Here is a 206,267-nt window from a genome sequence, read left to right as displayed (position 1 = left end):
TTCTGCCAAGGGCATGGCTGGTTGGCTACGTTCGGGAGGGATAACCGCTGAAAGCATCTAAGCGGGAAGCCTGCTTCGAGATGAGTGTTCCCACCCCCTTTGAGGGGTTAAGGCTCCCAGTAGACGACTGGGTTGATAGGCCGGATCTGGAAGCCCAGTAATGGGTGGAGGTGACCGGTACTAATAGGCCGAGGGCTTGTCCTCAGTTGCTCGCGTCCACTGTGTTGGTTCTGAAACCACGAACAACCCTGCCCGGGTCACAGCGGGTGGTGCGGTTGATGTGTTTCATAGTGTTTCGGTGGTCATAGCGTGAGGGAAACGCCCGGTTACATTCCGAACCCGGAAGCTAAGCCTTACAGCGCCGATGGTACTGCAGGGGGGACCCTGTGGGAGAGTAGGACGCCGCCGAACAAATATTGAAAGGGTTGGATCCTGAACTTCGGTTCGGGGTCCAACCCTTTTTTGTTGGGCGTCACTTGAAGTTCACATTGCGCAATCACCATCCGAGCATGGGTACTGCTGCAATGCTCAGGGCCGCAGGCGTCGGACTCGGTGACGAGGTCGTCGTGCCGGCGTTCGGGAACGTGGAAGTCGCCGAGGCCGTCACCCTGGCGGGTGGCCTGCCGGTGTTCGCCGACATAGATCCGGTGACGTACTGCCTGGACGCCTCCGCTGTCGAGGCGGCCATAACTCCGCGTACGGCGGCGATAGTTGTCGTCCATCGATTCGGACGGTCCGCCGATGTGGCGCGGTTGCTCGGGGTCGGGCAGCGGCATGGGCTGCTGGTGTTGCAGCAGGGCGAGTCCGAGGCGCCGTACGACGAGATTGCTCAGCGGCGGGAGCGGGCTGCTTATCTTGACGCGAAGTTGCGGGGGGTGCGGACGCCCGATGGTGGGGACGGGCACACCTACCAGCAGTACGTCGTGCGGGTGCCGGGGAACGGGCGGCCGGATCGGGACGCCTTCGCTCGGGCCGTGCGCGGCAGGGGAGTTGAGTGCCGGGTGCCGGTGAAGACTCCTGTGCATCGGCTGCCGGAGTTCCGGCGGTGTGTGGCTCTGCCGGAGACCGAGCGGGCCGCGGACGAGACGCTCGCGCTGCCGGTGGACGCCTCGCTGACGAAGCGGGAGATGCAGAGGATCGTTTCAGCGTGCAACGCGCTCGGCGGTCTGCTGCAACCCGCTTTCTGATCGAGTCGGGGCCGGGAGACGGTGGTTGGGCGCACGGGCCTGTTCGGGGTATGATTCTTTTCGTCGCCGCGAGGGAAACCTCGGAAAAGCGACAAGGCCCTCTTAGCTCAGTCGGTAGAGCGTCTCCATGGTAAGGAGAAGGTCAACGGTTCGATTCCGTTAGAGGGCTCCAGACATCAGAAGGCCCCGCCCAATTGGGCGGGGCCTTCTGCGTGTTCGGGGTCCGTCAGTCCTTCTGGAGGCCCGGGACGCGCATGGCCAGGATCGCCATGTCGTCGGACGGGGCGTCGGAGGCAAAGCGTTCGACCGCGCGCATGACGCGGGCCGCGACCGCGCCGGCTGTGAGCCCCGTACAGGTGGTGAGGACGTCGGTGAGGCCGTCGTCGCCCAGCATGCGGGTGCCCTCGCGGCGCTCGGTGACGCCGTCCGTGACGCACAGGAGGACGTCTCCGGGGTCGAGGGTGACCGTCTGCTCGTAGAGCTCCAGGTCGTCCATGACGCCGAGGAGGGGCTGGGGTTCGGCGGCGGGCTCGACCGTGCCGTCCTGGCGGAGGCGGAGCGGGAGGGGGTGGCCGGCGCAGACCACCTTCAGTTCGGCGCTGCCGTCCTCCTGGGGCCACAACTCGCCGTAGAGGAGCGTCAGGAAGCGGCTGCGGGCTCCCTCGTCGAGGATTGCGGAGTTGAGGCGCTCCAGGACCGCGGGGCCGCCGAAGCCTTCCCTGGCGAGCAGGCGGAGGGCGTGGCGGGCCAGGCCGGTGACCGCGGCCGCCTCGGGGCCCGTGCCGCAGACGTCGCCGATGGCGAAGCCGTAGACGCCGTCCCGGATGGGGAAGAGATCGTAGAAGTCGCCGCCGACCTCGTTGCCCTCGCCGGCCGCCCGGTAGATGACCTCGACCTCTACGCCCTCGATGTGCGGGAGGTCGGGGGGCAGGAGGCTGCGCTGGAGGGACTGGCTGATGGCCGTGCGCTCCGAGTACAGGCGGGCGTTGTCGAGGGCCAGGGCGGCCCGGCGGCTCAAGTCCTCGGCCAGTTCCAGGATTTCCTGGCGGAAGTGTTCGTCGGTGGGTTTGCCGAGGGTCAGCATGCCGATGACGCGGTTGCGGGCGACCAGGGGGAGGACGACCGTCTCGCCGCCGACGGCGGACGCCGTGGCGAGAGTGGGGCCGATGCCAGAGCTGACGCGGCGGGTCGGTTCGCCGAGGCCGAGGCTGCGCATGGAGGTGCGCAGGGCGGCCTGGTGGGCGGCCTCGGCGGGGGCGGCCCAGACGCGGGCGCCGGGGGTGGGGACCGGGTCCGGAGGGGCGATCTTCGAGAGCAACGACTTGATGCCGTCGATGAGTTCCTCGTCCTCGTGGAGGACGTAGCTGAGGTACGGGTCCGAGGACTGGTCGGCGATCGTGTAGACCGCGCACCAGGTGGCGAGGGTCGGGACCGTCATCTGGGCCATCAGGGCGAGGGTCTGGTCGCGGTCCAGGGTGCCCGCGAGGAGGTCGGAGGCCTCGACCAGGAAGCTGAGCGAGCCGCGGCGCAGGCGTTCCAGTTCGCCCAGGCGGGCCGACTCGACCGCCAACGCGATGCGGTCGGCGGCGAACTGGAGCCGTAGGGCTTCTTCGTTCGAGTATCTGTTGGGGGCCTCGGCGGCGACTCCGAGGGAGCCGGTGAGGCGGCCCTCCACCTTCAGGGGGACGGTGACGACCGAGCGCATTCCGGTGCCGCTCAGCAGCGGTACGGCGCCGGGGACGGCCTGGAGGTCCTCGTGGACGGCCGGCATGCGGGCGGAGCCGTAGCGGCCTGGGCCCGCCTCGACGGGCACGCGCGCGAAGCGCTGGCGGGCGGAGGGCAGGCCGGTGGAGGCGCGGACCTCCAACTCCGTCTCGTCGTCGGTCGCGAGGAGCAGGAAGGCGGAGTCGCCGTCGAGCATGTCGCGGGCGCGCTCGACCGTGCGCTGGAGGAGGCCGTCGAGGTCGTCCGGCGCGGGGGAGCCGATGAACACCTCGAACGGGTCGGTGTTCTGGCCGTCCGGGGTGGACGCGGCGTCGGGGGCGGGGCCGCGCAACGGGGTCTGGAGGACCGCGCGTTCGTGGTCCCGGACCAGGAGGCACACGGTCGACGGCTCGCCGTCCGTGTCGCGGACGCGGAGGTGGGAGGCGTAGACCGGGGTCACGCGGCCGTCGGCGCCGCGGATGCCGTAGGTGCCCTCCCAGCGGGAGAGGCGGAGGGCCTCGGCGATACCGGTGCTGGTGCCCGGGGTGTGCGGCCAGGCGGCGAGATCGGTGAGGGGCTTGCCGGTGACCTGCTCGGCGGCGTAGCCGAAGAGGTCCTCCGCGTCCTCGTTCCAGGACGCGATGGAGCCCGTGCGGTCGATCTGGACGACCGCGACGCGGACCCTGCCGTCGGCGAGGGGGAGCAGGGCGGCCGGGAGGGACGGGCCAGCCGCGCGGGTGCCCACCGGGCGCGCGGGCAGGTCCAGCTGGAACCAGACCAGCTTCTGGGTGGGGGTGTAGTCGACGCCCCAGCGGCTGGCCAGCGCCGCGCACAGCTGGAGGCCGCGACCGCCCTCGCGGTCGGGGCTGCTCATGGAGATCGCGGCCCCCTGGAGGGGGATCTCGCGCTCGGGGTAGTGGTCGGCGACCTCGATCCTCGCGCCGTCGTCGCTTCGCAGGCACAGGACGTCCGCGGCCGTGCCCGCGTGCACCACGGCGTTGGTCACCAGCTCGCTGGTGAGGACCACGGCGTCGTCGACGATGTCGGCGAAGCCCCAGCCCTGGAGGGTGTCGCGGACGAAGGACCGCGCGGTGGCGACCGATCGTCCCACGGGGTCGAAGCTGGCGGCCGCGCGCGCGGTGATCACAGAACTCCTCGGCCTGTCGTCGGCGGGCAGGTCACCATGGCCGATCGGCGTCTGCCGGGGCACCGGCTGGTTTCCGGTCGGCGGGGGATCCTGGGGCGTTCCCCCAGGATGCAGTCCGGTGGTCATGGTGCGGTGCCCCTCCGATGCCTGCCCGCTCGTGTTCGTGCCACCGCCCAGGCCGGACGGAACCGGCGCGGCTGGACAGCCGCATGCAAGGTTACTTACCTTCACCGTCCATGCGGATGCCGGTCCGCAGTGTTTCCGTCCGGAGGGTGTGCGGACGATGTGCGAAGCTGCCGAACTGTTATGGCCTGGTTCAGGCAGGGTGAAACACTGGGCAGGATTCTGGTGAAGGTCCGGGCAGGCTGGGTGTCCTCTGTACATGGAGGGCTCCGGGCCCTCTTGAAGCCCGGTGAACCGGGCAGGTATACGCGGCGGTAACTCATACGCCGAGCAGTGGCACACCGGCACAGCGGTAACGGTCGACCCCTTCGGGAGGGACACAGTGGAGTCTGGCGCAGCGACGCGGGCCACCAAGACGCGCGCGAAAGGCGGACAGTCCCTGAAGAACCAGCGCAAACCGCGCAATGGGACCACGGAGGTGGACGCGGCCTCCTTGGACCGGCTGCTGACCGCTCTGGTCTCCATGCGGGACGGGAACTTCCGCAAGCGGCTCACGGTGTCCGGCGACGGCGTGATGTCGGAGATCGCCGCCGTGTTCAACGAGGTGGCCGACCGCAATCTGCACCTCACGGGCGAGCTGTCCCGGGTGCGGCGCATGGTGGGGCGCGAGGGGAAACTCACCGAGCGGCTGGAGACGGGCCCCTGCGAGGGTTCCTGGGCCGCGGCCATCGATGCGTCCAACGCGCTCGTGGACGACCTCGTACGGCCCGTCTCCGAGGTCGGACGGGTGCTGTCCGCAGTGGCCGAGGGTGATCTCTCGCCGCGCATGGAGCTGCGGACGCAGGCGCCGGACGGGACCGGGCATCCGCTGCGCGGGGAGTTCCTGAAGGTCGGGCGGACCGTCAACAACCTCGTCGACCAGCTGTCGACGTTCACCGACGAGGTCACGCGGGTGGCCAGCGAGGTGGGCACCGAGGGCAAGCTCGGCGGGCAGGCACGCGTGCGTGGCATGTCCGGCTCGTGGAAGGACCTCACGGAGTCGGTCAACACGATGGCGTACCGGCTGACGGCCCAGGTGCGGGACATCGCCCTGGTGACGACGGCGGTCGCCAAGGGTGACCTGTCGCGCAAGGTCACCGTCCATGTCGCCGGCGAGATGCTGGAGCTGAAGAACACCGTCAACACGATGGTGGACCAGCTGTCGTCGTTCTCCTCCGAGGTGACGCGCGTCGCCCGTGAGGTGGGCACCGAGGGCGAGCTGGGCGGCCAGGCGCAGGTGCCGGGTGTGGCCGGGGTGTGGAAGGACCTCACCGACTCGGTGAACATCATGGCCGGGAACCTGACGGCCCAGGTGCGCGGGATCGCGCAGGTCACCACGGCGGTCGCCAACGGTGACCTGTCGCAGAAGGTGACCGTGTCGGCGCGGGGCGAGGTCGCCCAGCTCGCCGAGACGATCAACCAGATGACCGAGACGCTGCGCACGTTCGCGGACGAGGTCACGCGCGTGGCCAACGAGGTCGGTGCCGAGGGGCAGCTCGGCGGGCAGGCGAACGTGCCGGGTGCGGCGGGGACGTGGAAGGACCTCACCGACTCGGTGAACACGGTCTTCCGGAACCTGACCATCCAGGTGCGGGACATCGCCGCCGTGACGACCGCCGTGGCGAGCGGTGACCTGTCCCAGAAGGTCACCGTGAACGTGGCCGGCGAGATGCTGGAGCTGAAGAACACCGTCAACGGGATGGTCGACCAGCTGTCCTCGTTCGGTGCCGAGGTCACGCGCGTCGCGCGCGAGATCGGTGTCGAGGGTGAACTGGGCGGCCAGGCGCAGGTGCCGGGCGCGGCCGGTACCTGGAAGGACCTGACGGACTCCGTCAACACGGCCTTCCGCAACCTCACCGGGCAGGTGCGGAACATCGCGCAGGTGACGACGGCCGTGGCCAACGGCGACCTGTCGCAGAAGGTCACCGTCGACGTGTCCGGCGAGATGCTTCAGTTGAAGAACACCGTCAACACGATGGTCGACCAGCTGTCGTCGTTCGCCGACCAGGTGACCCGGATGGCCCGTGACGTGGGCACCGAGGGCCGGCTCGGCGGCCAGGCGCGCGTGGACGGCGTCTCGGGCACCTGGAAGGAGCTCACCGACTCCGTCAACTCGATGGCCGGGAACCTGACGTCCCAGGTGCGCAACATCGCCCAGGTGACCACGGCCGTGGCCCAGGGCGACCTGTCCCAGAAGATCGACGTGGACGCGCGCGGCGAGATCCTGGAGCTGAAGAACACCATCAACACGATGGTCGACCAGCTCTCCGCCTTCGCGGACCAGGTGACCCGGGTGGCCCGCGAGGTGGGCACGGAGGGCCGCCTGGGCGGGCAGGCGCAGGTGCCGGGCGTGGCCGGGGTGTGGCGGGACCTGACCGACTCGGTGAACGGCATGGCCGGCAACCTCACCGCCCAGGTCCGCAACATCGCCCAGGTGGCCACCGCGGTGGCCCGGGGTGACCTGTCCCAGAAGATCACCGTGGACGCGCGCGGGGAGATCCTGGAGCTGAAGAACACCCTGAACACGATGGTCGACCAGCTGTCGTCGTTCGCCGAGGAGGTCACCCGGGTGGCCCGCGAGGTGGGCACCGAGGGGCAGCTGGGCGGGCAGGCCGAGGTGCAGGGTGTCTCCGGCACCTGGAAGGACCTCACGCAGTCGGTGAACTTCATGGCGAACAACCTGACCATCCAGGTGCGCCAGATCGCCGAGGTCACGACCGCCGTCGCCAAGGGCGACCTCTCCAAGAAGATCACCGTCGACGCCAAGGGCGAGATCCTCGAACTCGTCACGACCGTCAACACGATGGTCGACCAACTGTCGTCCTTCGCCGAGCAGGTGACCCGGGTGGCCCGCGAGGTGGGCACCGAGGGCATCCTCGGCGGCCAGGCGCACGTACCGGGTGTCACGGGCATCTGGAAGGACCTCAGCGGCAACGTCAACCTGATGGCCAACAACCTGACCGTCCAGGTGCGCAACATCTCCCAGGTCGCGGCGGCCGTCGCCAACGGCGACCTGACCCGGACGGTGACGATCGAGGCGCGCGGTGAGGTCGCGCAGCTCGCCGACACCTTCAACACCATGGTGAAGACGCTGAGTTCGTTCGCCGACCAGGTCACCAAGGTGGCCCGCGAGGTGGGTACGGACGGCATCCTCGGCGGTCAGGCGCGCGTGCCCGGGGTGGCCGGCACGTGGAAGGACCTCACCGAGTCGGTGAACGGGATGGCGTCCAACCTGACCGGCCAGGTGCGCAACATCGCGATGGTCACCACGGCCATCGCCAAGGGCGACCTGACCAAGAAGATCGACATCGACGCCCGGGGCGAGATCCTCGAACTGAAGACCACGATCAACACGATGGTCGACCAGCTGTCGAGCTTCGCCGAGGAAGTGACCCGGGTGGCCCGCGAGGTGGGTACCGAGGGGCAGCTCGGCGGGCAGGCACGCGTGCGTGACGTCGACGGGACCTGGCGCGACCTCACCGAGTCGGTGAACGAGATGGCCGGGAACCTGACCCGGCAGGTGCGTGCCATCGCGCGCGTGGCGACCGCGGTGACCCGCGGCGACCTCAACCTGAAGATCGACGTCGACGCGGCGGGCGAGATCCAGGAACTGCAGGACTACATCAACAAGATGATCGCCAACCTGCGCGACACCACGATCGCCAACAAGGAGCAGGACTGGCTCAAGGGCAACCTCGCCCGCATCTCGGCGCTGATGCAGGGCCGCCGGGACCTGGACGACGTCGCCTCGCTGATCATGAGCGAGCTGACCCCGGTGGTCTCCGCGCAGCACGGCGCCTTCTTCCTCGCGCTGCCCCTGGCGGACGCCGAGGGCGAGGACGCGTACGAACTGCGCATGCTCGGGTCGTACGGCTACTCCATGGGGTCCATGCCGACCTCGTTCAGGCCCGGTGAGGCGCTGATCGGGACGGCCGCCCAGGAGCGGCGCACGATCCTCGTGGAGAACGCGCCCAGCGGCTACCTGAAGATCTCCTCGGGGCTCGGGGAGGCGCCGCCCGCGCAGGTGATCGTGCTGCCGGTGCTGTTCGAGGGGAAGGTGCTCGGCATCATCGAGCTGGCGTCCTTCACGCCGTTCACGCACATCCAGAAGGACTTCCTCAACCAGATCGCCGAGATGATCGCGACCAGCGTCAACACCATCTCCGTCAACACCAAGACGGAGGTGCTGCTGAAGCAGTCGCAGGAGCTGACCGAGCAACTCCGCGAGCGGTCGGCCGAGTTGGAGAACCGGCAGAAGGCCCTTCAGTCGTCCAACGCCGAACTGGAGGAGAAGGCCGAGCTGTTGGCCCAGCAGAACCGCGACATCGAGGTGAAGAACACCGAGATCGAGGAGGCGCGGCAGGTCCTGGAGGAGCGTGCCGAGCAGCTCGCGGTGTCGATGCGCTACAAGAGCGAGTTCCTCGCCAACATGTCGCACGAGCTGCGCACACCGCTCAACTCGCTGCTGATCCTGGCCAAGCTGCTCGCCGACAACGCGGAGGGGAACCTCTCCCCGAAGCAGGTCGAGTTCGCCGAGACCATCCATGGCGCGGGCTCCGACCTGCTCCAGCTGATCAACGACATCCTGGACCTGTCGAAGGTCGAGGCGGGCAAGATGGACGTGTCCCCGACACGCATCGCGCTCGTCCAGCTCGTCGACTACGTAGAGGCCACTTTCCGCCCGCTGACCGCGGAGAAGGGCCTCGACCTCTCGGTCCGGGTGTCGCCGGAACTGCCCGCCACGCTCCACACCGACGAGCAGCGACTGCTCCAGGTGCTGCGCAACCTGCTCTCCAACGCGGTGAAGTTCACCGACTCCGGGGCGGTCGAGCTGGTCATCCGGCCGGCCGGCGCCGACGTGCCGGTGGCGATCCGGGAGCAGCTCCTGGAGGCCGGTTCGCTGCGGGACGCGGACGCCGACCTGATCGCGTTCTCCGTGACCGACACCGGGATCGGGATCGCCGGCAGCAAGATGCGGGTCATCTTCGAGGCGTTCAAGCAGGCGGACGGTACGACCAGCCGCAAGTACGGCGGTACGGGCCTGGGGCTGTCGATCTCCCGGGAGATCGCCCAGCTGCTCGGCGGTGAGATCCACGCGCAGAGCGAGCCCGGCCGCGGTTCGACCTTCACGCTGTATTTGCCGCTGCACCCCAGCGAACTGCCCCCGCAGGGCTACCAGCAGCTGCCCGCGCTGGAGGCGGGCGACCTGGTGGCGTCCGCGCCGGAGCTCGAAGGACCGGACCGGAGCGAGGTGGACTTCGGGACGCCGGCCGAGGTGAAGTCGTACCAGGAGACGCAGAACGGCGCCGCCGCACTCTTCAGGCGCCGCCGCAGGGCCGTCGAGCAGTCCACGCAGCTCGGGCAGCTCGGTCAGATGGGGCAGCTCGGGCAGACCGTGCGCGACCAGTGGGCGTCCGAGGAGTCCGCGCCGGCCTCGCGCCGGGGCATCCGGTTCGGCGGGGAGAAGGTGCTGATCGTCGACGACGACATCCGCAACGTCTTCGCGCTGACCAGCGTCCTGGAGCAGCACGGCCTGTCCGTGCTGTACGCGGAGAACGGCCGTGAGGGCATCGAGGTCCTGGAGCAGCACGACGACGTGACGGTCGTTCTGATGGACATCATGATGCCGGAGATGGACGGCTACGCAACGACCACGGCGATCCGCAGGATGCCGCAGTTCGCCGGGCTGCCGATCATCGCGCTGACCGCGAAGGCGATGAAGGGCGACCGGGAGAAGGCGATCGAGTCCGGGGCCTCGGACTACGTGACCAAGCCGGTCGATCCCGATCACCTGTTGTCGGTGATGGAGCAGTGGATGCGGCCGGAGTGACGAAATCGACCGGACCTGACGGGAAAGCGGCGGGAACGCCACGGGGAACGTTCGGTGCGCACGCGGAGTTGCTGACTGAGTGTGCCCGAAGCCGTGTAGAACCGCGGTATTCGGGGAACCTTCTGGTCTCCCGCTGCGTTTCTGCTACGTGCACAGTGACATCGCGGTGACAGGGTGTGGCGACAGGCGGGGTGCGGCTACCATGACCGGCACAAGGGCGGGCGGCGCAAGAGAGTCGTCCCCTGGGGCGGCGCCCGGTGCACATCCGGGGCGAGGAGGGCGGGCCATGGTGCAGAAGGCCAAGATCCTCCTGGTCGATGACCGGCCGGAGAATCTGCTGGCGCTGGAGGCCATCCTCTCTGCGCTCGATCAGACACTGGTTCGGGCATCGTCCGGGGAGGAAGCGCTCAAAGCACTGCTCACGGACGACTTCGCGGTCATTCTGCTGGACGTCCAGATGCCAGGCATGGACGGTTTCGAAACCGCCGCGCACATCAAGCGACGGGAGCGGACCCGGGACATCCCGATCATCTTCCTCACCGCGATCAACCACGGCCCGCACCACACCTTCCGGGGTTACGCGGCGGGCGCGGTCGACTACATCTCCAAGCCGTTCGACCCGTGGGTGCTGCGCGCGAAGGTCTCGGTCTTCGTCGAGCTGTACATGAAGAACTGCCAGCTGCGGGAGCAGGCGGCGCTGCTGCGGCTCCAGTTGGAGGGCGGCGGCAAGCCCGCGGCGGGTGAGGCCAAGGAACCGGCCGGACTGCTCGCCGAGCTGTCGGCGCGGCTCGCGGCCGTCGAGGAGCAGGCGGAGGCGCTGTCCAAGCAGCTCGACGACGAGTCGGCGGACGCGGCGGCCGTGGCCACCGCGGCCCATCTCGAACGCAAACTGACCGGCCTGCGCAGGGCACTCGACGCCCTGGAGCCGGGCACCGGCAGCGGAGCGCCATCGGTCCCGTCGCAGAACTGACGTCCGCCGCGGGCGCAGTTGTGCGTGAGCGAGCGTCAGTTCCCCGTCCCGTACGGGCGACACGAACGGGTGAAGCAGTGGGCACACGTGTCCGCTGCCGTCTCCACAGGTAACCTCACACCTATGGCCTCACGTCCCTCCGCAGCCAAGAAGCAGCCCGCCAAGAGGGCTGCTCCGGCGAAGGCTCCGGCGAAGAAGGCCGCTGCGAAACGGGCCCCGGCGAAGAAAGCGGTCGCCAAGAAGACCGCGCGCCCCGCGCCCAGGCCGGCGCCCAGCCCCACCGGAGGCATCGTCCGGCTCGTGCGCGCCGTCTGGCTCGGCACCGCGCACGCCGTCGGCGCCGTGTTCCGCGGCATAGGGCAGGGGGCGAAGAACCTGGACCCCGCCCACCGCAAGGACGGCGTCGCACTGCTGCTGTTCGGCCTCGCACTGATCGTCGCCGCCGGCACCTGGGCCGATCTGCGCGGCCCGGTCGGCGACCTCGTCGAGATCCTGGTGACCGGCGCCTTCGGCCGACTCGACCTGCTCGTGCCGATACTGCTCGCGGTGATCGGGGTGCGCTTCGTCCGCCACCCCGAGAAGCCCGAGGCCAACGGCCGTATCGTGATCGGCCTCTCGGCGCTCGTCATCGGCGTGCTCGGCCAGGTCCACATCGCGTGCGGCGCGCCCGCCCGCAGCGACGGCATGCAGGCCATAAGGGACGCCGGCGGCCTCATCGGCTGGGCGGCGGCCACCCCGCTGACGTACACCATGGGCGAGGTCCTCGCCGTACCCCTGCTGGTGCTGCTCACCGTCTTCGGGCTGCTGGTCGTCACGGCCACGCCCGTCAACGCGATCCCGCAGCGGCTGCGCCTGCTCGGCGTGAAGCTGGGCATCGTCCACGACTACGACCGCGACGACGAGTTCGTGGGCGAGGACGACGAGCGCTACGACGAGCAGTGGCGCGAGGCGCTGCCTCCGCGCGCCCGTAAGCGCGGGAGCGCCCCCGAGGCGTACGACCCCGACAGCGCGGAGCAGGACGCCCTCAGCAAGCGCCGGAGCCGCCCCCGGCGCTCCGCGGTGCCCCAGCCCGACATGAACCGCCCCATGGACGCCGTGGACGTCGCGGCGGCCGCGGCGGCGGCGCTCGACGGAGCCGTCCTGCACGGCATGCCGCCCTCGCCGATCGTCGCCGACCTCACCCAGGGTGTACGGGTGGGAGGCGACCGCGAGGACACCACCCCGACGCCCGTCCCGGCCCCCGCCGCGCGGCCCAAGCAGGAGAAGCTCAAGGCCGAGGTCATGGACCTCACCAAGGCGCCCCCGGAGGAGCCCCGCGACCTCCCGCCGCGCGCCGAGCAGCTCCAGCTCTCCGGCGACATCACGTACTCGCTGCCCTCGCTCGACCTCCTCACGCGCGGGGGCCCCGGCAAGGCGCGCAGCGCCGCGAACGACGCCGTGGTCGCCTCCCTGACGAACGTCTTCTCCGAGTTCAAGGTCGACGCGGCCGTCACCGGCTTCACGCGCGGGCCGACGGTCACGCGCTACGAGGTGGAGCTCGGCCCCGCCGTCAAGGTCGAGCGGATCACCGCGCTCACCAAGAACATCGCCTACGCCGTCGCCAGCCCCGACGTGCGGATCATCAGCCCGATCCCCGGCAAGTCCGCGGTCGGCATCGAGATCCCGAACACGGACCGCGAGATGGTCAACGTCGGCGACGTGCTGCGCCTCGCGGACGCGGCCGAGGACGACCACCCGATGCTCGTGGCGCTCGGCAAGGACGTCGAGGGCGGCTACGTCATGGCCAACATGGCGAAGATGCCGCACATCCTGGTGGCCGGTGCCACCGGCTCCGGCAAGTCGTCCTGCATCAACTGCCTGATCACGTCGATCATGTGCCGGGCGACCCCGGAGGACGTCCGGATGGTCCTCGTCGACCCCAAGCGCGTCGAACTCACCGCCTACGAAGGCATCCCGCACCTGATCACGCCCATCATCACCAACCCGAAGAGGGCCGCCGAGGCGCTCCAGTGGGTCGTGCGCGAGATGGACCTCAGGTATGACGACCTCGCCGCCTTCGGGTACCGGCACATCGACGACTTCAACCAGGCCATCCGCGACGGCAAGCTGAAGACTCCGGAAGGCAGCGAGCGGGAGCTCAAGACCTATCCGTACCTCCTGGTGATCGTCGACGAGCTGGCCGACCTGATGATGGTCGCGCCGCGCGACGTCGAGGACTCGATCGTGCGCATCACGCAGCTCGCGCGCGCGGCCGGCATCCACCTGGTGCTCGCGACGCAGCGCCCCTCCGTGGACGTCGTCACCGGTCTCATCAAGGCGAACGTGCCCTCCAGGCTCGCGTTCGCGACCTCGTCCCTGGCCGACTCCCGGGTCATCCTCGACCAGCCCGGTGCCGAGAAGCTCATCGGCAAGGGCGACGGCCTGTACCTGCCGATGGGGCAGAACAAGCCCACCCGTATGCAGGGCGCCTTCGTCACCGAGGACGAGATCCACGCCGTCGTGCAGCACTGCAAGGACCAGATGACCCCGGTCTTCCGGGACGACGTCACCGTGGGCACCAAGCAGAAGAAGGAGGTCGACGAGGAGATCGGCGACGACCTCGACCTGCTGTGCCAGGCGGCCGAACTGGTCGTGTCCACGCAGTTCGGGTCGACCTCGATGCTCCAGCGCAAACTGCGCGTCGGCTTCGCCAAGGCCGGGCGGCTCATGGACCTCATGGAGTCCCGGAACATCGTCGGGCCGAGCGAGGGCTCCAAGGCGCGTGACGTTCTTGTGAAGGCTGACGAGTTGGATGGCGTGCTCGCCGTGATCCGCGGGGAGTCTGAAGGGTAGGCGTCCGCCGAAGGGATGCGACCGTGACTCACCCGTTAGAGATCGTCGGGCAACCGTTTCCCTTTGTCGTACGTCAAGTTGAGCGAGAAGACAGGTCGGGCTCCCGCCATGGGATTCCCGGCCGCCTCGCCGTCGGGCGCTCCGGCCATACCGATGGCGTACAAAGTCCCACCGCCCGGTTGCCCCACCCTTCAGTACCCCCCCTAGACTGAATTTCCAGCACAGGCGGCTACACGCTCGAAAGGCGCCCCCGTGTCCATCGGCAACTCCCCTGAAGACGACCGTCCGTTCGAAGACGGCCGATCCGAAGACGGCCATGAGGAAGAAGCCCGCCCTTCCGTCGGCCGAGCCCTGCAGCAGGCACGTATCGCCGCCGGGCTGACCGTCGACGACGTCAGCACTGCCACCCGGGTCCGCATCGCCATCGTGCACGCCATCGAGGCCGACGACTTCTCGCCCTGCGGCGGTGACGTCTACGCGCGCGGGCACATCAGGACCCTCGCCAAGGCCGTCCACATCGATCCGGCCCCGCTCCTCGCCCGCTACGACGGCGACCACGGCGGGCGTCCCGCGCCCACGCCGGCGGCGCCCCTCTTCGAGGCGGAACGTATCCGCCCGGAGCGACGCGGCCCGAACTGGACCGCGGCCATGGTCGCCGCGATCGTCGCGGTGGTCGGCTTCGTCGGCTTCACCGCGTTCAAGGGCGGCGACAGCGACAGTGACGCCGCGTCACAGGTCACCCAGGGCGCCACGCCCGCCACCAGCAAGCCCGCCAAGCCGAAGCCCTCGAACAGCGACGCAGCCACGCCCAAGTCGGACCCCTCCGACAGCGCCATCGCCGCCGCGCCGCAGGACAAGGTGACGGTCCAGGTGAGCGCGGTCGACGGCCGCAGCTGGATCTCCGCCAAGGACCACAACGGCCGGATGCTCTTCGACGGACTCCTCAAGAAGGGCGAGTCGAAGACCTTCCAGGACAGCTCGAAGGTCAACCTGATCCTCGGCGACGCCGGGGTCATCCAGCTCTACGTCAACGGCAAGAAGATCGAGGACGACTTCCAGCCCGGAGCGGTGGAGCGCCTCACGTACACCAAGGGCGACCCCGAGGTCGGCTGAGACCTCCGGGCCGGTTCACCGGTCCGCCAGGGTGCTTGTTCAAGGGGTTGGCCAAGATCGGCCAGCCCCTTCGACGTGGGGTGTCAGTGGGACGAAGTAGTCTTGAGCCCATGCCTGAACGCCGTACCGTCGCACTCGTCACTCTTGGCTGCGCCCGTAACGAGGTGGACTCGGAGGAGCTCGCAGGCCGCTTGGAGGCGGACGGCTGGCAACTCGTGGAGGACGCCGAGGACGCGGACGTCGCCGTCGTCAACACCTGTGGCTTCGTCGAGGCCGCCAAGAAGGACTCCGTCGACGCCCTCCTCGAAGCCAATGACCTCAAGGGCCACGGCAGAACGCAGGCCGTCGTCGCGGTGGGCTGCATGGCCGAGCGGTACGGCAAGGAGCTCGCCGAGGCGCTGCCCGAGGCCGACGGAGTGCTCGGCTTCGACGACTACTCCGACATCTCCGACCGCCTGCAGACCATCCTGAACGGCGGCATCCACGCCTCGCACACCCCCCGCGACCGCCGCAAGCTGCTGCCGATCAGCCCCGCCGAGCGGCAGGACTCCGCCGCCGACGTCGCGCTGCCCGGCCACGGCCCGGCCGACCTCCCGGAGGGCCTCGCGCCCGCCTCGGGCCCGCGCGCGCCCCTGCGCCGCCGCCTGGACGGCTCCCCGGTCGCCTCGGTGAAGCTCGCCTCCGGCTGCGACCGCCGCTGCACCTTCTGCGCCATCCCGTCCTTCCGCGGCTCCTTCATCTCCCGCCGCCCCAGCGACGTCCTGAACGAGACCCGCTGGCTGGCCGAACAGGGCGTCAAGGAGATCATGCTGGTCTCCGAGAACAACACGTCCTACGGCAAGGACCTGGGCGACATCCGCCTCCTGGAGACGCTGCTGCCCGAGCTGGCCGACATCGACGGCCTGGAGCGGGTGCGGGTCAGCTACCTCCAGCCCGCCGAGATGCGCCCCGGGCTCATCGACGTGCTCACCTCCACACCGAAGGTCGCGCCCTACTTCGACCTGTCCTTCCAGCACTCCGCGCCCGACGTGCTGCGCTCCATGCGCCGCTTCGGCGACACCGACCGCTTCCTCGAACTGCTCGACACCATCCGCTCCAAGGCCCCGCAGGCCGGCGTCCGCTCGAACTTCATCGTCGGCTTCCCCGGGGAGTCCGAGTCCGACCTGGCCGAACTGGAGCGCTTCCTGAACGGCGCGCGCCTGGACGCCATCGGTGTCTTCGGCTACTCGGACGAGGAGGGCACGGAGGCGGCGACGTACGACAGGAAGCTCGACCAGGACGTCGTGGACGCCCGGCTCGCGCACATCTCGCGGCTCGCCGAGGAACTCGTCTCGCAGCGCGCCGAGGAGCGCGTCGGCGAGACCGTGCAGGTGCTGGTCGAGTCGGTGGACTCCGAGGACGGCGCCTACGGCCGCGGCGAGCACCAGGCACCCGAGACGGACGGCCAAGTGCTGCTCACGAGCGGCGAGGGCCTGAGCGTCGGCCGTATGGTCGAGGCGAAGGTGGTCGGCACGGAAGGTGTCGACCTGGTGGCCGAGCCGCTCCTGGGCTCGCTCGCGTGTAGTGAGGAGGCGGGCAGATGACCGGAGTCCCGGCATCGGCGGCGGGCGACACCTCCAGCGCGAACGGCGCGCCCGCGAGCGCGGGTTCGGGTACGGCCTCCGGTGGCGCCCCTTCCGGCGCGATGTCGGGCAACGTCTCCGGCACGGTCTCCTCCGGGGGAATGGCGGGCGGTAGCGGCTCCTCTGGTGGCGGCTCTCCCGCTGCTGGCTCTTCCGGTCCGGCCTTTTCCGACGCTGCCTCGGCCGCCGGTGGTGCCCCTTCTGGCGGAGTCCAGGTCGACGGCGCCTCGCAGGGTGAGGTCGAGACCGGCCTGTCCGATGGCCCGAGGCCGGCGCGCGGTGCGAAGGTCGTCGCCGCGGCCGTCAACCAGGCGAGCGTCTGGAACATCGCCAACTTCCTGACCATGCTCCGGCTCCTGCTCGTCCCGGGCTTCGTCGCACTGATGCTGGCCGACGGCGGGTACGACCCGGCGATGCGCTCGTTCGCCTGGGCGGCGTTCGCCATCGCCATGATCACCGACCTGTTCGACGGCCATCTGGCCCGCACGTACGATCTCGTCACCGACTTCGGCAAGATCGCCGACCCCATCGCCGACAAGGCGATCATGGGCGCGGCGCTGATCTGTCTCTCCTCGCTCGGCGATCTGCCGTGGTGGGTGACCGTCGTCATCCTCGGCCGGGAACTCGGGATCACGCTCCTGCGTTTCCTCGTCATCCGGTACGGCGTCATTCCCGCGTCGCGCGGGGGCAAGCTGAAGACGCTCACGCAGGGCGTGGCCGTGGGGATGTATGTGCTGGCGCTCACGGGCTGGCTGGCCACCCTGCGGTTCTGGGTGATGGCCGCAGCCGTGGTGCTGACCGTGCTGACCGGGCTCGACTATGTGAGACAGGCCATTGTGCTGCGCAGGCAGGGAATCGCCGAGCGCCTGGCGGCGGCGGAGGAGACGGAAGCGTGAGTTCCACGGCCACTGAAGTGGTGCGACTACTGACCGTGAGCGGTGCGACGCTCGCTGTCGCCGAGTCGCTCACCGGTGGTCTGGTTGCGGCGGAGATCACATCGGTGCCGGGAGCCTCCAAGGCCTTCCGTGGCTCGGTCACCGCCTACGCGACCGAGTTGAAGCACCAGCTGCTCGGTGTCGACGCCACCCTGCTGACCGAGCGGGGCGCGGTGGACGCGCAGGTCGCGGCCCAGATGGCGGCCGGCGTACGGAAGGCGCTCGGCGCCGACTGGGGCATCGCGACCACCGGCGTGGCGGGCCCGGAGCCGCAGGACGGACAGCCCGTCGGCACCGTTTTCGTGGCCGTGGACGGCCCGTTCGGTCCCGGTTCGGGTGCCGCCGGTGGCGGGAAAGTGGCCGCGCTGCGGTTGAACGGCGGCCGGGCGGAAATTCGTATGGAGAGTGTACGGAGCGTACTCGCGCTGCTTCTGGAGCGGCTCGTGAGCGAACAGACCGGGAATGAGCGGGCACAGGATACGGAACAGAACGGGGGGTTTTGATGTTTGCAGCCCTGAGTGAACACGACATCGCTCCCCGCACGGCCGCGGCGCAAGGCGGTACGGTGGGGCGAGAAGGATGCGGCTACGCGGTCCGAGGAGGGAGCCACCGATGATTCTGCTCCGTCGCCTGCTGGGTGACGTGCTGCGTCGGCAGCGCCAGCGCCAGGGCCGTACTCTGCGCGAAGTCTCCTCGTCCGCCCGAGTCTCACTCGGCTATCTCTCCGAGGTGGAGCGGGGGCAGAAAGAGGCTTCCTCTGAACTGCTGTCCGCCATCTGCGACGCGTTGGACGTACGGATGTCCGAGCTCATGCGGGAAGTGAGCGACGAGCTCGCTCTCGCCGAGCTGGCCCAGTCTGCTGCGGCCACCGATCCTGTACCCGCTTCGGTTCGTCCGATGCTGGGTTCCGTGTCGGTGACCGGTGTGCCACCGGAACGGGTGACCATCAAGGCCCCCGCCGAGGCGGTGGACGTGGTCGCCGCGTGACGTTCACGCTGGTGTAGGCCGATGTGACGCTGATCGGCGTCTGGCTGATCAGTACCGAGAAGTGTGCGAGCCCCGGCCGGGGCCTCTCCAGGGAGATCTGGAGGGGGCGTGGCCGGGGTTTTTCGCGTCCTGGGTGCGGTCGCCCATCTGGGTGCGGTGACCCTTGGCGGGGCTGTCCGCAGTGGTGGGCGTGGGCGCGGCGGTGCGTTTGCCGGGGTGGCTGGGTGCGGTCATGGTTGAGGCGGGTGGCGCGTCCGTGTGCCGTCGATGCGCCCTTCTTGCGGGTGACCAGGACGTTTGGCGTCGGGCTGGAGGTGGGGCCATGGCGGGGCGAATAGCACGCTGGGGGCTCGCGCCGGTGCTTGGCGCGGTGTGGTGGTGGGCTGTGCTCCGGCTTGCTCTGAGCCCGCACGCGGGCGCGCTGGAGGGCACCGTGGCGGCCGGGGGATGGGGGTTGAGCCTGCTCCCGGTGCACTGCATGCCCAAGGCGCGGGCGGCGGGGGCCGTGGCTGCGGGGCGGTGGCGGGAGGCTTGGAGCGGGGGTGGGGCGCGGTCCGGTGCGGGGGTGATGCCGGATCTCGGGACGAGGGGCGCGGATGTGGTGCAGGGCCCTGGGGTGGAAGGCGGAGGGGTGATGTCGGGTCCCCCCGGCGGGGTGGATGTGGGGGAGTCGCTTGGCCCTGGCCTGGCGGAGGGTGGAGTTCCGCTGGAGCCGGGGGTGACGGCGGCTGGAGCTTCGCTGGACTGGGGCCGGACGGATGCTGGAGCGCCGGTGGACTTCGGCGTCCGGGACGTGGGGGTGTTCCCGGGGAGTGGTGGGTTCGGTCCCGGGGAGCCGCCGGACCCTTGTGACATGGAGGGTCGACTGCCGTCGGATTTTGGGGCGAGGAACGCGGGCATGGGTCCGGACGCCGGTGGGTCGGATGTGGGGGTGCCGTTGGACTCGGGTGGGACGGATGCTCGACCGTCGCCGGATCTTGGTGCGGGGGACTCGGGGATGTTCCCGGACCTCGGCGTGACGGACGGTGGAGTGTGGTCGGACTCCGGCGTGTCGGAGCATGGGGGGTCGTGGGCGGCCGGGGTGGTGCCGGATGCCGGACTGTCGTCGGGCGCCGGGTCGCTGTCGGACCCCGGGCGAGCCCCGGACGCTGAGCCGTCGGCGTCGACCGGACCAGTGCCGTCGACCGGACCAACGGCGGCGACTGAGCCATCATCGGCCGCTGAACCATCACTCGACCCCGAACCACCACCGGGTACCGATTCGGAGGCCGTCACCAAGGCATGGCCACGCCGCCGTTCGGACGGAGGATCTGGCCCGTCGTGAAGGACGACGCGTCCGACGCGAGGTGCAGCACGGCGTGGGCGATGTCCTCCGGTTCACCTACTCGGCCCAATGGCGACAGTCGGGTCATCATCGCCTCGGTACGGGCTTGTGCCTCGCCCTCGTGGTGATCGGTCATGGGCGTCCGGATCCAGCCCGGCGCGACCGCGTTGACGCGGATGCCGTGCCGGCCCAGTTCCGTCGCCAGCGTCTTCGTCAGCTGGACGACGGCCGCCTTGGCAGCGCTGTAGCAGAGCAGCCCGGCTCCTCCGGTGTCGATCGCGCCGGACGCCATGGTGACGATGCTGCCCCTGGTGCCACGGTCGAGCATCAGCCGGGCCGCCTCCTGACAGGCGTAGAGAACGCCCTTGAAGTTGACGTTCAGCACCCGGTCGAGGTCCTCGTCCTGGGTCTCCAGCACCGTGCTGCTGTGCATGATCCCGGCGACCGCCGCCATCACGTGCAGGTCGCCGCAGGACTCGACGGCCTGCCTGACCTGCGTGCGATCGGTCACGTCCAGGTGGTGGACGTGGGCGGTGCCGCCCTTGTCCTTGATCAGGGTCGCCGTGTCGTGCAGGCCTGGCGCGTCGCGGTCCGCGCAGTGCACGGTGGCGCCCGCCTCGGCGAGCAGTACGGCTGAGGCGCGGCCGATACCGCTGGCCGCGCCGGTGACGAAAGCGGTGCGTCCGGTGAGGTCGTACGCCGTGACGGGCATGAAACGACCGTACGAGGGTTTCTGACGGGTCGTCAATTAGTCGTACGGTGCTGAGTTCTGTGGGGTGCGGTGGTGCCCGGAGCCGGTCCTACCTGGCAGATGGGGCACCAGTACGTGGGCCGCTCGCGGGAGCCGTCGCCCTGGTTGGCCGTGCGGATGGAGGTGCCGCAGCGGAGGCAGGGGCGGGGTGCGCGGCCGTAGACGAAAAGGTCGGGGGTGCCGGGGCCTGCGGTGCGGTGGTGTGTGGCGCTGGTCGGAGTGGTGCTGGTGAAGGCGCCGGTGGTGTTGCGGAGGGGGCGGTCGCGGTTGGCTTCCAGGAGCCGCTGGGCGATGGCGGGCAGCTTGGCCGCGCGGTCGGCGGGGAGCGCGCCGACGGGGAGCCAGGGCGTGGCGCCCAGGAGGAAGCAGAGTTCGCTTTTGTAGATGTTGCCGATGCCGGCCAGGTTGCGCTGGTCGAGCAGGGCCTCGCCGAGGGGGCGGGTGGGGTCCGCGAGGAGGTTGGCGAGGGCCAGCTCCGGATTCCAGCCGGGGCCCAGGAGGTCGGGGCCGAGGTGGCCCACGGCGCGGTCCTCGTCGGGGGTGCGGAGAAGTTCGAGGACGGGGAGGCGGTAACCGACGGCCGTGCGGTCGGCGGTGCCGAGGATCACCCGGATCTGGTGGGCCGCACCGCCGCCGCTCCAGCGCTGGCCGTTGGCGTACACCCGCCAGGTGCCGTCCATCCGCAGATGCGAATGGAGGGTGAGGCCACCCTCGATACGGGTCAGCAGGTGCTTGCCCCGAGGGGTGACGTCCAGAACGGTGCGTCCGGTGAGGTCCGCCGTGGCGTACTTGGGCACCCTGAGGTCGCTGCGGGTCAGCACCTTGCCCGCGAGGGCGGTGTCGAGACGCTTCGCGGTCTGCCAGACGGTGTCGCCTTCAGGCATGGGTCAAGGGTGACATGGGGGGAGGGGAAGGGAGAGGTGGTGCGGGGCGGGGGGAAGCGAGCGTATGGGGTACGAGGCTGGGGCGGCGCGGGGTGAGAGATCTCTCGCGCGCGCGGGGCGTGGGGCCGGGGGTGGCTTGGGTGCGGGGTGGTTCGGGGTGAAGTGGGCCGGGTGCCGGGTGCCGGGTGCTTGGGGGGCGGGCTCGGGGTGGAGTGGGCTGGATGTGAGGGGGCGGCTGGCCAGGAGTGAGTCCTGGGCGGATCTCGGGCTGCCGTTGCTGTGGCTCATGCGCGGAGGCGCAGGCCGCGTGGTGTCGCGATGAAGCCCGCTCCTTCCAGGAGGGTGCCGATGGGGGAGGTCAGGGCCGAGGTGCCGTTGACGCGCTCCACCGTGACCGTGCCGAGCGAACCGGCTCGGGCCGCCGCCGCGAGCGCTTCGGCCGCCGCCTGGAGGCGTGGGTCCTCGGTGGCCGTGGCATCCGGTGCGGAGGGCCAGGCGAGCAGGGTCTTGCCGCCGCGCTCCATGTAGAGCGTCAGCTCACCTTCGACCAGGACGACCAGCGAGCCGGCCTTGCGCCCCGGCTTGTGCCCGGCGCCGGTCGGTGGCTCGGGCCAGGGGAGGGCGGCGCCGTACGCGTTCGCCGGGTCGGCGGCGGCCAGCACGACGGCTCTGCTGACGAGGGAGGGGCGGTGGGTGCGGTGGTTGGCGTAGGGGGAACCGGTGGTGTTCCGGGGGGTGGGGGCGGGGAAGTCGCGGGGCGAGAGGTAGTCGCCGGGGGACGGGGGGTGGGAGGCCGGGGTGCGTTGGTGCCGGGAGGTGGGGGCGCCCGGGTTCGTGAGGTCGCCGTCCGGTGAGCCCACGCTGTCGAGGTCGTCGAAATCGGTGAACGGGCCGAAGGCGTCCGCGAAGTCGTGGACTCCGGGGGAGTCCGATGTGCCGTGTCGTCCGTGGTCGGCGGCGGAGCCGTGGCCGGGGCCGGTCATCCGCGAGGTGGAGTCGGCGAGGGTTCCGAAGCCGTAGGGGTCGTGGTCCGCCGGGTCCGGGGTGGGCAGTTCGTCGCCCCGGTCGCGGGCGTTGGCGACCGCGCGGAGGCGGTCCACCGCGCCGTCCATCGCGAACTGGGCGGCGCCGAGTCCCTCCACGACATAGCCGCGCCGCGCCTGCCCGCTCTCCTCGAAGACGGACAGGACGCGGTACGTCGCCGAGAAGCCGCCTTCTACGCCCTCCGCGGCGACCGCTCCCCGGGTGACGACCCCGTGTCGGTCGAGCAGGGTGCGGGCCAGCGCGTGGGCGCGGACGGTGGGGTCGGGCTCGTGGGCGGGGAGCAGGGACCAGCGGCCCGCGACGGTCGGCGGCCCGGTGCGGGAGGCGGGGCGGGCCGCGGCGGTGAGCGAGCCGTAACGCCCGCGCGGGACCGTGCGTTTCGCGCGGTGGGCCGTGGAACCCGCTGTCCGGCCGGAACCCAGCAGGGAGCGCAGGGGGGCGAGTGTGTCGTTCGTGAGCCGGCCGGACCAGGCCAGGTCCCATACGGCGTCGGCCAGTTGGGGGTCGGTCACGTCGGGGTGGGTGGTCGCCCGGATCTGGTCGGTGATCTGGCGGAAGAACAGTCCGTAGCCGCCGGAGAGGGTGTCCAGGATCGACTGGTGCAGCGCCGTGAGTTCGAGCGGGTGCGGTGGCGGGAGGAGCAGGGGGGCCGCGTCCGCCATGTACAGGGAGATCCAGCCGTCCTTGCCGGGGAGGGAGCCTGCGCCCGCCCAGACCAGCTCGCCGGCCGAGGTGAGTTCGTCGAGCATCGCGGGCGCGTAGTTCGCCACGCGGGACGGCAGGACGAGCTTCTCCAGGGCGGACGCGGGCACGGATGCGCCCTGCAACTGCTCGACCGCGCGCACCAGTCCGTCGATGCCGCGCAGCCCGTGGCCCTTGCCGATGTGCTGCCACTGGGGCAGGAACTGCGCGAGCGCGGCGGGCGGCACCGGCTCCAACTCGTGCCGCAACGCGGCCAGCGAGCGCCTGCGCAGGCGGCGCAGAACCGTCGCGTCGCACCACTCCTGGCCGATGCCCGCCGGGTGGAACTCCCCTTGTACGACACGGCCGTTCGCCGCGAGCCGCTGCAACGCGCCGTCGGTGACCGCCACGCCCAGACCGAAACGGGCCGCGGCCGTGGCCGACGTGAACGGCCCGTGGGTGCGCGCGTGCCGGGCGAGGAGGTCGCCGAGCGGGTCCTTGACCGGTTCGGTGAAGGCCTCCGGGACGCCGACCGGCAGTGCCGTACCGAGCGCGTCGCGCAGGCGGCCCGCGTCCTCGATGGCCGCCCAGTGGTCGGCACCGGCGATACGGACCCGGATCGCGCGGCGGGCCGAGGCCAGCTCCTGGGCCCACTGCGGTGCGGCGCCGCGCTCGGCCAACTCGGCGTCGGTGAGCGGGCCGAGCATCCGCAGCAGGTCGGCGACGCCCTCGGCGTCCTTGATGCGGCGGTCCTCGGTGAGCCACTGGAGCTCGCGCTCCAGCTCGGTCAGCACCTCGGCGTCGAGCAGTTCGCGCAGCTCGGCCTGGCCGAGCAGCTCGGCCAGCAGATGGGAGTCCAGGGACAGGGCGGCGGCGCGGCGCTCGGCGAGCGGTGAGTCTCCCTCGTAGAGGAACTGGGCGACGTACCCGAAGAGGAGGGAGCGGGCGAAGGGGGACGGCTCGGGAGTGGTGACCTCGACGAGGCGGACCTTGCGGGACTCCAGGTCGCCCATCAGCTCGGTGAGGCCCGGGACGTCGAAGACGTCCTGGAGGCACTCGCGGACGGCCTCCAGGACGATCGGGAACGAGCCGAACTCGCTGGCCACCTCCAGCAGTTGGGCGGCGCGCTGACGCTGCTGCCACAACGGCGTGCGCTTGCCGGGGTTGCGGCGGGGCAGCAGCAGCGCGCGGGCGGCGCACTCGCGGAAGCGGGCCGCGAACAGGGCCGAGCCGCCGACCTGGTCGGTGACGAGCTGATTGACCTCGCCCTTGTCGAAGGCGACGTCCGCCGCTCCCACCGGGGCCCGGTCGGCGTCGTACTCCGTGCCCGCCTTCATAGGCTCCTGGTCGAGCAGGTCCAGGCCCATCAGGTCGGCGTCGGGCAGCCGCAGGACGATGCCGTCGTCGGCGTGCATCACCTGGGTGTCCATGCCGTAGCGCTCGGAGAGGCGGGCGCCGAGGGCGAGGGCCCAGGGGGCGTGGACCTGGGCGCCGAAGGGGGAGTGGATGACCACGCGCCAGTCGCCCAGTTCGTCGCGGAAGCGCTCCACGACGATCGTGCGGTCGTCCGGGATGTGACCGCAGGCCTCGCGCTGTTCGGCCAGGTACGACAGCATGTTCTCCGCGGCCCAGGTGTCGAGGCCCGCGGCGAGGAGGCGCAGGCGGGCGTCGTCCTTGGTCTGTGACCCGACCTCACGCAGGAACGCGCCCAGCGCGCGGCCCAGTTCGAGCGGGCGGCCGAGCTGGTCGCCCTTCCAGAAGGGGAGCCGGCCCGGCACGCCCGGCGCGGGGGAGACCAGGACGCGGTCGCGGGTGATGTCCTCGATCCGCCAGGAGCTGGTGCCGAGGGTGAAGACGTCACCCACCCGGGACTCGTAGACCATTTCCTCGTCCAGCTCGCCGACCCGGCCGCCGCCCTTCTTGGGGTCGGCGCCCGCGAGGAAGACCCCGAAGAGACCGCGGTCGGGAATCGTGCCCCCGGAGGTGACGGCGAGGCGCTGCGCGCCGGGGCGGCCGGTGATCGTGCCGGCGACGCGGTCCCACACCACGCGCGGGCGCAGCTCGGCGAACGCGTCCGAGGGATAGCGGCCCGCGAGCATGTCGAGCACGGCCGTGAACGCCGACTCCGGGAGCGAGGCGAAGGGGGCGGCCCGGCGGACCGTGGCGAGCAGGTCGTCGACCTGCCAGGTGTCCAGCGCCGTCATCGCGACGAGCTGCTGGGCGAGGACGTCCAGGGGGTTGGCGGGGACCTTCAGGGACTCGATGGATCCGGTGCGCATCCGCTCGGTGACCACGGCGGCCTGGACGAGGTCGCCCCGGTACTTCGGGAACACCACACCTGTGGAGACCGCGCCGACCTGGTGTCCCGCGCGGCCCACGCGCTGGAGGCCGGAGGCCACGGAGGGCGGGGACTCCACCTGGATGACGAGATCGACGGCGCCCATGTCGATGCCCAGCTCCAGGCTGGACGTGGCCACGACGGCGGGCAGCCGGCCGGCCTTGAGGTCTTCCTCGACCTGGGCACGCTGTTCCTTGGAGACCGAGCCGTGGTGGGCGCGGGCGATGACCTGGGGCGCACCTTGGGCCGCGCCGGATCCGCCCATCAGCTCAGCCGGTGCGTGATGTTCGTCCAGGGACTCGCCGGTCGCGCGCTCGTAGGCGATCTCGTTGAGCCGGTTGCACAGCCGCTCCGCCAGGCGGCGGGAGTTGGCGAACACGATTGTTGAACGATGTGCCTGGACGAGGTCGGTGATGCGCTCCTCGACGTGCGGCCAGATCGACGGCTTCTCCTTGCCCTCGCTGCCGTCCGCCACCGGGGAGCCGCCCAGCTCGCCCAGGTCCTCGACCGGGACGACCACGGAGAGGTCGAACTCCTTGCCGGACGTCGGCTGGACGATCTCCACCTTGCCGCGCGGGGAAAGATAACGGGCGACCTCGTCGACCGGGCGCACGGTCGCCGAGAGGCCGATACGGCGGGCCGGCTTCGGCAGCAGCTCGTCCAGCCGCTCCAGGGACAGAGCGAGATGCGCGCCCCGCTTGGTGCCGGCGACGGCGTGCACCTCGTCCAGGATCACCGTCTCGATGCCCGTCAGCGCGTCGCGCGTGGCCGACGTCAGCATCAGGAACAGGGACTCCGGAGTGGTGATCAGGATGTCCGGCGGGCGCGTGGACAACGCGCGGCGCTCGGCGGGCGGGGTGTCTCCGGAGCGGATGCCGACCTTGACCTCGGGCTCGGGCAGGCCCAGGCGGACGGACTCCTGGCGGATGCCGGTGAGCGGGGAGCGGAGGTTGCGCTCCACGTCGACCGCGAGGGCCTTCAGAGGGGACACGTACAGGACGCGGCAGCGCTTCCTGGGGTCGGCGGGCGGGGGTGTCGCGGCGAGCTGGTCCAGGGCGGCGAGGAAGGCGGCCAGGGTCTTGCCGGAACCGGTCGGGGCGACCACCAGCACGTCCGAGCCCTCGCCGATGGCCTTCCACGCGCCCGCCTGGGCCGCGGTGGGCGCGGAGAAGGCCCCCGTGAACCAGCCGCGGGTCGCGGGGGAGAAGCCGTCGAGGGCTCGGTGTGCGGAACTGACCATGCGTCCATCCTGCACCCGACCACTGACAATCCGTCTGACCTGCGGTGACTCTCCGGCGGCTGCTGGCGGAATCGTTTCGGTCGTCTGCCGGCCGCCGCGGGCAGGACCGTTTCGGCGGCTTCCGGTCACCGTGGCCGGGACCGCGCCCTCCCGTCGCCGTGGCGGAGAATGGCCGTATGGCGGGTTCGGGCGAGTTGGCGAGGCACTGGCGGTACACGGAGCTGCCCGGCGTCGACCTGCTGAGGGCCCGGTACATCCACAAGACGTTCGTCCGGCACACGCACGAGAACTTCGTCATCGCCGCCATCTCGGACGGCGTCGAGGTGTTCCGGCACGGCGGGGGCGACGTGTCCGCCGGGGCGGGAGCGCTCGCGCTGGTCAACCCGGACACTCCGCACACCGGCCGGGCGGGTGTGCCCGAGGGCTGGCGGTACGGGGCGGTCTACCCGTCGCCCGAAGTGGTGGCCGCGATAGCCGCCGAGACCACCTCGATCCGCGGCACCCCCGGTTTCGTCAGTCCCGTGCTCGACGACCCCCACACCGTCGGCCTCGTCCACCAGATCCTGCGCGCGGCCGACGAGAGCAACGCGCTCGCCGCCGACACCCTGCTGCGGGTCGCCGTCACCAGGCTGCTCCGGCTCAACGGCGGCCCGCTTCCCCAGCGCGTCGTGCCCACGGCAGGCGATCGGGTCGCCGCACGCGCGCGTGCCGTCCTGGAAGCGCGCATGGCCGAACCACCCACCCTGGAACAGCTCGCCGCGGACCTGGGGACCAGCCCCTTCGCACTGCTGCGCGCCTTCCGCAACGCCTACGGGATGCCGCCCCACACCTGGCTGACCGACGCCCGCGTACGGCGGGCGCGTCGCCTCCTGGACGCGGGTACCGGACCGGCGGAGGCCGCCGTCGCCGTCGGCTTCACGGACCAGCCGCACCTCAACCGGCACTTCGCCCGGATCGTCGGCGTGCCCCCGGGCGCCTACCAGCGGGAGCGCAAGAACGTACAAGACGCGGGGAGGCGACCGCTCCTACCGTTCGACGCGTGGCAGAACAGATCGCTTCAGAAGACATACGCGCCGGAACGGAAGGGACTGGACCAGAAGGGGAACGAGACCCCGAGGCGGGCGAAAAGCCGGACTCCGCCGTCGTACGGGACGCCCTCGGAGTCGGGATCGCCGTAGGGCTGTCCGGTTTCGCCTTCGGAGTGACCTCGGCCGGTGGCGGGCTCAGCCTGCTGCAGACCTGTGCTCTCAGTCTCCTGGTGTTCACCGGGGCATCCCAGTTCGCGCTCGTGGGAGCGCTCGCGGCCGGCGGCAATCCGCTCACCGCGGCGGCGGGAGCCTTCTTCCTGGGGGTGCGGAACACCTTCTACGGGCTGCGTCTCTCGCAGTTGCTCGCCCTCCCGCGCGCGGTGCGCCCGTTCGCCGCCCAGTGGGTCATCGACGAGACGACGGCGGTCACGCTCGCGCAGCCCACGCGGCGGGCCGCGCGGATCGGCTTCACCGTCACCGGGCTCAGCCTGTACCTGCTGTGGAACCTCACCACACTGCTTGGCGCGCTGGGCGCCAAGGCCATCGGGGACACGGACGCGTGGGGCCTCGACGCGGCAGGCCCCGCCGTCTTCCTGGCACTGCTCGCACCCATGCTCACGACCACCACGGAGCGTGCCGTCGCCGCGCTCGCGGTCCTTCTGGGACTCGGCCTGCTGCCCGTGCTGCCGGCCGGCGTGCCGGTCCTGGCCGCCGCTCTCGCGGCGCCGATCACCCTCTACGTAGCGGGCCGTCGGCATGGAGGGACACGTAACGACACACAGGAGACACAGGAGGAGGACCGTTGACCGTCTGGATCGCGATCGCGGCAACCGCGATCGGCTGCTACGTCGTCAAGCTCGCCGGACTGCTGGTGCCCGCGGGCGCCCTGGAACGGCCGCTGGTGAGGCGGCTCGCCGCCCTGCTCCCGGTCGCCCTGCTCGCCGCGCTCACCGCCCAGCAGACCTTCGCCGACGGGCACGCGCTCGTGCTCGACGCCCGGGCCGCGGGGCTCGCCGCGGCCGCCGTGGCGCTGGTGCTGCGGGCGCCCTTCCTGCTCGTCGTCGCGGCGGCCGTCCTGGTGACGGCGGGTGTCCGGGCCATCGGCGGCTGACGCGCCCCCGGATCAGCCCACGGAACGGCCGTGCGCCTTCAGGGTGCGCAGGGCCTGGATCGTCACCATGGGGCGTGCCTCCAGGGCGATGCCCGGTGCCCACTGGCGCCAGCGGATCGGCCAGCCGCCGTCCTCGCGCTGGTCGCCCGCGAGGTGGTCCAGGGAGCGGGCCATCTCGTCGTCCGTGAACCACGCGCGCGCGAGCGAACTCGGCGTCCTCGCATAGTCGTAGGGAAAGTGGTGCTCGCCCGGCGCGTACCCGGGAGCGACCGGGTACGCCTCCAGGTGCTCCGGGTCCAAGGCGGCGAGCCGCTGCTCGCGCACCAGGCGGCCGAGGCGGTCGGCCGCCGCCTCCGCGCGCGGGCGGTCGGGCGCCGAGTCCAGGAAGGCCACGGCGGCCTCGATCTCGTACGGATGCGACTTCTCCAGGGCGTCGACGGCCTGCCAGCAGTAGTCGGTGGCCCGGAACAGCCAGGCGTGCCACACCTCGTTGCGGTGCAGCAGGCCCACCACGGGCCCGGTGGCGAGGAGTTCACTGGGCGGGTCGTCCACGATCGGCACGAAGGGCGCCGTCGGATAGCCGCGCTGACCGGGAAGGATCGCGGGCAGCGCGCCGTCGGCCGTGGAGACCGAGGTCAGATACCGGCACACGCGCTCCACCCGCTGCCCGCCGCAGCGCCCGACGGCGTCCAGGACGCGCAGCGCGTGCCCGGTGTGCAGCGGCTGGCTGACCGGGCCGCGCAGATCGGGCTCCAGGGCGTGCCCGTAGCCGCCGTCCTCGTTGCGGTAGGCGTCCAGCGCGGTCTCCACCGGATCGGGTTCGCCGTTGAGGAAGTGGTACGCGAAGAGGCGCTGCTCCAGCACGCGCGCGGTGAGCCAGACGAAGTGCTCGGCGCGGAAGAGCGGGGAGTGCGCCGGGGGCGGCGGGGGGAGTGGGGAAGCTCCTGTTTCGGCCATGGGTCAGACCGTAGGACGTAAAGAGGTCTCCGCAAGGGGTCCCGACCCGGTCCCACTCTCAGGGCGGGATACTGGTGTCATGCGGTTGACGGTCTTCTGGCAGCGGATGACGGAGCACTTCGGCGCGGGATACGCCGAGAGCTTCGCGCGCGATCATGTGATGACGGAACTCGGCGGGCGGACGGTGCACGAGGCGCTGGACGCGGGCTGGGAGGCCAAGGACGTGTGGCGCGTGGTCTGCGACGTCATGAACGTTCCGCGACAGAGCCGCTGATCCTCCGGCCGAAAGTCGCTGATCGGTCACGAAGATCGACGGTGGTGACCGGTTGTCGGTGGCGTAGGCGAGACTTGCACCGTGGCAGTCACTGACGAGACCGGGCGCGACGCCCCGCAGGCATCCCCTACCGGTGCGACGCCGCCGATCCCGCCCCCGGCCGACGGCGCCGCACCGCACACGGGCATGCCCCGCTGGCTGCCGCGCGCCATGGTGCTCGCGCTCACCCTCGTCGCCGTGTTCCAGCTGGGCAGTTGGGCCTTCCACCAGCTCATCGGGCTGCTGATCAACATCCTCATCGCGTTCTTCCTGGCCCTCGCCATCGAGCCCGCGGTGAGCCGGATGTCCGCCTTCGGGATGCGCCGTGGACTGGCCACGTTCCTGGTCTTCCTCGGTCTGCTGATCGTGTGCGCCGGCTTCGTCACGCTCCTCGGGTCGATGCTCGCCGGCCAGATCATCAAGATGATCGAGGACTTCCCGGACTACCTCGACTCCGTCATCAACTGGATCAACGGGCACTTCCACACCGACCTCAGACGGGTCGACATCCAGGAAGGGCTGCTCCACTCCGACTGGCTGCGCAAGTACGTGCAGAACAGCGCGACCGGCGTCCTGGACGTGTCCACCCAGGTGCTCGGCGGCCTCTTCCAGCTGCTGACGATCGGTCTGTTCTCGTTCTACTTCGCCGCCGACGGGCCGCGGCTGCGGCGCGCGCTGTGCTCCGTGCTGCCGCCCGCCCGGCAGGTCGAGGTGCTGCGCGCGTGGGAGATCGCCGTCGACAAGACAGGCGGCTACATATACTCACGCGGCCTGATGGCGCTGGTCTCCGGAGTGGCGCACTACATCCTGCTGCAGGCGCTGGGCATCCCGTACGCGCCCGTGCTCGCCGTCTGGGTGGGCCTGGTCTCCCAGTTCATCCCGACCATCGGCACCTATCTGGCGGGTGCCCTGCCCATGCTGATCGCCTTCACCGTGGACCCCTGGTACGCGTTGTGGGTGCTGATCTTCGTGGTGATCTACCAGCAGTTCGAGAACTACATGCTGCAGCCCAAGCTGACCGCGAAGACCGTCGACATCCACCCCGCCGTCGCCTTCGGCTCGGTCATCGCGGGCACCGCGCTCCTGGGCGCCGTGGGCGCGCTGATCTCCATCCCGGCCGTCGCCACGCTGCAGGCGTTCCTCGGGGCGTACGTGAAGCGGTACGCGGTCACGGACGACCCCCGGGTCCAGGGCCACCGGACGACCCGCGGCTCGGACGCCCCCGGCCTGCTGACACGCGCGCGTGGGCTGTGGGAACGGCGTACCGGGGAGAGGGCGGCGCAGCAGCTGACAGAGGCCGACGCTGTCGACACGACGGGTTCCGCCGGCACGACAGGCTCCGCCGACAGGACCGACGCCATCGACGTGACCGACTGCAGGAGAGCCGACTCGCGGTCGACCGATCCGGAAGCGGCCGGGTCCGCACCGGCCGACTCCGAGCCGAGGGACTCCGAGCCGAGGAACTCCGGCGAGAGCTCCTCCTGAGGGAGGACTCGGCGACACCTCCGGGGGCGATCCGGCAGGGGCACCGGCCCGTCGCGGTCAGTACGTGAGCACCGCCCACACCCCGGCCCCGACCACGGCGACGACGTAGCAGCCGACCGCCACCGTCACGGCCCGCAGCCGTACCGTCTCGCTCCAGGACGTGCGGGACAGCAGCCAGGCCAGTGCCGGCAGGACCAGGACGGCGTGCAGGCTCACCCCGTGCAGTGGCTTGAGCGGGGCCGTCGAGTGGTACGCCGCCTCCTGGTGGCCGGTCCGGGCGAGGACGACCCCGCGCGCGATCATCGCGGCGCCCGAGGCCAGCGCCACGAGCAGGATCGCGAAACCGGAACGCACCGCGAGCGCCATCCCCGTGGGACCCGTCGGCCGGTGCCGGAAGGACGTCACCGCGAACACGGTGAGCAGTACCACGAGGACGCCGCCGCCCACCGCGAGCATCATGGACACCCCCGTGTCGAAGGGCGTCTCCATGTCGAGGTGCGACGGCACCCGGCGCCATGCCTGAAGGGTGATGCCGCCGACCTCCAGGACACAGTCGGCGGCGAACACGACGAGCAGCACGGTGCGCAGCCGGGCCCCGACGCGCAGATACGACGTGACCCAGGTGACCGCGATCAGCGTCGCCCCGAAGGAGAGCCCGAACGTGACGGGCTTGCGCCAGGAGACGGGCCCGTACCAGGGGCCGCCGTCGACCGCGAACACCCCCAGGTGCACCAGCCCGGAGAGGATCAACAGGGCCCCGGTCACATGGCAGAGACGCTCGGCGGGACGTACGTGCGGCTTCATGGCCCGAGCCTCGCGGGAACCCGTCGCGCAGTCGTCGTACGACCGAAGGCACCCGCCGTACGACGGCGGAAGTAGGCCCCCGGAGGGGCGACGATGAGTTTCGGGGGCATGCGGGGTCCATGGAGGTGGAAGCCGCTCGGAATCCGCGGAACCGTGCCCCTTGAAGCGAGGAACGATCATGTCCACCGCAAAGACCCCGCAGCACCGCGCCACCGCACCCGCCCCACGGTCGGCGGACACCGAGCCGCAGACCGCGGCGGGCAAGGTGCTGTGGCACTTCACGATGTCGCTGGACGGGTTCGTGGCGGGGCCGGGTCATGCGATGGACTGGATGACGGGCTTCTCGTTCCGGCCCGGTCTGGTCGAGGAGTACGTCGCGACGACCGGCGCCGTACTGGGCGGCAGGGACGGCTTCGACGCCTTCCCCGATGCAGGCAGCGTCTACGGAGGCGCGTGGCAGGGCCCGGTGTTCGTCCTCACGCACCATCCCGACGACGCACCGCCCGCCCCCGGGGTGACCTTCCTCGACTGCGACGTGGCCGAGGCCGTCCGCATCGGGCTGGAGGCCGCCGGGGGCAAGAACCTCGAAGTGCTCTCGCCCACGATCGGCCGACAACTCCTGGAGCGCGGGCTGCTCGACGAGATCGACCTGCACATCGTCCCCGTACTGCTCGGCGACGGCATCCGGCTCTACGACAACCCTGGAGGCAGCCCCGTCCCGCTCGGGCTCCTGAACGGCGACGACCGCACGGCCGCGGTCAACGTGCGCTGTCGGCCGGTCCGGTAGCGTGCGGCGCCCGCCGAGGTTGCTACTGGTAGCAGTTGCCGCTGCACAGGATGGTGACGGCGCCGGTCTCGCCGGCCGGGGTGATCGTCGTGCTGTGCGTCGGCGCGGGCCGGTGCACGAGGCTGGTCTCCCACGGCATGGGAACGGCCGACGCCGCCGGGCTCATGATGCCGATCGCCGCCGCGGTCAGTACGGCCGCGATCCCCGCGCGCTTCCATGTCCTCATCGCGTTCTCCTTGTGGTCGGTCGCCCTTGGCTGCGGCTTTCAGTCAAGGGCGACCGGGCCCGGCGCGGAAGGATTTCCATGTCGATCGAAGCGTCGTCACGACGTTCGCCATCGGAGGAGATCGGTGACGCGAGTGCCGCGTGGTGCGCTTGACACGAAAATCGAACATCCATTCTTATGGAAGCTCCGGCGAGGCCATGACGGGCATTTCGGCAGGCTTTTGATGGTGAAGTGCCCGAGTTATCCACAGGCCGGACGGGCGTCGGGGCGCATTGTCAGTGGCAGGCGTTAGCGTCTTTGACGTGAAGCGATCGACTCAAGCAAACCGGGTGGAACCCATGGCAGGAACCGACCGCGAGAAGGCGCTGGACGCCGCACTCGCACAGATTGAACGGCAATTCGGCAAGGGCGCGGTGATGCGCCTCGGCGAGCGGCCGAACGAGCCCATCGAGGTCATCCCCACCGGGTCGACCGCACTGGACGTCGCCCTCGGCGTCGGCGGACTGCCGCGCGGCCGAGTGGTGGAGGTCTACGGCCCGGAGTCCTCCGGCAAGACGACCCTGACCCTGCACGCGGTGGCGAACGCCCAGCGGGCCGGCGGCCAGGTCGCGTTCGTGGACGCGGAGCACGCCCTCGACCCCGAGTACGCGAAGAAGCTCGGCGTCGACATCGACAACCTGATCCTGTCCCAGCCGGACAACGGCGAGCAGGCCCTGGAGATCGTGGACATGCTGGTCCGCTCCGGCGCCCTCGACCTCATCGTCATCGACTCCGTCGCGGCGCTCGTCCCGCGCGCGGAGATCGAGGGCGAGATGGGTGACAGCCACGTCGGTCTGCAGGCCCGTCTGATGAGCCAGGCGCTGCGGAAGATCACGAGCGCGCTCAACCAGTCAAAGACCACCGCGATCTTCATCAACCAGCTCCGCGAGAAGATCGGCGTGATGTTCGGCTCCCCGGAGACCACGACCGGTGGCCGCGCGCTGAAGTTCTACGCCTCGGTGCGACTCGACATCCGCCGTATCGAGACCCTGAAGGACGGCACGGACGCGGTCGGCAACCGCACCCGCGTCAAGGTCGTCAAGAACAAGGTCGCGCCGCCCTTCAAGCAGGCCGAGTTCGACATCCTCTACGGCCAGGGCATCAGCCGCGAGGGCGGCCTGATCGACATGGGCGTGGAGAACGGCTTCGTCCGCAAGGCCGGCGCCTGGTACACGTACGAGGGCGACCAGCTCGGCCAGGGCAAGGAGAACGCGCGCAACTTCCTGAAGGACAACCCCGACCTGGCCAACGAGATCGAGAAGAAGATCCTGGAGAAGCTGGGCGTGGGCGTCCGTCCGGAGAAGGACAAGCCCGCAGCCGAGGCGGTCGCGGACGGGGCGGCCCCCGCCGCCACGGACGACGCCGCGAAGGCGGTGCCCGCTCCGGCGGCCAAGACCACCAAGGCCAAGGCCACGGCAGCCAAGAGCTGACCCGTGACACGACGAACGGACTGGTCCGAGTACGCGTATCCCAGCGCCCCCCAGGGGCGCGGGGAAGGCGGCGACGGCCTGGCCCACGGTGCGGACGGCCTGCCCGAGGAGCCGTACGGCGGTGAGCCGGGCGGCGCGTGGTCGGCTGGCGGCTTCGCGGGGGAGCCAGGCCCGCCGTTCGGCGGCTCGGAGTCCGGCTACGGTTCGGCGGGCACCGGTCGGCCTTTCAGAAGCTCGGCGCCCGGCGGCAGTTCGCCCGGCGACGAGTCCGCCGACGACGACGCGTACGGCCGCGGCTCCCGCCGTAGCCGCGGAGCGCGTGACCAAAGCGGCTCGCGAGGGTCTACGGCGCGCGGTGACGGCGCGCGGGGTAGACGCGGGCGCCGTGGCCGTGGCTTCGGCGAGTCGTCCGGAGAGGACGGGGGTGACTTCTCCTCGTCGAGGGCCGAGAAGGAGGAGCCACCGGCGGACCCGGCTGAGCGGGCGCGGGGAATCTGCCTGCGCCTGCTCACCGGGAACCCGCGCACCCGCAAGCAGCTCGCGGACGCCCTGCGCAAGCGGGAGATCCCGGACGAGGTGGCGGACGAGGTGCTGTCGCGGTTCGAGGAGGTCGGGCTGATCAACGACGGTGCGTTCGCGGACGCCTGGGTGGAGTCCCGGCACCGCGGCCGGGGCCTGGCCCGGCGCGCGCTCTCGCAGGAGCTGCGCACCAAGGGCATCGACTCGACGCTGATCGACGAGGCCGTCTCCCAGCTCGACTCCGAGCAGGAGGAGACAACGGCCCGTGAACTGGTGGACCGCAAACTGCGGTCCACCCAAGGCCTCGACCGCGACAAGAGGGTGCGCCGCCTCGCGGGCATGCTGGCCCGCAAAGGCTACTCCCAGGGCATGGCCCTCAGAGTGGTCCGACAGGCGCTGGAAGAAGAGGGCGAGGACACGGAGTTCCTCGGGGACGAGGGGTACTGATCCGGACCAGTTCCGGTTCCGACCCTTCGGTGGTGCGAACGTCCTGAACACGGTGGACGCGCGGGGGCGCCGACCGCGTTCAGGCAAGCACCGGGGTGAGGGCCGAGGCAGGGCCCACCCCCTATGGAAGAGGCCGGATTGCCGCTGGCCCCCAGGGTCCGGGCGGTCACGGTGGCGACCGCCCGACAGTGAGCCAAGGGAAACCGCCAGGGGAGTCCAGCCCCGGAAGTTACCCACCCAGGGGTGCACACCGCGCAGGCTTAGCGTGCGTTCCGCGGAGGGCGCGGACGTTTGGCCCGGGGGTAGCTTCTGCTGCCGACCCGCGATCACCCAGCTCCAACTTCCCGGCCCTCCGCGCCCGCTGAGCCGCAGTCAGGCCTGCCCGAGCGCCTCCGGCCGCCCCGTCGACCGGTCCTCGTACGCCCTGAAAGGCGGCCACCGTTGTCCCTGCCTGCCCACCGACGAAGAACCCTGGCCGTCTTCGCGGCCGGTACCGGTCTCCTGCTGAGTGGCTGCGGACTCGAGTCCAGCGCCACGCCCGCCCACGACGGGCCGACCACCCTCGGGTTCGTCAACGGCGGCAGTACGGAGTTCCACACCTGTCTGCAGCGGTCGATCGAGAGCACAGCCAAGAGCAACTTCGCGAAGCTCGTCACGGCCGACTCGCATCAGGACGCCGCGCGGGAACTGTCCAACATCCAGGACATGATCGCCCGCCACGTCGACGCGATCATCGTGCAGACCGTCGACACCACGGCCCTCAAGAGCGACATCGCCAAGGCCAAGGCCGCGCACATCCCGATCTTCCTGACCTCGGTCAGCGCCGATCCGGACGACATCCTCGGGGCCGTCGTCGTCGACCTGAAGACGGTGGGCAAGCTGGATGCCGACTGGATCAAGGACGACGCCTCGGGACGTGACGTACAGGTGGGTGTCATCGCGGGCGCCCCCGGCGCGGCCTCCGATCTGCTCGTCGGCGGGTTCACCAAGGGGCTCCCGGCGAGCGCGAAGGTGGTCGCGAACCAGCCCGCCATGTTCGTCGCCGCGAAGGCCGGGACCGTCGCCGAGGGCATGATCAAGGCGCATCCCGATCTGGACTACGCCTTCGTCGCCAACGAGGAGATGGCGTTCGCCGCCCGCAAGGCTCTCGACGAGAACGGCGGCAAGAAAGTCAAGATCGTGACGGTCAACGGGACCGACGCTGCGCTGGCCGCCCTCAAGGACGGCCGTTTCGCCGCCACCGTCTCCAACTCGGCCAAGGACACCGGCGAACTGGCCGTCACCAATGCCATCAGCCTGCTCCGTAAGGAGAAGGTGCGGAAGATCGCCACCACACCGGCCCGCCTGATCACCAGGGGCAACGCGGACACCGCCCCGCTCTACTGCCCGTCCGACGGGCTGTGAACGGGCCGGACGGCCACGCAGTGGACAGTGAGGCAATGGACGGAGCGGCAGCGGACAGTGAGCCCGAAACATGACCGTCCGCTTCGCTCCGCCCTGCCCTGTCCTGCCGTAGGAAGGGTGTCCGTAGGAAGCGTGTCCAGAAGAACCAGGATCTCTGGAGGTCAGGGTGTCCGGTGACCAGGGTGGCTAGGAGAACGTGACCGGCAGTCCCGCCGCCTTCCAGGCCTGGAAGCCGCCGACGAGGTCCGTCGCGCGGTGCAGGCCCAGTTGGTGCAGGGACGCGGCTGCCAGGCTGGACGCGTAGCCCTCGTTGCAGATCACCACGACGCGCAGGTCGTGGCCGGTGGCCTCGGGCGCGCGATGGCTGCCGCGTGGGTCGAGGCGCCACTCCAGTTCGTTGCGCTCGACGACCAGGGCGCCGGGGATCAGGCCGTCCCGGTCGCGCAGGGCGGCGTAGCGGATGTCGACCAGGAGCGCGTCGCCGGCGCGGGCCGCTTCGTAGGCCGCCCGCGCCTCGGTCCGTTCGTAGCCCGCGCGGACCCGCTCCAGCAACTCGTCTATCCCGGGCGGCTGTTCGCTCACGGCGTCTGCTGCTGTCGCGCTCACTGCCAGTCCTCCGGGCGTTCGACCTGCTCCAGGCGCAGCACCGGACCCGTGCGGCTGTAGCGGCGGATCTGCGGCAGCGGCGGGTAGTAGGCGTGGACGGAGATCGCGTGCTCATCGAGGGACTCGTTGAGGACCTCGTGGACGTGGTGGTGGCCGAAGGCGCGGCCCTTGCCGGTCGGCAGCCGGCGCTCGCGGTCCACGCCCTCCTCCAGTTCGAGGGTCTTCCAGCCGTGGCTGGGGAGTCGAGCGGCGAGCGAGTTCTCCTTGAGTTCGCCGGCGGCGGTGAGGAAGGCGCCGACCGACTCGGCGTGGTCGTGCCAGCCGGTGCCGCTGCCGGGCGGCCAGCCGATCAGCCATGCCTCGCTGCCGCCGGGCCCCTCCAGCCGCACCCAGGTGCGGCCTTCGGGATCGAGGGGGAGGGAGGCGATCAGCTCGGCGTCGGCGGCCGTGCGCCGGACGAAGTCGAGGAGGTCCGCTTGCGTCGGGGCCTGGGAGGGCGCGGCGGGGGACACGGGGGCAGAGGGGGAGACAGACACGTGCACCGTCCTGATGAAGGTTCGCGAAAGTGCGCGCGCAGACGTCACGACAGTGGCGCGCGCGGGTGAGGGAGATGCGAATTCAGCAGGAGATGTGACACACGCAGCCCACGTAGCGGACTAGGTCCAGATGGACCTTCCGCCACAGGTGGACAGAGGTATCGGTCACGATCTGGAGTACAGCATGGCGGTGCGGACCGGTCAACTCACCGTCACTATGTGGACAACGGCCGGCCCGCCCACCTCGGTGCGAACCGGCCGTCGCCTCCGTCCGCGCTCAGTGCGAACCGGCCGTCGCCTCCGTCCGCGACGGACCGCCCAGTGTCGCCTCCGCCGCCGCGTACAGGTCGGCCGGACGTACCCCGCTCAGTGCTGTGACCAGGTGTCCGTCGGGCCGTACGAGGAGGACGGTGTGGGCGGCGGCGCCCGGGTAGCTCTCGGTGACCAGCAGCTCGGCCGGGTGCGGCAGGGCGGTCACGGCGGCGGCGAGCCGGGGCATGATCCCGGCGGTCACCCAGTGCTTGCGCTCCCACACGCCCGTGCCCGGCGCGACCAGCACGACCAGCAGGGATCCCCGTCCGAGGCGGTCCCGCAGCCGTACGAACGCGCCGTCCTCGGCGGTGACCCGGACATCGGCGACGGGCGCGCCGGGCGGGGTGTCGACGGGCACCTCCGCCTCGATGTGCAGGGGCGCGAGCGGCGAGTCGGCGTACGACCCCGGCGCACCGAGCGCGCCGCGCCCCAGGTGACCGTCCGTGAGCAGCGCGTCGTGGTTGCGCGTCGAGCCGGGCACGACGGCGCGCAGTCCGGCGCCGCCGCGCACCAGCGGCAGCGCCTGGTCGGCGGCGCGCAGCCGGGCGGCGACGACCGCCCGCCGCTCCTCCTGGTAGCTGTCCAGCAGCGCCTCGTGCGGCCCGTGGTGCCAGGCCAGCGCCAGCTTCCAGGCGAGGTTGTCGGCGTCCCGCAGCCCCTCGTCCAGCCCCTGCGTCCCGAGCGCCCCCAGCAGATGCGCCGCGTCCCCGGCGAGGAACACCCGCCCCGCCCGCCACCGCCGCGCGAGCCGGTGGTGCACGGTGTGCACACCGGTGTCGAGCAGTTCGTACGGCGGGGTCGGGCCCTCGGTCCAGCCCGCGAGCGTCTCCCGGATGCGGGCCAGCAGCAGCTCGGGGGTGACCAGGTCCTTGCCCGGGGGCAGCAGCCAGTCCAGGCGCCACACGCCGTCCGGGAGGGGGCGTCCGGTGACCTCCCCGGCCGAGGGTCCGGACGTCCGCCACGGCGGTACCCGATGCAACAACGCCTGGTCGGGCCACGGAAGTTCCGTGCGCAGCGCGGCCACGGCGTGTCGCTCCACCGCCGTACGGCCGGGGAAGCGGATGTCGAGGAGTTTGCGGACGGTCGAGCGCGGGCCGTCGCAGCCGACCAGGTGGCTGCCGCGCCACCAGGTCCCGTTGGGGCCGCGGGTGTGCGCGGTGACGCCCGAGGGCTCCTGTTCGAGCGAGTCGAGGCGGTTGTCCGGGGCGATCTTCACCAGTCGCTCGCCCGCCAGGGCCTGCCGGAGGGCGCCGGCCAGGACGTGCTGGGCGATGTGCAGGGGGGCGGGCTCGGTCTCGTCGAAGGCGATCTCGCGTGTCACCTGCTTGCGCCGCATCGACCGCCATCCGGCCCAGCGCGTTCCGGCCGCGCCGAGCGGTGTGCCGGTCAGCCGCTCCAGCAGCGCGGTGGTGTCCTCGCGCAGAACGACGGTGCGCGCGGGGCGCGGTTCGTCCTTGCCCGGACCCTCGTCCAGGAGGACGGAGGGCACTTCCTGCCGCGCCAGTGCCAGGGCGAGCGTGAGCCCCACGGGCCCCGCCCCGACGATGATCACCGGGTCCACGGTGCGGCGCCCCCTGCCCGTGACGGTGTCCTCAGGGACGCAGGTGAACAGGAAGTTGGAGCAGGGTGCACGATCACAGAACGTATGCAACCCATTGCCGGTGCTTGCGTCAAGTGACGGAGGCAGTGGCGATCATGCCACTGCCTCCGTGTCGTTCACGTCTTTTGACGGATCATCATACTTCGGTGCCGGTCCCGTACGATCCGCCGACCTGCGCGGGGTTGAGCCCCGTCGCGTCCTCCAGGTCGACGGTCGCGCCCGTGCTCTTCTTGCTGCGCCGGAGCCTGCGCTCCAGCCAGCTGGCGAAGGTGGTGAGGGCGAGGTTCAGGAGGATGTAGATGATTCCCACGACGATGAAACTCGCCACCACGTTGGCGTAGTTGGCCGCCAGGGTGCTGCGCGAGTTGAGCAGCTCCGTGAAGCCCAGCATCACGCCGCCCAGCGCGGTGTCCTTCACGATGACCACGAGCTGGCTGACGATGGCCGGCAGCATGGCGGTGACGGACTGCGGCAGCAGGATGCTCGTCATCGTCTGGCCCTTGCGCAGACCGATCGCGTACGCGGCCTCCGTCTGCCCCTTCGGGAGGGACAGGATGCCCGCCCTGACGATCTCGGCGAGCACCGAGGCGTTGTAGAGCACCAGGCCCGTGACGACGGCGTACAGGGGCCGTTCCTCGCTGCTGATGCCCGAGGAGCGGACGTAGAACTCGTTCGCGAAGAGCATCAGGAGGAGGACCGGGATCGACCGGAAGAACTCGACCACCACTCCGGCGGGGACCCGCACCCACCTGTGGTCGGACATCCGGGCGATACCGAAGAAGGCGCCCAGGGGGAGGGCTATCACCATGGCGAGGCCGGCGGCCTTCAGGGTGTCGCCGAGGCCCGGCAGCAGATACGTCGTCCAGGCGTCCGCCGTGGTGAACGGCTGCCACAGGGACCACTTCAGCTGCCCCTTGTCGTCCATCGTCTGCCAGACCCACCACAAGAAGAGGGCCAGCAGCACGAAGAACGCTATGGAGACGAGCAGGTTGCGCCGCTTGGCGCGGGGGCCGGGCGCGTCGTAGAGGACGGAGGTCATCGCTTCACCGCCAGTCGCTTGCCCAGCCAGCCGAGGAGGAGGCCGGTGGGCAGGGTCAGTACCACGAAGCCGAACGCGAAGACCGCGCCGATGGCGACCGTCTGGGCCTCGTTCTCGATCATGGTCTTCATGAGGGCGGCGGCCTCGGCGACACCGATCGCCGCCGCCACGGTGGTGTTCTTGGTGAGGGCGATCAGTACGTTCGCCAGCGGTGCGATGACCGCGCGGAACGCCTGCGGAAGGATGACGATCCGCAGCACCTGGGTGAAGCTCAGCCCGATGGCGCGGGCCGCCTCCGCCTGGCCGACGGGCACCGTGTTGATGCCGGAGCGCACCGCCTCGCAGACGAAGGCCGCGTGGTACGCCACGAGACCCAGCAGCGCCAGCCGGAAACCCTGCACCTTGAAGTCGTCGGACGCGCCCATCGTGACGCCGAAGATGTCGGCGAGGCCGAGCGAGGTGAAGACGATGATGACCGTCAGAGGGATGTTCCGGACGGTGTTCACGTAGAAGGTGGCGAAACCACGCATCAGGGGGACCGGACTGACCCGCATGCCGGCCAGCAGTGTGCCCCAGACCAGGGAGCCGAGGGCGGAGAGGGCGGTGAGTTTCACCGTCATCCAGAACGCCCCGAGGACGTCATAACCTTGAAGAAAGTCGAACACGATCTCCCGCGCTTCCGGGTATGGGGCCTGCCTTACCGGGGTTTTCTCGGGCTTACTTGACGATGTCGCCGATCTTCGGGGCGGGCTCGTTCTTGTACTCGGCCGGGCCGAAGTTCTTGGTCACCGCGGTCTGCCAGGCGCCACTGCTGACCATCTTCTCCAGCGCGGCGTTGATCTTGTCGACCGTCGCGGAGTCGCCCTTCTTGACGCCGATGCCGTAGTTCTCGTTGCTGAGCTTCAGGCCGGCGAGCTTGAACTGACCCTTGAACTTGTCCTGCGAGGCGAAGCCCGCGAGGATCGAGTCGTCGGTGGTCACCGCGTCGACGGCACCGCTCTGGAGGGCCGCGATGCACTCCGAGTAGCCCGCGTTCTCACGGAGGTTGGCCTTCGGGGCGATCGTGTCGTGGATGTTCTGCGCCGAGGTCGAGCCGGTCACGGAACAGAGGTTCTTGCCGTTGAGGTCCGTGGCCTTCGCGATCGTCGAGTCCTTCTTGACGAGCAGGTCCTGGTGCGCCAGCAGGTAGGGGCCGGCGAAGTCGACCTTCTTGGCGCGCTCGTCGTTGATCGAGTACGTGGCCGCGATGAACTTGACGTCGCCACGCGCCAGCGCGTTCTCACGGTCGGCGCTCTTGGTCTCGACCCACTCGATCTGCGCGGGCTTGTAGCCGAGCTGCCCGGCCACATAGGTCGCCACGTCCACGTCGAAGCCGGCGTAGGTGCCGTCCGGCTGCTTCAGGCCGAGGCCCGGCTGGTCGAATTTGATGCCGACCTTGATCTTGCTGCCGCCGCCGGAGCCCGAACCGGAGTCGTCCTTGTCGCCGCTTCCGCAGGCCGTCGCGGCGAGCGAGAGGACGAGAGCGGTGGTGGCGAAGAGGGTGACCTTGCGAAGCTTCATGGTGAACATCCTTTGACTGGTACGGACATGAGGGCCCGTCAGGGCGTGTGACGGCGGCCGTCAGGGCGTGCGGGGCCCTCAGCGGCAGTCGGCGGCCGCCCGCCGTCGGCGGGCCGCCAGTGGCTGGCTGTAGCGATTCGTCAGCGGTCGTGGCTGATCGTCAGGGGATGCCGGCGACGCCGGCGGTCGTCAGTGGTGCAGGATCTTCGACAGGAAGTCCTTGGCGCGGTCACTGCGCGGGTTGCTGAAGAACTGGTCCGGCACGGCCTCTTCGACGATGCGTCCGTCGGCCATGAACACCACGCGGTTGGCGGCCGAGCGGGCGAAGCCCATCTCATGGGTGACGACGATCATCGTCATCCCGTCCCGGGCGAGCTGCTGCATGACCTCCAGCACCTCGTTGATCATCTCCGGGTCGAGCGCCGAGGTCGGCTCGTCGAAGAGCATCACCTTGGGGTCCATGGCCAGCGCCCGCGCGATGGCGACGCGCTGCTGCTGACCGCCGGACAGCTGGGCCGGGTACTTGTCCGCCTGCGTGGCCACGCCCACCCGGTCGAGCAGGGCGCGGGCCTTGTCCTCGGCCTGCTTGCGGTCCGCCTTGCGGACCTTGATCTGCCCCAGCATCACGTTCTCGAGCACGGTCTTGTGCGCGAAGAGGTTGAAGGACTGGAAGACCATTCCGACGTCCGCACGCAGCCGGGCCAGCTCCCTGCCCTCCTGGGGCAGCGGCTTGCCGTCGATCGTGATCGAACCCGAATCGGTCGTCTCCAGGCGGTTGATGGTGCGGCACAGAGTGGACTTACCGGACCCGGAGGGCCCGATCACCACGACGACCTCGCCGCGGGCGATCGTCAGATCGATGTCCTGGAGTACGTGCAACGCGCCGAAGTGCTTGTTGACGCTCTTCAGGACGACGAGTTCGCCGGTCGCGGCCACATTTTCCTTGGCCACCGATACTTCGGTCATCGCTTGCTGGCTCCGTCCTCGTCGGTTGCGGAGGACAGTAGTGAGACCGTACGACCAGCGTCATCACATCTGAGCGAGATCTGAGCATCACGATCGGATAGCCGTCGGACACGCGTCGTAGCACCGGGCGGCACCGGGCGCCGGAACGCGTACCGGCTGCATAACGGAAGCGGCGCGCAACCGGAACCCACTTGACGGCGTCTTCGTCCATCAGCGTGACTGCCTGGGTGCACGCGTGCGTGCGTCATGCTTTTGTACAGGCCGACACCATACGAACGATGAACCGGAGGGGGCCGGGATGAGACTGCTCCTCGTCGAGGACGACAACCATGTCGCCGCCGCTCTGTCCGCGGTCCTGGCACGGCATGGATTCGACGTCACCCACGCGCGGAGCGGCGAGGAGGCCCTCCAGGCACTCGTCCCCGAGAGCGACGTCTTCGGTGTCGTGCTTCTCGACCTGGGCCTGCCCGACCAGGACGGCTACGAGGTCTGCGGCAAGATCCGCAAGCGCACCAGCACCCCGGTGATCATGGTGACCGCCCGCTCCGACGTGCGCTCCCGCATCCACGGCCTCAACCTCGGAGCCGACGACTACGTGGTGAAGCCGTACGACACCGGGGAACTGCTCGCCCGCATCCACGCGGTCAGCCGGCGCAGCGTCCACGAGGACGCGAGCGGCGACGGCGAAACCGCGCTGCGGCTCGGCCCGGTGCGCATCGAACTGCCCACCCGCCAGGTCAGCGTGGACGGTTCGGTCGTCCAGCTGACGCGCAAGGAGTTCGACCTGCTGGCACTTCTGGCCCAGCGCCCGGGAGTGGTCTTCCGGCGGGAGCAGATCATCAGCGAGGTGTGGCGCACCAGCTGGGAGGGCACGGGACGCACCCTGGAGGTACATGTCGCGTCCCTGCGCGCCAAGCTGCGGATGCCCGCGCTGATCGAGACCGTACGAGGCGTGGGCTACCGGCTCGTCGCTCCGGCCGCGTAGCGGGCACGGGTGCGCACACGTCTCCTCCCGCTGCTCATCGTCCTGATGGCGGCCGTTCTGCTCGCGCTCGGCGTGCCGCTCGCGATCAGCGTGGCCGCGGCCCAGCAGCAGAAGGTGATCGTCGACCGTATCGACGACACCGCGCGGTTCGCGGCCCTGGCCCAGTTCGTCACCGATGCCCCTACGGGATCACGTCCCGCCGCCACGGCAACGGACGAGCGCCAGCAGACCCTGGACCGCGAACTCACCAGCTACTACGAGGTCTACGGCATCCGCGCGGGCGTCTTCTACCGCAGCGACACGTCCATGGCGAACGCGCCGGACGACTTCCTCGTGCCCAAGACGGGCGAGGTGCGCGACGCGTTCGCCGAGGCGCTCCTCAGCCGCCGCAGCCACGACCCGGAACAGGTCTGGCCATGGCAGCGCGACCGCCTGGTCGTCGCCTCACCGGTCATCCGCGACGGTGACGTCATCGCGGTCGTGGTCACCGACTCGCCCACCGGGCCGATGCGTTCACGGATTCTGCGCGGCTGGCTGACCGTCGGCGCCGGCGAGATCGCCGCGATGCTGCTCGCCGTCGGCGCGGCCCTGCGGCTGACCGGCTGGGTCCTGCGACCCGTACGCGTCCTCGACGCCACCACCCACGACATCGCCACCGGACGCCTGAAGTCCCGGGTCGCTGCGGCGGGCGGTCCGCCGGAACTCCAGCGCCTGGCCCGTTCGTTCAACGAGATGGCGGACAACGTCCAGGACGTGCTGGAGCAGCAGCGCGCCTTCGTCGCCGACGCCTCGCACCAGTTGCGCAACCCGCTCTCGGCGCTCCTGCTGCGCATCGAACTGCTCGCACTCGAACTCCCGGAGGACAACGACGAGATCGCCTCGGTCCGCACCGAGGGCAAGCGCCTGACCCAGGTCCTGGACGACCTGCTCGACCTGGCCCTGGCCGAGCACGCGGACGCCGACCTCAGGATCACCGACATCGGCGCGCTGACCGCCGAGCGCGTCGCGGCCTGGGCACCGACGGCGGAGGCCAAGGGCGTGCGGCTGGTGGGCAACTGCCCGCCCACCACGGCCTGGGCGGACCCGATCACGCTGTCCAGCGCCCTGGACGCGGTGATCGACAACGCGGTGAAGTTCACGCCCGAGGACGAGTCCGTCGAGGTCACCGTCGCCTCGAACGGCGAGACCTCGACCATCGTCGTCGCGGACCACGGCCCGGGCCTCACCGAGGAGGAACTCGCCCGCATCGGCGACCGCTTCTGGCGCAGCGGCCACCACCAGAACATCAAGGGTTCCGGCCTGGGCCTGTCCATCTCCCAGGTCCTGCTGGCCGCGGGCGGCGGCTCCCTCGCGTACGCCCACCACGAGCCGCACGGCCTCACGGTGACGGTCTCGGTGCCCAGGAGCGGCCCCGCGGCCTGAACGGGCCCTCCAGGGGCCTGCGTTGGCCCATCACGGCCTACTGGCCGACGGTCTGCGGCCGTCGTTGCGGGTGCCCGGTCGTCACGGTCCGGGACGGGGCTACGGCTTCACGGAGCGGTAGTACCTCCGGGCGCCCTCGTGCAGGGCCAGGGGGTCGGTGTAGATCGCCGTCCTCAGGTCCACGAGCTGCGCGGAGTGCACGTGCGCGCCGATGCCGTCCCGGCTCTTGATCACGGTCTTGGTGATCCACTCGGTGAGCCGGGGGTTCAGGTCCTCGCGGGTCATCAGCAGGTTGGACACGGCGATCGTCGGCACGGTGGACCCGCGTTGAATGCCCGGGTAGGCCGACTCCGGCATGTTGGTGGCGCGGTAGTAGCGGGTGGCGTCGCCCTGCTCGTGCATCTTGGCGACCAGGGTGGCGTCTATGGGCACGAACCGGAACGAGTAGTGGGCGGCGAGGTCCTTAAGCCCGTCCGTCGGCAGCCCGCCGGACCAGAAGAACGCGTCGATCTTGCCCCGCCTGAGCAGATCCGGGCCGGTGTCGATACCGGCCGGCACCGGCTCGACGCCCTTCTTCGGGTCGATGCCGGCCGCGCTGAGCACCCGGTCGGCGATCAGCCGCACACCGGATCGGTCGGGCCCTATGGCCACGCGCTTGCCCCGCAGATCGGCGACCGAGCCGATGTCCGAGTTGTGCGGGACGATGAGCTGGACGTAGTCGTCGTAGAGCCGTGCCACCCCGCGCAGCTCGGACGCACCGGGCTTGCCGCCCATCTCGTACGTCTCCACCGCGTCGGCCGCGGCGATGGTGAAGTCGGCGTGACCGGTCGCCACGCGCGTGACGTTCTCCTGCGACCCGGCGCTGTTCACCAGCTTCACCTTGAGACCCGGCATGTCCTTGTCCAGCTCGGTGCGCAGGAGCTTGGCGTACTCCTGGTAGACCCCGAGCTGGGTCCCCGTGCTGAAGGTGATCGTCCCGGTCGGCGGCTCGTCGCCCAGGGGCAGCAGCCACCACAGCAACAGCCCGAACGCGACGAAACCGGCCGCCGCGCCCTGCAGGGCCCGGCGCCTGCTGATACGGGAGAACACCTTGAACATGCGCGCGATCCTGCCAGCCGGGACGCGGTGCTGACCAGGGCAGGGCGATGCAGGGGGCGAGGCAGGGGTGCGGGGTCCGGCGGACCGGGGTGTCACCGGGCTGTCAGTGGTGGTCGTTAAGGTCGTGGCATGAGTTCTTCGCCCGCCGACCTGGTCCGCGAATTCCACCTGGCCTTCGGGCTCGACGCCCGCACCACCCCCACCGAGGTCCCTCCCGGCCTCGCCGCCCACCGGGGCGACCTGCTCGCCGAGGAGGCCGCCGAGGTCGCCGAGGTCGCGGTGAGCGGCCCCCTGGACCAGCTGGCGCACGAGCTGGCCGACGTCGTCTACGTCGCGTACGGCACCGCCCTCGTCCACGGCGTCGACCTGGACGCGGTGATCGCCGAGATCCACCGCTCCAACATGACCAAGATCGGCCCGGACGGCGAGATCGCCCGCAGAGCCGACGGCAAGGTGCTCAAGGGCGAGTACTACGAGGCGCCGGACGTCTCCGGGGTGCTGCGCAAGCAGGGGTGGGACGCAGGCGGCGAGTGACGCGAGCCGGGACGGTCGTCGGCCGCCCGGAAGAGTCACTCCCGGCACCGCCTACCCTTGTCACATGAGCAGCGGTGACCGGAGCGAGGCAGTGGACGTCAAAACGTACGAAGTGCGCACCTACGGGTGCCAGATGAACGTCCACGATTCCGAGCGCCTTTCCGGCCTCCTGGAGGGCGCAGGTTACGTGCGCGCTCCCGAGGGCTCGGACGGGGACGCGGACGTCGTCGTCTTCAACACCTGCGCCGTCCGCGAGAACGCCGACAACCGGCTCTACGGCAACCTCGGCCGGCTCGCCCCGATGAAGACGAAGCGCCCCGGGATGCAGATCGCCGTCGGCGGCTGCCTCGCTCAGAAAGACCGCGACACCATCGTGAAGAAGGCGCCCTGGGTGGACGTCGTCTTCGGCACGCACAACATCGGCAAGCTGCCGGTCCTCCTGGAACGCGCGCGCGTGCAGGAAGAGGCCCAGGTCGAGATCGCGGAGTCCCTGGAGGCCTTCCCCTCGACGCTGCCGACCCGGCGCGAGAGCGCCTACGCGGCCTGGGTGTCGATCTCCGTCGGCTGCAACAACACGTGCACCTTCTGCATCGTACCGGCCCTGCGCGGCAAGGAGAAGGACCGCCGCACCGGCGACATCCTCGCCGAGATCGAGGCCCTGGTCGGCGAGGGCGTCTCCGAGATCACCTTGCTCGGCCAGAACGTCAACGCGTACGGCTCCGACATCGGCGACCGCGAGGCCTTCAGCAAGCTGCTCCGCGCGTGCGGCGCGATCGAGGGCCTGGAGCGGGTCAGGTTCACCTCCCCGCACCCGCGCGACTTCACCGACGACGTCATCGCCGCGATGGCCGAGACGCCGAACGTCATGCCGCAGCTGCACATGCCCATGCAGTCCGGCTCCGACCCGATCCTCAAGGCCATGCGCCGGTCGTACCGCCAGGAGCGCTACCTGGGGATCATCGACAAGGTCCGCGCGGCCATTCCGCACGCCGCCATCACCACCGACATCATCGTGGGCTTCCCCGGGGAGACCGAGGAGGACTTCGAGCAGACGATGCACGCGGTCCGCGAGGCCCGCTTCGCGCAAGCGTTTACGTTCCAGTACTCCAAGCGGCCCGGCACTCCGGCCGCGACCATGGAGAACCAGATCCCCAAGGAGGTCGTCCAGGCGCGCTACGAGCGTCTCGTCGCCCTCCAGGACGAGATCTCCTGGGACGAGAACAAGAAGCAGGTCGGCCGCACGCTGGAGCTGATGGTCGCCGAGGGCGAGGGCCGCAAGGACGGCGCCACCCACCGCCTCTCCGGGCGCGCCCCCGACAACCGCCTCGTCCACTTCACCAAGCCGGACCAGGAGGTCCGCCCCGGTGACGTGGTGACGGTCGAGATCACCTACGCCGCCCCGCACCACCTCCTCGCCGAAGGCCCCACCCTGGACGTCCGCCGCACGCGCGCGGGTGACGCCTGGGAGAAGCGCAACGCTGCCGAGGCCGCGAAGCCGGCGGGCGTGATGCTGGGCCTGCCGAAGATCGGCGCGCCCGCGCCGCTGGCGGCTGCCACGGGGAGCGGTTGCGGGTGTGACTGAGGTGGCGTCGCCCTGCTGCTGAGTGCCGCTCAGCGTCGCTGGGGGCTGTGGGGCAAACGGTGTGGCTTGTCCGCGTGCCCTGTCTGGGTGCCTTGTTAGGGTTCCGGCCATGCTTGTAGCCGCCGCTGTCTGCCCCTGCCCGCCGCTCCTTGTCCCCGATGTCGCCGCCGGCGCCGCGCCGGAACTCGCCGCCGCGCGGGCCGCGTGCGCCGACGCGCTGGGCGTGCTCGTCGCCGCCCGGCCCGATCGCCTGGTCGTCGTCGGGCCCGCCGAACAGAGCGCGCGCGGGCCGCATCCTGAAGGCACCCGGGGCTCGTTCCGCGGCTTCGGCGTGGACCTCGACGTACGGCTGGGCGGGGACGGGCGGGGAGAGACCGGCGCTGTGCCGGAGCGTCGGCTTCCGCCCTCGCTCGCCGTCGCCGCGTGGCTGCTGGAGCGGACCGGATGGTCCGACGCCCCGATCGAGGGACTCGGCGTAGGGGAACCGCTTGAACCCGAGCGGTGTATTCAGACCGGGAGGAACATCGTCGCCCCGACCGACCGGGTCGCGCTGCTGGTGATGGGTGACGCCAGCGCGTGCCGGACGCTGAAGGCGCCGGGTTACCTCGACGAGCGGGCGGCACCGTTCGACGCGGAGGTCGCGCGGGTGCTGGGCGCGGCGGATGTGGCGGGGGTGAAGGCGCTGGACGCGGAGTTGGCGTACGAACTGAAGGCGTCCGGGCGGGCACCCTGGCAGGTGCTCGCGGGGGCGGCGGAGGGTGCGGGACTGGGCGGTGCGTTGTTGTACGAGGACGCGCCGTACGGGGTCGGGTACGTGGTTGCTGCCTGGTCGTAGCGGGTGGATGGGAACGGGCTGGCGGGGGCCGGCTGGACGTCCGGTGGGCTGAGCGCGTAGGCGGGCCTGACGGGGGCTGGACGGCCCCACCAAAACGACGGACGGCCGAGGAACCCTGGGTTCCTCGGCCGTCCGCCGATCGCCGTGCGGGTGCCGCTCAGGAAGCCGGCGGAGTCGTGCCCGGTGGCGGCTGCGGAGGCGGTGTCGTGCCGCCCGCGTCCGGTCCCGCGCTCCCGGCGTTTCCGGTGTCCGCCGCGCTTCCCGTCTCGTCCTTGTGCGCGAGTCGGTCCATGGCGTCCTTGGCCTTGCCCGTACCCGTCTGGATCTTGTCGCTGTACTTGCCCTTGGTCTTCTCGTCGACCATCTTCGCGGCCTTGTCCAGGCCGCTCTCGATCTTGTCTCCGTGCTGCTGTGCAAGGTCCGAGACCTTGTCCTTCGCCGGGGCGAGCTTGGCCTTCCAGTTGTCCATCAGACCCATGGTTCACCTTCCCACGCGGGGCAGTTACGAGCGGGCGCCTTCACCGGCATCGTTGTCGGCGGCCACCTCGGCGGACTGCTGTTTGGGGATCTCGACGCTGTCGGCAGCGTCCGAGGTCCCGGCGGTCACGACGGCCTCCGTCGCCGTCGTCTCCGCCGCTTCCTCGTCCCCTGCCCCCGCCTCGGTCCCCGACACCTCGTCCGCCGCTTCCGTGGCCGGTGCCTCGGCCGTCTCCGTGCCGGTCACCGCCTCGGCGGTCGACGCCTCCTCCGTAGCCTTCGACCTCCGCAGAATCAGGTCCAAAACGCCCATATCAACTCCATACGTTACTCGTGCGGGCGAAATCCCGCGTGGCCCGGTGCGTCCGTTTGCGTCGCCCGGGTCACCGCCTCCAGAAGCCGGCGGCGGGATACCTCGCAACGGGCAACGACCCCACGCGCGTGCTGTCACGTAACTCGTTCGAGGCGAGGGTCCGACGTTTGCGAGACTGGAAACGTGAGCAGCGCGCACCCCGCCCCCCGAGTCATCGCCGTCGTCGGACCTACCGCGGCCGGAAAGTCCGATCTGGGCGTCTTCCTCGCCCGGCGCCTAGGTGGCGAGGTCGTCAACGCCGACTCCATGCAGCTCTACCGAGGGATGGACATCGGCACCGCCAAGCTGACGCCCGAGGAGCGCGACGGCGTCCCGCACCACCTCCTGGACATCTGGGACGTGACGGTGACCGCGTCCGTCGCCGAGTACCAGCGGCTCGCCCGCGAGCGCATCGACGCCCTGCTCGCCCAGGGCCGCTGGCCGATCCTGGTCGGCGGATCCGGCCTCTACGTGCGCGGCGCGGTCGACAACCTGGAGTTCCCCGGCACCGACCCCGAGGTCCGCGCCCGCCTGGAGGAGGAGCTCGCCCTGCGCGGCTCCGGCGCCCTGCACGCCCGCCTGGCCGCCGCCGACCCGGAGGCCGCGCACGCCATCCTGCCGAGCAACGGCCGCCGTATCGTCCGCGCCCTGGAGGTCATCGAGATCACCGGCAAGCCCTTCACCGCCAACCTCCCCGGCCACGACTCGATCTACGACACCGTCCAGATCGGCGTCGACGTGGCGCGCCCCGAACTCGACGAGCGCATCGCGCGCCGGGTCGACCGGATGTGGAGCGCGGGCCTCGTGGACGAGGTGCGGGAGCTGGAGGCGCACGGGCTGCGCGCGGGGGTCACGGCGTCCCGTGCGCTCGGCTACCAGCAGGTGCTCGCGGCGCTCGCGGGGGAGTGCACGGAGGAGGAGGCGCGCGCGGAGACCGTGCGTGCCACCAAGCGCTTCGCGCGCCGTCAGGATTCGTGGTTCAGGCGCGATCCGCGGGTGCACTGGTTGAGTGGGGCTGCGGCGGATCTCACAGAACTTCCGCACCTGGCACTGGCGTTGGTCGAACGACCGGTCACAGCCTGATCACGTCATGGCATCGGGACGCTCCGGCCGCCGTTCCGGCCTTCGGGGGCGTGCCATCATCGAGCTTCGATCGACCAAGTGGAGTCCGAGTTGGGAGGGCGCGTGGCGATGGAGGCCGGCCCTCGCGAGACCGCAGAAGGTGCTGAGCAGGTCACCGCGGACCGCGGTGAACCGGAAGAGGGCGACGGCAGGCTGAGCCCGGACGGCCCGGACGAGATCCAGGGCGGTGTGACCGCCGACGGTCCCGGGCCCGACGAGATGTTCGCCGGAGCCGAGGTCGAGGTCGAGCTGCGACCGCAGCGCCGTCTGCGCATCTGGCAGCTCGCGCCCATCGTGGCCCTGGCCGCGGTCGGCTCCCTGATGTTCGCCTTCCCGCTCGCCTTCGACTTCGGCGACAGCGGGGCCGTGATCGCCATGCTCGGCCTGCTCATCTGCTCCTGCGCGGCCGGCTGGGGCATGATGGCCGCCCGCCGCGTCGGCTCCACCTGGCCCGGCTTCCCGCAGCGCGGCTCGGGGCGCCGCCCCGACTGGCGGGTCGTCGTCGCGTACGCCCTGGTGGTGGGCGCGGTGGTGGTCCTCGCCGTGTGGCGCGTGGCCAGGCTTCGCTAGGGCCTCTCCGGCAGATCAGGCCGGCATCGGGCGCGTCCGGTTGTCGTAGGCACCCCGTACGATCGAGGAATGAGCACGCGGATCGCCTTTCTCAAGGGGCACGGCACCGAGAACGACTTCGTGATCGTTCCGGACCCCGAGAACGCCATCGACCTCTCCCCGGCCGCCGTGGCCGCCCTGTGCGACCGCCGCGCGGGCATCGGCGGCGACGGACTGCTGCATGTGGTGCGGTCCGCGGCGCACCCCGAGGCGCGCCACATGGCGGCCGAGGCGGAGTGGTTCATGGACTACCGCAACAGCGACGGTTCGATCGCCGAGATGTGCGGCAACGGCACCCGTGTGTTCGCCCGCTATCTCCAGCGCGCCGGTCATGTGGCCGAAGGCGACTTCGCGATCGCCACGCGCGGGGGCGTGAAGCCCATGCACATCGCCAAGAACGGTGACGTCACCACCGGCATGGGCAGGGCCCGCCTCCCCGAAGGGGATGTCAAGGTGAGCGTGGGCGACCGCAGTTGGCCCGCGCGGAACGTGAACATGGGCAACCCGCACGCGGTCGCCTTCGTCGACGACCTCGACCACGCCGGTGACCTGTACGCCCCGCCGCCCTTCAGCCCGGCCGCCGCCTACCCGGACGGGGTCAACGTCGAGTTCGTGGTCGACCGCGGCCCCCGGCACGTCGCCATGCGCGTGCACGAGCGCGGCGCCGGCGAGACCCGCTCGTGCGGCACGGGCGCGTGCGCGGTCGCCGTGGCCACCGCGCGGAGGGACGGAGCCGACCCCGCGGTCACCGGGACGCAGGCGACGTACACCGTCGATGTGCCCGGAGGGACGCTGGTGGTCACCGAGCGGCCCGACGGCGAGATCGAGTTGACCGGTCCCGCGGTGATCGTCGCCGAAGGCGAGATCGATGCCGAGTGGCTGGAAAACGCCATCCGCTGAACGGGTGAAAAGCAGTCCCGTTCGTCCCGGCCGCCTCGATTCCAAGTCTCAGGCGTCCGGTGTGGCTCGAAAGCACGGCTGACCTCGTACGCCGTGGCGCAAAACCGTAAACCTTCCGACCTTCGCTCGAATGGGTGATCCGTTTCACGCTCGGCGAGAGGCGGTCAGTCGCACGTGGTGGGCTCGGTAGCATCAAGCACCGGCCCGGACGGGGGATCGTCACCATCCCCTGAGCCGAGTACGCCATGGGGCACCCGTCCGCCGGTCAAGCAGCCGGAGGTGCCCATGAGTGCGGAGGCCACGAACCCTGCGACCCCAGGCCCTGTGACCAACACAGTGCCCCGCAGGAAGGCCCGCCCCCGGATCGACCTGCGCCGGCTCGGCCGGGCCGCCCTGCTCGGTCCCACCGCGCGCGACCGGCTGCCGGACGCCATCGGCCATGTCGCCGAGGCCCACCGCGCCCACTACCCCGACGCCGACCTCGAACCGCTGCGCCGCGCCTGGGTGCTCGCCGAGTCCTCGCACCGCGGCCAGATGCGCAAGAGCGGTGAGCCGTACATCACACACCCGCTCGCCGTGACCCTGATCCTCGCCGAACTGGGCGCGGAGACCACGACGTTGACGGCCTCCCTGCTCCACGACACCGTCGAGGACACGGAAGTGACGCTCGATCAGGTCGGGGAGGAGTTCGGCGCCGAGGTCCGCTATCTCGTCGACGGCGTCACGAAGCTGGAGAAGGTCGACTACGGCGCCGCCGCCGAGCCGGAGACGTTCCGCAAGATGCTCGTCGCCACCGGCAGCGACGTCCGCGTGATGTCGATCAAACTCGCCGACCGGCTGCACAACATGCGCACCCTGGGCGTGATGCGCCCCGAGAAGCAGGCCCGCATCGCCAAGGTCACCCGGGACGTCCTCATCCCGCTCGCCGAACGGCTCGGCGTCCAGGCGCTCAAGACCGAACTGGAGGACCTGGTCTTCGCGATCCTCCACCCCGAGGAGTACGACCACACCCGCGAGCTGATCGTCGACAACGCCTCCCGCGCGGACGACCCGCTCGCCGAGGTCACCGACGAGGTGCGCGGGGTCCTGCGCGACGCCGGCATCCAGGCCGAAGTCCTCATCCGGCCGCGGCACTTCGTCTCCGTGCACCGCGTCGCCCGCAAACGCGGCCGGCTGCGCGGCGCCGACTTCGGCCGTCTCCTGGTGCTCGTCAACGAGGACGCGGACTGTTACGGCGTCCTCGGCGAGCTGCACACCTGCCTGAAGCCGGTCGTCTCGGAGTTCAAGGACTTCATCGCCGTCCCCAAGTTCAACCTGTACCAGTCGCTGCACACCGCCGTCGCCCACACGGACGGCCAGGTCGTCGAAGTCCTCATCCGCACGCACCAGATGCACAAGGTCGCCGAGGCCGGCGTCATCGCGCTCGGCAATCCCTACGCTGCCCCTCCGGAGGAGCAGCAGGCCGCGAACGACGGCGAGCGCGCCGACCCCACCCGGCCCGGCTGGCTCTCCCGCCTCCTCGACTGGCAGGAGGGCGCGCCCGACCCCGACACCTTCTGGTCGACGCTCCGCGAGGACCTCGCCCAGGACCGCGAGATCACCGTGTTCCGGCCCGACGGCGGCACATTGGGCCTGCCCGATGGCGCGACGTGTGTGGACGCCGCGTACGCGCAGTACGGCGAGGACGCCCACGCCTGCATCGGCGCCCGCGTCAACGGCCGCCTGGCGACCCTCAGCACGGTCCTGAAGGACGGCGACACCGTCCAACTGCTCATGGGCCAGGACCCGGCCTCCGAGCCCTCCAGGGAGTGGCTGGAGCACGCGCACACGCCCGCTGCCCGGATCGCCATCCAGCGCTGGATCGCCGCACATCCGGGAAGCGGCGACGGAGCGGGCGCCGCGGCCGACGAGAGGGCACGGAGCGTCCGTACGGCGCCCCCCGCCTCCGAGGACACCCCGACCCCCTTGGACGCCCCCGCCACGCCCGTGGTCGACCGGCCCGGCGCGACCGTACGGCTGGCCGGCTGCTGTACGCCCGTACCGCCCGACGAGGTCACCGGATTCTCCGTACGCGGCGGGGTCGTGACCGTCCACCGCGTGGGATGCAGCGCGGTGGCGCACATGAAGGGCGTGGGGCGCGCGGAGGTCGGGGTGCGCTGGGGGGACACCACCGAATGCCGGGTCACGCTGGTAGCCGAATCGTTCGGCCGCCCGCATCTGCTCGCCGACCTCACCGAGGCGATCGCCCTGGAGGGCGCGGAGATCGTCTCGGCGACCGTCGAACCCCCCACCCAGCAGCGGGTCCGCCACACCTACACACTCCAACTCCCGGACGCGGCCCACCTCCTGACCCTCATGCGGGCGATGCGCAACGTCCCCGGGGTCTACGACGTGAGCCGCGCGCAGCACCACCAGACGTCGGCCTTCTGAGCGGGGCGCGCACCGCGAAACCGGCCCCCTGGGGTGCGCGCCCGGTTTTCGGCCCTCCTGGAGAGGGGCTTTTGTGATGCGCGCCCAGAGGGGTCATGGGGACACGCCTGCGCTGTGAGGTCTCCGGAACACCCCGTTCGGGTGGACCGGTCGCGAGTCGTCGCCGTACGGCACGCGCGCGCTGGTAGCGGTGGTGCATGCTGCTCACCCCTCGCACCGGCAGGACCGGCAACGGCGTCCCCCGCACCGGCTCCGGCGATCCGGCCCCCCGGCCGCGCACCAGGAACTCCCGACGGCTGAAGGCGGCGCTGCTCGCCTCCGCCGTCTCCGTCTGCCTCGTCGCCGCGAGCGCGCCGCCCACGCCCCTGGGAGTCGGCGACCGCCTCTTCCCGACTCTGGGTAACCCGGGCTACGACGTGGCGTCCTACGACCTCTCGTTCACGTATCCCGGCAGCAACAGCAAGCCGCTCCAGGCCGTCACCACCATCGACGCGTGGACCACCGAGCGGCTGGACCGGATCAATCTCGACTTCGCGCACGGGACGGTCGACTCGGTGGAGGTCGACGGCCGGCCCGCCACGTTCGCCAGCGCCGGTGAGGACCTGGTCGTGACCCCGAAGAGGGCGGTCTCCGAGGGCAGTTGGACGCGGATCACCGTGCGGCACACCAGCGACCCCGTGTCCGCCAAGGGGCAGGACGGCGGCTGGGTGCGTACCAAGGACGGGCTGGCGATGGCCAACCAGGCCGATGCCGCGCACTTGGTGTTCCCGTGCAACGACCACCCCTCCGACAAGGCGATGTTCACCATCCGGGTCACCGCCCCCAACGCCTACACGGCCGTCGCCAACGGACTCCCGGCCGGCGTCGACAAGGCCGGTGGCAACACCACCTGGACGTACCGCACGCAGCACCCCATGGCCACCGAACTCGCCCAGGTGTCCATCGGCCGCTCCGCCGTGCTGCACCGCACCGGACCGCACGACCTCCCGATGCGTGACGTGGTCCCCGCCCAGTACACCAAGCAGCTCGAACCGTGGCTCAAGAAGACCCCCGGCCAGATCGCCTGGATGGAGAGCAAGGTCGGCCGGTACCCCTTCGAGACGTACGGGCTGCTCATGGCCGACGCGTCCACCGGCTTCGAACTCGAGACGCAGACGATCTCCCTCTTCGAGAAGGACCTCTTCACCGAGCCCGCCTACCCGAAGTGGTACGTCGAGTCGATCATGGTCCACGAACTGTCCCACCAGTGGTTCGGCGACAGCGTCAGCCCCCGCACCTGGTCCGACCTGTGGCTCAACGAAGGACACGCCACCTGGTACGAGGAGCTGTACGCCGAGGAGAAGGCGCACCGGCCCATGGAGACCCGCATGAAGGCCGCCTACGAGGCCTCCGACGGCTGGCGCGCCGCCGGCGGACCGCCCGCACTACCCAAGGTGCCCGCGCCCGGCCAGAAGATCGGCATCTTCCGCCCGAACGTCTACGACGGCGCCGCCCTCGTCCTCTACGCCCTCCGCCAGGAGATCGGCCGCCCGGCCTTCGAGCGCCTGGAGCGCAGCTGGGTCCACATCCACCACGACGGCACGGCCACCACGGCAGACTTCGAGCAACTCGCCTCCGCGATCTCCGGCCGCGACCTGAGCGACTTCTTCAAGGCCTGGCTCTACGGCGCGAAGACCCCGCCGATGCCGGGTCACCCGGACTGGAAGTCGCAGGCACCGGTGAAACAGCGCGACGGGAGGCACTGACCGAGAGCGCGAGGCGCTGACCGAGGGTGAGAGGCCCTGCCCGTGGGGGAGTGGCCCTGGCCAAGGGCGAGGGGCGCCGAATAAGGCAGTGACGTGGCGATCCGCGCCGTGCGACCATCGTCAGGTCGGCGGCGCGGGTACCCGGACACACCGGGCAGCCGTCGGGATTCCGGATTCGCCGGGAATCTCCGGAGGCACTCGCACGTTATGACCCTTGCAGGACTCCCATCGACGTAAGGACCCAATGACCTCCTCTTCTTCCCCTTCCCAGGACACTGAGCGCTTCGCGCACGCCTACCCCGAAGGTCTTCGGGCCGATGCCCTGATGGAAGAGGACGTCGCCTGGAGCCACGAGATCGACGGAGAGCGGGACGGCGACCAGTTCGACCGCTCCGAGCGCGCGGCCCTGCGCCGCGTCGCAGGCCTCTCCACCGAGCTCGAGGACGTCACCGAGGTCGAGTACCGGCAGCTCCGCCTGGAGCGCGTCGTCCTCGTAGGCGTGTGGACCACAGGCACAGTCCAGGACGCGGACAACTCGCTCGCCGAGCTGGCCGCCCTCGCGGAGACCGCGGGCGCGCTCGTCCTCGACGGTGTCGTCCAGCGCCGCGACAAGCCCGACGCGGCCACCTACATCGGATCCGGCAAGGCGAACGAACTGCGGGACATTGTCCTGGAGACCGGCGCCGACACCGTCATCTGCGACGGTGAGCTGAGCCCGGGCCAGCTGATCCACCTCGAAGACGTCGTCAAGGTCAAGGTCATCGACCGTACGGCCCTGATCCTCGACATCTTCGCCCAGCACGCCAAGTCCCGAGAGGGCAAGGCGCAGGTCGCGCTCGCGCAGATGCAGTACATGCTGCCGAGGCTCCGAGGCTGGGGTCAGTCCCTGTCCCGTCAGATGGGCGGCGGCTCGGGCGGCGGCCTCGCCACCCGAGGTCCCGGTGAGACCAAGATCGAGACGGACCGGCGTCGTATCCGCGAGAAGATGGCGAAGATGCGCCGGGAGATCGCGGACATGAAGACGGGCCGCGACATCAAGCGCCAGGAGCGCCGTCGCCACAAGGTTCCCTCGGTCGCGATCGCCGGTTACACCAACGCCGGAAAGTCCTCCCTGCTCAACCGCCTCACGGGCGCGGGCGTGCTGGTGGAGAACGCGCTGTTCGCCACCCTCGACCCGACCGTGCGCCGGGCCGAGACCCCGGGCGGACGGCTGTACACGCTGGTCGACACCGTCGGCTTCGTCCGGCACCTGCCGCACCACCTGGTCGAGGCCTTCCGCTCCACCATGGAGGAGGTCGGCGACGCCGACCTGATCCTGCACGTGGTGGACGGTTCGCACCCGGTCCCGGAGGAGCAGCTGGCCGCCGTACGCGAGGTGATCCGGGATGTCGGCGCCACGAAGGTGCCCGAGATCGTCGTGATCAACAAGGCGGACGCGGCGGACCCGCTGACGCTCCAGCGACTGATGCGGAACGAGAAGCGCTCCATCGCGGTCTCGGCCCGCACCGGCCAGGGCATCGACGAGCTGCTCGCGCTCATCGACAACGAACTGCCGCGCCCCTCGGTCGAGATCGAGGCGCTCGTGCCGTACACCCACGGCAAGCTGGTCGCCCGCGCCCACTCCGAGGGCGAGGTGATCTCCGAGGAGCACACCGCGGAGGGCACCCAGCTCAAGGTCCGGGTGCACGAGGAACTCGCGGCGGAACTCGCGCCGTACGTCCCGGCGCCGCTGGCCTGACGGTTTGACGGGTCGCGTCGTGGCGAAAGCCGTCGAGGCGGAAGCGGTGCGGCTGCTGTCGTCGAGACGGCCGTAGCCAAGACCGTGCCTGTAGCTGTAGCTGTAGCTGTAGCTGTGGTCGTGGCTGTCGCGATGGTCGTGGAACAGTTCGAAGGCCCGCCCCCGATTTGCTGCCCGGGGGCGGGCCTTCGGCGTGCACGTGTGGGTCTACGGGTGTGGGCGCGTGGGTCTGTGGGTGGGGCGTGCGGGCGCGGGTGTCACTGACCGCCGTGCGTCCTGCTCATGTTCTCGTAGAGCGATTCGGCGGTGGCGCCGAGTTGGGGGCCCGCGAGCCAGGTGTTGTCGGTCGGGCCGATCGAGGTGTTGGAGACCAGCTCGGTCTTGCCGTTCACCACGCGGAACCAGCCGCCGCCGGACGAACCGCCGGTCATCGTGCAGCCGATGCGGTACATCGTCGGCAGAGCCGTGTCGAGCGACAACCGGCCGGGCCGGTCCAGGCACTTGAACATCTTCAGCCCGCTGTACGGCGGCGCTGCCGGGTAACCCCACGCGCCCATCGAACCGACCTCGGTCGCGGACGGCGCCGAGAAGTCGACGTCGAGCGCGGCGCCGACCGTCTCCTCAAGGGACTTGGAGCCGGACTGCGGCTTCACGTGCAGGATCGCGTAGTCGTACGCGGCACCCGCGCCGCCCGTCTCCGAACCGCCCTGGATCCACTGGTTCGACGTCGACGCCCAGTCCGCCCACCACTCGCCGTAGGGGGCGATCTCCGACGCCGAGGCGTTGCTCAACTGCGAGGCGGACTCGCCGAGATCGTTGTACGAGGGCACGAACGCGATGTTGCGGTACCAGCCGCCGCCCTTGCCCGCGTGGACACAATGACCGGCCGTCCAGACGAGGTTGGACTTGCCGGGGTGGTTGACGTCCTTGACGACCGTCCCGGAGCAGACCATCGAACCCTCGGGGGAGTCGAAGAAGACCTTCCCGACCGGGGCCGCGTTCCGGTGGTACGGCGTCTTCTCGGCCGTGGCCTCGACGGGGGCCGGCTCGGGATCGCTGACGCCCTGGTCGGCGGCGGCGTCCTTCGTCGTGACCGTCTTGTTGGCCTCCTCGGCTGACTTCATCCGCTCGGGCTTCCACAGCCCCTTGATCACCGGATTGACGAAGTCCTTGGCCGAACTGAGCCACTTGTCCTTGTCCCAGTCCTTCCAGCCTCCGTCGGCCCACTTGTCCACGTCGACGCCGTGCTGCTTGAGCTTGTCGGCGACGGACGACGGAATCCGGACCTTGTCCTGCCCGGAGGTCTGGCTGGCGGTGGCGGCGGGCTTGTCGCTCGCGGAGTCGTCGCCGTTGCAGGCGGTCGCGGTGAGCGACAGCACCGCGACGAGACAGGCGGCGGCCAGCCCGGCGCGCCGCCCACGCGAACCGGTCGCGGACGTGCGTATGGAATGCGTGGAATGCATGGTGCGATTACCCCCGTGGAACTGCTGGTCTTCTACCGTCGGTCGACTGCAACCGGTCTTCTGGTACTGGCCTTCTGCGACCGGTCTTCTGCTACCGGTCATCTACAAGTGGACCTCTGCTGGCGGTCTTTACGTCCGGTCGTGTCCCGGTGATCGGGTACCGCTGGGCAGGCCGCGACACCCCACTATGCACGGGGAGTCGGGGACGAACGCCGGTGAGGTGGTGAGGTTCCTGTGAGACACCGTGCCCGCGTCCGTCCCGCGGCCGTTCCCGCCCCGCGCCTACTGCCCGGCGAACTTCTTGCTGACCGAGTCGTACACACCCTTGGCCACATCGCCCAAGCGCGGACCGGCCAGCCAGCCCGAAGTCACCGGGCCGATCGAGGTGTTGGAGACCAGCGCCGGCTTGCCGTCGGAGCCCGTCTCGACCCAGCCGCCGCCGGACGAACCGCCCGTCATCGTGCAGCCGATGCGGTACATCGTCGGGTCCGAGGCGTTGATCGACAGCCGCCCCGGCTTGTCCGTGCACTGGTACAGCGTCGACCCGTCGTACGGCTTCGCCTCCGGGTAACCGGTCGCGGTGATGCTGGACACCTTCGGCACGGCGGGCGCGTCGAAGTTCACCGGCAGCGCCGAACCGACCGTCTCCTCAAGGGACTTGCCCCCGTTGCCCTTCTCCGGCGTCACATGGATCACGGCGTAGTCGTACGACGAACCCTGCCCGCCCGTCTCGCCGCCCTGGTCGATCCACTGCTGCGAGGTCCGCGCCCAGTCCGCCCACCAGACTCCGTACGGAGCGACCTGGTCGCGGGTCGCGGTCTCCAACTGTGCCGCGGAACGGCCCGAGTTGTTGTACGACGGCACGAACGCGATGTTGCGGTACCAGCCGCCCTTCTTGCCCGCGTGCACGCAATGGCCCGCCGTCCACACCAAGTTGGACTTGCCCGGGTGCGCCGGGTCCTCGACGACCGTCGCCGAGCAGACCATCGTGCCTTCGGGGGAGTCGAAGAACACCTTGCCCGCCGTTGCCGCGTTGGCGTGGTACGTGGGCGACACGGCCTTCGCGTTCACCACCGCGGGCGTCGGGTCGGTCACGCCCTGGTCGCCGGAGATGTCGTTGGTGTCGACGCCCTTGTCCGGGTCGTCGGCGTCCCGCATACGGCCTGAACTCCACAGCCCCTTGATGATCGGGTTGATGTAGTCGTCGGCCTCACGCAGCCAGTCGTCCTTGTTCCAGTTCTTCCAGGCGCCGTTCTTCCACTTGTCGATGTCGATCCCGCGCTCTTTGAGCTTGTCCCTGATGTCGTCCGGGATCTTGATCTTGCCGTCGCTGGTGTCACCGCTGTTCGCGGACGCCGTGGACTGCCCATCGGCCTTCGTGTCACTGGAACCGCACGCGGTCACGGTGAGTGCGAGCGTCGAGGCGAGGGCAACGGCGGCCAGCGCGGGGGAGGTTCCGCGCCGCGCGCCCCTCCCACGACGGGCGCTGAAGGACGGCCGTATGGATCGCATGGTGTGACTCCCCCTGGGTGAACGGGCGGTGCGCTTTCGGCGGTGATCTCAGCCGGACCTCATGGCGAGTCCACGCCGAACTCACGACCTTCGGAACGGCACCACACACTATGCGCTCGCTGTGGGCGACTTCCCACGGAACGGCAACGGTTTCGCTACGGCAAGGATCTTGAGGCAACCCGTAACCCGCCGCGCGGTGCGGTGTTGGTAGCGATGGGGGGTTTGCTGCCGATACGCGGGCCGCTGTGTCAGTGGCGACACCGCGCGCGCCGGCTGCGCCGACTGTGTGGGTGGCGATGTGGGGCCTCAACTCGCCGGTGCGCGGCGGCGGGACGGAGGGGGTGGCTTGGATGACTCGGCTCCTTTGTCTGCGGCTGTGTACGGGGCGTGAGGGTGGGCGGGGCCGGTGACGTCGGTGAACTGGCCTCCGTGGTGCGTGGTGCAGGGAGCGCTGAAGGGCGTTTCGGGGGGGATGGACGGCGAGTGGGAGGCATCCGGGCTGCCAGGGGCGGGAGTTGGGGTTCGGGCGGTGGCAGGAGTTGAGGGTCACACGGGGTCAGCACGCTCCGTGGGCTCGCTCGGCGGGTGAGGGGTGCGGGGATGTCCTGGGGTGCGAGGTGGCGCGTGACGGTGGCGGGGGCGCTTGGGGGGCTGGGCTGATGCGGGATGGGGACGGGGATGCGCCGGGCCGTGAGCTGATGCTGGGCGGCTTCGCGGGCGCCTCAGGTGGCGAGTTGGTGGATGAGGGGTCCGGGATTGCCTCGGGCGCTGAGGCCGCGCGTGACGGGTACGGCGCCGCCCCGAGCCGTGTGTCGGTGGGTGAGGAGTGCGGAGGCGCGCAGGGGCGTGAGGTGACGCGGGATGCGTACGGGAACGTTCCGCACCGTGAGCCGGTGCGTGACGGATACGAGGGGATTCTGCGGCGGCACGCGGTGCGTGACGCGGCGGCGCGGACTTACGCGCGGGCCCTTCCCATCGTGCCGGTACGGGCGCGGGGCCTGACCGTCGAGGGCGCGGACGGTCGCCGCTACCTGGACTGCGTTTCGGGCGGCGGCGCCTTGGTCCTCGGACACAACCACCCCGTGGTCCTGGAAGCGATCCGCGGCGTTCTCGACTCGGGCGCTCCGCTGCACGCCAACGACCTCGCCACCCCCGTCAGGGACGCCTTCGTCACCGAGCTGTTCCGTACCCTGCCGCCCGGACTCGCCGACCACGCACGCGTGCGGTTCTGCGGGCCTGCCGGTACCGACGCGGTCGAGGCCGCTCTCCACCTTGTCCGGGTCGCTACCGGCCGCACCGAAATCCTCGCTTTCGTCGGCGGTCGACAAGGGGTGACCACCGTCGCGCGTCCGGCGTCCGGAGAAGCCTTCGACTCCCGCGCGGGATGCCTGCCCGCGCCGCAGTGCCACTGCAGCTCGCCCGATACCGACGGTGAGCGCAGCGATGAACTGGGTCTCCGCTGGGCGGAGTTACCGCTCGACGCCCCCAAGTCCGGGGTACCGAAACCCGCAGGGGTCCTCCTTGAACCGGTCTTGGGCGACGGAGTGATCCCGGCCCCCGACGACTGGATGCGGCGCATCCGGCACACCACCGCCGCCCACTCCATCCCCCTGATCGTCGACGAGACCGAGACGGGAGTCGGCCGAACCGGTGCCTTCTGGGCCGTCCAGCACAGTGGCGTCACGCCAGACGTGATGGTCCTCTCCAAAGCCATCGGCGGGAGCTTGCCCCTGTCCGTGATCGTCCACCGCGACGACTTCGACATCCACCAACCGGACCTCCACGCAGGCGAGTTCCGCGGCAACCAACTCGCCATGGCCGCCGGCACCGCGACCCTCACGTACGTCCGCGAGAACGACCTCGCCGGTCGCGCGGCCGAGATCGGTACGCGCACGCTGAGCCAACTTCGTCGGCTGGCAGCGGAGTTCGCGTGCGTGGGGGACGTGCGTGGGCGGGGGCTGATGATCGAGGTCGAGTTCGTGGGCGAGGAGGGGGCGGGAACGGCGGTCGGCGGTGACGGTGCCTTTGCTGTCCAGGGGGCTGTGACGGAGCGCCAAGGCGGCTTTCCTGATCGGGCAGTTGAGTCGCAGCGCACTATCTCCTCGGCCCCGGCCCGCGCCGCCGAACTCGCCGCAACAGTCCAACAGGCGTGCTTGCGCCGTGGCCTCATCGTCGAACTCACCGGCCACCACGCAAACGTCGTACGACTCCTCCCACCTCTCACGATCAGCGACGAGCAGGCGGCCGCTGTCCTCGACCGGCTCTACGACGCGGTGGAGGCCGTCGCCGGCGGTCAGGCCGAGGGCAGCCGGAGCGGCATCGGCGGTATCGGAGACATCGGCGGTGGCAGTGGGCGCATTGGGCGCACTCACCGTCGTTCTGAGTGGGCTGGATAAGGCGAAGTGGGCGGTCCGGTCGGCGCGTTCGTGTGCGCAGACGCGCGTGTGAATCGACTGGTCGGTACCCGTGCGTCGACTCGCCACCGCCGGTACCTCGACCGATGCGTCAAAGCGACCGCCCTGGAGAGCGCAGCGCCCCCAGACATCGACTCGGCCGATTTTCAGGACGAGTTACTGAACGCAGGCTCAACACTCGCCAGAACACCGGGACTCGACCCCACACGCTTCCCACTCCGAAACACCCTCCCGAGGAACAGACTTGAACCCCACACCCACCCACGACGGCAACTCCCACGAGGCCAACCCTCACCACCCTCAGACCCTGACGGGGATGTCGGCGGCGTCGCCGGAGTCCGTTCCCCGGCAACAGCCCCGCAGCCCGGAAGTCGGGCAGCCACGTAACTCATCGGCAGAGCAACCGCACTGCACAACCGGTGACTTCCTGGAGCATCCCGACCCCCACACCGCCGCCCAGGCCGCAGCCGTCGAGAACCTCCTGCGCTGCTGGGTACGCGAAACGAACCACCCCGCCCCCACCAACGGCACCCTCCACATCCCCCTCCCCTCCAGCGGCACAGCCCTCCTCACTCGGGTCCACTACTGGTCCCCGACGGGCTGGCACCGCTTCGGCCTTCCCTACCTGTCCACTGCTCCCTACGGCGCTCCGCCGGTCGACGCGGTGACCGTCGCGGCGTTGCTCGCCAGGGAGACGGTTGCGCGCGGCGACGGCTTCGAGGCGGGGTCCGGTGTGGGGCACGGTGCCTTTGATGGAGACGCGTCGCAGCGGGTTGGCCACGTCGTTGAGAGTGCTCACGTATCGGCAAATCTCAGTGCCAGGGCGCTCGTTGACGAAGTGACACCAACACCAACACCAACGCCAACAGCAACAGCAACAGCAACAGCAACATCAACAGTGCCAACGCCTTCGACATCGGCAGGAGCACCGGTACCGAACACAGGGACCGACCTGGTGGCCCGCGTCGCCGACTCCGTCCACCGCACCGTCACCTTCATCACCGAACGCCGCGCCCACCCCGCCGACGACCCCGACCACTTCCTCTCCGCCGAACAGGCTCTCGTCCTCGGCCACCCTCTGCACCCGACCCCGAAGAGCCGAGAGGGCCTCTCCGACGCCGAAACCCGCCTGTACTCACCGGAGTTGCGCGGCTCGTTCCCGCTGCACTGGCTCGCTGTCGCCCCATCCGTACTCGCCACCGACTCGGCTTGGACCGAACGCGGCCGTCCTGTCCCCGCCGCCCATCTCACGGCCCGAATCGCCGGCCCCGAACTGCCTCTGCCGGAGGGCCACGCAGCCCTTCCCCTGCATCCCTGGCAGTGGCGCGAGATCCAACACCGAGCCGATGTCTCCGCCCTGCTCGACGCCGGTCTGCTCCAGGACCTCGGCACCCATGGCGCCCCGTGGCACCCCACCTCCTCCGTACGAACCGTCCATCGTTCCGGCGCCCCCGCCATGCTCAAACTGTCGCTGGGCCTCCGCATCACCAACTCCCGTCGTGAGAACCTCCGCAAAGAACTCCACCGCGGCGTCGAGGTCCACCGCCTGCTGCGCACGGGCCTCTCCCAGCAGTGGCGAGCAGCTCACCCAGGCTTCGACATCGTCCGCGACCCGGCGTGGCTGGCGGTCGACGCGTTGCCCGCGTCAGTTGCGTCAGTTGCGTCAGTTGCGTCAGTCACGTCAGTCACGTCAGCCGCGTTGGACGAGCGCGACGCCGACTCGGGGGAGCCCGGCGCGAGCGCAGGTACCCACGGGTTCGGCCTGGGCCATGGCGGCTCGAACCGCGCCGGCCATGCCGAGCACCATTCCCGTGTGCCCTTGGCGGGCCTCGACGTGGTGATCCGGCACAACCCGTTCAGCCCGTCCGACGACGTGTCCTGCGTCGCCGGGTTCGTGTCACCTCGGCCGTACGCCGGGGGAAGCGACGCCGACGCCGCCGAGGGACCGGTACCGACTCCGCACACCGGCCACCCCACGTCCGACGCACCGCTGTTGCGGTCCCGTCTGGCCGAGGTCATCACGGGCCTCGCCGCGCGGACCGGCCGACCGCGTGGTGCGGTCGCCGCCGAGTGGTTCCTGCGCTACCTGGAGCAGGTCGTACGTCCCGTGCTGTGGCTGGACAGTGAGGCGGGCATCGCGCTGGAGGCGCACCAGCAGAACACGCTGCTCCTGCTGGACGGCGAAGGTTGGCCCGTAGGCGGCCGCTACCGCGACAACCAGGGTTACTACTTCCGCGAATCCCGACGCGCCGAACTCGACGCCCGACTGCCCGGCATCGGCGAACACAGCGACACCTTCGTCTCCGACGAGGTCACTGACGAACGCTTCGCGTACTACCTCGCGATCAACAACGTCCTCGGCCTCATCGGGGCGTTCGGCTCACAACGCCTCGCCGACGAGCGGCTGTTGCTCTCCTGCTTCCGCCGCTTCCTCGTCGACGTGGCGACTGGTCCCGCCCGCCTCCGCACATCGTTGCCGGCCCACCTCCTCGACTCACCCGTCCTGCGCTGCAAGGCCAACCTCCTGACCCGGATGCACGGCCTAGACGAACTCATCGGCCCGGTCGACACCCAGTCCGTCTACGTCACCATCTCGAACCCGCTCTGTTCCTAGCCTCGGTCGTCACGAACCAATACGGACCGTCCAACTTCTCCCGCCCCTAAGGAACATGACCCACCCCAACTCCTGAGAGGAGCGTCACCATGCCTCCCACCGACGCGAGCGCCGGCTCCGCGACCGTCCCCTGCTCTTCCTCAGGCACTAGCCCGAGCGCGAGCGCAGTGGAGAACGCAGTGGCAAGTGCGAGAGACAGCGTGAGCGCCAACCAGAGTCCAAGCGCGGACTGTGAAGACACCCTCGACCTCCGCCTGCCCGAGGAGTTCTTCGCACTCCGCGCCGAGGCAGACGGGGTCGGCGCGACTGTCCGAGAGACGCCTGTGTACGAGGCCGCTGCCCACGCCGAGACAGACCATCACGCAGGGGCCCCGGGCAAGGCCACCGCCGCCCCGGCCAAGGCCGTCCCCACCCCCGATTACGATGCCCCGTCCACCCTCGATGCGGCGCCACCCACTTCCGACGCCTCACCCCACCCCGACAGCTCGCCCCACCCCTACCTCTCGCCCCGCACCCCCGCCTCGCACACCCCACCCGCCGCCGACCTCCTAGACCGCATCTACGACTGGGGCCCAACCCCCACCCCCGCAGGCTCCTTCCACCTCCTCCCCGTCCACGTCGAACGCGACCTCACCCTGATCAGCCGGTGGATGAACGACCCTGCAGTCGCGGAGTTCTGGGAGCTGTCCGGCCCGGAAGCCCTGACCGAGGAGCACCTGCGCGCCCAACTCGCCGGCGACGGACGCAGCGTCCCGTGCCTCGGGGTACTGGACGGCACCCCTATGAGCTACTGGGAGATCTACCGGGCGGACCTCGATCCACTGGCCCGTCACTACCCCTGCCGACTCCACGACACGGGCATCCACCTCCTCATCGGCAGCCTTACCGACCGAGGGCGAGGGCTGGGCGGCACCCTGGTCCGGGCCGTCGCCGACCTCGTACTCGACAAGCGCCCCGATTGCACCCGCGTCATTGCGGAACCCGACATTCGCAACATCCCCTCCGTAGCCGCATTTCTGGGTGCCGGTTTTCGCTTCTCCGCCGAGGTGGACCTACCCGACAAACGGGCCGCCCTCATGGTCCGAGACCGTTCCCTGCGCGATCTGCTGTAACGCCATGTGTCGACGCTGTCACTTTTGGTGCGCCGGTCGGCCCGATCCGGTTCCCACTTCCTCGCATCGGATTCCGACCGGCGCGGCCCGGCCGTGATGCCCGCATGGCCATCGGCCCGCCCCACCGAAGCCCTCCCGCAGCCCACCGAAGCTCTCCGCCGCCCTACGGAAGCTCTCCGCTCCACCGCACGCCGAGCGGGCCCCCACCCGAACCGAACCGACCACCAACCTGACCCCCACCCATCCCACTCCGCCCCCCATCCACCCCAACCCGATCCGCACCCGAACAAAACCCGCCCCACCCCGAAGGCCCCACCCCCCCGCTCCGCCCCGTCCCTCCAGCCGTGATCGCCCGGTTGTCAGTCCTGCCCCGTAGGGTGGTCGCGCTATGACGAAGCCCTCACTCCCCGAACTCCTGCATGCTGCCGTCACTGCCGTCGGCGGTTCGGAGCGCCCCGGCCAGGTGACCATGGCCGAAGCCGTCGCGGAGGCGATCGACGACGGTTCCCATCTGCTGGTCCAGGCAGGCACCGGCACCGGAAAGTCGCTCGGCTACCTCGTGCCCGCGCTCGCGCACGGGGAGCGTGTGGTCGTCGCGACCGCCACCCTCGCGCTCCAGCGCCAGCTGGTGGAGCGCGACCTGCCCCGCACGGTCGACGCACTGCACCCCTTGCTGCGCCGCCGCCCCCAGTACGCGATGCTCAAGGGCAGGTCGAACTACCTGTGCCTGCACCGCCTCCACGAGGGCATGCCCCAGGACGAGGAGGAGGGCCTCTTCGACCAGTTCGAGGCGGCCGCCCCCACCAGCAAGCTGGGCCAGGACCTCCTGCGGCTGCGCGACTGGACGGACGAGACCGAGACCGGCGACCGGGACGACCTGACGCCCGGAGTGTCCGACCGGGCGTGGGCGCAGGTGTCGGTGTCCTCCCGGGAGTGCCTCGGCGCCCAGAAGTGTGCCTACGGAGCGGAGTGTTTCGCCGAGATGGCCCGCGAGCGGGCCAAGCTCGCCGAGGTCGTCGTCACCAATCACGCGCTGCTCGCGATCGACGCCATCGAAGGAGCTCCCGTCCTCCCGCAGCACGAGGTGCTGATCGTCGACGAGGCGCACGAACTGGTCTCCCGGGTCACCGGGGTGGCCACCGGCGAGCTGACCCCCGGCCAGGTCAACCGCGCGGTGCGCCGCGCCGCGAAACTCGCGAACGAGAAGGCCGCCGACCAGCTCCAGACCGCCGCCGAGGGCTTCGAGCGGCTGATGGAGCTCGCCCTGCCGGGCCGCCTGGAGGAGATCCCGGAGGACCTCGGTTACGCCCTCATGGCGCTGCGCGACGCCTGCCGTACGGTCATCTCCGCGATCGGCGCCACCCGTGACAAGTCCGTGCAGGACGAGGACGCCGTCCGCAAGCAGGCGCTGGCCTCCGTGGAGAGCGTGCACGACGTGGCGGAGCGGATCACCAACGGCTCCGAGTGGGACGTCGTCTGGTACGAACGCCACGACCGCTTCGGCGCCTCCCTGCGCGTCGCCCCCATGTCCGTGTCGGGCCTCCTCAGGGAGAAGCTCTTCGCGGACCGCTCGGTGACCCTGACCTCCGCGACCCTCAAGCTCGGCGGCGACTTCAACGGAGTGGGCGCCTCCCTTGGGCTCGCCCCCGAGGGCACGGCAGGGGACGATCTGCCGCAGTGGAAGGGCGTCGACGTGGGCTCGCCCTTCGACTACCCGAGGCAGGGCATCCTGTACGTCGCCAAGCACCTCGCACGCCCCGCGCGGGACGGCGATCGGGCGGACATGCTGGACGAGTTGACCGAGCTGATCCAGGCGGCCGGCGGTCGCACCCTGGGCCTCTTCTCCTCGATGCGGGGCGCTCAACTCGCCGCCGAGGAACTGCGCTCCCGCATCCCGGAGTACCCGATCCTGCTCCAGGGCGAGGAAACGCTCGGCGAGCTGATCAAGAACTTCGCGGCCGACCCGAAGACCTGCCTCTTCGGCACGCTGTCGCTCTGGCAGGGCGTCGACGTGCCCGGAGCGAGCTGTCAGCTGGTGGTGATGGACAAGATCCCGTTCCCGCGCCCGGACGACCCGCTGATGAGCGCCCGCCAGAAGGCGGTCGAGGACGCCGGAGGCAACGGCTTCATGGCGGTGGCCGCCACACACGCGGCGCTTCTCATGGCGCAGGGAGCGGGCCGTCTCGTCCGCGCGTCGGGTGACCGGGGTGTGGTCGCCGTCCTCGACCAGCGGCTGGCGACGGCTCGCTACGGCAGCTATCTCAAGGCGTCGCTGCCCGACTTCTGGTACACCACGGACCGTAACCAGGCCCGGAGGTCGCTCGCCGCGATCGACGCCAAGGCGAAGCAGGAGGAGGCCGAATCGGCGCAGGAAACAGCCGAATCCGAGTGAGCGGGGAGGGGGTTGGCCCGGCGCCTGCCGGGCTGGCCCCACCGATGTCCGGGGACCGGACAGCGCAGGCCCCGGGGGCGTACGCAACACAGCACACCGGGGTGGACAGCGCAGGACACCGGGAGCGGACAGCACAGGACACCGGGGGCGGACAGCACAGGACACCGGGGGCGGACAGCACTGGACCCCGGAACCGGCGCAGGGGTCCCGGGGTCCGGTCAGGGGGCGAGGCCGATGGAGCCCGCCCGCCGCGGCCGTCACACGCGCCGCAGCACTGCCACCACCTTGCCGAGGATCGTCGCGTCGTCACCCGGGATCGGCTCGTACGCCGAGTTGTGCGGGAGGAGCCAGACGTGGCCGTCCTCGCGCTTGAAGCGCTTGACGGTGGCCTCGCCCTCCAGCATGGCGGCCACGATGTCGCCGTTCTCGGCGACCGGCTGGCGGCGCACCGTGACCCAGTCGCCGTCGCAGATCGCGGCCTCGATCATCGAGTCACCGACGACCTTCAGGACGAACAGCTCGCCGTCACCGACCAGTTGGCGGGGGAGGGGGAAGACGTCCTCGACCGACTCCTCGGCGAGGATCGGGCCACCGGCGGCGATCCGGCCCACCAGGGGGACGTACGACGCGGCGGGCTTGCCGGCGGTGTCCGTGGGCTGCACCGACGAGGACTGGTCGGAGCCGCGGACCTCGTACGCGCGCGGGCGGTGCGGGTCGCGGCGCAGGAAGCCCTTGCGCTCGAGTGCCATCAGCTGGTGTGCGACCGAGGACGTGCTGGACAGGCCCACGGCCTGGCCGATCTCGCGCATCGACGGCGGGTATCCGCGTCGCTGCACCGAGTCCCTGATGACCTCGATCACCCGGCGCTGCCGGTCCGTGAGCCCCGAGCTGTCCGCCCGGATACCGGGAGGTCGGCCCGGTAGAGAGCGCTTGTGTCCCTCGGGATTCGCGGCTTCGTTCATTGCATGCACCGGCTCGAGTCGGCCCTGGGAGCGATCCTGGGCAGTGATGGTGGCACTGTCTGCGGTGGTGGTCACGTCGGCCCCTCTCGATGGTCTCCCTGCTGGACAACGGTAGTTGCTTTCGAAAGGTTGCGCCAAACACACGTTCGAGTGAAAAAGTACAGTTAGCCTGTCGCGATCATGCGTCTGGGTGTATGGCTGGCGCGGCACCTGGCGGACAGAAGGGTTCATTGTCGTACTCTTCGCCGCCGGGGCGATGGCCTCGTGGGTTGTCGCCACAGTCTGCCACCCGGTGTCCCGGCAGTCGGGGGTCGGTCCCGTTCTGTGCGGGAGTCCCACGCCTCCTCCGTGCCGCGCTCACGGTATCTCCGTATGTGGCCTGGCGGTACGGCTGTGCGCCCCTGTGTTCGGGGTGACGGGACGGTCCTGTGGCACATGCCAATAAGGGGCGACACGCGCGTGTGGCGTGTTTGTGTGAGCCAATCACCACATCTAGTGGTTGGATTGCGGCAGCAGCCCAGAAGTTGTGGTCCCCCGGGTCTCCACAGTCTCGGCCATCGCCTATGCTGGGGGCTGCTTCGAGAGGCCCATGGGGTCTCACGAGGCTATTGAGTCTGCTGTGAGGGAGGGTTGGAGACCATGCACTGCCCCTTCTGCAGGCACCCCGACAGCCGTGTGGTCGACAGTCGGACGACCGACGACGGCACGTCGATCCGCCGGCGCCGCCAGTGCCCTGACTGCTCCCGTCGTTTCACGACCGTGGAGACGTGCTCGCTCATGGTGGTCAAGCGGTCCGGAGTCACCGAGCCTTTCAGTCGCACCAAGGTCATCAACGGGGTGCGCAAAGCATGCCAGGGACGGCCTGTCACCGAGGACGCACTCGCCCAGCTCGGCCAGCGGGTCGAAGAGGCGGTGCGGGCCACCGGAAGCGCCGAACTGACCACCCATGATGTCGGGCTGGCCATACTCGGCCCGTTGCAGGAGCTCGACCTCGTCGCCTATCTGCGATTCGCCTCCGTCTACAGGGCGTTCAACTCCCTTGAGGACTTCGAGGCCGCGATCGTGGAGCTGAGGGAAGCGACGCCAGGCCCCGCCGCGGACGACGAAGACGCGGTATCGGGGAGCCAGGAGGACGACGGCGGGAGCGGGGGGACCGTTCGGGTCCCCGTGCCCGTCCATACCGCCGACTGACCGGCGGGCCGGAACCGGGCGGAGACCCCGGGTCCGGCCGGGCCACGGCGTACCAGGACTTGTCGCGGAGCCATGAGCATGTGGGCTGCCGTGACACCAGACAAACACTCTGCCACGGGAACATCGTGGCATTTTCGGGCGTTTTCGCCTGTAGAGGGAGGCGGCATGACAGAGACGGCGAGTGGTCCGGCACGAGGTTCCCGCGCGAAGGGCACCAAGGCCACCAAGGGACTGCGCATCGAGCGTATTCACACCACCCCCGGCGTGCATCCGTACGACGAGGTGGAGTGGGAGCGCCGTGACGTCGTCATGACCAACTGGCGCGACGGCTCGGTCAATTTCGAGCAGCGTGGCGTCGAGTTCCCCGCCGAATGGGCGGTGAACGCGGTCAACATCGTCACCAGCAAGTACTTCCGCGGTGCCGTGGGCACCCCGCAGCGCGAGGTGAGCCTCAAGCAGCTCATCGACCGCATCGTGAAGACGTATCGGAAGGCCGGCGAGGACTACAAGTACTTCGCTTCGCCCGCTGACGCCGAGATCTTCGAGCACGAGCTGGCGTACGCCCTCCTGCACCAGGTCTTCAGCTTCAACAGCCCCGTCTGGTTCAACGTCGGGACCCCGCAGCCCCAGCAGGTCTCCGCCTGCTTCATCCTGTCCGTCGACGACTCCATGGAGTCGATCCTCGACTGGTACAAGGAAGAGGGCATGATCTTCAAGGGCGGTTCCGGCGCCGGCCTGAACCTCTCGCGCATCCGCTCCTCCAAGGAACTGCTCTCCTCCGGTGGCAACGCCTCGGGGCCGGTCTCCTTCATGCGCGGTGCCGACGCCTCCGCGGGCACCATCAAGTCCGGTGGCGCCACCCGCCGCGCGGCCAAGATGGTCATCCTGGACGTCGACCACCCCGACATCGAGGACTTCATCGAGACCAAGGTCAAGGAAGAGGAGAAGATCCGCGCCCTCCGCGACGCGGGCTTCGACATGGACCTGGGCGGCGACGACATCACGTCGGTGCAGTACCAGAACGCCAACAACTCGGTCCGTGTGAACGACACGTTCATGAAGGCCGTGGAGAACGGCGACAAGTTCGGCCTGACGTCCCGGATGACCGGCGAGGTCATCGAGGAGGTCGACGCCAAGCAGCTCTTCCGCAAGATGGCCGAGGCTGCCTGGGCGTGCGCCGACCCGGGCATCCAGTACGACGACACCATCAACCAGTGGCACACGTGCCCGGAGTCCGGCCGTATCAACGGCTCGAACCCGTGCAGCGAGTACATGCACCTGGACAACACGTCCTGCAACCTCGCCTCGCTGAACCTGATGAAGTTCCTCAAGGACGACGGCAAGGGCAACCAGTCCTTCCAGGTCGAGCGCTTCGCCAAGGTCGTCGAGCTCGTCATCACCGCGATGGACATCTCCATCTGCTTCGCGGACTTCCCGACGCAGAAGATCGGCGAGAACACGCGCGCGTTCCGCCAGCTCGGCATCGGCTACGCCAACCTTGGCGCCCTGCTGATGGCGACGGGCCACGCGTACGACTCCGACGGCGGCCGTGCCCTCGCCGGTGCCATCACCTCCCTGATGACCGGCACGTCGTACAAGCGCTCCGCCGAACTCGCCGCGGTCGTCGGCCCGTACGACGGCTACGCCCGCAACGAGCAGCCGCACCTGCGCGTCATGAAGCAGCACTCCGACGCCAACACCGCCGCCACGCGCATGGACGACCTGGACACCCCGATCTGGGCCGCGGCCACGGAGGCCTGGCAGGACACGCTGCGTCTCGGCGAGAAGAACGGTTTCCGTAACTCGCAGGCGTCCGTCATCGCCCCGACCGGCACCATCGGTCTCGCGATGTCCTGCGACACCACCGGACTTGAGCCCGACCTCGCCCTGGTCAAGTTCAAGAAGCTGGTCGGCGGCGGCTCGATGCAGATCGTCAACGGCACGGTCCCGCAGGCCCTGCGCCGCCTGGGCTACCAGGAGGAGCAGATCGAGGCGATCGTCGCCCACATCGCCGACAACGGCAATGTGGTCGACGCCCCGGGCCTCAAGCCGGAGCACTACGAGGTCTTCGACTGCGCCATGGGCGAGCGTTCCATCTCCGCGATGGGCCACGTCCGCATGATGGCCGCCATCCAGCCCTGGATCTCCGGCGCGCTCTCCAAGACGGTCAACCTGCCGGAGACGGCGACCGTCGAGGACGTCGAAGAGGTCTACTTCGAGGCGTGGAAGCTGGGCGTCAAGGCGCTCGCGATCTACCGCGACAACTGCAAGGTCGGCCAGCCCCTCTCCGCGAAGACCAAGGAGAAGGAGAAGTCCGCGACCGACGCCGTCACGGCCAAGGCCGAGGACACCATCCGCACCGCGGTCGAGAAGGTCGTCGAGTACCGCCCCGTCCGCAAGCGTCTCCCCAAGGGCCGCCCGGGCATCACGACCTCCTTCACGGTCGGCGGCGCCGAGGGCTACATGACCGCCAACTCCTACCCGGACGACGGTCTCGGCGAGGTCTTCCTGAAGATGTCGAAGCAGGGCTCCACCCTCGCGGGCATGATGGACGCCTTCTCGATCGCCGTCTCCGTGGGCCTGCAGTACGGCGTTCCCCTGGAGACGTACGTCTCGAAGTTCACGAACATGCGCTTCGAGCCGGCCGGCATGACGGACGACCCGGACGTGCGGATGGCGCAGTCGATCGTCGACTACATCTTCCGCCGCCTGGCGCTCGACTTCCTGCCCTTCGAGACGCGCTCCGCGCTCGGCATCCACTCCGCCGACGAGCGTCAGCGCCACCTGGAGACCGGTTCGTACGAGCCGACGGAGGACGAGGTCGACGTCGAGGGCCTCGCCCAGTCGGCGCCGCGCGCCCAGGAGTTGAAGGCCGTGGCCGCGCCGCAGGCCGTCGCCGAGGCGGTCAAGCCCGCCCCGCAGCAGGCGCACACCAGCGCCGAGCTGGTGGAGATGCAGCTGGGCATCCAGGCCGACGCCCCGCTCTGCTTCTCCTGCGGCACGAAGATGCAGCGGGCCGGTTCCTGCTACATCTGCGAGGGGTGTGGCTCGACCAGCGGCTGCAGCTGATCAGAGGCACCTGCTTGAAGTGAACTAGCTGGTCAGGGCGGTGAAGCCGGTATCCGGGCTTCACCGCCCTCAGCATGTCCTGACCCCGGGCGAATCAGGTTTCCCACCGGAACGATCAGCGGTTAATCTCCCTCGACGCGCATAGCGTGCGCACAGGGGAGGGTGGGGGCATGGTCGACAATTCAGTCGAGCCCGAAAAAGGTATGAGGGCGGGGGCCCAGGCAGTCGCGGCGGTGGTCGTGGTGGGGGGTGTCGTGGGCGGAATGTGGGGACTCGGGGGAGTCCTGCCGAACACGTCACAGACAGACAGCAAGCCGGCGACCTGCTCGGCGAGCACGGACAAGTCCCTGCCGGCGAAGTACGTCTCGCCGGCGCAACTCTGCACGGCACTGAACCGCTCGGACCTTCCGGTGCTCCTGGGGACCCCGGAAGAGCACGCGGAGACCGCCGGGGGCAGCGCGGGCTGGATGACACTGGCGGGCGGAACCAAGATCGCCAGTCCTGAGGCCGATGTCGACCTGAAGACGTACTCCGTGCGGCTGTCGGCGTCGTACGACGACATTCCCGTCGCCCAGGCGGCCCGGTACGTGGACTCGTCCTCGGAGGTGAAGATGGTCCTGGGGCACCCGGCCGTCCTCTACTCGGACCGGACCATCGCCATCAGCTTCAGTCTCGGCGGAGGCAAGGCCAGTACGGGCCCCGGGGGCATCGCCCGCAGCCTGCTGGTCGCCCGGAGCGCGAAGGACGGCGGCGACTCCTTCGAGATATCCATCTGGCGTCAGGACGACGTGCCGCCCGACGACGAGGCGCTGTTCCGCATCGCCGAGGAGGTGCTGCCGACGGTCCCGGGCTGGACCGCCGGCTGACGAGCCGTCCGCGGCGGGCTCAGGGCTGCTGCGCGTGGCCCATCGTCCTGGTGAAGGTCGCGGGGTCGTCCTCGAAGCCTCGGATGCCGGGATGGAAGTCCCAGCTTCCGGAGTCGTCGCGGACGAACTCCCCGACCGTCGCCGCCGTGGCACCCAGGACGTCACCGAAGTCGTCCTCGGTGAGGACGGTGTATCCCTCGCGGATGCGCACCTTCGGGTTGAGCACATTGACGAACGTGCGGTGCGCGACCCGTTGTTGGATGACGACACCGACCACCACGCGCGCGTACCGCTCGGAGAGCCGGTCGAGCTCCAGTGTCATGACCTCGTCCCAGCCGAAGCCCTTGCCGTCCTTGCTGTCCCGGTTGAGATAGATGGTTCCGTCGGGGGAGCGGCTGTCGAAGTGCACCGCGTACGCGGGAGCACCGTACAGATCGCCCGCCACATACGTGGTGGCAACGATGTCCAGATCGACGGGCGGCTGCCCGGTCGGACTCGGATCCCACTGAAGACCGACTTCGGCCTTGCGGATCCCCTTGCTGAGGCCGTTCACCACAGTTCCCCTTCCCCGTGCGCCTCGAACGCGCGCCCCAACTGCCGGGCGATCAGCGTGCGTTGTCCATCGTGCCACGCGCGCGGGGGCGTATGCGCCGACGATCTCAGCCGGAGCGTGACCGGCGCCACGCTCCGTGGCCTTACGATGGCGCGGTGCTGGTCAAGTGGATTCGCTGCACCGTGGTGGACCGCCGCGGCTTCGAGCGCGGGCAGCGGAAGTGGGCGGGGCTTCTGGGGGAGCCGGGATTTCGGGGACAGGGGGGAGGCTGGAGCAGAGCGCGGCCAGGAGTGGCACACATCTTCGCGTTCTGGGAAAGCCGTGCCTTCTACGACTCCTTCATGGCCCGATCCCACGACCGGCTGGCGTCGGCCCAGGTGGGCACCTTCAAGGACGCGCAGGCCAAGCTGTTCGACCACCGCTTCGACGTGAAGACGGGCTTCGAGCCGCGCTTCACCGACGCGGACCTGGTGCGGGTGGCCCTGTGCCGTGTCCACGAGGAGCGCGCCGAGCACTTCACGCTGATGCAGGAGAAGGTCTGGAACCCGGCGATGGCCGGTTCCCCCGGCATGCTCCGCGGGCTGTTCGGCGAGGCCCCGGGGCACGAGTTCATGGTGCTGTCCATGTGGCAGTCGGCCGCGGAGCACGGCAAGTACCGCACCGAGCGGGTCGAGCGGCTCGCCCTGCGCGCCCAGATCGAGGCGGACATCGATTCCCTCACCGGAGACATCGTGCAACTGGAACCGTCCTGGACGGTTTGAAATCCCAACGGACACCACATGCGTCCCGCTCTGTGAACCAACATCACTGACGTCACCGGCGTCCCCGTGTGTGAATCGTGCGCCCCTATGTGGTCCATCGGACCCAATTCGTGTGACCTACGCCGTATGGAGCCCGTACGAGTGCTCGATATGCCGTCACTCGATCTAGGGTTTTGGCATGGCACGACCACGGCGCATCGTCCTTGTCCGGCACGGCGAGTCAACGGGCAATGTTGATGACACCGTGTACGAGCGTGAACCCGACCACTCCCTGGCGCTGACCGACCAGGGCTGGCTCCAGGCGGAGGAGACCGGCAAGCGGCTGCGGGAGGTGTTCGGCCGCGAGCGCGTCAGCGTGTACGTCTCCCCGTACCGCCGTACGCACGAGACCTTCCGCGCCTTCCATCTCGATCCCGACCTCGTCCGCGTACGCGAGGAACCCCGGCTGCGTGAGCAGGACTGGGGGAACTGGCAGGACCGGGACGACGTACGCCTCCAGAAGGCCTACCGGGACGCCTATGGGCACTTCTTCTACCGCTTCGCCCAGGGCGAGTCCGGCGCCGACGTCTACGACCGGGTCGGCGGCTTCCTGGAGAGCCTGTACCGCAGCTTCGAGGCCCCCGACCACCCGCCGAACGTGCTCCTGGTGACACACGGCCTGGCGATGCGGCTGTTCTGCATGCGCTGGTTTCACTGGACGGTCGCGGAGTTCGAGTCGCTGTCGAACCCGGGGAACGCCGAGATGCGGATGCTCGTCCTCGGGGAGGACGGCCGGTACGCAATGGACCGGCCGTTCGACAGCTGGCGGGACCCGGAGCCGTACGGGATCACCGGATAGGGTGACCCACCGATGACTTCCGACTCCTCTCCCGACTCCTCTGCCGGGCGCCTGGATCGCGCCCTTGCCAGCCTGCGTGGACTCGCCGTGGGCGACGCGCTCGGCTCCCAGTTCTTCGTCCCCGCCAACTACCCGCTCCTCAAGCGCCGTGAACTGCCCCCAGATCCCTGGCAGTGGACCGACGACACGGAGATGGCCTGTTCCGTCGTCGCCGTCCTGGCCGCCCACCGCCGCATCGACCAGGACGCCCTGGCGCGTTCCTTCGCCGAGCGCCACGACTTCGACCGCGGCTACGGCCCGGCGGTCAACCGGCTGCTGCGCCTCGTCCGTGAAGGCGGCGACTGGCGTGAACTGTCCGCCGCTCTCTTCGACGGACGGGGATCGTGGGGCAACGGCGCGGCTATGCGCATCGCACCCCTGGGCGCCTGGTACGCCGACGACCCCGAGCAGGCCACCCACCAAGCGGAGATCTCGGCCTACCCCACGCACCAGCACCGCGAGGCCGTGGTCGGCGCCATGGCCGTCGCCGCGGCCGCCGCGCTGGCCGCGGCCCCGGGCGGCCCGCCCAGCGCCGAGGCACTCCTCGACGGCGTCATCGCACTCGTCCCGAAGAGCGCCGTCGGCGCGGGCCTGCGCCGCGCCCGGGACATGCTCGACTACGCCGATCCGGGCACCGTCGCGGCCGTCCTGGGCTGCGGACGCCGCACGTCCGCTCACGACACGGTGCCCTTCGCGCTCTGGTCGGCAGCCCGCTCTCTCGGCGACTATGAGCGGGCGTTCTGGGACACCGCCCGGGTCGGCGGAGACGTCGACACCACCTGCGCCATCGTGGGCGGCGTGATCGCCGGCGCGCAGGCGGGGGCACCGCCCGCCGGATGGCTGGAGCGGACGGAGGCGCTGCCGGACTGGGTCCGGGCGTCGGTCTGACGTCCTGAACTCCCGGCCCGGGCAGCGCCGCCCGCGTCGAGTCGAAACTCTCCGTGCTTTTCGGGAACTCTCCGTGACGGCCCGCCCGTTGTCGTGTCAGTGACCCTGCGAGACATGGGTCCGCGCAGGCGGGACGCGACAGGTGTGGGGGGCGGTCATGAGGTGGTTTTCGCCGGTGCCGGTCTGCCGGGCCCCTCTCGGGCCCGGCGGCCGGTCAGCCCGCCCCCATGCCCGCCTTGCCCGCGAGGGCTTCGAGGTCGCTCTTGCGCACCCGGATCACGAACCAGGCGGTGACCAGGGCGAGCGCCGCCATCGCGGCGGCCGGGACAAAGGCCGTCGAGATGCCGTGCGCGAGCACCTCGTTGCCCCAAGGTGCAGGCAGCCGGTGCGTCTTGGCGAACTCCGCCTTCTGCTGCGCCGTTCCATCGGTCAGGAACTTCGGAAGCTGCTTCTTCAGCTCGTCCCTGCTGGCCGAGCCGAACACGGTGGTCAGGATGGACAGGCCCAGCGAACCACCCACCTGCTGCGTCGTGTTGAGCAGTGCGGAGGCCGCGCCCGCCTCGTGTGGAGGGACGCCGGAGACGGCGGTCACCGTCAGGGTCACGAAGTTCAGGCCCATACCGAAGGCGAACACCAGCATCGGGCCCAGCACACCGCCCACGTACGAGCTGTCCGGCCTGATGAAGCTCTCCCAGATCAGCCCGATCACCGTGAGCGTCGAGCCGATCAGCATGAGCGGCCGCGGCCCGAGCACCGGCAGGAACCGCTGGGACAGACCGGCGCCGGCCCCGATCGCCACGGTCAGCGGCAGAAAGGCGAGACCCGCCTGGATCGGGCTGTACTCCAGCACGTTCTGCACGAAGAGCACGATGTAGAAGAACATGCCGAACATCGCGGCGGTCAGGGTGAGCATGATCACGTACGTGCCCGACCGATTGCGGTCGGCGAACATCTTGAGCGGGGTGATCGGCTCCTTGGCCCGGGACTCGATGAGCCCGAAGGCCAGCAGAAGGACGACGGCGGCGGCGAAGGACCCGATGGTCACACCGTTGCCCCACCCCTCGTCCGCCGCGTGGATGAAGCCGAAGACGAGGGTCGCCATGCCCGCCGTCGAGGTCAGCGCGCCCGCGATGTCGAACCGGCCGGTGATGCGTTCGGACTCGCTGATGTACACCGGTGCGAGTACGGCGATCAGCACGCCGATCGGGACGTTGACGAAGAGCACCCAGCGCCAGTCGAGCCACTCCGTGAGCATGCCGCCCGCGAGCAGACCGAGCGCGCCGCCGCCCGCCGAGACGGCGGCGAAGACCCCGAACGCCTTGTTCCGCTCCGGGCCTTCGGGAAACGTGGTGGTGATGAGGGCCAGCGATGTCGGCGACGCGATCGCGCCACCGGCGCCCTGGAGGACGCGTGCGGCCAGCAACTGCCAGGGTTCCTGGGCGAGTCCGCCGAGCAGCGAGGCGAGCGTGAAGAGCAGGATGCCGGTCATGAAGACCCGGCGGCGGCCGAGGATGTCGCCGGCCCGGCCGCCGAGCAGCAGCAGACCGCCGAAGGTGAGCGTGTAGGCGCTCACGACCCAGGTGAGGTCGGTGGTGCTGAAACCGAGGGCGACTTGAATGTGCGGGAGGGCGATGTTCACAATCGTGCCGTCGAGTACCACCATGAGTTGGCAGGCCGCGATGACTGTGAGCGCGATACCGGGATGCCCCTCCCGACGGGCCGCCCCCGGTTTCGGGGTTTCGATCGACTGAGAGGTTGTCACGGTGGGTCCCCCACAAGTCCGTTAGTGAACGCTGGCGTTCACTGTCGCGACAACGGTAGTGAGTCCCAAACAGTGAACGCAAGCGTTCACTTAAGCCGTCTTCGTGCGGCCCGGACCTCTGGCCGGTGCCGCCTGTCCTGTTCCCGTCCCCCGGACATCCCGTTCACCCCTGCTCGCTGGAGAAACTCAGATGGTTACCTCGGGCGGGACGGCTGCCGCCGTTCCGACGGCCTCCCTCCGCCGCCGCGGCGCCGTGCTCGAACGCGCGATCCTGGACGCCGCGTTGGACCAACTCGGCACGGTCGGATGGAACGCCCTCACGATGGAGGGCGTCGCCGCGGGTGCCCAGACCGGCAAGGCGGCCGTCTACCGGCGCTGGTCGTCCAAGGAGGACCTCGTCGCGGACGCGCTGCAGGCGGGGCTGCCGGGCCTGAGCGATGCGCCCGACCTCGGGACCGTGCGAGAGGACCTGCTGGCGTTGTGCGTGCAGGCGCGCGACGCGATGTATTCGCGACCCGGGTACGCCCTGCGCTCCGTGATTCACGAATGCGACACCGCGCAGGCGGAGCGCTTTCACGGTGTGATCTTCGGAGGGGTCGTCGAGCCCACGATCCGACTGCTCGGAGAGGTGATCAGCCGTGGAATCGAGCGGGGCGAGGTCCGCTCCGACGCCTCCAACAGCTATGTCCTGGACGCCATCCCGGCGATGATGATGTACCGCTCGAAGATGTGCGGCAGCGAATGGCCCGACGGTGACATCGAGGAAATGATCGACCGGTTGATGCTTCCGCTGCTCCGTCGCGACGGTGCGTGAAGCAGGACGGGGGTGGTCGGGGAGGGGCTCGTGGAAGGCTGGGTGTCGCGGGGGGTTCCGGGCGGCGTAGGCTGATCCCGCCATGCCGTACGAAGCACCCACTCACACCGTCGAGCGCTCACTCCGCGCCACGACCGGGGCCAAGGTCGTCGCCGGCGTCGACGAGGTGGGGCGCGGCGCGTGGGCCGGCCCCGTCACCGTCTGCGCGGCGGTCACCGGACTGCGCCGACCCCCCGAAGGCCTCACCGACTCCAAGCTCATCACGGTCAGACGACGTACCGAACTCGCCGAACGACTCCGCGAGTGGGTCACGGCGTACGCCCTCGGACACGCCTCCCCGGAGGAGATCGACGACCTCGGGATGACGGCCGCGCTGCGGCTCGCCGCGGTGCGTGCCCTGGAGGCCTTGCCGGTTCGCCCCGACGCGGTCATCCTCGACGGTAAGCACGATTACCTGGGGGCCCCTTGGCGGGTTCGTACGGTGATCAAGGGCGACCAGTCGTGTGTGGCGGTCGCGGCCGCGTCCGTCATCGCCAAGGTTCAGCGCGACAAAATGATGGCCGAACTGGGCATCGACCATGCAGACTTCGCTTTCGCGGCCAACGCCGGGTATCCCTCTCCCGTGCACAAGGCCGCACTGGAGGAGCGGGGCCCCACCCCGTACCACCGGTTGTCGTGGGCGTATCTTGATGCGCTGCCCCAGTGGCGGCACCTCAAGAAGGCCCGCAGTTGGGCGGAGGGAAACGTTCCGGAGATCGAGGGCCAGCTCGGCTTCGACTTCTGACCGTTCCGCTCGCACTCATGTGCCACCCGCTGCCGCAAGCCGCATCAGCGTTTGATAAAAATCAGCTCATGCCTCTCATTCCCGAGGAGCCTCAGATTCACGAGAGTGCCCAGGGTCCCAGCGCCACTCCGGCCAGCAGCCGTGTCGCGCCGACCCCCCGCCCTGTTCCCGGTCCCCGCCCCGCGGCTCCGTCGCGTCCCGGACGTCCCGGCCCCCTGCGGCCGACGGCGCCGGCGCAACGTACGCCGCGCGACGTGGCCGCGGCCAAGCCCGGACCCTCGGGTCCGGCTGTTCCCGCCTCCTCCGGCACCGCTGTGGCGACCCCGCAGATCCAGCTGATCCCGGCCTCGGCCGAGGGCGCGCTGGACGCTGTCGAGGAAGCCGTTGACCTGCTCCTGGAGTCGGGCCGTGCCCCCGGTGACGTGCTGGTGATCACCACCGGCGAACCGCACCCGTGGGCAGCCCACGAACTGTCCTTCGGTGAAGCCTCCTACTGGGCGCAGCACGACGCGCGCGACGACGTCTTCTACGCGGACGCCGCGGCCGTGGGCCGGGCAGCGTCCCGTCCCGTCGTCGTGGTCGCCGTCAACGGTGGCTCCGCCGCCGTTGCCACCACCGCCCTGCCCCTGGCCCTCGGCCGGGCCGGCACCCTGCTGATCGTCTGCGGTGACCCGCAGCGGATCAACTCGGTGCTGGGCGCGGGCGTCTGAGCCTTCCGGGACCTCCCGGGAGGCTTGAGGACGGCGACGGCGGCCGGGTGAGCGCCGTCGCGGCGGTCTGTGCACGGTGAGGCCTTCGGCGTGCGCGGAATTCGGCGAAGCGTGCCCTCCGTGGGGGCGCGTCGCGACGAAAACGTAGACGAGCCTCTCAGGGGCCGTCGGCTCGCCGTCCGGGCGTACCGCCGTACGGTCCGGGCGCGAGGCCCGGACCGGGGTTTCAGCGGGCCGCGGCGCGGCGCAGGACCTCCGAGGCGGCGCCGCCGGTGCGGGGCAGCAGGGGCGGTACCTCGGACATGGCGAAAGGTTCCGGCGCGGAGTCCGCGCTGGGCCGTCGGCCGCCGCGCCCCTCGCCCAGCACCTGCCAGCCGTCACGTGTCAGCGTGATGTAGGCCCCGCAGCGCAGCCCGTGCAGCGTGCACGCGTCCCGAAGTCCCCACATCCACGCACCGTCCTCCTCCGTCCAACGCGCGTCGCCCTCACGGCAGTAGAGCAGCACGGCCGTACGTACCGGGGTCCGGCGGCGCAGATCGTGCGGGATGACACGGCGCAGCTGCGCGAGCAGCGCGTTGCGGAACATCCAGCCGTCGGCCGGGGCGGACCGCCGGACGAACGAGGCGCTCGCGAGCAGCCGCTCGTCCGGGTCGAGGACAGCCACGACCGCGGTCGCCGGTCTCGGCCGGTGCCGGGAGTGCAGCCCGCTGACGACCTCCCGGGGATTGCGCAGCAACGGGATTCCGGCGGCAGCCCATTCGGAGGGCTCGAGCAGACGGGCCAGGGGGTTGGCGGAAGCGGCGGACAGGTCGGCAGACGTCGACATGGATGCCGCGGAGGACGGAGCGAATCCGAAGGTCACGGTCCTCCCTTCGGCTACGCGCCCACACTGCGGGCGGGGTCGGATTCGGGGGAGCGCACACCGCAACGGAGCCCTACCGGATCACGGACGAACCGTGCGGGGAGCGGACTCCAATTCTTCCTGTCGAACTTGGATGCGGCAACGAGCAAATGGGGCCACGGACCCTTATCTGATGGTGTGTGGCTTATATCCCTACCCCATGCGTCACCCGGCGACGCCTGGGACGTGCGGGCACGACACTTTCGTACGCCACAGAGGTGCGGGAGGTCCAGAGTGCGCCGGTGGAACGGGGCGGGGGAAGAGGCCCGCGGGGCCCCGTCACGGCGGGGGATTGGGCCGTTGTCAGTGGCGTGCGGTTGCATGGGGGTATGAGCAACCAGGAGCTGCGTGCCGAAGCCGACGCCATCCTCGCCGAGCTGGTCGGTGATCCGAGCGGCACGGCGCGGCTCCGCGAGGACCAGTGGCAGGCGGTCGCGGCCCTGGTCGAGGAGCGCCGGCGCGCGCTGGTGGTGCAGCGCACCGGCTGGGGCAAGTCGGCGGTGTACTTCGTCGCCACCGCCCTGCTGCGCCGACGTGGGGCCGGCCCTACGGTGATCATCTCGCCGCTGCTCGCACTGATGCGCAACCAGGTCGAGTCGGCGGCACGCGCCGGAATCCGGGCCCACACCATCAACTCGGCCAACCCCGAGGAGTGGGACACCATCTACGGAGAAGTCGAACGAGGCGAGACCGACGTGCTCCTGGTGAGCCCGGAACGGCTCAATTCCGTCGACTTCCGCGACCAGGTGCTCCCGAAGCTCGCGGCCACGACCGGCCTCCTGGTGGTCGACGAGGCACACTGCATCTCCGACTGGGGACACGACTTCCGCCCCGACTACCGCAGGCTGCGGGCGATGCTGGCCGAACTGCCCGCCGGCGTACCGGTCCTGGCCACCACCGCGACCGCCAACGCGCGAGTGACGGCCGATGTGGCCGAGCAACTGGGCACCGGCGCCGGAGAGGCCCTGGTGCTGCGCGGTCCGCTGGAACGGGAGAGCCTGCGGCTGGGAGTGGTCCAACTGCCGGACGCCGCCCACCGTCTGGCGTGGCTCGCCGAGCACCTGGACGAACTGACCGGCTCCGGAATCATCTACACCCTCACCGTGGCCGCCGCCGAGGAAGCCACCGCCTTCCTGCGCCAGCGCGGCTTCAAGGTCGCCTCGTACACCGGGAAGACGGAGAACGCCGACCGGCTGCAGGCCGAGATCGACCTCCAGGAGAACCGCGTCAAGGCCCTCGTCGCGACCTCCGCCCTCGGCATGGGTTACGACAAGCCGGACCTGGGCTTCGTGGTCCACCTCGGCTCGCCGTCCTCGCCGATCGCCTACTACCAGCAGGTGGGCCGCGCGGGTCGCGGTGTCGCCCACGCCGATGTGCTGCTCCTTCCCGGCCGCGAGGACGAGGCCATCTGGCGCTACTTCGCGGATACGGCCTTCCCGCCCGAGACGCAGGTCCGCCAGACCCTCTCGGCCCTGGCCGACGCGGGACGCCCGCTGTCCGTGCCCGCCCTGGAGACGGCGGTCGACCTACGGCGCAGCCGCCTGGAGACGATGCTGAAGGTCCTGGACGTCGACGGCGCGGTCAAGCGCGTGAAGGGCGGCTGGACGGCCACGGGCGCCGAGTGGATGTACGACGCCGAGCGGTACACCTGGGTGGCCAAGCAACGGGCGGCCGAGCAACAGGCCATGCGCGACTACGTGAGCACGTCCCAGTGCCGGATGGAGTTCCTGCGCCGGCAGCTGGACGACGAAGGGGCGGTGCCCTGCGGCCGGTGCGACAACTGTGCGGGGGCCTGGATCGACTCATCGGTCTCCTCTGAGACGTTGACAGGGGCGACGAAGGAACTGGACCGCCCGGGTGTGGAGGTCGAGCCGCGCCGCATGTGGCCGACCGGCATGGCCGCGCTGGGCGTCGACCTCAAGGGCCGGATCCCGGCCAAGGACCAGTGCTCCACAGGGCGTGCCCTGGGGCGGCTCTCTGACATCGGCTGGGGCAACCGCCTGCGCCCGCTGCTCGCGGAGAGCGCGCCGGACGGCCCGGTCCCCGACGACGTCCTGAATGCCGCGGTGGCCGTCCTCGCCGACTGGGCACGCTCGCCCGGCGGTTGGGCACCGAATGTCACGGAGGCCTCGCCCCGGCCCGTTGGCGTCGTGGCCGTGCCGTCGCTGGCCCGTCCGCAACTGGTCTGTTCCCTCGCCCAGGGCATCGCGACCATCGGCCGCCTCCCCCTTCTGGGCACCCTGACGTACACCGGACCGGACGGCACGCACGCGGCACGCCGGAGCAACTCCGCCCAGCGTCTCAGGGCACTGTCCGACGCCTTCGCCGTCTCAGGGGAACTGGCCGCCGCCCTGGCCGCCTCTCCCGGCCCCGTCCTGCTCGTGGACGACTACACCGACTCCGGCTGGACCCTCGCGGTCGCCGCGCGTCTGCTCCGTCAGGCGGGCGCCGCACAGGTTCTTCCGCTGGTACTCGCTGCGGCGAGCTGAGTTTTCTCCTCGGGCTCTTGGCACCGCTGGATTCGGTTTGGGGTGATGTCGACCTGCGGGCGCGGTCATGGAGAGAGGCCGACCCCTCGGCGGCGACGACCGTCACTGAAGCGCCCCGGTCGTCGCTTGCTCGTGGGGTGATCGCGCGCTCACCGAGGCGATCCGGATCTCCCGCTCACAGGGCCCGACTTGGCCGCGCCGACACCCATGTGGCCTGTCCCTGACCGGACTTATCCACAGGCCGAAGCGGAACTTTGCGATCCGCGAGATCGTCATCGCATGACGAACCACAGCGAAACGACCGGATCCTCCGAAAACGGCGACATCGGCCCCACCGCGTACGACCGGCACAGCAGCCCCGAACACCAGCTCACCCTGCGCAGCCCCGCCGAACTCGCCGACGCCCTGCCCTATCTGCTCGGATACCGCCCAGAGGACAGCATCGTCCTCGTCGCCCTGCACGACCGGGCGGGCCGGGGCCGGTTCGGGGGCAGGGCCCGACTCGGCATTCCCACCAGCGCGGACGACTGGGCCTCCGTGGCACGCCAGTTGGCCCACGGCCTGGTGACCGGCAGCGAGCGCCGAGGGACCCGGCCCGAGCAGATGATCGCCTACGTCTGTCAGGAACCGGCGCCGGGAGAGTCGGGGCGCCAGGTCATGGAGCGCCTGCGCCCACTCGTCCAGAAGCTGCGCACCGAGTGCGGTCGGCTCGACGTGACGGTGATCGAGGCACTCTGCATCTCGGACGGCCGCTTCTGGTCGTACTGCTGCTCGGGCAAGGGATGTTGCCCGGTCGACGGCTCCCCGATGGGCCTGCCCGGCACATCCGTACTGGCCGCCGCGGCGACCTACGCGGGACTCCAAGTGCGCGGCACACTGCGCGAGTTGCGGGCGAGGCTGTTGCCGTGGGAGACGGCCGCCGCACTGCAACAGGAAGTCGCACTGGACGCCGCCGGCATGACCCTGGTCCCGAAGCTCTTCGAGGACGCCAGCCGGGCGGAGGTCGCGGAGGACACCCTGGACCTCGCCCGGCGGATCATGAAGCGGTTCGCCCTGGCACCGCGTGTGACCGGTGTGCTCCACTCGGACTTCCGCGACGATGCCCTGCTCGCCCACGACGAAGCCGCCCACCTGATCCTCGGCCTCCAGGACCGTACGACCCGGGACCGCGCCGCCGCATGGATGGAGGGCGACGACGCGCTCCCTGCCCTGCGCCTCTGGCGCGCACTGGCCCGCCGCTGCGTCGGACCGTACGGCGAACACGCCGCGGCTCCTCTCACGCTCGCCGGCTGGGTCGCCTGGTCGACCGGCGACGACCTGGAGGCCAGGGAGGCCCTGGCCATGGCACTGGGCGCGGACCCCGAATACCTCTTCGCCCGCCTCCTCCACCAGGCCTGCAACGAGGGCCTCGACCCGGAGTCCATCCGGCGGTGCCTGCGGGCGGAACGGGTGGAGCGCGCGGAGGGGACGGAGGGCGCAGAGGTACCGGGCGCGGAAGGGGCGACGCGAACGGGAGAGGCGCCTGCCGACCCGGAGGCCGCTGACAGTCCCGTAGGACAGGGCACGAGCACCCCCGCCGAAGCTCCGACACCGGCGGCCCCACCCACGGCCCCATCAAAGGCTTCACCCACGGCGTCACCCACCCCCTCCCGCCGTCGGCACCGCGCGCGTACCCCCGACCTCGATGGAGTCTCCGGCCGCCTCCGCCCCTCGGGCACGGACAGCCGCCGATCCGGTTGGACGGACGGGTCCCGTCCGCGCACCCCGGCGCAGGGCACCGCACGCCCCGGCGGAACACGTGCGCGCACCTCTGGGAAGGGCGGCTCACGACGCTACGACACCTGCACCGAGGGGGCGCAGCCGGAGGTCAACGGCATGGAGGGGGAGAGGTGATCGCGGCTCGGGAGGGTGAAGGGCGGCACCGCAGGTCCAGGGGTCGGCTCGGCGTGATCGGAGCTTGGCTGTGCCGATCGACCGGGGGCCGGGTCGGCGGCCGACGGCACCGGCGCGCCGAGACCAACCGCTCGGCCCTTCCCCTGCGCCGCCATTCGGTCGGCTTCGCGGGCCGGGGGCGTGACCACGAGGAGCCCGGTTCCGTTCACCTGGGTGGCGGAACGCCTGAACGGGCGGTGTCGCCGGACGGTCCGTGTTCGCTCGGAACCGTCCCTCTCGGAACCGTCCGTCCGGCGCCGAACACCTCTGCGGCGCACAGAGCGCAGAAGAAGCCGCCCATGCACCAGCCGACGCCGCCCTCGGCCGACGACGACCGCCGTGACGTCGATCCCCCCGTGCCACGCCCGAGCCGGGGCGCCAGTTCATCGTCGGCGTACCCGGCCACGGCCGATCCCGGCCATCCACCGCACCCCTCCCACCGGCCGCCCGAAGGCTGGACGCCCGGCCGCAACCGGCGTCCATCCCCGTCACCGCGGCAGCTCGCACCACTCTCCTCATCTCAAGGCTCGCTCCCGAACCCCTCTCGCCCGATGCCCCGCCGTTCCCTCGAACTGCCGCCCACCCACGCCACCCTGATCTGCGTGGCGCTCCCCGGCCTCGCCGTTTCCACCGAGCAAGGCCAGCTGAACGGCCAGGGGCTTGAAGGGTTCTACCGCGCGGGTCGGCGCGTACTCTCCCGGTGTCAGCTGCGGGTGGCCGGACGGGAACCGCTGGCGGTGCAGGCGCGGATGACGGCGGCCGACCGCGCCCGTTTCGTGGGGACTGTGCGGGTGTCCCCGGACTGCGGCCCGGACCCGGACCTCCTCGTCGAGCGGACCCGGCACGCCGACGGCACGGAGCGCATCACGTTGCGCAGCCTGTCCCGGCGCCCGTTGCGCCTGCCGGTCGAGGTGGCACTCGGCACCGACATGGCCGACCTGGGCGCCATCGCCGCAGGCAACACGGGACCCGAACTGCCCGCCAGCGTCCACGACTCCGGCCTGCGCTGGTCCGGTGCCACCGGCAGTTCAGCCGTCACAGCCGACCCACCGCCCGCCGACGCACTGGCCTCCGCGGGACTCCTGCGCTGGGAGTTCGAACTGCCACCGGGCGGCACGGCGAGCGTGGAGCTCCGGGTACGGCCGGACCGCGCGGGACCGGTCCGGGCCGTGGGCCGCGGAGCGAACAGCCCCCTCTCCACCGCATGCGCGACCGGTGACGACCCCAGAGTCCACGCGCTCCTGCGGACCAGCGTCGAAGACCTCCAGGCACTGCTGCTGCGCGACCCCGCGCACCCCTCCGACAGCCATCTCGCGGCAGGGGCGCCTTGGCGCTGCGGACTGGCCCCCGCGGAGTCACTCACAGCGGCACGGATGACGCTGCCCCTCGGCACCCGCCTGGCCGCAGGCACGTTGCGGACCCTCGCCTGTACTCAACTCCACGGTGCGGGAGCACAGTTGGGGATGATCCCCGGACCGCGTCGCGATGCCGGCGCCCATCTGCCGCCGAGTTGCACCGGGACAGAGGCGACCCTGCTCTTCCCGGTGCTGCTCGCGGAGGCCCGCCGCTGGGGACTGCCGGAGCAGGAGACGCAGGAGCTGCTGCCGGCGGCCGAGCGCTGCCTGACCTGGCTGCGGACCACCGTGGGCGACGGCACCTACCTGCACGATCCGCACCCCGGCGGGCCGGTCCGCTGTGAGACGCAGGCCCACGCCCACCGGGCAGCACTGCTCGGCGCGGATCTGCTCGACGCGTACGGCAGACCCGGCGGCACGGAACTCCGGCAGTGGGCCCAGGAGTTGCGCACCGCCTTCCACGCGGAGTTCTGGATCGGGGATCCGGGCGGCGGTCGCCCGGCAGCGGCCCGGGCTCCCGACGGACGCCTCGTACCGCACCTCGGCGCGACGACCGCCCACCTCCTCGACACCGGACTCCTGGGCGGCGGCGAGTACGCACCGGGCCTGCTCGACAAGGCACGGGCCGAAAAACTCGCCCGGCTGCTCGGCGGACCGGCCATGGACTCGGGCTGGGGACTGCGTGGCCTGGGCACGAAGGAGCCGGGGTACAGCCCGTTCAGCCACCGGGGCGGAGCCGTGCGGGTGGCGGAGACGGCGATCGCCGTAGCGGGCCTGGCCGTGGCCGGGTACGAGAAGGAGGCGACCTCGCTGCTGCGGGGCGTCCTCGCCGCGGCCGAGACGTTCGGACACCGGCTCCCCGAGATGTACGCGGGGGAGCAGCGCACGGACGGGAGCGCTCCCCTTCCCCACCCGGCGGCCTGCCGCCCCGCAGCCACGGCCGCGGCCGCTGGAGTGCTGCTGCTGAGCACCCTCGTGGGCATCCGCCCCGACGCCCCCGCCCGCACGGTCACACTCCGCCCGATGCGCAGCGCGCCCCTCGGCGAGATCGGCCTGACCGGGCTGCGGATCGCGGGCGCCCCCTTCTCCGTACGGGTCGGCAGGCTCGGCGTCGCCATGGTCGAGGAGGCGGCCGACGGCCTGCAACTGGGAGCGTGACCTCGGGGAAGACGGCGGCGGCCGACGGCCGGAAGCGGAGGAGTAGACCACGCTTCGCACGGCGGTGGATCAGTCCGGGCGGTACCGGCGAAGGGAGTGTTTATCGTCAGGCAGACGACTATGATCGCCGCATGTCCTACGACCCGTCAGCGTATCCGCCCTTCGCCGTCACCGTGGACCTGGTCGTGCTGACCGTGCGCCGCCATGCTCTGTGCGGGCTGGCGGTACGCAGGGGCGAGCCGCCGTTCCAGGGGCGCTGGGCGCTACCAGGCGGTTTCGTGCGGGCCGACGAGGACCTGGCACAGGCCGCGGCCCGCGAACTCGCCGAGGAGACGGGACTGCGCGCCCATGACCCAGGCGCTCCCGCCCAGGACAACGGAGCGCACCTGGAGCAGCTCGCGACCTACGGCGACCCCAAGCGCGACCCGCGGATGCGTGTCGTCAGCGTCGCCCATCTCGCGCTCGCTCCCGACCTGCCCGCACCCCGGGCCGGCGGAGACGCCAGCAACGCGCGGTGGGCGCCCGTCGAAGAGCTGCTGCAGCAGGGAGGGTTCGGCCGCGACGGCGATCCCGTGGCGCCGCTCGCCTTCGACCACACGCAGATCCTGTCCGACGGCGTGGAGCGCGCCCGTTCGAAGATCGAGTACTCGTCCCTGGCCACGGCGTTCTGCCCCACCGAGTTCACCGTCGGCGAGCTGCGCCGCGTCTACGAGGCGGTGTGGGGCGTGGCGCTCGACCCGCGCAACTTCCACCGCAAGGTGACCGGCACGCCCGGGTTCCTCGTCCCGACGGGCGGTACGACGACCCGTCAGGGCGGGCGCCCGGCGCAGTTGTTCCGGGCCGGCGGGGCCACGCTGCTCAACCCGCCGATGCTGCGCCCCGAGGTGTGACGCCGTAGCGCGTCGCGTGCGGCGATCAACCGTTGCGCAGAGGGCCGTTCGGTGCCTGGAAAAACGGACATAGCGCGCTATCTTGCTGTGGGTGATCCAGGCCTTCGGACTGACCAGCAACGCCCGCAAGGAGCATCCGCCCGCCGTCGACGACGTCTCCTTCGAGGCACGTGCGGGCCGCGTCACCGCACTCCTCGGAGCACCGGGCGCGGGCAAGACGGCCGCGCTCAGGCTCATGCTCGAACTCCAACAGGGACGTGGAATCACCTACTTCAGGGGCCGTCCCCTGCACCGCATCGCCCACCCGTCGCGCGAGGTCGGCGTCCTCCTGGGCGATGTGCCGGGTCATCCGGCCCGATCGGTGCGCGGCCATCTCCGGATGCTGTGCGCAGCGGCGGGCGTTCCGGCCCGGCGCGCCGACGAAGTCCTCGAAGTGGTCGGCCTCGTCAGCCTGCGCGACGAACGCCTCGGCAGCCTCGCACGCGGCATGGACCGCCGCCTCGGCCTCGCCTGTGCCCTGCTGTCCGACCCGCACACACTCGTGCTGGACGAACCCACGGACGAACTCTCCGCCCGCGAAAGCCGTTGGCTGCACGGCATGCTGCGCGCGCACGCGGCCCAGGGCGGCACGGTCCTGTTCACCACCGCCGAGCCCAAGGAGGCCGCCCGCTGCGCCGACCGGGTCGTCACTCTGGAGCAGGGCAGACTGGTCGCCGACCAGGAAGCCGGAGAGTTCGCCCGCACCCGGCTGCGCCCCCGCGTCGCCGTCCGCAGCCCGCACGCCGCCCGCCTCGCCGCCCTCCTCACCAAGGAGGCCCGCACGGCACACCGTTCCGTCGAAGTCGTCCGCGAGGACGGCAACCGCCTTTCCGTGTACGGGAGTACATGCGCCGATGTCGGTGAGACCGCGTTCCGGCACGACATCCTCGTACACCAACTCGCCGACGAGATCGGGGACATGGGGCCGGAGGCGGGCGCGACCCACCGAGACGAGCCGCAGTCCGTCAGAGACGAGCCGGAATCCGTCGAGGAGCCGCGGGTGTCGGGCGCCCCGTCGACGACCGAGATCCCAACGGCCCGCGCCAATCCGCCGCTCGCCGAGCCGCCGACAGTACGCAGCGAAACGGCATGTGCCGAGCGGCCAACGCCTCGTACTGACAATCCGCCTGCCGAGCAGCCAATGTCCCGCGCCGACACACCGGTTGCCGAATCCTCGGCCCCCCGCACGGACGGGTCCCTTGCTCAGACGTCAACGCCTCGTGCCGTCAATCCGCTTGCCGAGCCGTCATCGGCCCGTACCGACTCACCGCTTGCCGACCAGTCGGCACCCCGCACGGACACGCCCCCTGCTCAACCGCCGACGCCGCGCGCGAACGTACCGCTTCCCGAACCGCTGACGCGCCCGACCGATGAGCCGCCGCCCGCCGAGATGCCAACCCCGCGCGCGGACACGCCCCTTGCTGAGGTGCCCATGGGGCCCGCGGATGCACCGGCCACCGACATGCGATCGGCCGAGGTCCCGCAGGTCCACGCCGATGCCCCGCAGCAGCCTCACGCCGCCGTGCCGCCGGCCACCACGAGGCCTACCGCGGAGCCGCCCATCGTCAACGAACCGCGAACCGCGGCCGAACCGCACCGGCCGCACGAGGCCTACGCAGCCGCCGTGAGCCCGCCGCCGACGAACTCCCGACTGGTCGCCCTCATCGACCCCGAGGAGTCGGCCGACACCCATCCCCGCGCGCGAGCCGCACGTCCCGCCCCAAGCCTCGCCCTTGACGCCCTTCCCCCGCTCCCGCCCCCCATCTCCGTCCGCTCCGCCCCCAGCCCGCTGCGCCCGCTCCGCTACGAGTTGCGCCGTGCCGCCGGTATCGGCACCGGGTTCCTGACCGGGGCCGCCGTACTCGTCGTGTCCGTGCTCACCGCGCTGTTCCTGGCGCGCGTCGGGCACACCCCGCAGCCGCGTCTGCTGGCCGCGTGGCCCCGGGAGTTGCCCCTGCCGCCCGCGGCGCTCGGCGCGGGGCTGCTCGGGGCGTTTGCCTTCGGAGACGAGTTCCGTCACCCCGCCCTGGCGGCGGACCGCGGCACCGTGCCCCGCCGGATGGGACTGCTCGTCGCGAAGCTCCTCGTCTCCGCGGCCACCGCGCTGGTGCTGGCATTCCTCACGGTGGGCTGCGACGCCGAAGCGCTCTATCTCGTATACGGACGGGAGCTCACGCAAGTTCCCGCGGACTGGCTTTCGATGAGCGCGAGTTGGATCGGCCTGGTCGTGGGATGCGCATGGGCCGGCGTACTGGCCGCCGGCATCTTCCGGTCCACCACGGCAGGGCTCGCCGCGGTGGTCGCCGTACCGATTCTCGTCGTGCCTCTCGTACACAAGGCGTTGGAGGGTCCGGCTGTTCGGACCGCGGAAGGTTTCCCGCTGCGGATGCGAAAGGTGTTCCTGCTGCAGTGGCCTTTCGGGGGCGAGCGCTACCTGTCCGCGGCGGCGCGTGTGATCGCCCAACCCGTAGGCGGGGCACTGGCGTTGTCGCTGACCGCACTGCTCTGCGCGTACCTGCTCACGACCCTGCGACGCGGGGTCCGATGACGACCGTCCGTGTCCGTGGGCTCCCGCTCTGCGCACAACTCCCCGGAGAAAGCCCATTTCTTTCCGATAAGGCGTCAATTGCGACGGGGTGAGCGATCACCCTTTCGTGTGCTTTTCACCAAAGACCTCAAGGGAGTTGGAACCAACGCCGACAAATGATGCGTGAGTACCCTTGCGCACACCATGATGACCGCCGCCCGCTCCGCAGACTCCGGTCTCGCCGGCCCGGGCGAACTCGACCGCTACCCCTATGCCGAGGCGCCCGTCACCGAGCGCCTCGGAGCCCCTTCCTGGGACGGTTCCGACCCCGAGCTGGGCCGCGTGGGCCGGCGTGCCGCGGGCAGCCGCGGACGCGGGCTGCACGGCCAACTCGTCCAGCAGCTCGGTCAGATGATCGTCTCCGGGGATCTGGGCGCCGACCGCCCGCTGGTGCCCGAGGAGATCGGCCAGCGTTTCGAGGTCTCCCGTACCGTCGTCCGTGAATCGCTCCGCGTTCTGGAGGCCAAGGGCCTGGTGAGCGCCCGCCCGAACGTCGGCACGCGCGTGCGTCCCGTCAGTGACTGGAACCTCCTCGACCCCGACATCATCGAGTGGCGCGCCTTCGGCCCGCAGCGCGACAACCAGCGCCGCGAGCTGAGCGAGCTGCGCTGGACGATCGAGCCGCTCGCCGCTCGCCTCGCCGCCGGACACGGGCGCGAGGACATCCAGCAGCGCCTCTCCGACATGGTCGAGATCATGAGCCACGCCCTGGGGCAGGGTGACGCGCTGACCTTCTCCCGCGCGGACGCCGAGTTCCACTCGCTGCTCATCCAGGTCGCGGGCAACCGGATGCTGGAGCACCTTTCCGGAATCGTCTCCTCGGCCCTCCAGGTCTCCGGCGGCCCGGTCACCGGTTGTGACCGCCCTACCGACGCCTCCCTGGGGCACCACGCCCGGATCGTCGACGCCCTTGCCGCCGGCGATGGCGCGGCGGCCGAGGCGGCCATGCGGCAGCTGCTCATCGTGCACCCCGAGGTGGAACGCGTGGTGCCCGCCCCGCGCGAACACTGACGCATGCCGGGTGGCCGGCGCGGCCGAGGTGTGCCGCGCTCCCGTGGCGTCGCCCGGCCGGGGCGCCCGTCTCCCGCCGGACCCCGCAGGATCCTCCAGGGGACCGGCGGGGTCCGGCGGTGCGACGGGGTGCAGGATCTCCTCGAGGAGTGCCGGTCACGGCCACGAGTGACCTCGTCTGCCCGTGTCTGACCGTTTTTGCGCGCTTACGGGGTGTGACTCGGGCCACGCAGATTGGGCGTAACGCTCGCGGGAACTGCGCGATGACCTAAGAGGTGACAGCCGCGGAAGGGAATACGGACGCCGTTCGAGGCGCTGTGATTCTTCCCGGCCCCAGCCCGCGCCGTCGGCCCATCCCCAGTCGGCGGTCGTCGGCTCCTGTCCGTACCGGACGGGGCCGGAAGCCGTTTTCCATCGTTCCGAGAGGTTGTTCGTGTCGGCCAGCACATCCCGTACGCTCCCGCCGGAGATCGCCGAGTCCGTTTCTGTCATGGCGCTCATCGAGCGGGGAAAGGCTGAGGGGCAGATCGCCGGCGATGACGTGCGTCGGGCCTTCGAAGCTGACCAGATTCCGGCCACTCAGTGGAAGAACGTACTGCGCAGCCTCAACCAGATCCTCGAGGAAGAGGGTGTGACGCTGATGGTCAGTGCCGCGGAGCCCAAGCGCACCCGAAAGAGCGTCGCAGCGAAGAGTCCGGCCAAGCGCACCGCCACCAAGACGGTCGCCGCGAAGACGGTGACCGCCAAGAAGGCCACCGCCACCGCCACTCCGGCCGCATCCGTCGCCGACGCTCCCGCCGAGGACGACGCCCAGAAGATCGCCGCCAAGAAGACGGCGCCCGCCAAGAAGACGGTCGCCAAGAAGGTCGCCGCCAAGAAGACGACGGCGGCCGCCAAGAAGACCAGCGCCAAGAAGGACGACGTCGAGCTGATCGACGAAGAGGCGACCGAGGAGACCCCGGGCAAGACCGGGGACGAGCCCGAGGGCGCCGAGAGCGCCGGGTTCGTGCTCTCCGACGAGGACGAGGACGACGCGCCCGCGCAGCAGGTCGCGGCCGCCGGTGCCACCGCCGACCCCGTCAAGGACTACCTGAAGCAGATCGGCAAGGTCCCCCTCCTCAACGCCGAGCAGGAGGTCGAGCTCGCCAAGCGCATCGAGGCCGGCCTGTTCGCCGAGGACAAGCTGGCCAACGCCGACAAGCTCGCTCCCAAGCTCAAGCGCGAGCTGGAGATCATCGCCGAGGACGGCCGCCGCGCCAAGAACCACCTCCTGGAGGCCAACCTCCGTCTGGTGGTCTCCCTGGCCAAGCGCTACACCGGCCGCGGCATGCTCTTCCTGGACCTCATCCAGGAGGGCAACCTCGGTCTGATCCGCGCGGTCGAGAAATTCGACTACACCAAGGGCTACAAATTCTCGACGTACGCCACCTGGTGGATCCGTCAGGCGATCACCCGCGCGATGGCCGACCAGGCCCGCACCATCCGTATCCCGGTGCACATGGTCGAGGTCATCAACAAGCTCGCGCGCGTGCAGCGCCAGATGCTCCAGGACCTGGGCCGCGAGCCCACCCCGGAGGAGCTGGCCAAGGAACTCGACATGACCCCGGAGAAGGTCATCGAGGTCCAGAAGTACGGCCGCGAGCCCATCTCCCTGCACACCCCCCTGGGCGAGGACGGCGACAGCGAGTTCGGTGACCTCATCGAGGACTCCGAGGCCGTCGTCCCGGCCGACGCGGTCAGCTTCACGCTCCTCCAGGAGCAGCTGCACTCCGTCCTGGACACCCTGTCCGAGCGCGAGGCCGGCGTGGTCTCGATGCGCTTCGGTCTCACCGACGGTCAGCCGAAGACCCTCGACGAGATCGGCAAGGTGTACGGGGTCACCCGTGAGCGCATCCGTCAGATCGAGTCCAAGACCATGTCGAAGCTGCGCCACCCGTCGCGTTCGCAGGTGCTGCGCGACTACCTCGACTAGGTCGTAGTCGTACGACCACGGAAGGCCCGGTCCCCCTCTGGGGAGCCGGGCCTTCGTGCTGGCGCGCGGGTGCGGGGTGCGACGCGCTGGATCACTGTGGGTCTCCCATGACCATCCCAGAGTGAGGAACGTGCATGCGTGGTCCCCTTCCCCGGGCGCTGATCGGGCCGCTGCTCCTGGCGGCTGCCGCGTCCGCCATACCGCTGGCCTCCGCCGTCCCCGCGGCCGCGGACAGCATCGTCGTCGGCGGATTCCCGGTCGATGTCTCCGTGAGCCCCTGGACAGTGGCGCTGTCCAGCCGTGACCGGTTCGGGGGTACCCGGGCAGGACAGTTCTGCGGCGCCGCGGCCGTGGACCGGACCACCGTGCTGACCGCGGCCCACTGCATGGCCGACGACGTCCTGGGGGCGCCGCCGCACCGGGCGACCGACCTCAAGGCCATCACGGGCCGCACGGACCTGCTTTCGGACCGGGGCCGTGAGATCGCCGTACGCACCGTGTGGGTCAATCCGGCCTACGACCCCGCCACCAACGCCGGTGACTTCGCCGTGCTCACCCTGGCGGAGCCGCTGCCCCAGAGCTCGGTGATCAAGATGGCTGGGACGGGCGATCCGGCCTACACGCCGGGTACGGCCGCAACGGTCTACGGCTGGGGCGATCTGACCGGCAGCGGTGACTACGCGGGCAGTCTGCACGCCGCAAGCGTGCACGTGCTGCCCGACGCGCGCTGTGAGGAGGCCTATCCGGCCGGTTCCGACGGCACCTACCTCCCCGAGTCCATGCTCTGCGCCGGAGAGGTCCAGGGCGGCCGTGACGCCTGCCAGGGGGACAGCGGGGGACCGCTGGTCGCCCAGGGACGGCTGATCGGGCTCGTGTCGTGGGGCAGCGGGTGCGGGCGGGCCGGGAGTCCCGGCGTCTACACGAGGGTGTCCGACGTCCTGCGGACCCTGGGCGCCAGCCGCGGCTCCCCAGGGCCGCACAGGGGCGCCTGAGGGCGTCTGAGAGGCATCCTCGGGTCGGGTGAGACCCGCGGGTACGAAAGCGGGCGGCCCCGCTCCTGTGGTTCAGGAGCGGGGCCGCCCGTCGCCGGCCTGGGCCGGTGCTGGCTCGTCGTGGACGCGATGTGTCAGCGGTCTTCTTCAGGAGCGCTCGCAGCAGGAGCGGAGGTCAGCCGCTCCGACTCGTCCTGTATCTCAGCGGCGATCTTCTTGAGTTCCGGCTCGAACTTGCGGCCGTGGTGGGCGCAGAAGAGCAGTTCTCCGCCGCTCAGCAGGACGACGCGCAGGTATGCCTGGGCGCCGCAGCGGTCGCAGCGATCGGCGGCCGTCAGTGGGCTCGCGGGGGTCAGAACAGTAGTCACGTCGCCTCTTCTCTAGCTCGACGAGCTGTCGTACCAGGGTCAACATCCAACCAGCCCGAAAACGTTCCCGCTCGTGGCTATTCCTCGAAAAAAATCTTCCGAGGCGGCTGTCGGCTGACGGTTGGCGGCGAATGTGCCGTATTGCGTGTCTATGTGTCTGTACGGGTTCGCGCTGTCTGTCAGGGTCGGGTCCTCCCGGCTGGGTTGCCGGATGTTGTTGAGGACGTGCCCGGAGCCTAAATGGTTCATGCCCCGAAGGGAACGTGATATGTACTTCACTCCATCGAGGGATCGAACAGGTATACGACCCTGGACTAGTGTGAGGAGGAGACGAGGGTGGCGTTACAACGGCTCTACCAGGCCTCGGTACCCTCTGAGCGGCAACCGAAGCCGGGCCCTTACCCAAAAGGGCCTCATCTGAAATTCAGCGAGGAGCGAACCGCGTGACCGCCGAAACGTCCGTGCCGTCGACAGCGCTGCTGGCAGGAGCAGACCGGGACGGTTCCAACTACACCGCGCGGCACCTGCTCGTCCTCGAGGGGCTCGAGGCCGTACGCAAGCGCCCTGGGATGTACATCGGGTCCACCGACAGCCGTGGCCTCATGCACTGTCTGTGGGAGATCATCGACAACTCCGTGGACGAGGCCCTCGGGGGCTACTGCGACCACATCGAGGTCATCCTGCACGACGACGCCTCGGTGGAGGTCCGGGACAACGGCCGGGGCATCCCGGTCGACGTCGAACCCAAGACCGGCCTCTCCGGTGTCGAGGTCGTCATGACCAAGCTGCACGCCGGCGGAAAGTTCGGCGGCGGCTCGTACGCCGCCTCCGGCGGTCTGCACGGCGTGGGCGCCTCCGTGGTGAACGCCCTGTCCGCGCGGCTGGACGTCGAGGTGGACCGCGGTGGCAACACCCACGCCATCAGCTTCCGCCGCGGTGTGCCGGGCTCCTTCGCCGCGGCCGGTCCCGATGCCGGGTTCGAGCCCAGCGGCCTGCGCAAGGCCAAGCGGATCCCCAAGACCCGCACCGGCACGCGCGTGCGCTACTGGGCCGACCGCCAGATCTTCCTCAAGGACGCCAAGCTCTCCCTGGACAACCTCCACCAGCGGGCCCGGCAGACCGCGTTCCTGGTGCCCGGGCTGACCATCGTCGTCCGCGACGAGTACGGCCTCGGCGAGGGCGGCAGCAAGGGGGAGGAGTCCTTCCGCTTCGACGGCGGCATCAGCGAGTTCTGCGAGTACCTGGCGAGCGACAAGCCGGTCTGCGACGTCCTGCGCCTGTCGGGCCAGGGCACCTTCAAGGAGACGGTGCCCGTCCTGGACGACCACGGTCAGATGACGCCCACCGAGGTCACCCGCGAGCTCGGCGTCGACATCGCCATGCGCTGGGGGACCGGCTACGACACGACGCTCAGGTCGTACGTCAACATCATCGCCACTCCCAAGGGCGGCACCCACGTCGCCGGCTTCGAGCAGGCCATCGTCAAGACGATCAACGAGGTGGCGCGCGCCAAGAAGCTGCTGCGCGTTGCCGAGGACGACGTCGTCAAGGACGACGCCCTGGAGGGCCTCACCGCCGTCGTCACCGTCCGGCTCGCCGAACCGCAGTTCGAGGGCCAGACCAAGGAGGTGCTCGGTACGTCGGCCGCCCGCCGTATCGTCGCCAACGTGGTAGCCAAGGAGCTCAAGGACTTCCTGACCTCGGCGAAGCGTGACGCGGCGGCCCAGGCCCGCGTGGTGCTGGAGAAGGCCGTCGCCGCCGCACGCACGCGTATCGCGGCCCGGCAGCACAAGGACGCGCAGCGCCGGAAGACGGCCCTGGAGTCCTCCTCGCTGCCCGCCAAGCTCGCCGACTGCCGCAGCGACGACGTGGAGCGCAGCGAGCTGTTCATCGTCGAGGGAGACTCCGCGCTCGGCACGGCCAAGCTCGCCCGGAACTCCGAGTTCCAGGCGCTGCTGCCGATCCGCGGCAAGATCCTCAACGTCCAGAAGTCGTCCGTCACCGACATGCTGAAGAACGTCGAGTGCGGGGCGATCATCCAGGTCATAGGAGCGGGCTCGGGCCGCACCTTCGACATCGACGCGGCGCGCTACGGCAAGATCATCATGATGACCGACGCCGATGTGGACGGCTCCCACATCCGCTGTCTGCTCCTGACCCTCTTCCAGCGCTACATGCGGCCCATGGTCGAGGCCGGCCGGGTGTTCGCCGCGGTGCCGCCGCTGCACCGGATCGAACTCGTCCAGCCGAAGAAGGGCCAGGACAAGTACGTCTACACGTACTCGGACCGTGAGCTGCGCGAGAAGATGCTGGAGCTCCAGAGCAAGGGCGTCCGGTACAAGGACTCCATCCAGCGCTACAAGGGTCTCGGCGAGATGGACGCCGATCAGTTGGCCGAGACGACGATGGACCCCCGTCACCGCACCCTGCGCCGGATCAACCTCTCCGACCTGGACGCGGCCGAGCAGGTCTTCGATCTGCTGATGGGCAACGACGTGGCACCGCGCAAGGAGTTCATCTCCAGCTCCGCCGCGACGCTGGACCGGTCGCGCATCGACGCCTGACCATCCCACCGGGTCCGGGTCCGGGTCCGGGTCCGGGTCCGACCCTGATCTGGGCTCGGGTTCGGGCCCGGACCCGCATGTCCGTCCGCGAACCCGAACCCGGGGCCGGAGGCTCGGCCCCGGGCCGATGGGATCGTTCCGTTGGCGCCGCCGCCCCTCTGTCTCGTGAGCCGGAGCCGGGGCCGTAACCCGGAGTCGAAGTCGGGGCCGAAGCCGGAGCCACGCCCGCCGCCGTCCACCGGCTCCACCCACGGGTGGAGGACGGCCCGGTTCGGGAATCCACCCGCGGTCCACCCTGGCGCCGATCTGCTGAGCTGCGGATTTCCGTAGCGTCGAAGACGTCGGCAGCGCTCGCCGCCGACATCCTCTTCCGCTCACGGAGGCTCTGATGTCCGGGCTCGTCAACGCGCTGGTGATCGTGGCCGTCGTCGTGGTGGTGATCGGGCGGCAGTTCCGCGCCCGCCAGATCAGCACCGACCGGCGCTGGTGGCTCCTGCCCGTGATCCTCGGGGTCGTCGCGCTGCGCGAGCCCGGTCTGCTCGACGCGCACCACCACACCGCCTCCGCCCTTCTGCTGGGCGTCGAGCTGGTCATCGGACTGGCCACCGGAGCCGGCTGGGCCTGGACCACGCGCCTGTGGGTGGAGTCCGACGGTTCCGTCTGGAGCAAGAGCACCAAGGCGAGCGGTGGCGTCTGGGTCGTGGGCATAGCCCTGCGCGTCGGCCTCATCGCACTGGGCGCGGCCGTGGGCGTGCACCAGGACAGCGCGGCCCTCATGCTCGGTCTCGCCGCGACACTGCTGGTCCGTTCCGGGGTCCTGGCCTGGCGGGCTCAGTCCTTCACCGGGACGGCCGTCTCCGCCCCGGCGTACGGTTTCGGCATGGCCCGGCCCGCCCGGAAGGAACGCGTGTGACGGAGAACGCCTGGACGCGCTGGCCCTCGCGGGAGGCGCTGGGCCGAGAGGGCATCTCACGGCCCCGGCGTCTGCTCGCCTGGGCCGTCCGGCTGCTGGTGATCGGCGTGCTTCTGGGGGGCGCGCTCACCGGCGGTCACGTCCATGGCTGGGCCCTGGCCGCGGGCGCGGCCGGGATCCTGCTGGCGGCGGTCGCCGCCTGGGCGTTCTGGCGCACGACTCTCGCCCACAGACTCTGGCCGTCGTTGGCACTCATGGCCGTGCTCCTCGGGGTGGCGGTCGGGGGACAGGCAGCCGGTTTCAGAGTTCCGGCCCTCGTGATCTGGTGCGGTTGTGCCGTCAGCTCGCTGGAGCGGCTGCCCATCGCGGTCGCCGTGCCGGTGACCGCGGTGTCCCTCGCGATCTTCGCCGCGGTCAACAACGACGTCTGGCTGACCACCGCGGTCACGACGGCGGGCCTGGCCCTCGCGGGGTACACGCTCCGCCTCGATGCCGAGGCCCGGGGCAGCGCACAGCGGCTGCTCACCCAGGAGCGCATGGCGAGAGCGGCCGAGGCGGAGTCCGCCGCACTGGCGGAGCGGGCCCGTATCGCCCGGGAGATCCACGACGTGCTCGCGCACAGCCTCTCCGCCCAGCTCGTGCACCTGGAGGCGGCCAGGCTGCTGATCGAGCGGGGCGCCGACCGGGAGACGATCCTGGAGCGGGTCGTCGCGGCCCGGGGGATGGCTCGCGACGGCCTCTCCGAGACCCGGCAGGCGTTGTCCGCGCTGCGGGGCGAGATGACCCCGCTGGAGGACTTCCTCTCCGAGATCGTCGGGACGACCGGCGGTGCCCAGGTCACCGTTACGGGTGATCGGAGACAGCTCTCCGCCGAGGCCTCGCAGGCCGTGCGCCGGGTCGCCCAGGAGGCTCTGACGAACGTCCGCAAACACGCCCAGGGCGCCAAGGTGCTGCTCACTTTGGACTACGGCGAACGCGAAGTGACCCTGGATGTACGGGACTCGGGCGGCTCGCGCGGCGAACTGACCGGGGCGGGGGGTGGATACGGTCTGCTGGGCATGCGGGAACGCGCCGAGTTGCTGGGCGGTTCGCTGCGTGCCGAGCCGGACGAGGAGGGGTTCGTGGTGACGCTGAAGGTGCCCGCATGACGGAGGAGCCCGTGAAGAGGCCCGCGCGGGTCGTGGTCGCGGACGACCAGACCGTCGTACGGGAAGGCATCGTGATGCTGTTGGGGCTGCTGCCGGGGCTCGAGGTCGTCGGCGCCGCCGGCGACGGGGACGAGGCGGTGCGGCTCGTCGCCGAACTCGCCCCGGACGTGGTCCTGATGGACCTGCGCATGCCGCGCTGCGACGGGGTCGAGGCGACTCGGCGGATCCGTGCCGAGTATCCCGGTACGCAGGTGGTGGTGCTCACGACGTTCGCGGATGACGCGTCGCTGTTCCCGGCGCTGCGTGCGGGGGCGCGCGGTTATCTCACCAAGGACGCGGGCGGCGACGAGATCGTACGGGCCGTGGAGAGCGTGCTGTCGGGGGACGCGGGGCTGTCGCCGAGCATCCAACGCCGGTTGCTGGAGCGGCTGTCGGAGCCCGAGCCGCCGCCGTCGCCCGAACCCGCCGAGCCGCCGGACGGGCTCACCGTGCGGGAGACGGAGGTGCTGTTGCTGATCGCCGACGGCCTGACCAACCAGGAGATCGCCCGACGGCTGCATGTCTCCACGGCGACGGTGAAGACCCACATCAACAACCTGTTCGCCAAGACGGGGCTCAAGGACCGTGCGCAGGCGGTGCGTTATGCCTACGGGAAGGGACTGGTGCGGCCACCAGCGAGTTGAGTCACCTGATGGGGTGAGAGACGGGAGAACAAGAGTCAGGGATCTTCCCGTTCTGTCCATCCTTGGGCATGCAGTCAAGCAACGGTCGTCCCCGCGGTGGCGGGAGCGGCCACGAGAGTCCGGCCGAGAACCACGAAGGTCATGACCTGACCCCCGCCGAGGGAACCGGAAAGGTGCGCTACCACGACCCTTGGTACGACGCGCTCGCGTCCGGCTGGGGCGAGTCGGACGGCGCGGGCGTGCCCGTCGCCGAGGTGCCGGCCGCCCGCCGGGAGGACGAGGTCAGGGCGATGCGCGCGGCGGACGTGTACCGGGAGGTGCAGCGCAGTGCGGCCTTCCAGGAGGTGCGCGGCCGGTATCTGCGGTTCGTGGTGCCGGCCACCGTCGTGTTCTTCACCTGGTACGTGGCCTATGTGGTGACGGCGACGACGGCACCCGGATTCATGGCCCGGCCGGTGGCCGGCGCGGTGAACGTGGGGATGGTCGCGGGACTCGGGCAGTTCCTCACCACCTTCCTGCTCACCTGGGCCTACGCCCGGCACGCGCGGCTGCGCAGGGACCGGGCCGCGCTCGAACTGCGCTGGGACACACAGGAACTGACACGAGGCATTCGAGGCGGTACGTCGTGACCGGGAACCACCAGACGCTGGCGCTGCTGCTGTTCAGCGTGTTCATCGCGGTCACTCTCGGGATCACCACCTGGGTGAGCCGCAACCGGCATGGCTCGGAGGAGGAGTTCTACGCGGGCGGCCGGCTCTTCTCCCCGATGGAGAATGGTTTTGCCATCTCGGGTGATTATCTGTCCGCAGCCTCGTTCCTCGGGGTCACGGGACTCATCGCGCTCTTCGGCTACGACGGCCTGCTGTACGTGGTGGGCTTCTTCGTCGCCTGGCTCATGGTGCTGTTCCTGGTCGCCGAACTGGTGCGCAACTGCGGGCGGTTCACGCTCGCCGACGTGGTCGCGGCCCGGATGAGCGAGCGGCCGGTGCGGATCGCGGCGGGAACTTCCTCGGTCACCGTGTCCGTTCTCTACCTGGTGGCGCAGATGGTGGGCGCGGGCAGCCTGGTCTCGCTGCTGCTGGGCGGGACGAGTCCGGCCGCGCGGGCCTGGACCGTCATCGGCGTCGGGGCGCTCATGGTGATCTATGTGTCGATGGGAGGGATGCGGGCCACCACCTGGATCCAGATCGTCAAGGCGGTCCTGATGATGAGCGGCACCGTCGCGCTCACGGTGCTGACCCTGGTCCGCTTCCACGGGAACCTGAACCACCTGCTGCTCACGGCCGCCGCGCGCAGCGGTCATGGCGCGGCCTTCCTGGCGCCGGGACTCAAGTACGGCGGGGACTGGACCGCGCGGTTCGACTTCATCAGCCTGGGCCTCGCGCTGGTGCTGGGCACGGCCGGGCTGCCGCACATCCTGTCGCGCTTCTACACCGTGCCGACCGCACGGGCCGCGCGCCGCTCGGTGGTGTGGTCGATCGGGCTCATCGGCGCGTTCTACCTGATGACGATCGTCCTCGGCTTCGCCGCCGCGGCGGTCGTGGGACCGGACACGCTCCGCAAGTCGAACGAGGCCGGGAACACGGCGGTCCCGCTGCTGGCCCTCGACCTCGGCGGCGGAGCCGATTCCACCGGAGGCACCGTCCTGTTCGCGATCGTCGCGGCCGTGGCCTTCGCAACGATCCTCGCGGTGGTGGCCGGGATCACCCTGGCCTCCTCGGCATCCGTGGCGCACGACCTGTACGCGTCGCTGCGCCGCCCGAGCGCCAAGCCGCGCAGTGAGGTGGCCGTGGCGCGGGTCGCCGCGGTCGGCATCGGTGTCGCGGCGATCGGGCTCGGCCTCATCGCCAGGAACCTCAACGTCGCCTTCCTGGTCGGCCTCGCCTTCGCCGTCGCGGCCTCCGCGAACCTCCCGGTGCTGCTCTACTCCCTGTTCTGGCGCGGCTTCACGACCCGCGGCGCGGTGTGGGCCGTATACGGCGGGCTCATTCCCGCGCTCGTGCTCGTGCTGCTGTCGCCGGTCGTGTCGGGCAGTCCTGAATCGCTGTTCCCGGGTGTCGACTTCCAGTTCTTCCCGCTGCAGAACCCCGGCATCGTCTCGATCCCGCTCGGCTTCCTGGCCGGCTGGCTCGGCACGGTCACCTCGACGGAGGTCCCGGACGAGGCCAAGCACGCGGAGACCGAGGTGCGTGCGCTGACGGGGGCGGGGGCCGTGTAGCGATCTCCGGGTGCCGTGGCCGCGCGCGCGTCGTGCGGCTGTCGCGTGGCTACGGCGCCACCCAGGCGTAGCGGTGTTCAGGGCGGCCCGTGTCGCCATACTTGAGGGAGAGGCGGAGGCGGCCGGCCTGCTCCAGGTGGCGGAGGTAGCGCTGGGCCGTGGAGCGGCTCAGGCCGGTCTCGGCGGCGACCTCGTGGGCCGAGAGGGGCTGCCCGGCGCGGTGCAGGACGCCGCAGATCAGGTCGGTGGTCGGTTCCGAGTGGCCGCTGGGCAGTCCGGGGGAGGCCGGCGCGGGCGTCGTACGCAGGGCGCCGAATATGCGGTCGACCTGCTCCTGGCCGGCCACGCCCCGGCCGCCGACGCGCTCGACGGTGCGTCGTAGGGCGGCGTAAGAGTCGAGGCGGGTGCGCAGTGCGGCGAAGGTGAAGGGCTTGACCAGGTAGTGCAGGGCGCCGAGGCGCATCGCACGCTGCACGGTCGCCACGTCACCGGCCGCCGTGATCATGATGACGTCGGTGCCGTGGCCCTGTTCCCGCATGTGGTGCACGAGTTCGAGACCCGTCCGGTCGGGCAGATAGTGGTCGAGCAGGACCAGGTCGATGGTCCCGCGTTCCACGGTGGCCAGCGCCTGGGCAGCGCTGTGTGCGCGGGCGGCGACCCGGAATCCGGGAACCTTCCCCACGTACTTGGCGTTGATCTCGGCGACGCGGAAATCGTCGTCCACGACCATGACGTCAATCATTGGGCCTCTTTCCTCAAGGCCAGGCGAGCGTTACGCCCGTGTTTCGGCTCCGCAGTTGTAGCGCGAGCAAAACGAGCACAACAGGCTCTTGCGAGCAAAAGAACGGCTTGCGCCCAGAAGACTGCTGCTGTGGTCCGGGCCACATCTACGGTCCCGGCCATGAGCGCAGACACCAGCCCCGCCATCGAGCTGCGGGGCGCGAGCAAGACCTTCAGGACCCCGTCGGGGGGTCTGCACACGGCCGTACGGGGGCTCGATCTCACCGTCGGGCGTGGCGAGTTCGTGGCGGTCGTCGGCCCCACGGGCTGCGGCAAGTCGACCACGCTGACCCTCGTCAGCGGGCTGGAAGAGCCCTCCGAGGGCGATGTGCTGGTGGCCGGTGAGCCGGTCTCCGGCGTCGGCGACAAGGTGGGCTTCGTCTTCCAGCAGGACGCCACCTTCCCCTGGCGCACGGTGCTGTCCAACGTCATGGCCGGCCCGCGCTTCCGCGGTGTACCGAAGGCCGAAGCCAAGGCGAAGGCGCGTGAGTGGCTGGCCCGGGTCGGTCTCTCCGCCTTCGAGGACCGCTATCCGCACCAGCTCTCCGGCGGTATGCGCAAGCGCGTCGCGCTCGCCGCGACCTTCGTCAACGACCCCGAGATCCTGCTCATGGACGAGCCGTTCTCGGCACTCGACGTGCAGACCAGGGCCCTGATGTCGGACGAACTCCTGGAGCTGTGGGAGGGCACCGGCGCGTCGGTCGTGTTCGTCACGCACGACCTGGAGGAGTCCATCGCGCTGGCCGACAAGGTCGTGGTCATGACCGCGGGGCCCGCCACAGTGAAGCAGGTCTTCGACATCGACCTGCCCCGGCCCCGCAAGGTCGAATCCGTGCGCCTGGAGCCGCGGTTCATCGAGATCTACCGCGAGATCTGGGAGTCCCTGGGCGAAGAGGTCCGCATCACACGCGAGAGAGGTGCGGCCAATGTCGCCTGACGTCATGCCCAAGGGCAAGATCGTTCCGGCCGCGGCCGAGTCCGGTGCCACCTCGGACCGCGCCCATTCACGTGCGCGTGCCGCACGTAAACGCAAGGTCGGTGTAGGAGCGGCCCGGGTGCTGCTCCTGGTCGCCGTACTCGGTCTGTGGGAGTGGCTCTCCCGGATCAAGGTCATCGATCCGTTCAACTTCTCGATGCCGTCGAAGATCTGGGACCAGATCTACACCTGGGTGATGCACGGGACCGCGCTCGGCTCCCTGGGGGAGCAGATCTGGTACACGCTCCAGGAGGCGCTGCTGGGCTGGATCATCGGTGTGGTCGCCGGTGTCGTGTTCGGTATTGCGCTGGGGCGGATCACCTTGCTGGCCGACGTACTTGGTCCATACATCAAGGTGCTCAACTCCATACCCAGGATCGTGCTCGCCCCGATCTTCGTGATCTGGTTCGGGCTCGGACCGGCCTCCAAGATCGCCTCCGCCGTCGTGCTCGTCTTCTTCCCGGTGTTCTTCAACGCCTTCCAGGGCGCCCGTGAGGTCGACCGCAACCTGGTCGCCAACGCCCGCATCCTCGGTGCCAGCGACCGCAGGGTGACCCTCCAGGTGGTCATCCCGTCGGCCACCTCCTGGATCTTCACCAGCCTCCATGTCAGCTTCGGCTTCGCCCTCATCGGCGCGATCGTCGGCGAGTACATCGGCGCCACCAAGGGCATCGGCCTGCTCGTCGCGCAGTCCCAGGGCACCTTCAACGCGGCCGGTGTGTACGCCGCGATGGTGATCCTCGCCGTCGTCGCCCTGGTCGCCGAAGGGCTCCTGACCTTCGCCGAGAACCGCATCTTCCGCTGGAAGCCGTCGGGCTCCGACAGCTGAACGGCCTCTCGCCGCAGCCCCGCCGAAGAGGCCCGGCCTCTCCTCCTCCCCGCACCGCACCCTCACAAGGACGTGAACCGCCATGCGCACAACCGTCAGATACGCCGCCCTGGCCGCCTCGGGCCTGCTCGCCCTCTCCTCGCTCACCGCCTGCGCCAACGACGCGGCCAGCACCGCCTCCACCGGCTCAGGCAGCAAGGGTGACGGCAAGGGTGAGAAGGTCAAGATCATGGTGGGTGGCCTGGACAAGGTCATCTACCTGCCCGCGATGCTCACCCAGCGGCTCGGCTACTTCGACGCCGAGGGCCTCGACGTGGAACTGCTGAGCGAACCCGCCGGCGTCCAGGCCGAGACCGCGCTCGTCTCCGGGCAGGTCCAGGGAGCGGTCGGCTTCTACGACCACACGCTCGACCTTCAGGTGAAGGGCAAGTCGGTCGAGTCCGTGGTGCAGTTCTCGCAGGCGCCCGGCGAGGTGGAGGTCGTCTCCACGAAGGCGGAGGGGAAGGTCAAGTCGGCCAAGGACTTCAAGGGCAAGAAGCTCGGCGTGACGGGCCTCGGCTCCTCCACCGACTTCCTCACCAAGTACCTCGCCGTCAAGAACGGCGTCAACGTCAGCGAGTTCACCCCGGTCGCCGTGGGCGCGGGACCGACCTTCGTCGCGGCGCTCCAGCAGGGTTCCATCGACGCGGGGATGACGACCGACCCGACCGTCGCGACGATCCTCGACAAGAAGGCCGGCAAGATCCTCGTCGACATGCGCACGCCCGAGGGCTCGCAGGCGGCGCTGGGTGGACCGTATCCCTCGTCAAGTCTGTACATGCAGACGGACTGGGTGAACAGCCACAAGTCAACGGTGCAGAAGATGGCCAATGCATTCGTCAAGACGCTCAAGTGGATGTCCACCCACAGCGCGTCGGCGATCGCCGACAAGATGCCCGCCGACTACTCCCAGGGCAACAAGTTCCTCTACGCGACCGCGATCAAGAGCACGCTGCCGATGTTCACCAAGGACGGCGTGATGCCGGAGAACGGCCCGGAGACCGTCGAGAAGGTGCTCAAGGCGTTCAACCCCACCATCAAGAACGCCGATGTGGACCTCGACAAGACCTACACGACCGAGTTCGTGAAGAACGCGGCGGGCTGACGGCCACGCGGTCGGCATCCGTACAGGAGGGCGGGCACGGCCCCTTCCCCCACCCCCACAGGCCGTGCCCTCAGGCGCGGGTCGCCCACACGTAACGGTGTTCCGGGCGGCCCGCGTCGCCGTATTTCAGCGTCAGCCGGGCCCGTCCGGTGCGCTCCAGGAGCTTCAGATAGCGCTGGGCGGTCTGCCGGCTCACTCCCGTGCGATCGGCGATCTCCTGGGCGGACAGGGGGCCTTCGGCGTGCATCAGGGCCTGGCGGACGAGTTCCGCCGTGGTGGGGGAGTGCCCTTTGGGCAGCCCGGGCTCCGAGGGCGCGGACAGGGCGCCGAAGATCCGGTCCACCTCCGCCTGTTCGGCCTCGCCGCCGCCGTCGAGGGTGCGGCGCAGAGCGGCGTACGCCTCCAGCTTGGCCCGCAGGCCCGAGAAGGCGAACGGCTTGACCAGGTACTGCAGGGCGCCATGGCGCATCGCCGCCTGCACCGTCGTCACGTCCCGGGCCGCCGTCACCATGATCACGTCGGTCTGGTGGCCGCGTCGGCGCATCTCCTGGACGACCGCCAGGCCCGTCTCGTCGGGCAGATAGTGGTCCAGGAGGACCAGGTCCACCCGGGGCAGCGCCTCCAGCCGGTCGAGCGCCTCGGACGCGGTGTGCGCCTCGGCCGCGACATGGAAGCCCGGCACCTTCTCCACGTAGGCCGCGTTGACCTGCGCCACCCGGGTGTCGTCGTCGACGACCAGGACCTCGATCATCGCGACTCCTCCTCGGCGACGGGCTCTCCTGGGGCGGTGAGAGCGGGGGCGAGGCCCGGTTCGGTCAGGGCCTCGGGGAGGACGACGACGAACTCCGCGCCGCCACCGAACGCCTCCGTCACCACCGCGCTGCCGCCCTGCCGTTCGGCGAGCCGACGCACCAAGGAGAGTCCGATTCCGCGCTTGCCGTGCGCCGGGGGCTTCTTGGTGGACCAGCCCTCGGTGAAGATCAACTCCCTTTGCTCCGCCGGGATTCCGGGCCCCGTGTCGCGCACCCGGAGCACGGCCGTACGCCCCTCCGTCCGCAACTCGGCCTCCACGCGTGCGTGCGGTGTGCCCGCGACGGCGTCGAGCGCGTTGTCCACCAGGTTGCCGACGACCGTGACCAGCCCGCGCGGGTCGATCAGCCGGTCCGGCAGCCACGTCCGGTCGGAGATCCACAGGGCGACGCCCCGCTCGGCCGCGACGGTTGCCTTACCCACCAACAGGGCGGCGAGCAAAGGGTCCTGGATCTTCTCGGTGACCTGCTCGGCCGTCGCCCGGTGATCGCCGACCACCTCGCCGACGAAATCCACGGCGTCGTCGTACATCTCCAGTTCGAGCAGCCCCAGGAGGGTGTGCATACGGTTGGCGTGCTCATGGTCCTGGGCGCGCAGGGCGTCGATCAGGCCGTGCGTCGAGTCCAACTCCCGGCCGAGCTGCTCCAGTTCGGTGCGGTCGCGCAGGGTGGCGACGGCGCCGCCGTCGTCGGTGGGCATCCGGTTGGTGACCAGGACCCGCTGGCCGCGGACGGCGAGGAGGTCGGTGCCGGTGACCCGGCCGGCCAGGACGTCGGTGGTCCGTCCTCCGCCGAGCGCCTCGTCCAGGGAGCGGCCGACCGCCTCGTCGCCGATGCCCAGGAGCCGCCGTGCCTCGTCGTTCAGGAGGCGTATGCGGCCAGTACGGTCCAGGGCGACGACACCCTCCCTGATGCCGTGCAGCATCGCCTCGCGCTCCGAGAGCAGCGCCGAGATGTCCGAGAAGGCCAGGTCCCGGGTCTGCCGCTGGACCCTCCGGGAGACCAGCCAGGCCGCCAGGGCGCCGACCGCGAGCGCGCCGCCGGCGTACGCCAGCAGCCCGGGGATCGCGCTGATCAGCTGCGCGCGGACGCTGTCGTACTTGATGCCCACCGAGACCGCCCCGACGACCGTGCCGTCGGTGTCCCGGAGCGGTACCTTGCCGCGCGCGGAGCGTCCCAGGGTGCCCTTGTCGATCTCCGTGACCTCCTGGCCCGCAAGGGGCTGGCCAGGAGAGGTCGAGACGAAGCGGCCGATCTCGCTCGGGGTCGTGTGCGACCAGCGCATGCCCCGCCAGTCCATCACCACCACGTACTCCGCCTTGGTGGCCTTCCGGATCCGCTCCGCCTCCCGCTGCACGGGTCCGTCCACGGTCGGAGGGGTGTCCTGGATCTCCTTGACGATCTGCGGCTGCTGCGCGGTCGTCTGGGCGATGCCCAGGGCGCGGTTCATCGCCTCCTGGTCCAGCTGCTTGCTCAGCGGCGCGAGGAACAGCCCGGTCGCCAGGACCGCGACTCCCGCGGCGATCGCCAGCTGCATCAGCAGCACCTGCGAGAACACCCGCCGCGGCAGCCCGAGGCGACGGCGGCGTGCGGGAGGAGTGGGGCTCATACCCCTGACCGTACGTGCCGGGACGGGGGCTGCCCCAGGGGTGTGGCACGGATCTCTTGACCAGTTCTTGGGAAAACCGGCCTCCAGAAGAGGACGGTTTTCCCTGCGGACCCTCCGGGAGTTTCTCTGCGGACCCTCAGGGAGACCGGCTGTCGTGCGGGTCAGCCCGCCAGCGCCGTCGTGAGCTCGCGCACCGCCACGACGTCCATCCGCGCCGGTGCGCCGAGGACCGCCGCCCCGCAGCTCTCCGGCCGGGGCGGAAGCGATGCGCCCTGGGCGACTATCACCCGCCAGTGGCGCCCGTCGGCGTGCGCGACGGTCACCTCCCAGCGCGGTGCCGCACCGTCCGTGCGTACGACGCTCAGGGCATCCATCGCGTACTCGCCCGCGGCCGTCCGCACGGCCAGTTCCGCCGCCTGTCCGGGCCTCTCCCAGGCCGAAGCGCCCCGGCAGCCCTCGACGACCACACGGCCCTCCTGGACGCCGTGGAGGATCTCCTTGATGCCGTGCGCCTGGACCCGCCCGTACGCGTAGCCGTACGGCAGGACGAGGACGGTGGGCGAGAAGCGGTGACCGCCCAGATGGGTGACCTCCCAGGCGCCTTCGACACCAGAGGCGGCCAGTTCTGCCGCGAGAGGGCGGCCCAGGAGTGCGCAGCAGCGGTCGCGCTTGCCGTTGGTGCACACGAGGGCGAGCGGATCGCCGGTGTGGGGCCGCCCGCCGAGCGCCGACCCGAACGAGGCGGGATCACCCGCGCCGAGGGCGGCGAAGTCCAGGGAGAGCAGCTCCTGCGGATCCTCGGTCGTCGCGCTGTGCAGCCATACGTTTCCGGGAACGGTGTGGGCCGCGTACACCTGGCGCACCGGCGAGGCCGCGGGGTCGGCGTGCCGCCCGGGGCGCCGGATGAGCGCGACCCGCACCCCCGTGTCCGCGGCGGCCGCTTCCAGGGCACGCCCCACCACGGGGTCCAGGTGGCTCGAAGTGAGCGCTTTGGCACCCCAAGGACCGGCCTGTTCCAGCAGCAGCCACGTCGTCGCCGTGGCCGCGGTTCCGGAAATGGGCTCGTCGAGGTCCCGAGAGACGGTCGCGCACGTACTCACAGAGGTGAGCCTAACCTGACTTGGCCCAGGGCGACTTCCGGCCGTGCTCGTGTCCTACTCCGGTAGGGGTTGAGGCGGTCTGGGGCCTACGTAGTGACCGCTGGGCCGCATGCGCAGCGGGCGCTCCCCGTACTCCTCCAGGGCGTGCGCGATCCAGCCCGCCGTACGGGCGACGGCGAAGACCGTCTCGCCCGCCGTGGACGGCATCCCCGAGGAGACGGTGAACACGGCGAGCGCCAGGTCGACGTTGGCGTGCAGCGGGGTGTGACGGGCGGTGGTGGCCACGATGTCGCGGGCCGCGGCGAGGGCGGGCGCCGCGCCCGGGATCTCCTTCAGGAGCGCGAACAGGGCACGCGCGCGTGGGTCTTCGCCGGGGTAGAGCCGGTGGCCCAGTCCGGGGATGCGGCGGCCGGACCGCAGTTCGTCCGCGACGACCGGGGCCGCGGTGCCCTGGTCGAGCACGTCGAGCAGCAACCGGTGCGCCAGGCCGCTGGCGGCGCCGTGCAGGGGGCCTTCGAGGACCCCCAGGCCGGAGGAGACAGCCGCGTAGGCGTGCGCCCGGGCCGAGGCGGCGACGCGCACCGCGAGCGTCGAGGCGGCCAGGTCGTGGTCGACGAGGAGGCCGAGTGCCGTGTCCAGGACGCGCAGTGACGCATCGTCAGCCGGCCGTCCGCTCAGCCGCGCCCACAGGCGGTGGGCCAGAGGACCCTCGTCGCGATGGGTGCGCCGTATCGGAGGCAGGGCCGCGACGAGGGTGGGGATGAGGGTGCGCGCGGTGCCGAGCACGGCGTCCTCGGACAGGTCGAAGCGCAGCGGGTCCGCGGTCGCCGCCGCGATGGCGGCGACGCGCAACCGGTCGGTGGGGCCGGCGTGTTCGGGCAGCGCGTCCACGGCACGCCGGGCGACGGAGACGGCCGCCTTGGGCGCGGTGAACGTGATCCCGGGACGCAGTTCCCCGGTCCACAGCCACTCCGCGATCTCCTCGTAGGAATGGCGGGCGGCCAGCTCGGTCGCGTCGACGCCTCGGAAGTAGTACCGGTCCTTCTCGATGAGCGTGATCCGGGTCCGTACGGACAGCTCGCCCCCCGACCCCGAACTCCCGCTGCTCTCGCGCCTGTTGCGCCGGGCGAGCGCCTCCACCTCCTTGGCGTCGAAGGTGCTGCCCCGGCCGCCGGGCTCGCGTCTGCTGCTCAGCTGCCCGCGACTCACGTACGCGTACACGGTGTCGGGCTTCACGCCGAGGAGTTCGGCGGTCTCCTTGGTGCTCAGCCGTCGGTCGGGGTGACCGGGAGAGGGTTCTTGATCGCGCATGGGGGCCACCGTATCCATCCGCATGCACACCTTGCGGATATTGATTCAATCAATATTGACAGAGATTGAGTCAACCATGGACATTGAAATCAAGTCCAGGGAGGAATCATGTCCAGCAACAGAGCCGTAGCCACACGTATCGATGTCCCGCGGGGGCTCGCGGGCGTCGTCGTCACCGACACCCGAATCGGTGACGTCCGAGGCGCTGAGGGCTTCTACCACTACTGCCAGTACTCCGCCGTCGACCTCGCGCGGACCCGCGGCTTCGAGGACGTCTGGCACCTCCTGGCCCACGGCGAACTGCCCGACGCCGACCGGAGCGCGGCCTTCGCCGCCGAGACCGCCGCGCTGCGCCGGCTGCCCGACGGAGTGCGGGCCGCGCTGCCCGCGGTCGCGGCGGCGAGCGGCACGTCCGGACCGCTGGCAGGGATGCGTACGGCACTGTCGCTGCTCGGCGCCGCGCAGGACTTCCGGCCGGTGTACGACATCGACGCGGACGCGCGCCGCCGGGACACGCTCGTGGCGTCCGCGGCCGTCCCGACGCTGCTGACCGCGCTGTACCGGCTGGGGCGGGGACTTGATCCCGTGGAGCCGCGCGAGGACCTGTCCTACGCGGCCAACTACCTGTACATGTTGACCGGTTCGGAGCCGGACAAGCAGCAGGCCAGGGCGATCGAGCAATACTTGATCTCAACCATTGACCACGGATTCAACGCGTCAACCTTCACCGCGCGGGTCATCGCGTCGACCGGGGCGGACGTGGCGGCCTGCCTGGTCGGGGCCGTAGGAGCGCTGTCGGGTCCGCTGCACGGGGGTGCGCCCAGCCGGGCCCTGGACACCCTGGACGCGATCGGCACGCCGGACCGCATCGACCCATGGATCCGTGAACGCGTCCTCGCGGGCGACCGCATCATGGGCTTCGGCCACGCCATCTACCGTACGGAGGACCCGCGTTCGCGGATGCTGCGCGAGGTCGCCCAGCAGTTCGGCGGACCGCGGGTCGAGTTCGCCGTGGAGGTCGAGCGGCAGGTGGAGGCGATCCTCGCGGAGCTCAAGCCGGGCCGCGAACTCCACACGAACGTCGAGTTCTACGCGGGGCTCGTGATGGAACTCTGCGGGCTGCCGCGGGAGATGTTCACCCCGACCTTCGCGGCCGCGCGGGTGGTGGGGTGGAGCGCGAACGTCGTCGAGCAGGCGGAGGACCCGAAGATCATCCGGCCGGTGGCCCGGTATGTGGGGGCGGAGGCACCGGTGGCGGTGCCGCCCGCGCCGTGACCGGCCGGTGGGGCAGGGAGTCGGCGGTGTTCCCCGGTGCCGTGCTGCGATGGAAGACCGGACTTGAGGCGAGCTGCTGCGCGGGGGTCGGCATCTCTGCCTCTGTCGTGCAGGGTCCGGGGCGATTCCCTGGGGTAGTCGTTCCAGGCCTCCGACGGGGCGGGATCAGCCATCTGCCCTTGCGCCGGCCGCGCATGGAGGCTGCGTAAAGTCCGCTTCCGCGCTGCGCCCCAACTCGTTGCGGGACGAGACGAGTGAGCAAGGTGAGGGCCAGCCCAGAGAAGACGGCGCTGCCCCCGCCGAAGCAGTCGCCCAGGGAGTTGCGTTCGAGGGAGTCCGGGTTCGAGCGCTGCCCGCCGTATGCCATCGCCGTCGATCGCCCTCGGCCATGTCGACGCCGCTCACGAGCCAGCCACTCGCCCACGACGGACGCCTCGCCCACCCGGGGCCGGCAAGCTGCTGCCGCCGCGCCCATGTAGGCCGGGCCAGTTGGTGCCGCCGAGGCCCAAGAGCTCACCCACAAGATTGATCGACGTATCTGATGTCGTGTGGCCGTCCGTCTCTCCCCCTTGAGCCCGCCTTTAGTCCTCCGTGAGTCCTCCGTGAGCCTCCGTGGACCCTCCGTGAGCCCGCGGCATCCCGCCCTGGCTGTGGACGGAGGCGGGGCGGAGCGTCAGCACCTGCCTGCTCCGGGGGAGCTGGCGCAGGCAGGTGGGCGTGGTCACTTGTCGGGGATGAAGTCCCCGGTGAAGGCCAGGGTCCGGCGGTCGACCACGGCGACGATGTCCTGTCGGCTCAGTTCCCGCGGGCCGAGCCGGAGTGGCAGTCCCACGACTGCGGAGGGAGGCCGATGCGCCGCGTTATCCGGAGCTTGGGGACCGGCGATCGGCGGGCGTTCGTGCGCCCGGGATGGATGGTCATCTGTGGTCCTTCGGGGTGGCGAGGGTGGGCGGAAGGCCAGGAGCTCGGCCTTCCGCAATCAGGAACTCAGGCTTCCGGAATGTCCGCCTTGGCTCTGATCAGGGTCTCGCGGGTGATGACGACGATCCGCTCGTAGTCGGCGCGGGCCGCGTCGGCCGGGAGCTGCGCGTCGAGCGCTTCGGTGAGGTCCGTGCCGATCACTGCGAAGGTTCCGTCGGCCAACTCGAAGATGTCGGGGCAGTTGCCTCCACCTGTGCTCCCTCGCTCGGAGGGAGGTACACCGATCCGACGGATGATCTGACTCACGTGTTGTTCCTTCTGGTCACGGCTGGAGATGTGGTGCACGCGGCTGCGGGCGCGAAGACAGCCTTGTGGGGTGCGTTCGTCATCCGGCGGCGTGAGTGACGCTCTTGTGGAGTCGCTCGACGCGATCAGGCGTGAGTCAACCCCAGTGGCGTCCGGGACAACTGGGCACGTGACCTGTTTGTTATGGCCCACAGGTGTGATTTCTACATGTGCTTCCTGTCGGTGGCCCGGCCTGGTCGCCCGGCTCCGTCGTTCTGCTCCGTCGTTGTGCTCAGTCGTTCGGGGGCTCGCCGACGACCCACCACTCGTCGATGTCGGCCTCCTCCAGCTGGCGCAGCAGATCATCGACCATGCGGCCCAGCTCGGCCTCGTCCGAGTCCTCCGGGAGCGTGGCACGCTGGCCGCGCGTCGCGGACCAGTACTCCCTGACGACGGGGTTCTGCAGCAGCCCCCGGACGCGGCCGAAGAACTCCTCGCGGCTCAGATTGCCGATGCGGTGGTAGTAGAGCAGGTTGGTGTACAGGGCGTTCGCGAAGAGGTATTGCCGACGTTTCTGCGGTGAGGCCGGTACTTCGAAGATGTCCAGTACCTCGGCCAGTTCGGGGCTGTCGATCGCCTTGCTCAACAGTTCCCAGTGCAGGCGCTGTTGGTTGGCCAGGCTGCTCTGGTGGCGGGTGCGCGCCAGCTGTTCCTCCAGCTGATCGAGGCGCACGCGTTGGGAGTTGAGCGCGCGGCGCTGCGCCGCCAGTGCGGCGATGGCGCCGGCCGTCAGGCCCAGGCTCACTGCCACGGCGGCGCTCGGCCCCCGTGCCCGCTTCTTCCGTGTGGCCATGTCAACAACCCCCGAATCAGGCGGCCATCCGCCGGCCGTCGGGTGCGGGTTGGTGAAGACGGGGACCGGCGAGCGATGGGCGGCGCTTGCCGTCTCCCAGAGTGCCGAGCGGCTCTGATCGGCAGGGAGGCGGAGAGGAGGCGCACGGAGGGAAGCGAGGGTCGCACGAACCGGCGCCTTCCCCAACGTCTGCCCCGCGGGTGCTGCTAACAATCGTTCACTTCGCGGCGATTCTCCCGGCTCGTATCCTGGGGCGGCATTCAACCTCCGTACGTGTGCCGCATCACGAGCCGGTGCACGCGTCGGCGTGAAAGAGGTCGCACGTTGAGCGAGCAGAGCCCGAGCGCAAGCCCGAGCCGGAGCCTCGGCCCGAGCCAAAGCCTTGAGGGCCCGGCCCTGAACCGAAGCCCTGGGGCCCCGGGCCCGAGCAGAAACCCCGGGACGAGCCCGAGCCCGACACCGTCGACGACACCGACCTCACCCCCACCCCAGATCCCCGTCGTCGTCCTGGCCGGGTTCCTGGGTTCCGGCAAGACGACTCTCCTCAACCACCTCCTGCACCGCAGCGGAGGCAGCCGTATCGGTGCCATCGTCAATGACTTCGGGGCGATCGAGATCGACGCGCTGGCCGTGGCCGGGGCACTCGGCGACTCGACCGTGTCGCTCGGCAACGGGTGCCTGTGCTGTGCCGTGGACGCCAGTGAGCTGGACACCTATCTGGAGCGACTCGCCCGGCCGGCCGCCGGGATCGACGTCATCGTCATCGAGGCCAGCGGGCTCGCCGAACCGGAGGAACTGGTACGGATGCTGCTCGCCAGCGAGCACCCGGGGATCGTCTACGGCGGGCTCGTCGAGGTCGTGGACGCGGCCGAGTTCGACGACACGCGCGTGAAGCACCCCGAGATCGACCGGCATCTCTCCCTCGCCGACCTCGTCGTCGTCAACAAGCTCGACCGCGCCGCCGACGCCCCGCGCGTCCTCGGCCTCGTCCGCTCGCTCACCGACCGCGCCGCCGTCGTACCCGCGACCTACGGCCGTATCGACCCGGAGTTCCTCTTCGACTGCCGCCCGAACGAGGAGCGTGTCGGACAGCTGACCTTCGACGACCTCAATGAGCCGGACCACGCGCACGACCACGGCGATCACGACGGCGACGGCCATGCCGGCCACCTGCACGACGCGTACGACAGCCTCTCCCACGCCTCCGACGTGCCCCTCGACCCGCGCAGGCTGATGGCGTTCCTCGACAGCAGGCCCGAGGGGCTCTACCGCATCAAGGGGTACGTCGACTTCGGCGCGCACGATCCGCGCAACCGGTACGCCGTGCACGCCGTGGGACGGTTCCTGCGGTTCTATCCCGAACCCTGGGCCGACGGGGACGTACGGCTCACCCAGCTCGTGCTCATCGGTACCGGTCTCGACATGGCCGCCCTCGGCAAGGAGCTGGAGGCGTGCGCGGACGGCGACGCCCCACAGGCCGACGAACGCGGCATGTGGGGCGTCCTCCGCTACGTACAGGAACCGGAGCGGGAGCCCGGGTCCGCATCCGGAGCGGAACACGAAACCGGACGGGAAGACGAACTCGAAACCGGATCCCAGTCGGACCCCGGTCTCGACTACTGACCGACACCGACCGGTCGATACCGACGAGCCGATACCGACCGGTGCTACACCGGCCCCGCCACCACCGACACCGTCTTCGGCAGTGACACGCCCGAGCCGTCGCGGCGCGGGTCCATCTCCGGGAGCTCGGCCGGGGTGCCGTCCCGCTGGGCCGCCTTGGCCGGTACCGCGCCCGCCCAGGCCAGGGAGAGGCAGTCCTCGCCCTTCAGGAAGCGCTGGCAGCGGACGCCGCCGGTGGCCCGGCCCTTGCGGGGGTACTGGTCGAACGGGGTCAGCTTGGCCGTCGTCTGGACGGAGTCGTCCAGCGTGCCGCGCGAGCCCGCGACCGTGAAGACGACCGCGTCCACCGCCGGGTCGACGGCCGTGAAGGAGATGACCTTCGCGCCGTCGGTGAGCTTGACGCCCGCCATACCGCCGGCCGGGCGGCCCTGGGGGCGCACCTGGGAGGCCTGGTAGCGCAGGAGCTGGGCGTCGTCCGTGATGAAGACGAGGTCCTCCTCACCGGTGCGCAGCTCGATCGCGCCGACGATCCGGTCGCCGTCCTTGAGCGTGATGACCTCCAACTCCTCCTTGTTCGTGGGGTAGTCGGGGACCACACGCTTGACGACGCCCTGTTCCGTGCCGATGGCCAGGCCGGGGGAGGACTCGTCGAGGGTCGTCAGGCAGATGACCGTCTCGCCTTCGTCCAGGGAGACGAACTCCGAGACCGGGGCGCCGCCGGAGAGGTTCGGCGCGGCGGCCGTCTCCGGGAGCTGGGGCAGGTCGACGACGTTGATCCGCAGAAGGCGGCCGGCCGAGGTGACCGCGCCCAGCTCGCCGCGCGCGGTCGCCGGGACGGCCGAGACGATCACGTCGTGCTTGACGCGCCGGGCGTCGGCGTCCTCCGGGAAGGGCTCGCCGTTCGCCGTGCGGGCCAGCAGGCCCGTCGAGGAGAGCAGCACCCGGCACGGGTCGTCCGCGACCTGGAGCGGCACGCTGGCGGCGGGGGTGCCCGCCGACTCCAGCAGGACCGTCCGCCGGTCGGTGCCGAACTTCTTCGCCACCGCGGCCAGTTCGGTCGAGACCAGCTTGCGCAGCTCGGTGTCCGACTCCAGGATGGCGGTCAACTCGGCGATCTCCGCGCGGAGTCGCTCCATCTCCGACTCCAGCTCGATCCGGTCGAACCGGGTGAGGCGGCGGAGCGGGGTGTCCAGGATGTACTGGGTCTGGATGTCCGACAGCGAGAAGCGCTCCATCAGGCTCTGCTTCGCCTGCGCGGAGTTGTCGCTGGAGCGGATGATCCGGATGACCTCATCGATGTCGATGAGCGCGGTGAGCAGACCCTCCACGAGGTGGAGGCGGTCGCGCCGCTTGGTGCGACGGAACTCGCTGCGGCGCCGTACGACGTCGAAGCGGTGGTCGAGGTAGACCTCCAGGAGTTCCTTGAGGCCCAGCGTGAGAGGCTGGCCGTCGACCAGGGCGACGTTGTTGATGCCGAAGGACTCCTCCATCGGCGTCAGCTTGTAGAGCTGCTCCAGGACTGCTTCCGGGACGAAGCCGTTCTTGATCTCGATGACCAGGCGCAGGCCGTGCGCGCGGTCGGTGAGGTCCTTGACGTCGGCGATGCCCTGCAGCTTCTTCGCGCCGACCAGGTCCTTGATCTTGGAGATCACCTTCTCGGGGCCCACGGAGAAGGGCAGTTCGGTGACGATCAGGCCCTTGCGGCGGGCCGTCACGTTGTCCACGGTGACCGTCGCGCGGATCTTGAAGGTGCCGCGGCCCGTCTCGTACGCGTCCCGGATGCCGGTGAGGCCGACGATCCGGCCGCCCGTCGGCAGGTCGGGGCCGGGGACGTGGCGCATCAGGCTGTCCAGGTCCGCGTTCGGATAGCGGATCAGATGCCGGGCGGCGGCGATCACTTCGCCCAGGTTGTGCGGCGGCATGTTGGTGGCCATGCCGACGGCGATGCCCGACGAGCCGTTCACCAGGAGGTTCGGGAAGGCGGCGGGCAGGGCCACCGGCTCCTGCTCCTGGCCGTCGTAGTTCGGGGTGAAGTCGACCGTGTCCTCGTCGATCGACTCGGTCATCAGGTTGGCGGCCTCGGACGGCCGGCACTCGGTGTACCGCATGGCGGCGGGCGGGTCGTCGTTGCCCAGCGAGCCGAAGTTGCCGTGGCCGTCGGCCAGGGGCACGCGCATGGAGAAGGGCTGGGCCATGCGCACGAGGGCGTCGTAGATCGACGCGTCCCCGTGCGGGTGCAGCTTGCCCATGACCTCGCCGACGACACGCGCGCACTTCACGTAGCCGCGGTCGGGGCGCAGGCCCATCTCGTCCATCTGGTAGACGATCCTGCGGTGAACGGGCTTCAGGCCGTCCCGGGCGTCCGGCAGGGCGCGGGAGTAGATGACCGAGTACGCGTACTCAAGGTAGGAGCCCTGCATCTCGTCGACGACGTCGATGTCGAGGATCCGCTCCTCGAACGAGTCGTCGGGCGGCGGGGTCTTCGTGCTGCGGCGGGCCATCGCTGCCGGCTCCTCTTTTCTGGTCGCTCGCCTGGGGGTCGCTCCCCTTCGGCTCACTCTTGCTGAAGCGTGAACGGGGTCTTGACGTGAACCATTGTGGACCGCGGCACTGACAACGCGGACCAGGACCCGGCGTTGCCCGCTCGGGTCCGTCACCGACGGCTGCCGCGTGAGTCCATGTGTGCGACTGCCCGCAGGCTACGCGATCTCGCTCTCGGCGTACGTCCGCCGGGAACTTCGCCCACGGTCCGCGCGCTTGCATACAGTGGCGGGACGAGCAGGATTTCTGCGTTTCCAGCCAGAGAATCCGCGATGGAAGGGACGTACATGCCCATGGGTCACACGGCCACCGCCGAGGCAGGCTCCGGCGGCCTGACAGCGACCGAACACCGCTTGGCCAACGGTCTGCGCGTGGTGCTCTCCGAGGACCACCTGACCCCGGTCGCGGCGGTGTGCCTCTGGTACGACGTCGGTTCCCGCCACGAGGTCAAGGGACGTACCGGCCTGGCTCACCTCTTCGAGCACCTGATGTTCCAGGGCTCCGGACAGGTGAAGGGCAACGGTCACTTCGAACTGGTGCAGGGCGCCGGCGGTTCCCTCAACGGCACCACCAGCTTCGAGCGCACGAACTACTTCGAGACCATGCCCGCCCACCAGTTGGAGCTCGCCCTCTGGCTGGAGGCCGACCGCATGGGCTCCCTGCTGGCCGCCCTGGACGACGAGTCCATGGAGAACCAGCGGGACGTCGTCAAGAACGAACGCCGCCAGCGCTACGACAACGTGCCCTACGGCACCGCGTTCGAGAAGCTGACCGCCCTCGCCTACCCGGAGGGCCACCCCTACCACCACACCCCCATCGGCTCGATGGCGGACCTGGACGCGGCCACCCTGGAGGACGCGCGCGCGTTCTTCCGCACCTACTACGCGCCCAACAACGCGGTCCTGTCCGTGGTCGGCGACATCGACCCCGAGCAGACGCTCGCCTGGATCGAGAAGTACTTCGGGTCCATCGCCTCGCACGACGGCAAGCCCGCACCCCGTGACGGCGCGCTGCCCGACACGATGGGCGGGGAGCTGCGCGAGGTCGTCGTCGAGGAGGTCCCGTCCCGCGCCCTGATGTGCGCGTACCGCCTCCCGGAGGACGGCACGCGCGCGTCCGACGCGGCCGACCTCGCCCTCACCATCCTCGGCGGCGGCGAGTCCTCCCTCCTCTACAACCGCCTCGTACGACGCGACCGCACGGCCGTCGCGGCCGGCTTCGGACTGCTGCGGCTGGCCGGAGCGCCCTCCCTGGGGTGGCTGGACGTGAAGACGTCCGGTGACTACGAGGTGCCCGTCATCGAGGCCGCCATCGACGAGGAGCTCGCCCGGTTCGCCGCGGAGGGCCCCACGGCCGAGGAAATGGAGCGCGCCCAGGCCCAGTTGGAGCGCGAGTGGCTCGACCGGCTGGGCACGGTCGCGGGCCGCGCCGACGAACTGTGCCGGTACGCCGTCCTGTTCGGCGACCCGCAGCTCGCCCTGACCGCCGTACAGCGCGTCCTCGACGTGACGGCGGAGGAGGTCCAGGAGGTCGCCAAGGCCCGCCTGCGCCCCGACAACCGCGCGGTGCTCGTCTACGAGCCCGCCGCGGACGAGAACGACGAAGCAGAGGCCGGCGACGAGAACGAGGAGGCGGCCAAGTGACCGAGCTCGCCACGATGGAATTCCACCCGCAGCCCCAGGCCGGCGAGGCCAAGCCGTGGGCCTTCCCGGCCCCCGAACGCGGCGCGCTGGCCAACGGCCTGACCGTCCTGCGCTGCCACCGTCCCGGCCAGCAGGTCGTCGCCGTCGAGGTGCTCCTGGACGCGCCCCTGGACGCCGAACCCGCCGGTCTCGACGGTGTCGCCACGATCACCGCGCGCGCCTTCTCGGAGGGCACCGACAAGCACTCCGCCGAGGAGTTCGCCGCCGAGCTGGAGCGCTCCGGTGCCACGCTCGACGCGCACGCCGACCACCCCGGGCTGCGCCTCAGCCTGGAGGTCCCGGCCTCACGCCTGGCCAAGGGCCTCGGCCTGCTCTCCGACGCGCTGCGGGCGCCCGCCTTCGCGGACAGCGAGATCGAGCGGCTGGTCCGCAACCGCCTCGACGAGATCCCGCACGAGACGGCCAACCCCTCGCGCCGCGCCGCCAAGGAGCTCTCCAAGGAGCTCTTCCCGGCGACCTCGCGCATGTCGCGTCCGCGCCAGGGCACCGAGGAGACCGTCGAGAAGATCGACTCGGCGTCCGTCCGCGCCTTCTACGAGCGGCACGTCCGCCCCGCGACGGCCACCGCCGTGGTCGTCGGCGACCTCACCGGCATCGACCTGGACGCGCTGCTCGACGACACCCTGGGGTCGTGGACGGGCTCCTCCGCGCAGCCGCGCCCCGTGCCGGCGGTGACCGCCGACGACACCGGGCGGGTCGTGATCGTGCACCGTCCCGGCGCCGTCCAGACGCAGCTGCTCATCGGCCGCGTCGGAGCCGACCGGCACGACCGGCTGTGGCCCGCCCAGGTGCTCGGCACGTACTGCCTCGGCGGCACCCTCACCTCCCGCCTGGACCGCGTCCTGCGCGAGGAGAAGGGCTACACCTACGGTGTGCGGGCGTTCGGCCAGGTGCTGCGTTCGGCGCCCGACGGCACCGGCGCCGCGATGCTCGCCATCAGCGGCTCCGTGGACACCCCGAACACCGGTCCCGCGCTGGAGGACCTGTGGACGGTGCTGCGCACCCTCGCCGAGGGGGGTCTCACCGACGCCGAGCGCGACGTCGCCGTGCAGAACCTCGTCGGGGTGGCGCCGCTCAAGTTCGAGACCGCCGCGGCCGTCGCGAGCACGCTGGCCGACCAGGTCGAGCAGCACCTGCCCGACGACTACCAGTCGACGCTGTACCGGCAGCTCGCCGCGACCGGCACGGTGGAGGCCACCGCGGCGGTCGTGAACGCCTTCCCGGTGGACCGTCTGGTGACGGTCCTGGTCGGCGACGCGGAGCAGATCAAGGCGCCCGTGGAGGCGCTCGGCATCGGCGAAGTGACCGTCGTCCCGGCGGAGTAGACACCCCGTAGCGGGCCGGCGAGCGGCACGCGCGTGTGGGGGCCCTGGCGACTGAAGAGTCACCAGGGCCCCCTATTGTCCGAATTGGGGGAGAGGTTGCCTGTCTGCCCTGTGGCGTGTGCAACAAAAACCGTGATCCGTTTGGGGATTGAAAGTGGCCCCCCTTAGCGTCGGTCCGGCTGTCCGTCAGGCACCGCGCCGCACTCGCGGCACCGGACAGTCATCGCCGAGTCCCCGTACGGCGCGAGCCAGGGGAGCCGGGGACCCATGTCCCTGGGGTGAATCGGACGCCCGTGAAGGGGGTCCGTAGGAGACCTTCCTGCTCCGAACCCGTCAGCTAACCCGGTAGGCGAGAAGGAAGGAAAGGACCAGCCACTCCATGGCGTTCACGCGCGCCACCGGGAAGCACCGCCGCCCGGGCAGGACCCATCGCACCACCGTGCGCGTCGCGAGCGTCGCGGCCCTCACCACCACCGGCGTCGTCGGCACCCTCGCGAGCGCCCCGGCGTTCGCCTCGGAGCCCGCCGCCGAACAGACCGGGCTCACCCCCGTCATCGCCATCGGCGACTCCGTGGCCGAGAAGATCGACGCCCAGGCCGCCGCCCAGCAGCAGGCAGCCGCCGAGGCGCAGGCCAAGGAGGACGCCCGGCTCCGGGCCGCCGCTCAGGCCAAGGCGGAGCACGAGGCCAAGGAGCGCGCCGCCCGCGCCGCCGAGCGCAAGAGGCTCAACGCCTTCGTCGCCCCGGTCACCGGCTCGTACGTCTCCACCGGCTACAAGACCGGCGGTTCCCTCTGGTCCTCCGGCGCCCACACCGGGGTCGACTTCCATGCCTCGACCGGCACCAGCGTCCACGCGGTCGGCTCCGGCACGGTCGTCGAGGCCGGCTGGGGCGGCTCGTACGGCAATCAAGTGGTGATCAAGATGGCCGACGGCATGTACACCATGTACGGCCACCTGTCGTCCATCGGTGTCTCCGTCGGCCAGAGCGTCACCCCGGGCCAGCAGATAGGCCTCTCCGGGGCGACCGGCAACGTCACCGGACCGCACCTCCACTTCGAGGCCCGCACCACCGCCGAGTACGGCTCGGACGTCGACCCCGTCGCCTACCTCCGCAAGCACGGCGTCGACGTCTGACGACACGGCACCGCACTTCCCGAAGCCCTGGCCCGCCCGGCCGGGGCTTTCGGCGTTTCCGGAGCCCTCCTGTCCAAAAAATATGCATGGATTCCGGCCCTCCATCGGAAATTCCCGCTCACTGCAATAGAGTCACCGAACACACGTCAATCGTCGACGTTTCACGGGGATTAAGGCGGAGGTCGGACATGCGTATTCCGGCGCACTCGGTATGCACGGCGATCCGGGACGACATCGTCGCCGGTGTCCACGAGCGCGGCAGCCGGCTCACGGAGGAACTCCTCGCGCGCCGGTACGGGGTCTCGCGCGTTCCCGTCCGGGAGGCCCTGCGCACGCTGGAGGCCGAGGGGTTCGTGGTGACCCGGCGGCACGCGGGCGCGTGCGTCGCGGAGCCGACCCAGCAGGAGGCCGCCGACCTGCTGGAGATGCGGATGCTGCTGGAGCCGCTCGGCGCCTCACGGGCCGCGCAGCGGCGCACTGAGGCCCACCTCAAGGTGCTGCGCGGCCTCGTCAGGCTGGGGCAGGAGCGGGCCAGGCGGGGCAACAGCGAGGATCTGCGCTCCCTGGGCAGCTGGTTCCACGAGACGCTGTCCCAGGCCTCCGGGAGCCCTGCGCTGACCTCGATGCTGACCCAGCTGCGGCACAAGATCGCCTGGATGTACGTGGTGGACGCCCCGGCCAACCCCGCTGAGTCCTGGGCCGAGCACGGTGCCATCGTGGACGCCGTGGCCCGCGGCGACGCCGAGCGCGCCCGGGCGATCACCGCCCTGCACACCGAGCGCGCGGGCACCGCGCACCGGCTGCGCTTTCCCGGCGGGGCGAACGCCGCGAACCCTGCGAACACCGCGGGCGCCACGGACCGTGTGAGGACTTCGCAACCTCCCGTAAACATGTCGGGTCTGCGGCATTAACACGGGCACCGTATACAAAGAGGGGTCAATTCGCGGGGGATTATTCAAGCTGCCCGCACATGGAAATGCGAAGGGCTCGCCCGGTAATTCGGACGAGCCCTTCGAGGTTGTGGCGCATCGGGTTTTTGGCCAAAAGCGCCGCGCCCCTCAATGGGGTGACGCTCAGACGGTCTCGGGGAGTTCCTCGAGGCCTTCCGCGACCAGCTTCGCGAGGCGGTCGAGGGCCGCGTCCGCGCCCTCGGCGTCCGACGCGAGGACGATCTCCTCGCCGCCCTGGGCGCCGAGGCCCAGGACCGCGAGCATGGAGGCCGCGTTGACGGGGTTGCCGTCGGCCTTGGCGATCGTCACGGGGATACCCGAGGCCGTGGTGGCCCGGACGAAGATGGAGGCGGGGCGGGCGTGAAGGCCCTCCGCCCAGCCGACGTTGACGCGGCGCTCAGCCATGTGATGCTGCCCTTCAGAGTCTCAGGGTTGTCTAGACCAGTTTCCCACACGTGAAGCGAGCCCGGACCGGTCCGCAGGACCGCCCGGAACGGGGTGTCGGACCGCGGCCTCGGCCCCACTCCCCGCGCGCTGTTGTTCCCCACAGACTGCCTCGCGCCGTTGTCGGACGCGAGCCGTACGCTGGGCCCCATGCAGACCTCGTCGGACCGGCACGAGTACCCCGCCCACTGGGAAGCCGACGTGGTGCTGCGCGACGGGGGTACCGCGCGCATCAGGCCCATCACCGTCGACGACGCCGATCGCCTGGTCAGCTTCTACGAGCAGGTCTCCGACGAGTCGAAGTACTACCGCTTCTTCGCGCCGTATCCCCGCCTGTCCGCCAAGGACGTCCACCGCTTCACGCACCACGACTTCGTGGACCGGGTGGGACTCGCGGCCACCGTCGGCGGCGAGTTCATCGCCACCGTACGCTATGACCGCATTAGTGCCGACGGGCGAGCCGCCTCCGCCCCGGCCGACGAGGCCGAGGTCGCCTTCCTCGTGCAGGACGCCCACCAGGGGAGGGGCGTCGCGTCCGCCCTCCTGGAGCACATCGCGGCCGTCGCCCGCGAGCGCGGCATCCGCCGCTTCGCCGCCGAGGTGCTGCCCGCCAACAACAAGATGATCAAGGTGTTCACGGACGCCGGCTACACCCAGAAGCGCAGCTTCGAGGACGGTGTCGTCCGCCTGGAGTTCGACCTCGAACCCACCGACCGGTCCCTCGCCGTGCAGCGCGCGCGGGAACAGCGCGCCGAAGCGCGGTCCGTACGACGGCTGTTGGTGCCCGGCTCGGTCGCGGTCGTCGGTGTCGGCCGTTCCCCCGGAGGGGTGGGCCGCAGCGTTCTCGACAACATCAGGGACGCCGGTTTCACCGGTGGCCTGTACGCCGTGAACAAGGCGTTCCCCGAGGAGTGGAAGGACCTCGACGGCGTGCCGGCCCACCGCTCGGTGCGCGACATCGAAGGCCCCGTGGACCTCGCGGTCGTCGCCGTACCGGTCGAGCATGTCCCCGAAGTCGTCACCGAATGCGGAGAACACGGGGTGCAGGGGCTCGTCGTGGTCACCGCCGGGTACGCCGAGAGCGGCCCCGAGGGACGCGAGCGGCAGCGCGAACTCGTACGCCACGCGCGCACGTACGGCATGCGCATCATCGGACCGAACGCCTTCGGGGTCATCAACACCGCGGCCGGCGTACGGCTGAACGCCTCCCTCGCCCCCCAGATGCCGCGCCCCGGACGCATCGGCCTGTTCGCCCAGTCCGGTGCCATCGGCATCGCCCTGCTGTCCCGACTGCACCGGCGCGGCGGCGGGGTCACCGGAGTCACCGGCGTCTCCACGTTCGTGTCGTCGGGCAACCGCGCGGACGTCTCCGGAAACGACGTCCTCCAGTACTGGTTCGACGACCCCGACACCGACGTCGCGCTCATGTACCTGGAGTCCATCGGCAACCCCCGCAAGTTCACCCGCCTGGCCCGGCGCACCGCGGCGGCGAAACCGCTGGTCGTCGTCCAGGGCGCCGGATCCGCCCCCCAGGGACACGCCGTACGGGCGACCCGGCTGCCGCACGCGACGGTGTCCGCGCTGCTCCGGCAGGCCGGCGTGATCCGCGTCGAGACCATCACCGAACTGGTCGACACCGGTCTGCTCCTGGCACGTCAGCCGCTGCCCGGCGGTCCGCGCGTGGCGATCGTCGGGAACTCCGAGTCCCTGGGACTGCTGACGTACGACGCGTGCCTCTCCGAGGGGCTGCGGCCGCTCGCCCCGCTGGACCTGACGACGGCGGCGACGGCCGGGGACTTCCACCGGGCGTTGTCGCAGGCGCTGGCCGACGAGGCGTGCGACGCCGTGGTGGTGACCGCGATACCCGCGGTGGGGGAGGGGCCGGCCGAGGACGCGGCGCTGGCGGAGGCACTGCGCTCCGCGGCGGCGGCCGTTCCCGGGAAGCCGGTGCTGGTGGTGCACGTGGAACTCGGGGGACTGGCCGAGGCGTTGTCCGCCGCGACGAGCACGGCACCCCAGGCCGCCCCCAGGGCGCCCGGCCCTGAGGACGGCGCCGACCGGCACCGCCCGGCGGAGGAGGCGCCCGGGAAGGACACCGCGGAACCGGAGCAGGCCGTCACCGGGATGCCCGCCCCCGAAGGCGGCGGTCTCATCCCCGCCTTCCCCGCCGCCGAGCGCGCCGTCCGCGCCCTCTCCGAAGCCGTGAAGTACGCCCAGTGGCGGCGCGAGGCCGTCGACCCCGGCCGGGTCCCCGAGTTCGAGGACATCGACGAGAAGGGCGCCGCCGGACTGATCGGCGGCCTCCTCGCGCGCGGGCAGGGCCTCACCCTCGGCGTCGACGACACCTGCGACCTGCTCGGGAAGTACGGCGTCGACGTCCACCGCGCGCTGCCGGCGCCCACCCCGGACACCGCCGCCGAAGCCGCCCGCACCCTCGGCTACCCGGTCGCCCTCAAGGCCACCGCCCCGCACCTGCGCCACCGCGCCGACCTGGGCGGCGTCCGGCTGGATCTCGCGGACGAGGACCAACTGCGGCGGGCGTACGCCGAGTTGGGGGAGCTGTTCGGGAGGCCGGAGGAGCTGCGGCCGGTGGTGCAGCGGATGGCGCCGCGCGGGGTCGACACCGTCGTGCGGGCCGTCATCGACCCGGCGGCCGGGGCCGTGCTGTCGTTCGGACTCGCCGGGGCCGCCTCGCAGCTGCTCGGGGACACCGCGCACCGGCTGATTCCGGTCACGGACCGGGAGGCCGCCTCGCTGGTCCGGTCGATCCGGACGGCACCGCTCCTGTTCGGCTGGCGCGGCTCCACACCCGTCGACACGCCTGCCCTGGAGGAACTGATGCTCCGGGTGTCGCGGCTGGTAGACGACCATCCCGAAGTGGTCGCCGTGACCCTGGAGCCGGTCGTCGTCGCCGCGCACGGCCTGAGCGTCCTGGGCGCCTCCGTCCGCCTGGCCCCGCCCCCGGCCCGTGACGATCTCGGCCCGCGCACGCTTCCCGTGTACTGAGAGTCGCGACACGGCACCCCCGGCCGCTCCCGCGCACCGGGCACAGGCCGGGGACAGGAGAGATGAGACGGCCCTGACCGGTGCCTCGCAGCCAGTGCGCCACCGTAGGATGGACGTCATGGCCAAGACCAGTACGACGACCCAGGGGCTGCGTGCGGCGATCGAGCGCAGCGGCTACTACCCGGCCCTCGTGGCCGAGGCGGTGGAGGCCGCCGTGGGCGGCGAGCCGATCCGGTCGTTCCTGGTCCATCAGGAGACCACGTTCGACCAGAACGAGGTGCGCCGGCATGTGACCGTGCTCGTCCTCACCGGCAACCGCTTCATCGTCAGCCACACCGACGAGCAGGCCGCCGACAGCACCTCCCCGACGCCGTACGCGACGACGTCCACGGAGTCCGTGAAGCTCGGCCGGATCTCGTCCGTGGTGCTCAGCCGCGTGGTCGCCAACCCGGAGTCCTACACCCCGGGCACGCTGCCCCGGGAGGTCGTGCTGACCATCGGCTGGGGTGCCGTCGCCCGGATCGACCTGGAGCCGGCCGCCTGCGGCGACCCCAACTGCGAGGCGGACCACGGCTACACGGGCAACTCGACGGCGGACGACCTGAGCCTGCGCGTCAGCGAGGCCGGCGACGGCCCGGAGACGGTGCAGCAGACCCTCGCCTTCGCGCAGTCCCTCTCCGAGGCGACCGCGGACGTTCCGCGTTGATGTCCCAGCCAGCCACCTGGGACCACCCCGAACCCCTGGCCGTCGACTCCGCGCCCGTCCCCGAGTACGGCTCCGGCTCCCTCGCCGACCTGCTGCCCACCCTGGCCGCGGGCATGGGCGTACCCGGCACGACCGCGGCCATCCCGGAGCTGACCCCGGCCGACCGCAACTGCGTCTTCCTGATCGACGGCCTCGGCTGGGAGCAGATCAAGGACCACGCCGACGAGGCGCCCTACCTCCACGCACTGCTCGGCAGCTCGCGCGGCGGCACCGGACGCCCGCTCACCGCAGGGTACCCGGCGACCACCGCGACCTCCCTCGCCTCGGTCGGCACCGGCCTGCCGCCCGGCGCCCACGGCCTGCCCGGCTACACCGTGCGCAACCCGGCCACCGGCGAGCTGATGAACCAGCTCCGCTGGCAGCCGTGGACCAAGCCGCAGGCCTGGCAGCCGTACCCCACGATCTTCCAGCTGGCCCAGGACGCGGGTGTGCACGCCGCCCAGGTGTCGTCCCCCACGTTCCAGAACACCCCGCTGACGAAGGTCGCGCTCAGCGGCGGCACGTTCCACGGGCGGCTCACCGGCGAGGAGCGCATGGACCTCGCGGCCGAGCAACTCGCCGCCGGGGACCGCTCGCTGGTGTACACGTACTACGCCGAACTCGACGGCGCGGGCCACCGCCACGGCATCGCCTCCGACACCTGGCGCGGCCAGCTCATGTACGTCGACCGGCTCGTCCAGCGCCTCGCCGAGCAACTCCCGCCACGCAGCGCCCTGTACGTCACCGCCGACCACGGCATGATCGACGTGCCCTTCGACGAGGAGCACCGCATCGACTTCGACGCCGACTGGGAGCTGCGCGCCGGCGTCGCCCTCCTCGGCGGCGAGGGCCGCGCCCGCCATGTCTACGCGGTGCGCGGCGCCGAGAACGACGTCCTGACCTGCTGGCGCGAGGTCCTCGGCGAGCAGTTCTGGGTGGCCTCCCGGGACGAGGCGATCGCGGCGGGCTGGTTCGGCCCGCACATCGACGACCGCGTCCGCGACCGCCTCGGCGATGTGATCGCGGCGGCCCGGGACGACGTCCTGATCATCGCGTCCGAGCGGGAGCCGAAGGAGTCGGCGATGGTCGGCAACCACGGTTCGATGACCCCTGCCGAGCAGTTCGTCCCCCTGCTCGAAGTACGCTCCTGAAGTCCCGCCCTCCTCCGTCTCGCCGAAAGGTGCTCACCTTCCCATGCCCGAGCTGGTGTTCTTCTCCGGAACGATGGACTGCGGGAAGTCGACCCTGGCGCTCCAGATCGAGCACAACCGCTCGGCGCGCGGACTGGCGGGGATGATCTTCACCCGGGACGACCGCGCGGGCGAGGGAAAGCTTTCCTCACGCCTCGGCCTGGTCACCGACGCCGTGGAGGTCGAGGACGAGCAGGACCTGTACGCGTACATCGTCGACCACCTGTCCCAGGGCGGACGCGCGGACTACGTCATCGCCGACGAGGCGCAGTTCCTGGCGCCGGTGCAGATCGACCAGCTCGCGCGCGTGGTCGACGATCTGAGCCTCGACGTCTACGCCTTCGGTATCACGACCGACTTCCGCTCCAAGCTCTTCCCCGGCTCCCAGCGCCTGGTCGAACTCGCCGACCGCGTGGAGGTCCTCCAGGTGGAGGCCCTCTGCTGGTGCGGCGCCCGCGCCACCCACAACGCACGCACCATAGGCGGCGAGATGGTCGTCGAGGGCGCCCAGGTCGTCGTCGGCGACGTCAACCAGGCGGAAGCGGTCGGCTACGAGGTCCTGTGCCGCCGCCACCACCGCCGCCGCATGACGGCGGCCACGGCACGCGCGGCGGCCCTCTCCCCTGACGTGCTGCCGATGGCGTCGGCCTAGGGCCTGTCTGTCCGACCCTTCCCGTCAGCCCTGGCGCGGGCTCTCGATCACCGAGAACATCGCGCCCTCGGGGTCAGCGACCGTAGCCACGCGCCCGTGCGGGCTGTCGTGGGGCGCGGTGAGGGTGTGCCCGCCGAGCTCGGTGACGCGGCGGAGTGCCTCGTCCGCGTCGGCGACCTCGAAGTACGTCATCCAGTGCGGGCCCCGGTCGCGGGGCAGAGCGGAGCCGACGCCGTGGATGCCGGCCACTGGGTGGCCGTGCAGGTGGAGGGTGACGTAGTCGAGGTCGGCGGAGGCCGCCGACCGCTCCTCGTAGCCGAACACCGCCTCGTAGAACTTGGCGACGTTCGCGGTCTCGGACGTCAGCAGTTCGTTCCAGGCCGGTGTGCCGTGCACGCCGGTGACGGTCGTGCCGAGGTGGTCGGCGGCCTGCCAGATGCCGAACACCGCCCCCGACGGGTCGGAGCCGATCGCCAGCCGGCCGGCCTCGGCCGCGTCCAGGGGACCCACGCCGACCGTGCCGCCGCACATCCGTACCGTCTCGGCCGTCTGGTCGACGTCGTCCGAGGCGAGGTACGGCGTCCACGCGATGGGCAGATGCCGGTCCGGCGGCAGCTGCCCGATGCCGGCCACCTCCTGACCGTCGAGCAGGGCCCGCGCGTAGGGGCCGAGCTGCTGCGGGCCCGGCTCGAACTCCCAGCCGAACAGCTCGCCGTAGAACTCCTGGGTCGTGGCCATCCCGTGCACCATCAGGCTCACCCAGCAGGGTGTGCCCTGCGTACGCCGAGTGTGCGTGTCGCCGTTCAGGCCGGCCGACCCCCGTGCCTCGGTCATCGTCACCTTCTCCTAGGCCCCTCGCGGTGGCCGTGTCGCTTCCGCTCTGCGGATCCGCGTGCCGCACCCGCGTGCACGCTCCGTGCCGATGCTCGCACCCCCCGTGGCGCACCGCGCCCCGGCCGCGCCGTCGACGGACGGCTCGCGTGGAGAGGATGACCGATCTGCGGCCACTCGTCCGTTTCCGGGCGATTGCCGGGGGGTGTCCATCGGTTGTACAGCATGTGCTCGTTCCCGTACGCCTCGTGATCGAGACTGTCCGGCCGAGCAGAGTAGCCGGAGCTGGACGTGGCGGCCACCCCTTGCGCCAGGATGGTGGTCATGAACGCCATCCTCTCCGCAACCGAACTGGCGACCGAACTGGCCGGACCGAACCCGCCCGTCCTGCTCGACGTCCGCTGGCAGCTCAGCGTCGCCAAGGCCGCAGGTGAACCGCCCTTCGACGGCCACGCCGCGTACGCGACCGGGCACATCCCGAGCGCCGTCTACGTAGACCTCGATCAGGAACTGGCCTCGGCCCCCGGCGCCCGCGGCCGGCACCCCCTGCCCGACACCGCGCGGTTCGGCGCCGCGATGCGCCGCGCGGGCGTGTCGGCCGGCCGGCCGGTCGTCGTGTACGACGGCGGCCAGGGTTGGGCGGCGGCACGCGCGTGGTGGCTGCTGCGCTGGACGGGTCACCCGGACGTGCGGGTCCTCGACGGCGGCCTTCCCTCCTGGGAGGGGACTCTGGAGACGGACGCACCGGCCCCCAAGGAGGGCGATTTCGCGCCGGAGCCCGGTGCCGTGGACCTCCTGGACGCCGACGGGGCCGCCGCACTCGCCCGCGAGGGTGTCCTGTTCGACGCCCGCGCGGGGGAGCGCTACCGGGGTGAGGTGGAACCGATCGACCGCGTCGGCGGCCACATCCCGGGCGCCCTGTCCGCCCCGACCAACGAGAACGTCGGCCCGGACGGCCGCTTCCTCCCGGCCGGCCGACTGGCGGCCCGCTTCACGTCCTTGGGTGCCACGGAGGGTACGGGCGTCGGCGTGTACTGCGGCTCCGGCGTCTCCGGCGCGCACGAGGTGCTGGCCCTGGCGGTCGCCGGGATCCCGGCCGCGCTCTACGTGGGCTCCTGGTCGGAGTGGTCCGCGGACCCGGACCGCCCGGTCGCCGTGGGACCGGACCCCCAGTAGGACCCGTTCGTCCGGAGCTGCCGTATCGATGTACGGCCAGGGGGCCCGCAGCCGAACCGGCGCGGGCCCCCTGGCCGTACACATGACTGCCGTCCTGCGTCAGCCGCCTCCCGCGGCCTCCGGCGGTACCGGCTACTCCTGCTTCTTCCTGCGTGTCCCGAAGACGATCTCGTCCCAGCTCGGCACGGCCGCTCTACGGCCCGGACGGACGCCGTCCGCCTCCGCCTGGCGGTCGGTGGAGCCGATGAGGCGGTCGCGATGGGCTCCTACGGAGCGGGGCATCAGGACGTCGGCGTAGGCCGAGCCGGCCGAGGCTGCGGGGGCCGGGGGCTCTTCCTCCTCCGGCTCCACGACGGGTTCCTCTGGGGTCTCCGAGGGGCGCTCGGGGACCACCATGTCGCCGCGGAAACTGGGCACCGCCTCCAGGAGGCTGGTCAGGGAGTCGCGCTCGCTCTCCTCGACCGGCTCGGGCGACGGCAGCGCGGGACGCTCCGGGCGCTCCAGGGCACGGTCCAGCGGCCGGTCCCGGGGCAGCCTGGCGATCCGCGGCACGAACGGGAAGCTGGGCTCGGGCGCCGAGGCGAGGTCGTCGGACTCGCCGATCAGCGAGCGCGCCTCGTCGTCGACGGCCTGGACGAGCCGCCGGGGCGGGTCGTACGTCCAGCTCGCCGAGTGCGGTTCGCCCGCGACCCGGTAGACCAGCAGGACCTCCCAGGTGCCGTCGTCGCGGCGCCAGGAGTCCCACTGGACGGTGTCCTTCTCGGCACCGCGCAGCGTCAGGCGCTCCTGGACGGCCTCGCCGAGCTGGGGTCCCGCGTTCTCACCAGGGCGACGGACGGGGGTCTTCCGGGCCCGCTCGGCCATGAAGGCACGCTCGGCGAGCACAGGTCCCTCGAAGCGGCGCACCCGGTCGACGGGGATACCGGCGAGCTGGGCGACCTCTTCGGCGGACGCGCCGGCGCGTATACGTGCCTGGATGTCTCGGGGGCGGAGATGGCTCTCCACCTCGATCTCGATCTGGCCGAGGCGGGGACGGTCGCCGCGTACGGCGGCGCGCAGACGCTCGTCAATCGGAAGCGTGTACTCCGTGCTGTCCGCAGCCTTCAGCACCAGCCGTGTGCCGTCGTTAGAGACGGCCACGACACGCAGTTCGGGCATGGGGACCTCCCGGGTGGTGCCTGCCGACGTCACGTGCGTCGCTGCTTCCGCTAGTCGAGTGTGGCCTGCCCGGGTGCAGCCTGCCACAACCTTGCCGAGTTGCCCGGCGTGTCGGGCACGGGCCCGAACTCGCCGTTATGGCACGGTTACCTATTCGCAACGCTAAGTGACCAACTACGTCACCCTGTGCAACGGGCCCCATCTGGGCGGTCCAAAAGCCTGTGGACGCCCTGGCGGGAGGCCTGACCCAGGGCTCGCAACAGTACTCCATTTGGACCACGTGCGTGGATTGGCACGCCGCCCAACTTCTTGTGGGGGGCGGGACTTGGCGGTCCGGGGCGGGCTTCGGGCGATCTTGGAAGTGGCGTAGTTCACGCAATAGCCGGAAACGGAACTATTGGTTTCGGCTGTACGTCCCTTTGTCGTACAGATAGTTGATCAGGTACGGGAAAGGCAGGCAAGGCCCCGGAATGCGTGAAGTGCCCGATGTCAGCAAGAAGCGGATCGAACTGAGCGTCCCTCAGGTCGCCGGAAGCGCGGTGGCGGCGGTGGTGGCCGCCAAGCTCGCCTCGTACTTCGGGGTCTACGGCACGATCCTCGGCGCCGGCGTCGTGAGCGCGATAGCCACCTCCGGAGGATCCGTCTTCCAGCACTTCTTCAGCAGAACCGGCGCCCAGCTCCGGGAGGCGAAGGCCACCTCCAAGGAGGCCGCCGCCTCCCACGGGACCATCGCCTCTGAGGAGCCGGCGCGGACCCCCGCGCGCCCCGGCGAGTTCACCGAGGGCACGGTCTACCGCGCGCGGGTGAGCAGTTGGAAGCGCCCGGTGCTCGCCGCCGCCCTCGTCTTCGGGGTCACGATGACCGGGATCACCGTCTACGAACTGGTGTCCGGCGACAGCTTCAGCGGCGGCAAGGGCACCACGGTCAGCGCCGCCGTCACCGGCCACGACACGTCCTCGTCCCCGAAGTCCGACGACCGCACCCCGAGTCCGGCCGAGTCCCCGTCCGGTTCCCCGTCGGGTTCCCAGGACGGTTCGACACCCGCCCCGGAGACGTCGTCCGGCTCGACAGACCCGGACACACCCTCCAAGGGCGGTGCCACGACGGCCGGTTCGACGCCCACATCCGGTGCCTCGGACGGTGGCGGTACGCCGGCCCCCACGCCGAGCGCGTCGGCTACTGACCCAGCACCCTCCGCAAGTAGTCGTTCTGGAAGCGGCGATCAGGATCCAGCCGATCCCGCAACGCCGTGAACTCGCCGAAGCGCGGGTAGACCCCGGCGAAGTACTCCGCGTCCCGGGTGTGCACCTTGCCCCAGTGCGGACGGCCCTCGTGCGCGGTGAGGATGTGCTCGGCGGCGGTGAAGTAGGCCTGGTAGGGCGTGCCTTTGAACATGTGCACGGCGATGTAGGCGCTGTCCCGGCCGGAGGCGGTGGACAGGGCGATGTCGTCCGCGGGGGCGGTGCGCACCTCCACGGGGAAGCTGATCCTGAGGTCCGAGCGGTCGACCATGGCCTTCAGCTCGCGCAGGGTCTCCACGAGCGCCTCGCGCGGGACGGCGTACTCCATCTCCACGAAACGCACCCGGCGCGGGGAGGTGAAGACCTTGTAGGGGATGTCGGTGTACGTCCGCGCGGACAGCGCCCTGCTGGAGATCTGGGCGATCGACGGAACCGTGCCGGGCGCCGCGCGGCCGACCCACTGGGCCACCTGGAAGACGCCGTTGGAGAGGAACTCGTCCTCGAACCAGCCGGAGACGGGGCTCACCGGCTTCTCGGGGCCCGCGCTGCGGTTGTTGCGCTTGGTGTTGGTGCTGCCGGTGTGCGGGAACCAGTAGAACTCGAAGTGCTCGTTCTCGGCCCAGAGTTCGTCGAAGCGCGCGGTGACCTCGTCGAAGGTCATCGGCTCCTCGCGGGCCGTGAGCAGGAAGAGGGGCTCCACGGCGAACGTGATCGCCGTGATGATCCCGAGGGCGCCGAGGCCTACGCGGGCCGCCGCGAAGACCTCCGGGTTCTCCTTCTCGGAGCAGGTGAGCACCGAGCCGTCCGCGGTGACCAGCTCAAGTCCCCTGATCTGGGCGGCTATCGAGGCCGACTCGCGGCCGGTGCCGTGGGTGCCGGTGCTCGTCGCCCCGGAGACCGTCTGCTCCATGATGTCGCCCATGTTCGTGAGCGACAGCCCCTCGCGCGCGAGGGCCAGGTTGAGTCTCTTGAGCGGGGTGCCCGCCTCGACCGTGACCGTCAAGGCGTCACGGTCAATCTTGCGGATGCCCGTCAACAGTTGAGGGCGGATCAACACACCGTCCGTGGCGGCGATCGACGTGAAGGAGTGCCCGGTACCGACTGCCTTCACCGTCAGGCCGTCCGCACCGGCCCGGCGCACGGCCGCGGCCAGCTCCTCCACGGAGGCGGGCGTGACCTCCCGCGCGGGCCGCGACGCGACCGTACCGCCCCAGTTACGCCACGTGCCGTTCTTCGCGCTCGCTGTGGTGCTCAACGGTGCCTCCCCGACCCGGCGCCGGTCTGCTGAGCCGGCGGTACCCGAGGAAACCGACCGCGACCGCGACGGCACCGGCGACGACCGGAACCCCGTACCCGGCACGCGCGCCGGCTGCGTCGATCACCCAGCCGGCGACGGAGGAGCCGAGCGCGACCCCGACCGCAAGGCCGGTGCTCACCCAGGTCATGCCCTCGGTGAGCTTCGCGCGAGGTACGTGCTCTTCTATGAGGGACATCGTCGTGATCATCGTGGGTGCGATGGACAGACCCGCAAGGAACAGCGCCACGGCCAGAAGCGGCAAGTTTCCGACCAGTAGGAGGGGGATCATACTCACGGCCATCGTGCATATGCCCAGCAGCCATCGACGTTCCGGCGCTCCCCGGAAGCGCATCAGCCCGAAGACGACCCCCGCCGCACAGGAGCCCGCCGCATACAGCGCGAGGACGACACTGGCGCCACCCTTGTGCCCGCGCTCGTCGGCGAACGCCACGGTGACCACGTCGACCGCTCCGAAGATCGTCCCGGTCGCCACGAAGGTGGCCACCAGCACCTGGAGACCGGCCGTGCGCAGCGCCGAGCCACCGGCCTTGTCCCCCCGCGCGCGTGGATGCGGCGCGGGCTCGGTGGCGCGCTGGGAGGTCAGCCAGAAGACTCCGACCGCCAGGAAGCAGGCGGCCAGCAGGGGACCGGCCTCCGGGAACCACGCCGTGGACAGTCCTATGGAGATGATCGGCCCGAAGATGAAGCAGACCTCGTCCACCACGGACTCAAGGGAGTACGCGGTGTGCAGGTGCGGGGTGCCCCGGTAGATCGCGGCCCAGCGCGCGCGGACCATCGCGCCCAGACTCGGCACCGACCCGATGCCGGCGGCGCACACGAACAGCACCCAGTCCGGCCACTCGAAGCGGGCCGCCAGCAGCAGCCCGGCCGCCGCGGTCAGCGCCACCAGGGTCGCGGGGCGCAGCACCCGCCGCTGCCCGTACTGGTCGACCCAGCGCGATATCCGCGGCCCGATCGCGGCGGCGGCCAGCGCGATGGTGGCCGACAGGGCGCCCGCGAGCCCGTAGCGCCCGTTGATCTGGGAGATCATCGTGACCACGCCGATGCCCATCATCGACAGCGGCATACGGCCGAGGAACCCCGCGGTGGAGAAGCCCTTGGAACCGGGTGCGGCGAACAGGGCGCGATAGGGGCTGGGCACGGTGTCTCCGGTCGGAAAGGAGCAGGGGCGGCTCGGTGGCGCCGCGGTGACGGCCGCGTAAGGTGCGAACGCGGCTGATACAGCTTACGAGCAGGTGGGCCCTGTTGCACCCGTCCGTCACGGGCCCGGATATCCGCTCGGACCTTCGTCCGCATCTCCGCCCGGATCTCAGCCCGGACCGTCGCCTGGATCTCCGCCCGGCCCCCCGGGGATCACCCCCTGATCTCCGTCCCGATGCTCCGTCCGGTACCCCGCCGTTTCCCGGCTGTCAGTGGCGGGTGGCAGGATCGGAGGCATGCCAGACGTGCTCGATGCCACCCCCTACGACGCCCTCCTCCTGCTCTCGTTCGGCGGCCCCGAAGGCCCGGACGACGTGGTTCCGTTCCTGGAGAACGTGACGCGAGGGCGAGGCATCCCCAAGGAACGCCTCAAGGAAGTGGGACAGCACTACTTCCTCTTCGGCGGGGTCAGCCCGATCAACGACCAGAACCGCGCCTTCCTGGACGTCCTCCGCAAGGACTTCGCGGACCACGGCCTGGACCTGCCGGTCTACTGGGGCAACCGCAACTGGGCGCCCTACCTGACGGACACCCTGCGCGAGATGGTCGCCGACGGGCGCCGCCGCATCCTGGTCCTCGCCACCAGTGCCTACGCCTCGTACTCCGGCTGCCGCCAGTACCGCGAGAACCTCGCGGACTCCCTGGCCGCCCTCGACGCCGAGGGCCTCGACCTCCCGAAGGCCGACAAGCTGCGCCACTACTTCAACCACCCCGGCTTCCTGGAGCCGATGATCGACGGCGTCCTCGCGTCCCTCGCCGACCTCCCCGAGGACGTGCGGGACGGCGCGCACCTCGCCTTCTCGACCCACTCCATCCCGATCGCCGCCGCCGACAGCTCCGGCCCGGCCGAGGAGCACGGTGACGGCGGGGCGTACGTCAAGGAGCACCTGGACGTGGCCCGGCTGGTCGCCGACGCGGTCCGCGAGCGCACCGGCGTGGACCACCCCTGGCAGCTCGTCTACCAGTCCCGCTCCGGCGCCCCGCACATCCCGTGGCTGGAGCCGGACATCTGCGACCACCTGGAGGAGCGGCACGCGGCCGGCGTCCCCGCGGTCGTCATGGCCCCCATCGGCTTCGTCTCCGACCACATGGAGGTCCTCTACGACCTCGACACGGAGGCCACGGCCAAGGCCGCCGAACTGGGCCTGCCCGTACGCCGGTCGGCCACCGTGGGCGCCGATCCGCGCTTCGCCGCCGCGATCCGCGAGCTGGTCCTGGAGCGCGCGGCCGTCGAGAGCGGTCGGCAGGTCACGCCCTGCGCCCTGGGCGCGCTCGGCGCCGGCCACAACCTCTGCCCGGTGGGCTGCTGCCCGGCCCGTGCCCCCCGCCCCGCCGCCGCGGGCGCCGACAGCCCCTACGCCTGAGGAGCGCCGTGACCGACCCCCTGCACCAGGAACTGCTCGCCCTCGCCCAGGAGGCCGCCCACAAGGCAGGCGCCCTGCTGCGGGACGGGCGCCCGGCCGACCTCGCCGTCGCCGCGACGAAGTCCAGCCCGATCGACGTCGTCACCGAGATGGACATCGCGGCCGAGAAGCTGATCACCGACCTGATCTCCGAACAGCGCCCCGACGACGGCTTCCTGGGCGAGGAGGGCGCCTCCGTGGCGGGCACCAGCGGCGTCCGCTGGGTCATCGACCCGCTGGACGGCACGGTCAACTACCTCTACGGCCTGCCCACTTGGTCGGTCTCCATCGCGGCCGAGCTGCACGGCGAGACCGTCGCCGGGGTCGTCGCGGTCCCGATGCGGGGCGAGACGTTCCACGCGGTGCTCGGCGGCGGGGCGTGGGCCACGGGCGCGTGGGAGGGCGAACGCCCGCTCGCCTGCCGTCCGGCGGCGCCCCTGGAGCAGGCGCTGGTCTCGACCGGCTTCAACTACGTGACGGAGGTCCGCGTCCACCAGGCAGACGTGGCCCAGAAGCTGATCCCCCTGCTGCGCGACATCCGGCGCGGCGGCTCGGCGGCGGTCGACCTCTGCGACGTGGCGTCGGGCCGCCTCGACGGCTACTACGAACGGGGGCTGAACCCCTGGGACCTCGCCGCGGGCGACCTGATCGCCCGTGAGGCGGGCGCCCTGACCGGTGGACGCCCCGGAGAGCGCCCCGCACGCGATCTGGCGATCGCGGCCACCCCGGGCGTCTTCGAGCCCCTCCAGCGGCTGTTGGAGGACTTCGGCGCCTGGCACGACTGACGCGGGCCCACCCACGGGCACGACCCGATTCAGGCCCGGCTCTCCCGAGAGGGAAGGGCCGAAAGCAGCGGGACCCCGGCGCTGGATTCGCCGGGGTCCCGCTGTCCTGCTGGCCGCACTGATCAGACGCTCGTCGCGCCGACCTCCACACCGTGGTCGGCGGCGAGGCGGCGCAGGTCGTCGAGCTCGGCCTGTTCCACCTCGACGAGGAAGTCGTCGCCCTCGTCACGAGCCCGCGTCAGGTCGGTCTCGGTCGCCCTTATGCGCTGCAGAAGTCCTGCGGTGAATGCGTCCATGCTGCGCCCCCTCGTCCTGGGTCGTGGGTCGTTCGGCACGGGGGTGTGCCGGTACGGAAGGGGCGATCACGTCTGCGGGAGGAGGTGCCCAGCGCTGCCCTGGCTGGGCGGCGACGGTGCCGGACACCCACGCCCGCTCTGCGGAAGCTGTTGGACGTACCACAAGGTGGCTTGCCACGTGCAGAGCGTGATCGCGGGGTGTAAAGCCGTCCTCCCCCCGCTCCCTTCCGTGGAAACCTCAACCCACCGAGAAAATCCCGCATTCCCGGGCCTCACACCCGACCTTCATCTCGCGCCCGGCCGCCTTACAGCCGACTTATGGCCGAAAAGGGCAGGATGGAGGTCACACAGCCACGAAGACCCTGCCCGCGTGCGCCGAGGCGCGCTACGCGGGTGGACAGAGGAAGGACAAGCGACGTGCGCGTACTCGTCGTCGAGGACGAGCAGCTGCTCGCCGATGCGGTGGCCACCGGACTGCGCCGGGAGGCCATGGCCGTCGACGTCGTGTACGACGGTGCGGCAGCCCTGGAGCGCATCGGCGTCAACGACTACGACGTGGTCGTCCTCGACCGCGACCTCCCGCTCGTGCACGGGGACGACGTCTGCCGCAAGATCGTCGAGCTCGGCATGCCCACCCGGGTGCTGATGCTGACCGCGTCCGGCGACGTCAGCGACCGGGTCGAGGGCCTGGAGATCGGCGCCGACGACTATCTGCCCAAGCCCTTCGCGTTCAGCGAGCTGACGGCACGCGTGCGTGCCCTCGGCCGGCGCACGAGCGTGCCGCTGCCGCCCGTCCTGGAGCGCGCCGGCATCAAGCTCGACCCGAACCGCCGCGAGGTGTTCCGCGACGGCAAGGAAGTCCAGCTCGCGCCCAAGGAGTTCGCCGTCCTGGAGGTGCTGCTGCGCAGCGAGGGCGCCGTCGTCTCCGCGGAACAGCTCCTGGAGAAGGCGTGGGACGAGAACACGGACCCGTTCACCAACGTCGTGCGCGTCACCGTGATGACCCTGCGCCGCAAGCTCGGTGAGCCCGCGGTCATCGTCACCGTCCCCGGCTCCGGCTACCGGATCTGATCCCCTGTGGCCACGACCCCGGCGCCTCCCCAGGCGCCCCCGAAGCCCACATGGGATCCCAGAAGGCCCGAACCGCCGTTCCCCTGGCTGCGTCCCACCATCCGCATAAGGCTCACGCTGCTGTACGGCGGCATGTTCCTGATCGCCGGCATCCTGCTGCTGTCGATCATCTACCTGCTCGCCGCGCACGCGCTGAACGTGGGCAGTGATCTGCCGTTCAAGATCCTCGAAGGATCGGTGAGCAGCAAGACCTGCAACTTCCCGTCCTCGCCGTCGGCGACCGAGATGAACAGCGCGATGAACGAGTGCGTCAACGAGCAGCGGCAGCACGCTCTCGACGACCTGCTCAGCCGATCGCTGCTCGCCCTCCTCGGCCTCGCGATCATCGCCTTCGCCTTCGGTTACGCGATGGCGGGCCGGGTGCTGTCCCCGCTGGGCCGGATCACCCGGACCGCCCGCGCGGTGGCCGGTTCGGACCTGTCCCGCCGGATCGAGCTGGACGGCCCGGACGACGAGCTCAAGGAACTCGCGGACACCTTCGACGAGATGCTGGACCGGCTGCAGCGGGCCTTCACCGCCCAGCAGCGCTTCGTGGGGAACGCGTCGCACGAGCTGCGCACCCCGCTGGCGATCAACCGCACCCTCCTGGAAGTGCATCTGTCCGATCCCGGCGCCCCCATAGAGCTCCAGCAGCTGGGCAAGACGCTGCTGGCCACCAACGAGCGCAGCGAGCAGCTCGTCGAAGGCCTGCTGCTGCTCGCCCGCAGCGACAACCAGATCGTCGAGCGCAAGCCCGTGGACCTCGCCGAGGTCGCCGAGCAGGCCGTCGACCAGGTGCACGCCGAAGCGGCCGCCAAGGGCGTGGTGATACGAGGCGAGCGGAAACCCGCGGTCGTGCAGGGCAACGGCGTCCTGCTGGAGCGCATCGCGCTGAACCTGGTGCAGAACGCGGTGCGGTACAACGTGCCGGAGGACGGCTGGGTCGAGGTCACCACCGAGGTCCAGCACGGCCACGCGGTGCTCGTCGTCTCGAACACGGGCCCGGTGGTCCCGGCGTACGAGGTCGACAACCTCTTCGAGCCCTTCAGGCGGCTGCGTACGGAGCGAACGGGCAGCGACAAGGGTGTGGGCCTCGGTCTGTCCATCGCGCGGTCCGTGGCGCGCGCTCACGGCGGTCACATCTCGGCCCAGCCGCGTGAGGGGGGTGGACTCGTGATGCGAGTCACCCTGGCCATCTGAGATCATGTCGCCGACACACGAGGATGTTCGCTTTGCGCGGAATTTTCTGGCCGCTTCTCCGGCACCCTCGTGTGTGATCGATCACAAGCGCGATTTTCAGGCCATCTACTCTCCGTGATCATGCACCCTGTCGGAAAGCCGGGAAAATCCGGGTTTTCGGGGGTCTTGATCACGGGAAGTACACGATGAGGTGCCTTTGAAGAGCGGCATGCGGACCGTGTACGGTCCCCTTCGCCATCCAAGCCGATCACTCTTGAGGGGTCCGGTTGGGTGTCGATTGAGTAACAGACCTTGATGTGAGGCAAAATCTCCGCCTCAGGTCGGGCACAAGTCCGGCCTCTCACGCGTTACGTGCGCTGGAGACACCGCAGACACCCAGAGGGGGAGAGCGACATGGCAACGGATTACGACACCCCACGCAAGACCGACGACGACGTCGACTCGGACAGCCTTGAAGAGCTCAAGGCGCGTAGGAACGACAAGTCGACTTCCGCAGTGGACGTCGACGAATTCGAGGCCGCCGAGGGCCTCGAGCTGCCCGGAGCGGACCTCTCGAACGAAGAGCTGGCCGTCCGGGTGCTGCCCAAGCAGCAGGACGAGTTCACTTGCATGAGCTGCTTCCTGGTGCACCACCGCAGCCAGCTGGCCCGCGAGAAGAACGGCCAGCCGATCTGCCGCGACTGCGACTGAGGAGGGGTCGGCCGTGACTGGCTCGACCCCACCCTGGAAGCGCCGCTCCCGGCGACCGGGAGCGGACGAAGGACCGACTGTGGGTCCTCATGGCGCGCGTGACGACGAGCGGGGCTCATCCGACCAGGGATCAGCCTCGCTCGAACCCGCGGCGAACCGGGCTGACCTCCCGGTGCCGGCGGACGATCCCGCAGCCGCCCCCGTCGCCAGACGACGGGCGGCGGTGATCCGGGACAAGGCCAAGGAAGGCGTCCGTAAGGGCGGCAGCCGGGCCAGGGCCGGTCTGGCGTACCTCGCGGACCGGATCATCGACATAGCCCCGCGGATCCCCGTACGGGACCTCGCGGCGCTGCGGCGCCAGTTCCCGGGCCTCGGCCCCGAGGAGCTCGCCGACAAACTGGTGGCGGGCGCGGCGAACGCGACGTCGACCGTCGGCGCGGGCATCGGCGCCGCGGCGATGCTCCCGGTGCCGCCCGCGATGCCCACCGAACTGGCCGCCGAGATCACCGGCGTGGCCGCGATCGAGCTGAAGCTCATCGCCGAGCTGTACGAGGTCTACGGCGTCCGTCCGCCCGGCGACCTCCCGCAGCGCAGCGTCGCGTACCTGAACTCCTGGTCCGGGGAGCGCGGCATCGACGTGACCAAACCGTCGACCATGAGCGCCGCGCTGAACGGCCACATGAAGCGCGAGCTGCGCCAGCAGATCATGAAGCGCATGGTCCGCGACCTGCCGAACCTGATGCCGTTCATGGTCGGCGCCGCCGTCGGAGCGGTCATGAACCGCCGGGACACCAAGAAGCTCGCCGAGCGCATCCGCAAGGACCTGCGCAAGAGCCAGGTCCCCTGGGACGCGCTGTACCGGCTGCCGCCCCTGGAGGCACCGCCGGACCCACTCCGGATGGGTGAGATCCCGAAGGAACTCGGGTCCTAGACGGCCGCCGCCCGCGCGGACTTCAGCGCCGCCGCCAGCCGCTCCGGCTCACGGGTCGACAGGTACAGGTACGGCGTCGGGTCGTCCGGGTCGGTGACCTCGACGCGCACCGCCCTCGGGATGTACGAGCGCAGCAGGAGGAAGGCGCGGGTGTCGGCCTTGTAGGTCCGCCAGGCGCGGGCCTCTTCGGGCTCCAGGATCTCGGCCTCGCCCAGGGCCGTCACGGGGATCTTCGCCTCGCCCGCGATCAGCTGGTCGCCCACGATCCGGATGCGGAGCGAGCCGTAGGCGCTGGCCATCACGGATGCCGCCGCGGTGCCGCCGACCAGGCCGCCGAGCAGCGGCAGGGTGCCGAAGGGCAGCAGGATCAGGGCGAAGGAGACGCCCACCAGGAACGAGATGAACCACCACGAACGGGGGGCGGTGAGGCGCTCGTCGTAGGGGGAGGCGGAAGGCTGCATGGAGCCAAGCTTGGCACGGTGTCCGGATCGTGCCGACGCGCGGGTAAGGTCTGCGCCTGTGAGTGGTACTTCTCCAGCTCTTAAGCCCCCGTCCGACGCCGTGAAACCGGTGCGGCACCCTGACGCGCCCGCGCCGGGCGAGCTGCTCGGTGCCCACTACGAACAGTGTTTCGGGTGCGGCGGCGACCAGTCGCACGGGCTGCACCTGGCGGCGCGGGCCGGTGAGGGCGTGACGATCACCGCCGAGTTCACCGTGCGGGCCGCCCACCAGGGTGCCCCGGGCCTCGCGCACGGAGGGGTGCTGGCCAGCGCGCTGGACGAGACCCTCGGCTCGCTGAACTGGCTGCTGCGGACGATCGCGGTGACCGGCCGCCTGGAGACCGACTTCGTCCGGCCGGTGCCCGTGGACACCGTGCTGTTCCTGGAGGCCGAGGTGACGGCCGTGGCCGGCCGGAAGATCTACTCGACGGCCACCGGGCGCATCGGCGGCCCCGAGGGGCCCGTCGCGGTGCGTGCCGACGCCCTCTTCATCGAGGTGAAGGTCGACCACTTCATCGACAACGGCCGCCCGCAGGAGATCCGGGCCGCCATGGACGACCCGGACCAGGTCCGGCGTACCCGTGCCTTCGAGGTGAACCCGTGAGCCGTACCCCCCGTCAAGAGCTCGGTGTGCTGATCCGCCGCGTCGACCCCGGCGTACCGCTTCCGTCGTACGAGCATCCCGGGGACGCGGGGGCCGATCTGCGGACCACCGAGGGGTGCGAACTGAAGCCGGGGGAACGGGCCGTGCTGCCCACGGGGGTGTCTATCGCGCTCCCGGAGGGGTACGCGGCCTTCGTGCACCCTCGTTCTGGGCTCGCCGCCCGCTGCGGTGTCGCCCTCGTGAATGCCCCGGGGACGGTTGATGCCGGGTACCGTGGGGAGATCAAGGTGATCGTGGTGAATCTCGACCCGTACGAGTCGGTACGGTTCGAGCGCTTCGACCGGATCGCCCAGCTGGTCGTCCAGCAGGTCGAGAGGGTCCGCTTCCAGGAGGTCGCGGAGCTTCCCGATTCGGCGCGGGCCGAGGGGGGCTTCGGGTCCACCGGCGGTCACGTCGCCGTGGGCGGCACCACGGGTGGGAATCGATACGCTTCGGTCGTATCCGACCGGGAAGGACAGTGACGTGTTCGGACGTCGCAAGAAGGGCACTGCCGCCGAGGACGCGGCGAGCGAGGCCGAGCAGGTCGTCGACCACGTCGACACTGAGGCGGACGGACCGGTCGAGCGCGTGCGGCTCGAGCCGGAACCCCGCCCCGACGGACCCTGGGACGACTCGGAGATCGGCGACCCCGCCGAGGGCCGGGTGGACCTGGGCGGTCTGTTCGTGCCGGGAGTCGACGGCATGGAGTTGCGGGTCGAGGTCGCGGGTGACGCGATCGTCGCCGCCACCGTGGTCCTCAAGGACAGCGCCATCCAGTTGCAGGCCTTCGCCGCTCCCAAGCGCGAGGGCATCTGGGGCGAGGTCCGCGAGGAGATCGCCAGCGGCATCACCCAGCAGGGTGGCATCGTCGACGAGGTCGAGGGACCGCTGGGCTGGGAGCTGCGCGCGCAGGTCCCGGTGCAGCTGCCGGACGGCACGGGCGGTTTCCAGGTGGTGCGGTTCGTCGGTGTGGACGGTTCGCGCTGGTTCCTGCGCGGGGTGATCTCCGGGCAGGGCGCGGTGCAGCCGCAGGCGGCCGGTCTGCTGGAGCAGATCTTCCGGGACACGGTCGTCGTGCGCGGCGAGGGCCCGATGGCGCCCCGCGACCCGATCGTCCTGAAGCTGCCGAACGACGCGCAGATGGTTCCCGAGGGCGTCCAGCAGGAGGAGGCGGGTTCCCGCTTCTCCGGCGGCATGGGCCAGCTGCAGCGCGGACCGGAGATCACCGAGGTCCGGTAGCAGCACCGCACCGTCACGAAAGGGCCGTACTCCTCCGGGGTGCGGCCCTTCGGCGTGTGCGGACTCTTGACGGCGCATTGGTCCGTACCTATGGTCTCGGCTCAACGCCCATGTTCATGAGGGTGCTCTTTGTTCACATACAAGAACGGAGTCACCGTGCGCCGCGCTGCCCTGCTCTCCGTCGTCACCGCGCTGGTCCTGGGCTTCTTCGCCCAGCCCGGCACCGCCGCCCAGGCCGCCCCCGCCACCTTCGTCCACCCCGGTGTGGACGTCTCCAGGAGCCAGCTGGACTTCGCCCGCACCGAGGTCCTCGCCGGCGCCCAGCCCTGGAAGGGTGCCTACGACCAGATGATGGCCAGCTCCTACGCGAGCCTGAGCCGCACCCCGAAGCCCCGAGCCGTCGTCGAGTGCGGCTCGTACTCCAACCCCAACTACGGCTGCACCGACGAGCGCGAGGACGCGATCGCGGCCTACACCGACGCGCTCGCCTGGTACATCACCAAGGACGCGCGCTACGCCCAGAAGGCCATCGCGATCATGGACGCTTGGTCGGCCACGATCACCAGCCACACCAACAGCAACGCGCCCCTGCAGACCGGCTGGGCCGGCGCCTCCTGGCCCAAGGCCGCCGAGATCATCAAGTACACGTACACCGGCACGTGGACCAACTCGGCCCGCTTCGCGACCATGCTGCGGAACGTGTACCTCCCGGAGATCATCAACGGCTCCAACTCCAACGGGAACTGGGAGCTGACGATGATGGACGCCGCGGTCGGCATCTCCGTCTTCCTGGAGGACAGGACGTCGTACGACAAGGCGATGGCGCTGTTCCGGACGCGGACGGCCGCCTACGTCTACCTCGCCTCGGACGGCTCCGTGCCGAAGACCGTGCCGAGCCAGAACCTCAACACCACGGCGAAGATCGTCAGTTACTGGCAGGGCCAGTCGACCTTCGTCACCGGCCTCACCCAGGAGACCTGCCGCGACTTCACGCACACCGGGTACGGCCTCTCGTCGATCTCGCACGTCGCCGAGACCAGCCGCATCCAGGGCACCGACCTCTACGGCACGGACGTGGGGGAGCGGCTGCGCCAGGCGCTCGGGTTCCAGGCCAAGTACCAGCTGGGCACCGCCGTCCCGAGCTGGCTGTGCGGCGGCTCCCTTAACCTCGGGCTCGGGCCCGTCACCGAGGTCGGGTACAACGCGCTGCACAACCGCCTGGGCATCGCAATGACCAACACCCAGACCCTCACCGAGAACAACCGCCCGGCCGGCACGAACAACCTCTTCGTGGCCTGGGAGACCCTCACGCACGGCGACAACCCCAACTGAACAGGGCCGGCCCCGAGGCCCGTACCGCGCCGACCGCGGCGGTACGGGCATCAGGGATGCGTCAAGGACGTCCCCCGGCGCACACTCCACCCCATTTGTCGGACTTATTGGCCGTAAAGTCGACGCTGCGTACACAGCGGTGACGAGAAGACAATGGGGCCATGGGACGCGGCAAGCTTCGGATCTACCTCGGCGCGGCACCGGGCGTGGGCAAGACCTACGCCATGCTGTCCGAGGCCCACCGCAGGGTGGAGCGGGGCACCGACTGCGTGGTCGCCTTCGTGGAGCACCACGGGAGGGCCCGTACCGAGGTGATGCTCCACGGCCTGGAGCAGGTCCCGCGCGCGGAGCTGACCTACCGGGACAGCGTCTTCACCGAGATGGACGTCGACGCGGTGCTCCGCAGGGCCCCCGCCGTCGCCCTGGTGGACGAACTCGCCCACACCAACATCCCGGGCTCCCGGAACACCAAGCGCTGGCAGGACATCGAGGAACTCCTCGCGGCCGGCATCGACGTCGTCTCCACCGTCAACATCCAGCACCTGGAGTCCCTCGGCGACGTCGTCGAGTCCATCACCGGAGTGCGCCAGCAGGAGACCGTCCCGGACGAGGTCGTCCGCCGGGCCGACCAGATCGAACTCGTCGACATGTCGCCCCAGGCGCTCCGCCGCCGCATGGCGCACGGCAACATCTACAAGCCCGACAAGGTCGACGCGGCCCTCTCGAACTACTTCCGGCCCGGAAACCTCACCGCCCTGCGGGAACTGGCCCTCCTGTGGGTGGCCGACCGGGTCGACGAGTACCTCCAGGAGTACCGCAGCGAGCACAAGGTCTCGGCGATCTGGGGTTCCCGCGAGCGGATCGTCGTAGGACTGACCGGCGGCCCCGAAGGGCGGACGCTGATACGGCGGGCCGCGCGGCTCGCCGAGAAGGGGGCCGGTGGTGAGGTGCTGGCCGTCTACATCTCCCGCAGCGACGGCCTGACCTCGGCCTCCCCGAAGGAACTCGCCCTCCAGCGCACCCTCGCCGAGGACCTCGGCGGCACCTTCCACCACGTCGTCGGCGACGACATCCCGGCCGCGCTGCTCGACTTCGCGCGCGGGGTCAACGCCACGCAGATCGTCCTCGGCTCCTCGCGCCGCAAGACCTGGCAGTACGTCTTCGGGCCGGGGGTGGGCACCACGGTCGCCCGCGAGTCCGGGCCCGACCTGGACGTCCACATCGTCACCCACGAAGAGGTCGCCAAGGGGCGCGGACTGCCCGTGTCCCGGGGCGCGCGGCTCGGGCGGAGCCGGATCGTCTCCGGGTGGCTGGTCGGCGTGGTGGGCCCGGTGGGGCTGGCGTTCCTGCTGAACGCCGTCCACCTCGGGCTCGCCAACGACATGCTGCTGTTCCTGTCGCTGACGGTCGCCGCCGCGCTGCTCGGCGGGCTGGCTCCCGCGCTGGTGTCGGCGGCCGTCGGATCGTTCCTGCTGAACTACTACTACACGCCCCCGCTGCACCGGATGACGATCGCCGACCCCAAGAACATCGTCGCCATCGCGATCTTCGTCGGCGTCGCCGTGTCCGTGGCCTCCGTGGTCGACCTCGCCGCGAGACGCACCCAGCAGGCCGCCAGACTGCGCGCCGAGTCCGAGATCCTGTCCTTCCTCGCGGGCAGCGTGCTGCGCGGCGAGACCAGCCTCGAAGCCCTCCTGGAACGGGTGAGGGAGACCTTCGGCATGGAGTCCGTCTCCCTGCTGGAGCGCAAGAGCGACGTGGAGCCGTGGACCTGCGCCGGCCGGGTCGGCGCGGGGGCACCGCTGGAGCGCCCCGAGGACGGCGATGTGGACATGCCCGTCGGCGACCACATGGCCCTCGCGCTGACCGGCCGCGTCCTGCCCGCCTCCGACCGCCGGGTCCTCGCCGCCTTCGCCGCCCAGGCAGCCGTCGTACTGGACCGCAGGCGCCTGCGCGAGGAGGCCGACCAGGCCCGCGCGCTCGCCGAGGGCAACCGCATCCGTACGGCCCTCCTGGCGGCCGTCAGCCACGATCTGCGGACCCCGCTGGCCGGCATCAAGGCGGCCGTCTCCTCCCTGCGCTCCGACGACGTGGCGTGGTCCGAGGAGGACCAGGCCGAGCTGCTGGAGGGCATCGAGGACGGCGCGGACCGCCTCGACCACCTCGTGGGCAACCTGCTCGACATGTCCCGCCTCCAGACCGGCACGGTCACGCCGATCATCCGCGAGATAGACCTCGACGAGGTGGTGCCGATGGCGCTGGGCGGGGTCCCCGAGGCCAGCGCCGAACTGGACATCCCGGAGACACTGCCCATGGTCGCCGTCGACCCCGGGCTCCTGGAACGGGCGGTGGCCAACCTGGTCGAGAACGCGGTCAAGTACAGCCCGTCCGGCGAAACCGTCCTGGTGTCCGCCAGCGCCATCGCCGACCGCGTGGAGGTACGGGTGGTGGACCGGGGCCCGGGAGTCCCGGACGAGGCCAAGGACCGCATCTTCGAGCCGTTCCAGCGCCACGGCGACGCCCCGCGCGGCGCGGGAGTCGGACTCGGGCTCGCCGTGGCGCGCGGCTTCACCGAGGCCATGAACGGCACCCTGAACGCCGAGGACACCCCCGGCGGCGGCCTCACCATGGTCCTCACCCTCCGCGCGGCCGAGCCCCTCGAACCCGCGTCGGCCGACACCGCCGTAGAAGACACCCAGGACGCGCAGGACACGCAGGGCGTGCAACCGGAAAGGCAGGCCTCATGACCAGGGTCCTCGTGGTCGAGGATGAGCCGCAGATCGTGCGGGCCCTCGTGATCAACCTCAAGGCGCGGAAGTACGAGGTCGACGCCGCCGCCGACGGCAAGACCGCCCTCGACCTCGCCGCCTCCCGGCATCCCGATGTCGTCGTCCTCGACCTGGGGCTGCCCGACATGGACGGCGTCGAGGTGATCCGGGGGCTGCGCGGCTGGACCCGGGTGCCGATCCTGGTGCTGTCCGCACGGCACTCCTCGGACGAGAAGGTCGAGGCACTGGACGCGGGCGCCGACGACTACGTGACCAAGCCCTTCGGGATGGACGAGCTGCTGGCCCGGCTGCGGGCCGCCGTGCGCCGGGCCGAGCCCACCGGGGGCGGTGAGGACGACGTCCTGGTGGAGACCGAGGAGTTCACCGTCGACCTCGCCGCCAAGAAGGTGCACCGGGACGGGCGTGACGTACGGCTGACCCCCACGGAGTGGCATCTCCTGGAGGTGCTGGTGCGCAACACCGGACGGCTGGTCAGCCAGAAGCAGCTGCTCCAGGAGGTGTGGGGGCCGTCGTACGGGACGGAGACGAACTACCTCCGGGTGTACATGGCGCAGCTGCGGCGGAAGCTGGAGACGGATCCCGCGCACCCCCGGCACTTCATCACGGAGCCCGGCATGGGCTACCGGTTCGAGCGCTGAGGGCGCCTGAGGGCATCTGAGGGCGGCTCGGGGCGCCTGAAGGCGGCTGAGGGCGTGGGTGCGTCGCTGTCGGTGGACCCCGGTACGCTTCAGATATGAGCGCTGTCCCTCGTTCCGAAAAGCCGGCCGGACGGTTCCGGCGCATGCTCGACCGGCTCTCCACCTCGCAGGAGGACCTGGAGTCGGAGGAGCTGCGTGAGGACGCCGAGACCGAGGGCTGTGTCCGGATCGGCGACTGCCACGACCGACAGGTCGTGACGGTTACTGGTACCTTGCGCACGGTCACGCTGCGCCCCCGGGCGGGAGTCCCGGCCCTGGAGGCCGAGTTGTTCGACGGCTCCGCGGCTCTGGACGTGGTGTGGCTCGGCAGGCGCTCCATCGTGGGGATAGAACCGGGGCGCAAGCTGATCGCGTCCGGCCGGATCTCGATGAGCAGAGGCCGACGCGTGCTCTTCAACCCGAAATACGAACTGAAACCCCTCGGACGGGAGTAGCCGGTGACGTCGCTCGACAAGCCGACCGCGGACACCGTGGACGCCGAAGACAGCGAGCAGGATGTCCGGGCGGTGACCGAGGCGGCCCTCTTCGAGGCGTTCGGCGGACTGCGCGGCATGATCGAAACGGTCCTGCCGGGCCTGCTCTTCGTCAGCATCTTCACCGTCAACAAGAACCTGCACTGGTCGGCGATCGCCGCCCTGGCCGTCGCGCTGGCCCTGGTCGTGGTCCGGCTGGCCACCCGGGACACCGTGAAGCACGCCTTCAGCGGCGTCTTCGGCGTCGCCTTCGGTGTGGTCTTCGCGATGATGACGGGCAACGCCAAGAACTTCTACCTCCCCGGCATGCTCTACACGCTGGGCCTGGCACTGGCGTACATCGTCACCACCCTCGCGGGCGTCCCGCTGATCGGCCTCATCCTCGGCCCGGTCTTCAAGGAGAACCTCTCCTGGCGGACCCGCAACCCCGGCCGCAAGAAGGCCTACGCGAAGGCCAGTTGGGCCTGGGGCCTGATCCTGCTCGCCAAGTGCGCGATCCTCTTCCCGCTCTACTGGTGGGCCAACACCGCCCAACTCGGCTGGGTCCTGGTCGCGTTGAAGATCCCGCCCTTCCTCCTCGCCGTCTGGCTCACCTGGGTCTTCCTCGCGAAGGCACCTGCGCCGATCGACGTGTTCGCGGAGATGGAGGCGGAGGAGCAGGCCGAGAAGGAGCGGAAGGCCGCCTCCGAGGCCGGCGGCGCGGAGGCCCTCGGTGAGGGCCGGGACGCCACACCGGGACGGCACCGCCACCGGCGCGACGCGTAGCTTCCCGCACGCCGGGAGGCAGCATGTCGGGAGACATGCCGGGAGGCAACACGCCGAGAGGCACACGGTCTCCCCGGCCTGAGGGACGCGCAGTCCCGATACGACGAGGAGGGGCGCCCCGAGATCAGATCTCGGGGCGCCCCTCCTCGTCGTAGTCCCGGAGGGGTCAGCTCGTCGCGTCCTCCCGGCGCACCGACAGCAGATCCTCCAGCTGTTCCTCGCGTGCCTGGGCCGCCACGAACAGGAGTTCGTCGCCCGCCTCCAGCGAGTCCTCGCGGGACGGGGTCAGGACCCGGGTGCCGCGGATGATGGTGACCAGGGACGTGTCCTCCGGCCATTCCACGTCACCGACCTGGGTGCCCGCGAGCGCGGACTCCTCGGGGAGGGTCAGCTCGACGAGGTTGGCGTCGCCGTGGCTGAAGCGGAGCAGGCGGACGAGGTCGCCGACCGACACCGCCTCCTCGACCAAGGCCGACATCAGACGCGGGGTGGAGACGGCCACGTCGACGCCCCAGGACTCGTTGAAGAGCCACTCGTTCTTGGGGTTGTTGACGCGGGCGACGACACGCGGGACGCCGTACTCCGTCTTCGCGAGGAGGGACACCACGAGGTTGACCTTGTCGTCGCCCGTCGCGGCGATCACCACGTTGCAGCGCTGCAGCGCGGCCTCGTCCAGGGACGTGATCTCGCAGGCGTCGGCCAGCAGCCACTCCGCCTGGGGGACCCGCTCGACCGAGATCGCGGTCGGGGCCTTGTCGATGAGAAGGATCTCGTGACCGTTCTCCAGGAGCTCTCCGGCGATCGAACGACCGACCGCGCCTGCTCCGGCAATGGCGACCCTCATCAGTGACCGCCCTCCTCTTCGGGACCCTTGGCGAACGCCGCCTCGACCTTGTCGATCTCGTCCGTGCGCATCATCACGTGCACGAGGTCGCCCTCCTGGAGCACGGTCTGCGAAGAGGGCAGCATCGCCTCGCCGAGCCGGGTGAGGAACGCCACGCGGACGCCCGTCTCCTCCTGGAGCTTGCTGATCCGCTGGCCGACCCACGCGGCCGAGGCGTGCACCTCGGCGAGCTGGACACCGCCGGTGGGGTCCCGCCACAGCGGCTCCGCGCCCGAGGGCAGCAGCCGGCGCAGCATCTGGTCGGCGGTCCAGCGGACCGTGGCCACGGTGGGGATGCCCAGGCGCTGGTAGACCTCGGCACGGCGGGGGTCGTAGATACGGGCCGCGACGTTCTCGACGCCGAACATCTCGCGGGCCACGCGCGCGGAGATGATGTTCGAGTTGTCACCGCTGGAGACGGCGGCGAACGCGCCCGCCTCCTCGATGCCCGCTTCGCGCAGCGTGTCCTGGTCGAAGCCGACCCCGGTGACCCGGCGACCGCCGAATCCCGGGCCCAGCCGACGGAAGGCGGTGGGGTCCTGGTCGATCACGGCGACCGTGTGCCCCTGTTGCTCCAGGGTCTGGGCGAGAGCGGAACCCACTCTGCCGCAGCCCATGATGACGATGTGCACGACCGTCCTTCCGATGTCCTCAAATCAATGCTCAGCCCCATCAGGGTCTCAGACCGAGGCCCAAGCTACACACGCCCGGTGCCTCCGGGGCACCCCCGTGCGTCAGCGGCGCCCGATGCTGCGCACGCTGGCCAGGGTGAGGAATCCGAGGCCGACGAGGGCGGCCAGGGCGCCGATCAGCTCTGCGGTCGCGGGCATGGAACCTCCAGGAGGCGGTGGGAGCGGGGTTTTGTCATATAGACACGGAGCGGGCACTCCCGACGGAATCCGCAACTCCACTCGTCCCTTATTTCACCCGTGAGGCAGATGACAGGAAGTAAGACGGCGGAAAGTGGAGGATCGCCTGTTCGAAGGCCTACGATCCCCTGTTGTGTCCAAACTGACCGACGTGCCCAAGCGCATCCTCATCGGGCGGGCGTTGCGCAGCGACCGGTTGGGCGAAACGCTCCTGCCGAAGCGCATCGCACTGCCCGTCTTCGCCTCCGACCCGTTGTCCTCCGTGGCCTACGCGCCCGGCGAGGTGCTGCTGGTCCTCTCCATCGCGGGCGTGTCGGCGTACCACTTCAGCCCGTGGATCGCGGTCGCTGTCGTGGTGCTGATGTTCACCGTGGTCGCTTCCTACCGGCAGAACGTCCACGCCTACCCCAGTGGTGGCGGTGACTACGAGGTGGCCACCACCAACCTCGGTCCCAAGGCCGGCCTCACCGTCGCCAGCGCCCTGCTGGTGGACTACGTGCTGACCGTGGCCGTCTCGATCGCGTCCGGCATCGAGAACCTGGGTTCGGCGGTCCCGTTCGTCGTCGAGCACAAGGTGTTCTGCGCGATCGCCGTCGTGGTGCTGCTCACGCTGATGAACCTGCGCGGGGTGAAGGAGTCCGGCACGCTGTTCGCGATTCCGACGTACGTGTTCGTCGCGGGCGTCTTCATCATGATCGCGTGGGGTGCCTTCCGCGGCCTCGTCCTCGGCGACACCATGCGCGCGCCGACCGCCGCCTATCACATCAGGGCCGAGCACCAGGGTCTGGCGGGCTTCGCCCTGGTCTTCCTGCTGCTGCGGGCCTTCTCCTCCGGCTGTGCCGCGCTCACCGGTGTCGAGGCGATCTCCAACGGGGTCCCGGCCTTCCGCAAGCCCAAGTCGAAGAACGCGGCGAGCACGCTGGCCGCGATGGGCCTGCTGGCCGTCACCATGTTCTGCGGGATCATCGCCCTCGCCATGACGACCAAGGTCCGCATGGCAGAGAACCCGGCCACCGACCTGCTGCACAACGGCGTCGCGATCGGCTCCGGCTACGTCCAGAACCCGGTGATCTCCCAGGTCGCCGAGGCCGTGTTCGGCAAGGGCAGCTTCCTGTTCGTCGTGCTCGCCGCGGCCACCGCGCTGGTGCTGTTCCTGGCCGCCAACACCGCGTACAACGGCTTCCCGCTCCTCGGCTCGATCCTCGCCCAGGACCGCTACCTCCCGCGCCAGCTGCACACCCGCGGCGACCGCCTGGCCTTCTCCAACGGCATCGTGCTGCTCGCCGGCACGGCCGCCCTGCTGCTGGCGATCTACGGCGCCGACTCCACCCGGCTGATCCAGCTGTACATCGTCGGCGTGTTCGTCTCCTTCACCCTCAGCCAGACCGGCATGGTCCGGCACTGGAACCGCCACCTGGCCACCGAGAAGGACCAGAACAAGCGCCGCCACATGGTCCGCTCCCGGGCGATCAACACGTTCGGCGCGTTCTTCACCGGCCTGGTCCTGGTCGTCGTCCTGGTCACGAAGTTCACCCACGGCGCCTGGGTGGCCCTGCTCGGCATGTGCATCTTCTACGCCACGATGACCGCGATCCGTAAGCACTACGACCGGGTCGCCGAGGAGATCGCGGCCCCGGAGGGCCCCAGCGACGACAGCCTCCGCCCCTCCCGCGTCCACTCCGTGGTCCTCATCTCCAAGATCCACCGCCCGGCTCTGCGGGCCCTCGCCTACGCCAAGCTGATGCGCTCGGACACCCTGGAGGCGCTCAGCGTCAACGTGGACCCGGCCGAGACCAAGGCGCTGCGCGAGGAGTGGGAGCGGCGCGGGATCGACGTACCGCTGAAGGTGCTGGACTCGCCCTACCGGGAGATCACCCGGCCGATCATCGAGTACGTGAAGGGGCTGCGGAAGGAGTCGCCGCGCGACGCGGTGTCCGTGATCATCCCCGAGTACGTGGTCGGCCACTGGTACGAACACCTCCTCCACAACCAGAGCGCGCTCCGCCTCAAGGGCAGGCTGCTGTTCACGCCGGGCGTGATGGTGACGTCGGTGCCCTACCAGCTGGAGTCCTCCGAGGCCGCGAAGAACCGGGCACGGAAGCGGCAGGAATGGAGCGCGCCGGGCGCGGTGCGACGAGGTCCCGCCGAGGAACGGCACAGCGAGTCGTCCAAGTCCAAGCTCTAGTCGTCCGAGTCCAGGCTCCAGTCGCCGCGGCCTTGTGGTGAGCGGTCGGGCGGGGTCCACGTAGACTGGTGGGCTGTTGTCCGGCCGTACCCCCTTTGACGTTGTGGAGTCACCCCGCCATGCAGGCAGAACCGAAGAAATCGCTGGTGGGGGAGGAGTACGAGGTCGAGGTGGGCCCCGTCGCCCATGGCGGGCACTGCATCGCCCGTACGGCCGAGGGCCAGGTGCTGTTCGTCCGGCACGCGCTGCCCGGGGAGCGTGTCGTCGCGCGGGTCACCGACGGCGAGGAGGGCGCGCGGTTCCTGCGCGCCGACGCCGTGACGGTCCTGGAGGAGTCCAAGGACCGCGTCGAGGCGCCGTGCCCCTACGCCGGACCCGGCCGCTGCGGAGGCTGCGACTGGCAGCACGCCAAGCCCGGCGCGCAGCGTCGCCTCAAGGGCGAGGTCATCACCGAGCAGTTGCAGCGGCTCGCCGGGCTCACGCCCGAGGAGGCCGGCTGGGACGGCACGGTGATGCCGGCCGAGGGCGACAAGCTGCCCGCGGGCCAGGTGCCGCAGTGGCGCACGCGCGTCCAGTACGCCGTGGACGTCGACGGCAACGCCGGTCTGCGCAAGCACCGTTCGCACGAGGTCGAGCCGGTCGAGCACTGCATGATCGCGGCGCCCGGCATCAGCGAGCTGGGCATCGAGGAGCGCGACTGGTCGGGCATGGCGTCGGTCGACGCGATCGCCGCGACCGGCTCCCAGGACCGCATGGTCATCCTGGAGCCCCGCCCCGGCGCCCGCCTGCCCCTGGTCGAACTCGACCGCCCGGTCTCCGTCATGCGCGTCGAGGAGCACGACGGCGGCATCCACCGCGTGCACGGCCGCGCGTTCGTGCGCGAGCGGGCCGACGGGCGTACGTACCGGGTCGGCAGCGGCGGCTTCTGGCAGGTCCACCCGATGGCCGCCGACACCCTCGTCAAGGCGGTCATGCAGGGCCTGCTCCCGCGCAAGGGCGACATGGCCCTCGACCTGTACTGCGGCGTCGGCCTCTTCGCCGGCGCCCTCGCCGACCGCCTCGGCGACAAGGGCGCGGTCCTCGGCATCGAGTCCGGTAAGCGCGCGGTCGAGGACGCGCGCCACAACCTCGCCGGTTTCGACCGCGTCCGCATCGAACAGGGCAAGGTCGAGAGCGTGCTGCCGCGGACCGGGATCAGCGAGGTCGACCTGATCGTCCTCGACCCCCCGCGCTCGGGAGCCGGCAAGAAGACGGTGGAGCACCTGTCGTCGCTCGGGGCCCGGAAGATCGCGTACGTGGCGTGCGATCCGGCGGCGCTGGCCCGGGATCTGGCGTATTTCCGGGACGGCGGGTATCGGGTGCGGACGCTCAGGGCGTTCGATCTGTTCCCGATGACCCATCACGTGGAGTGCGTGGCGATCCTGGAGCCGATGGCGAAGCTGGGCTGAACCGGCGTTCCGGATCGGCGGGTTGGGCGTCGCGGCGACGGCCCGACGCCGGAACGGCGCTCGCCCTGACGGGATGTCAGACGCGTTTGCCGCGGGACGTCCCATCAGGGTTGGCTCCCGGGGGAGCAACATAGGAACGCATCCGCGCGGCGCGCCCATCGGCTGTCGTCCAGTCGGCCGTGGAGCTGCCGACGCAGCGCCATCCGGCACGCTCGTAGAGGCGGATGGCGGCGGTCGCCCCGGCTTCGACCTGGAGGACGGGCCTGAGGCCGTCCGCTGCGGCTGCCGTGATCGCCTTGTCCAGCAGCATCGCGGCCACACCTCGCCGGCGGGCATCCACACTGACGAAGAACCGCGCCACGGACACCAGGCGCTGCGCAGGCAGCCCGACCTCGGCGGCCAGAGCCTCCCCGGGGCGAGTCAGCACCAGATGACCCAGGACCGCCGGACCTTCTACGGCCACCCAGGCATCGAGCATGCTCCGGGGAGTCAGCCAACTCTCAGGATCGACGGGCCAGTTCACGGGATAGCGATCCTCCGCATGGACCCCGGCGAGTGCCTGGACGCAGCCCTGCATGTGCTCGTCGGCGCGCGGACGAATCGTCAGTTCACTCATTCCGTGATCTTGTCACCCCCGCCCGGCGGGAGTCGCGTCTCCTCCGCCCCCGCCCACCCCGACTGAGCACCGCGCCGCGAATTCCCGTACCCACGGCTGAGACCCAGGTTCTGATGCCAGGATGAGGCGCGATGACGGCAGGGTGGGGTGTGCGCACGGTACGGGCGGCGATGTTCGCGGCCGTCTGTGTGGTGCTCGCCGCCCTGGGGCACGTCCTCATGTCCGGCCGTCACGTGCCCGGTTGGGCACTGGCCGCCGGCCTCGCCGCCACCGCCCTCGTGGGCTGGACCCTGGCGGGCCGTGAACGCGGCCTCCCGCTCGTCGTGACCCTCGTGGTCGCCACCCAGGCCGCCCTGCACTCGGCGTTCTCCCTCGCCCAGCCCATGACAGGGCAGTCGTCAGCCATGGACATGGGGCCGGCCGACATAGGCTCCATGCACATGAACGCCATGGATTCCATGGGGTCCATGGGGTCCGTCAACTCCATGGGTTCCATGGAATCCATGGGTTCTATGGAACCCATGGACATGGGCCATATGTCGGTAGCCGCCACCGGCCCGTCCTCGTCGTCCGGGATGCTCGCCGCCCACCTTCTCGCCGCCCTGCTCTGCGGGCTGTGGTTGGCCTACGGCGAGCGTGCCGCGTTCCGTGTTCTGCGGGCCGTCGCCACCCGGCTCGCGGCTCCGCTACGGCTGCTCCTCGCGCTCCCCGCCCCGCCGCACCGCCCGCGGCTGCGCCCGCGCCGCCCCCGCTCCGAGCGGGCACCGCGCCTTCTCCTTCTCGGCCATGCGATCACCTCGCGGGGTCCGCCTCCGGGGACCGCTGTCGCCTGACGACAGCCGGCATCCCGGGCCGCTCCTGTGCGCCCCGGGCAGGCCGTACGCCCGCGCCGCCCTTCTCACGGGCGCCGCGGGACGGCCGATCCCCTTTCACGGTGACCGAGAAGGACCCCAGGTGATCACTTCCACCCTGCCCGCGCCGCCCGACGTGACCGAGTCGAGCGACGAGTCGCTGACCAGTTGGGCGCTCGCCGCCCGCCACGGCGACCCCGCCGCCGTCGACCACCTCGTGCGCGCGCTGCACCGCGACGTCCTGCGCTACGTCTCCCATCTCTGCGCCGACCCGCAGGCCGTCGACGACCTCGCCCAGGACACGTTCCTGCGGGCGCTCGGCAGCCTGCACCGCTTCGAAGGGCGCTCCTCGGCCCGCACCTGGCTGCTGTCCATCGCCCGCCGCGCGGTGATCGACAGCTACCGCCGTGCCGCCACCCGCCCCCGCCTGTCCGACGTCCAGGACTGGCAGCTCGCCGTCGAACTGGCCCAGCCCCGGGGGCTCCCCGGTTTCGACGACGGCGTGGCACTCCTCGACCTGCTCGCCCTGCTCCCGGACGAGCGCCGCGAGGCCTTCCTCCTCACCCAACTCCTCGGCCTGCCCTACGCGGAGGCGGCGGAACTCACCAACTGCCCGGTGGGGACGGTCCGTTCGAGGGTCGCCCGAGCCCGGGCGACCCTCGTGGACCTGCTGGCCGAAGGGGGCGTCGTGCACACCGGCTAGCCGGGGTGCGTCAGCGGGCGGTGAGGCTCCACAGATGGTCGGCCGTCCCGTTGTCGTCCCATTGAAGGACCTGCGCACCGGAGGCGGTGCTCATGTTCGTCACGCCGAGCAGCAGCCCGCTGTTGTAGTTGGCGATCTTGTACGTGCCGTCTCCGGCCGGGATCAGCTGCCAGAGGTGGTCGGCGGTGCCGTTGTCGCCCCAGATCAGAGCGGTACCGCCGTCCGCAGTACCGGCGTTGGTGATGCCGAGCAGCAGCCCGCTCGCCTTGTTGACGATCTTGTAGAGCCCGGACCCGGCGGCCGTCAGCGTCCAGGACTGACTGCTGCCGGTGCTCGACGCGGCCTGGACGACCGCCGTGCCCTGGGCGGTCGCGGCTCCCTGCGTGTCCAGCGCCAGCCCGCTGTTCTTGTTCTTGATCTGGTACGTCCCCGCCAGCGAGGCCGAGGTCCCGGTGGGCGTGACGACCAGGTGGTAGCCGTCGGAGGCGTTCATCGCGACGGGCACGGTGATCGAGCCGTTCGACACGGTGTAGGTGGTGTCGGAGATGGTGACCGGCGCGGCCACGCCCGTGGTCCGACCCTTCGACGGTGTGTACTCCAACTTGACGTGCACGGTGCTGCCGAAGCCGGACAGCGACCCGAGTCCGTTCACCTGTACGGCGGTTGATCCCACTCCGCCGCCGAAGACGACGCTGATCTGCTTGCCGTCGCCGGTCAGCGCGGCGGCGCCGTCGATGCCGGTCTGGGCCGGGGGAGTGGTGGTGAGCATGGTGCCCGACATGTCGCCGTACCACTTGTAGAGCCAGTACGAGGCGTTGGGCGAGCCGCCGGTGTCGGTCAGGGTGTCGCCGAGGGTGCCGTAGTGGTTCCAGAAGGCCAACTCGGCGTCATGGATGCCCGCTCGCTCGAACTTGGCGACATAGCCGACCAGTTGGCCGGGGACACCCACCTCGCTCGTGGTGCCGTACTCCTCGATCGAGATCGGGCGCGGGCTGATGCCCAGGCTCGATTCGAGCGCGCGGTACGCGGCCACGTGCGCGGCGATGTTCTGCGAGCCCTGGAGCTCGTGCCAGCTCACGATGTCGGGGAGGGTACCGCTCGCCTTGGCGTCGGTGAGGAACGTGCTCATCCAGCTCTGGTTCCACGCCGAGTAACTCGGCCCCTGGACGGGCGTGTTGGCGTCCTTGGCACGGACCTCCCGGTAGGTGGTCGCCCACCCGGCGTCGAAGGCGCCGGCCGCCGAGGTGTTCCAGGTCCAGTCGGGCTCGTTCCACAGCTCGTACGCGGCGATGTTCGTGGCGCCGGAGGACTTCACGGACGCGACCTGCTTGTCCACGGCGGACAGCCAGTCACTCCAGCTCACCCACTGGTAGGGGAAGTTCGGATACCAGTCGGGCATCCGCACCACCACCTTCGCACCGGCCCGCGCCGCCTTCGACGCCACGACGAGCGCGTCCCCGGCGGGCTTCGGCTCACCGTTCGGCAACTGGGCTCCGCCCGGCGCCATTTGGACGAAGGTGTTCGGCTTGAGCGGGGTGACCAGACTGTCGGCGGGGGTGCTCGCGTCGGCGAGGCCGTAGAGGCTGCCGGTCGCCACGTGGGTGACCGGTCGCAGGGTGGAGGCCGCGTTGACGGCCAGGGTGGTCGCGGCGGTGGGGGCGGCCTGCGCGGGGGCGGTGCCGCCGAGCGCGGCGGCGGCCGTGAGGATCGCGGTACCGAGGACGGCTCTGAGGGATGTGCGGCTCATGACATGGATCTCCTCAGGAAGGGGGGTGTGCCGATGGGGAGTTGGAGTGGGAGGGGGTGTCGGCCGGATGCCGGGGGTGGGGTCAGTCCTTCACCGCGCCGGCCGTGACGCCCGCAGCCACGTAGCGCTGGGCGAGGACCAGGAGGACGGCCGCCGGGACCGACGCGACGACGGCGGTGGCCATGATCGCGTTCCACTCCTGGTTGTTGTTGCCGATGTACTTGTAGATACCGAGCGTGATCGGCCGCCAACTCCCGCCGCCGTCGAGCGTGTTGGCGAAGACGAAGTCGGACCAGGCCCACAGGAAGCCGAACAGCGAGACCGTGACGACCGCGTTGCGGCTCAGCGGCAGGACGACCGACCGGAAGGTGCGCCAGGTGCCGGCGCCGTCGATCAGCGCGGCCGAGATCAGCTCGCCCGGGATGCCCGACATGAACGCGGTGAAGATCATGACGCCGAAGGGCACGGCGATGGTGGAGTCCGCGATGATCAGCCCCCACCAGGAGTTGAGCAGACCCAGGTCGAGGAAGAAGCCGTAGAAGCCCATCGCCATCACGATGCCCGGGATCATCTGGGCGATCAGCAGGGCCAGGCTCAGGGCGCCCCCGGCCCGTGGCCGGAGTTTCGCCAGCGCGTAGCCGGCCGGGGCGGCGACCGTGAGCGTGAGGGCGACCGTGCCGATCCCGATCAGCAAACTGGTTCCCAGGTAGGGGAGTTGGTCGTCGAGCACGGCCCGGTAGCCCTCGAAGGTGGGGTGCAGGGGGAACAGGTCGGGCGGTGACTTGCGCATGTCCTGCTGCGGGGTGAGGGACACGTTCAGCATCCAGTACACCGGGAACAGCATGAGCGCCGTGAGGAGGAGACCGATGACGGTGAAGCCGCGCGCTCTCATGTCTCCTGCCTCCTCTGGACGCGGATGTACAGCAGCCCGAAGACGAGCGCGATGAGGATCAGGATGTTGCCGACGGCCGCCCCCGGCCCGAACTTCGGCAGCAGCGTGCCGAATCCGAGCTGGTACGACCAGGTCGCCAGCGTGGACGAGGAGTCGCCGGGCCCGCCCTTCGTCATGATCCAGATCAGGTCGAACACCTTGAGCGTGTAGACCAGCCCGAGCAGCACGGTGATCGCCGACACCGGCCGCAGCAGCGGAAAGGTGATCCGCCGGAACTGCTGCCAGCCACCCGCCCCGTCCAGGGCGGCGGCCTCGTACAGCTCGGCCGGGATGTTCTGCAGCCCGCTGTAGAGGATCACCAGGTTGAACGGGATCCCGATCCAGATGTTCGCGACGATCACCGACACCAGCGCCCAGTCCGGCGAGGTCAGCCAGCCGACCGGGTCCACGCCGACGAGACGCAGCCCGTAGTTCACCACTCCCGACTCGCTGTTGAACATCCACGACCAGGTCGACGCGGACACGATCAGCGGCAGCAGCCACGGGATCAGGAACAACGCCCGCAGTGTGGCGGCCAGTCGGAAGTGCCGGTTGAAGAACACGGCGAGGGCGAGCCCGGCCGCGTACTGGAAGACGATCGACACCGACGTGAACACCATCGTGTGCCGCATCGCCGGCCCGAACGTCGGATCGTGCAGCACGGTGGAGAAGTTGCGCCAGCCGGAGTAGGGCGCGTCCCCCTGCACGAACGACCGGACGGTGTAGTCACGCAGGCTCAGATCGAGATTGCGGTAGAGGGGATAGGCGTAGAAGGCGCCGAGGTAGACGAGCAGCGGGGCCACGAAGGCGAGGGCGGTGAGCCGGCCGCGTGACGCGGGGCCCGTCCGGGCCGCCCGCTGCGGCAGCGATCGGACGGGGCGCGGGACCGTATCGGTATGCGGCTGCGCCGCGGGGCGCGACCAGCCCCCGCCGGCCCGCAGGTTCACGACCACGGATCACCCCTTGCCGGCGGCCGACTGCGCCGCGTCCAACGCGGCCTGCGGACTCTTCCCCCCGGACAACGCCGACTGCACGGCCGTCCACAACGGCTGGGAGATCCCCGGATACTTGGTCCCCAGCCCCCCACTGGTCCGTCCCCGCGCAGCGGCGACCGCGGCCACCCAGGGCTTCAACTCCGCGTTCTTGGCGACCTGTTGCGCCTGCACCGCGGCGGTGGGCGCGACGTACATCAGCGTCGTGTCGGTCGCCAGCAGACTCGTCGGACTGGTCAGACACGTCACGATCTTCTTGCTCACGTCGTACCGGGCCATGTCCTTCTGCACGGGCACGGTCACGAACTCCCCGCCGGTGGGCACCGGCGCCGAACCCCCGTTCTGCCCCGGGATGTTGATGATCCCGTAGCCGAACCCGGCCTTGTCGGCGTTGCCGAGCTGCCAGGTGCCGTTCTCGCTGAACGCGTAGTCGCCGGTGGCGAACTCCTGCCAGCTGGTGGTCTGGGTGTTGTTGAGGACGTCCTTGGGGGCGTAGCCCGCGTCCACCCAGTCCTTCCACAGGGTCAGCGCGGCCGTGCCCTCGGCCGAGTCGAGCTGGGTGAGATCCCCGCCCGCGCCCCAGAACCAGGGCAGGAACTGGAAGCTCCCCTCCTCCGTGTTGATCGCGGAGAACGTGATGCCCTTCTTGCCCGCGGCCTTGACCTTCTTCAGCGCGGCCGTGAGCGACGCCCAGTCCTTCACGGAGGCCGGATCGACCTGCGCGGCGGCCAGAATCTTCTTGTTGTAGTAGAGGGCGAGGGTGTTGGCCCCCACGGGTATCCCGTACGCGGCGCCGTCCAGCGTGCCCGCACCGATGATGTTCTTCTGGATCGACGCGGTGTCGAGCCCGAGGTCGCTCGTCTTGTTGAGGATGCCCGCCTCGACCAGCGTGGAGACGACCGGGTTGTCCACCAGCATCACGTCCGGAGCGTCGCCCTGCTGGGCGGCCAGCAGCGCCTTGTTGCCCAGGTCCGTGGTGTCGTACGCGGTCCGCTTGATCGTCACCCCGGCCCGTGTGCCGCACTCGGCGACCCGCTTGCCCCAGTCGGAGGAGGCGTCGAACTGCGGGTAGGGGTCCCAGAAGGCGTAGGTCCTGGAGTCTCCGGAGGACGCGGAGGAACCGGAGCCCGAGCCGCACGCGGCGACCGAGACGAGCGCGCCGGTCGCGGTGAGCGCGATCAAGAGGGTCCTGCGGGTTCTGCTGGTGCTACGGGTGCTACGGGTGCTACGGGTGCTGCGGGTTCGGCGGGTTTTTCGCACGGGAGTGACCTCGTTGTCCTGTGAACCGAGCTGAGGGAAAGGGGAGTTCAGGAGGTCGGCAGCCAGACGCGCATGCTGCCGTCCTGCCGGTTGGCCCACGCGTGGTAGGGGATCGCGGTGAGCTCGACCAGGTCGCCCGCCGGTGCGGGATCGGGTCCGGCGGCCCGGTACGGCCACCAACTCCCGTCCTCCGCACGGCTTCTGCGGTACCCGGCGGCGACGACGGTGGTGACCCCGCCGAGCAGGTCCGGGCGGTGCTTCACGGCGAGCGGGCGGGTGGGGTCGAGGACGATGTCGTCCAGGCCGCCGCCGGGTGTGTCCACTTGCTCCAGGCAGTAGACGAGTGGCCCGCGCTCGATCGCCGCGCAGCCGCGGACCGCGTCCACCCGGGGGTCGGCGGCGGTGAGCCGGGGTTCGAGCGCCAGCTCCAGGACGACCGAGTCGCCCGGCGCCCAGGCCCGTTCGAGACGCAGCCAGCCGTCCTCGACCGGCGCGTCCGTCTCGTCGTACGACAACTCTCCGACGCGGACCCGGAATTCGCGACACCACTGCGGCACGCGCAGGGACAGGGTCCACGGCCGGTCGGGGGTGTCCTCGACGGTGAGGGTGAGGGTGCCGTGCCAGGGGTAGTCGGTCTCGGCGCGGACGGACATCCCGCCGTGGGAGTGGCGGCCGGTGGTGAACTGGTGGATCTGCAGGCCCTGTTCGTCGCCGGACGCGAGGTAGTGCTCCAGGGAGGCCAGCAGCCGCATCACGTTCGGTGGGCAGCAGGCGCAGCGGAACCAGCGGGTGCGGCGGGCCGACTGGTCGCCGCCGGGGTCGGTGTGGCCGTCGCGGACCTGGAGCGGGTTGACGTACAGCCAGCGCTCGCCGTCCAGGGAGACTCCGGCCAGGAAGCCGTTGTACAGGGTGCGTTCGATCAGGTCGGAGTAGCGGGCCTCGCCGGTGAGCAGGGCCATCCGCCAGCTCCACTGGACCGACGCGATGGCCGCGCAGGTCTCGCAGTAGGCGCGCTCGTTGGGGAGTTCGTACGGGTCGCCGAAGTCCTCCTGGTCGTGGTGGGCGCCGAGACCACCGGTGAGATGGGTCTTGGCCGCGGTCATCGCCCGCCACAACCGCTCGGCCGCGGAGCGGAGCCGGGGGTCGTCCGTCTCGGTGGCGAGGTCGGCGACGGCCGCCAGCAGGTACAACTGCCGTACGGCATGCCCCTCGACGTCGGTCGCCTCGCGCACGGGGACGCGGTCCTGGCAGTAGGCCTCGCCGCCGAGGAGGCCGTGGCCGTGCCGGTCGACGAAGTAGCCGGCCAGGTCGAGGTGGTGGCGGTCGCCGGTCTCCCGGTACAGCTCGACCAGGGCGGTCTCGATCTCGGGGTGGCCGTCGATGCCGTCGATCGGCCTGCCGCTGCCGGGCGGCCCGAAGACCTGGCCGAGATGGTCGGCGAACTTCACGGCCACGGCCAGGAGTTCGGGGCCGCCGGTGGCCCGGCGGTGGGCCACGGCGGCCTGGATCAGATGGCCCGCGCAGTACAACTCGTGGCCCCAGCGCAGGTCTTGGTAGCGGGCGCCGGCCTCCCGCAGCTGGAACCAGGTGTTGAGGTAGCCGTCCGGCTGCTGGGCGGCGGCGACCAGGGCGATGATCCGGTCGACCGCCGACTCCAGTTCCGCGTCCGGCTGGTGGGCCAGCTGCCAGGAGGCCGCCTCCAGCCACTTGTAGACGTCGGTGTCGACGAACGGGTACGCGCCCTGGAACTCGCCCTCGACCGCGCCCGCGGCGACGCGCAGGTTGTGCAGATTGCCCGCGGACTCCAGCAGCCCGGGGCCCTGGGGGAGGGACACGCGGGCGTTGACCTCACGGCGGGTGTGCCAGAAGCCCGCGTCGACGGTGGTGGTGGCGGGGCGCAGTGCCGCGCGGGCGGCCGGGCCGAGCCGGACCGGGCCGAGGGGGGACGCGGCGGACGTGATGCGGGGCATGGCTCTCCGGTTCTTCTCAGGAACTCGTTTGAGCAATCGTTTTCCTGCCGGAAAGTACAGGGGAGTCCGCGGATTCAGGTCAAGTAGCGCGACCAACGTTTTTTCACGTCACGGCAGGGCTGCTACTGTCGCCGATGAGGCCGTCGGCGCCGACGTGTCGTCGGCGAGGAGGGAAAGGACCGCCTGTGACCTCTGCTTCCCGTTCGCCCTCCGCGGGCCGGGCCAGACTCACCGATGTCGCCGCGCTCGCGGGCGTCAGCGTGGGCACCGCGTCGAAGGCGCTGAACGGCGCCGGCCGGATGCGGCCCGAGACCCGGCAGCGGGTGCTGGACGCGGTGGAGGCCCTCGGCTTCCGGCCCAACCAGAACGCGCAGAGCCTGCACACCGGCCGGAGTTGGACCGTCGGGCTGATGACCACGGACGGCATAGGGCGGTTCTCCACACCGGTGCTGCTGGGTGCCGAGGACGCGCTCGGGGCCGGCAAGATCTCGGTGTTGCTGTGCGACACCCGGGGCGACGCGATCCGCGAGCAGCACCATCTGCGCAACCTCATGGACCGCCGCGTCGACGGCATCATCGTCACCGGCCGCCGCACCGACCCGCGTCCGCCGCTCACCGGCGTCGACGAGGTCCCGGTGGTCTACGCGCTGTCCCCGTCCACCGCCCCGGACGACATCTCCGTGGTCTCCGACGACGAGGGCGGCGCCCGGCTCGCCGTAGAACATCTGCTGGCCACCGGGCGCACCCGGATCGCGCACGTCACCGGCCCGGCGCACCACGCGGCCGCCCGCGACCGGGCCCGGTTCGCGGCCGACCAGCTGGCGGGTGCCGGGCTCGAACTCGCCACGGGGCGCGTCCACTTCGGCGAGTGGAGCGAGGCCTGGGGCCGCCGGGCCGCCGACGCGGTCCTGCGTACGGCACCCGGCACGGACGCGTTCTTCTGCGGCAACGACCAGATCGCGCGCGGTGTGACGGACGCGCTGCGCGAACGCGGGGTGGGCGTCCCCGCCGACATCGCGGTGGTCGGCTACGACAACTGGGACACCATGGCCCTGGCCAGCCGCCCGCCCCTCACCACGATCGACATGAGCCTCGCCGAGATCGGCCGGATCGCGGCCCTGCGGCTCCTGGAGGCGATCGACGACGACGTCGTGCCCGGACGGCACACCGTGCCGTGCCGGCTGGTGGTGCGGGAGTCCAGCTGAGCCGCGTCAGCTGACGGTGAGATCGGGCAACAGGGCGCGCATGGCGTCGTGCTGGGCCGGTCCCACGAACCGGCCGAGGGCGTGCTTGACCGTCTCGGAGAGGGTCCCGGACGCCTCCTTCAGCAGCTCGCGCGCCTTCTCCGTGAGGGCCACCTCGACCCCGCGCTTGTCCCCGCACACCGACTTCCGGGTGACCAGGCCCGCGTGCTGGAGACACGCGATCTGATACGTGAGCCGGGTCTTCGGACGGCCCAGCAGCTCGGCGATCCGGGTCATGCGCAGCCCCGCGGGCTCCTCGGCGAGCAGGCACAGCACCAGGAACTCGTCGTGCGAGACGTCGAGGCTGCTCTTCACCGCGGACCGCAGCTCCTGCTCCACCGCGCCCGTCGCCGCCAGCAGCAGCATCCATGCGCGCAGCTCGGGCGCGAGCAGCCCGTCGCCCCGCAGGGAGGGGCATTCGAGCTGGTCGGAAGGGTGCTCCATAGGGTCGGCCATGACATCGAGTCTACCCGTTGTCCAATTTTGGAACAGCCTGTTGTCCACATTTGGATAATGGGCTAGCGTGAGGCTCATACAAATTTGGACTACCGGAAACCAGTGGGAGAGATCATGACCGTCGCCGTCGAAACCGGTGTGTGGCAGCTCGACCAGACCGCCTCCACGGCGGGTATCAGCCACAAGACGATGTGGGGTCTGGTCACCGTGAAGGGCATCTTCGGCACCCTCAGCGGTCAGGGCGAGGTCCGGGGCGACGGCTCCGCGATCGGCACGGTGACCCTGGACGCCGCCTCCCTGGACACCAAGAACGCCAAGCGCGACAAGCACCTGCGGTCCGCCGACCTGTTCGACACCGACACGTACCCGGAGATCACCTTCGCCGCACGCAGCGCGGAACTCCGCGACGGCGACACCGTGCACGTCGTCGGTCAGCTGTCCGTCCACGGCATCAGCCGCCCCCAGACCTTCACCGCCCGCCTCAAGGACGCGACCGCCGAGGCGCTCACCCTGGACGCCGAATTCACCGTGGACCGCGCGCAGTTCGGCCTCGGCTGGAACCAGCTGGGCATGCTCCGCGGCCTGACCACCGTCACCGCCGCGCTCCGCTTCGTGCGCACCGGAGCCTGACGGGCCGTCAGTCTGCGGGCTGCAGCCGGACGTCCGAGCTGGACAGCGTCTGCGGGGCTGCGGTGAAGGCCCGCACCCGGATCCGGATGTTCTTGTGGGGCAGCGTGAACGCCCCGTCGGGCGGCCGGAGTTCGATGGTCGCCGTGCCGTGCGCGGGCAGCGTCGCCGGGCCGCTCACCTGGGACCAGTACCTGCTCATGCCCTGGCCCGTGGTCAGTGTGTAGTGCGGAGTGAGGGCGTGGCCCGACGAGTTGGTCACCCGGAGGGTCAGCCGGGTCACCACGGTGGGCAACGCCCGCCGCACACCCGTGAGGTGGATGGCCATCGGCGGGGCGCCCGTCGCCGCCACGGCGGCGCTCGCCAGCGCGGGGGTGACCAGCAGCACGGACGCCGCGACCCGGGCCTGCCTGCGGTGCGGGCCGGACAGCAGCCGGGGGCGCGGCTGCCACGCCGTACGGAACTCGTCGATCGGCGCGGTCACCGCCGACGCCAGCCACAGCGGCGTCATCAGCAGGTAGTAGCCGTCCTGCGAACGCGTCGCCAGATAGAAGGCACACCACGGCAGGACCGTCGCCGCGGGCCCCAACCGCCGTACGAACAGCACGAACACGGCCAGCAGACCGGCCGCCAGCAGCATGCTCGCGTGGGAGTACCAGTCGAGCCGGTCGCTGCCGTTCGTGAAGTACAGCGAGATGTCCACCAGGCCCTGACCGTGCACCACCGCGCCCTGTGTCAGCGGCAGCGCGATGCCCCGCAGCCAGGTGCCCGGCTCCTGCACGATGAAGTACGTGTTGATCAGCAGCCATACGGTCACGGCTACCCCGGCGATCCGCAGCAGCACCAACGCCGCCTGGCGGGAGCCGAGTTCACCGCGTCGCACCGCGTAGATCCCGGCGAGCAGGAACGGCGTGAGGAACCAGGGGAGTTGCTGCGCGGCGCAGGCCGCCCCCAGGCACGCGGCCTGGGCGAGCCCGGCCCGGCCGAGCCGGCCGCCGCTGCCGATCCGGGGCCAGCGGATCACCACCGGCACCAGCAACGCCAGGGCGAGCACGGCGGGATAGCCCTGGCGGCCGTAGGTGGGCAGCAGTCCCAGACCCAGGCAGGCGATGGTGGCCGCCGGCCGCCACTGCGTCGGCAGCAGCCGCCACATGAGGACCGCGGCCGCGATCAGCGCGCCGGTCGCGACCGCCGTCGCGGGAGCGCCGCCGTGGCCGATCCACAGGAGGGGCGCCGTCAGTAGCGTCTCCAGCGGGGGATAGCCGTAGGTGTAGTCGTAGCCGCCGGTCACCGTCGGGGTCAGCGCGACGCCGTGGCCGGTGTGGAAGAGCCAGGGCCAGGGCTGACCGTAGACCGGGTGTCCGGCGACGAGTTCCCTGGCCGCCTGGGTGGTGAGGACCGCCTCGTCGCCGCCCGTGTGGAACACCGACCACGCGGACAGCGCCAGCAGGACCGCGGTCACCAGCACGACGAGATCGATCCGGGCCAGCGACCGCGCCTGCCGGACCACCAGCGTCAGCACCCCGCACACCAGGATCGAGGCGTAACAGAGGCACACGACCGCCGCCACGACGAGACGGTGACTCGCTGCCTGCGTCCACACCGACCGGACGCCGATGAAGAGGCTGATGTCGGCGAGCAGAGTGAGGACGCGGTGCCACTGTGCTGGAGGTTCCGGGGCGGACACCGCCGACTGTGTCCGCCGACCGGGTGCCACCTGTTGTGTTTCTGCCAAGTGCACAAGACGCGACGCTAATCCCGGCCGGTGAGGGGGGTGTCGGCAATCGAGAAGATTCCGGTGTGAGACCGGTAAGAACCCCTCGTCATGGCCTAAAGGGGACAAACTCGAACGGCTTTGTTCAGGTGACCGTGGCTATCGGTTCATTCAGTAAACATCGCGCACATACCGCTTGGCCGCCGCCAGTTGCTTCAGGTACGCACCCGCCTCGCCCTCGTCCATCCCGCCGTGCGCGACCGCGATGTCCCGCAGCGCACGGTCCACGTCCTTCGCCATCCGCGAGGCGTCCCCGCACACATAGAGGTGCGCACCCTCCCGCAACCAGCGCCACACCTCGGCCCCGTGCTCCCGCAACCGGTCCTGCACGTACACCTTCGCGCGCTGGTCCCGGGAGAACGCCGTGTCGAGCCGCGCGAGCGCCCCCTCCGCCAGCAGCCCGGTCAGCTCCTGTTCGTAGAGGAAGTCCGTCGCCCGGTGCTGCTCCCCGAAGAACAGCCAGTTCGGCGCGGTATGCCCGAGTGCCCGCCGCTCGTGCAGGAAACCGAGGAACGGCGCGACCCCGGTGCCGGGTCCGACCATCATCATCGGGGTCGCGGGATCGACGGGCGGCCGGAAGTGCGGCGACCGCCGTACGAACACCGGGACTTCGGTGCCCGCCTCCGCATCGGCCAGGAACGGCGAGCAGACCCCGCCGCGCGGACGCCCGTCGAGACCCTCGTACCGCACCACGGACACCGTCAGCGAGACACGGTGCGGGTCGACGAGCGGGCTGGAGGAGATCGAGTACAGCCGGGGCTGGAGCCGCTTGAGGACTCCGGCCCACTCCTCGGCCCGGGCCTTCACCGGATGCTCGGCGAGCACGTCCACCATCTGCCGTCCCCAACTCCACTGTGCCAGCCCGTCCTTGTTGTCCGGCCGCAGCAGCCGTCGCAACTCCCGCTCGTCGCGGGTGCGTTCGGCCACGAAGCGCAGCAGGTCCGGAGTGATGCGGGTGATGTCCAGATGCCGGCGGACCGCCTCGGCGAACGGGAGCGCGCCCATGCCGTCCAGTTCCACGACCGCCGAGGCGCCGACGCCGGAGACGCTGAGCCATTCGTCCACCAGGGCGGGGGAGTTGACCGGCCGCACACCGAGCGCGTCACCGGTCTCGTACGTCAGGTCGGTGTCGCTGGTGTCGAAGGTGAAGCGGCGGACCTCCTTGGCGGCGCCGCTCCGGCTGAGCAGGTCGTTGCCGACGAGCCGCGCGGTGGTGGGCGCCGGGGCCGACTCGGGGACGCGGGACGTCGACACGGGAGCGCCGGGCGGTGACACGCGAGCGTCCGGCGGTGCCGCGGGGGCGGTTTCGGTTCCCAGCGCGGTGAGCACCTGCCCCAGCCACGCGTCCGCCGACGGCTCGAAATCCGGCTCGCAGTCCGTACGAGGGGCCAGCCGGACACCGCCCAACTCGTCGAGCCTGGCGTCCAGTCGGCGCCCGTGCCCGCAGAAGTCGTCGTACGACGAGTCGCCGAGGGCGAGCACCGCGAACCGCACTCCGTCCAGCCGGGGCGCCCGGTCACCGGCGAGCGCGTCCCAGAAGCCGGAGCCGTTGTCGGGAGCGTCGCCGTCGCCGAACGTGCTGGTGACGAAGAGGAGATCGGCGCCGGCCGGAAGCGTGCCGGGGTCGGCCTCGTCCATCCCGACGAGCGTCGCCCGGTGCCCGGCCGAGCCGAGCCGCTCGGCGGTGGCCGCCGCCAACTCCTCGGCGGTGCCGGTCTGCGAGGCCCACAGGACGACGATCTGCCGGGCGGGCGGCGGTTGTTGTGCCGGGGGAGCGGGCGCCGACCTCGCATACATGCCGGCCAGCACGCCGTTCACCCACAGCATGTGTTCGGCGCTGAAGGGCGCGTCCGCCGGGAGGACCGGCACCCCCGGGGCGCCGGACTCGATGCCCGCGAGGAAGCCGGTCAGGTAGAGGCGCTCCTGGGCGCTGAGGACGGGAGGCGGAGCCGGGTCGAGGCCGAAGGGATGCGCGGCCGGGACGACGGCCTTCGCCGCGACGTCCTCCCGCGCGGGCTCCGTCGGTGCCGGAACCGGTGCCGGCGCCACTCTCGCCAACGACACCGCGCACACCTTGAACTCCGGCTGGAACGACACCGGATCCACCGCGTCGCTCGTCACCGCGTTGACGCTCAGATACTCGCCGAACAGGTCGTTCCAGTGGAACGGCGCGAAACAGCACCCGGGCAGCACCCGGTCGGTCACCACGGCGGGCAGCACCGCCCGGCCCCGCCGGGACGCCACCTCCACCGAATCGCCCTCGGCGATCCCCAACTCCCGTGCGTCCAGCGGATGCAGCTCCACGAAGGGGCCGGGGTTCAGCTTGTTGAGCTTGGCGACCCTGCCCGTCTTCGTGAGCGTGTGCCACTGGTGCTGGAGCCGCCCGGTGTTCAGCACGAACGGATAGTCGTCATCGGGCAGTTCGGCGGCCGGCAGATGCGGCCGGGCATGGAACACCGCGCGCCCGCCGGGAGTCGGGAAGCGTAGCTCGCCGCCGCCGACGTACCGGATGGGATTGCGGTCGGGCCCGTCCTCCTCCGCAGCAGGCCACTGCACCGGTGTGGACCGCAGCCGCTCGTACGTCACCCCGCGCAGGTCCCAGCCGGTCACCGGGTTCCAGAACTGCCGCAGTTCCTCGAAGACCTGCTCCGCGCTGTCGTAGGAGAAGCCCTTCTCGTAGCCCATCGCGCAGGCGACGGACGCGATGATCCGCCAGTCGGGCAGGGCCTCGCCGGGTGGCGGGACGGCGGGGCGGGCGAGGGTGAGGGTGCGTTCGCTGTTGACGAGGACGCCCTCGGACTCGGTCCACATCGCGCCGGGCAGGACGACATCGGCGTAGGCGTTGGTCTCGGTGTCGGCGAAGACGTCCTGGGTGACGACGAACTCGGCCGCCTCCAGACCCTCGATGACCGTACGGCGGTTGGCCACGGAGGCGACCGGGTTGGTGCAGATGATCCAGCAGGCCTTGATGGTGCCGTCCGCCATCTTCCGGAACAGCTCGACCGTGCCCCGGCCGACGCCGTCCGCGCGGATCGTGCCCGGCGGCAGGCCCCACAGGTCCTCGGTGAACTCCCGTTCCGCGTCGACCAGTACGGACCGCTGGCCCGGCAACCCCGGTCCCATGTAGCCCATTTCACGGCCGCCCATCGCGTTCGGCTGGCCGGTGAGGGAGAACGGGCCGCTGCCCGGACGGCAGATCGCGCCCGTCGCGAGATGCAGGTTGACCAGGGCGTTGGTGTTCCACGTGCCGTGCGTGGACTGGTTGAGCCCCATCGTCCAGCAGCTCATCCACTCGCCCGCCTCACCGATCAGCCGGGCCGCCGTCCGGATGTCGTCCTCGGCGAGACCGGTGAGCGCGGCGACCGCGTCCGGCGCGTAGTCGGCGAGGAAGCCGGGCAGCGCCTCCCAGCCCTCGGTGTGCGCGGCGATGAACTCCGGGTCGGTGTGGCCGTTGTCGTGCAGCAGCCTCAACAGGCCGTTGAGCAGGGCGAGATCGGTGCCCGGCGCGATCTGCAGGAAGAGGTCCGCCTTCGCCGCCGTGGTGGTCCTGCGCGGGTCGACGACGATCAGCTTGGCGCCCGCCTTGACCCGTTCCATCATCCGCAGGAAGAGGATCGGATGGCAGTCGGCCATGTTGGAGCCGATGACCAGGAACACGTCCGCGTGCTCGAAGTCGTCGTACGACCCCGGCGGCCCGTCCGCGCCCAGCGACGACTTGTAACCGGCGCCCGCACTCGCCATGCACAGCCGGGAGTTGGACTCGATCTGGTTCGTCCGGACGAACCCCTTGGCCAGCTTGTTCGCCAAGTACTGCGCCTCCAGGGTCATCTGCCCCGAGACGTAGAAGGCCACCGCGTCCGGCCCGTGCTCGTCGACGATCCGCCGGAGCCGCCGCGCGGTCTCCCCGATCGCGTCGGCCACGGGTGTCGGCACCGCCTCCTCGCCCCGCCCGTCCCGCACGAGGGCCCCGGTCAGCCGGCCCGGTGCGGTGAGCATGTCGGCGGTGGTCGCGCCCTTGGTGCAGAGCCGCCCGGCGTTCGCCGGGTGCGAGGTGTCGCCGGACGCCCTGAGGACCGTAGGACCGCCGTCCGGGCCCGTGCCGATGTCGAGCAGCATGCCGCAGCCCACACCGCAGTACGAGCAGACCGTCCGTATCCGCCGCGCCGGGGTCGTCGTCATGGCGTCGACCGTACGAATTGCCCGTTACGCCGATGTCACGCGGCTCGATCTTGAGGGGTTACGCGCCCTGCACAACCGGGCCGGAGCGACTGTGAGATACGCCCGATCCTGTCGCGGAGTGTGTCGCAGTTGAGCCGAACGGGTGACAGTGCGCAACAATTGCCGGATGCAGAGTGTCAGCGCGACCCAGGACGGAGCATGCCGGTGAACAGCCACGATGTCACCGACGAACAGTGGGAGGGGCTCGCCCAGGTGGTGCCGCTGCGGGGGCGGGACGCCTGGCCGTCCGCCGTGGGCCACCGTTCGCTGCCCGAGGCCCCGACCGAGCCGCGCCGACGCTTCGTCGTCCTCCGCGTCAATGTGTTCGGGGACGCCCGCGAGGTCGCGGAGACGCTGATGGCGGGCATCCCGGTGCTCCTCGACCTCACCGGCGCGGAGACCGAAGTCGCCAAGCGGGTGCTGGACTTCAGCACGGGCGTCGTCTTCGGCCTCGCGAGCGGGATGACCCGCGTCGACCGGAACGTGTTCCTGCTCACGCCGCCAGGGACCGAGGTGCAGGGGCTGATGGAGGGGGCGGGCGTTCCGGGCGTGTGAGCCGTCCCGGTGGCCGGGGTGCCCGACGCGGTGCCACGCGGTGCCAGCGGTGGCCGACGCGGTGCCGGTCGTGGCCCGCTCGGCGGGGCGGTCCCCCGATCGTAGGAAGGTCCCCGGGGTGGAACGGTTCACCTGTCCGCGGAGCCCTACGGTCCGGATATGACCGCGTCGTCCCGGCCCCCCGCCTCCTCCCGCTCCTCCGAGTCCGTGCCCCCGCAGGGCCGCTCGCCCGAAGACGGCTCGCCCCGCACGCGGCCCGCGCCCAAGCCGGCCGCCGGTCCCGCCCCGGGCTCGTCGCGGGCGCCCGGGCCGGCGAGACCCGGACGCTTCGACGCGTGTTCCGAGCGGCCCCATCTCACCGAGTTGCGGCTGTCGACGTTCGCGGGGCACCGGGGCGCCGTGCTCCCGCTCGGTCCCCTCACCCTCCTCGCCGGACCCAGCGGCTGCGGCAAGACCACCGCGCTGCGGGCGTACGAGGCCCTCGCCCGGCTCGGGGCCGGGGGTGCGGTGGACGAGGTGTTCCCCGACCCGGCCGCCTGTGTCCCGGAACGGGCCCGGCCCGATGCCCAGCGCCGGCGCGGCTTCCGCATCGGCTGCACGGCGGACGGCCCCGAGGGCCCGGTACGGCTCGACGTGGCCGTGCAGGCCGAGCCCGAACTGCGCATCGTGGGCGAGCGGTTGAGCTCCGGCGGCCTCGTCCTCCTGGAGACCGCGCTGCGTGACCCCACCCGCCGCTTCGTCCAGGCCGCCTGGCATACGGCGGGGTCGTCGCCGGTCACCCGCGCACCGCTGCCGGACGACCGGCTCGGCACCGCGCTGCTGCCGTTGCGGGTCGCGGGCAAGACGGACGGGCAGCGCCAGGTCCTCGCCGCCGCCGAGCAGATGGTGGTCGCCCTGCGCTCCGTCTTCGCCTGCGACCCGGAACCCGGACGGATGCGCGACACCGTGCCGATCGGCGACGGGCGGCTGCTGCGGGACTGCGGCAACCTCGCCGACGTGCTCCGGCGCACCCGGACCGAGTGCGGGCGACGCCACGGACAGCTCGTCGCGGCGGTCCGCACCGGCTGCGCGGGACCCGTGGCCGACGTCCTCGCGGAACCGCTCCCCGACGCCGTGCTCCGCGCGGTCCTGGACCGGGGCGACGGGCTGCGCACCGGCTTCGAACGGCTCGGCGACGGCGAACTCCGGTACACGGCACTGGCGTTGGTGCTCCTCACCGGCCCCGGCGTGCTGGAGGTGGACCCGCCGGGCGAGGTCCCGGCGGCGATGCAGACCCTCACCGTCCTCGCCGACGGCCTCGACCGGGCGGTGGACGTACGGCAACGGGCCGAACTCCTGCGGCTCGCGGCCCGGATGTGCGAGCGCGGGCACATCCGGCTGGTCGGCGCGGTGAGCGACGGGTCCTGGGCCACCCGGATCGACGGTGTCACAGTGGTACACCTGAACCCGTGACAGAACATCTCGACGTGGCGAAACTGCAGCGCAGACTGGCCGAGTTCGCGGCCTCGCGGAACTGGCAGCAGTACCACACACCCAAGAACCTCGTCTCGGCGCTCAGCGTGGAAGCCTCCGAACTCGCCGAGATCTTCCAGTGGTTGACCCCCGAGGAGTCGGCTCGGGTCATGGACGATCCGGACAGCGCGCACCGGGTGCGGGACGAAGTCGCCGACGTCCTCGCCTACTTGCTCCAGCTGTGCGAGGTGCTCGGCGTCGACGCGCTCGCCGCGCTGGACGCGAAGATCGACCGGAACGAGCACCGGTTCCCGGCGCCGTAGCCGACAAGTGCCCCGCTCCGCCGATCACTTGGGGCCCGTTTGGAGGAGCCGACGCGTCCATTTTCACTCTCCGGAGTCATTCATCTGTCCGCAACCGATTTGTTGTCCACAGATTTCCGCCTTCCTCTGGCTTTTCGTCTCAGGGACTCTCACTCTGGGTAGTGGACAAGGGAGTTCGGGCGGACGTGCGAACAGCACGTCGGGACATGACGGGGGCAGCGCATGGACGCGATGCGGCTCATCGTGACGAGCAGGCGCGCCCTGGCCGGCAGCGGCGACGTGCCGGAGACCCTGACGGAGGTGTGGCAGGCGCAGGCACTCGCCCAGGCGATAGGCAGCCGGCTCGCGGTCTTCGGACCGCCCGAACTGCGGGGCGAGGCACTGGGGTTGACCGAGCTGGCGGGCCGGGGCTGCGGGGTCCTCGACACCCCGGTGCTGGCGATCGAGGATCTGCGCGCCGCTCAGCTGACGGAGCTGGGCGATGCCCGTCTCGCTCTGCTGTGCCTGGGCGGTCTGCTCGGTGAGGTCGGCATCGCCCTCGTGGGCATCGCCTGCGCGGCGGACGACGAGGGCACGTACTGGCAGTGCATGGAGGCGATCGACGCGGCGGACGAGTCCCGGGACCGGGTGCTGGAGATGCTGCGCAGGCTGGCGGATCGGGAAGCGGCGGCGGTACCGGAGCGGGAGGCGGGCTGACCCGGGCGTTCGCCTCCGGCGCGGGGACGCGTTCGGCCGCGGGGGCGCCGTGGAGGGTGAGGTTCGCGGTGATCGGGATGCGCGGGGACCAAGGCTCGCGGTGATCGGGATGCGCGCGGACCAAGGCTCGCGGTGATCGGGGTTCCTGGGGCTGCGCGACTCCGTCGTGGCTGGTCGCGCAGTTCCCCGCGCCCCTTCAGGGCGGCTTTCGCGGCCTGTGCCGTCGGCGTCGAGGCCGTCCGGTCAGCCGGTCGTGCCTGCTTCCCCGGCGGGTGCCGGTCCCGTGCCCGCGGTCGACTGCAGATCCGCGTCCAGAGCGGACAGGTCCGCGTTCAGGGACGCCATCAGCTCCTCCATCTGCTGCAACAACCCCTTGGGTTGCGCAGGCCCACCCTGCTGCGGCACGGCTTCTTCGGACATGACGGCCTCCTCGGCCCGTGGCCTCCCCGCCGAGGAGGAGGCCGATGCGGGTGACGCCCCGACGTCGTCCTGCCGGTGCGGGAATCCGGGCGGTCCGGCTCCGCCCGAGCCAACGATCATCACCGGGGGCGGTCACTGGCGCGGGCACCCCCCGTGCGCACGGTTGACGTAATTTCACCCGACCGGGGACGGGATCGGCCGGAGGGACCGATGGGGTTGACCAGCACCCGACCGTGCAGGATGGAGCCATGGATCTGCGTATCTTCACCGAGCCCCAGCAGGGGGCCACCTACGACACCTTGCTCGCCGTGGCCAAGGCCACCGAGGATCTCGGCTTCGACGCCTTCTTCCGCTCCGACCACTACCTCGCGATGGGCTCCGGCGACGGCCTCCCCGGCCCCACCGACGCCTGGGTCACCCTGGCCGGCCTCGCCCGCGAGACCAAGCGCATCCGCCTCGGCACCCTGATGACGGCCGCCACCTTCCGCCTCCCCGGCGTCCTCGCCATCCAGGTCGCCCAGGTCGACCAGATGTCCGGCGGCCGGGTCGAACTCGGCCTGGGCGCGGGCTGGTTCGAGGAGGAGCACAAGGCGTACGGCATCCCCTTCCCCAAGGAGAAGTTCGCCCGCCTGGAGGAGCAGCTCGCGATCGTCACCGGACTGTGGGCGACCGAGCCCGGCGACACCTTCGACTTCCACGGCACGCACTACGACCTGACCGGCTCGCCCGCGCTGCCCAAGCCCGCGCAGGCGAAGATCCCCGTGCTGATCGGCGGCCACGGCGCGAGCCGCACCCCGAAGCTGACCGCGCGGTTCGCCGACGAGTTCAACATGCCGTTCGCCTCGATCGAGGACAGCGAGCAGCAGTTCGGCCGGGTCCGCGCCGCCGCCGAGGCGGCCGGCCGCAAGGGCGACGACCTGACCTACTCCAACGCCCTCGTGGTCTGCGTCGGCAAGGACGACCAGGAAGTCGCCCGCCGCGCCGCCGCCATCGGCCGCGAGGTCGACGAACTCAAGGCCAACGGACTCGCGGGCACCCCGGCCGAGGTCGTCGACAGGATCGGCCGCTACGCCGAGGTCGGCTCCCAGCGCGTCTACCTCCAGATCCTCGACCTCGCCGACCTGGACCACCTGGAGCTGATCTCGGCCCAGGTGCAGACGCAGCTGTCGTAGTCCGTCCCCGCGCGGGAACGGCGGGTGAGCCGGGCGGGAGGGGTGCGTGGATCCCGTCCCGCCCGGCTCACCCGCACCGTCCTGGCCCTAACTCGACGCCCCCGCCCCCGCGGTGGCCGTCGCGGGCAGCTCCGCGGCCACCGGCTTCCGGCGTCCCGGGAGGAAGGCGGCCAGCAGCAGGGCGGCCAGGGAGGATGCCGAGCCGATGCCCATGATCACGCGGAAGCCGTTGTGGGACGGGACGGTGAGGGAGCCGAAGCTCGTCGTCATGTGGGCCAGTACGACCCCGGCGACGGCGCTGGAGGCGGACGTACCGATGGACCGCATCAGGCTGTTGAGGCTGTTCGCGGCGGCCGTCTCGGAGAGCGGCACGGCGCCCATGATGAGCGCGGGCATCGCGCCGTAGGCGAAGCCGACGCCGGCCGAGATCACGCAGCACACCACCACGACCTGCCAGACCGCGGCCATCATGACGACCCCGAGGCCGTACCCCGCGGCCACGATCAGCGCGCCCAGCATCAGGGTGGTTCTGGGTCCGGCCGCCGCCGAGATACGGGCGGAGAGCGGGGCGGTCGCCATCATCACCAGGCCGGACGGGCCGAGCGCGAGGCCCGCCGCGAGCACGCTCTGGCCGAGGCCGTAGCCGGTGAGCGTGGGCAGTTGGAGGAGCTGCGGCACGGCCAGCGACATCGCGAACATGGCGAAGCCGAACATCACCGACGCGAGGTTGGTGAGCAGCACCTGACGGCGCGCGCTGGTGCGCAGGTCCACCAGCGGCCGTACGGTGCGCAGTTCCCACCAGCCCCACACCAGCAGCACCACAACCGCCGCGGCGAACAGGCCCGTTGTGGTGCCGCTGCCCCAACCCCAGTCCGCGCCCTTGGAGATGGCGAGCAGCAGACACACCAGACCGATGGACATCCCGACACCGCCGACCACGTCGAACCGGCCGCCGCTGCGCACCGCCGACTCCGGTACGAGGGCCACGACGAGCGCGGTCACGACGGCGCCGAGCACCGCCGCCGTCCAGAACAGCACGTGCCAGTCGGCCTTTTCGGCGATGAACGCGGCCGTCGGCAGCCCCAGCGCACCGCCCACCCCGAGCGACGCGCTCATCAGCGCGGTCGCCGATCCCAGCCGCTCGGGCGGGAGTTCGTCCCGCATGATGCTGATGCCGAGCGGGATGACGGCCATCGAGACGCCCTGGAAGGTCCGTCCGACGATCATCGGCACCAGGGTGTCGCTGAGCGCGCCGATCGCGGACCCGGCGATCAGCAGCACCAGGCTGAGCAGCAGCATCCGCCGCTTGCCGTACATGTCCCCGAGCCGTCCCACCACCGGGTTGGCGACGGCACCGGCGAGCAGGGTCGCGGTGATCGCCCAGGTGGCGTCGGACGGCGAGGAGTGCAGCAGCTTGGGGAGTTCCGGCACGATCGGGATGATCAGCGTCTGCATCAGCGAGACGGTGATCCCGCCGAGCGCCAGGACCCAGACGACGGCGCCGGAGCGCGACGGCCCGACCCCCTCGACGGGAACGGGTGGGGAGGGGGAGCTGGACGCGGACATGGTGGAGCCTCCGGCTGGCGCGTGCGACACGGGGCTGAACGAAACGAGTCTGGCATGTTTTTCGTATGCCGTACGCAAAATAGGTGGAGCCCGGATGGAGCGGGGCCGGAGCGGTAGCCTGCTGGTGTCCCGGCGAGCCGTCGTGGACGGAGAGGCGCGGGAGATGACGCAGGTGGCGACGGGTCCTGACCGTCGGGGCAGGGGGCGCCCGCCCCGGCTGTCCCGGGAGCGGATCGTCGAGGGCGCGGTCGAGGTCCTGCTCGCCGAACCCGCCGTCTCGCTCACCATCAAGCGCGTGGCCGACGCCGTCGGCGCCGCCCCCATGGCCCTGTACCGCTACTTCCCCGACCGCGACGCCCTCCTCCAGGCCACCGCCGACCACGTCCTCGAAGCGATGGAGCGCGCCCCCATCGCCGAGGGCCCCTGGCCGGACCGGCTGCGCGCCTGGATGCGGGCCGGGCAGGCCAACCTCCGCCCCTACCCGCAGCTCATGCCGTACATGACGACGACCCGGCACCCCGCCTGGCTCCCCGGCCTGACCCGGCTGCGCGAGATCCTCACCCCGGCCGGCCTCTCCGCCGAGGACCTCGCCCTCGCCGTCGCGCTCATCTCCTCCACGATGCTCGGCCACGCCGTCTACGAGGGGTACCGCAGGCCCGACGAGGAGATGACGGCCCTGCTCGACGACGCCGTCGGCTCCGGACCCGACCCGACGACGGACGCCCTGCGCCCCCTCGTCGCGGGCCTCCCCGCCGCCCACGCCCGCCTCTATGACACGATCCTCGACCAGACGGTCACGACGGTGGAACGACTGGCGGGCGGCGGCGCGCGGTAGGGGGCGGGGTGGACGGCCGATCGGCCGAACGGCCCCTCGGGGGCGGGCCCTTGCCCGGTCGGCGTACCGTACGGTGCGATGCGGGGCCGTCCTGTCTGTCGAGCCGGGGGAGCGGATATGAGCGAGCAGACCAGCGGACGCGGCGTCGCCGTGGACGGCGGAGCGCCGGACGGCCCGATGGTCGTCGTCGAGGACCTGCGCCGCACCTACGGCAGCGGCGACACCGCCGTGCACGCCCTGCGCGGGGTCTCCTTCAGCGTGCCGCGCGGTGAACTCGTCGCGCTCCGGGGGCGTTCCGGCTCCGGGAAGACCACCGTGCTCAACCTGGTCGGCGGGCTCGACACCCCGGACGGCGGCCGGATCGTGCTGGACGGTACGAACCTGGCGGGGCTCGGCGACGACGACCTGCTGGCCTTGCGCCGCGACCGTATCGGCTTCGTCTTCCAGTCCTTCGGGCTCATCCCGATCCTGACGGCCGCCGAGAACGTCGGAGTGCCGCTGCGGCTGCGGAAGGTCACGGTGCGTGAACGCGAGGCCCGCGTCGCCCTGTTGCTCTCCCTCGTCGGACTCTCCGACCACGCCGACCAGCGTCCCGGTGAGCTGTCGGGCGGCCAGCAGCAGCGGGTCGCCATCGCCCGCGCCCTCGCCAACAACCCGGCCCTGATCATCGCCGACGAACCCACCGGCCAACTCGACGCGGACACCGGCCTGACCGTGATGGACCTGCTGCGCGCCGTCGTCCGCAGCGAGTCCGTCACCGCCCTCGTCGCCACCCACGACACCCAGCTCCTCGCGCTGGCCGACCGGGTGCTCGAACTCCGCGACGGCCGCATCGTCGAGGACGGCTGACGGCGGCGCAGGGCCGCCGCACCGCACCGACCGCCTTCCCGGCATCTCATCCGCAGACTTCACCTCCTCGGGGGACCGCGTGGCAGTTCACCAACAACCCACCGAGGCACCGGACTTGGGCGAGCTGCGGCGGCGGGCCGTCGCTGCCGCCGCTCCCCGGCGCGAGGAGGGTCTCGTCGTCTGCGAGAACCTGGTGCGGATCTACCGGACCGAGGGCGTCGAGGTGCAGGCCCTCCAAGGCCTCGACCTGGCCGTCGCCGAGGGCGAGATGATCGCGGTGATCGGCGCCTCCGGCTCCGGCAAGTCCACCCTGCTGGGCATCCTCGCCGGCCAGGACGTGCCCACCGCCGGTGCCGCCGAGGTCGCGGGTCACGATCTGCTGGCGATGAAGCGCCGCGACCGCCTCGCCTACCGGCGCGGCACGGTGGGTTTCATCTGGCAGCAGACCTCCCGGAACCTGCTGCCCTATCTCACGGCCGCCGAGAACGTGATGCTGCCGATGACGTACACGGGGATCAGGCGCTCCCGACGCCGGGCCCGCGCTGAGGAGTTGCTCGACCTGCTGTCCGTCGGCCACTGCCGTGACCGTACGCCCGACACGCTCTCCGGCGGTGAACAGCAGAGGGTCGCCGTGGCCGTCGCCAACGCCAACGAACCCCGGGTGCTGTTCGCCGACGAACCCACCGGCGAACTCGACACCGCCACCAGCGACGAGGTCTTCGCCGCGCTGCGTCGCGCCAACGAGGATCTCGGCGTCACCGTCATCGTCGTCACGCACGACGCGCTGGTCTCCGACCAGGTCCAGCGCACCGTACGGATCCGCAACGGCCGTACGTCCACCGAGGTGTTGCGCCGGGTCGCCACCGGCGAGGACGGTGTCGAGGTGCTCACCGCGGAGGAGTACGCCGTACTGGACGCCAGCGGCCGTCTGCAACTGCCCGCCGAGTTCACCGAACGCCTGCATCTGCGCAAGCGGGTCCGACTCGCCCTGGAGACCGACCACATCGGCGTCTGGCCCGACGAGGCGGCACGGCGAGCGAGGTCCGAGGCCGAGGGCGAGGGTGAGGAGGGGGATGGGGCCTTCAACGGGAGTGCCTCGTAGGCGAGTTGCCCGTCAGGTCAGACGCAGCACCGCTCCCAGTCGTCGTCTCCGCGCGAGCACCGTCTCGGAGGCGGCGGCGACCAGGATGAGCAGCGTCACGCCCGCGACGAGCGCCAGAGTGAGCGAGTAGTCGGTCCGCAGTGCCGGCTGGGCCGGGCCGCCGGTGAACTGCCGCAGGTCCAACGTCGGTGCCAGCAGCCGGGGTTCGAGCAGCCCGAGCAGAGTGCCGCCCAGCGCGGTCGCCACCGCCAGCGGGAGCAGCTGGAGGAAGTGGATCGCCCCCGCCTCCCTGGCGCCGAGGCCGAGGGTGCGCAGGAAAGCGGTGGTTCGGCCGCGCTCGTGGGCGGTGAGCGTCAGCTCCAGGGCGAGCGCGAGCAGACCGGACAGGGCGGCCAGGACCGAGGTGGTGGTGTAGATCGTGCCGAGGCCCTGGACCAGGCCGTCCGCGCGCAGGGCGCTCAGGGTCTCGGTGCGGACGTGGATCCGCGCCAGCGGGCCGAGCGCCTTCGCCGCCGCCGACCGCAGCACCGTGGCCTCGTCGCCCTTGCCCTGCTCCTCGCCCTCGCCTCCGAGGAGCAGCACGGTGCTGCCCGAGGCCTGCGGGGGCAGCAGCTGGTCCGCCCTCGCGACGGTGATCAGCATCGGCGTCCCGGCGGGGATCCGCGCCGTGACCGGTCCGAGGAGGGGGTCGCGCAGTTCGCCGGCGGTGAGGGTGCCGGCCGGCTCGAAGGCCAGGTTCACCGGCGGCTCGCCCTGCGTCACGACCGTCGCGCCGAAACCGCCGGTGCGCTCGGCCGCCCGCAGGCCGGGGGAGACGAGGGACGGCAGCGGGACCCGCGCGTCGGCCCGGGCTCCGGACGCGCCGCCGAGCCCCGACAGCAGTGCTCGGGCCAGGACCGACTCCGGTGCCACGGCGGCCAGTTGACGCGGGTCCAGGGTGATCACCGCGACCTGCTGGACCACCGCGCCGTCGTCCTGTCCGACGAGGTCGAGGGCGTACAGCCGCTGGACCGCGGTCCGGACACCGGCCGTCGTGGCGGCCCCCGGTGCCACGGCCACGGTCCCCGCCACCGTCGCGCTCGCGTCCGCGCCGCTCGTCCAGGCCGCACCCGTGGCCAGCCCGTCGCCGACGGTCCGCTGCACCAGGCCGCCGAACACGGCCGTGCCCAGGGTCAGCACGAGGACGAACAGGGCCAGCCCGGTCGCCGGGGCGTCATGGGCGGCCCGGGCCGCGCCGATGAAGCCGACCGTTCCCCGACCGCGCCGGGCCTGCCGGAGCACCAGGCGGAGAACGAGCGGAAAGACACGCAGCAGGAGCAGTACGACGGACAGCGCCACCAGCACCGGTACCGCGCCCAGGATTCCGTCGGGGCCCTGTGAGCGCAGGGCGACCACACCGGCCGCCGCGGCGAGCAGCACGGTCAGTTCCAGGACCACGCGGCGGCCGACGGCGGTGTTCCGGCGGGTGTGGCGCAGGCGGCCGGGTCGGCGCGGTTCGCGGACCGCGAGCCAGGTCATCAGCGGCACCGTCAGCAGTACCGCCGCGGTGGCGAGGGCGGCGGGCACCGGCTGCGGCGACCCGGACGCGCCGGTCGGCGCCAGCGCCCGTCCGACCGCCCAGCCGAGCAGCGCCGCGAGCAGCACCGCCGGCCACGCCACCGCGCAGCGCAGCAGCACCAGCCGTGTGGTGGACGCGCCCCGTGCCCGCTGCAACCGCAACTGCGGCTGCCTGCGGCGCAGCAGCAGTCGTACGGCGACGGCGACGGTGGCCAGCGCGACCGCGGCGAGCGCGTCGACCGCGTAGGCCGCGAGCGCTCGGGCCTGGTGGTCCTGGGCGGTGAACGCGGTGAGCAGCGGGGTCAGCGCGTCGGTCACCAGGAGCGAGCCGGTGGCCTGGCCGCCGACCTGGCAGCCGATGTCGCCGGTGACCCAGTCGCTGCCCTGGCAGCGGGCGGCGCTCAGGTCGGCGCTGTAGTGGGAGAGCGGTCCGGTCAGGGCGCGAGCGCGGTCGTAGGCCGCACCGGACAGGTCGGCGCGCAGCTGCCAGGTCACCCGGGGGCCGCCGACCCCGGCGCCGGCCAGCAGGTCGGCGGCGTCGCGGCCGACGAGTCCGCGGACGGCGAGCACGGTCCCGGCGGAGCGTTCCGCCGCGTAGCGCGCGGGCCGGTCCAGGGTCTCGCGGCCGGTCCAGAAGTCGTCGTCGGCGGCCGTGGCGCGGTAGATCCCGCTGACCGACAGGGTCGCGTGGGGCGGTGCGCTCTGGGCCTCGGGGGTCCTGGGGAACTCCAGGGACAGGTGGCTGCCGGTCCGGACGCCGAGCGCCCGCGCGGTGGTCCACGACAGCGCGATCTGGGGCGGGGTGGCCAACGGGGTGTGATCCGCCGGAGGTTGACCGCTGACGTAGCGCACGTGGGAGCGTGCCGACGGAAGGTAACTGGCCGTCAGGTTGGTGCTCGTGTTCGCCGGGCCCGGCGGCCGGGGTGCGAGCAGGGCTGCCGGGTCGTAGTCGTAGCTGCCGCCCGAGAAGGACAAGTGCCGTGCCGCGCTTCCGAGTTGCTCGGTGAGGGTGCGGCCCGAGGCGAGCAGGGAGGCCATGTCGACGGCGGGCGGCGAGGTGGCGAAGACCTCCGGGGTGGTGCTCAGGCTGATCAGCGGTGCCTGGGTCTGCGCCGCGTCGACGCGCTGTCGTAGCGCGCGGTCCTCCTGGTGGCCCGCGAGGGCGGGGGCCCAGGCGCAGAGCGCGGTCAGCAGCAGGACCAGTACCGCGAGGCAGGCCAGCGGCGGGAGGTCCCCGCGGCTCTCGCGGCGGATCAGGCGCCGGGTCACCGCCGTGCCGGCGGTCGTGGGACGGGTCGCCGTCCGCTCGGTCGTGCGGCTCAACGGTCTTCTCCCGCTCGCAGGACACGGACCAGGTCCACCCGGGCCAGCAGCCGTGCCAGGGCCAGGACGATCGCGCTGATGGCGAGGGCGGTCGCCAGCGCGGTGAGGGTGACGGTGACCCACGGGGTGACCTGGGGCAGCGGCGGATAGGGGGCCCGGCCGGTGTCGTCCACGGTGACCAGGGGCAGTACGGCGGCGGCCAGGGCCATGCCCAGCAGCGCTCCCGGCAGCACCGCGAACAGCGCGAGGCCCACCTGTTCGGCGCCCAGCAGCGCGGACAGGCTCGTGGCGCGGACGCCGACCGCGCGCAGCAGCGCGAACTCCTTGCGGCGCTCCCGGGTGGAGACTACCGCGTGCACGGTGAAGGCGACGACCGCGAACCCGGGGGCCAGGTACCGGACCAGTTCCAGCATCCGGCGCAGCCCGCCGCGGAACGGGTCGGCCTGGAGGGCGGCGGCGGTGCGTGCCGTGGTGGTGACGGCGCCCAGCGCGGGTTGCGCCTCGGCGGCGGCGGCCGTACGCGCGCTGTCGGTACTGCCCAGCCACCAGAACGCCGGGTCCTCCTGGTCGGCACCGGCGAACGTGAGCGCGCTGGAGAGCTGGCGCTGGTCGGCGGTCAAGTGCCCCTGCGCGCGGCCGAGTCCGGGCGGCGAGTCGACCCGGCCCACGATCCTCGCGGTGATCCGGCCACCGCCCAGATCGAGCGTGGTCGTACCGCCGACGTGCAGGCGGGCCGCGCTCAGCGTCGCGGCGTCGGCGCGCACGGGGAGCGGCGCCGGACCGCCGGACGGGCCCGCGACGAACCGCACTTGACTGCCGGGCTTGGTCGCGAAGTCACCGGCCGAGAGGCCGCCGAAGGTGTCCGAGACCGCCTGCGAGGGCCGCATCCCGGTGCTGACCGTCGCCCGGAGCACCTCGGAACCGTGCGGCGCGATCGAGCACACGCCGGGGACGCCGGGCTCGTAACTCCCGGTCGGTTTCCCCTCGCAGGCGCCCTTGGCGGCGTCGGCGCCGTGGTCCGTGCCGTCCGACCAGGCCTGCCCGGCCGGGAGCCGGGCGACCCAGGTGTCGGCGGTGCCGCGCGCGCCGACCCGGAGCAGGTCCAGGTCCAGCCGGGCCGGAGCCGTGTCCGGCCGCGGCAGGACGCCGATGGCGGTCACCGTCAGCGGATAGGCGCGGGGGTGGCCCCCGCTCAGCGCCACGGCCAGCGGCACCACGACCGTGTGCCGTGTGCCGTCGGCCGCGGGCAGCCGGGCCGGTACGACGCTGACCAGGCCGTTCGCGTCCTGCACGGTCACTTCCAGGCTCGGCGCCGCCCGGCCGCCGTGCCCGCGCAGCCGCTCGTCCAGCAGCAGCGCGGTCGGCCGACCGGGCAGCCGTACGCCGGGGACGGCCGGTGCCGGGGTGCGGGGCGTGGGTCCGCCGACCGTGCCGACCAGGTCCTCGGTGGCGCCGCCCGGAAGGTTCACCGTCGACCGTGTCACCGGGGCCACGGAGGTCACCCCCGGCAGCGCGCGATAGGCCGCGCCGAGGACGGCGGCGGGATAGCCGTCGTCCGCCGACGGGTCGATCCGCACGTCCGCGCCGACGGTGAACGCGGCCTCCTCCGACGCCAGCCCGCCCAGACAGGCCAGCGCGGTGGTGGCGAAGGCGCTCACCGCCACGGCCAGGCACATCAGCACCACCGGCCCCGCGTTCCGGGCGGCTCGGCGGCTCAACTGCCAGCCCGCCAGGGCGAGTACGAGCCCCCGGCCACGCCGCCCGAACGCGTCCAGCAGCAGCGAGGTGAGCGGCAGCAGCCGCAGCAGCAACAGCGCGGCGGCACCCGCCACCAGCGTCGGCACGAGCACCAGCACCGGATCCACGGACGCACTGCCCGTGCCCACGTCGGCGATCAGCGAGTGATGCCGGCGCAGCTCCAGATACCCCAGGACCGCCACGGCCACCAACGCCAGGTCCACGCCCAGCCGTTGCGCGGCGGCGGCCCGCGCACCCCGGGCGCCCCGCGCCCGCGCCGACGGCAGCACGGGCAGCAGCACCGCCGCCGCGTGCACCACCAGCGTCAGTCCCACGGCCGCCCACGCCTCGGCGCCCCGGGTACCGGGGTGCAGCAGCCCGGCGAGGAAGGGTGCGGCCAGGGCGGCCGGGATGCCGGTGAGCGCCCACTCCGCCGCCGCACCGCGCAGCAGCCTCAACGTGCCCGCGCCCCTGGCCCGTTGGAGGGCCAGCTCCTCGCGCCGGCGCACGGTCAGCTGGCGGGCGGCCAGCACCAGGGTGGCCAGGGCGAGGACCGCGAGCAGCACGCCCGGCAGATACAGCGAGGAGCGGGCGGCGACCGTCGGGACCGTCAAGTCGTCGATGGCGCCCGGCAGTCCGGACGCCACGGTCAGGTCGTCCAGCGACGGCTGACGGCCGCCGAACACCGACACCCGGCTCTGGCTGCCGGAGAACGCCCGCAGCCGGTCGTGCAGTCGGGCCAGGCCGTTCGCGTCGAGCCGGGAGAGGCCGGGCTGCACGCTCCAGTGGGCGGTGAGATGCCCGTTCAGCACGGCGCTGCCGTTGAGCGCCGCCGCCGGGACCACCAGCAGACTCTGGTCGGCGGTCTCGCCCGCGGCCAGGTCACCGGCCATCGCGGGCCAGAACCCGACCGCGCCGGTCGCCCGGTACACGCCGGTGATCCGCAGCGTCATGGGCCGGCTGAAGGCGTCCCGCACCCGGAGCCGCGAACCGGCCGTGACACCGAGGCGTTCGGCGAGCGCGACGGGGATCGCCGTGTCGACCGGGGCCGTGCTCCCGGTGGCGACCGGGACGTCGGGCAGCGAGGTGAACGCGCCGGCCGGGGCATCTGCCGTACCGGCGGGCCATCGTCCGGCCACCAACTCCCCGAACCGTCCCGGCTGTTGCACGGCGACCGGATGCAGGCCGCTGCCCCCGGGCCCGCGCGGCGGACCCGCGACCCCGTCGATCCCCGAGACGGACACCGGCGAGGTGCCGAGCAGCCCCACGTACGTCCGCTGCGGCACCTCCGCGAACACCCGCGCGGCGGCGGCCCGCACAGCCCGGTCGGCGGCGGCCATCCCGCCCGCCCGGTAGGACGCGTTGACGTTCACCTGCGCGCCGGGATCGGCGGCCAGCCGTCGTACGGCCCCTGCCTGCACGGAACTGCCCGCGAGCGCCGTGAGCGCGGCCAGCGCCGTCGCGCACAGCAGCACGGTCACCGCGACGGCGGCCAGGACCAGCCCGTGCCGGCCGGCCCGGCGGGCAACCACCGGCATCCGACGGCGGGTTGGGCGCGGATCGTCCGGTCGCCGCGACGAGGACGGCAAGGCCGTGGCGACCACATGAACCCCCGCAGAATCGAACATGTGACGGCGACAGCGCGGCTCAGTCCTACCAGCCCGCCCACGGCGCCGCAAGAAACGCCGGCCGCCACGGCCGCCCGGCGAGGCCCGGGCCCGGGGAAAATGCCTGACTACGGGAGGGATGTTCGCTGTACGTTGGGCGGGCGCCCCGAGTTCCGCGGTGGCGCACTTCCCCAGTTCAGAGGCTCAGCAGACGTTTCGAGGCATACCCACCGTGTTCCTGACGATCACCACCACCGGCACCCCGGAACGCCCCGCGACCGACCTCGGTTTCCTGCTGCACAAGCATCCCGGGAAAGCGCAGGCGTTCTCCACGTCCTACGGCAAGGCCCACGTCCTCTACCCGGAGGCCGATGCCGAGCGCTGCACGGCGGCGCTGCTCCTGGAGGTCGACGCGGTGGCGCTGGTCCGGCGCGGCAAGGGCAAGGGCCGCGGCGGCGCACCCGACGCAGTCCTCGCCCAGTACGTCAACGACCGTCCGTACGCGGCCTCCTCACTCCTCGCCGTGGCCCTGAGCGCCGTCTTCTCCAGCGCCATGAAAGGCGTGTGCACCGCACGCCCCGAGCGCGCGGGACAGCCGCTGCCGCTGCGCGTCGAGGTGCCCGCGCTGCCCGCCAGGGGCGGCCCCGGCCTCGTACGGAACCTCTTCGCGCCGCTCGGCTGGACGGTCACCGCCGAACCGGTCGCGCTGGACGCCGAGTTCCCCGAGTGGGGCGACTCGCGGTACGTCGGTCTCGTCCTGGAGTCGGAGACGCTGACCCTCGCCGAGGCGCTGCGCCACCTCTACGTCCTGCTCCCGGTCCTGGACGACGCCAAGCACTACTGGGTGGCGTCCGACGAGGTCGACAAGCTGCTGCGCGCGGGCGAGGGCTGGCTGCCCGCGCACCCCGAGCAGAAACTGATCACCAGCCGCTATCTGTCCCGCCGTTGGTCTCTCACCCGGGAGGCCATGGCGCGGCTGGAACTGGTACGGCTCGCCGAGGCCGACGACAGCGAGGTCGAGGAGATCGACAACGCCGTCGAGGCGGAGACCGAGACCGAGGAGAAGCCGACCCCCCTCGCCGTGCGGCGCAGGGACGCCATCGTCGACGCGCTCAAGGCGTCCGGCGCGGCCCGCGTGCTCGATCTCGGCTGCGGACAGGGCCAGTTGATGCAGGCGCTGCTCAAGGACACCCGGTTCACGGAGATCGTCGGCACCGATGTGTCGATGCGCGCGCTCACCATCGCGGGCCGCCGCCTCAAACTCGACCGCATGGGCGAGCGGCAGGCCGCACGCGTCCAGCTCTTCCAGAGCTCCCTCGCCTACACCGACAACCGCCTCAAGGGCTACGACGCCGCCGTGCTCAGCGAGGTCGTCGAGCACGTCGACCTGCCCCGGCTGCCGGCCCTGGAGTACGCGGTGTTCGGCGCCGCCCGCCCCCGGACGGTCGTCGTCACCACCCCGAACGTCGAGTACAACGTCCGCTGGGAGTCCCTCCCCGCCGGACATGTGCGGCACGGCGACCACCGCTTCGAGTGGACGCGCGCCGAGTTCGGCGAGTGGGCCGCGAAGATCGCGCAACGGCACGGCTACGACGTCGAGTTCGTACCCGTCGGGCCCGACGACCCCGAGGTCGGACCGCCCACCCAGATGGCCGTGTTCCGTATGAGGACCACGAAGGAGGAGAAGGCCGCATGACCGACGAGACCCCCGCGAAGGCACGTACCCTGCCCGTCACCGACCTCTCCCTCGTGGTGCTGATCGGTGCCTCCGGCTCGGGCAAGTCCACGTTCGCGCACCGCCACTTCAAGCCCACCGAGATCATCTCCTCGGACTTCTGCCGGGGCCTGGTTGCTGACGACGAGAACGACCAGAGCGCCAGCCGGGACGCCTTCGACGTCCTGCACTACATCGCGGGCAAGCGCCTCGCCGCCGGTCGCCGCACCGTCGTCGACGCGACCAGCGTGCAGCAGGACAGCCGACGCCAACTGATCGACCTGGCCAAGCAGTTCGACGTGCTGCCCATCGCCGTCGTGCTCGACGTACCGGAGGAGGTGTGCGCCGAGCGCAACGCCTCCCGCGCCGACCGGGCCGGCATGCCGCGCCGCGTCATCACCCGCCACACCCGTGAACTCCGGCGCTCCCTGCGGGGCCTGGAGCGCGAGGGCTTCCGCAAGGTGCACGTCCTGCGCGGCGTCGAGGAGATCGAGAACGCCACCGTCGTCACCGAGAAGCGGTACAACGACCTGACCCACCTCACCGGCCCCTTCGACATCATCGGCGACATCCACGGCTGCGCCGCCGAACTGGAGGCCCTGCTCGCCAAGTTGGGCTACGACGAAGGCGTCCACCCGGCGGGCCGCACGGCCGTCTTCGTCGGCGACCTCGTCGACCGCGGCCCGGACTCGCCCGGTGTGCTGCGCCGCGTGATGTCCATGGTCGGCTCGGGCAACGCGCTGTGCGTCCCGGGCAACCACGAGAACAAGTACGGCCGGCACCTCAAGGGCCGCACGGTCCAGCCCACCCACGGCCTCGCCGAGACGATCGAGCAGATGGAGGAGGAGACCGACGAATTCCGCGCCCAGGTAAAGGAGTTCATCGACGGACTGGTCAGCCACTACGTCCTCGACGGCGGCCGGCTGGTGGTCTGCCACGCCGGGCTGCCCGAGAAGTACCACGGCCGCACCTCCGGCCGGGTCCGCTCGCACGCGCTCTACGGCGACACCACCGGCGAGACCGACGAGTTCGGCCTGCCGGTGCGCTACCCGTGGGCCGAGGACTACCGGGGCCGCGCGGCCGTCGTCTACGGCCACACCCCGGTCCCCGAGGCCACCTGGCTCAACAACACCATCTGCCTCGACACGGGCGCCGTCTTCGGCGGCAAGCTGACCGCCCTGCGGTGGCCGGAGCGGGAGGTGGTCGACGTACCGGCCGAGCGGGTCTGGTACGAGCCGGCCCGTCCGCTGCGCACCGAGGCACCCGGCGGCCACGACGGCCGCCCGCTCGACCTGGCGGACGTGCACGGCCGCCGGGTGGTGGAGACCCGGTACGCCGGGCGGGTGTCGGTCCGCGAGGAGAACGCGGCGGCGGCCCTGGAGGTCATGAGCCGTTTCGCGGTCGACCCGCGCCTGCTGCCGTACCTGCCGCCGACGATGGCGCCCACGGCGACCTCGCACGTGGACGGCTATCTCGAGTACCCGGCCGAGGCGTTCGCCCAGTACGCGGAGGACGGGGTCGCGCGGGTCGTGTGCGAGGAGAAGCACATGGGGTCGCGGGCGGTGGCGCTGGTGTGCCGGGACGCGGAGGCGGCGGCGAAGCGGTTCGGTGTGGACGGTGAGCACGGGCCGACGGGGTCCCTGTACACACGCACCGGCCGCCCGTTCTTCGACGACCCGGCGGTCACCGAGGAGATCCTCGGCCGGCTGCGGACGGCGCTCGACGAGTCCGGGCTGTGGGCGGAGCTCGACACCGACTGGGTGCTGCTGGACGCCGAGTTGATGCCGTGGTCGCTGAAGGCGTCCGGTCTGCTGCGCGGCCAGTACGCGGCGGTCGGCGCGGCGGCGCGGGCGGTGTTCCCGGGTGCGTTGGCCGCGCTGGAAGGCGCGGCGGGGCGGGGTGTCGACGTGGACGCGCTGCTCTCCCGGCAGCGCGAACGCGCCGCGGACGCCTCGGCGTTCACCGACGCGTACCGGCGCTACTGTTGGACCACGTCCGGTCTCGACGGTGTCCGCCTCGCCCCGTTCCAGTTCCTCGCGGTCCAGGGCCGCAGCCTCGCGGCGCTCCCGCACGACGAGCAACTCGCCCTGCTGGACCGGCTCGTCGAGCACGACGGCACGGGCCTGCTGCAGACCACCCGTCGTCTCTACGTCGACACCGGTGACCCCGAGTCCGTCCGGGCCGGTGTCGACTGGTGGCTGGAGATGACCGGGCGCGGCGGCGAGGGCATGGTCGTCAAGCCGGTCGAGGCGGTGGTGCGCAGCGCGGCGGGCCGGCTGGTCCAGCCCGGGATCAAGTGCCGGGGCCGGGAGTACCTGCGGATCATCTACGGTCCGGAGTACACGCGGCCCGAGAACCTCGCGCGGCTGCGGGGGCGGTTCCTGAACCACAAGCGGTCCCTCGCCGTCCGGGAGTACGCGCTGGGCCTGGAGGCGCTGGACCGGCTGGCCGAGGGCGAGCCGTTGTGGCGGGTGCACGAGGCGGTCTTCGGGGTGCTGGCGCTGGAGTCCGAGCCGGTGGACCCTCGGTTGTGAGGTGTGGTGCGGGTGGGCAAACGCCCGGGGGTCTGGGGCGAGCCCCCGGGTGGTGGTTCAGCCGATGAGCCGCAGTCTCTGCTCGCACACCCCGACCCGCACGCCCTGCCCCCACGTCAACTCCACCGCGTCCCCTTCCATCCCGTCCCCGAACACGATCAACTGCTCGGATTCCACGGTGAGTTCAAGCACCGCGGAACCGACCAGCTGCCCGGAGACCAGCGACGTGCCGGTCACCGGTGACGGCCACGCCTCGCGCACGAACCACACCAGCCTGCCCTCCGAGGGGTGTGGCAGGGACAGGGAACTGCCCCGTTCCTGCCACACCGACCGGAGCCACCCCGTGGCCCCCGTGCCCGTTCCCACGAGCACCCCGGAGGACGCCTGGGCCTCGACGACACCCCCGTCGCCCTCCAGACCCAGGCGGTATCGGGCCGTCTGATGACCGACGGCTCCCAGATAGATCTCGTTGAGCGCGACCAGCCGCTGCGTGTCGTCGGCTACGGCCTCGACCATGGTCAGTTCGTCCACGCCGGTACCGGCCGCGTGCGCCGACGGCAGCAGGGTGGCCGCGGCCGACGGGCTGTGCCGGACCAGGACACCGGGGTTGCGCCCGGGGTCGGTGTCGAAGCCCAGCACCGGTTGCCCGGTGAGGTACTTGGCGACGTTCGCGACCAGCCCGTCCTGTCCGACGACGGCCACCACGTCCTCCGGCGCGAACAGGAACCGGTCCAGGTCGGCCCGCTCGACCTGGGTCTGACGCCAGGTCAGGGGAATCGCCGCCGACACCTCGGCCAGCGCGCGCCGGGTCCTGCGGTGCCGTTCGGCGACCTCCTCGATGTCCCGGCCGCGCGAGCGGAGGAAGTACGCGGCCTGCCCGTGCGTCCCGTGCCGGGCCACCAACTCCTCGTACTCCGTGGTCCGGTGGACGAGGACGGCCCGCGGCGCGAGACTCACGCGCCGGCCTCCCCGCCACCGAGTCTGGTCAGCAGCCCCGTCAGCACGTCCGGCGAGATGGTGATGCTGTCGATGTTCGGCAGGTTCTCCGCGAGCCGGGTCCCGGTGAGCGCGTTCAGCGTCGCCACGTCGACATCGGCGTGCACCCGCAGCCAGGCCGCCTGGGCGTGTGCCCGTGCGTCGCCCACCTCGCGCGCGCCCTCGGCCTCGGCGCGGGCGAGCCGTACGGAACGCGCCGCCTCGGCGTCGGCCAGCCGTACCGTGCGGGTCGCCTCGGCCTCGGCGCGCACGCCGTCCGCCGCCGCGTGCTCCTCGGCCTCGCGGCGCGCGTTGGTGCCGCGCTGGTCGACCAACTGCTCCTCGCGGCGGGCGAGTTCGATCTGGCTGTCCAGTTCGTTCGCGGCGATCGCGCGCTCCCGCTCGACGGCCACCGCCCGGCGCTCGTAGGTGGCCTTGTCCGCCTCCTGCTGGATCTGCTCGCGGGCCGGGGTGCGCAGCGCCCGCTCCACCTCGGGCTCGGGGCGGATCGCCATCACGCGGACGGCGACCACCTCGATGCCGGTGGCGGGGAGCCGGGGTTCGGCACCGAGCCCGGCCGCGATCCGCTCCCGTACCGCCGTCACTCCGTCGACCAGCGCGGCGGCGAGGGGGGTCCGGGCGAGGACCGCCAGCGCGTGCTGCTGGGCCGTCTCCGTGAGCAGGGTGCCGAGTTGTTCGAGCGGCGAGCCTCGCCACACGCCGGTGTCCGGGTCGACGGAGAAGTCGAGGCGGGCGGCGGCGAGGGCCGGGTCGCTGATCCGGTAGGTGACGGTCGCCTGCACGGCCACGTCCTGGAAGTCGGACGTACGGGCGTGGAAGGTCATGGCCAACTCGCGGTCGTCGACCGGTACTTCGGAGAGTGCGGCGGTCAACGCGCGGAACCAGAAGCTGAGTCCGGGGCCGTCGTGCAGCAGCTTGCCGCCGTGGTGGTGCCGGATGTGAGCCGTCGGCGCCCCGCGCAGGTGGCGCCAGCCCAGGCGCCGGGTGATGTCGGCCATCAGAATCCCTCAGATCCCGTCGGTCCCATGGGATCCGGTCAGATCCCGCCTCGATGTCGTCAGTGAGACGATAAGCGGAGGCCGCACTTGTCGTCAAGAGGACGAGAACAAGTGCAGTATGAAAAGTACGGGGGTGAACTCGGCCCGGGTTGGTCAGGATGGAGACATGGCACTCCATGTCGACTCCGAGACCGGGCGGCTGCGCCGCGTCATCCTGCACCGGCCGGATCTCGAGCTCAAAAGGCTCACCCCCGGCAACAAGGACGCGCTTCTCTTCGACGACGTGCTCTGGGTGCGCCGGGCGCGCGCCGAGCATGACGGCTTCGCGGACGTCCTGCGCGACCGGGGCGTCGCCGTCCACCTCTTCGGTGACCTGCTCGCCGAGTCCCTGGCGATCCCGGAGGCTCGCGCGCTCGTCCTGGACCGCGTCTTCGACGAGAAGGAGTACGGCCCCCTCGCCACCGACCACCTGCGCGCCGCCTTCGAGGCGCTGCCCGCACCCGAACTGGCCGAGGCGCTGGTGGGCGGCATGACCAAGCGGGAGTTCCTGGAGGCGCACGCGGAGCCGACCTCCGTCCGCTTCCACGTCATGGACCTCGACGACTTCCTCCTCGCCCCGCTCCCCAACCACCTCTTCACCCGCGACACCTCCGCCTGGATCTACGACGGCGTCTCCGTCAACGCCATGCGCTGGCCGGCCCGGCAGCGCGAGACCGTCCACTTCGAGGCGATCTACCGGCACCACCCGCTCTTCCGTGCCGAGAAGTTCCACGTCTGGTCGGAGGGGCAGGCCGACTACCCGTCCACCATCGAGGGCGGTGACGTGCTCGTCATCGGAAACGGCGCGGTGCTCATCGGCATGAGCGAGCGGACCACTCCGCAGGCCGTCGAGATGCTCGCGCACAAGCTGTTCGCCGAGGGCTCCGCGCGCACGATCGTGGCCCTCGACATCCCCAAGCAGCGCGCCTTCATGCACCTCGACACCGTGATGACGATGGTCGACGGCGACACCTTCACCCAGTACGGCGGGCTCGGCATGCTGCGGTCGTACACCATCGAACCGGGCGTCGGCGACAAGGAGTTGAAGGTCACCGACCATCCGCCGGAGCACATGCACCACGCGATCGCCGCAGCCCTCGGTCTGGGCGCGATCCGGGTCCTCACCGCCACCCAGGACGTGCACGCCGCCGCGCGCGAGCAGTGGGACGACGGCTGCAACGTCCTCGCCGTCGAGCCCGGTGTCGTCGTCGCGTACGAGCGGAACGCCACCACCAACACGTATCTGCGCAAGCAGGGGATCGAGGTGATCGAGATCCCGGGGAGCGAGCTGGGCCGGGGCCGGGGCGGGCCGCGGTGCATGAGCTGCCCGGTCGAGCGGGACGCCGTATAGAAATGCTATCTGTCGTATAGAATTCCAAGAGTAAGCCTTTGGTCCCCTGTACCCGCATCTCTGGAGCGCCCCCATGGCGACAGTCCCGACCGCCCTCGCCGGCCGCCACTTCCTCAAGGAGCTGGACTTCTCCGAGGAGGAGTTCCGCGGTCTGATCGAGCTGGCCGCCGAGCTGAAGGCCGCCAAGAAGGCCGGGGGCGAGACGCGGTACCTGTCGGGGAAGAACATCGCGCTGATCTTCGAGAAGACCTCGACGCGCACCCGCTGCGCGTTCGAGGTCGCCGCCGCCGACCAGGGCGCCTCGACGACCTATCTGGACCCGTCGGGCTCGCAGATCGGGCACAAGGAGTCCGTGAAGGACACCGCCCGGGTGCTCGGCCGTATGTTCGACGCCATCGAGTACCGCGGCGACAGCCAGGTCGCCGTGGAGGAGCTGGGCGCGTACGCGGGCGTGCCGGTCTACAACGGGCTCACCGACGACTGGCACCCCACCCAGATGCTCGCCGACGTGCTCACCATGACCGAGCACAGCGACAGACCGCTGAAGGAGATCTCCTTCGCCTACCTCGGCGACGCCCGCTTCAACATGGGCAACTCCTACCTCGTCACCGGCGCGCTGCTGGGCATGGACGTACGGATCGTCGCCCCGGAGGCGTACTGGCCCGCCGGCGAGATCGTCACCGCCGCCCGCGCGCTCGCCGCGAAGACCGGCGCGCGCATCACGCTCACCGAGGGCATCGAGGAGGGGGTCGCGGGCGCCGACTTCGTCGTCACCGACGTGTGGGTCTCCATGGGCGAGCCCCAGCAGGTCTGGGCCGAGCGGATCGCCGCCCTCGCGCCGTACGCGGTGACCATGGACGTCCTGCGGGCCACCGGCAACCCGGACGTCAAGTTCCTGCACTGCCTGCCGGCCTTCCACGACCTCGGCACCAAGGTCGGCCGCGAGATATACGAGACCCACGGCCTCGACTCCCTGGAGGTCACGGACGAGGTCTTCGAGTCCCCGCACTCGGTCGTCTTCGACCAGGCGGAGAACCGGCTGCACACGATCAAGGCCGTCCTGGTCGCCACACTCGCCTGACCGGGCCCGGCCTGTCCCGATGTCCTGCGGCGGCTATCCCGCCGGGCGCCACTGGGGCGGTACGACGGGCAGCCTGAACCACACGGCCTTGCCCGACTCGGTGGGGCGGTGGCCGCAGGACGAGCTGAGGGCACGGATCAGCAGCAGGCCGCGCCCGTGCTCCTGCCAGGGGTCGGGCTCCTCGACGACGGGTTTCGTGAGACTTCCCGGCGGCTTCGGGTCGGGGTCGTGCACCTCGACCTGGCAGCCGGTGGGCAGCAGCTCGACCACGAGCTCTATGGGGGCGTCACCGGCGGTGTGCTCCACCGCGTTCGCGACCAGTTCCGCCGTCAGCAGCTCCGCGGTGTCGCTGTCGGCCGTGTACGTGACCTCGGACAGAGCCGTACGGACCAGTGCACGGGCCACCGGCACGGCCGCGGCGGTGTGCGGCAGTGCGATGCGCCAGGAGGCGGAGGCGGAGGGTCGTTCTTGCAAGGCGGGTCCGTTCATGGAGCAGGCTGTCCTGCTTTCAACTATATGAATGGTACGGCGCCATTTGTCAGAGTCTCTCGGCGGGCACCGCGGGGGACCTTCGTCCCGGTACCGAGCGGCATACCCCGTTCAACGGCCACTCCCGCACGACAGCTCCCCTTGTTACCGCGCTATTGACATCTCGTGACAAGAACGCCCTCGGGCCCCGTCCGGAAACGGGGCCCGAGGGCGTTCTGTGCGAGGAGGATCAGACCAGGTCGGTCATCCCCGCGGTGAGCGTCGCGCCGTCGGCCGGGTCGATCACGAGGAACGCGCCCGTACGGCGGGAGACCGCGTAGTCGTCGAGCGCGAGCGGCTCGGCGGTGCGCAGGGCGATCCGGCCCAGGTCGTTCGCCGCCAGCTCGGCCGCGCCGCCGAGGTCCTTGACGATCGCCTTGACCGTGCGGGTCGTGTGCCGCACCAGCACCCGGTCGCCGACCCGCAGCGGCCGGTCGGCCAGATGGCAGACGGCGGCCCGCACGTCCTGGGTGAGCACGGGCGCGTCGACCCCGGCGGTGATCATGTCGCCGCGCGACACGTCCCGCTGATCGGCGAGCCGGAGACCGACCGACTGCGGCGCGTACGCCGCGTCGGCCTCGGTGCCGAGCACGGAGATCGCGGTGATCTCCGAGGTCTCGCCGGAGGGATGCACCGTCACCCGGTCCCCGACCCGCAGCGAACCGGACACCAGCTGGCCCGCGTACCACCGGACCTCGCCGTCCCGGATGACGTACTGCACCGGGAAGCGGGCCGGTGCGTCCGACGGGTCCGCGCCCACCGGGACGTCCTCCAGGAACTCCAGCAGCGCCGGGCCCTCGTACCAGTCCATGTGCGGGGAACGGTCGACGACGTTGTCACCGACCAGCGCCGAGACCGGGACCGGGGTGAAGGAGGGCAGCCCCCACTCGGCCGCGTGGCCCGCGAACTCCTCGACGATCCGCTCGAACACCGCCTGCTCGTAGCCGACGAGGTCCATCTTGTTGACGGCCAGGACGACGTGCGGCACCCGCAGCAGTGCCGCCACGGCCGCGTGCCGCAGGGTCTGTTCCACGACGCCGTTGCGCGCGTCGACCAGGATGATCGCCAGCTCGGCGGTGGAGGCGCCGGTGACCATGTTGCGGGTGTACTGCACGTGGCCGGGGGTGTCGGCGAGGATGAACCGTCTGCGGGGGGTGGCGAAGTAGCGGTAGGCGACGTCGATGGTGATGCCCTGCTCGCGTTCGGCGCGCAGTCCGTCGGTGAGGAGGGCGAGGTCGGGAGCGTCCTGGCCGCGGTGGGCCGATGCCCGTTCCACGGCTTCCAGTTGGTCGGTGAGGACCGACTTGGAGTCGTGCAGCAGCCGTCCTACGAGCGTGGACTTGCCGTCGTCGACCGAACCGGCCGTCGCGAACCGCAGGGTGTCGATGGTGGTGGTGCTCATGGTCAGAAGTACCCCTCGCGCTTGCGGTCTTCCATCGCGGCCTCGGACATCTTGTCGTCGGCACGGGTCGCGCCCCGCTCGGTGACCCGGGAGGCGGCGATCTCGGTGATGACCTGTTCCAGGGTCACCGCGTCGGAGTCGACGGCACCGGTGCACGACATGTCGCCGACGGTCCGGTACCGCACCTGCCGCTTCTCGACGGTCTCGCCCGCCTTCGGCCCGCCCCACTCGCCGGCGGTCAGCCACATGCCGTTCCTGCCGAAGACCTCGCGGTAGTGGGCGAAGTAGATCTCGGGGAGGTCGATGTGCTCGCGGGCGATGTACTGCCAGACGTCGAGTTCGGTCCAGTTGGAGAGGGGGAAGACGCGGACGTGTTCGCCGGGTGCGTGGCGGCCGTTGTAGAGGTTCCACAGTTCGGGGCGCTGGCGGCGGGGGTCCCACTGGGAGAACTCGTCGCGGAGTGAGAAGACGCGTTCCTTGGCGCGGGCCTTCTCCTCGTCGCGGCGTCCGCCGCCGAAGACGGCGTCGAAGCGTTCGGTCTGGATCTTCTCGGTGAGCGGCAGGGTCTGGAGGGGGTTGCGGGTTCCGTCGGGGCGTTCGCGGAGCACACCGCGGTCGATGTAGTCCTGGACGGAGGCGACGTGGAGGCGCAGTCCGTGGGCGGCGACCGCGCGGTCGCGGTAGTCGAGGACTTCGGGGAAGTTGTGTCCGGTGTCCACGTGCAGGAGGGAGAACGGTACCGGCGCGGGTGCGAACGCCTTGAGTGCCAGGTGGAGCATGACGATGGAGTCCTTGCCGCCGGAGAAGAGGATCACCGGCCGTTCGAACTCGCCCGCCACCTCGCGGAAGATGTGCACCGCCTCGGACTCGAGAGCGTCCAGATGCGAGAGGACGAAGGGCTCCCGGGGCGTCACCGCGCTCACACCAGCCCCCGCTCCGACAGCACCGCGTACACCGCG

The 206,267-nt window shown here is 70.9% G+C and carries 163 protein-coding genes, 1 tRNA gene, 2 rRNA genes and 1 riboswitch (1 of these 167 only partly in view); of the genes, 106 read left to right on the top strand and 60 right to left on the bottom strand.

Going from position 1 to position 206,267, the window contains the following annotated elements:
• From ACIPTO_RS05720 to ACIPTO_RS05705, 4 genes are all read left to right on the top strand, one after another.
• A 23S ribosomal RNA gene (locus tag ACIPTO_RS05720) occupies positions 1-204 on the top strand; the annotation flags it as partial.
• A gap of 90 nt (positions 205-294) precedes the next feature.
• Positions 295-411 (top strand): 5S ribosomal RNA (gene rrf, locus ACIPTO_RS05715).
• Between the two features lie 113 nt (positions 412-524).
• The gene (locus ACIPTO_RS05710; protein WP_366312803.1) at positions 525-1,187 is read left to right on the top strand and encodes a DegT/DnrJ/EryC1/StrS family aminotransferase; all 663 of its coding nucleotides are present in this window, start codon (positions 525-527) and stop codon (positions 1,185-1,187) included.
• Positions 1,188-1,283: 96 nt separating this feature from the next.
• Positions 1,284-1,359 (top strand) — tRNA-Thr (locus tag ACIPTO_RS05705).
• Positions 1,360-1,413: 54 nt separating this feature from the next.
• On the opposite strand, the gene ACIPTO_RS05700 is transcribed toward ACIPTO_RS05705, so the two are convergent.
• A complete protein-coding gene (locus tag ACIPTO_RS05700) occupies positions 1,414-4,164 on the bottom strand; it encodes a SpoIIE family protein phosphatase (RefSeq protein WP_366312707.1) in 2,751 nt (916 codons plus the stop codon).
• Between the two features lie 379 nt (positions 4,165-4,543).
• On the opposite strand from ACIPTO_RS05700, the gene ACIPTO_RS05695 reads away from it, so the two are divergent.
• From ACIPTO_RS05695 to ACIPTO_RS05660, 8 genes are all read left to right on the top strand, one after another.
• On the top strand, positions 4,544-10,030 hold the full coding sequence (locus tag ACIPTO_RS05695; RefSeq protein WP_401189636.1) for a HAMP domain-containing protein: 5,487 nt from the start codon (positions 4,544-4,546) through the stop codon (positions 10,028-10,030).
• A 286-nt stretch (positions 10,031-10,316) separates the two neighbouring features.
• Positions 10,317-11,000, top strand: coding sequence for a response regulator (locus ACIPTO_RS05690; RefSeq protein ID WP_366312703.1), 684 nt, complete (start codon positions 10,317-10,319; stop codon positions 10,998-11,000).
• A gap of 123 nt (positions 11,001-11,123) precedes the next feature.
• On the top strand, positions 11,124-13,832 hold the full coding sequence (locus ACIPTO_RS05685; RefSeq protein ID WP_366312701.1) for a DNA translocase FtsK: 2,709 nt from the start codon (positions 11,124-11,126) through the stop codon (positions 13,830-13,832).
• 252 nt (positions 13,833-14,084) lie between these two features.
• On the top strand, positions 14,085-14,945 hold the full coding sequence (locus ACIPTO_RS05680) for a RodZ domain-containing protein (RefSeq protein ID WP_366312699.1): 861 nt from the start codon (positions 14,085-14,087) through the stop codon (positions 14,943-14,945).
• A 110-nt stretch (positions 14,946-15,055) separates the two neighbouring features.
• A complete protein-coding gene (gene rimO / locus ACIPTO_RS05675) occupies positions 15,056-16,528 on the top strand; it encodes a 30S ribosomal protein S12 methylthiotransferase RimO (RefSeq protein WP_366312697.1) in 1,473 nt (490 codons plus the stop codon).
• Positions 16,525-17,463, top strand: coding sequence for a CDP-diacylglycerol--glycerol-3-phosphate 3-phosphatidyltransferase (gene pgsA, locus ACIPTO_RS05670; RefSeq protein WP_401189633.1), 939 nt, complete (start codon positions 16,525-16,527; stop codon positions 17,461-17,463). The genes rimO and pgsA overlap by 4 nt, the downstream gene beginning before the upstream one ends.
• Positions 17,460-18,005 (top strand): CinA family protein, encoded by a 546-nt coding sequence (locus ACIPTO_RS05665; protein ID WP_401189631.1) that lies wholly within the window; start codon positions 17,460-17,462, stop codon positions 18,003-18,005. The genes pgsA and ACIPTO_RS05665 overlap by 4 nt, the downstream gene beginning before the upstream one ends.
• A 109-nt stretch (positions 18,006-18,114) precedes the next feature.
• On the top strand, positions 18,115-18,489 hold the full coding sequence (locus tag ACIPTO_RS05660; RefSeq protein ID WP_352185249.1) for a helix-turn-helix transcriptional regulator: 375 nt from the start codon (positions 18,115-18,117) through the stop codon (positions 18,487-18,489).
• A 1,271-nt stretch (positions 18,490-19,760) separates the two neighbouring features.
• Here ACIPTO_RS05660 and ACIPTO_RS05655 read toward each other — a convergent pair.
• From ACIPTO_RS05655 to ACIPTO_RS05645, 3 genes are all read right to left on the bottom strand, one after another.
• Positions 19,761-20,525, bottom strand: coding sequence for an SDR family NAD(P)-dependent oxidoreductase (locus ACIPTO_RS05655; protein WP_401189630.1), 765 nt, complete (start codon positions 20,523-20,525; stop codon positions 19,761-19,763).
• Between the two features lie 32 nt (positions 20,526-20,557).
• Positions 20,558-21,448: an Fpg/Nei family DNA glycosylase gene (locus ACIPTO_RS05650; RefSeq protein WP_401189628.1), complete on the bottom strand. Its 891-nt coding sequence runs from the start codon at positions 21,446-21,448 to the stop codon at positions 20,558-20,560.
• 284 nt (positions 21,449-21,732) lie between these two features.
• Complete coding sequence (locus ACIPTO_RS05645) at positions 21,733-26,751, bottom strand: ATP-dependent helicase (RefSeq protein ID WP_401189627.1); 5,019 nt, start codon at positions 26,749-26,751, stop codon at positions 21,733-21,735.
• Between the two features lie 176 nt (positions 26,752-26,927).
• Here ACIPTO_RS05645 and ACIPTO_RS05640 point away from each other — a divergent pair, with 176 nt between their 5' ends.
• Genes ACIPTO_RS05640 through ACIPTO_RS05630 form a run of 3 tightly spaced genes read left to right on the top strand, consistent with a single transcriptional unit; the run spans position 26,928 to position 28,890 of the window.
• On the top strand, positions 26,928-27,929 hold the full coding sequence (locus ACIPTO_RS05640; protein ID WP_401189625.1) for an AraC family transcriptional regulator: 1,002 nt from the start codon (positions 26,928-26,930) through the stop codon (positions 27,927-27,929).
• Positions 27,818-28,585, top strand: coding sequence for an AzlC family ABC transporter permease (locus ACIPTO_RS05635; protein ID WP_401189720.1), 768 nt, complete (start codon positions 27,818-27,820; stop codon positions 28,583-28,585). The genes ACIPTO_RS05640 and ACIPTO_RS05635 overlap by 112 nt, the downstream gene beginning before the upstream one ends.
• Positions 28,582-28,890: an AzlD domain-containing protein gene (locus tag ACIPTO_RS05630; protein WP_266773165.1), complete on the top strand. Its 309-nt coding sequence runs from the start codon at positions 28,582-28,584 to the stop codon at positions 28,888-28,890. The genes ACIPTO_RS05635 and ACIPTO_RS05630 overlap by 4 nt, the downstream gene beginning before the upstream one ends.
• Positions 28,891-28,902: 12 nt before the next feature.
• Here ACIPTO_RS05630 and ACIPTO_RS05625 read toward each other — a convergent pair whose 3' ends face one another.
• A complete protein-coding gene (locus ACIPTO_RS05625) occupies positions 28,903-29,847 on the bottom strand; it encodes a hypothetical protein (RefSeq protein ID WP_401189622.1) in 945 nt (314 codons plus the stop codon).
• Positions 29,848-29,926: 79 nt separating this feature from the next.
• Between ACIPTO_RS05625 and ACIPTO_RS05620 the strand changes: the two genes are divergently transcribed.
• Both ACIPTO_RS05620 and ACIPTO_RS05615 read left to right on the top strand, forming a co-directional pair.
• Positions 29,927-30,121, top strand: a complete 195-nt coding sequence (locus tag ACIPTO_RS05620; RefSeq protein ID WP_366312681.1) for a DUF3046 domain-containing protein — start codon at positions 29,927-29,929, stop codon at positions 30,119-30,121.
• An 81-nt stretch (positions 30,122-30,202) separates the two neighbouring features.
• A complete protein-coding gene (locus ACIPTO_RS05615; RefSeq protein ID WP_401189621.1) occupies positions 30,203-31,645 on the top strand; it encodes an AI-2E family transporter in 1,443 nt (480 codons plus the stop codon).
• A 57-nt stretch (positions 31,646-31,702) separates the two neighbouring features.
• Here the strand turns inward: ACIPTO_RS05615 and ACIPTO_RS05610 are convergent, their stop codons facing one another.
• Positions 31,703-32,449 carry a hypothetical protein gene (locus ACIPTO_RS05610; protein ID WP_366312677.1) on the bottom strand — a complete coding sequence of 249 codons (747 nt, stop codon included), beginning with the start codon at positions 32,447-32,449 and terminating at the stop codon, positions 31,703-31,705.
• Between the two features lie 178 nt (positions 32,450-32,627).
• On the opposite strand from ACIPTO_RS05610, the gene ACIPTO_RS05605 reads away from it, so the two are divergent.
• Positions 32,628-33,236: a dihydrofolate reductase family protein gene (locus tag ACIPTO_RS05605; RefSeq protein ID WP_401189619.1), complete on the top strand. Its 609-nt coding sequence runs from the start codon at positions 32,628-32,630 to the stop codon at positions 33,234-33,236.
• Positions 33,237-33,258: 22 nt separating this feature from the next.
• Here the strand turns inward: ACIPTO_RS05605 and ACIPTO_RS05600 are convergent, their stop codons facing one another.
• Complete coding sequence (locus ACIPTO_RS05600) at positions 33,259-33,462, bottom strand: hypothetical protein (protein ID WP_401189618.1); 204 nt, start codon at positions 33,460-33,462, stop codon at positions 33,259-33,261.
• Positions 33,463-33,800: 338 nt separating this feature from the next.
• Here ACIPTO_RS05600 and recA point away from each other — a divergent pair, with 338 nt between their 5' ends.
• The 3 genes from recA to ACIPTO_RS05585 all read left to right on the top strand — a co-directional run bounded on the left by recA (position 33,801) and on the right by ACIPTO_RS05585 (position 37,301).
• Complete coding sequence (gene recA, locus ACIPTO_RS05595) at positions 33,801-34,931, top strand: recombinase RecA (protein ID WP_366312671.1); 1,131 nt, start codon at positions 33,801-33,803, stop codon at positions 34,929-34,931.
• Positions 34,932-34,934: 3 nt separating this feature from the next.
• Complete coding sequence (gene recX / locus ACIPTO_RS05590) at positions 34,935-35,897, top strand: recombination regulator RecX (RefSeq protein ID WP_401189616.1); 963 nt, start codon at positions 34,935-34,937, stop codon at positions 35,895-35,897.
• Between the two features lie 441 nt (positions 35,898-36,338).
• On the top strand, positions 36,339-37,301 hold the full coding sequence (locus tag ACIPTO_RS05585; protein ID WP_401189615.1) for a sugar ABC transporter substrate-binding protein: 963 nt from the start codon (positions 36,339-36,341) through the stop codon (positions 37,299-37,301).
• 186 nt (positions 37,302-37,487) lie between these two features.
• On the opposite strand, the gene ACIPTO_RS05580 is transcribed toward ACIPTO_RS05585, so the two are convergent.
• The 7 genes from ACIPTO_RS05580 to ACIPTO_RS05550 all read right to left on the bottom strand — a co-directional run bounded on the left by ACIPTO_RS05580 (position 37,488) and on the right by ACIPTO_RS05550 (position 43,920).
• On the bottom strand, positions 37,488-37,913 hold the full coding sequence (locus ACIPTO_RS05580) for a rhodanese-like domain-containing protein (protein WP_401189718.1): 426 nt from the start codon (positions 37,911-37,913) through the stop codon (positions 37,488-37,490).
• On the bottom strand, positions 37,904-38,443 hold the full coding sequence (locus ACIPTO_RS05575) for a cysteine dioxygenase (RefSeq protein WP_401189613.1): 540 nt from the start codon (positions 38,441-38,443) through the stop codon (positions 37,904-37,906). Before ACIPTO_RS05575 ends, ACIPTO_RS05580 begins: the two co-directional genes overlap by 10 nt.
• A gap of 277 nt (positions 38,444-38,720) precedes the next feature.
• The gene (locus ACIPTO_RS05570; protein ID WP_366312661.1) at positions 38,721-40,316 is read right to left on the bottom strand and encodes an FAD-dependent monooxygenase; all 1,596 of its coding nucleotides are present in this window, start codon (positions 40,314-40,316) and stop codon (positions 38,721-38,723) included.
• Positions 40,317-40,491: 175 nt separating this feature from the next.
• Positions 40,492-41,394: an amino acid ABC transporter permease gene (locus ACIPTO_RS05565; protein ID WP_401189611.1), complete on the bottom strand. Its 903-nt coding sequence runs from the start codon at positions 41,392-41,394 to the stop codon at positions 40,492-40,494.
• On the bottom strand, positions 41,391-42,059 hold the full coding sequence (locus ACIPTO_RS05560) for an amino acid ABC transporter permease (protein WP_366312657.1): 669 nt from the start codon (positions 42,057-42,059) through the stop codon (positions 41,391-41,393). The genes ACIPTO_RS05565 and ACIPTO_RS05560 overlap by 4 nt, the downstream gene beginning before the upstream one ends.
• A gap of 52 nt (positions 42,060-42,111) precedes the next feature.
• Positions 42,112-42,954 carry a glutamate ABC transporter substrate-binding protein gene (locus tag ACIPTO_RS05555; protein WP_401189609.1) on the bottom strand — a complete coding sequence of 281 codons (843 nt, stop codon included), beginning with the start codon at positions 42,952-42,954 and terminating at the stop codon, positions 42,112-42,114.
• Positions 42,955-43,143: 189 nt separating this feature from the next.
• Complete coding sequence (locus ACIPTO_RS05550) at positions 43,144-43,920, bottom strand: amino acid ABC transporter ATP-binding protein (RefSeq protein WP_366312653.1); 777 nt, start codon at positions 43,918-43,920, stop codon at positions 43,144-43,146.
• A 298-nt stretch (positions 43,921-44,218) separates the two neighbouring features.
• Here ACIPTO_RS05550 and ACIPTO_RS05545 point away from each other — a divergent pair, with 298 nt between their 5' ends.
• Together ACIPTO_RS05545 and ACIPTO_RS05540 are read left to right on the top strand one after the other, a co-directional pair.
• On the top strand, positions 44,219-44,905 hold the full coding sequence (locus ACIPTO_RS05545) for a response regulator transcription factor (protein WP_366312651.1): 687 nt from the start codon (positions 44,219-44,221) through the stop codon (positions 44,903-44,905).
• Positions 44,906-44,914: 9 nt separating this feature from the next.
• Complete coding sequence (locus ACIPTO_RS05540) at positions 44,915-46,327, top strand: ATP-binding protein (RefSeq protein ID WP_401189608.1); 1,413 nt, start codon at positions 44,915-44,917, stop codon at positions 46,325-46,327.
• Between the two features lie 99 nt (positions 46,328-46,426).
• Here the strand turns inward: ACIPTO_RS05540 and ACIPTO_RS05535 are convergent, their stop codons facing one another.
• Positions 46,427-47,425, bottom strand: coding sequence for a TAXI family TRAP transporter solute-binding subunit (locus ACIPTO_RS05535; protein ID WP_401189606.1), 999 nt, complete (start codon positions 47,423-47,425; stop codon positions 46,427-46,429).
• Between the two features lie 129 nt (positions 47,426-47,554).
• Here ACIPTO_RS05535 and ACIPTO_RS05530 point away from each other — a divergent pair, with 129 nt between their 5' ends.
• From ACIPTO_RS05530 to ACIPTO_RS05520, 3 genes are all read left to right on the top strand, one after another.
• Positions 47,555-47,959 (top strand): MazG nucleotide pyrophosphohydrolase domain-containing protein, encoded by a 405-nt coding sequence (locus tag ACIPTO_RS05530; protein ID WP_401189604.1) that lies wholly within the window; start codon positions 47,555-47,557, stop codon positions 47,957-47,959.
• Between the two features lie 64 nt (positions 47,960-48,023).
• Positions 48,024-49,541 (top strand): tRNA (N6-isopentenyl adenosine(37)-C2)-methylthiotransferase MiaB, encoded by a 1,518-nt coding sequence (miaB, locus tag ACIPTO_RS05525; protein WP_401189603.1) that lies wholly within the window; start codon positions 48,024-48,026, stop codon positions 49,539-49,541.
• A 109-nt stretch (positions 49,542-49,650) separates the two neighbouring features.
• Positions 49,651-50,376, top strand: a complete 726-nt coding sequence (locus tag ACIPTO_RS05520; RefSeq protein WP_401189601.1) for a class III extradiol dioxygenase subunit B-like domain-containing protein — start codon at positions 49,651-49,653, stop codon at positions 50,374-50,376.
• Positions 50,377-50,533: 157 nt separating this feature from the next.
• On the opposite strand, the gene ACIPTO_RS05515 is transcribed toward ACIPTO_RS05520, so the two are convergent.
• Positions 50,534-50,854: an antitoxin gene (locus tag ACIPTO_RS05515; protein WP_401189599.1), complete on the bottom strand. Its 321-nt coding sequence runs from the start codon at positions 50,852-50,854 to the stop codon at positions 50,534-50,536.
• Between the two features lie 24 nt (positions 50,855-50,878).
• On the bottom strand, positions 50,879-51,166 hold the full coding sequence (locus ACIPTO_RS05510) for a hypothetical protein (protein WP_366312637.1): 288 nt from the start codon (positions 51,164-51,166) through the stop codon (positions 50,879-50,881).
• A gap of 183 nt (positions 51,167-51,349) precedes the next feature.
• Between ACIPTO_RS05510 and miaA the strand changes: the two genes are divergently transcribed.
• From miaA to hflX, 6 genes are all read left to right on the top strand, one after another.
• Positions 51,350-52,288, top strand: coding sequence for a tRNA (adenosine(37)-N6)-dimethylallyltransferase MiaA (gene miaA / locus ACIPTO_RS05505; RefSeq protein ID WP_401189598.1), 939 nt, complete (start codon positions 51,350-51,352; stop codon positions 52,286-52,288).
• Between the two features lie 108 nt (positions 52,289-52,396).
• Complete coding sequence (locus tag ACIPTO_RS05500; protein WP_366312633.1) at positions 52,397-52,897, top strand: hypothetical protein; 501 nt, start codon at positions 52,397-52,399, stop codon at positions 52,895-52,897.
• Between the two features lie 69 nt (positions 52,898-52,966).
• Positions 52,967-53,836: a diaminopimelate epimerase gene (gene dapF / locus ACIPTO_RS05495; RefSeq protein ID WP_401189596.1), complete on the top strand. Its 870-nt coding sequence runs from the start codon at positions 52,967-52,969 to the stop codon at positions 53,834-53,836.
• A gap of 285 nt (positions 53,837-54,121) precedes the next feature.
• A complete protein-coding gene (locus tag ACIPTO_RS05490) occupies positions 54,122-56,266 on the top strand; it encodes a RelA/SpoT family protein (RefSeq protein ID WP_401189595.1) in 2,145 nt (714 codons plus the stop codon).
• A 197-nt stretch (positions 56,267-56,463) separates the two neighbouring features.
• Positions 56,464-58,011, top strand: coding sequence for a M1 family metallopeptidase (locus tag ACIPTO_RS05485; RefSeq protein WP_401189593.1), 1,548 nt, complete (start codon positions 56,464-56,466; stop codon positions 58,009-58,011).
• A gap of 244 nt (positions 58,012-58,255) precedes the next feature.
• Entirely contained in the window at positions 58,256-59,749 is a 1,494-nt protein-coding gene (gene hflX, locus ACIPTO_RS05480) for a GTPase HflX (RefSeq protein WP_401189591.1), read from the top strand.
• Positions 59,750-60,006: 257 nt separating this feature from the next.
• Here hflX and ACIPTO_RS05475 read toward each other — a convergent pair whose 3' ends face one another.
• Both ACIPTO_RS05475 and ACIPTO_RS05470 read right to left on the bottom strand, forming a co-directional pair.
• Complete coding sequence (locus tag ACIPTO_RS05475) at positions 60,007-61,212, bottom strand: trypsin-like serine peptidase (RefSeq protein ID WP_401189590.1); 1,206 nt, start codon at positions 61,210-61,212, stop codon at positions 60,007-60,009.
• Between the two features lie 282 nt (positions 61,213-61,494).
• A complete protein-coding gene (locus ACIPTO_RS05470) occupies positions 61,495-62,724 on the bottom strand; it encodes a trypsin-like serine peptidase (RefSeq protein ID WP_401189588.1) in 1,230 nt (409 codons plus the stop codon).
• A gap of 698 nt (positions 62,725-63,422) precedes the next feature.
• On the opposite strand from ACIPTO_RS05470, the gene ACIPTO_RS05465 reads away from it, so the two are divergent.
• The 4 genes from ACIPTO_RS05465 to ACIPTO_RS05450 all read left to right on the top strand — a co-directional run bounded on the left by ACIPTO_RS05465 (position 63,423) and on the right by ACIPTO_RS05450 (position 71,256).
• Positions 63,423-65,120: an aminotransferase class III-fold pyridoxal phosphate-dependent enzyme gene (locus ACIPTO_RS05465; RefSeq protein WP_401189586.1), complete on the top strand. Its 1,698-nt coding sequence runs from the start codon at positions 63,423-63,425 to the stop codon at positions 65,118-65,120.
• Between the two features lie 262 nt (positions 65,121-65,382).
• On the top strand, positions 65,383-67,752 hold the full coding sequence (locus ACIPTO_RS05460) for an IucA/IucC family protein (RefSeq protein ID WP_401189585.1): 2,370 nt from the start codon (positions 65,383-65,385) through the stop codon (positions 67,750-67,752).
• A gap of 89 nt (positions 67,753-67,841) precedes the next feature.
• Positions 67,842-68,864: a GNAT family N-acetyltransferase gene (locus tag ACIPTO_RS05455; RefSeq protein ID WP_401189583.1), complete on the top strand. Its 1,023-nt coding sequence runs from the start codon at positions 67,842-67,844 to the stop codon at positions 68,862-68,864.
• A gap of 388 nt (positions 68,865-69,252) precedes the next feature.
• Complete coding sequence (locus tag ACIPTO_RS05450; RefSeq protein WP_401189581.1) at positions 69,253-71,256, top strand: ATP-dependent DNA helicase; 2,004 nt, start codon at positions 69,253-69,255, stop codon at positions 71,254-71,256.
• Between the two features lie 257 nt (positions 71,257-71,513).
• Here ACIPTO_RS05450 and lexA read toward each other — a convergent pair whose 3' ends face one another.
• Positions 71,514-72,293, bottom strand: a complete 780-nt coding sequence (gene lexA / locus ACIPTO_RS05445; RefSeq protein WP_026151025.1) for a transcriptional repressor LexA — start codon at positions 72,291-72,293, stop codon at positions 71,514-71,516.
• Between the two features lie 564 nt (positions 72,294-72,857).
• Between lexA and nrdR the strand changes: the two genes are divergently transcribed.
• The 3 genes from nrdR (at position 72,858) to ACIPTO_RS05430 (ending at position 77,344) form a co-directional block, all read left to right on the top strand.
• Positions 72,858-73,409 (top strand): transcriptional regulator NrdR, encoded by a 552-nt coding sequence (gene nrdR, locus ACIPTO_RS05440; protein ID WP_366312615.1) that lies wholly within the window; start codon positions 72,858-72,860, stop codon positions 73,407-73,409.
• 165 nt (positions 73,410-73,574) lie between these two features.
• Positions 73,575-76,478, top strand: a complete 2,904-nt coding sequence (locus ACIPTO_RS05435) for a vitamin B12-dependent ribonucleotide reductase (protein WP_401189579.1) — start codon at positions 73,575-73,577, stop codon at positions 76,476-76,478.
• A 170-nt stretch (positions 76,479-76,648) separates the two neighbouring features.
• Positions 76,649-77,344 carry a DUF6215 domain-containing protein gene (locus ACIPTO_RS05430; protein WP_401189577.1) on the top strand — a complete coding sequence of 232 codons (696 nt, stop codon included), beginning with the start codon at positions 76,649-76,651 and terminating at the stop codon, positions 77,342-77,344.
• Positions 77,345-77,363: 19 nt separating this feature from the next.
• Here the strand turns inward: ACIPTO_RS05430 and ACIPTO_RS05425 are convergent, their stop codons facing one another.
• Positions 77,364-77,897, bottom strand: a complete 534-nt coding sequence (locus ACIPTO_RS05425) for a TerD family protein (RefSeq protein WP_366312609.1) — start codon at positions 77,895-77,897, stop codon at positions 77,364-77,366.
• Positions 77,898-78,052: 155 nt separating this feature from the next.
• Here ACIPTO_RS05425 and ACIPTO_RS05420 point away from each other — a divergent pair, with 155 nt between their 5' ends.
• The 3 genes from ACIPTO_RS05420 to ACIPTO_RS05410 all read left to right on the top strand — a co-directional run bounded on the left by ACIPTO_RS05420 (position 78,053) and on the right by ACIPTO_RS05410 (position 80,423).
• Positions 78,053-78,658 carry a YdbC family protein gene (locus ACIPTO_RS05420; protein WP_266773220.1) on the top strand — a complete coding sequence of 202 codons (606 nt, stop codon included), beginning with the start codon at positions 78,053-78,055 and terminating at the stop codon, positions 78,656-78,658.
• A 178-nt stretch (positions 78,659-78,836) separates the two neighbouring features.
• Positions 78,837-79,496: a histidine phosphatase family protein gene (locus ACIPTO_RS05415; protein ID WP_366312607.1), complete on the top strand. Its 660-nt coding sequence runs from the start codon at positions 78,837-78,839 to the stop codon at positions 79,494-79,496.
• A 12-nt stretch (positions 79,497-79,508) separates the two neighbouring features.
• Positions 79,509-80,423, top strand: a complete 915-nt coding sequence (locus tag ACIPTO_RS05410) for an ADP-ribosylglycohydrolase family protein (RefSeq protein WP_401189575.1) — start codon at positions 79,509-79,511, stop codon at positions 80,421-80,423.
• Positions 80,424-80,637: 214 nt separating this feature from the next.
• Here ACIPTO_RS05410 and ACIPTO_RS05405 read toward each other — a convergent pair whose 3' ends face one another.
• Entirely contained in the window at positions 80,638-82,185 is a 1,548-nt protein-coding gene (locus ACIPTO_RS05405; RefSeq protein ID WP_401189573.1) for an MFS transporter, read from the bottom strand.
• A gap of 190 nt (positions 82,186-82,375) precedes the next feature.
• On the opposite strand from ACIPTO_RS05405, the gene ACIPTO_RS05400 reads away from it, so the two are divergent.
• The 3 genes from ACIPTO_RS05400 to ACIPTO_RS05390 all read left to right on the top strand — a co-directional run bounded on the left by ACIPTO_RS05400 (position 82,376) and on the right by ACIPTO_RS05390 (position 84,493).
• Positions 82,376-82,999, top strand: coding sequence for a TetR/AcrR family transcriptional regulator (locus ACIPTO_RS05400; protein ID WP_366312601.1), 624 nt, complete (start codon positions 82,376-82,378; stop codon positions 82,997-82,999).
• 82 nt (positions 83,000-83,081) lie between these two features.
• Positions 83,082-83,783, top strand: a complete 702-nt coding sequence (locus tag ACIPTO_RS05395) for a ribonuclease HII (RefSeq protein WP_366312599.1) — start codon at positions 83,082-83,084, stop codon at positions 83,781-83,783.
• 68 nt (positions 83,784-83,851) lie between these two features.
• Positions 83,852-84,493, top strand: coding sequence for a hypothetical protein (locus ACIPTO_RS05390; protein WP_401189571.1), 642 nt, complete (start codon positions 83,852-83,854; stop codon positions 84,491-84,493).
• A gap of 226 nt (positions 84,494-84,719) precedes the next feature.
• Here ACIPTO_RS05390 and ACIPTO_RS05385 read toward each other — a convergent pair whose 3' ends face one another.
• A complete protein-coding gene (locus ACIPTO_RS05385) occupies positions 84,720-85,355 on the bottom strand; it encodes a hypothetical protein (RefSeq protein ID WP_266773231.1) in 636 nt (211 codons plus the stop codon).
• Positions 85,356-85,723: 368 nt separating this feature from the next.
• Between ACIPTO_RS05385 and ACIPTO_RS05380 the strand changes: the two genes are divergently transcribed.
• The 8 genes from ACIPTO_RS05380 to ACIPTO_RS05345 all read left to right on the top strand — a co-directional run bounded on the left by ACIPTO_RS05380 (position 85,724) and on the right by ACIPTO_RS05345 (position 99,819).
• On the top strand, positions 85,724-87,883 hold the full coding sequence (locus tag ACIPTO_RS05380; protein ID WP_401189569.1) for a RecQ family ATP-dependent DNA helicase: 2,160 nt from the start codon (positions 85,724-85,726) through the stop codon (positions 87,881-87,883).
• A gap of 279 nt (positions 87,884-88,162) precedes the next feature.
• Positions 88,163-89,776, top strand: a complete 1,614-nt coding sequence (locus tag ACIPTO_RS05375) for a DUF4192 domain-containing protein (RefSeq protein ID WP_401189567.1) — start codon at positions 88,163-88,165, stop codon at positions 89,774-89,776.
• Between the two features lie 590 nt (positions 89,777-90,366).
• Positions 90,367-92,328, top strand: coding sequence for a glycogen debranching N-terminal domain-containing protein (locus tag ACIPTO_RS05370; protein ID WP_401189566.1), 1,962 nt, complete (start codon positions 90,367-90,369; stop codon positions 92,326-92,328).
• Between the two features lie 131 nt (positions 92,329-92,459).
• Positions 92,460-93,218 (top strand): NUDIX hydrolase, encoded by a 759-nt coding sequence (locus ACIPTO_RS05365; RefSeq protein WP_266773238.1) that lies wholly within the window; start codon positions 92,460-92,462, stop codon positions 93,216-93,218.
• A 91-nt stretch (positions 93,219-93,309) separates the two neighbouring features.
• Complete coding sequence (locus ACIPTO_RS05360) at positions 93,310-95,805, top strand: ATP-binding cassette domain-containing protein (protein WP_401189564.1); 2,496 nt, start codon at positions 93,310-93,312, stop codon at positions 95,803-95,805.
• Positions 95,806-95,967: 162 nt separating this feature from the next.
• Positions 95,968-96,855 carry an FCD domain-containing protein gene (locus ACIPTO_RS05355; RefSeq protein ID WP_328828279.1) on the top strand — a complete coding sequence of 296 codons (888 nt, stop codon included), beginning with the start codon at positions 95,968-95,970 and terminating at the stop codon, positions 96,853-96,855.
• Between the two features lie 427 nt (positions 96,856-97,282).
• A complete protein-coding gene (locus ACIPTO_RS05350; RefSeq protein WP_401189561.1) occupies positions 97,283-98,827 on the top strand; it encodes an RNA polymerase sigma factor in 1,545 nt (514 codons plus the stop codon).
• A 134-nt stretch (positions 98,828-98,961) separates the two neighbouring features.
• Complete coding sequence (locus ACIPTO_RS05345; protein WP_401189560.1) at positions 98,962-99,819, top strand: S1 family peptidase; 858 nt, start codon at positions 98,962-98,964, stop codon at positions 99,817-99,819.
• A gap of 134 nt (positions 99,820-99,953) precedes the next feature.
• Here the strand turns inward: ACIPTO_RS05345 and ACIPTO_RS05340 are convergent, their stop codons facing one another.
• Positions 99,954-100,187, bottom strand: coding sequence for a hypothetical protein (locus tag ACIPTO_RS05340; protein WP_033283991.1), 234 nt, complete (start codon positions 100,185-100,187; stop codon positions 99,954-99,956).
• A 443-nt stretch (positions 100,188-100,630) separates the two neighbouring features.
• On the opposite strand from ACIPTO_RS05340, the gene ACIPTO_RS05335 reads away from it, so the two are divergent.
• The 6 genes from ACIPTO_RS05335 to ACIPTO_RS05310 all read left to right on the top strand — a co-directional run bounded on the left by ACIPTO_RS05335 (position 100,631) and on the right by ACIPTO_RS05310 (position 107,713).
• Entirely contained in the window at positions 100,631-102,751 is a 2,121-nt protein-coding gene (locus ACIPTO_RS05335; RefSeq protein ID WP_401189557.1) for a type IIA DNA topoisomerase subunit B, read from the top strand.
• A 388-nt stretch (positions 102,752-103,139) separates the two neighbouring features.
• Complete coding sequence (locus tag ACIPTO_RS05330) at positions 103,140-103,664, top strand: DUF1453 domain-containing protein (protein ID WP_366312581.1); 525 nt, start codon at positions 103,140-103,142, stop codon at positions 103,662-103,664.
• Positions 103,661-104,812, top strand: coding sequence for a histidine kinase (locus ACIPTO_RS05325; RefSeq protein ID WP_366312579.1), 1,152 nt, complete (start codon positions 103,661-103,663; stop codon positions 104,810-104,812). Before ACIPTO_RS05330 ends, ACIPTO_RS05325 begins: the two co-directional genes overlap by 4 nt.
• Entirely contained in the window at positions 104,809-105,495 is a 687-nt protein-coding gene (locus ACIPTO_RS05320) for a response regulator transcription factor (protein WP_366312577.1), read from the top strand. The genes ACIPTO_RS05325 and ACIPTO_RS05320 overlap by 4 nt, the downstream gene beginning before the upstream one ends.
• Positions 105,496-105,563: 68 nt before the next feature.
• Complete coding sequence (locus ACIPTO_RS05315) at positions 105,564-106,124, top strand: DUF485 domain-containing protein (protein ID WP_401189554.1); 561 nt, start codon at positions 105,564-105,566, stop codon at positions 106,122-106,124.
• Positions 106,121-107,713, top strand: coding sequence for a cation acetate symporter (locus ACIPTO_RS05310; RefSeq protein WP_401189553.1), 1,593 nt, complete (start codon positions 106,121-106,123; stop codon positions 107,711-107,713). Before ACIPTO_RS05315 ends, ACIPTO_RS05310 begins: the two co-directional genes overlap by 4 nt.
• A gap of 49 nt (positions 107,714-107,762) precedes the next feature.
• Here the strand turns inward: ACIPTO_RS05310 and ACIPTO_RS05305 are convergent, their stop codons facing one another.
• Positions 107,763-108,455, bottom strand: a complete 693-nt coding sequence (locus ACIPTO_RS05305; protein WP_366312571.1) for a response regulator — start codon at positions 108,453-108,455, stop codon at positions 107,763-107,765.
• Positions 108,456-108,614: 159 nt separating this feature from the next.
• Between ACIPTO_RS05305 and ACIPTO_RS05300 the strand changes: the two genes are divergently transcribed.
• From ACIPTO_RS05300 to ACIPTO_RS05290, 3 genes are all read left to right on the top strand, one after another.
• Complete coding sequence (locus tag ACIPTO_RS05300; protein ID WP_019072927.1) at positions 108,615-109,430, top strand: ABC transporter ATP-binding protein; 816 nt, start codon at positions 108,615-108,617, stop codon at positions 109,428-109,430.
• Positions 109,420-110,298, top strand: a complete 879-nt coding sequence (locus ACIPTO_RS05295; RefSeq protein WP_401189550.1) for an ABC transporter permease — start codon at positions 109,420-109,422, stop codon at positions 110,296-110,298. The genes ACIPTO_RS05300 and ACIPTO_RS05295 overlap by 11 nt, the downstream gene beginning before the upstream one ends.
• An 82-nt stretch (positions 110,299-110,380) precedes the next feature.
• Positions 110,381-111,442, top strand: a complete 1,062-nt coding sequence (locus ACIPTO_RS05290; RefSeq protein WP_401189549.1) for an ABC transporter substrate-binding protein — start codon at positions 110,381-110,383, stop codon at positions 111,440-111,442.
• 70 nt (positions 111,443-111,512) lie between these two features.
• On the opposite strand, the gene ACIPTO_RS05285 is transcribed toward ACIPTO_RS05290, so the two are convergent.
• From ACIPTO_RS05285 to ACIPTO_RS05270, 4 genes are all read right to left on the bottom strand, one after another.
• Positions 111,513-112,193, bottom strand: a complete 681-nt coding sequence (locus ACIPTO_RS05285) for a response regulator (protein WP_366312565.1) — start codon at positions 112,191-112,193, stop codon at positions 111,513-111,515.
• A complete protein-coding gene (locus ACIPTO_RS05280; protein WP_401189548.1) occupies positions 112,190-113,860 on the bottom strand; it encodes an ATP-binding protein in 1,671 nt (556 codons plus the stop codon). Before ACIPTO_RS05280 ends, ACIPTO_RS05285 begins: the two co-directional genes overlap by 4 nt.
• A 161-nt stretch (positions 113,861-114,021) precedes the next feature.
• The gene (locus tag ACIPTO_RS05275) at positions 114,022-114,960 is read right to left on the bottom strand and encodes a sucrase ferredoxin (RefSeq protein WP_401189546.1); all 939 of its coding nucleotides are present in this window, start codon (positions 114,958-114,960) and stop codon (positions 114,022-114,024) included.
• Between the two features lie 54 nt (positions 114,961-115,014).
• Positions 115,015-116,271: a citrate/2-methylcitrate synthase gene (locus tag ACIPTO_RS05270; RefSeq protein ID WP_401189544.1), complete on the bottom strand. Its 1,257-nt coding sequence runs from the start codon at positions 116,269-116,271 to the stop codon at positions 115,015-115,017.
• A 108-nt stretch (positions 116,272-116,379) separates the two neighbouring features.
• Here ACIPTO_RS05270 and ACIPTO_RS05265 point away from each other — a divergent pair, with 108 nt between their 5' ends.
• Positions 116,380-117,546 carry a citrate synthase/methylcitrate synthase gene (locus ACIPTO_RS05265; RefSeq protein ID WP_401189543.1) on the top strand — a complete coding sequence of 389 codons (1,167 nt, stop codon included), beginning with the start codon at positions 116,380-116,382 and terminating at the stop codon, positions 117,544-117,546.
• Between the two features lie 987 nt (positions 117,547-118,533).
• Here ACIPTO_RS05265 and ACIPTO_RS05260 read toward each other — a convergent pair.
• Positions 118,534-118,773, bottom strand: a complete 240-nt coding sequence (locus tag ACIPTO_RS05260) for a hypothetical protein (protein ID WP_266773276.1) — start codon at positions 118,771-118,773, stop codon at positions 118,534-118,536.
• A 271-nt stretch (positions 118,774-119,044) separates the two neighbouring features.
• A complete protein-coding gene (locus tag ACIPTO_RS05255; protein WP_366312553.1) occupies positions 119,045-119,605 on the bottom strand; it encodes a DUF6082 family protein in 561 nt (186 codons plus the stop codon).
• A gap of 492 nt (positions 119,606-120,097) precedes the next feature.
• Here ACIPTO_RS05255 and ACIPTO_RS05250 point away from each other — a divergent pair, with 492 nt between their 5' ends.
• Positions 120,098-121,228, top strand: a complete 1,131-nt coding sequence (locus tag ACIPTO_RS05250) for a CobW family GTP-binding protein (protein ID WP_401189716.1) — start codon at positions 120,098-120,100, stop codon at positions 121,226-121,228.
• A gap of 44 nt (positions 121,229-121,272) precedes the next feature.
• On the opposite strand, the gene ACIPTO_RS05245 is transcribed toward ACIPTO_RS05250, so the two are convergent.
• The gene (locus tag ACIPTO_RS05245; RefSeq protein WP_366312551.1) at positions 121,273-123,729 is read right to left on the bottom strand and encodes a DNA topoisomerase IV subunit A; all 2,457 of its coding nucleotides are present in this window, start codon (positions 123,727-123,729) and stop codon (positions 121,273-121,275) included.
• A gap of 327 nt (positions 123,730-124,056) precedes the next feature.
• On the opposite strand from ACIPTO_RS05245, the gene ACIPTO_RS05240 reads away from it, so the two are divergent.
• From ACIPTO_RS05240 to ACIPTO_RS05225, 4 genes are all read left to right on the top strand, one after another.
• Complete coding sequence (locus ACIPTO_RS05240; protein WP_366312549.1) at positions 124,057-125,412, top strand: pitrilysin family protein; 1,356 nt, start codon at positions 124,057-124,059, stop codon at positions 125,410-125,412.
• Complete coding sequence (locus tag ACIPTO_RS05235; RefSeq protein WP_401189541.1) at positions 125,409-126,797, top strand: M16 family metallopeptidase; 1,389 nt, start codon at positions 125,409-125,411, stop codon at positions 126,795-126,797. The genes ACIPTO_RS05240 and ACIPTO_RS05235 overlap by 4 nt, the downstream gene beginning before the upstream one ends.
• A 214-nt stretch (positions 126,798-127,011) precedes the next feature.
• Positions 127,012-127,164, top strand: a riboswitch (cyclic di-AMP (ydaO/yuaA leader).
• Positions 127,165-127,176: 12 nt separating this feature from the next.
• On the top strand, positions 127,177-127,932 hold the full coding sequence (locus ACIPTO_RS05230) for a M23 family metallopeptidase (protein ID WP_366312545.1): 756 nt from the start codon (positions 127,177-127,179) through the stop codon (positions 127,930-127,932).
• 188 nt (positions 127,933-128,120) lie between these two features.
• Positions 128,121-128,843 (top strand): GntR family transcriptional regulator, encoded by a 723-nt coding sequence (locus ACIPTO_RS05225; protein WP_401189539.1) that lies wholly within the window; start codon positions 128,121-128,123, stop codon positions 128,841-128,843.
• 162 nt (positions 128,844-129,005) lie between these two features.
• On the opposite strand, the gene ACIPTO_RS05220 is transcribed toward ACIPTO_RS05225, so the two are convergent.
• The gene (locus tag ACIPTO_RS05220) at positions 129,006-129,287 is read right to left on the bottom strand and encodes an HPr family phosphocarrier protein (RefSeq protein ID WP_013000229.1); all 282 of its coding nucleotides are present in this window, start codon (positions 129,285-129,287) and stop codon (positions 129,006-129,008) included.
• 189 nt (positions 129,288-129,476) lie between these two features.
• Here ACIPTO_RS05220 and ACIPTO_RS05215 point away from each other — a divergent pair, with 189 nt between their 5' ends.
• From ACIPTO_RS05215 to ACIPTO_RS05200, 4 genes are all read left to right on the top strand, one after another.
• The gene (locus ACIPTO_RS05215) at positions 129,477-132,332 is read left to right on the top strand and encodes a GNAT family N-acetyltransferase (protein ID WP_401189537.1); all 2,856 of its coding nucleotides are present in this window, start codon (positions 129,477-129,479) and stop codon (positions 132,330-132,332) included.
• Positions 132,333-132,441: 109 nt separating this feature from the next.
• The gene (locus tag ACIPTO_RS05210; protein ID WP_078652624.1) at positions 132,442-133,038 is read left to right on the top strand and encodes a DUF5998 family protein; all 597 of its coding nucleotides are present in this window, start codon (positions 132,442-132,444) and stop codon (positions 133,036-133,038) included.
• Positions 133,038-134,228, top strand: a complete 1,191-nt coding sequence (locus ACIPTO_RS05205) for a nucleotide pyrophosphatase/phosphodiesterase family protein (RefSeq protein WP_366312539.1) — start codon at positions 133,038-133,040, stop codon at positions 134,226-134,228. Before ACIPTO_RS05210 ends, ACIPTO_RS05205 begins: the two co-directional genes overlap by 1 nt.
• 43 nt (positions 134,229-134,271) lie before the next feature.
• Positions 134,272-134,919: a thymidine kinase gene (locus ACIPTO_RS05200; RefSeq protein ID WP_366312537.1), complete on the top strand. Its 648-nt coding sequence runs from the start codon at positions 134,272-134,274 to the stop codon at positions 134,917-134,919.
• 24 nt (positions 134,920-134,943) lie between these two features.
• Here the strand turns inward: ACIPTO_RS05200 and ACIPTO_RS05195 are convergent, their stop codons facing one another.
• Positions 134,944-135,753, bottom strand: coding sequence for a VOC family protein (locus tag ACIPTO_RS05195; RefSeq protein WP_401189535.1), 810 nt, complete (start codon positions 135,751-135,753; stop codon positions 134,944-134,946).
• A 321-nt stretch (positions 135,754-136,074) separates the two neighbouring features.
• Here ACIPTO_RS05195 and ACIPTO_RS05190 point away from each other — a divergent pair, with 321 nt between their 5' ends.
• The gene (locus tag ACIPTO_RS05190; RefSeq protein ID WP_401189534.1) at positions 136,075-136,926 is read left to right on the top strand and encodes a sulfurtransferase; all 852 of its coding nucleotides are present in this window, start codon (positions 136,075-136,077) and stop codon (positions 136,924-136,926) included.
• A gap of 132 nt (positions 136,927-137,058) precedes the next feature.
• Here the strand turns inward: ACIPTO_RS05190 and sepH are convergent, their stop codons facing one another.
• A complete protein-coding gene (gene sepH / locus ACIPTO_RS05185) occupies positions 137,059-138,084 on the bottom strand; it encodes a septation protein SepH (protein WP_366312531.1) in 1,026 nt (341 codons plus the stop codon).
• Positions 138,085-138,554: 470 nt separating this feature from the next.
• Between sepH and ACIPTO_RS05180 the strand changes: the two genes are divergently transcribed.
• Entirely contained in the window at positions 138,555-139,337 is a 783-nt protein-coding gene (locus ACIPTO_RS05180; RefSeq protein ID WP_401189532.1) for a hypothetical protein, read from the top strand.
• On the opposite strand, the gene ACIPTO_RS05175 is transcribed toward ACIPTO_RS05180, so the two are convergent.
• On the bottom strand, positions 139,261-140,580 hold the full coding sequence (locus tag ACIPTO_RS05175; protein WP_401189531.1) for a D-arabinono-1,4-lactone oxidase: 1,320 nt from the start codon (positions 140,578-140,580) through the stop codon (positions 139,261-139,263). The two genes, ACIPTO_RS05180 and ACIPTO_RS05175, sit on opposite strands and share 77 nt — an antisense overlap.
• Positions 140,540-141,784: an MFS transporter gene (locus ACIPTO_RS05170; protein ID WP_366312525.1), complete on the bottom strand. Its 1,245-nt coding sequence runs from the start codon at positions 141,782-141,784 to the stop codon at positions 140,540-140,542. The genes ACIPTO_RS05175 and ACIPTO_RS05170 overlap by 41 nt, the downstream gene beginning before the upstream one ends.
• 295 nt (positions 141,785-142,079) lie before the next feature.
• Here ACIPTO_RS05170 and ACIPTO_RS05165 point away from each other — a divergent pair, with 295 nt between their 5' ends.
• Positions 142,080-143,207, top strand: coding sequence for a ferrochelatase (locus ACIPTO_RS05165; protein WP_401189529.1), 1,128 nt, complete (start codon positions 142,080-142,082; stop codon positions 143,205-143,207).
• 8 nt (positions 143,208-143,215) lie between these two features.
• Complete coding sequence (locus ACIPTO_RS05160) at positions 143,216-144,031, top strand: inositol monophosphatase family protein (protein WP_366312521.1); 816 nt, start codon at positions 143,216-143,218, stop codon at positions 144,029-144,031.
• 122 nt (positions 144,032-144,153) lie between these two features.
• On the opposite strand, the gene ACIPTO_RS05155 is transcribed toward ACIPTO_RS05160, so the two are convergent.
• Positions 144,154-144,327: a hypothetical protein gene (locus tag ACIPTO_RS05155; RefSeq protein WP_019061061.1), complete on the bottom strand. Its 174-nt coding sequence runs from the start codon at positions 144,325-144,327 to the stop codon at positions 144,154-144,156.
• Positions 144,328-144,744: 417 nt separating this feature from the next.
• Here ACIPTO_RS05155 and ACIPTO_RS05150 point away from each other — a divergent pair, with 417 nt between their 5' ends.
• The 4 genes from ACIPTO_RS05150 (at position 144,745) to ACIPTO_RS05135 (ending at position 148,258) form a co-directional block, all read left to right on the top strand.
• Positions 144,745-145,398, top strand: a complete 654-nt coding sequence (locus ACIPTO_RS05150) for a response regulator transcription factor (protein ID WP_103549594.1) — start codon at positions 144,745-144,747, stop codon at positions 145,396-145,398.
• A gap of 6 nt (positions 145,399-145,404) precedes the next feature.
• Positions 145,405-146,637: a HAMP domain-containing sensor histidine kinase gene (locus ACIPTO_RS05145; protein ID WP_366312519.1), complete on the top strand. Its 1,233-nt coding sequence runs from the start codon at positions 145,405-145,407 to the stop codon at positions 146,635-146,637.
• A 393-nt stretch (positions 146,638-147,030) separates the two neighbouring features.
• A complete protein-coding gene (locus ACIPTO_RS05140) occupies positions 147,031-147,327 on the top strand; it encodes a DUF4193 domain-containing protein (RefSeq protein ID WP_005481602.1) in 297 nt (98 codons plus the stop codon).
• A 13-nt stretch (positions 147,328-147,340) separates the two neighbouring features.
• Complete coding sequence (locus ACIPTO_RS05135) at positions 147,341-148,258, top strand: hypothetical protein (RefSeq protein ID WP_401189526.1); 918 nt, start codon at positions 147,341-147,343, stop codon at positions 148,256-148,258.
• Here the strand turns inward: ACIPTO_RS05135 and ACIPTO_RS05130 are convergent.
• Entirely contained in the window at positions 148,255-148,719 is a 465-nt protein-coding gene (locus ACIPTO_RS05130) for a DUF3093 domain-containing protein (RefSeq protein ID WP_366312514.1), read from the bottom strand. The two genes, ACIPTO_RS05135 and ACIPTO_RS05130, sit on opposite strands and share 4 nt — an antisense overlap.
• Positions 148,720-148,777: 58 nt before the next feature.
• Between ACIPTO_RS05130 and ACIPTO_RS05125 the strand changes: the two genes are divergently transcribed.
• The 8 genes from ACIPTO_RS05125 (at position 148,778) to ACIPTO_RS05090 (ending at position 156,697) form a co-directional block, all read left to right on the top strand.
• Positions 148,778-149,362 (top strand): PaaI family thioesterase, encoded by a 585-nt coding sequence (locus tag ACIPTO_RS05125; RefSeq protein ID WP_366312512.1) that lies wholly within the window; start codon positions 148,778-148,780, stop codon positions 149,360-149,362.
• Positions 149,359-149,883, top strand: a complete 525-nt coding sequence (gene dut, locus ACIPTO_RS05120) for a dUTP diphosphatase (RefSeq protein ID WP_401189523.1) — start codon at positions 149,359-149,361, stop codon at positions 149,881-149,883. Before ACIPTO_RS05125 ends, dut begins: the two co-directional genes overlap by 4 nt.
• Before the next feature lies 1 nt (position 149,884).
• Positions 149,885-150,640 carry a DUF3710 domain-containing protein gene (locus tag ACIPTO_RS05115; protein ID WP_366312508.1) on the top strand — a complete coding sequence of 252 codons (756 nt, stop codon included), beginning with the start codon at positions 149,885-149,887 and terminating at the stop codon, positions 150,638-150,640.
• A gap of 156 nt (positions 150,641-150,796) precedes the next feature.
• Positions 150,797-151,972, top strand: a complete 1,176-nt coding sequence (locus tag ACIPTO_RS05110; RefSeq protein ID WP_401189522.1) for an alginate lyase family protein — start codon at positions 150,797-150,799, stop codon at positions 151,970-151,972.
• A 161-nt stretch (positions 151,973-152,133) separates the two neighbouring features.
• A complete protein-coding gene (locus tag ACIPTO_RS05105; protein ID WP_366312504.1) occupies positions 152,134-154,719 on the top strand; it encodes a sensor histidine kinase KdpD in 2,586 nt (861 codons plus the stop codon).
• The gene (locus ACIPTO_RS05100) at positions 154,716-155,399 is read left to right on the top strand and encodes a response regulator (RefSeq protein WP_366312502.1); all 684 of its coding nucleotides are present in this window, start codon (positions 154,716-154,718) and stop codon (positions 155,397-155,399) included. Before ACIPTO_RS05105 ends, ACIPTO_RS05100 begins: the two co-directional genes overlap by 4 nt.
• Before the next feature lie 95 nt (positions 155,400-155,494).
• Positions 155,495-155,893, top strand: a complete 399-nt coding sequence (locus ACIPTO_RS05095) for an OB-fold nucleic acid binding domain-containing protein (protein ID WP_366312500.1) — start codon at positions 155,495-155,497, stop codon at positions 155,891-155,893.
• 3 nt (positions 155,894-155,896) lie between these two features.
• Complete coding sequence (locus tag ACIPTO_RS05090) at positions 155,897-156,697, top strand: DUF3159 domain-containing protein (protein WP_401189519.1); 801 nt, start codon at positions 155,897-155,899, stop codon at positions 156,695-156,697.
• A 166-nt stretch (positions 156,698-156,863) separates the two neighbouring features.
• On the opposite strand, the gene ACIPTO_RS05085 is transcribed toward ACIPTO_RS05090, so the two are convergent.
• Together ACIPTO_RS05085 and ACIPTO_RS05080 are read right to left on the bottom strand one after the other, a co-directional pair.
• Positions 156,864-157,541, bottom strand: a complete 678-nt coding sequence (locus ACIPTO_RS05085) for a TrkA family potassium uptake protein (RefSeq protein WP_366312496.1) — start codon at positions 157,539-157,541, stop codon at positions 156,864-156,866.
• Complete coding sequence (locus tag ACIPTO_RS05080) at positions 157,541-158,212, bottom strand: TrkA family potassium uptake protein (RefSeq protein WP_019061075.1); 672 nt, start codon at positions 158,210-158,212, stop codon at positions 157,541-157,543. Before ACIPTO_RS05080 ends, ACIPTO_RS05085 begins: the two co-directional genes overlap by 1 nt.
• 370 nt (positions 158,213-158,582) lie before the next feature.
• Between ACIPTO_RS05080 and ACIPTO_RS05075 the strand changes: the two genes are divergently transcribed.
• Together ACIPTO_RS05075 and ACIPTO_RS05070 are read left to right on the top strand one after the other, a co-directional pair.
• The gene (locus ACIPTO_RS05075) at positions 158,583-160,634 is read left to right on the top strand and encodes an APC family permease (RefSeq protein ID WP_366312494.1); all 2,052 of its coding nucleotides are present in this window, start codon (positions 158,583-158,585) and stop codon (positions 160,632-160,634) included.
• A 119-nt stretch (positions 160,635-160,753) separates the two neighbouring features.
• Complete coding sequence (locus tag ACIPTO_RS05070; RefSeq protein ID WP_366312492.1) at positions 160,754-162,082, top strand: class I SAM-dependent RNA methyltransferase; 1,329 nt, start codon at positions 160,754-160,756, stop codon at positions 162,080-162,082.
• A 76-nt stretch (positions 162,083-162,158) separates the two neighbouring features.
• On the opposite strand, the gene ACIPTO_RS05065 is transcribed toward ACIPTO_RS05070, so the two are convergent.
• Positions 162,159-162,698 (bottom strand): GNAT family N-acetyltransferase, encoded by a 540-nt coding sequence (locus ACIPTO_RS05065; protein ID WP_401189517.1) that lies wholly within the window; start codon positions 162,696-162,698, stop codon positions 162,159-162,161.
• Positions 162,699-162,829: 131 nt separating this feature from the next.
• Between ACIPTO_RS05065 and ACIPTO_RS05060 the strand changes: the two genes are divergently transcribed.
• On the top strand, positions 162,830-163,531 hold the full coding sequence (locus ACIPTO_RS05060; protein ID WP_401189515.1) for a hypothetical protein: 702 nt from the start codon (positions 162,830-162,832) through the stop codon (positions 163,529-163,531).
• A 121-nt stretch (positions 163,532-163,652) separates the two neighbouring features.
• Complete coding sequence (locus tag ACIPTO_RS05055) at positions 163,653-164,252, top strand: sigma-70 family RNA polymerase sigma factor (RefSeq protein WP_366312486.1); 600 nt, start codon at positions 163,653-163,655, stop codon at positions 164,250-164,252.
• A gap of 10 nt (positions 164,253-164,262) precedes the next feature.
• On the opposite strand, the gene ACIPTO_RS05050 is transcribed toward ACIPTO_RS05055, so the two are convergent.
• The 5 genes from ACIPTO_RS05050 to ACIPTO_RS05030 form a co-directional block, all read right to left on the bottom strand.
• Positions 164,263-165,999 carry an RICIN domain-containing protein gene (locus ACIPTO_RS05050; RefSeq protein WP_401189514.1) on the bottom strand — a complete coding sequence of 579 codons (1,737 nt, stop codon included), beginning with the start codon at positions 165,997-165,999 and terminating at the stop codon, positions 164,263-164,265.
• Positions 166,000-166,081: 82 nt separating this feature from the next.
• Positions 166,082-166,891 (bottom strand): carbohydrate ABC transporter permease, encoded by an 810-nt coding sequence (locus ACIPTO_RS05045; RefSeq protein WP_401189513.1) that lies wholly within the window; start codon positions 166,889-166,891, stop codon positions 166,082-166,084.
• Positions 166,888-167,796 (bottom strand): carbohydrate ABC transporter permease, encoded by a 909-nt coding sequence (locus ACIPTO_RS05040; RefSeq protein ID WP_401189715.1) that lies wholly within the window; start codon positions 167,794-167,796, stop codon positions 166,888-166,890. Before ACIPTO_RS05040 ends, ACIPTO_RS05045 begins: the two co-directional genes overlap by 4 nt.
• A 90-nt stretch (positions 167,797-167,886) precedes the next feature.
• Positions 167,887-169,104 (bottom strand): extracellular solute-binding protein, encoded by a 1,218-nt coding sequence (locus ACIPTO_RS05035; RefSeq protein WP_401189511.1) that lies wholly within the window; start codon positions 169,102-169,104, stop codon positions 167,887-167,889.
• Between the two features lie 125 nt (positions 169,105-169,229).
• On the bottom strand, positions 169,230-171,152 hold the full coding sequence (locus tag ACIPTO_RS05030; RefSeq protein WP_401189509.1) for a glycoside hydrolase family 127 protein: 1,923 nt from the start codon (positions 171,150-171,152) through the stop codon (positions 169,230-169,232).
• A 185-nt stretch (positions 171,153-171,337) separates the two neighbouring features.
• Here ACIPTO_RS05030 and ACIPTO_RS05025 point away from each other — a divergent pair, with 185 nt between their 5' ends.
• Entirely contained in the window at positions 171,338-172,357 is a 1,020-nt protein-coding gene (locus tag ACIPTO_RS05025) for a LacI family DNA-binding transcriptional regulator (RefSeq protein ID WP_401189508.1), read from the top strand.
• 6 nt (positions 172,358-172,363) lie between these two features.
• On the opposite strand, the gene ACIPTO_RS05020 is transcribed toward ACIPTO_RS05025, so the two are convergent.
• Positions 172,364-172,852, bottom strand: coding sequence for a MarR family winged helix-turn-helix transcriptional regulator (locus tag ACIPTO_RS05020; RefSeq protein ID WP_401189506.1), 489 nt, complete (start codon positions 172,850-172,852; stop codon positions 172,364-172,366).
• 114 nt (positions 172,853-172,966) lie between these two features.
• On the opposite strand from ACIPTO_RS05020, the gene ACIPTO_RS05015 reads away from it, so the two are divergent.
• Entirely contained in the window at positions 172,967-173,482 is a 516-nt protein-coding gene (locus tag ACIPTO_RS05015) for a YceI family protein (RefSeq protein ID WP_401189505.1), read from the top strand.
• A gap of 7 nt (positions 173,483-173,489) precedes the next feature.
• On the opposite strand, the gene ACIPTO_RS05010 is transcribed toward ACIPTO_RS05015, so the two are convergent.
• The gene (locus ACIPTO_RS05010) at positions 173,490-175,166 is read right to left on the bottom strand and encodes a hypothetical protein (RefSeq protein ID WP_401189503.1); all 1,677 of its coding nucleotides are present in this window, start codon (positions 175,164-175,166) and stop codon (positions 173,490-173,492) included.
• 198 nt (positions 175,167-175,364) lie between these two features.
• Positions 175,365-179,432, bottom strand: a complete 4,068-nt coding sequence (locus ACIPTO_RS05005; protein ID WP_401189502.1) for a molybdopterin-dependent oxidoreductase — start codon at positions 179,430-179,432, stop codon at positions 175,365-175,367.
• Between the two features lie 198 nt (positions 179,433-179,630).
• On the opposite strand from ACIPTO_RS05005, the gene ACIPTO_RS05000 reads away from it, so the two are divergent.
• From ACIPTO_RS05000 to ACIPTO_RS04985, 4 genes are all read left to right on the top strand, one after another.
• Entirely contained in the window at positions 179,631-180,026 is a 396-nt protein-coding gene (locus tag ACIPTO_RS05000; RefSeq protein ID WP_366312470.1) for a cell division protein SepF, read from the top strand.
• A 159-nt stretch (positions 180,027-180,185) separates the two neighbouring features.
• Positions 180,186-181,478, top strand: a complete 1,293-nt coding sequence (locus ACIPTO_RS04995) for an ATP-binding protein (RefSeq protein ID WP_366312468.1) — start codon at positions 180,186-180,188, stop codon at positions 181,476-181,478.
• Positions 181,475-181,801 (top strand): nucleotide pyrophosphohydrolase, encoded by a 327-nt coding sequence (locus ACIPTO_RS04990; protein ID WP_366312466.1) that lies wholly within the window; start codon positions 181,475-181,477, stop codon positions 181,799-181,801. The genes ACIPTO_RS04995 and ACIPTO_RS04990 overlap by 4 nt, the downstream gene beginning before the upstream one ends.
• Positions 181,802-182,023: 222 nt before the next feature.
• Entirely contained in the window at positions 182,024-182,497 is a 474-nt protein-coding gene (locus ACIPTO_RS04985) for a DUF6099 family protein (protein WP_366312464.1), read from the top strand.
• Positions 182,498-182,740: 243 nt separating this feature from the next.
• On the opposite strand, the gene ACIPTO_RS04980 is transcribed toward ACIPTO_RS04985, so the two are convergent.
• The gene (locus ACIPTO_RS04980; protein WP_366312462.1) at positions 182,741-182,917 is read right to left on the bottom strand and encodes a hypothetical protein; all 177 of its coding nucleotides are present in this window, start codon (positions 182,915-182,917) and stop codon (positions 182,741-182,743) included.
• Positions 182,918-183,165: 248 nt separating this feature from the next.
• Between ACIPTO_RS04980 and ACIPTO_RS04975 the strand changes: the two genes are divergently transcribed.
• Positions 183,166-184,089, top strand: a complete 924-nt coding sequence (locus tag ACIPTO_RS04975; RefSeq protein WP_366312460.1) for an LLM class F420-dependent oxidoreductase — start codon at positions 183,166-183,168, stop codon at positions 184,087-184,089.
• 87 nt (positions 184,090-184,176) lie between these two features.
• On the opposite strand, the gene ACIPTO_RS04970 is transcribed toward ACIPTO_RS04975, so the two are convergent.
• Entirely contained in the window at positions 184,177-185,655 is a 1,479-nt protein-coding gene (locus ACIPTO_RS04970; protein ID WP_401189500.1) for an MFS transporter, read from the bottom strand.
• Between the two features lie 163 nt (positions 185,656-185,818).
• Here ACIPTO_RS04970 and ACIPTO_RS04965 point away from each other — a divergent pair, with 163 nt between their 5' ends.
• The 3 genes from ACIPTO_RS04965 to ACIPTO_RS04955 all read left to right on the top strand — a co-directional run bounded on the left by ACIPTO_RS04965 (position 185,819) and on the right by ACIPTO_RS04955 (position 188,441).
• The gene (locus ACIPTO_RS04965) at positions 185,819-186,490 is read left to right on the top strand and encodes a TetR/AcrR family transcriptional regulator (protein WP_401189499.1); all 672 of its coding nucleotides are present in this window, start codon (positions 185,819-185,821) and stop codon (positions 186,488-186,490) included.
• A gap of 117 nt (positions 186,491-186,607) precedes the next feature.
• On the top strand, positions 186,608-187,339 hold the full coding sequence (locus ACIPTO_RS04960) for an ABC transporter ATP-binding protein (protein ID WP_401189497.1): 732 nt from the start codon (positions 186,608-186,610) through the stop codon (positions 187,337-187,339).
• Between the two features lie 79 nt (positions 187,340-187,418).
• Complete coding sequence (locus ACIPTO_RS04955; protein ID WP_401189496.1) at positions 187,419-188,441, top strand: ABC transporter ATP-binding protein; 1,023 nt, start codon at positions 187,419-187,421, stop codon at positions 188,439-188,441.
• A 12-nt stretch (positions 188,442-188,453) separates the two neighbouring features.
• Here the strand turns inward: ACIPTO_RS04955 and ACIPTO_RS04950 are convergent, their stop codons facing one another.
• Together ACIPTO_RS04950 and ACIPTO_RS04945 are read right to left on the bottom strand one after the other, a co-directional pair.
• The gene (locus ACIPTO_RS04950) at positions 188,454-191,321 is read right to left on the bottom strand and encodes a hypothetical protein (protein WP_401189494.1); all 2,868 of its coding nucleotides are present in this window, start codon (positions 191,319-191,321) and stop codon (positions 188,454-188,456) included.
• Complete coding sequence (locus ACIPTO_RS04945) at positions 191,318-194,596, bottom strand: FtsX-like permease family protein (RefSeq protein ID WP_401189492.1); 3,279 nt, start codon at positions 194,594-194,596, stop codon at positions 191,318-191,320. Before ACIPTO_RS04945 ends, ACIPTO_RS04950 begins: the two co-directional genes overlap by 4 nt.
• Positions 194,597-194,897: 301 nt before the next feature.
• Between ACIPTO_RS04945 and ACIPTO_RS04940 the strand changes: the two genes are divergently transcribed.
• Together ACIPTO_RS04940 and ACIPTO_RS04935 are read left to right on the top strand one after the other, a co-directional pair.
• Positions 194,898-196,361: a 3' terminal RNA ribose 2'-O-methyltransferase Hen1 gene (locus ACIPTO_RS04940; RefSeq protein ID WP_401189490.1), complete on the top strand. Its 1,464-nt coding sequence runs from the start codon at positions 194,898-194,900 to the stop codon at positions 196,359-196,361.
• The gene (locus ACIPTO_RS04935) at positions 196,358-198,913 is read left to right on the top strand and encodes a polynucleotide kinase-phosphatase (protein WP_401189488.1); all 2,556 of its coding nucleotides are present in this window, start codon (positions 196,358-196,360) and stop codon (positions 198,911-198,913) included. Before ACIPTO_RS04940 ends, ACIPTO_RS04935 begins: the two co-directional genes overlap by 4 nt.
• A gap of 57 nt (positions 198,914-198,970) precedes the next feature.
• Here the strand turns inward: ACIPTO_RS04935 and ACIPTO_RS04930 are convergent, their stop codons facing one another.
• Both ACIPTO_RS04930 and ACIPTO_RS04925 read right to left on the bottom strand, forming a co-directional pair.
• Positions 198,971-199,870, bottom strand: coding sequence for a hypothetical protein (locus tag ACIPTO_RS04930; protein ID WP_366312443.1), 900 nt, complete (start codon positions 199,868-199,870; stop codon positions 198,971-198,973).
• A complete protein-coding gene (locus ACIPTO_RS04925; RefSeq protein ID WP_366312441.1) occupies positions 199,867-200,907 on the bottom strand; it encodes an SPFH domain-containing protein in 1,041 nt (346 codons plus the stop codon). Before ACIPTO_RS04925 ends, ACIPTO_RS04930 begins: the two co-directional genes overlap by 4 nt.
• A 166-nt stretch (positions 200,908-201,073) precedes the next feature.
• On the opposite strand from ACIPTO_RS04925, the gene ACIPTO_RS04920 reads away from it, so the two are divergent.
• The gene (locus tag ACIPTO_RS04920) at positions 201,074-202,297 is read left to right on the top strand and encodes an arginine deiminase (protein WP_366312439.1); all 1,224 of its coding nucleotides are present in this window, start codon (positions 201,074-201,076) and stop codon (positions 202,295-202,297) included.
• 73 nt (positions 202,298-202,370) lie between these two features.
• Entirely contained in the window at positions 202,371-203,378 is a 1,008-nt protein-coding gene (argF, locus tag ACIPTO_RS04915) for an ornithine carbamoyltransferase (RefSeq protein WP_366312437.1), read from the top strand.
• A 33-nt stretch (positions 203,379-203,411) separates the two neighbouring features.
• Here argF and ACIPTO_RS04910 read toward each other — a convergent pair whose 3' ends face one another.
• The 4 genes from ACIPTO_RS04910 to cysC all read right to left on the bottom strand — a co-directional run.
• Positions 203,412-203,867: an ATP-binding protein gene (locus ACIPTO_RS04910; RefSeq protein ID WP_366312435.1), complete on the bottom strand. Its 456-nt coding sequence runs from the start codon at positions 203,865-203,867 to the stop codon at positions 203,412-203,414.
• A 229-nt stretch (positions 203,868-204,096) separates the two neighbouring features.
• Positions 204,097-205,308, bottom strand: a complete 1,212-nt coding sequence (locus ACIPTO_RS04905) for a sulfate adenylyltransferase subunit 1 (RefSeq protein ID WP_401189487.1) — start codon at positions 205,306-205,308, stop codon at positions 204,097-204,099.
• A 2-nt stretch (positions 205,309-205,310) separates the two neighbouring features.
• The gene (gene cysD / locus ACIPTO_RS04900; protein WP_401189485.1) at positions 205,311-206,231 is read right to left on the bottom strand and encodes a sulfate adenylyltransferase subunit CysD; all 921 of its coding nucleotides are present in this window, start codon (positions 206,229-206,231) and stop codon (positions 205,311-205,313) included.
• Positions 206,228-206,267, bottom strand: partial view of an adenylyl-sulfate kinase gene (cysC, locus tag ACIPTO_RS04895; protein WP_401189483.1) — the 3' end only. It continues 512 nt past the right edge of the window; 40 of the gene's 552 nt are visible here — the last part of the coding sequence; the start codon falls outside the window, past its right edge; its stop codon occupies positions 206,228-206,230. The genes cysD and cysC overlap by 4 nt, the downstream gene beginning before the upstream one ends.

Origin of the sequence: Streptomyces sp. NPDC090083, from assembly GCF_044747445.1 — a bacterium.
GTDB lineage: Bacteria > Actinomycetota > Actinomycetes > Streptomycetales > Streptomycetaceae > Streptomyces.
This window is presented reverse-complemented; position numbering and strand designations above follow the sequence as displayed.

What these genes read in the sequence shown, in the direction of transcription:
- ACIPTO_RS05710 (WP_366312803.1), top strand. Translation starts at nt 525, where the DNA reads ATGCTCAGGGCCGCAGGCGTCGGACTCGGTGACGAGGTCGTCGTGCCG.
- ACIPTO_RS05700 (WP_366312707.1), bottom strand. Translation starts at nt 4,164, where the DNA reads ATGACCACCGGACTGCATCCTGGGGGAACGCCCCAGGATCCCCCGCCG.
- ACIPTO_RS05690 (WP_366312703.1), top strand. Translation starts at nt 10,317, where the DNA reads ATGGTGCAGAAGGCCAAGATCCTCCTGGTCGATGACCGGCCGGAGAAT.
- ACIPTO_RS05685 (WP_366312701.1), top strand. Translation starts at nt 11,124, where the DNA reads ATGGCCTCACGTCCCTCCGCAGCCAAGAAGCAGCCCGCCAAGAGGGCT.
- rimO (WP_366312697.1), top strand. Translation starts at nt 15,056, where the DNA reads ATGCCTGAACGCCGTACCGTCGCACTCGTCACTCTTGGCTGCGCCCGT.
- pgsA (WP_401189633.1), top strand. Translation starts at nt 16,525, where the DNA reads ATGACCGGAGTCCCGGCATCGGCGGCGGGCGACACCTCCAGCGCGAAC.
- ACIPTO_RS05660 (WP_352185249.1), top strand. Translation starts at nt 18,115, where the DNA reads ATGATTCTGCTCCGTCGCCTGCTGGGTGACGTGCTGCGTCGGCAGCGC.
- ACIPTO_RS05655 (WP_401189630.1), bottom strand. Translation starts at nt 20,525, where the DNA reads ATGCCCGTCACGGCGTACGACCTCACCGGACGCACCGCTTTCGTCACC.
- ACIPTO_RS05650 (WP_401189628.1), bottom strand. Translation starts at nt 21,448, where the DNA reads ATGCCTGAAGGCGACACCGTCTGGCAGACCGCGAAGCGTCTCGACACC.
- ACIPTO_RS05645 (WP_401189627.1), bottom strand. Translation starts at nt 26,751, where the DNA reads ATGGTCAGTTCCGCACACCGAGCCCTCGACGGCTTCTCCCCCGCGACC.
- ACIPTO_RS05640 (WP_401189625.1), top strand. Translation starts at nt 26,928, where the DNA reads ATGGCGGGTTCGGGCGAGTTGGCGAGGCACTGGCGGTACACGGAGCTG.
- ACIPTO_RS05625 (WP_401189622.1), bottom strand. Translation starts at nt 29,847, where the DNA reads ATGGCCGAAACAGGAGCTTCCCCACTCCCCCCGCCGCCCCCGGCGCAC.
- ACIPTO_RS05620 (WP_366312681.1), top strand. Translation starts at nt 29,927, where the DNA reads ATGCGGTTGACGGTCTTCTGGCAGCGGATGACGGAGCACTTCGGCGCG.
- ACIPTO_RS05610 (WP_366312677.1), bottom strand. Translation starts at nt 32,449, where the DNA reads ATGAAGCCGCACGTACGTCCCGCCGAGCGTCTCTGCCATGTGACCGGG.
- ACIPTO_RS05605 (WP_401189619.1), top strand. Translation starts at nt 32,628, where the DNA reads ATGTCCACCGCAAAGACCCCGCAGCACCGCGCCACCGCACCCGCCCCA.
- ACIPTO_RS05600 (WP_401189618.1), bottom strand. Translation starts at nt 33,462, where the DNA reads ATGAGGACATGGAAGCGCGCGGGGATCGCGGCCGTACTGACCGCGGCG.
- recA (WP_366312671.1), top strand. Translation starts at nt 33,801, where the DNA reads ATGGCAGGAACCGACCGCGAGAAGGCGCTGGACGCCGCACTCGCACAG.
- ACIPTO_RS05565 (WP_401189611.1), bottom strand. Translation starts at nt 41,394, where the DNA reads ATGACCTCCGTCCTCTACGACGCGCCCGGCCCCCGCGCCAAGCGGCGC.
- ACIPTO_RS05555 (WP_401189609.1), bottom strand. Translation starts at nt 42,954, where the DNA reads ATGAAGCTTCGCAAGGTCACCCTCTTCGCCACCACCGCTCTCGTCCTC.
- ACIPTO_RS05550 (WP_366312653.1), bottom strand. Translation starts at nt 43,920, where the DNA reads ATGACCGAAGTATCGGTGGCCAAGGAAAATGTGGCCGCGACCGGCGAA.
- ACIPTO_RS05545 (WP_366312651.1), top strand. Translation starts at nt 44,219, where the DNA reads ATGAGACTGCTCCTCGTCGAGGACGACAACCATGTCGCCGCCGCTCTG.
- ACIPTO_RS05535 (WP_401189606.1), bottom strand. Translation starts at nt 47,425, where the DNA reads ATGTTCAAGGTGTTCTCCCGTATCAGCAGGCGCCGGGCCCTGCAGGGC.
- ACIPTO_RS05530 (WP_401189604.1), top strand. Translation starts at nt 47,555, where the DNA reads ATGAGTTCTTCGCCCGCCGACCTGGTCCGCGAATTCCACCTGGCCTTC.
- miaB (WP_401189603.1), top strand. Translation starts at nt 48,024, where the DNA reads ATGAGCAGCGGTGACCGGAGCGAGGCAGTGGACGTCAAAACGTACGAA.
- ACIPTO_RS05520 (WP_401189601.1), top strand. Translation starts at nt 49,651, where the DNA reads ATGCTTGTAGCCGCCGCTGTCTGCCCCTGCCCGCCGCTCCTTGTCCCC.
- ACIPTO_RS05515 (WP_401189599.1), bottom strand. Translation starts at nt 50,854, where the DNA reads ATGGGTCTGATGGACAACTGGAAGGCCAAGCTCGCCCCGGCGAAGGAC.
- ACIPTO_RS05510 (WP_366312637.1), bottom strand. Translation starts at nt 51,166, where the DNA reads ATGGGCGTTTTGGACCTGATTCTGCGGAGGTCGAAGGCTACGGAGGAG.
- ACIPTO_RS05500 (WP_366312633.1), top strand. Translation starts at nt 52,397, where the DNA reads ATGGAGGCCGGCCCTCGCGAGACCGCAGAAGGTGCTGAGCAGGTCACC.
- dapF (WP_401189596.1), top strand. Translation starts at nt 52,967, where the DNA reads ATGAGCACGCGGATCGCCTTTCTCAAGGGGCACGGCACCGAGAACGAC.
- ACIPTO_RS05490 (WP_401189595.1), top strand. Translation starts at nt 54,122, where the DNA reads ATGAGTGCGGAGGCCACGAACCCTGCGACCCCAGGCCCTGTGACCAAC.
- ACIPTO_RS05485 (WP_401189593.1), top strand. Translation starts at nt 56,464, where the DNA reads ATGCTGCTCACCCCTCGCACCGGCAGGACCGGCAACGGCGTCCCCCGC.
- hflX (WP_401189591.1), top strand. Translation starts at nt 58,256, where the DNA reads ATGACCTCCTCTTCTTCCCCTTCCCAGGACACTGAGCGCTTCGCGCAC.
- ACIPTO_RS05475 (WP_401189590.1), bottom strand. Translation starts at nt 61,212, where the DNA reads ATGCATTCCACGCATTCCATACGCACGTCCGCGACCGGTTCGCGTGGG.
- ACIPTO_RS05470 (WP_401189588.1), bottom strand. Translation starts at nt 62,724, where the DNA reads ATGCGATCCATACGGCCGTCCTTCAGCGCCCGTCGTGGGAGGGGCGCG.
- ACIPTO_RS05465 (WP_401189586.1), top strand. Translation starts at nt 63,423, where the DNA reads ATGCTGGGCGGCTTCGCGGGCGCCTCAGGTGGCGAGTTGGTGGATGAG.
- ACIPTO_RS05455 (WP_401189583.1), top strand. Translation starts at nt 67,842, where the DNA reads ATGCCTCCCACCGACGCGAGCGCCGGCTCCGCGACCGTCCCCTGCTCT.
- ACIPTO_RS05450 (WP_401189581.1), top strand. Translation starts at nt 69,253, where the DNA reads ATGACGAAGCCCTCACTCCCCGAACTCCTGCATGCTGCCGTCACTGCC.
- nrdR (WP_366312615.1), top strand. Translation starts at nt 72,858, where the DNA reads ATGCACTGCCCCTTCTGCAGGCACCCCGACAGCCGTGTGGTCGACAGT.
- ACIPTO_RS05435 (WP_401189579.1), top strand. Translation starts at nt 73,575, where the DNA reads ATGACAGAGACGGCGAGTGGTCCGGCACGAGGTTCCCGCGCGAAGGGC.
- ACIPTO_RS05430 (WP_401189577.1), top strand. Translation starts at nt 76,649, where the DNA reads ATGGTCGACAATTCAGTCGAGCCCGAAAAAGGTATGAGGGCGGGGGCC.
- ACIPTO_RS05415 (WP_366312607.1), top strand. Translation starts at nt 78,837, where the DNA reads ATGGCACGACCACGGCGCATCGTCCTTGTCCGGCACGGCGAGTCAACG.
- ACIPTO_RS05410 (WP_401189575.1), top strand. Translation starts at nt 79,509, where the DNA reads ATGACTTCCGACTCCTCTCCCGACTCCTCTGCCGGGCGCCTGGATCGC.
- ACIPTO_RS05400 (WP_366312601.1), top strand. Translation starts at nt 82,376, where the DNA reads ATGGTTACCTCGGGCGGGACGGCTGCCGCCGTTCCGACGGCCTCCCTC.
- ACIPTO_RS05395 (WP_366312599.1), top strand. Translation starts at nt 83,082, where the DNA reads ATGCCGTACGAAGCACCCACTCACACCGTCGAGCGCTCACTCCGCGCC.
- ACIPTO_RS05390 (WP_401189571.1), top strand. Translation starts at nt 83,852, where the DNA reads ATGCCTCTCATTCCCGAGGAGCCTCAGATTCACGAGAGTGCCCAGGGT.
- ACIPTO_RS05380 (WP_401189569.1), top strand. Translation starts at nt 85,724, where the DNA reads ATGAGCAACCAGGAGCTGCGTGCCGAAGCCGACGCCATCCTCGCCGAG.
- ACIPTO_RS05375 (WP_401189567.1), top strand. Translation starts at nt 88,163, where the DNA reads ATGACGAACCACAGCGAAACGACCGGATCCTCCGAAAACGGCGACATC.
- ACIPTO_RS05370 (WP_401189566.1), top strand. Translation starts at nt 90,367, where the DNA reads ATGCCCCGCCGTTCCCTCGAACTGCCGCCCACCCACGCCACCCTGATC.
- ACIPTO_RS05365 (WP_266773238.1), top strand. Translation starts at nt 92,460, where the DNA reads ATGTCCTACGACCCGTCAGCGTATCCGCCCTTCGCCGTCACCGTGGAC.
- ACIPTO_RS05345 (WP_401189560.1), top strand. Translation starts at nt 98,962, where the DNA reads ATGCGTGGTCCCCTTCCCCGGGCGCTGATCGGGCCGCTGCTCCTGGCG.
- ACIPTO_RS05330 (WP_366312581.1), top strand. Translation starts at nt 103,140, where the DNA reads ATGTCCGGGCTCGTCAACGCGCTGGTGATCGTGGCCGTCGTCGTGGTG.
- ACIPTO_RS05320 (WP_366312577.1), top strand. Translation starts at nt 104,809, where the DNA reads ATGACGGAGGAGCCCGTGAAGAGGCCCGCGCGGGTCGTGGTCGCGGAC.
- ACIPTO_RS05315 (WP_401189554.1), top strand. Translation starts at nt 105,564, where the DNA reads ATGCAGTCAAGCAACGGTCGTCCCCGCGGTGGCGGGAGCGGCCACGAG.
- ACIPTO_RS05305 (WP_366312571.1), bottom strand. Translation starts at nt 108,455, where the DNA reads ATGATTGACGTCATGGTCGTGGACGACGATTTCCGCGTCGCCGAGATC.
- ACIPTO_RS05300 (WP_019072927.1), top strand. Translation starts at nt 108,615, where the DNA reads ATGAGCGCAGACACCAGCCCCGCCATCGAGCTGCGGGGCGCGAGCAAG.
- ACIPTO_RS05295 (WP_401189550.1), top strand. Translation starts at nt 109,420, where the DNA reads ATGTCGCCTGACGTCATGCCCAAGGGCAAGATCGTTCCGGCCGCGGCC.
- ACIPTO_RS05290 (WP_401189549.1), top strand. Translation starts at nt 110,381, where the DNA reads ATGCGCACAACCGTCAGATACGCCGCCCTGGCCGCCTCGGGCCTGCTC.
- ACIPTO_RS05285 (WP_366312565.1), bottom strand. Translation starts at nt 112,193, where the DNA reads ATGATCGAGGTCCTGGTCGTCGACGACGACACCCGGGTGGCGCAGGTC.
- ACIPTO_RS05280 (WP_401189548.1), bottom strand. Translation starts at nt 113,860, where the DNA reads ATGAGCCCCACTCCTCCCGCACGCCGCCGTCGCCTCGGGCTGCCGCGG.
- ACIPTO_RS05270 (WP_401189544.1), bottom strand. Translation starts at nt 116,271, where the DNA reads ATGCGCGATCAAGAACCCTCTCCCGGTCACCCCGACCGACGGCTGAGC.
- ACIPTO_RS05265 (WP_401189543.1), top strand. Translation starts at nt 116,380, where the DNA reads ATGTCCAGCAACAGAGCCGTAGCCACACGTATCGATGTCCCGCGGGGG.
- ACIPTO_RS05255 (WP_366312553.1), bottom strand. Translation starts at nt 119,605, where the DNA reads ATGGCCACACGGAAGAAGCGGGCACGGGGGCCGAGCGCCGCCGTGGCA.
- ACIPTO_RS05245 (WP_366312551.1), bottom strand. Translation starts at nt 123,729, where the DNA reads ATGGCCCGCCGCAGCACGAAGACCCCGCCGCCCGACGACTCGTTCGAG.
- ACIPTO_RS05240 (WP_366312549.1), top strand. Translation starts at nt 124,057, where the DNA reads ATGCCCATGGGTCACACGGCCACCGCCGAGGCAGGCTCCGGCGGCCTG.
- ACIPTO_RS05230 (WP_366312545.1), top strand. Translation starts at nt 127,177, where the DNA reads ATGGCGTTCACGCGCGCCACCGGGAAGCACCGCCGCCCGGGCAGGACC.
- ACIPTO_RS05225 (WP_401189539.1), top strand. Translation starts at nt 128,121, where the DNA reads ATGCGTATTCCGGCGCACTCGGTATGCACGGCGATCCGGGACGACATC.
- ACIPTO_RS05220 (WP_013000229.1), bottom strand. Translation starts at nt 129,287, where the DNA reads ATGGCTGAGCGCCGCGTCAACGTCGGCTGGGCGGAGGGCCTTCACGCC.
- ACIPTO_RS05215 (WP_401189537.1), top strand. Translation starts at nt 129,477, where the DNA reads ATGCAGACCTCGTCGGACCGGCACGAGTACCCCGCCCACTGGGAAGCC.
- ACIPTO_RS05210 (WP_078652624.1), top strand. Translation starts at nt 132,442, where the DNA reads ATGGACGTCATGGCCAAGACCAGTACGACGACCCAGGGGCTGCGTGCG.
- ACIPTO_RS05205 (WP_366312539.1), top strand. Translation starts at nt 133,038, where the DNA reads ATGTCCCAGCCAGCCACCTGGGACCACCCCGAACCCCTGGCCGTCGAC.
- ACIPTO_RS05200 (WP_366312537.1), top strand. Translation starts at nt 134,272, where the DNA reads ATGCCCGAGCTGGTGTTCTTCTCCGGAACGATGGACTGCGGGAAGTCG.
- ACIPTO_RS05195 (WP_401189535.1), bottom strand. Translation starts at nt 135,753, where the DNA reads ATGACCGAGGCACGGGGGTCGGCCGGCCTGAACGGCGACACGCACACT.
- ACIPTO_RS05190 (WP_401189534.1), top strand. Translation starts at nt 136,075, where the DNA reads ATGAACGCCATCCTCTCCGCAACCGAACTGGCGACCGAACTGGCCGGA.
- sepH (WP_366312531.1), bottom strand. Translation starts at nt 138,084, where the DNA reads ATGCCCGAACTGCGTGTCGTGGCCGTCTCTAACGACGGCACACGGCTG.
- ACIPTO_RS05180 (WP_401189532.1), top strand. Translation starts at nt 138,555, where the DNA reads ATGCGTGAAGTGCCCGATGTCAGCAAGAAGCGGATCGAACTGAGCGTC.
- ACIPTO_RS05165 (WP_401189529.1), top strand. Translation starts at nt 142,080, where the DNA reads ATGCCAGACGTGCTCGATGCCACCCCCTACGACGCCCTCCTCCTGCTC.
- ACIPTO_RS05155 (WP_019061061.1), bottom strand. Translation starts at nt 144,327, where the DNA reads ATGGACGCATTCACCGCAGGACTTCTGCAGCGCATAAGGGCGACCGAG.
- ACIPTO_RS05140 (WP_005481602.1), top strand. Translation starts at nt 147,031, where the DNA reads ATGGCAACGGATTACGACACCCCACGCAAGACCGACGACGACGTCGAC.
- ACIPTO_RS05130 (WP_366312514.1), bottom strand. Translation starts at nt 148,719, where the DNA reads ATGCAGCCTTCCGCCTCCCCCTACGACGAGCGCCTCACCGCCCCCCGT.
- ACIPTO_RS05105 (WP_366312504.1), top strand. Translation starts at nt 152,134, where the DNA reads ATGGGACGCGGCAAGCTTCGGATCTACCTCGGCGCGGCACCGGGCGTG.
- ACIPTO_RS05100 (WP_366312502.1), top strand. Translation starts at nt 154,716, where the DNA reads ATGACCAGGGTCCTCGTGGTCGAGGATGAGCCGCAGATCGTGCGGGCC.
- ACIPTO_RS05095 (WP_366312500.1), top strand. Translation starts at nt 155,495, where the DNA reads ATGAGCGCTGTCCCTCGTTCCGAAAAGCCGGCCGGACGGTTCCGGCGC.
- ACIPTO_RS05085 (WP_366312496.1), bottom strand. Translation starts at nt 157,541, where the DNA reads ATGAGGGTCGCCATTGCCGGAGCAGGCGCGGTCGGTCGTTCGATCGCC.
- ACIPTO_RS05070 (WP_366312492.1), top strand. Translation starts at nt 160,754, where the DNA reads ATGCAGGCAGAACCGAAGAAATCGCTGGTGGGGGAGGAGTACGAGGTC.
- ACIPTO_RS05065 (WP_401189517.1), bottom strand. Translation starts at nt 162,698, where the DNA reads ATGAGTGAACTGACGATTCGTCCGCGCGCCGACGAGCACATGCAGGGC.
- ACIPTO_RS05060 (WP_401189515.1), top strand. Translation starts at nt 162,830, where the DNA reads ATGACGGCAGGGTGGGGTGTGCGCACGGTACGGGCGGCGATGTTCGCG.
- ACIPTO_RS05050 (WP_401189514.1), bottom strand. Translation starts at nt 165,999, where the DNA reads ATGAGCCGCACATCCCTCAGAGCCGTCCTCGGTACCGCGATCCTCACG.
- ACIPTO_RS05045 (WP_401189513.1), bottom strand. Translation starts at nt 166,891, where the DNA reads ATGAGAGCGCGCGGCTTCACCGTCATCGGTCTCCTCCTCACGGCGCTC.
- ACIPTO_RS05030 (WP_401189509.1), bottom strand. Translation starts at nt 171,152, where the DNA reads ATGCCCCGCATCACGTCCGCCGCGTCCCCCCTCGGCCCGGTCCGGCTC.
- ACIPTO_RS05020 (WP_401189506.1), bottom strand. Translation starts at nt 172,852, where the DNA reads ATGGCCGACCCTATGGAGCACCCTTCCGACCAGCTCGAATGCCCCTCC.
- ACIPTO_RS05015 (WP_401189505.1), top strand. Translation starts at nt 172,967, where the DNA reads ATGACCGTCGCCGTCGAAACCGGTGTGTGGCAGCTCGACCAGACCGCC.
- ACIPTO_RS05005 (WP_401189502.1), bottom strand. Translation starts at nt 179,432, where the DNA reads ATGACGACGACCCCGGCGCGGCGGATACGGACGGTCTGCTCGTACTGC.
- ACIPTO_RS05000 (WP_366312470.1), top strand. Translation starts at nt 179,631, where the DNA reads ATGCCGGTGAACAGCCACGATGTCACCGACGAACAGTGGGAGGGGCTC.
- ACIPTO_RS04995 (WP_366312468.1), top strand. Translation starts at nt 180,186, where the DNA reads ATGACCGCGTCGTCCCGGCCCCCCGCCTCCTCCCGCTCCTCCGAGTCC.
- ACIPTO_RS04985 (WP_366312464.1), top strand. Translation starts at nt 182,024, where the DNA reads ATGGACGCGATGCGGCTCATCGTGACGAGCAGGCGCGCCCTGGCCGGC.
- ACIPTO_RS04980 (WP_366312462.1), bottom strand. Translation starts at nt 182,917, where the DNA reads ATGTCCGAAGAAGCCGTGCCGCAGCAGGGTGGGCCTGCGCAACCCAAG.
- ACIPTO_RS04975 (WP_366312460.1), top strand. Translation starts at nt 183,166, where the DNA reads ATGGATCTGCGTATCTTCACCGAGCCCCAGCAGGGGGCCACCTACGAC.
- ACIPTO_RS04970 (WP_401189500.1), bottom strand. Translation starts at nt 185,655, where the DNA reads ATGTCCGCGTCCAGCTCCCCCTCCCCACCCGTTCCCGTCGAGGGGGTC.
- ACIPTO_RS04965 (WP_401189499.1), top strand. Translation starts at nt 185,819, where the DNA reads ATGACGCAGGTGGCGACGGGTCCTGACCGTCGGGGCAGGGGGCGCCCG.
- ACIPTO_RS04960 (WP_401189497.1), top strand. Translation starts at nt 186,608, where the DNA reads ATGAGCGAGCAGACCAGCGGACGCGGCGTCGCCGTGGACGGCGGAGCG.
- ACIPTO_RS04945 (WP_401189492.1), bottom strand. Translation starts at nt 194,596, where the DNA reads ATGCCGGTGGTTGCCCGCCGGGCCGGCCGGCACGGGCTGGTCCTGGCC.
- ACIPTO_RS04935 (WP_401189488.1), top strand. Translation starts at nt 196,358, where the DNA reads ATGACCGACGAGACCCCCGCGAAGGCACGTACCCTGCCCGTCACCGAC.
- ACIPTO_RS04925 (WP_366312441.1), bottom strand. Translation starts at nt 200,907, where the DNA reads ATGGCCGACATCACCCGGCGCCTGGGCTGGCGCCACCTGCGCGGGGCG.
- ACIPTO_RS04920 (WP_366312439.1), top strand. Translation starts at nt 201,074, where the DNA reads ATGGCACTCCATGTCGACTCCGAGACCGGGCGGCTGCGCCGCGTCATC.
- argF (WP_366312437.1), top strand. Translation starts at nt 202,371, where the DNA reads ATGGCGACAGTCCCGACCGCCCTCGCCGGCCGCCACTTCCTCAAGGAG.
- ACIPTO_RS04910 (WP_366312435.1), bottom strand. Translation starts at nt 203,867, where the DNA reads ATGAACGGACCCGCCTTGCAAGAACGACCCTCCGCCTCCGCCTCCTGG.
- ACIPTO_RS04905 (WP_401189487.1), bottom strand. Translation starts at nt 205,308, where the DNA reads ATGAGCACCACCACCATCGACACCCTGCGGTTCGCGACGGCCGGTTCG.